204 protein-coding genes, 1 tRNA gene and 2 pseudogenes (2 of these 207 cut by a window edge) are annotated in these 230,686 nt (G+C 50.0%); 65 read left to right on the forward strand and 142 right to left on the reverse strand.

Going from position 1 to position 230,686, the window contains the following annotated elements:
- The 3 genes from Dvar_RS26505 to Dvar_RS26515 form a co-directional block, all read left to right on the forward strand.
- Nucleotides 1–1,074: the 3' portion of a Na/Pi cotransporter family protein gene (locus Dvar_RS26505; RefSeq protein ID WP_419656136.1), read on the forward strand. 645 nt of this gene lie to the left of the window's left edge; 1,074 of the gene's 1,719 nt are visible here — the last part of the coding sequence; the start codon falls outside the window, past its left edge; it ends in the stop codon at nt 1,072–1,074.
- A gap of 262 nt (nt 1,075–1,336) precedes the next feature.
- Nucleotides 1,337–1,480: a hypothetical protein gene (locus Dvar_RS26510; RefSeq protein WP_419656137.1), complete on the forward strand. Its 144-nt coding sequence runs from the start codon at nt 1,337–1,339 to the stop codon at nt 1,478–1,480.
- A 23-nt stretch (nt 1,481–1,503) separates the two neighbouring features.
- Nucleotides 1,504–3,459, forward strand: a complete 1,956-nt coding sequence (locus Dvar_RS26515; RefSeq protein ID WP_419656138.1) for an alpha-amylase family glycosyl hydrolase — start codon at nt 1,504–1,506, stop codon at nt 3,457–3,459.
- A 42-nt stretch (nt 3,460–3,501) separates the two neighbouring features.
- Here Dvar_RS26515 and Dvar_RS26520 read toward each other — a convergent pair whose 3' ends face one another.
- From Dvar_RS26520 to Dvar_RS26590, 15 genes are all read right to left on the reverse strand, one after another.
- Nucleotides 3,502–3,672: a hypothetical protein gene (locus Dvar_RS26520; protein ID WP_419656139.1), complete on the reverse strand. Its 171-nt coding sequence runs from the start codon at nt 3,670–3,672 to the stop codon at nt 3,502–3,504.
- A gap of 625 nt (nt 3,673–4,297) precedes the next feature.
- Complete coding sequence (locus tag Dvar_RS26525; protein ID WP_419656140.1) at nt 4,298–5,833, reverse strand: hypothetical protein; 1,536 nt, start codon at nt 5,831–5,833, stop codon at nt 4,298–4,300.
- A gap of 74 nt (nt 5,834–5,907) precedes the next feature.
- Nucleotides 5,908–6,921: a DUF1214 domain-containing protein gene (locus tag Dvar_RS26530; protein WP_419656141.1), complete on the reverse strand. Its 1,014-nt coding sequence runs from the start codon at nt 6,919–6,921 to the stop codon at nt 5,908–5,910.
- A gap of 149 nt (nt 6,922–7,070) precedes the next feature.
- Nucleotides 7,071–7,760 carry an outer membrane beta-barrel protein gene (locus tag Dvar_RS26535; RefSeq protein WP_419656142.1) on the reverse strand — a complete coding sequence of 230 codons (690 nt, stop codon included), beginning with the start codon at nt 7,758–7,760 and terminating at the stop codon, nt 7,071–7,073.
- A 41-nt stretch (nt 7,761–7,801) separates the two neighbouring features.
- A complete protein-coding gene (locus tag Dvar_RS26540) occupies nt 7,802–8,350 on the reverse strand; it encodes a DUF4136 domain-containing protein (protein ID WP_419656143.1) in 549 nt (182 codons plus the stop codon).
- Nucleotides 8,351–8,411: 61 nt separating this feature from the next.
- Nucleotides 8,412–9,476: a hypothetical protein gene (locus Dvar_RS26545; protein ID WP_419656144.1), complete on the reverse strand. Its 1,065-nt coding sequence runs from the start codon at nt 9,474–9,476 to the stop codon at nt 8,412–8,414.
- 111 nt (nt 9,477–9,587) lie between these two features.
- The gene (locus Dvar_RS26550) at nt 9,588–10,442 is read right to left on the reverse strand and encodes a hypothetical protein (RefSeq protein WP_419656145.1); all 855 of its coding nucleotides are present in this window, start codon (nt 10,440–10,442) and stop codon (nt 9,588–9,590) included.
- A 104-nt stretch (nt 10,443–10,546) separates the two neighbouring features.
- Nucleotides 10,547–11,371, reverse strand: coding sequence for a mechanosensitive ion channel family protein (locus Dvar_RS26555; RefSeq protein WP_419656146.1), 825 nt, complete (start codon nt 11,369–11,371; stop codon nt 10,547–10,549).
- A gap of 42 nt (nt 11,372–11,413) precedes the next feature.
- Complete coding sequence (locus Dvar_RS26560) at nt 11,414–13,768, reverse strand: arylsulfatase (RefSeq protein ID WP_419656147.1); 2,355 nt, start codon at nt 13,766–13,768, stop codon at nt 11,414–11,416.
- Between the two features lie 44 nt (nt 13,769–13,812).
- Complete coding sequence (locus tag Dvar_RS26565) at nt 13,813–14,670, reverse strand: hypothetical protein (RefSeq protein ID WP_419656148.1); 858 nt, start codon at nt 14,668–14,670, stop codon at nt 13,813–13,815.
- Nucleotides 14,671–14,713: 43 nt separating this feature from the next.
- Entirely contained in the window at nt 14,714–15,076 is a 363-nt protein-coding gene (locus tag Dvar_RS26570) for a putative quinol monooxygenase (protein WP_419656149.1), read from the reverse strand.
- A 190-nt stretch (nt 15,077–15,266) separates the two neighbouring features.
- Nucleotides 15,267–15,782, reverse strand: a complete 516-nt coding sequence (locus tag Dvar_RS26575; protein ID WP_419656150.1) for a hypothetical protein — start codon at nt 15,780–15,782, stop codon at nt 15,267–15,269.
- Between the two features lie 49 nt (nt 15,783–15,831).
- Nucleotides 15,832–16,455 carry a hypothetical protein gene (locus Dvar_RS26580; RefSeq protein WP_419656151.1) on the reverse strand — a complete coding sequence of 208 codons (624 nt, stop codon included), beginning with the start codon at nt 16,453–16,455 and terminating at the stop codon, nt 15,832–15,834.
- 303 nt (nt 16,456–16,758) lie between these two features.
- A complete protein-coding gene (locus Dvar_RS26585) occupies nt 16,759–19,395 on the reverse strand; it encodes a sigma 54-interacting transcriptional regulator (RefSeq protein WP_419656152.1) in 2,637 nt (878 codons plus the stop codon).
- 528 nt (nt 19,396–19,923) lie between these two features.
- Complete coding sequence (locus tag Dvar_RS26590) at nt 19,924–20,412, reverse strand: tyrosine-type recombinase/integrase (RefSeq protein WP_419656153.1); 489 nt, start codon at nt 20,410–20,412, stop codon at nt 19,924–19,926.
- Nucleotides 20,413–20,916: 504 nt separating this feature from the next.
- Between Dvar_RS26590 and Dvar_RS26595 the strand changes: the two genes are divergently transcribed.
- From Dvar_RS26595 to Dvar_RS26610, 4 genes are all read left to right on the forward strand, one after another.
- Complete coding sequence (locus Dvar_RS26595) at nt 20,917–21,468, forward strand: PAS domain-containing protein (protein WP_419656154.1); 552 nt, start codon at nt 20,917–20,919, stop codon at nt 21,466–21,468.
- A gap of 133 nt (nt 21,469–21,601) precedes the next feature.
- Nucleotides 21,602–22,180 carry a peroxiredoxin family protein gene (locus tag Dvar_RS26600; protein ID WP_419656155.1) on the forward strand — a complete coding sequence of 193 codons (579 nt, stop codon included), beginning with the start codon at nt 21,602–21,604 and terminating at the stop codon, nt 22,178–22,180.
- A 16-nt stretch (nt 22,181–22,196) separates the two neighbouring features.
- A complete protein-coding gene (locus Dvar_RS26605; protein WP_419656156.1) occupies nt 22,197–22,796 on the forward strand; it encodes a peroxiredoxin in 600 nt (199 codons plus the stop codon).
- Between the two features lie 504 nt (nt 22,797–23,300).
- Complete coding sequence (locus tag Dvar_RS26610) at nt 23,301–23,639, forward strand: hypothetical protein (RefSeq protein WP_419656157.1); 339 nt, start codon at nt 23,301–23,303, stop codon at nt 23,637–23,639.
- A 197-nt stretch (nt 23,640–23,836) separates the two neighbouring features.
- On the opposite strand, the gene Dvar_RS26615 is transcribed toward Dvar_RS26610, so the two are convergent.
- The 10 genes from Dvar_RS26615 to peaA form a co-directional block, all read right to left on the reverse strand.
- Complete coding sequence (locus Dvar_RS26615) at nt 23,837–24,346, reverse strand: ferritin family protein (RefSeq protein ID WP_419656158.1); 510 nt, start codon at nt 24,344–24,346, stop codon at nt 23,837–23,839.
- Nucleotides 24,347–24,874: 528 nt separating this feature from the next.
- A complete protein-coding gene (locus Dvar_RS26620; protein WP_419656159.1) occupies nt 24,875–25,594 on the reverse strand; it encodes a S8 family serine peptidase in 720 nt (239 codons plus the stop codon).
- Complete coding sequence (locus Dvar_RS26625) at nt 25,595–27,283, reverse strand: ABC transporter ATP-binding protein (protein WP_419656160.1); 1,689 nt, start codon at nt 27,281–27,283, stop codon at nt 25,595–25,597.
- Nucleotides 27,258–28,265, reverse strand: a complete 1,008-nt coding sequence (locus Dvar_RS26630; protein WP_419656161.1) for a U32 family peptidase — start codon at nt 28,263–28,265, stop codon at nt 27,258–27,260. The genes Dvar_RS26625 and Dvar_RS26630 overlap by 26 nt, the downstream gene beginning before the upstream one ends.
- Nucleotides 28,262–29,164 carry a hypothetical protein gene (locus Dvar_RS26635; RefSeq protein ID WP_419656162.1) on the reverse strand — a complete coding sequence of 301 codons (903 nt, stop codon included), beginning with the start codon at nt 29,162–29,164 and terminating at the stop codon, nt 28,262–28,264. Before Dvar_RS26635 ends, Dvar_RS26630 begins: the two co-directional genes overlap by 4 nt.
- Nucleotides 29,161–29,712 carry a NapC/NirT family cytochrome c gene (locus tag Dvar_RS26640; RefSeq protein WP_419656163.1) on the reverse strand — a complete coding sequence of 184 codons (552 nt, stop codon included), beginning with the start codon at nt 29,710–29,712 and terminating at the stop codon, nt 29,161–29,163. Before Dvar_RS26640 ends, Dvar_RS26635 begins: the two co-directional genes overlap by 4 nt.
- A gap of 85 nt (nt 29,713–29,797) precedes the next feature.
- Nucleotides 29,798–30,835, reverse strand: a complete 1,038-nt coding sequence (locus Dvar_RS26645; RefSeq protein ID WP_419656164.1) for a YncE family protein — start codon at nt 30,833–30,835, stop codon at nt 29,798–29,800.
- A 23-nt stretch (nt 30,836–30,858) separates the two neighbouring features.
- Entirely contained in the window at nt 30,859–31,182 is a 324-nt protein-coding gene (gene qhpC, locus Dvar_RS26650; RefSeq protein ID WP_419656165.1) for a quinohemoprotein amine dehydrogenase subunit gamma, read from the reverse strand.
- 18 nt (nt 31,183–31,200) lie between these two features.
- The gene (locus tag Dvar_RS26655; RefSeq protein WP_419656166.1) at nt 31,201–32,646 is read right to left on the reverse strand and encodes an SPASM domain-containing protein; all 1,446 of its coding nucleotides are present in this window, start codon (nt 32,644–32,646) and stop codon (nt 31,201–31,203) included.
- A 10-nt stretch (nt 32,647–32,656) separates the two neighbouring features.
- Entirely contained in the window at nt 32,657–34,297 is a 1,641-nt protein-coding gene (peaA, locus tag Dvar_RS26660) for a quinohemoprotein amine dehydrogenase subunit alpha (RefSeq protein ID WP_419656167.1), read from the reverse strand.
- Between the two features lie 594 nt (nt 34,298–34,891).
- Here peaA and Dvar_RS26665 point away from each other — a divergent pair.
- The 4 genes from Dvar_RS26665 (at nt 34,892) to Dvar_RS26680 (ending at nt 41,193) form a co-directional block, all read left to right on the forward strand.
- Complete coding sequence (locus Dvar_RS26665) at nt 34,892–36,652, forward strand: PAS domain-containing sensor histidine kinase (protein ID WP_419656168.1); 1,761 nt, start codon at nt 34,892–34,894, stop codon at nt 36,650–36,652.
- Between the two features lie 6 nt (nt 36,653–36,658).
- Complete coding sequence (locus tag Dvar_RS26670) at nt 36,659–38,077, forward strand: sigma-54-dependent transcriptional regulator (RefSeq protein WP_419656169.1); 1,419 nt, start codon at nt 36,659–36,661, stop codon at nt 38,075–38,077.
- Between the two features lie 347 nt (nt 38,078–38,424).
- Nucleotides 38,425–39,288 carry a SphA family protein gene (locus tag Dvar_RS26675; protein ID WP_419656170.1) on the forward strand — a complete coding sequence of 288 codons (864 nt, stop codon included), beginning with the start codon at nt 38,425–38,427 and terminating at the stop codon, nt 39,286–39,288.
- A gap of 69 nt (nt 39,289–39,357) precedes the next feature.
- Complete coding sequence (locus Dvar_RS26680; protein WP_419656171.1) at nt 39,358–41,193, forward strand: aldehyde ferredoxin oxidoreductase C-terminal domain-containing protein; 1,836 nt, start codon at nt 39,358–39,360, stop codon at nt 41,191–41,193.
- Nucleotides 41,194–41,857: 664 nt separating this feature from the next.
- Here Dvar_RS26680 and Dvar_RS26685 read toward each other — a convergent pair.
- On the reverse strand, nt 41,858–44,359 hold the full coding sequence (locus Dvar_RS26685) for an efflux RND transporter permease subunit (RefSeq protein ID WP_419656172.1): 2,502 nt from the start codon (nt 44,357–44,359) through the stop codon (nt 41,858–41,860).
- A 442-nt stretch (nt 44,360–44,801) separates the two neighbouring features.
- Between Dvar_RS26685 and Dvar_RS26690 the strand changes: the two genes are divergently transcribed.
- Nucleotides 44,802–45,839 carry an acyltransferase family protein gene (locus Dvar_RS26690; protein ID WP_419656173.1) on the forward strand — a complete coding sequence of 346 codons (1,038 nt, stop codon included), beginning with the start codon at nt 44,802–44,804 and terminating at the stop codon, nt 45,837–45,839.
- Nucleotides 45,840–45,950: 111 nt separating this feature from the next.
- Here Dvar_RS26690 and Dvar_RS26695 read toward each other — a convergent pair whose 3' ends face one another.
- The 3 genes from Dvar_RS26695 to Dvar_RS26705 all read right to left on the reverse strand — a co-directional run bounded on the left by Dvar_RS26695 (nt 45,951) and on the right by Dvar_RS26705 (nt 49,167).
- Nucleotides 45,951–46,640: an N-acyl amino acid synthase FeeM domain-containing protein gene (locus tag Dvar_RS26695; RefSeq protein ID WP_419656174.1), complete on the reverse strand. Its 690-nt coding sequence runs from the start codon at nt 46,638–46,640 to the stop codon at nt 45,951–45,953.
- An 847-nt stretch (nt 46,641–47,487) separates the two neighbouring features.
- The gene (locus Dvar_RS26700; protein ID WP_419656175.1) at nt 47,488–48,705 is read right to left on the reverse strand and encodes a hypothetical protein; all 1,218 of its coding nucleotides are present in this window, start codon (nt 48,703–48,705) and stop codon (nt 47,488–47,490) included.
- 15 nt (nt 48,706–48,720) lie between these two features.
- The gene (locus Dvar_RS26705) at nt 48,721–49,167 is read right to left on the reverse strand and encodes a hypothetical protein (RefSeq protein WP_419656176.1); all 447 of its coding nucleotides are present in this window, start codon (nt 49,165–49,167) and stop codon (nt 48,721–48,723) included.
- 1,571 nt (nt 49,168–50,738) lie between these two features.
- Between Dvar_RS26705 and Dvar_RS26710 the strand changes: the two genes are divergently transcribed.
- A complete protein-coding gene (locus Dvar_RS26710; RefSeq protein ID WP_419656177.1) occupies nt 50,739–51,701 on the forward strand; it encodes a HAMP domain-containing protein in 963 nt (320 codons plus the stop codon).
- A gap of 80 nt (nt 51,702–51,781) precedes the next feature.
- Nucleotides 51,782–53,074, forward strand: coding sequence for a hypothetical protein (locus Dvar_RS26715; protein ID WP_419656178.1), 1,293 nt, complete (start codon nt 51,782–51,784; stop codon nt 53,072–53,074).
- Nucleotides 53,075–53,274: 200 nt separating this feature from the next.
- Here the strand turns inward: Dvar_RS26715 and Dvar_RS26720 are convergent, their stop codons facing one another.
- Both Dvar_RS26720 and Dvar_RS26725 read right to left on the reverse strand, forming a co-directional pair.
- Complete coding sequence (locus Dvar_RS26720) at nt 53,275–53,625, reverse strand: hypothetical protein (protein WP_419656179.1); 351 nt, start codon at nt 53,623–53,625, stop codon at nt 53,275–53,277.
- The gene (locus tag Dvar_RS26725; protein ID WP_419656180.1) at nt 53,600–53,959 is read right to left on the reverse strand and encodes a hypothetical protein; all 360 of its coding nucleotides are present in this window, start codon (nt 53,957–53,959) and stop codon (nt 53,600–53,602) included. Before Dvar_RS26725 ends, Dvar_RS26720 begins: the two co-directional genes overlap by 26 nt.
- Nucleotides 53,960–54,317: 358 nt before the next feature.
- On the opposite strand from Dvar_RS26725, the gene Dvar_RS26730 reads away from it, so the two are divergent.
- Nucleotides 54,318–55,127 (forward strand): hypothetical protein, encoded by an 810-nt coding sequence (locus Dvar_RS26730; protein WP_419656181.1) that lies wholly within the window; start codon nt 54,318–54,320, stop codon nt 55,125–55,127.
- Between the two features lie 21 nt (nt 55,128–55,148).
- Here the strand turns inward: Dvar_RS26730 and Dvar_RS26735 are convergent, their stop codons facing one another.
- The 3 genes from Dvar_RS26735 to Dvar_RS26745 form a co-directional block, all read right to left on the reverse strand.
- The gene (locus tag Dvar_RS26735) at nt 55,149–56,528 is read right to left on the reverse strand and encodes a hypothetical protein (protein ID WP_419656182.1); all 1,380 of its coding nucleotides are present in this window, start codon (nt 56,526–56,528) and stop codon (nt 55,149–55,151) included.
- 71 nt (nt 56,529–56,599) lie between these two features.
- The gene (locus Dvar_RS26740) at nt 56,600–57,823 is read right to left on the reverse strand and encodes a hypothetical protein (protein ID WP_419656183.1); all 1,224 of its coding nucleotides are present in this window, start codon (nt 57,821–57,823) and stop codon (nt 56,600–56,602) included.
- A 35-nt stretch (nt 57,824–57,858) separates the two neighbouring features.
- Nucleotides 57,859–58,455: a penicillin-binding protein activator LpoB gene (locus tag Dvar_RS26745; RefSeq protein WP_419656184.1), complete on the reverse strand. Its 597-nt coding sequence runs from the start codon at nt 58,453–58,455 to the stop codon at nt 57,859–57,861.
- Nucleotides 58,456–58,737: 282 nt separating this feature from the next.
- On the opposite strand from Dvar_RS26745, the gene Dvar_RS26750 reads away from it, so the two are divergent.
- Nucleotides 58,738–59,055, forward strand: a complete 318-nt coding sequence (locus Dvar_RS26750) for a PAS domain-containing protein (RefSeq protein WP_419656185.1) — start codon at nt 58,738–58,740, stop codon at nt 59,053–59,055.
- Nucleotides 59,056–59,159: 104 nt separating this feature from the next.
- Here Dvar_RS26750 and Dvar_RS26755 read toward each other — a convergent pair whose 3' ends face one another.
- On the reverse strand, nt 59,160–59,537 hold the full coding sequence (locus Dvar_RS26755) for a hypothetical protein (RefSeq protein WP_419656186.1): 378 nt from the start codon (nt 59,535–59,537) through the stop codon (nt 59,160–59,162).
- Nucleotides 59,528–61,414, reverse strand: a complete 1,887-nt coding sequence (locus Dvar_RS26760; RefSeq protein WP_419656187.1) for an aldehyde ferredoxin oxidoreductase family protein — start codon at nt 61,412–61,414, stop codon at nt 59,528–59,530. The genes Dvar_RS26755 and Dvar_RS26760 overlap by 10 nt, the downstream gene beginning before the upstream one ends.
- Nucleotides 61,415–61,667: 253 nt before the next feature.
- Between Dvar_RS26760 and Dvar_RS26765 the strand changes: the two genes are divergently transcribed.
- The 5 genes from Dvar_RS26765 to Dvar_RS26785 all read left to right on the forward strand — a co-directional run bounded on the left by Dvar_RS26765 (nt 61,668) and on the right by Dvar_RS26785 (nt 67,540).
- Nucleotides 61,668–63,224, forward strand: coding sequence for a sigma 54-interacting transcriptional regulator (locus Dvar_RS26765; RefSeq protein ID WP_419656188.1), 1,557 nt, complete (start codon nt 61,668–61,670; stop codon nt 63,222–63,224).
- 573 nt (nt 63,225–63,797) lie between these two features.
- Nucleotides 63,798–64,298 carry a TRAP transporter small permease gene (locus Dvar_RS26770; protein WP_419656189.1) on the forward strand — a complete coding sequence of 167 codons (501 nt, stop codon included), beginning with the start codon at nt 63,798–63,800 and terminating at the stop codon, nt 64,296–64,298.
- A complete protein-coding gene (locus Dvar_RS26775; protein ID WP_419656190.1) occupies nt 64,298–65,596 on the forward strand; it encodes a TRAP transporter large permease in 1,299 nt (432 codons plus the stop codon). The genes Dvar_RS26770 and Dvar_RS26775 overlap by 1 nt, the downstream gene beginning before the upstream one ends.
- Before the next feature lie 40 nt (nt 65,597–65,636).
- A complete protein-coding gene (locus Dvar_RS26780) occupies nt 65,637–66,422 on the forward strand; it encodes an IclR family transcriptional regulator (RefSeq protein ID WP_419656191.1) in 786 nt (261 codons plus the stop codon).
- Between the two features lie 89 nt (nt 66,423–66,511).
- Complete coding sequence (locus Dvar_RS26785; RefSeq protein ID WP_419656192.1) at nt 66,512–67,540, forward strand: TRAP transporter substrate-binding protein; 1,029 nt, start codon at nt 66,512–66,514, stop codon at nt 67,538–67,540.
- Between the two features lie 215 nt (nt 67,541–67,755).
- On the opposite strand, the gene Dvar_RS26790 is transcribed toward Dvar_RS26785, so the two are convergent.
- The 4 genes from Dvar_RS26790 to Dvar_RS26805 are packed head-to-tail and all read right to left on the reverse strand — an operon-like array spanning nt 67,756 to nt 72,656.
- Nucleotides 67,756–68,709: a glycine betaine ABC transporter substrate-binding protein gene (locus Dvar_RS26790; RefSeq protein WP_419656193.1), complete on the reverse strand. Its 954-nt coding sequence runs from the start codon at nt 68,707–68,709 to the stop codon at nt 67,756–67,758.
- Between the two features lie 19 nt (nt 68,710–68,728).
- Nucleotides 68,729–70,204 (reverse strand): betaine-aldehyde dehydrogenase, encoded by a 1,476-nt coding sequence (gene betB / locus Dvar_RS26795; RefSeq protein ID WP_419656194.1) that lies wholly within the window; start codon nt 70,202–70,204, stop codon nt 68,729–68,731.
- Nucleotides 70,201–71,859 (reverse strand): choline dehydrogenase, encoded by a 1,659-nt coding sequence (gene betA / locus Dvar_RS26800; RefSeq protein WP_419656195.1) that lies wholly within the window; start codon nt 71,857–71,859, stop codon nt 70,201–70,203. Before betA ends, betB begins: the two co-directional genes overlap by 4 nt.
- Complete coding sequence (locus Dvar_RS26805) at nt 71,856–72,656, reverse strand: FadR/GntR family transcriptional regulator (RefSeq protein WP_419656196.1); 801 nt, start codon at nt 72,654–72,656, stop codon at nt 71,856–71,858. Before Dvar_RS26805 ends, betA begins: the two co-directional genes overlap by 4 nt.
- Nucleotides 72,657–72,914: 258 nt before the next feature.
- Between Dvar_RS26805 and Dvar_RS26810 the strand changes: the two genes are divergently transcribed.
- The gene (locus Dvar_RS26810; RefSeq protein WP_419656197.1) at nt 72,915–74,171 is read left to right on the forward strand and encodes a lytic murein transglycosylase; all 1,257 of its coding nucleotides are present in this window, start codon (nt 72,915–72,917) and stop codon (nt 74,169–74,171) included.
- A gap of 185 nt (nt 74,172–74,356) precedes the next feature.
- On the forward strand, nt 74,357–74,686 hold the full coding sequence (locus Dvar_RS26815; RefSeq protein ID WP_419656198.1) for an antibiotic biosynthesis monooxygenase family protein: 330 nt from the start codon (nt 74,357–74,359) through the stop codon (nt 74,684–74,686).
- 100 nt (nt 74,687–74,786) lie between these two features.
- On the opposite strand, the gene Dvar_RS26820 is transcribed toward Dvar_RS26815, so the two are convergent.
- Nucleotides 74,787–75,527, reverse strand: a complete 741-nt coding sequence (locus Dvar_RS26820) for an NAD-dependent protein deacylase (RefSeq protein ID WP_419656199.1) — start codon at nt 75,525–75,527, stop codon at nt 74,787–74,789.
- A 334-nt stretch (nt 75,528–75,861) separates the two neighbouring features.
- On the opposite strand from Dvar_RS26820, the gene Dvar_RS26825 reads away from it, so the two are divergent.
- The 3 genes from Dvar_RS26825 to Dvar_RS26835 are packed head-to-tail and all read left to right on the forward strand — an operon-like array spanning nt 75,862 to nt 81,715.
- The gene (locus Dvar_RS26825) at nt 75,862–77,328 is read left to right on the forward strand and encodes a TolC family protein (protein ID WP_419656200.1); all 1,467 of its coding nucleotides are present in this window, start codon (nt 75,862–75,864) and stop codon (nt 77,326–77,328) included.
- Complete coding sequence (locus Dvar_RS26830; RefSeq protein WP_419656201.1) at nt 77,329–78,477, forward strand: efflux RND transporter periplasmic adaptor subunit; 1,149 nt, start codon at nt 77,329–77,331, stop codon at nt 78,475–78,477.
- Nucleotides 78,470–81,715, forward strand: coding sequence for an efflux RND transporter permease subunit (locus Dvar_RS26835; protein ID WP_419656202.1), 3,246 nt, complete (start codon nt 78,470–78,472; stop codon nt 81,713–81,715). Before Dvar_RS26830 ends, Dvar_RS26835 begins: the two co-directional genes overlap by 8 nt.
- 13 nt (nt 81,716–81,728) lie before the next feature.
- On the opposite strand, the gene Dvar_RS26840 is transcribed toward Dvar_RS26835, so the two are convergent.
- Both Dvar_RS26840 and Dvar_RS26845 read right to left on the reverse strand, forming a co-directional pair.
- Complete coding sequence (locus tag Dvar_RS26840) at nt 81,729–82,835, reverse strand: OmpA family protein (RefSeq protein WP_419656203.1); 1,107 nt, start codon at nt 82,833–82,835, stop codon at nt 81,729–81,731.
- Nucleotides 82,836–82,863: 28 nt separating this feature from the next.
- Nucleotides 82,864–83,787, reverse strand: a complete 924-nt coding sequence (locus Dvar_RS26845) for a uroporphyrinogen decarboxylase family protein (RefSeq protein ID WP_419656204.1) — start codon at nt 83,785–83,787, stop codon at nt 82,864–82,866.
- Nucleotides 83,788–84,151: 364 nt separating this feature from the next.
- Between Dvar_RS26845 and Dvar_RS26850 the strand changes: the two genes are divergently transcribed.
- Nucleotides 84,152–84,880: a hypothetical protein gene (locus tag Dvar_RS26850; RefSeq protein ID WP_419656205.1), complete on the forward strand. Its 729-nt coding sequence runs from the start codon at nt 84,152–84,154 to the stop codon at nt 84,878–84,880.
- Between the two features lie 59 nt (nt 84,881–84,939).
- Here the strand turns inward: Dvar_RS26850 and Dvar_RS26855 are convergent, their stop codons facing one another.
- The 5 genes from Dvar_RS26855 to Dvar_RS26875 all read right to left on the reverse strand — a co-directional run bounded on the left by Dvar_RS26855 (nt 84,940) and on the right by Dvar_RS26875 (nt 90,334).
- Nucleotides 84,940–86,796 carry a sigma 54-interacting transcriptional regulator gene (locus tag Dvar_RS26855; protein WP_419656206.1) on the reverse strand — a complete coding sequence of 619 codons (1,857 nt, stop codon included), beginning with the start codon at nt 86,794–86,796 and terminating at the stop codon, nt 84,940–84,942.
- Nucleotides 86,797–87,268: 472 nt separating this feature from the next.
- Entirely contained in the window at nt 87,269–87,472 is a 204-nt protein-coding gene (locus tag Dvar_RS26860) for a hypothetical protein (RefSeq protein WP_419656207.1), read from the reverse strand.
- A 219-nt stretch (nt 87,473–87,691) separates the two neighbouring features.
- Entirely contained in the window at nt 87,692–88,057 is a 366-nt protein-coding gene (locus Dvar_RS26865; protein ID WP_419656208.1) for a sensor histidine kinase, read from the reverse strand.
- Complete coding sequence (locus Dvar_RS26870; RefSeq protein ID WP_419656209.1) at nt 88,023–89,108, reverse strand: sensor histidine kinase; 1,086 nt, start codon at nt 89,106–89,108, stop codon at nt 88,023–88,025. Before Dvar_RS26870 ends, Dvar_RS26865 begins: the two co-directional genes overlap by 35 nt.
- A 398-nt stretch (nt 89,109–89,506) precedes the next feature.
- Nucleotides 89,507–90,334, reverse strand: coding sequence for a hypothetical protein (locus Dvar_RS26875; protein ID WP_419656210.1), 828 nt, complete (start codon nt 90,332–90,334; stop codon nt 89,507–89,509).
- A gap of 154 nt (nt 90,335–90,488) precedes the next feature.
- Between Dvar_RS26875 and Dvar_RS26880 the strand changes: the two genes are divergently transcribed.
- Complete coding sequence (locus tag Dvar_RS26880; protein ID WP_419656211.1) at nt 90,489–91,079, forward strand: class I SAM-dependent methyltransferase; 591 nt, start codon at nt 90,489–90,491, stop codon at nt 91,077–91,079.
- A gap of 74 nt (nt 91,080–91,153) precedes the next feature.
- On the opposite strand, the gene Dvar_RS26885 is transcribed toward Dvar_RS26880, so the two are convergent.
- The 3 genes from Dvar_RS26885 to Dvar_RS26895 all read right to left on the reverse strand — a co-directional run bounded on the left by Dvar_RS26885 (nt 91,154) and on the right by Dvar_RS26895 (nt 93,192).
- Nucleotides 91,154–91,591 carry a hypothetical protein gene (locus Dvar_RS26885; protein WP_419656212.1) on the reverse strand — a complete coding sequence of 146 codons (438 nt, stop codon included), beginning with the start codon at nt 91,589–91,591 and terminating at the stop codon, nt 91,154–91,156.
- A gap of 131 nt (nt 91,592–91,722) precedes the next feature.
- The gene (locus Dvar_RS26890) at nt 91,723–92,190 is read right to left on the reverse strand and encodes an L-2-amino-thiazoline-4-carboxylic acid hydrolase (RefSeq protein WP_419656213.1); all 468 of its coding nucleotides are present in this window, start codon (nt 92,188–92,190) and stop codon (nt 91,723–91,725) included.
- 741 nt (nt 92,191–92,931) lie between these two features.
- Nucleotides 92,932–93,192 carry a hypothetical protein gene (locus Dvar_RS26895; RefSeq protein ID WP_419656214.1) on the reverse strand — a complete coding sequence of 87 codons (261 nt, stop codon included), beginning with the start codon at nt 93,190–93,192 and terminating at the stop codon, nt 92,932–92,934.
- Between the two features lie 258 nt (nt 93,193–93,450).
- Between Dvar_RS26895 and Dvar_RS26900 the strand changes: the two genes are divergently transcribed.
- The gene (locus Dvar_RS26900; RefSeq protein ID WP_419656215.1) at nt 93,451–94,950 is read left to right on the forward strand and encodes a BACON domain-containing protein; all 1,500 of its coding nucleotides are present in this window, start codon (nt 93,451–93,453) and stop codon (nt 94,948–94,950) included.
- Here the strand turns inward: Dvar_RS26900 and Dvar_RS26905 are convergent.
- Both Dvar_RS26905 and Dvar_RS26910 read right to left on the reverse strand, forming a co-directional pair.
- On the reverse strand, nt 94,940–95,635 hold the full coding sequence (locus tag Dvar_RS26905; RefSeq protein ID WP_419656216.1) for a methyltransferase: 696 nt from the start codon (nt 95,633–95,635) through the stop codon (nt 94,940–94,942). The genes Dvar_RS26900 and Dvar_RS26905 overlap by 11 nt on opposite strands.
- A gap of 51 nt (nt 95,636–95,686) precedes the next feature.
- Nucleotides 95,687–96,349, reverse strand: coding sequence for a calcium-binding protein (locus Dvar_RS26910; RefSeq protein ID WP_419656217.1), 663 nt, complete (start codon nt 96,347–96,349; stop codon nt 95,687–95,689).
- 774 nt (nt 96,350–97,123) lie between these two features.
- On the opposite strand from Dvar_RS26910, the gene metK reads away from it, so the two are divergent.
- The 7 genes from metK (at nt 97,124) to Dvar_RS26945 (ending at nt 105,511) form a co-directional block, all read left to right on the forward strand.
- The gene (gene metK / locus Dvar_RS26915) at nt 97,124–98,329 is read left to right on the forward strand and encodes a methionine adenosyltransferase (protein ID WP_419656218.1); all 1,206 of its coding nucleotides are present in this window, start codon (nt 97,124–97,126) and stop codon (nt 98,327–98,329) included.
- A 170-nt stretch (nt 98,330–98,499) separates the two neighbouring features.
- Nucleotides 98,500–98,847: an SET domain-containing protein-lysine N-methyltransferase gene (locus Dvar_RS26920; protein WP_419656219.1), complete on the forward strand. Its 348-nt coding sequence runs from the start codon at nt 98,500–98,502 to the stop codon at nt 98,845–98,847.
- The gene (locus Dvar_RS26925) at nt 98,844–100,052 is read left to right on the forward strand and encodes a diaminopimelate decarboxylase (RefSeq protein ID WP_419656220.1); all 1,209 of its coding nucleotides are present in this window, start codon (nt 98,844–98,846) and stop codon (nt 100,050–100,052) included. Before Dvar_RS26920 ends, Dvar_RS26925 begins: the two co-directional genes overlap by 4 nt.
- An 8-nt stretch (nt 100,053–100,060) precedes the next feature.
- Complete coding sequence (locus Dvar_RS26930; RefSeq protein WP_419656221.1) at nt 100,061–101,398, forward strand: aminotransferase; 1,338 nt, start codon at nt 100,061–100,063, stop codon at nt 101,396–101,398.
- A gap of 173 nt (nt 101,399–101,571) precedes the next feature.
- Complete coding sequence (locus tag Dvar_RS26935; RefSeq protein ID WP_419656222.1) at nt 101,572–102,981, forward strand: gamma-aminobutyraldehyde dehydrogenase; 1,410 nt, start codon at nt 101,572–101,574, stop codon at nt 102,979–102,981.
- Between the two features lie 549 nt (nt 102,982–103,530).
- Nucleotides 103,531–104,313, forward strand: coding sequence for a hypothetical protein (locus tag Dvar_RS26940; protein WP_419656223.1), 783 nt, complete (start codon nt 103,531–103,533; stop codon nt 104,311–104,313).
- A gap of 505 nt (nt 104,314–104,818) precedes the next feature.
- Nucleotides 104,819–105,511 carry a hypothetical protein gene (locus Dvar_RS26945; RefSeq protein WP_419656224.1) on the forward strand — a complete coding sequence of 231 codons (693 nt, stop codon included), beginning with the start codon at nt 104,819–104,821 and terminating at the stop codon, nt 105,509–105,511.
- Nucleotides 105,512–106,213: 702 nt separating this feature from the next.
- Here Dvar_RS26945 and Dvar_RS26950 read toward each other — a convergent pair.
- The 4 genes from Dvar_RS26950 to Dvar_RS26965 all read right to left on the reverse strand — a co-directional run bounded on the left by Dvar_RS26950 (nt 106,214) and on the right by Dvar_RS26965 (nt 110,577).
- Nucleotides 106,214–107,011, reverse strand: a complete 798-nt coding sequence (locus Dvar_RS26950) for a substrate-binding periplasmic protein (protein WP_419656225.1) — start codon at nt 107,009–107,011, stop codon at nt 106,214–106,216.
- Nucleotides 106,995–107,705 (reverse strand): AAA family ATPase, encoded by a 711-nt coding sequence (locus Dvar_RS26955; protein WP_419656226.1) that lies wholly within the window; start codon nt 107,703–107,705, stop codon nt 106,995–106,997. Before Dvar_RS26955 ends, Dvar_RS26950 begins: the two co-directional genes overlap by 17 nt.
- A 542-nt stretch (nt 107,706–108,247) precedes the next feature.
- Nucleotides 108,248–110,041 carry a hypothetical protein gene (locus tag Dvar_RS26960; RefSeq protein WP_419656227.1) on the reverse strand — a complete coding sequence of 598 codons (1,794 nt, stop codon included), beginning with the start codon at nt 110,039–110,041 and terminating at the stop codon, nt 108,248–108,250.
- The gene (locus tag Dvar_RS26965; RefSeq protein WP_419656228.1) at nt 110,041–110,577 is read right to left on the reverse strand and encodes a hypothetical protein; all 537 of its coding nucleotides are present in this window, start codon (nt 110,575–110,577) and stop codon (nt 110,041–110,043) included. The genes Dvar_RS26960 and Dvar_RS26965 overlap by 1 nt, the downstream gene beginning before the upstream one ends.
- Nucleotides 110,578–111,998: 1,421 nt before the next feature.
- On the opposite strand from Dvar_RS26965, the gene Dvar_RS26970 reads away from it, so the two are divergent.
- The 3 genes from Dvar_RS26970 to Dvar_RS26980 all read left to right on the forward strand — a co-directional run bounded on the left by Dvar_RS26970 (nt 111,999) and on the right by Dvar_RS26980 (nt 114,731).
- The gene (locus Dvar_RS26970; RefSeq protein ID WP_419656229.1) at nt 111,999–112,913 is read left to right on the forward strand and encodes a transporter substrate-binding domain-containing protein; all 915 of its coding nucleotides are present in this window, start codon (nt 111,999–112,001) and stop codon (nt 112,911–112,913) included.
- A gap of 1 nt (nt 112,914) precedes the next feature.
- Nucleotides 112,915–114,210, forward strand: coding sequence for a dicarboxylate/amino acid:cation symporter (locus Dvar_RS26975; protein WP_419656230.1), 1,296 nt, complete (start codon nt 112,915–112,917; stop codon nt 114,208–114,210).
- 323 nt (nt 114,211–114,533) lie between these two features.
- Nucleotides 114,534–114,731, forward strand: a complete 198-nt coding sequence (locus Dvar_RS26980; protein ID WP_419656231.1) for a hypothetical protein — start codon at nt 114,534–114,536, stop codon at nt 114,729–114,731.
- A gap of 86 nt (nt 114,732–114,817) precedes the next feature.
- Here Dvar_RS26980 and Dvar_RS26985 read toward each other — a convergent pair whose 3' ends face one another.
- The 8 genes and pseudogenes from Dvar_RS26985 to Dvar_RS27020 all read right to left on the reverse strand — a co-directional run bounded on the left by Dvar_RS26985 (nt 114,818) and on the right by Dvar_RS27020 (nt 122,832).
- Nucleotides 114,818–115,378, reverse strand: coding sequence for an HD domain-containing protein (locus Dvar_RS26985; RefSeq protein ID WP_419656232.1), 561 nt, complete (start codon nt 115,376–115,378; stop codon nt 114,818–114,820).
- Nucleotides 115,379–115,632: 254 nt separating this feature from the next.
- Nucleotides 115,633–116,832, reverse strand: coding sequence for an anaerobic sulfatase maturase (locus tag Dvar_RS26990; RefSeq protein WP_419656233.1), 1,200 nt, complete (start codon nt 116,830–116,832; stop codon nt 115,633–115,635).
- Between the two features lie 9 nt (nt 116,833–116,841).
- Nucleotides 116,842–117,981 (reverse strand): annotated as a pseudogene (gene betC / locus Dvar_RS26995) (choline-sulfatase); the annotation flags it as partial.
- A gap of 40 nt (nt 117,982–118,021) precedes the next feature.
- Nucleotides 118,022–118,375, reverse strand: coding sequence for a sulfatase-like hydrolase/transferase (locus tag Dvar_RS27000; RefSeq protein WP_419656234.1), 354 nt, complete (start codon nt 118,373–118,375; stop codon nt 118,022–118,024).
- Between the two features lie 86 nt (nt 118,376–118,461).
- On the reverse strand, nt 118,462–119,511 hold the full coding sequence (proX, locus tag Dvar_RS27005) for a glycine betaine/L-proline ABC transporter substrate-binding protein ProX (protein WP_419656235.1): 1,050 nt from the start codon (nt 119,509–119,511) through the stop codon (nt 118,462–118,464).
- Between the two features lie 78 nt (nt 119,512–119,589).
- Entirely contained in the window at nt 119,590–120,234 is a 645-nt protein-coding gene (locus Dvar_RS27010; RefSeq protein ID WP_419656236.1) for a hypothetical protein, read from the reverse strand.
- A 425-nt stretch (nt 120,235–120,659) separates the two neighbouring features.
- Nucleotides 120,660–122,123, reverse strand: a complete 1,464-nt coding sequence (locus tag Dvar_RS27015; protein WP_419656237.1) for an HDOD domain-containing protein — start codon at nt 122,121–122,123, stop codon at nt 120,660–120,662.
- A 307-nt stretch (nt 122,124–122,430) separates the two neighbouring features.
- The gene (locus tag Dvar_RS27020) at nt 122,431–122,832 is read right to left on the reverse strand and encodes a cupin domain-containing protein (RefSeq protein WP_419656238.1); all 402 of its coding nucleotides are present in this window, start codon (nt 122,830–122,832) and stop codon (nt 122,431–122,433) included.
- A 381-nt stretch (nt 122,833–123,213) separates the two neighbouring features.
- Here Dvar_RS27020 and Dvar_RS27025 point away from each other — a divergent pair, with 381 nt between their 5' ends.
- Together Dvar_RS27025 and Dvar_RS27030 are read left to right on the forward strand one after the other, a co-directional pair.
- Nucleotides 123,214–124,518: a glycerophosphodiester phosphodiesterase family protein gene (locus Dvar_RS27025; protein WP_419656239.1), complete on the forward strand. Its 1,305-nt coding sequence runs from the start codon at nt 123,214–123,216 to the stop codon at nt 124,516–124,518.
- A 236-nt stretch (nt 124,519–124,754) separates the two neighbouring features.
- Nucleotides 124,755–125,831: a B12-binding domain-containing protein gene (locus tag Dvar_RS27030; protein WP_419656240.1), complete on the forward strand. Its 1,077-nt coding sequence runs from the start codon at nt 124,755–124,757 to the stop codon at nt 125,829–125,831.
- On the opposite strand, the gene Dvar_RS27035 is transcribed toward Dvar_RS27030, so the two are convergent.
- Nucleotides 125,779–127,173, reverse strand: a complete 1,395-nt coding sequence (locus Dvar_RS27035) for a heterodisulfide reductase-related iron-sulfur binding cluster (RefSeq protein ID WP_419656241.1) — start codon at nt 127,171–127,173, stop codon at nt 125,779–125,781. The two genes, Dvar_RS27030 and Dvar_RS27035, sit on opposite strands and share 53 nt — an antisense overlap.
- A 903-nt stretch (nt 127,174–128,076) precedes the next feature.
- On the opposite strand from Dvar_RS27035, the gene Dvar_RS27040 reads away from it, so the two are divergent.
- On the forward strand, nt 128,077–128,442 hold the full coding sequence (locus Dvar_RS27040) for a hypothetical protein (protein ID WP_419656242.1): 366 nt from the start codon (nt 128,077–128,079) through the stop codon (nt 128,440–128,442).
- 168 nt (nt 128,443–128,610) lie between these two features.
- On the opposite strand, the gene Dvar_RS27045 is transcribed toward Dvar_RS27040, so the two are convergent.
- The 4 genes from Dvar_RS27045 to Dvar_RS27060 form a co-directional block, all read right to left on the reverse strand.
- Nucleotides 128,611–129,663, reverse strand: a complete 1,053-nt coding sequence (locus Dvar_RS27045) for a lactate/malate family dehydrogenase (protein WP_419656243.1) — start codon at nt 129,661–129,663, stop codon at nt 128,611–128,613.
- Nucleotides 129,660–130,220 (reverse strand): universal stress protein, encoded by a 561-nt coding sequence (locus tag Dvar_RS27050; protein WP_419656244.1) that lies wholly within the window; start codon nt 130,218–130,220, stop codon nt 129,660–129,662. Before Dvar_RS27050 ends, Dvar_RS27045 begins: the two co-directional genes overlap by 4 nt.
- A 114-nt stretch (nt 130,221–130,334) precedes the next feature.
- Nucleotides 130,335–130,823: a hypothetical protein gene (locus Dvar_RS27055; RefSeq protein WP_419656245.1), complete on the reverse strand. Its 489-nt coding sequence runs from the start codon at nt 130,821–130,823 to the stop codon at nt 130,335–130,337.
- Nucleotides 130,824–130,840: 17 nt separating this feature from the next.
- Nucleotides 130,841–132,586 (reverse strand): hypothetical protein, encoded by a 1,746-nt coding sequence (locus tag Dvar_RS27060; protein WP_419656246.1) that lies wholly within the window; start codon nt 132,584–132,586, stop codon nt 130,841–130,843.
- A 750-nt stretch (nt 132,587–133,336) separates the two neighbouring features.
- Between Dvar_RS27060 and Dvar_RS27065 the strand changes: the two genes are divergently transcribed.
- Both Dvar_RS27065 and Dvar_RS27070 read left to right on the forward strand, forming a co-directional pair.
- Entirely contained in the window at nt 133,337–134,533 is a 1,197-nt protein-coding gene (locus Dvar_RS27065) for a TetR/AcrR family transcriptional regulator (protein WP_419656247.1), read from the forward strand.
- Nucleotides 134,534–134,713: 180 nt separating this feature from the next.
- Complete coding sequence (locus Dvar_RS27070) at nt 134,714–135,682, forward strand: 2-hydroxyacid dehydrogenase (protein ID WP_419656248.1); 969 nt, start codon at nt 134,714–134,716, stop codon at nt 135,680–135,682.
- Nucleotides 135,683–135,703: 21 nt separating this feature from the next.
- Here Dvar_RS27070 and Dvar_RS27075 read toward each other — a convergent pair whose 3' ends face one another.
- The 3 genes from Dvar_RS27075 to Dvar_RS27085 form a co-directional block, all read right to left on the reverse strand.
- Nucleotides 135,704–136,474 (reverse strand): type III pantothenate kinase, encoded by a 771-nt coding sequence (locus tag Dvar_RS27075; protein WP_419656249.1) that lies wholly within the window; start codon nt 136,472–136,474, stop codon nt 135,704–135,706.
- Entirely contained in the window at nt 136,471–137,247 is a 777-nt protein-coding gene (gene panC / locus Dvar_RS27080) for a pantoate--beta-alanine ligase (protein WP_419656250.1), read from the reverse strand. The genes Dvar_RS27075 and panC overlap by 4 nt, the downstream gene beginning before the upstream one ends.
- Nucleotides 137,248–137,455: 208 nt before the next feature.
- Nucleotides 137,456–137,599 (reverse strand): hypothetical protein, encoded by a 144-nt coding sequence (locus tag Dvar_RS27085; RefSeq protein ID WP_419656251.1) that lies wholly within the window; start codon nt 137,597–137,599, stop codon nt 137,456–137,458.
- A gap of 322 nt (nt 137,600–137,921) precedes the next feature.
- Between Dvar_RS27085 and Dvar_RS27090 the strand changes: the two genes are divergently transcribed.
- Entirely contained in the window at nt 137,922–138,848 is a 927-nt protein-coding gene (locus tag Dvar_RS27090) for an AEC family transporter (protein ID WP_419656252.1), read from the forward strand.
- Between the two features lie 322 nt (nt 138,849–139,170).
- Here Dvar_RS27090 and Dvar_RS27095 read toward each other — a convergent pair whose 3' ends face one another.
- Complete coding sequence (locus tag Dvar_RS27095; protein WP_419656253.1) at nt 139,171–140,031, reverse strand: PAS domain-containing protein; 861 nt, start codon at nt 140,029–140,031, stop codon at nt 139,171–139,173.
- Between the two features lie 294 nt (nt 140,032–140,325).
- Between Dvar_RS27095 and Dvar_RS27100 the strand changes: the two genes are divergently transcribed.
- The 4 genes from Dvar_RS27100 to Dvar_RS27115 all read left to right on the forward strand — a co-directional run bounded on the left by Dvar_RS27100 (nt 140,326) and on the right by Dvar_RS27115 (nt 146,587).
- A complete protein-coding gene (locus Dvar_RS27100; protein WP_419656254.1) occupies nt 140,326–141,465 on the forward strand; it encodes a PAS domain S-box protein in 1,140 nt (379 codons plus the stop codon).
- A 304-nt stretch (nt 141,466–141,769) separates the two neighbouring features.
- Nucleotides 141,770–143,728 carry a methyl-accepting chemotaxis protein gene (locus Dvar_RS27105; protein WP_419656255.1) on the forward strand — a complete coding sequence of 653 codons (1,959 nt, stop codon included), beginning with the start codon at nt 141,770–141,772 and terminating at the stop codon, nt 143,726–143,728.
- A 327-nt stretch (nt 143,729–144,055) separates the two neighbouring features.
- Entirely contained in the window at nt 144,056–144,724 is a 669-nt protein-coding gene (locus Dvar_RS27110; protein ID WP_419656256.1) for a response regulator transcription factor, read from the forward strand.
- Between the two features lie 216 nt (nt 144,725–144,940).
- Nucleotides 144,941–146,587, forward strand: coding sequence for a fatty acid--CoA ligase (locus tag Dvar_RS27115; RefSeq protein WP_419656257.1), 1,647 nt, complete (start codon nt 144,941–144,943; stop codon nt 146,585–146,587).
- A gap of 322 nt (nt 146,588–146,909) precedes the next feature.
- Here the strand turns inward: Dvar_RS27115 and Dvar_RS27120 are convergent, their stop codons facing one another.
- The 5 genes from Dvar_RS27120 to Dvar_RS27140 form a co-directional block, all read right to left on the reverse strand.
- Entirely contained in the window at nt 146,910–147,098 is a 189-nt protein-coding gene (locus Dvar_RS27120; RefSeq protein ID WP_419656258.1) for a hypothetical protein, read from the reverse strand.
- 233 nt (nt 147,099–147,331) lie between these two features.
- On the reverse strand, nt 147,332–148,798 hold the full coding sequence (locus Dvar_RS27125) for an SPOR domain-containing protein (RefSeq protein ID WP_419656259.1): 1,467 nt from the start codon (nt 148,796–148,798) through the stop codon (nt 147,332–147,334).
- A 1-nt stretch (nt 148,799) separates the two neighbouring features.
- On the reverse strand, nt 148,800–150,794 hold the full coding sequence (locus Dvar_RS27130; RefSeq protein WP_419656260.1) for a transglycosylase domain-containing protein: 1,995 nt from the start codon (nt 150,792–150,794) through the stop codon (nt 148,800–148,802).
- Between the two features lie 2 nt (nt 150,795–150,796).
- On the reverse strand, nt 150,797–151,678 hold the full coding sequence (locus Dvar_RS27135) for a hypothetical protein (protein ID WP_419656261.1): 882 nt from the start codon (nt 151,676–151,678) through the stop codon (nt 150,797–150,799).
- Nucleotides 151,679–152,047: 369 nt separating this feature from the next.
- Complete coding sequence (locus Dvar_RS27140; RefSeq protein WP_419656262.1) at nt 152,048–153,592, reverse strand: HD domain-containing phosphohydrolase; 1,545 nt, start codon at nt 153,590–153,592, stop codon at nt 152,048–152,050.
- 344 nt (nt 153,593–153,936) lie between these two features.
- Here Dvar_RS27140 and Dvar_RS27145 point away from each other — a divergent pair, with 344 nt between their 5' ends.
- Entirely contained in the window at nt 153,937–155,190 is a 1,254-nt protein-coding gene (locus tag Dvar_RS27145) for a glycosyltransferase family 4 protein (RefSeq protein ID WP_419656263.1), read from the forward strand.
- On the forward strand, nt 155,171–155,923 hold the full coding sequence (locus Dvar_RS27150) for a methyltransferase domain-containing protein (protein WP_419656264.1): 753 nt from the start codon (nt 155,171–155,173) through the stop codon (nt 155,921–155,923). Before Dvar_RS27145 ends, Dvar_RS27150 begins: the two co-directional genes overlap by 20 nt.
- Before the next feature lie 257 nt (nt 155,924–156,180).
- Here the strand turns inward: Dvar_RS27150 and Dvar_RS27155 are convergent, their stop codons facing one another.
- From Dvar_RS27155 to Dvar_RS27170, 4 genes are all read right to left on the reverse strand, one after another.
- Entirely contained in the window at nt 156,181–157,653 is a 1,473-nt protein-coding gene (locus Dvar_RS27155) for a sodium:solute symporter family protein (protein ID WP_419656265.1), read from the reverse strand.
- On the reverse strand, nt 157,607–157,966 hold the full coding sequence (locus Dvar_RS27160; protein WP_419656267.1) for a sodium:solute symporter family transporter: 360 nt from the start codon (nt 157,964–157,966) through the stop codon (nt 157,607–157,609). The genes Dvar_RS27155 and Dvar_RS27160 overlap by 47 nt, the downstream gene beginning before the upstream one ends.
- Nucleotides 157,967–158,406: 440 nt before the next feature.
- Entirely contained in the window at nt 158,407–158,733 is a 327-nt protein-coding gene (locus Dvar_RS27165) for a hypothetical protein (RefSeq protein ID WP_419656268.1), read from the reverse strand.
- 29 nt (nt 158,734–158,762) lie between these two features.
- Nucleotides 158,763–159,188, reverse strand: coding sequence for a helix-turn-helix transcriptional regulator (locus Dvar_RS27170; RefSeq protein ID WP_419656269.1), 426 nt, complete (start codon nt 159,186–159,188; stop codon nt 158,763–158,765).
- A 302-nt stretch (nt 159,189–159,490) separates the two neighbouring features.
- Between Dvar_RS27170 and Dvar_RS27175 the strand changes: the two genes are divergently transcribed.
- Nucleotides 159,491–159,566: transfer RNA gene (locus Dvar_RS27175), tRNA-Asn, on the forward strand.
- A gap of 101 nt (nt 159,567–159,667) precedes the next feature.
- On the opposite strand, the gene Dvar_RS27180 is transcribed toward Dvar_RS27175, so the two are convergent.
- Together Dvar_RS27180 and Dvar_RS27185 are read right to left on the reverse strand one after the other, a co-directional pair.
- Nucleotides 159,668–159,934, reverse strand: coding sequence for a hypothetical protein (locus tag Dvar_RS27180; protein ID WP_419656271.1), 267 nt, complete (start codon nt 159,932–159,934; stop codon nt 159,668–159,670).
- 110 nt (nt 159,935–160,044) lie between these two features.
- Entirely contained in the window at nt 160,045–160,380 is a 336-nt protein-coding gene (locus tag Dvar_RS27185; protein ID WP_419656272.1) for a hypothetical protein, read from the reverse strand.
- 175 nt (nt 160,381–160,555) lie between these two features.
- Between Dvar_RS27185 and Dvar_RS27190 the strand changes: the two genes are divergently transcribed.
- Nucleotides 160,556–160,747, forward strand: a complete 192-nt coding sequence (locus tag Dvar_RS27190; protein ID WP_419656273.1) for a ribbon-helix-helix domain-containing protein — start codon at nt 160,556–160,558, stop codon at nt 160,745–160,747.
- A gap of 40 nt (nt 160,748–160,787) precedes the next feature.
- Nucleotides 160,788–161,207 (forward strand): ankyrin repeat domain-containing protein, encoded by a 420-nt coding sequence (locus tag Dvar_RS27195; RefSeq protein WP_419656274.1) that lies wholly within the window; start codon nt 160,788–160,790, stop codon nt 161,205–161,207.
- A gap of 73 nt (nt 161,208–161,280) precedes the next feature.
- Here the strand turns inward: Dvar_RS27195 and Dvar_RS27200 are convergent, their stop codons facing one another.
- From Dvar_RS27200 to Dvar_RS27280, 17 genes are all read right to left on the reverse strand, one after another.
- Complete coding sequence (locus Dvar_RS27200) at nt 161,281–162,522, reverse strand: hypothetical protein (RefSeq protein ID WP_419656276.1); 1,242 nt, start codon at nt 162,520–162,522, stop codon at nt 161,281–161,283.
- A gap of 52 nt (nt 162,523–162,574) precedes the next feature.
- On the reverse strand, nt 162,575–169,342 hold the full coding sequence (locus Dvar_RS27205; RefSeq protein WP_419656278.1) for a PLxRFG domain-containing protein: 6,768 nt from the start codon (nt 169,340–169,342) through the stop codon (nt 162,575–162,577).
- Nucleotides 169,343–169,360: 18 nt separating this feature from the next.
- On the reverse strand, nt 169,361–170,023 hold the full coding sequence (locus tag Dvar_RS27210) for a hypothetical protein (protein WP_419656280.1): 663 nt from the start codon (nt 170,021–170,023) through the stop codon (nt 169,361–169,363).
- Between the two features lie 14 nt (nt 170,024–170,037).
- The gene (locus tag Dvar_RS27215; protein WP_419656282.1) at nt 170,038–171,630 is read right to left on the reverse strand and encodes a hypothetical protein; all 1,593 of its coding nucleotides are present in this window, start codon (nt 171,628–171,630) and stop codon (nt 170,038–170,040) included.
- Nucleotides 171,560–172,144: a winged helix-turn-helix transcriptional regulator gene (locus Dvar_RS27220; RefSeq protein WP_419656284.1), complete on the reverse strand. Its 585-nt coding sequence runs from the start codon at nt 172,142–172,144 to the stop codon at nt 171,560–171,562. The genes Dvar_RS27215 and Dvar_RS27220 overlap by 71 nt, the downstream gene beginning before the upstream one ends.
- 30 nt (nt 172,145–172,174) lie before the next feature.
- The gene (locus tag Dvar_RS27225; protein ID WP_419656285.1) at nt 172,175–172,738 is read right to left on the reverse strand and encodes a hypothetical protein; all 564 of its coding nucleotides are present in this window, start codon (nt 172,736–172,738) and stop codon (nt 172,175–172,177) included.
- The gene (locus Dvar_RS27230; protein WP_419656286.1) at nt 172,735–172,884 is read right to left on the reverse strand and encodes a hypothetical protein; all 150 of its coding nucleotides are present in this window, start codon (nt 172,882–172,884) and stop codon (nt 172,735–172,737) included. The genes Dvar_RS27225 and Dvar_RS27230 overlap by 4 nt, the downstream gene beginning before the upstream one ends.
- Before the next feature lie 12 nt (nt 172,885–172,896).
- Nucleotides 172,897–173,286: a hypothetical protein gene (locus tag Dvar_RS27235; RefSeq protein ID WP_419656287.1), complete on the reverse strand. Its 390-nt coding sequence runs from the start codon at nt 173,284–173,286 to the stop codon at nt 172,897–172,899.
- A 275-nt stretch (nt 173,287–173,561) separates the two neighbouring features.
- Nucleotides 173,562–174,854 (reverse strand): replicative DNA helicase, encoded by a 1,293-nt coding sequence (dnaB, locus tag Dvar_RS27240; RefSeq protein ID WP_419656288.1) that lies wholly within the window; start codon nt 174,852–174,854, stop codon nt 173,562–173,564.
- Nucleotides 174,844–175,563, reverse strand: coding sequence for a helix-turn-helix domain-containing protein (locus tag Dvar_RS27245; protein WP_419656289.1), 720 nt, complete (start codon nt 175,561–175,563; stop codon nt 174,844–174,846). Before Dvar_RS27245 ends, dnaB begins: the two co-directional genes overlap by 11 nt.
- Nucleotides 175,564–176,055: 492 nt before the next feature.
- Nucleotides 176,056–176,937, reverse strand: a complete 882-nt coding sequence (locus Dvar_RS27250) for a hypothetical protein (protein ID WP_419656290.1) — start codon at nt 176,935–176,937, stop codon at nt 176,056–176,058.
- A gap of 95 nt (nt 176,938–177,032) precedes the next feature.
- A complete protein-coding gene (locus Dvar_RS27255) occupies nt 177,033–177,389 on the reverse strand; it encodes a helix-turn-helix domain-containing protein (protein ID WP_419656291.1) in 357 nt (118 codons plus the stop codon).
- Nucleotides 177,390–177,673: 284 nt separating this feature from the next.
- The gene (locus Dvar_RS27260) at nt 177,674–178,849 is read right to left on the reverse strand and encodes a tyrosine-type recombinase/integrase (RefSeq protein WP_419656292.1); all 1,176 of its coding nucleotides are present in this window, start codon (nt 178,847–178,849) and stop codon (nt 177,674–177,676) included.
- Between the two features lie 337 nt (nt 178,850–179,186).
- Nucleotides 179,187–179,327, reverse strand: a complete 141-nt coding sequence (locus Dvar_RS27265) for a DUF4186 family protein (protein WP_419656293.1) — start codon at nt 179,325–179,327, stop codon at nt 179,187–179,189.
- Nucleotides 179,287–179,625, reverse strand: a complete 339-nt coding sequence (locus Dvar_RS27270; protein ID WP_419656294.1) for a DUF4186 family protein — start codon at nt 179,623–179,625, stop codon at nt 179,287–179,289. The genes Dvar_RS27265 and Dvar_RS27270 overlap by 41 nt, the downstream gene beginning before the upstream one ends.
- Nucleotides 179,626–179,844: 219 nt before the next feature.
- On the reverse strand, nt 179,845–181,614 hold the full coding sequence (locus tag Dvar_RS27275; protein WP_419656295.1) for a hypothetical protein: 1,770 nt from the start codon (nt 181,612–181,614) through the stop codon (nt 179,845–179,847).
- An 821-nt stretch (nt 181,615–182,435) separates the two neighbouring features.
- Nucleotides 182,436–184,121 carry an IS1634 family transposase gene (locus Dvar_RS27280; protein WP_419656296.1) on the reverse strand — a complete coding sequence of 562 codons (1,686 nt, stop codon included), beginning with the start codon at nt 184,119–184,121 and terminating at the stop codon, nt 182,436–182,438.
- Nucleotides 184,122–184,752: 631 nt separating this feature from the next.
- On the opposite strand from Dvar_RS27280, the gene Dvar_RS27285 reads away from it, so the two are divergent.
- The 4 genes from Dvar_RS27285 to Dvar_RS27300 all read left to right on the forward strand — a co-directional run bounded on the left by Dvar_RS27285 (nt 184,753) and on the right by Dvar_RS27300 (nt 187,131).
- Entirely contained in the window at nt 184,753–185,166 is a 414-nt protein-coding gene (locus Dvar_RS27285) for a transposase (protein WP_419656297.1), read from the forward strand.
- Between the two features lie 48 nt (nt 185,167–185,214).
- Nucleotides 185,215–185,679, forward strand: coding sequence for a hypothetical protein (locus Dvar_RS27290; protein ID WP_419656298.1), 465 nt, complete (start codon nt 185,215–185,217; stop codon nt 185,677–185,679).
- A 184-nt stretch (nt 185,680–185,863) separates the two neighbouring features.
- Nucleotides 185,864–186,343, forward strand: coding sequence for an FAD-dependent oxidoreductase (locus Dvar_RS27295; RefSeq protein WP_419656299.1), 480 nt, complete (start codon nt 185,864–185,866; stop codon nt 186,341–186,343).
- On the forward strand, nt 186,268–187,131 hold the full coding sequence (locus Dvar_RS27300; RefSeq protein WP_419664166.1) for an FAD-dependent oxidoreductase: 864 nt from the start codon (nt 186,268–186,270) through the stop codon (nt 187,129–187,131). Before Dvar_RS27295 ends, Dvar_RS27300 begins: the two co-directional genes overlap by 76 nt.
- Nucleotides 187,132–187,248: 117 nt before the next feature.
- Here the strand turns inward: Dvar_RS27300 and Dvar_RS27305 are convergent, their stop codons facing one another.
- The 12 genes from Dvar_RS27305 to Dvar_RS27360 all read right to left on the reverse strand — a co-directional run bounded on the left by Dvar_RS27305 (nt 187,249) and on the right by Dvar_RS27360 (nt 197,841).
- Entirely contained in the window at nt 187,249–187,632 is a 384-nt protein-coding gene (locus Dvar_RS27305) for an SRPBCC family protein (protein ID WP_419656300.1), read from the reverse strand.
- A gap of 39 nt (nt 187,633–187,671) precedes the next feature.
- A complete protein-coding gene (locus Dvar_RS27310) occupies nt 187,672–188,193 on the reverse strand; it encodes a hypothetical protein (RefSeq protein WP_419656301.1) in 522 nt (173 codons plus the stop codon).
- A gap of 231 nt (nt 188,194–188,424) precedes the next feature.
- Nucleotides 188,425–188,970, reverse strand: a complete 546-nt coding sequence (locus Dvar_RS27315) for a SelL-related redox protein (RefSeq protein WP_419656302.1) — start codon at nt 188,968–188,970, stop codon at nt 188,425–188,427.
- A gap of 18 nt (nt 188,971–188,988) precedes the next feature.
- Nucleotides 188,989–190,065 (reverse strand): site-2 protease family protein, encoded by a 1,077-nt coding sequence (locus tag Dvar_RS27320; protein ID WP_419656303.1) that lies wholly within the window; start codon nt 190,063–190,065, stop codon nt 188,989–188,991.
- A 268-nt stretch (nt 190,066–190,333) separates the two neighbouring features.
- On the reverse strand, nt 190,334–191,878 hold the full coding sequence (locus Dvar_RS27325) for a cryptochrome/photolyase family protein (RefSeq protein WP_419656304.1): 1,545 nt from the start codon (nt 191,876–191,878) through the stop codon (nt 190,334–190,336).
- Nucleotides 191,875–192,318, reverse strand: a complete 444-nt coding sequence (locus Dvar_RS27330) for a PAS domain-containing protein (protein WP_419656305.1) — start codon at nt 192,316–192,318, stop codon at nt 191,875–191,877. Before Dvar_RS27330 ends, Dvar_RS27325 begins: the two co-directional genes overlap by 4 nt.
- Before the next feature lie 73 nt (nt 192,319–192,391).
- Nucleotides 192,392–193,360, reverse strand: a complete 969-nt coding sequence (locus Dvar_RS27335) for an alpha/beta hydrolase family esterase (protein WP_419656306.1) — start codon at nt 193,358–193,360, stop codon at nt 192,392–192,394.
- 110 nt (nt 193,361–193,470) lie between these two features.
- Nucleotides 193,471–193,782: a hypothetical protein gene (locus tag Dvar_RS27340; protein ID WP_419656307.1), complete on the reverse strand. Its 312-nt coding sequence runs from the start codon at nt 193,780–193,782 to the stop codon at nt 193,471–193,473.
- Between the two features lie 242 nt (nt 193,783–194,024).
- Complete coding sequence (locus Dvar_RS27345) at nt 194,025–195,551, reverse strand: SDR family oxidoreductase (RefSeq protein ID WP_419656308.1); 1,527 nt, start codon at nt 195,549–195,551, stop codon at nt 194,025–194,027.
- A 26-nt stretch (nt 195,552–195,577) separates the two neighbouring features.
- Entirely contained in the window at nt 195,578–196,006 is a 429-nt protein-coding gene (locus Dvar_RS27350) for a pyridoxamine 5'-phosphate oxidase family protein (protein ID WP_419656309.1), read from the reverse strand.
- Between the two features lie 373 nt (nt 196,007–196,379).
- Nucleotides 196,380–197,246, reverse strand: a complete 867-nt coding sequence (locus Dvar_RS27355; protein ID WP_419656310.1) for a hypothetical protein — start codon at nt 197,244–197,246, stop codon at nt 196,380–196,382.
- Nucleotides 197,206–197,841, reverse strand: coding sequence for a transposase (locus Dvar_RS27360; RefSeq protein WP_419656311.1), 636 nt, complete (start codon nt 197,839–197,841; stop codon nt 197,206–197,208). Before Dvar_RS27360 ends, Dvar_RS27355 begins: the two co-directional genes overlap by 41 nt.
- Before the next feature lie 295 nt (nt 197,842–198,136).
- Here Dvar_RS27360 and Dvar_RS27365 point away from each other — a divergent pair, with 295 nt between their 5' ends.
- Nucleotides 198,137–198,271, forward strand: coding sequence for a hypothetical protein (locus Dvar_RS27365; protein WP_419656312.1), 135 nt, complete (start codon nt 198,137–198,139; stop codon nt 198,269–198,271).
- Between the two features lie 703 nt (nt 198,272–198,974).
- Here Dvar_RS27365 and Dvar_RS27370 read toward each other — a convergent pair.
- On the reverse strand, nt 198,975–201,905 hold the full coding sequence (locus tag Dvar_RS27370; protein ID WP_419656313.1) for a TOTE conflict system archaeo-eukaryotic primase domain-containing protein: 2,931 nt from the start codon (nt 201,903–201,905) through the stop codon (nt 198,975–198,977).
- Between the two features lie 61 nt (nt 201,906–201,966).
- Nucleotides 201,967–202,647 carry an SOS response-associated peptidase gene (locus Dvar_RS27375; protein ID WP_419656314.1) on the reverse strand — a complete coding sequence of 227 codons (681 nt, stop codon included), beginning with the start codon at nt 202,645–202,647 and terminating at the stop codon, nt 201,967–201,969.
- Between the two features lie 477 nt (nt 202,648–203,124).
- Between Dvar_RS27375 and Dvar_RS27380 the strand changes: the two genes are divergently transcribed.
- On the forward strand, nt 203,125–203,259 hold the full coding sequence (locus tag Dvar_RS27380) for a hypothetical protein (RefSeq protein WP_419656315.1): 135 nt from the start codon (nt 203,125–203,127) through the stop codon (nt 203,257–203,259).
- A 403-nt stretch (nt 203,260–203,662) separates the two neighbouring features.
- The gene (locus Dvar_RS27385) at nt 203,663–204,343 is read left to right on the forward strand and encodes a mechanosensitive ion channel family protein (RefSeq protein ID WP_419656316.1); all 681 of its coding nucleotides are present in this window, start codon (nt 203,663–203,665) and stop codon (nt 204,341–204,343) included.
- On the opposite strand, the gene Dvar_RS27390 is transcribed toward Dvar_RS27385, so the two are convergent.
- Entirely contained in the window at nt 204,324–204,560 is a 237-nt protein-coding gene (locus tag Dvar_RS27390) for a hypothetical protein (protein WP_419656317.1), read from the reverse strand. The two genes, Dvar_RS27385 and Dvar_RS27390, sit on opposite strands and share 20 nt — an antisense overlap.
- Before the next feature lie 203 nt (nt 204,561–204,763).
- Here Dvar_RS27390 and Dvar_RS27395 point away from each other — a divergent pair, with 203 nt between their 5' ends.
- Nucleotides 204,764–207,259, forward strand: coding sequence for a cation:proton antiporter (locus Dvar_RS27395; RefSeq protein WP_419656318.1), 2,496 nt, complete (start codon nt 204,764–204,766; stop codon nt 207,257–207,259).
- Between the two features lie 51 nt (nt 207,260–207,310).
- On the opposite strand, the gene Dvar_RS27400 is transcribed toward Dvar_RS27395, so the two are convergent.
- From Dvar_RS27400 to Dvar_RS27485, 18 genes are all read right to left on the reverse strand, one after another.
- On the reverse strand, nt 207,311–207,841 hold the full coding sequence (locus Dvar_RS27400; RefSeq protein ID WP_419656319.1) for a hydrogenase 3 maturation endopeptidase HyCI: 531 nt from the start codon (nt 207,839–207,841) through the stop codon (nt 207,311–207,313).
- A 65-nt stretch (nt 207,842–207,906) separates the two neighbouring features.
- Nucleotides 207,907–208,518 (reverse strand): 4Fe-4S dicluster domain-containing protein, encoded by a 612-nt coding sequence (locus Dvar_RS27405; protein ID WP_419656320.1) that lies wholly within the window; start codon nt 208,516–208,518, stop codon nt 207,907–207,909.
- A gap of 17 nt (nt 208,519–208,535) precedes the next feature.
- Nucleotides 208,536–208,901, reverse strand: coding sequence for a monovalent cation/H(+) antiporter subunit G (gene mnhG, locus Dvar_RS27410; protein ID WP_419656321.1), 366 nt, complete (start codon nt 208,899–208,901; stop codon nt 208,536–208,538).
- Entirely contained in the window at nt 208,894–209,262 is a 369-nt protein-coding gene (locus tag Dvar_RS27415) for a cation:proton antiporter (protein WP_419656322.1), read from the reverse strand. Before Dvar_RS27415 ends, mnhG begins: the two co-directional genes overlap by 8 nt.
- The gene (locus Dvar_RS27420) at nt 209,259–209,771 is read right to left on the reverse strand and encodes a Na+/H+ antiporter subunit E (protein ID WP_419656323.1); all 513 of its coding nucleotides are present in this window, start codon (nt 209,769–209,771) and stop codon (nt 209,259–209,261) included. The genes Dvar_RS27415 and Dvar_RS27420 overlap by 4 nt, the downstream gene beginning before the upstream one ends.
- Nucleotides 209,772–211,094 (reverse strand): complex I subunit 5 family protein, encoded by a 1,323-nt coding sequence (locus tag Dvar_RS27425; protein ID WP_419656324.1) that lies wholly within the window; start codon nt 211,092–211,094, stop codon nt 209,772–209,774.
- Nucleotides 211,095–211,273: 179 nt separating this feature from the next.
- The gene (locus tag Dvar_RS27430) at nt 211,274–211,615 is read right to left on the reverse strand and encodes a sodium:proton antiporter (RefSeq protein ID WP_419656325.1); all 342 of its coding nucleotides are present in this window, start codon (nt 211,613–211,615) and stop codon (nt 211,274–211,276) included.
- Complete coding sequence (locus Dvar_RS27435; RefSeq protein WP_419656326.1) at nt 211,612–212,061, reverse strand: MnhB domain-containing protein; 450 nt, start codon at nt 212,059–212,061, stop codon at nt 211,612–211,614. The genes Dvar_RS27430 and Dvar_RS27435 overlap by 4 nt, the downstream gene beginning before the upstream one ends.
- The gene (gene mbhE / locus Dvar_RS27440; protein ID WP_419656327.1) at nt 212,054–212,602 is read right to left on the reverse strand and encodes a hydrogen gas-evolving membrane-bound hydrogenase subunit E; all 549 of its coding nucleotides are present in this window, start codon (nt 212,600–212,602) and stop codon (nt 212,054–212,056) included. The genes Dvar_RS27435 and mbhE overlap by 8 nt, the downstream gene beginning before the upstream one ends.
- A gap of 5 nt (nt 212,603–212,607) precedes the next feature.
- Nucleotides 212,608–214,272 (reverse strand): NADH-quinone oxidoreductase subunit L, encoded by a 1,665-nt coding sequence (locus Dvar_RS27445; protein WP_419656328.1) that lies wholly within the window; start codon nt 214,270–214,272, stop codon nt 212,608–212,610.
- Entirely contained in the window at nt 214,269–215,453 is a 1,185-nt protein-coding gene (locus Dvar_RS27450; RefSeq protein ID WP_419656329.1) for a nickel-dependent hydrogenase large subunit, read from the reverse strand. The genes Dvar_RS27445 and Dvar_RS27450 overlap by 4 nt, the downstream gene beginning before the upstream one ends.
- Nucleotides 215,453–215,926, reverse strand: a complete 474-nt coding sequence (locus Dvar_RS27455) for an NADH-quinone oxidoreductase subunit C (RefSeq protein ID WP_419656330.1) — start codon at nt 215,924–215,926, stop codon at nt 215,453–215,455. The genes Dvar_RS27450 and Dvar_RS27455 overlap by 1 nt, the downstream gene beginning before the upstream one ends.
- Nucleotides 215,923–216,345 (reverse strand): NADH-quinone oxidoreductase subunit B family protein, encoded by a 423-nt coding sequence (locus tag Dvar_RS27460; protein WP_419656331.1) that lies wholly within the window; start codon nt 216,343–216,345, stop codon nt 215,923–215,925. Before Dvar_RS27460 ends, Dvar_RS27455 begins: the two co-directional genes overlap by 4 nt.
- 26 nt (nt 216,346–216,371) lie before the next feature.
- Nucleotides 216,372–217,295, reverse strand: a complete 924-nt coding sequence (locus tag Dvar_RS27465) for a respiratory chain complex I subunit 1 family protein (RefSeq protein ID WP_419656332.1) — start codon at nt 217,293–217,295, stop codon at nt 216,372–216,374.
- Complete coding sequence (locus Dvar_RS27470) at nt 217,292–217,843, reverse strand: 4Fe-4S dicluster domain-containing protein (RefSeq protein ID WP_419656333.1); 552 nt, start codon at nt 217,841–217,843, stop codon at nt 217,292–217,294. Before Dvar_RS27470 ends, Dvar_RS27465 begins: the two co-directional genes overlap by 4 nt.
- A gap of 17 nt (nt 217,844–217,860) precedes the next feature.
- Nucleotides 217,861–218,685 (reverse strand): FAD/NAD(P)-binding protein, encoded by an 825-nt coding sequence (locus Dvar_RS27475; protein WP_419656334.1) that lies wholly within the window; start codon nt 218,683–218,685, stop codon nt 217,861–217,863.
- Nucleotides 218,678–219,703 carry a 4Fe-4S dicluster domain-containing protein gene (locus Dvar_RS27480; RefSeq protein ID WP_419656335.1) on the reverse strand — a complete coding sequence of 342 codons (1,026 nt, stop codon included), beginning with the start codon at nt 219,701–219,703 and terminating at the stop codon, nt 218,678–218,680. The genes Dvar_RS27475 and Dvar_RS27480 overlap by 8 nt, the downstream gene beginning before the upstream one ends.
- Nucleotides 219,704–220,147: 444 nt before the next feature.
- Nucleotides 220,148–221,059, reverse strand: coding sequence for a universal stress protein (locus tag Dvar_RS27485; RefSeq protein ID WP_419656336.1), 912 nt, complete (start codon nt 221,057–221,059; stop codon nt 220,148–220,150).
- Between the two features lie 129 nt (nt 221,060–221,188).
- Between Dvar_RS27485 and Dvar_RS27490 the strand changes: the two genes are divergently transcribed.
- Nucleotides 221,189–221,389 carry a hypothetical protein gene (locus Dvar_RS27490; RefSeq protein WP_419656337.1) on the forward strand — a complete coding sequence of 67 codons (201 nt, stop codon included), beginning with the start codon at nt 221,189–221,191 and terminating at the stop codon, nt 221,387–221,389.
- Nucleotides 221,390–221,489: 100 nt separating this feature from the next.
- Here the strand turns inward: Dvar_RS27490 and Dvar_RS27495 are convergent.
- Nucleotides 221,490–221,636, reverse strand: a pseudogene (locus Dvar_RS27495) (ATP-binding protein); the annotation flags it as partial.
- Nucleotides 221,637–221,951: 315 nt separating this feature from the next.
- Between Dvar_RS27495 and Dvar_RS27500 the strand changes: the two are divergent.
- Together Dvar_RS27500 and Dvar_RS27505 are read left to right on the forward strand one after the other, a co-directional pair.
- Nucleotides 221,952–222,146 carry a hypothetical protein gene (locus Dvar_RS27500; RefSeq protein WP_419656338.1) on the forward strand — a complete coding sequence of 65 codons (195 nt, stop codon included), beginning with the start codon at nt 221,952–221,954 and terminating at the stop codon, nt 222,144–222,146.
- A 143-nt stretch (nt 222,147–222,289) separates the two neighbouring features.
- Nucleotides 222,290–222,775, forward strand: a complete 486-nt coding sequence (locus Dvar_RS27505) for a hypothetical protein (RefSeq protein WP_419656339.1) — start codon at nt 222,290–222,292, stop codon at nt 222,773–222,775.
- A 1,535-nt stretch (nt 222,776–224,310) separates the two neighbouring features.
- Here Dvar_RS27505 and Dvar_RS27510 read toward each other — a convergent pair.
- From Dvar_RS27510 to ygfK, 6 genes are all read right to left on the reverse strand, one after another.
- A complete protein-coding gene (locus tag Dvar_RS27510; protein WP_419656340.1) occupies nt 224,311–225,732 on the reverse strand; it encodes a TOTE conflict system archaeo-eukaryotic primase domain-containing protein in 1,422 nt (473 codons plus the stop codon).
- 61 nt (nt 225,733–225,793) lie between these two features.
- Entirely contained in the window at nt 225,794–226,474 is a 681-nt protein-coding gene (locus Dvar_RS27515; protein ID WP_419656342.1) for an SOS response-associated peptidase, read from the reverse strand.
- 28 nt (nt 226,475–226,502) lie between these two features.
- On the reverse strand, nt 226,503–226,874 hold the full coding sequence (locus tag Dvar_RS27520; protein ID WP_419656343.1) for a hypothetical protein: 372 nt from the start codon (nt 226,872–226,874) through the stop codon (nt 226,503–226,505).
- Nucleotides 226,871–227,347, reverse strand: a complete 477-nt coding sequence (locus tag Dvar_RS27525) for a (2Fe-2S)-binding protein (RefSeq protein WP_419656344.1) — start codon at nt 227,345–227,347, stop codon at nt 226,871–226,873. The genes Dvar_RS27520 and Dvar_RS27525 overlap by 4 nt, the downstream gene beginning before the upstream one ends.
- Entirely contained in the window at nt 227,347–229,602 is a 2,256-nt protein-coding gene (locus tag Dvar_RS27530) for a xanthine dehydrogenase family protein molybdopterin-binding subunit (protein ID WP_419656345.1), read from the reverse strand. Before Dvar_RS27530 ends, Dvar_RS27525 begins: the two co-directional genes overlap by 1 nt.
- Nucleotides 229,603–229,853: 251 nt before the next feature.
- Nucleotides 229,854–230,686 carry the 3' end of a putative selenate reductase subunit YgfK gene (ygfK, locus tag Dvar_RS27535; RefSeq protein ID WP_419656346.1) on the reverse strand. It continues 2,461 nt past the right edge of the window, so only the last 833 of its 3,294 coding nucleotides appear in the window; its start codon lies beyond the right edge, outside the window; its stop codon occupies nt 229,854–229,856.

Genomic DNA, 230,686 nt, shown 5'->3' on the forward strand with positions numbered 1-230,686 from the left:
GCCGTAATCGTGATCGGCGCCAACATCGGGACGACCATCACGGTGCTGCTGGGTGCCATCGGGGGCACCCCGGCCAAGAAGCGGGTCAGCCTGAGCCACCTGGTTTTCAATCTGGTGACGGGTGCGGTCGCCTTTGCAGGCCTGCCCTTCATGATCGGCGTCATCGAGTTCTTCATGGACATCGGGACCAGCAGCCTGACGGGGCTGGCGCTGTTCCATTCACTGTTTAACCTGGTCGGCGTGGCACTTTTTTTTCCATTCCTGGGGCACTTCGCCACTGGGCTCAGCCGGGTGTTTCCGGACCACAAGACCATCCTGACCGTCTATCTGAACCAGACGCCGACCGAGGTTACCGATGCGGCCATCGCCGCTCTGAGAAAAGAGATCGGCCATCTGCTCCAGGAATGCCAGCTCTACAACCTTCGCCTGCTGCGTATCGATGAAAAGCTGGTCTTCGACACCGACCTGCCCTTTGAGGCCAACCGCCGACGAAGACACTCGCTCGAGGAACTCTACGAGAACATCAAGCTGCTGCACGCCGACATATTCACCTTTTATTCGAACATTCAGAATCAGAAGCTCAACAGCACCGAAGCCAATGAACTCGAACGTCTGATGTACGCTTCCCGGAACATGATGAACGCCATCAAAAACTTCAAAGGGGTCCTTCATAACATGGACGAGTTCGACGGGTCGGACAACCCTTATCTCAACACCCAGTACAAGCTGTTCCGCAAACGCATCGTTGAGCTGTACTTGACCATGGGACGCCTCTTGCAGATGGAGGACAAGGAGGAACAGTACCGCGGCCTGCTGGCTGCCTTCGGCCACATTGAGGCCGCCGACAACGGGTTCATCAAGAACACCCTGGACGCCGTGGCTGAAAAAAAAATTCAGGAAATAGAGATCGCCTCCCTGGTACTGGTCAACCGCCTGTTTACCCAGTCATGCCGCATGCAAATCTACGGTATGAAGGACCTTTTGCTGACCCACGAACAGGTGGTCCATTTCGACCATGCCGTGGACAGAATCGAGACGCCGCCCGATGGGAAGGGAGGGACTGTGTCCGCTTGAGGCGCCTGTATCGGCCCTGTTCCACCCGGCGGTTACCGGCGTTTATTCCAGCGATGGCTTACGAATCTGTTCCGAAGGCAGTTTGTGCAGTTAAGATTTGATCCCGACTGGCCAAACTTCGACGAGTATTCATCAGTCTCAGGCGCTGCATTGCTCCCCCGCAGGACATGCTGGCCCAGCTTACCCATGAACGGATCGCCTGGCTGACCAAAGCGGATCGGACGCTGCTGCGTGTGAAACCACCGAACGCAAAGCGCTCTATGTGGAGGACATTGATGCGTCCCGCGAGCGAGCTTTAATCGCCCAGGAAGAACTGAACAATCGCCTGTCCGAGCAGATAAACAAGGCAACAACGATTGAGCCAGAAGATTATCGCGTTTCGCACTTAATTTTCAATCCGGATTAAAAATTTACCACAGAAAGGAAGTAATGAATACTGGACAAGACTGGAGACCGGAAGAAGCTCGAAAGTCTCTGAATCGTATTCTGCCGGAAGTGGAGCAGCTGTTTTCCGAGCAAATCCGGGAAGCCGGACAGGATTGGCATCAATTCAAGCACCGGCTCTATTCCGAGTGGGAGCGGTTGTTCGTTTGCCTTCACCACCTTTACGGCTGGCAATACGATTTTTTTTATACGCTGCATCGGATTTTGTACTCCCTGGTGAGCTATTGGCTGGAAAGACCTTTGGAACTTAAGCTGCTCGATGCCAAACAAGAAGCGAAGCCATTCTCGTATGTCTCCGAAAAAATGGTGGGCGGCGTTCTGTATGTCGATTTGTTCAGCGACAACCTATCCAGGCTGGCCGATCACATCCCCTATTTCAAAAAGCTAGGGCTGACCTACCTGCATTTAATGCCCCTCTACACCGTCCCCCATGGAGACAACGACGGCGGTTACGCGGTCAGCGACTACCGGGCGATCAATCCAGACATCGGCAGCATGGACGATCTGGCCAGATTGACGTCCGCCCTTCGGGACGAAGAGATCAGCCTGGCGCTCGATTTCGTGTTCAACCATACCTCCGACGAGCATGCCTGGGCGGAAAAGGCCAAAACAGGGGATCCAGATTTTCTCGCCTACTATCTAACCTTCCCGGACCGGGAACTGCCAGATCAGTTCCAAAGGTATTTGAGAGATATTTTCCCCACAGTGAGAAAGGGCAGTTTTACCTGGTGCGAGGAGATGAACCGCTGGGTCTGGACCACCTTCAACAGCTATCAGTGGGATTTGAACTACGCCAATGCCGAAGTTTTTCGCTCCATGGCCGAAGAGATGCTGTTTCTGGCCAACCAGGGGGTGGAAGTGCTGCGGCTGGATGCCGTGGCCTTCATCTGGAAACGGCTCGGAACCAACTGCGAAAATCAGCCGGAAGCCCACACCATCATCCGGGCTTTCAACGCTATGGCAAGGATCGCCGCCCCGTGTATGACATTCAAATCGGAGGCCATCGTTGCCCCGGATGAAGTGGTCCGCTACATTCATCCAGACGAATGCCAGCTTTCCTACAATCCTCTGCTCATGGCTCTGCTCTGGGAGGCGCTGGCCACCCAAGAGACAAAACTGCTCGATCATTCGATGCGAAAACGCTACCGGATACCGGACGGCTGCGCATGGGTCAACTACATCCGCTGTCATGACGACATCGGCTGGACATTCGACGATCAGGATGCAAAGGAGGTGGGCATCGACCCGGTGGGGCATCGAAAATTTCTGAACCGCTTTTACACAGGCGAATTTCCGGGCTCTTTCGCCCGGGGCGTGCCCTTTCAGTTCAATGCGGACACCGGCGATCTTCGCATTTCCGGGACGCTGTCTTCCCTTGCCGGACTGGAAGATGCCCTGTCCCGTGAGGATAACGATCTGATCAAGCGGGCCGTCCATCGTGTCAACCTCTTGCGAAGCATTGTCATGAGCATTGGCGGCATCCCGCTGCTGTATATTGGTGACGAATGGGGAATGCTAAACGATTACACATATCTGAGTGATCCGGCAAAAGCCACCGACAGCCGTTGGGTCCACCGATCCAGGAAACGCTGGGAGGCCAGGGAGGACCTTTCCGACCAGGAAACGTTGGAATGGCGCTTTTTTCAGGACATGGTCAAGCTAACGGACCTGCGCAAAAACATCCCGGCGTTTCAAAACGGCGGGATGGAAGTGATCAGCACCGGAAATCCCCATCTGTTCGGCTACATTCGGGCATTCGAGGATCAGAAAATCATGATTATCAACAATTTTTCGGACCGATCTCAAAAGATGGATGGCACCGTTCTGACAAAATATGGAGCAAAAAATGAGGCGGTGAACCTTTTGCGCAATGAAATCATTCCGATTGGCGGAGAGTTCCTGCTTGGGGAATATCAACCCATGTGGCTCGATATTTCCTGAAAATGGACTTAGTTTTGTCAGCTATAACCATTATTTATTATATCATCTTTTAAAGGAAGAGAGTTGGGAATAACGGATTCGCTTGGTGTAGGGTTTGTTTCCTTCGGTGAGACGGTTCAGGTAGGTTAGAATTTGTTCCGGGGTGACTTGCTCGACGGGGCCATCACCGAATTCCTGGATAAACCGTTCGATAATGGCCCTGTAGGATCGCACCGTATTTTTTTTTCGAATGGGTCTTGTGGTAATCGATCCAGATTTTGGCTGCTTTTGAAAGTTTCATGGCCTTCCTCCTTGGGTTAAAGGGTTTATGATTTGAGCAGCTCCCAAGGTAAGCGTATGATATCCAGTTGCTAAATGCAAATTCTGCGTGATCCTTGATACTTAAATTCGATGGCAAATCCAAATTTCGGTGGGATGTGTTTTTGTGGAATAGCCAGAACATAACTTCCTGGCTATATTATTTCCAGATCGATGCCCCTATACAACCTATCCTAAAAAAATGGAAACAATATCAGCTTTTCATTCGCATGTTGAAGCCAATGCTCTGGCTAACGGATCCCGGATTAGCAGGGCGTTCATGGTGTGCAAATTATAGCCACTGAGAAAAAGATCGTAACTGCGCCGTTGGGTCAGATCATAGGTTTGATCGTCATATCATATCGGACCATAAAATGCGTCTCAGCGCGAAAATCGCATTTGCGGACAAAGCTAAAACTGGTCATCATAGTTAAGGCTGTGAAGGCTGTGACTATCCGGGTGACTCGAATCGTGCGCATAAGTATCTCTTGTCGATGCAATACCGCTCTTAGACGCTCCATGCACCCGGGCGAAAGGCGAATTATGGGGTGTAGTTGGTCATACCCGGTCCGGTTTTGTCGTACACATTGAAGTGCTCATCCGGCATGATCGTGGCGACGCCGTTTTCCGGTCTCTCGATCAAATCCTTCTCCAGCGTTTTTACTCGAACCTTCCAGCCTGGAGGTAGTTTCTTGAACATGCTCGCCCCTCCAGAAATAAACTCGTTGTATGTATGCTGTGGTTTAAGGCCCAGCTGAAAGCCTTTCATGATCCATGTGTTGCCATCGGCGTCGTCAAGTAGCAGTACTGTAGTTCCTTTGTTCCAGCCTATTCCGCTTTTCCGTGCGATCGTTACCGCCTGGTAGGGCGTGCTTTCTGATACGCCTGAGGCGCCATCGCCGCCCATGTTGAGTTGGGCCACCCACGTTGCAGGGATACCATTGAAGCTTCTTTCTGCTCCAGCCTCAAACTCGCTCCAATCTGGCGTCCAGAGCTTCGGGCCATTCAGCGACGCACCGAGAACGCTGTACTTATTTTTCAACTTGTCGAAATCAAGCCCTTCAACCAACACCTGCGGAGCAGTATCTCTTGAGGCAGGAATCCCCTTTGACGTAAACATGGAGTTGTAACAAGCAGCAACGACGCTGCCGGTGTCCGGAGAACGGGCTGCGAGGAACATCTCGATATAGCGGGTCAAATGCAGACCATCGACACGCTTGTGACTCGCATTAACACCATCGGACAGCACATAGGGAACGCCTGGTGCTGGTGTGGATGCTTCTCGATTGCGGTTGTAGTTATTTTCGAACTCGTCGAGCACGACGGTGTTCGGCGGGTCAGAATCGTAAGTGGCCGATATAACCAGATCCTTCTCCAACGTCCGGGCCCTGTAGGCCCAGCCAGCCGGCAGCTTCTTCAGTCGCTCTCCAAGCGTCGGCAATCTGTCGATCGTGTTGTTGGGATCGACTTTCAGGGAGGAGCTGAACATGGTGAATACGGCACCGTCGGGGGCGACCAACTCGTACACCTGTTCGCCGGCATCGTAGTACCAGGTACTGGTGCGTTTGGAGACGCTCTCGACGTAGGGCAGCTGCTTGCCGGCGATAAACGCGTCAAAATTGGGAACAGAGAAGGTTCCATAAACGTACATGGGGATCTGGCCCATCAAGAACACATTTCCATTATCCATGGCCGCCCCGCTCCACCGGTTCACCACAAGACGTCGCGGGCCATTGAAGCGAACCCCGTCGCCACCGTATTGCTGCTTCAGCTTCTCCGGATCAAGAGCCCGAAAGCGCGCGTCCATCTCCTCGTTGGAAAGGGCAAAGGTCAACCCGATGGAGTTGTAGTAGTTGCCTGCCCCTCCGGGACCCTCGGCGTTACGGTTCATGATCAGGACTTCATAATGGGGCTTCCCGCGCCAGTTTTCACCGTGCACCGCGATGGGATTCTGCAGGCCTCCTGCGGTTGGCTGCTTGGCTCCCCCGGGGGACTTTACCTGGGCGCAAGACACCGTTACCGTTAAAGCCAAAAGGACAATCATAGTCATCCGTGTACCGATACTCATTCTTCTCATTACTCTTCTCCCCGTTGATTTTCGCTTTGCAGCGATTTCACTTTACTCGTTACCAAACTTATCGACGGTGCCCCTCACAGCGCCGGCACTGCGGCTGGGAATTCCCACGATCCATCTATAATTTCCTTTCTCGGCCGGTACATCCGCACGATGTAATTCCAGCCCGGAGTGATCGGGAGGAAGTTCGGCTGAGCGGGGTCTCCCCCGAAATGCACTGTCACTGACCCGTCAGTGTTCCGCTTGGCTGTCACGTTGTTTACCGAATAGGCATTCAGGTCGTTCTTTTCCATAAAGCCTTTGGCATTGTAAACGGTGATCGACGCAAACCCATCTACAGGAATCGCATCCGATACCGTCAGAACATAAGGTGTCTTGCCGTCGTTTCTTTCGGGGACGACATTGACATAGACCGCATCCTTGTCCGGATTCCCACCCCATCCGTAAGCTGTACCCAGCAGATGACTGACCGGATCGACCTCGTTCTGGTTGCCGAACATCCCCTTGGCGCTGGATCTTGTCGCCGCAAGAGTATTGATCGCGTCGCGAACCTTCGCCAGAGAGTCTTTGTCCCAATCCGGAACTTCAAACATCCCCGGAGCTTTCTGCCGAACCTCGATTTTGTCCTGTAACTCGTTAGCGGCTTTTATATCGGCCGGGTCACTCGCATCCACGAAGGTCCGGATGAGAATGCAAACATAACGCGTCCCGACCTTGTCCCTGGTGAAAGTATATTCGCCTTGACCGTAATCGACGGCCAGCGTGTAGTGGTCCTGATTGATGACCTGCATGGACTGAAATCGTCCCTTGCTGTCCGGCTTCACGATGGTTGCCGGTTTGGTAAGATCGAAGACACCGATGGAATAAATCGTGTCACGATTCATGCGGATCACGTTCTGTTTGTCGATCGGCGTGGGCTGTCGAATGTGCAGGAATTTACCGAAAGCCCCCTGCTTGACATAGCGGTTGAGGGTCATGTCGGTTTCAGCACGAACAAAGGTGTCGACGGTAACCACATCGGCTGCGAATGCTGTGGTCGCGGCTGAAAAGATTGCCATTAGGGTTGTGAGCATGCGAATGAAGCGCTTCATTGTTCCTTCCTATCTTACTAAAAATCTGAAAGTTCTCATGCATACCAAGAGACAGCCTCGGTGTTGCATAAAAAAGGGGTTTAGGAAAATGACCAAACCCATGGCCGCAAAGAAGTGGGAACCACGGGTAGACCTATGGCAATAGCTCACTAAAACATGCGAAATATGAAATCCATCCGCCACAGATCGAAGTCAGTGGTTCCAGAGGTCTCCAAGTCGACCCAGCTCTTGTTGTAGCTGCCCTGCATGCTGAAGCTCTTATTAAAATCGTATCGTATCCCTATTCCTGCACCGTAAGTCCAGTCGTCTTGGGTTTTGGTTGGCACATAATCATTGCATACGTATCCCCACCATGGGTCGTACCAACAATAGGTCTCAGCAGGAGCATCCTGTATATTGGTATCTACCCAAGTATAGCCAATCATGCCCGAGACAAAAGGCGTAAAATTCTTGTCTAAAAAGTAATATATTCCATTCAGTGCGATGGTCGACATTTCCATATAATTGCTGTATTTACGTTCTGAACCGTCACTTACGGCCACTGTGGCTTCATACGTACGGGAGTTCCAGTTAAAACCGCCGTTCAATTGGAAGTGGTTGTTGAAGTTATAGCCAAAACCAAAACCAATCCCAAAATCATCATCAATATCCGCACTGGATCCACCCTGACCATCGATTTTGGTATCGTCGGCATAGGTGAGGGGTAGAATAAAATCCCACGATCCTTTCCGATCTGCGCTACGGATTGCACTTCCTTCCGCTCCGACCGCCACGGGCATGCTGAAACATACAGCGGCCATGGCACAGACAATTACCACGATCTTTTTAGCAACGTTCATTGGTTTTCCTCCTTGTTTCTATGATATTGCAGTGTAAGGTTTTATGATTCTGAAGGCGGCGGATATTTTTCCAGGATTTTCTTGACTGCTTCATCAATCAGCTTCTGGCTCTTCTCCGGTGAATCGACATTTTGCACATGCGCCTTGGCTGTCCCTCGCCAAAACAGTTTTTTCGATCCAGCGTCAACGAAATCCAATATGAGTACGCCCTCTTCATAGTGGTAAGTTGAAACGTCATTCGGTCCCCAGAATCCACCTCGATACATCAGGCGCGGCCCGTAGTAGCCATATCCCCAACTATCGACTTCGACTCTGTCCTGCTTCCCCATATGTTCGGCAATCAGAAAGTCCGGATCTTGGGATGTTATTGTCAAGCCCTTGGCGCTCAGTTCGGCATTGACCGCCTTTTTCACCCGAGCAACGACAAGATCATTCAGATTTGCCTTGGTGGGTACCGGCATCCAGTCATATGTCTTGTAGTTGCTGAAATCGGTCTCCTCGTTGTAGTCGTATTTTACCCCGTAGATTGACGAGCAGCCGCCTGTTAAAGCAATGCAAACAAGCAAACAAATAAGTTTCTTGGTTTTCATTTGCCCACCTCCTATATTACCTATAAGCGCATGATTAATTTTGTTTCTAAGAATTTTAGAACTAAGGATTTCCACTTAGCGCTGAACGCAAATTTTCAAATATGGGTCTGATATTCTTTTCCACTTCTCTATGGCCGATGGCCTTGGCGATGGTTTGACCGATTTTCATATTGACCTTTTCAGTAAAGGCCTGATTCAACAATACCACCAACGTGTGGTCGCCATGGGGAAGACATCCGATGACGATTTGGAGGCTGCTTAGAGAGTGGTTGAGGTAAAACCGACGTTCGGTGATCAATGCATAATCGGACTGAATGTCCAAAATCCAATGTTTCAGGACAAACAGTGGACGATCTGATTCCCTCTGTTTGACCCAGAAATATCGATGCACCAATCGTGGCAGGTTCTTTACAGGATAGTAGCGGAGACAGGCATGGTAATCCGGGAACCGCTCCTTGACCAGGTGAAGGTCCTCGGTGGCCGTGATCAACTCTGCAGCGGGGTCGACCTGTTTCGTCGAACTGAACTGATAGGGTGCCAAACCGGCCATTCCCTCTTTTTGATAGGCCAAATACCGGGCTCTTAGCACGTCGCGCATCACTTTGGACATCGCCTGCAGGGCAGCAGGGCCATCCTTCTCAGCATCGGATAGGTTTTCCGCCCTTTCTCTGATCATTTTTATTTCATCACGGCTGAAGTTGAAGGTGTCACCGGCATCGATCGTCAGCAATTTTTCAACTTCCGGCATCTCATCGTCGGCAAACATCACCGGGCTAAGGATCTGTTCAAGTGCATCCGGCGTCGATGCCTTAAATTCGCCATTTGCCAATGTTCCGGGTGAATCAGCCCCAGTTGCCTGTCCCTGCAAAGTTTTGACTGTTTTTTCCATTTGTGCCGGAACCATGACCAGCATCAACACATCGAGCTGGCTGGCACTCTCCCGCTCAGGCTGGTTTAGCAGGACGATTTCACCGCCGTATAATTCCTGAACATGATCCTTTAGCGATGGATGTGCGATCAACTCCTTTGCGGTCAGTGCCGGCGGTTGTGAAAAAGAGATCACAGGACAACAGAGATAGAGCAAGACAAACATCGATAAACGCCAGATTGTGTTTCGAAAGTTCATGGGTGTCCTCCATGTTCAGAGATGGTTTTCATCTTATTCAATTTCATTGTCAGCAAACCCGAATGGCTTGGCAAAAACTTTGGGAAGCAATGGTTGGTTGGCGCCTCTAATTTAAAAGAAGTATTTCAAATAAAGTTGCAATCCCACATATTTGAAATCGACCTGGCCGCTAAAATCCACCCCCGGCCAATCCTCGTCCTCGGCTTCAACTGTGACATTCAGGGTGTCGACTCCCATCCCGATTCCTACATGATTCCAAGGCGTGTACTCCACTGCGGCATTTACCTCGATAACCGATCCGGTAAAATTTTCGTATTCCACATAAAAGAGCTGGGCTCCGGAGCGGAAAAACCAGCGGGGTGCCAGCAACACATCCATACGCAGCCCAAGGACCGGCAGAGGGGCAGTAAAATTGGCGTCTCCCCGCTCATCGACCACACCACTGACCGTCAATCCCACATTGATGGGCATGATGTAAAACCCCAGCGAACCAGCCAGATCGACCCGATCGTCCTGAAGGAAGGAATAGCTGTACGTCAGTTGGTAGATATCCAGATCGAAAAAAGCACTGACTTCGGATCCGGCGTCAATGGTAACCTGTTCACCGTTTTCGTTCTCGAAAGTAATGTCCTGGTCAATCGTTCGGTTGCCGTCCCGGTTAAGGGAAAACCATGAAAAATCAATGCGGTGACGCCGGTTGTCGGTGAACCGCCATAGCGTTCCGATGCGAAAAACGGAATTCGTTGAATCCAATCCCAGCAAATCTTCGACATCGATATCGATACCAATCCCGGTGCCCAAGCGGACGCCGCTATCCACGGCAGCCAGAAAATAGCCTGCCTGTATGCTAAATTTCTCCCAAGGCTGCTCATCCGAAGGCTCTGCGGCCCAAATGCTCGTAGGCAGCAATAGGAGAGCAACCCAGCATGTTGCCAGCAACCCAATTTTGCGTGTCAAGGGTTTCATATTAGGCCTCCTTTAGGAATAGCTGCCAAATTAGAATGGTTCTTAAGCACTTAAGGTCACCTGCGGTACAAAACACATTTATTGGCAGCGTTGGATCATCGGCGCTATTCGCTCACGGTTTGCCCTGTGGCGGCGCCAACCATTAATCCTGCTGGATTGAAATGCAGTTCCAACTGGGGATGCGCGAACCGGATTCCCTCCTGATCGAACCGTATTTTGGCCTTCTCCAGCAGGTCACAGCGAGTCACCCAGTAATCCGCGTTGTTTACCCAGCACCGGCCGCCCAGTTCAACGTTGCTGATTGCCAATTCAAGGACGTATACGACTGGTGCTGGCTTATTTTTCACCCGGGCATCCTCGATCATTACCGCCTCAAGGACCCGCTTCGCCTTGAGAAGATCCTGGCTGTAGTGAATGTTTAAACTAATCTTTATGCGACGGGTTTGGGTAAAGTGATAGTTGATGACGACATCGTCCAGGATCTTGCGATTGGGTACAAAGAATGTCTTACCGTCGAAGGTCCGCAACCGCGTATTCAGGAAGGTTATCGCTTCCACTTTGCCCATCAGGTCGGCTGCCTTGACGGTGTTGCCGACCTTGAAGGGCATGGATGGGAGAAACGGCCGTAAAAAAATCATCAGACCGATGGCCGCCAAACTGATGATGCTTAACAATCTGAACACGTTAACCGGCTTGGCGCCGAACTCCACAGCAGAGGCGGAGACCACGATCATTACTAACACAATATAGACAATGTTGCAGAGAATGCTGAAGACAGGGGTGTTCGGCGTGATTCGGCGCAGTCCTTTGTCGATCCAGCGAATAATCAGCAGACCGGCAATCAACACGCACAATGCCAAAGCCATATGGGTGCCATACTGGGTCATGACGTTGCCGAGATTCTGCAGTCGATTAACTATACCGAACATTGTTGGATACTCCCGTTTAAGCCCCCATCGAAGTCTGACGGATCAACGCACCTCTATGGAAACCTTCGCAATACTTCCCGTAAAACGTGACTTTGCCTCCGCTCCGATCTCTTCGACGACAGGGGTAGCGAGATCGATGCCTACATCGGCGGTTTCATCGGCCGAGAAAATCCTCGGCTGCGTTCGTTCAATGCGGCCATGACCGACCTTACGGTCGTTGATATAAAGGGTTCCCATGCCACCCTTTCCCTGCCCGCCACCGTCATAGGCGAAGTCGAATCGAATCGTCGATTTGCCGGGCTTAAGCGATTCATCGGCAGAAACCGTGAACCGTTGCATTCCCAAAAAATTGTAGTCATAGGCGGGTTTGCCATCCTTGACATAAAGCGCCCACCCACCGAAGCGGCCACCCTGGGCGATAACGATCCCATTTGCCGTGGTACCTGTCGGAATTTCTACTTCGGCAGTAACCACTTTGGAGCGATTTTTAATATTGAGGAACACGTTCTCGGTCATACCGGTCATGCCATCCGCCAGGGTCAATGTGGTGCGACCTGCCATCAGATCCGGGCGACCGACCTGCTCCGCGAGAATTCGTTCAAACACGCGATCGTCGATGGGCAGGACATGGTTTTTCTGGGCCTCGTACATAAACAGCGCCTGCAGTCCGGCCAGTTTATAGGGGAATTGCCCGGATAGGTCATTTGCCAGGCTGAAGTCGGTGCGTGTATCGTACAGTTCCCAGATGTCCTCAGCCAGCGGCCGGCGCGGTTTGGGTTCCCAAGGGGCCCTGTGGATGGTTCTCGCCAACCAGCCGTCGTGGTAAATGGCACGATTTCCAAACATCTCAAAGTACTGGGTAATATGACGACCCGTTGCATTGGCATCATCGAATGAGTAAAGCATGCTGATGCCATCCATCGGGCGTTGCGGCACCCCATTGACCACTCGCGGCTCGGGCAAGTTGGCGGCTTCTAGAATCGTCGGGGCGACATCGATCACATGGCAAAAGTGTTTGCGCAACTCGCCTTTGGCGTTGATGCCATTCGGCCAATGGACCGCCATGCCGACCTTTGTGCCGCCATAGTCCGACCCCACCTGCTTTGTCCACCGATACGGCGTATCAAAAGCGACCGCCCAGCCTGCAGCCATGTGAGGGTAGGTCTCGGGCCCTCCCCATTTATCCAGCTTGGTCAGCATGTCGGCGACGTTTTCCTGCACGCCGTTAAAGTAGGTCATTTCACTGAACATGCCGTTACGCCCGCCTTCGGCGCTGGTCCCGTTGTCGCCGTAGATTAGAAAAACCAAGGTATTGTCGAGTTGCCCGATATCCTCGATGGCCTTGACGACCCGGCCGATTTCATGATCGGTCATTTCGACGTAAGCGGCGAACACCTCAGCCTGATGTGTAAAAAGTCGTTTTTCATCCGCCGAGAGCGAGTCCCAATCCGGAATGGCCGCCGGCTTGGGGGTAAGCTTGGTTCCCTCGGGTACGACACCGCTCTTGATCTGGCGTGCCAGGATCTGCTCTCGCAGCGTGTCCCAGCCCTCATCGAACTTACCCTTCCAGCGGTCGATCCACGCTTTGGGTACATGGTGCGGTGCGTGCGTGGCTCCCGGCGCATAGTAAACGAAAAATGGCTTTTCCGGTGTCAAGGCCTTCTGGAGCTTTATCCAGGCGACCGTCTGATCGGTCATGTCGGTTAAAAAATGGTAGTTCGGATCCTCGGGCAGTTCTACCGGATGCACACCGTCATAGATGAACGGCGCCCATTGGTTGGTCTCTCCACCAAGAAAGCCGTAAAATTTGTCGAAACCCTGACGTATCGGCCAACGATCCAGCGGACCGGAGACACTCGCCTCCCAGGCGGCAAGCTCGTGCCATTTACCAAACGCCCCGGTACTGTAACCGTTGAGGCGCAGCATCTCGGCAAGGGGAGCGACATCCGGGGGAATCTGACCGGTGTTCCCTGGAAAAGCCGTGCCGGTTTCAATGATCGACCCCATATTGTTGACGTGATGGTTGCGACCACTCTTGAGCGCTGCACGGGTCGGTGAACAGACGGCCGTGGTGTGGAAATTGTTATAGTAAAGTCCTTCACCAGCCAGCTGATCGAATGTGGGGGTGGTGAAAGGCCCGCCGAAGGTGTGGGTGCCGGCAAAGCCCAAATCGTCAACCAGGACGAGGAGTACATTCGGCGCATCGGCCGGCGCGTTGACCTCGAAATGCTTTGGCGGTGTTGCATCCCGCACATCGAGCTCAGTGTAGGTCTGGCGTTTTGGCTCAGGTATCGGAAGTACGGTACGATTAACGGATTCCTGTGCAAACACCGTGACGAATAGACCGGTCAGCAGCAAGAAAACCAGACTGCTTATGATAGCGATTGAACGTCTCATCTTGAGTTCCTCCATATTCATTTATACGTATTTCTCAACACCCATCAAAAGTTGAACCGAGCGCCTATGATGGGTCCGCTTAATATCAATCCCTGGATAAATTCCTCGTCATCGTTATCCCATGCCATGTGGCGGTAGCCGATCATCGCATCGAACCACTGCTTGAACGAATAACCGATGCCGGTATACGCCGACCAGGTGAGCTCCGACTCCCCGGCACCGATATCCCCGTAGAAGGGAATGAACCAGTTGCCGCTGCCCAACAGGATCTGCCCCCGGATACCGCCGATGCCGTTCCAGGCATCGCCGTCTTGAGTAATGTTGCCGGATCGGGCAAAGGTTTGTCCGGATGCTGGCCCGATGATATCGCCTGAAAGATTCCAGTCCACGTCGGACTCCAGCCACAGGTAGCGCAATCCTGCCACCAGATCCATTTTCAACCAGGTGTTGTCGATAACCTGGTAGCCTACACCGACGGTGGTGATGAAACTCGTCGTATCCACATCGGTACCAATTTCCAGAGAAGTGCTGACGATGTCTCCACCGCCGAAGTCAATCGCTCTCACGCGATTGTCCGAAGAGGAGACCTCCATGTAGACGAAATCCGCTGTAAACGACCATTTTCCCTTTCGAGCCATAGCCGTCACGATGAGGGCGATATCGATATTCTCAAAGTAGTCGTCGGGGTCGATTTCAATTACAGGCTCCCCGGTGGAACCGTCTGGGGCCGAGAACTTAAGATCCGCCTCTATCGTCGGCGCCCACAGATATGGCTGCATGGTGAAGTGCCATTTCCCTGTGTCAGCGGCTGCCACGCTACCGTGAAGCATTACCCCCACCACTCCGAATAATAAAACGATCAGCGTCACGATGTTCATTGTCCGATTAGTAGATGCCGTCATGTCTGTTATCCTCCGCTTTCACCTTTTTCCATCAAGAACACTTTCAGATTTCTCTTCGCGCTTTCTCTATCATTTCAACTCCACTCGAGTGTTCGATTTTGTCGAATCTGATCTTCGGGGGTTCCTCGGCCATCTCAACCACCATAAGAATCCGGCGGTAGGCATCTGACTGAAGGTGTTGAAGAATATGCTCGTTGCTTGTCCATCGCTCCTCGACCATGATGGCACGCACATCATCCACGCCGCGGTAGAGATGGGCGCTGATGCAGTCGGGCTCACATTGGGTCTGCGCACATATGGATCCGAGAATGTCGATCGCTTCACTCTGTTTTCCCAACGGGATCAGCATCCTGATGGTGGAATGGATCACACTTTTTTCCCGGTGGTCCTTTTGTCGTTGAGACATACACCAGCCTCCATGTTCATGATCACCTTCGGTACGTCACAATCGAGAATACGTTGAATTTTCTAAACGGCGATCTTGCCGATATATTGGCACTGCTTTGATGACGGGTCCGGCTTGCGAATTTGGGTCTGCAACGGAGATGGAACTCAATCATCCACCCCATCACTTGACAGAGCGAACTGACTTGAGCCTATTCGGTTTCGGTTTTTTCTAACGGCCTTGAAAAATAGATCTTTATCAGCGCGCCTTGGCCAAGCTGATGCTGGATAACGGTCAGCATATTGTAACCCAATAACGCGCCCGACAGGCAAAGCACATTGGCCCACACGTGATGAACATCTGTCTGCCCGAACAGGTGTCGGACTGCCGGACCAAAACCGCCAAACTCATGGCGCGCCTCGAATCCTTTTTCAAGGACCAGTACTACAGCGACACCCAGTGTATACATCAAGGTGCGAAGGATCACATCCACCCACGCAGGTTGGGACCGCACCCATGCACCCAGGGAAACGTGCTCGAGCACCAAAACCACTTTGGAGAGAATCAGCGCCCCTACCACCATCATGGACCACCCGGTAAAAGCGATGCGGTACTCGGCGAGGATCAGGGATTTGAGCAGCAACAGCGCACCGATCCAAGAGCCGAAATAAATCGCGGCGATCGTCATGGCCTTTATTTCATGCTTCAATCGTTCTTGAATTGGCATTGTCATGGATTCCCGGTGTTGGTCGTTGCCGCAGGCCGGCAAACATGGGTCACGGTTTATCCACCGAGAGGGCAATCATCTCGGTAACCCGGAACACCACTTTTTCACCCACCTTGCGATGGCTCAGATCGATGTCATCACGCACATGAAAGGTCTTTGAACGGCCGCCTGCAAACGCCAGGGTTGCCGTACGGTTTGCCAGGTCGATCTCGGTTACGGTGGCAGTGACCTGGGTGGTTTCTGCCATCAGGCCGCCCGGTTGGGCGCCCTTGGGTGCGAGCGCGACCATTGCCGCGGATCCATCAGTCGCGGAAGCCCCTTCCTCGTCCAGGTAAACGACCAACTCCTCGGTCACGGTGGCATTGACCAGGTCACCCACCCGAATCTGGTCGAAGTTGACCGCTTCGGGGCCTGCTTTGACCGTGAACTTCTCGCCATCCGGACCCAGAAGCGTCACCTTGCGGTTGGCCGAATCGATGGCGGTGATCCTTGCACTGATGTCCACAGTATTCACCATCACCCCGCCTGGAACGCCTTCCACATATGCCATGGATCCGGTCTGCTCAGCAGGTGGTGGTGGAGATGCTGTGGTACAGGATAAAAGAGCAAAAAGAGTGGCGGTGAGCAGCAGCATCGTGCTGCCAAAGATCGCATTACGTGACAAATTTCGCATGGGGCCTCCTTTTAACGGTTGCTGTCGTGTCGAGATGTTCTTTTCAAGACAACTGATGTTTGGATGATCTTCTTTAAATTTGAGTGATGTCTGGTTGCGGTAATCCGAACAGCCTTTTACAGACCAGGATTGGAACAACGATACTCCCTGAGTCAGCGAAAGGCATGCCAGTTCGCAGATTGCAGCGCACTTTGCTATAACCAACTGAATAAAATATAATTTTTGTGTTCAGTAGTGTTTGATGGGGGCAAAGAAAGGTGGAGTAAATGCCATTATATGGGCACTCAAGACATTATATGGGCACTAACTGGACGGGCGTTGAATCCCCAGTTTCTTCATTTTTGCTTGCAGCGTCGTACGCTTTAGTCCAAGCTTTTCAGCGGCTCCGCTGCGGCCTGAAATGCGCCATCCAGACTGCTGCAACACCCCCAGAATAAGCCTGCGTTCGCTTTCCTTCAGCGTGAGCGGCTCCGAATGCTGATCGACAGCCTCCAGGGGCGGGCGCACGTCAAGTATCCGGCCATTGGAGGAGATCATGGCGCGCTCGACCAAATTCCTCAGTTCACGGATGTTGCCTGGCCATCCATAGTGTTGCAGATCGGCCATGCTTCTTTGTGTAATCTTGTCTATACGTCTGCCCATTTTTTCTTCGTATTGCCTGACAAAATGCCAGACAAGAGGGGGGATGTCTTCGGGACGCTCCCGCAAGGGAGGCAGATGGATGGGAAATACATTCAGCCTATAAAACAGATCTTTTCTGAATTTGCCGATTGCGACCTGATTGGCGAGATTGTGGTTGGTGGCGGCAATAATGCGCACATCTACATTAATTACCTGCGTGGATCCGAGTCGTTCGAAACAGCCCTGTTCGAGAACGCGCAACAGTTTGGCCTGAACCTCTATGGGGAGTTCGCCGGTCTCGTCCAGGAAGAGGGTTGCCCCATGAGCGGCTTCGAAACGGCCGGTCATGCGGGTCAACGCACCGGTGTAAGCGCCCTTTTCGCGACCGAACAATTCACTTTCCATCAGTGTCGGCGGCAGGGCCGCACAGTTCACCGTTATCAGGGGGCGTCGTTGGCGGTCGCTCAGTCGATGGATAGCCCTGGCAAGCAGTTCCTTGCCAGTGCCGGTCTCCCCCTCGATCAGCACCGTGGCCTCCGTCCGGGCCACTTGCTCGACCTGGGCAAGAATTTTTTTCATGGCTGCGCTTCGACAGATAATCTCCCCGTGTACCTGCTGTGACTCAACTTCCTTGCGCAGGTAAATGTTTTCGTTTTCTAGCCGTTGTCTGAGGGCTTCGATTTTCTTCAACTGCTCGCGCAGTCTCAGGTCCGAACGCTTCCGAGCGAGCGCGTTGGCGAATATCTGGGCAACCATATTCAGTCGATTCAGAATTGCCTCAGGCCATGAACGTTCCACGCGCAGGTCCTCGAAGCTCAGCACACCGATCAGTGGCCCTCCGCCTGTCATAAGCGGTATTCCTGCGGACGATCTGATTCCGAATGCGCGACTGGACTCGATGTCGCGTTTGGCTTCGGAGGGGAGGTCTTTGGTTGTAATCGCCACCACGTCGCCTTTCATGAGTTGTTCGAGCTTCCACGGGAATGATTCTTTCGCATCTAAATGCGCCGGTCGTTCCGGGCCGTAGGAGGGACTATGAAGATGGGTTAAAACAAGGGAATGCGGTGCTTTTTCGGACCACTGCCAAAGAGAGGACAGATTCACCCCTATACACTCGCAGATTCGCCGTTGGGCATCTTCGATCTCGGCGTCGATGAGGTCGGCCGGCAGATTGACAAATTGGGTGGAAATGTCGGTCACCAACGCTTCGAACCGTCTGAGCGAAGCCAGATGGTTTTCAGCATGCTTGCGTGCCAGCGCATTCGCAAATAGCTGGCCAATTAATTCGAACTGCCCTATGATCGGTTCCGTCCAGATTCGCTTCTTCTGTAGGCTGTCGAAAGACAACACACCGACGATCGGACCACCACCTGTTGATAGCGGTATAATGACCGACGTTGTCACGCCGAAATCACGGCGTGTCTCCCGATCACGTGCTGCCTCAGATGGCAGATCCTCCGTTGATAAAACCAATATATCACCACACTGCGTCATTTCGAACAACCAAGGGAGCGCCTCTTGAGCATCGATACCCCTTGAAAACGCAGGCCCATCCGGTGGGCTGTGTAAATGAGTGATGGTAAATATCGGTGGGTCGTCATTCGACCACTGCCAAAGTGAAGACACCTCCACATCCAGACATTCACAGATGCGTTGTTGGGCGTCTTCGATCTCGGCGTCGATGCTGTCGACCGGCAAATGGACAAATTGGGCGGAAATATCGGCCACAAGGTTTTCAAACCGCCTGAGAGATGCCAGACTCTTTTCAGCTTTTTTGCGTGACAGCGCATTGGCAAAGATCTGGGCGATTAGTTGCAGTCGCTGCTTAACACTTTTGGACCAAATGGTTTCCTGACTCAATTTACCGAACGACAGTGCACCGACAACCTTCTCTTCGGCTGCAAGGGGCATTATAAATGAGGATTTAACGCCCCATTGACTGAGTGATTGACGATCCTGGTGAGCCTCAGAAGGCAAGTCTTCGACTCGCTCAATAGTGACGTCATTACCCAGCAGAATTTGTTCCAAAATCCAGGGAAACGTTTTGCCCGCATCAAAAGGGGTCGCAGGAAGATAACTATCGGAAACCTCGTGAACATGGGACAACCACATTTCCCCAGAAGCATCTTCGATAAGTTGCCAGAGCACTGATCGGTCGAGACTGAGGTGGTTGCAGATGCGTTCCTGAGCCTTGATGATGGCCGCATCAATATGCTCCGAAGGAAGATTGACAAAGTCAGAGGCAATTTCTGTCAAAAGAATTTCAAAACTTAGACGTTCCTCAATTTCAACTGGTATGAAGTCTTTTAACTTGGCCATTTGTCATTCATTCCAGACTTGCAATTTGCAACATCGATCGCGTTCAATTAACATTTCAAACCCCATGCTAAAGCTCTGTAAAGGTAGCTGCTATGTAGGAAATAAAAATAAATTATAAAATGATAGGCCACTTCATACAAGATCTTATGGTCTGCTTTTCCCGAAAAAATTAACGATTAGTTCTGCGTATCTTTACTGGCAAGTCTGAATGGGGTGAAACCGGAAACCGGCATCACCCCTTTTTACATCAGCCATATATATTCTCAATCCATCGGATCGCTTCCACATCGCTGATCGTTCCCAGATACCCTTGTTATCGAAAGATTCGTGTGCCGGAGGATGACTTTTGAAATAATTTCAATAGGTAATCCAGATCGAGATGCAAAAGTTGCCGTATGCCGACGTAGATCATGCGGTCTGAGTTTGACACCGACCAGCTTGCCGGATTTGATAACCATCATTCTGGCAGCCTCATAGGTAATCGGGAATATCCGATCGCTGGGTTCATTGCACACCTGTAGCGCGTATTCACGTATTCGATCCGCCACTTTCTGTGGGATGAACACAACACTCATATTCCTTTCCGCTTTTCGGTTCACGCAGGACCAGCTTACGGTCCTGCAGATCACCCAATTGCAGTTTCAGCACTTCACCGATGCGCATACCACCACGAGCCATCAATTCGAGGATCAATCGATTGCGAACTTTTGTCGTTCGGAAAATTATCTCGTCAACGGTTTCCTTTTCGATGATCTTCCATCTTAAAGGCACCCTCTCCCGGTAAAGCTTGCGGATCATGGGGCTGTCGCACGGATTCCTGAGTTCGGGGTCGATATTGTTGCGGACGAAATTGAAAAAGGAAGAGAGTTGGGAATAACGGATTTGCTTGGTGTAGGGTTTGTTTCCTTCGGTGAGACGGTTCAGGTAGGTTAGAATTTGTTCCGGGGTGACTTGCTCGACGGGGCCATCACCGAATTCCTGGATAAACCGTTCGATAATGGCCCTGTAGGATCGCACCGTATTTTTTTTTCGAATGGGTCTTGTGGTAATCGATCCAGATTTTGGCTGCTTTTGAAAGTTTCATGGCCTTCCTCCTTGGGTTAAAGGGTTCACGATACGGGTGGTACCCAAGGTAAGCGTATGATATCCAGTTGCTAAATGCAAATTCGATGTCTTCCTTGATACTTATGATGGCTGGCAAGGTACATGTAATTTTGGACATGCTGTTTTTTGTGGGATTGCCAAAACATAATTGCGCAGCCATGAAAAATCTTGCCGCTTATCCGAGGGGCATCTATCCCAACATTTGACAGGGATGCGATCCGGCAGCTACTCTCAATGTAACACAGATAAATCAGCCAGATCGCCCACAGCAACATCATAAATTTTCGATACAATCTTATTTTTTATGCTAAATCTGAAAATAGACCCTGCAACGGTTCATGCTATCCTCTGTCATGACTTTTCCCCCGCAGAATCCCAAGCTTGACCACTGCCACAATGTGATATAATCATAAAAAGATGAAACACAAAACCAATAATCGAAACAAGAAGGGCGATGGCTCCAGGGCCTTAGCCCTTGCTGAAATGATAATACAGAATAGTCCTTCCATACTATTCCGACGATTAGCTGCAGACGATCCAAAGCATCGAAAGATGGTGTATGTTTCTCCCAATATATCCCGTTTCGGGTACAATGCTGAAGATTTGCTCAGTGATACAATCATGTTTCGCGATATTGTATATCAAGGAGATTCTGACAGAACATTAAAGGAAATTAAGGAATTTGTAGAGAAAGAGAATGAAAACTATTCGCAGGTTTACCGCATCATTACCAAATCCGGGGAAGTCCGATGGGTAGAAGACCAAACATCCATTTATGTGGACCCTGAATCCGGCATCCGATATCACCAGGGAATTGTCACAGATATCCATGAGCGTATGGTTGCTGAAGAAAAATTTCGAAAGGAGCAGGAAAAAGTTCAAAAAGCTTACAGGCTGATTTCCAAATACGTGCCTCCGCAAATAGCGGAAACCATATCCCACGGACAAATTGAACTGTTCCGGTTATGAAATTGGGTTAATCCGCAAATCGGATCCACCCTTTCTCGATTCTTATACCTATTGGGAAACGCATTGACGCTATCCAACGGTTGCGCTATGGCTGATTAAAAAATACTTCACCGCATACCAAAGGAGTATAGCAATGGAGAGCCGGAGCATTACTTTATTCGGGTGTTTACTGGCGGCCGTGGTGATTAGTGCTTCCGTTGCAGCATCGACGACACCGCCAACGGAAGGAGGAATCCTTCCGGAAATTATTCTGGAGTCACCGCAAGACGCGGCCCACCGAAGTTATCTCGGGCTGGAAGGAAAGGAAAGTTTCAAGATACCGGAAATCCGTGCCAGTGTCGTGATCATCGAGATTTTCAGTATGTATTGTCCACACTGCCAGAGAGAGGCACCTACGATTAACCAGATTTACCGCAAAATCGAAAAGACGCCGAACCTGAAAAACAAGATTAAAATCATCGGGATTGGTGTCGGAAATTCCGCTTTTGAGGTTCAGCATTTCAAAAAGACTTACGACATCCCATTCCCGCTTTTCCCAGACGGTGATTTCAAAATTCATAAGCAGCTGGGTGAGGTAAGAACGCCTTATTTCATCGGTATTCGAATCAGTGAAGACGGCAGTCACAAAGTCTTCTATTCCAGTCTCGGTGGACCAAAGGATGCTGGTTCCATGCTCGATGACCTTATTCATAAATCGGGTCTTTCCGAATAAAACGGGGGTGATGATTGTGAAAAATTACTGCCAAGCTTTTATCGTAGGCATCGTGCTTTGCCTGGGATTGATCCCCGGCGCATGGGCCCTTTCCGATGTATACAAAAAAAATATATATAATCCCGGAAAGTTGAAGCCCATCGATAGCACTCTCAAAGTCAAAGTGGGGGAACCTGCCCCCGATTTTACCCTGCCTTCGATATCCGGTGAGTCGGTCACCCTCAGCCAGTATCGAGGGAAAAAGAATGTGCTGATTTCTTTCGTACCAGCCGCGTGGACACCGGTTTGCTCGGATCAATGGCCGGGATACAACATCGTAAAGGATCTCTTTGCGGAAAACGAGGCCATTCTGCTCGGGATCACCGTGGACAACATCCCGACACTTTACGCTTGGACCCAACAAATGGGTGATCTCTGGTTTCCGGTGCTGTCGGATTTCTGGCCCCATGGTGCGGTAGCGGATCGTTACGGTGTGCTCAGGTCCGACGGAGTTGCCGAAAGAGCTCTTTTCGTTATCGACAAACAGGGAATCATTACCGCCATTAATGTTTCCGACATCAATGTCCGGCCGGACTTAGAATGGTGTGCCGTAGAATTAGAAAAAATCGACCATTGACATCACGAATTTGGTCCATCCTGTTTGACAAACGCTTCATCTTTCCATTTCGTATCTGTAACATGTTGCCATTGTTCGTATTTTCCTTTTTGGCAAGAAAACTATAACTTACAGCCTTTCAATTTCTTTGTGATACACTTATCTATACTTTACCGGGCGTTATAAGTTTGGCGCCTGTGGTGGGTTCATACCTTCTTGTCCCTTGACGATCGAAACAAATCCATTTTATCTATAAAGAGCTTTCCTTTCAGCGTATTCTCCTCATATCAAAATATCGTTAAGTCAAGTGTCCATTTACCTACAAATTTAGGAGGCCAAGAATGACCCGAAAGAAGATATCTGAAGCCATCTTTCATGGTTCTGACAAAAAAACGGCCTCAAGACTCAATCTTGATCTGAAACCGGTTTACTTCACCGAGCAGAACCACCACCCCACTTGACAAATCATCCGAGCAGACCGATTTTCATATTTAGATTTAACTTATAGATTAAGGGGTCGGTATCATGGGATCAATGCTCATTTTTATCTGCTTGGCGGTACTTTACGGAGGACTAAAGATTGTTCTCGAACGTCGCTTGGCAGCTTTGGATGTCCTCGGCACCGACGGGGACCTGAAGGATTTAGCCTTCGCCAACGGTTGCAGTGTGTATGACCTCTTCGAACGGGCCAACCAAGACTGGCATTTTTCCCAAAACAAAATCGAGAATGATTTCAAAAACTACCTGAACGGGGGCGACATCCCCGGCTATGTTCGCCTGTACATCAAGTCGCAACCCAAGAATACATTTGACCGTACCTACAACAAGCTGATCTTCTCCGGTGGACGGCCACCCTACCTGTAAAAAAAGGATCGAACTCGGTGCCAGATCACGCCTTTTGCATCCTCGTCAAGTTACGTCAATTGACGAAAAGAAATAACGGTGGTTGAGCTCATAGAATCCATGCCACCAGGCTGCCATCATGGCCGTTCCCATGTGGGTAGGGCGGTCCTCGTGGTGCTAAAGTTCATAAAACGGCCATTCAATCTCTTGGTCGAAGATTAAAACTGCTCCATGTCGAACTCCTCGAACCCGAACCAAAATCCGGTTTTGGAAATGTGATCCAGCTCAAACTGGACTACTTCGATGTGGTTATTCTCGATCTCAAGAAACCGCTTAAACATATTCTGTTGATCAGGAGGAACTTGTTCGACCAGCTGTTCGTAAAAGCGGCTGGTGTCGATCTCCATCTCAAGTGCACGTGAGAGCATCTGTTGCTTCAGGCCGCGTGTATCTTCCTTGATTTTGGATTCCAGGCCTGCGGCTGCTTTCCGTATGGAGGCTTTGTCGGGGATGATCGACGTCAGCGTTTCAGTGGAAATTGCACCCGTTTTTTGCCACTCATCCAATCGGCTTTCCAAATAAGCGACATGATTTTGCTCGTCCTCAGCCAAATCCTGAAAAATCTTTTTCCCGGCGGTGTCATCGGTACCAGCGACCGCCTCTATGTAGAGATCCCGTATCCGCTTTTCAAAGACCAATGCCGATTTAAGGGCTGCTTCCAACTCCATGGTGTCCTCCTTGGGTCAATGGTATATGTTGTAGGGTAGTACCCAAGGCAAGCTTATGATATCCAGTTGATAAATGCAAATTTTATATCTTGTCAAATAGTTAGGGGGGATGGCAAGTAATCTGTCGAAAGATTGTAGTATGATAGCTTCAGCTTTTATGATCTATCTTTCATTAAAAAAAGGGGCATGGTGTTCATTTATATGTTGATTATAATGAAAAGGATGATCGATAGTACTTTAGATTAGTAGGACATGCTGAGTATAGATTTACCTATCGAGTTCTGCAATAGTCTCGATATGGTCAACTACGAAAGGCAAAAGGGAGGTGACCCGGGCCTCATCAGGGTCTTTTTACATTTTGGTTGACGGCATCTTGGGTTTTATATCGATTAAGGGCCTCATTCGATAGCAATCTGCTACCATGCCCCTATTGGCATAACGATGAGTAAAACATTCAGAAAACCAAACCTTTTGCGTCCTTGGAAAAGCCTATAGTTTTTCCTAATGCGACGATATTCAAATCGTTGGCTAAGAAGGCGTATGATCATCATTCTCATCTCCGCATTGGCAGGCAATGGCCTTATGGATCAGCGTTTGTTTTACGAAGGTCCAATCCGCATTTGGGTCTGATACCAATACTTGGGCAGCCCTGGCGGATAAATGGGCCGCCGCAAAACTGCTGCCGCAGAAATTCTTCCGCTGATCCAGTCCGGGGAGCGGCCGAGGATGGCCCCATGCACCGAATTCAATGGGATAGTTAGGGTGATACATGATGGTGCCCGGCTTGCACCGTTTATCCCAGTAGGTGCCAATAACCGTGTCCAATCGAGCCGGGTAGACCGTATCGTTGCACCCTCGCGCGGCGGCGGTGATGAGCTGTCCCTTTTGATGCGCCTTCTGGCACAGCTTCTCTATGGGCCAGTGATCGGCTTCCCGTTCGGTGCCGAGGCTGAGGTGGATGATTTTCATGTCGGCCCTGACGGCCCAATCCAGGCTGGCGAGCAGCAACCTGGAGGATGCGGTCAAGTCGTCCTGAAAAACCTTCAAGGCCCAGATCCGTGCCGTGGGAAGAGCTTCCCTGAATATCCCGGCGATTGCTGTTCCATGGCCGATTCGGTCTTCAAAACACTCCTTTTCAATGATCCTGCCCTTGCCGTTGAAATCGAAGCTCACCCCGCCGGCCACTCCTTGAACATGGGGATGGGTGGGATTGATGCCACTATCGATGATGGCGATATCGATGCTCATCTAATCGGTTCCTGTTTTGAGGCGTCTGATGATTCTGCCGCCATGGTCCATGGAAATAATCTGGTCTGCCCCATGAACAGTCGAGCGCCGATGGCTGACCACCAGAACGACCCGATGTTGCATGAGTTCTCGAATCGTCTGTTTGAGCTGCTCTTCGACCGTCGGATCGAGAAAGGCCGTGGCTTCGTCAAGGACCAGAATCTTCGGATCCAGCAGAATGGCCCGGGCAATGCTGATGCGCTGTTTCTGACCGCCGGACAGCCGCAGGCCGCGATCGCCCACATTGGTGTCGTATCCTTGGGGCAGGGTACTGATAAATTCATCGATACAGGCCGCGCGGGCGGCGGCGACAACCGCATCACGACCGGCCTTGGGGTTGGCAAACCGGATGTTTTCCAGGATTGAGTCGTGGAACAGGAAGGTATCCTGGGACACCAGTGCGATCTGTTTGCGGTACCAATCCATATCAAGATCTTTTAGATCGATTCCATCCAGGGTAATTCTCCCCGCATCGGGATCGATCAGCTTCATGATTAAATGGCAGACCGTTGTTTTCCCTACACCGCTAGGCCCGACAAGGGCGGTAACGCGCCCGGCCGGGATCTGCATGGATAGATTCTCAAACAGTATCGTTCCAGACTCATAGCCAAAGCGAACCCCCTCGAAGGAAATCTCACCATGCAACTGCCGGTGACGGATGGTTCGGGACCCGGACGTGACAATACTTTTGGGGACATCCAACATCTCACGCACCCGTGACAGCGCGATTTTCGTTTTTTGGATGGCCAGGTAGCCGTCCATGATGCCCTGCATCGGCCCCAGGAGGCGGCCCTGGTAAATCGAAAAGGCCACCAGACTGCCGACGGTAATGGACCCATCCAGGACCAGCAAACCGCCATAACCGAAAACGATCAGGGTATTGATGGTGACGAACAGGATCGAAATGGCGCCGGATGACGCTCCCAGGATCTGGTAGCGCAGCAAAAACTGCAGCAACCGATGTTGCTGTTGATTGAGTTTCCGGCGCTCGGCGGGTTCGGCACCGTAGGCCCGGATCAAACTGGTGCTGTTCAGGGATTCGAACAGGAAATGAGCGATATCGGCGTTGGCCTCGGTAACCGATTTGGACAGGACCAGGAGCTTGGGCCGGATGACGGTGATCAACACCAGGCACACCGGAAGGATGATCAGACTCAGCAGCGCCATGCGCCAATTCAGCCATAGCAGAACGGCGATGGTGAGTACGAAAGTGAGGCAATTGAACAGATACTGGGGAAAGATATCGGTGACCATTCCCTGAACCTCGGCCATATCACTGGAAATCCGGGAGTAGATGTCGCCGATTTTTTTCTGGTTGAAAAAGCGCAATGGTATGCGGTGCAGGTGGTCGAAAAGGTCTTCCCGCAAAGCGAACAGGAAACGGGCGGAATATCGGGTATAGATGTAGTTATTGGTAAAGCGGATCCCAAAGCCGACGATCAAGAGGATGATCATCAGCCCCAGAAGCGGTGCCAGCAAGCCGGACATGCCACCGAGGAGCACCCGATCGATGACGATCTTGGAGAAATACGGCTGTACCATCCCCAGGGCGGTACTGACCAGGCTTAAGGCCAGGGAGGCCCCCAACACCCGCCGATGCGGCTGAAGGTAGGGCAAAACGAATTTAAGCTGTTTCCAAAACGGTTTCATCTCTAAAGTAGCACATATAGCCTTGTTGGCAGTAATCCGGAGTGGCCCGGATCGATCGGGCCAGTGACCGAATCTCGTCGGCATCGGCCCCTTTATGAACCTCATCCATCACAGCCTTGACCATTTGCAGACTGCGCATTTTGCGGTAGAACGATGCCTCTCGACCGACGATTTTGACCGCGTGAACCCCCCAATCCCTGAAATGGCTGAACCAGCAAAGACTGCAGGGGCCGTTGGGCAGCCCGTCCGTTTGATAGCTGGATCCACAATTGTTCTGGTACCAGCCGTAGCGCCGCAGGTTCTCAAGTTGGGCGTCAAGGTCCACGGGGGGGGCATGGTCCCGATCCTTGCGAAAGGGGACGGGCTGCCAGGCGGTCATGCAAAACGGCCCCAGGGTGTGCGTGGTCTGGCAGAACCCTTCCTCATACACGCAGCCGTCGTTGAGGGCGAATACTTCGAATTCCATATCAGACGCGGACCGGGTGACCAGATGACGGATCTCAGACAGCTTGAGCTGCCGGGGCAGAATGATTCGCGAAATCCCCAGTTGGCGATAGAAGTCCACGGTGTGAGAATTGAAACAGCTGCCCAGACTGCTCAGATGCAGCCGGACAGGGAGGGCTTTACGGTAAAGCCGAATCAACAGGTTCACATCACTGACGATCAGGCTGTCGACGGCCAGATCAACGGCCAACGTCTCGGCCAGGGCGACGACATAGTCCAGGCTTTCACCCGGGTAAAAGGGAGCGTTCAGGGTAATATGCACCGGGACATCGTTTTCGTGAGCCTGGTTGACCACCGCCCGCAGAGCTGATTCCGAATGAAGATTGGCCGAGGACGGATCCCGGCGGTTCATCCAGCAGCGGGTGCCGAGGGATGCGGCCCACTGCCGGGTATTGACGCCGCAGTAGAGTTCATCGGCGCCATTTGCAAGCAGCATTTCCACTTCTTCGACTGAACTGACGGGTGTGGTAATTTTCATGATTCGTCAAATCCAAAACCTTGATAAATCAACCGCGTACCGGTCTCACCCACGGTCCGCAAAAGTCGATCCAAGGTTTGCTGTGGGTAGAGGTAAAAAATCGTATTGCCTGACTGGAAGATACGGAAGCTAAATTGGTCACTTTTCAATTCCAGCATCCCATGGCGGCATGGTCGGGAACAGTGAGCCAGGGGGATGAACTGCTTGCTGGCCGGTTGATCGAACGAGGCCATCCAGCAGGTCCTACCGGAGGTGATGTAGCCAAAAGGGAAGTAAATCGCCGTTTCGAGAGTGCTGGTCTTCAAGGTCGGGTCGGATTTGAAAGGGAGCAGATCCTGCTCGCAGCGTTGGATGTCAAGGGCCGTCATATGAGCGTGAATCCACCGGCCATCGAAAGTCGACCCGTTCAACAATGGATCGGGACTATCTTGGGCATCCTCACCCATTGACGGTGTCGGTTTAAATCGGGGATCCTTGAATCCCTTATTGAGCACCCGCCCGGCAGACAGTGTAAGCGCCGGATATTCCGATCTCAGCAATTCCATCACCCCCCAGTCGTTGAACACGACCTCCACGCCGGGATGGCAATCGTTCAGATAATCGAACAGCGGTACGATGCGGGGGATTTCCACATCGGTCATCATGGGTGTGAGCACGGTGAGGGCCAGCCCCATTGACGCAGCCGATTCCGCAAACCGTTTCACTTCCGCCAGCGATGGCATGCGGATGACGCAGAATTCATCGCCCACATAGATTCTCGTACAGGCACCCATTGAAGCGCGGGTCCCTTGGGGGGCCTGCTCCGATTCATTCGTCGCATAGAAGGTCATCAGGTGCTCGGGCACTGCTGTCAGATGTTCCAGCTGACCGATGTGACGAATATGACAGGCTAGGTTCATGATTCGCTCATCTCCTGGGTGACCTTCTCAAAAAACTTCTGACCCTTGTGCATCTCGTGATTGTGGCAGTCCTTGCAGGGCTGGTTGGCAATGCCCTTGATCAGTTTCTGATGGATTCTCGGTTGGTCGATGGGCCGGTGGTTTTTGGCATCATGGCATTGAAAACAGCGGCTGTTGGGCACCATGCTCCAGTAGCCCGGCTCCTTGCCTTCCTCCAGGAACAGGGGTTCCTCGGGCGGTTTGATGGGCTCATTGGGATCTCTTTTGAAGTGCTCGACCAGTTGCTTGAAGGCCGATTTATTCATCGCCATCCAGCCCTCGAAATTGTCATCGTAATGGCAGCCGGCGCAATTGTTGTGATTGGTCGCCGTTCCCGACTCCTTCCACTTGCGGATCGGCTCGCGCATCTCGTGGCAGACCACACAGGTGAGATCCTGAGCATAGCGGACCGACAATTCATGGGTGCCGATGGCAGCCGCCGGGACGAGAACGATCAGGACCAGCAATCCGATTTTGGTCATGAAAAACTTGAAGAATCGTTTGATCATCTGACTATTACCTTGCCTGTGTTCTATGACTCCCATCCTTGTAGCATCATGGATGGAAGTCATAGGCTTCAGTAAGATTAAAATATTACATGGAAAAACGATGGGCCATCAATCCATCACTATAAAGCGGAATTACGCCCAAAAGCTCCAGTGTGTCGGCATCGTACACACTCATGTCGGGTCCCGCCGGTCCCACGTAGAGTTTCTTGCCGTCGCTGGTAATGTTGACGGCGTAACAGGTTCCCTGCTTGATGGGAACGGCCTTGACCGTTTCACCGGTGGTCGCATCGATTTTGATCAGCTCGTCCATCACGCCGTACATGTATTTCTTATTCGGTGAGAGCGTTGCACCGTATTCAAACCACAGGTCTTTTCCGGCAATGTTTTTCACCTTGCCCGTGTTGCGATCGATTAGCAGGTACCCCATTCCGGTGGCGGTGTAGTAGGGCTGGGGAAAAATCCCGTGATCGCCGGGGCTACTGTTGTCATGGACGGAAAAGACGTTCTTTCCTTCCTCCCCTTTCTCCGGATGCAAAAAGCCAACCCGTTTTTTAATCTCACCGCTTTTTAAATCAAGTTCCACGAGATCGTTTCCGATCAGCAGAACCTTGTTCTTATCGTTACGCAAGACGAGAATCTGAGATACCATATGAGGAATCTTGTAGTTCTTAACCATTTTTTTCTTTTCCACATCGAAGACGATCAGTTGGGGCGGCAATACGTTGAGTTTGGGAATATTTTGTTTTTTCTTGGTGATATAGGCACTCAAATACAGCTTTTTATTATCCGGTGAGACCGACATTCCCCAAATGGTGACTTTGCTGAGTTCCGTCGAGAATCTGAATGTATCCACCATCTCATTGGTGGTTGTATCGAATACGTAAACGGAATGAATGGCGTTGAGGTAGTATCGTTTGCCATCGTGGGAATAGGCGGCGTGCAGGATGTAGTCATTGTACGCCGGCACCGTTTTGATCACGGTGTCGCTTTGGCAGTCGATGATCTGCAGGGCATTGTTTACCGGTACGTACAGATAATCCTTAGCCATAACCGGGTTGGTAAAGCAGACCATGATCGCCAGAATCGTCAAACACAGGCGGCGGCCTGTAAACACTGATTTCATGATGACCTCCCTCTTACTCACGATTAACGTTTGATGACGAAATTGAGATTACGCCAATCCTTTTCAATGGCCCGGCACTGATTCTGAAAATCAGGAAAGTTGGTGATGTTGTCCGGTGTCTGGGCCGGCCACCAGCAAGGGCCTGAGCAACTGGTAAAATCCCTGGCGCTGGAAATACAGTTGCTGACCGGGGTCTCCGGGCGGGGATTGGTTTCCCATCCGGTGTCGAAAATGGTCGTGCACCCGACAGGCATGCTGGTCATGATGTCGTCGGACATGCCGAACACGTCCTTGTCATCCATCGCTTTGGCCTTTTTGTTGATTGGTTTGAGGCCTTTTTTCTTCATCGTCTGCCTCCTTTGGCTTTAAATTTTTGGCATTGCATGGTTTTCATGTCCCCGCAGGGCGGAGAGGGTATCAAGGTAGTCCGGGTTTTCATCGGCCAGCCGGCCATACACGTCGATGCCGATTTCAATCCAACGTTTGATCCAGTCACAGTAGTGCAGGTTGGCCGCCGTGAGCCCCCCTTCCCGCACCAGGGCCTCATGGTAGCATCCCCCCGCACAGATGGATCGAGCCCAACACTCACGGCAGGCGGGCTTGGCTGACACGTGAACCGATTGCCTGAAATCAGCCAGGGCGGTTTCATCCAGACCGCGGTAAATATTTCCCATGGCGGCATCGCTTTCTCCGGTAAGGCGCTGGCAGAGAAAGAGGCCGCCCTCGGTGGACACAGAGAAAAGCCCCAAACCGGCACCGCACGGATAGGCTCTGACCTCGCCCTCATGGAGGGTGACCAACAGATCGATGAGATTGGTAAACCCAAGGAATCGGTTTTCACGCGCCCGGTCGAGAAATTGTTGTGACAGCGCTTCAAATTGCCCCAACAGTGCTTCCATGGCGTCGGGGCTCAGTCGATAGCGTGGATCTGTGGAGGTGACCGGGGCGAATCCCGCTTCGGCAAACCCCATATCAAGGAGATAATCGAGGCTGGCCGTCAGGTCGCCGGGGTTACCGGCCACGGTCACGCGGGCCACGACCGGCTTGCCATGTGTCGCATCGATTAACCGCCGGATACCCGGTTCGATGATGGCAAAGGACGGACTCCCGTCCGGAAAACGACGATAGCGGTCGTGCACTTCGGGTAGCCCGTCAATACTGATGGTTACGCCGATCCGGTTTTCCAACAGAAACGCCGTTGTGGATTCGTTTAGCAGCGTGGCATTCGTGGTCAGGGCAAAATCAACGGACTTTCCCCGCTCGGCCGCGGATCCATTGGCATAGGCCACGGCCTCGGCGATCAGCTTTTGATTCAACAGGGGTTCGCCGCCGAAAAAAACCAATTCGACCCTGTCCAGAGCCCCGGATGCCTCCATCAGAAAATCAACGGCTTGACGGGCGATCACCATGGTCATGACCTTGCCATTGTCCGGACGCGTGCCGCCATGGTAGTAGCAGTAACTGCAATTCAGATTGCAGGCGTCGGTGACATGCAGAACCAGTGTTTTTACCGGCATCCCGGGATGCTGCACGGATTTGGGTTCACCCCATGACGGATCGCGCACGGGGCGTAGCAACCCGATTCGACCCAGCTGTTCGAAGACCTGAGTGATATCCTGGGATGTCCCGCCAACCCATTCAACAAACGCGGGTTTGCTGAACGGGTCGCCAGCACTATGATCGGCCGTTCGGTCGAGCATGCGCATGATGTCATCATCCGCCTCGAAAATGGCGTTCTGCGACGGTAAAAAGAGATGGGGCCGACCGTCAATGTCGAAACGTTTATAATCCGATAAGGTAAATGTCTCCATGGATCACCGTTTACTTTATCTGCGGAATGAAATCCGGTACGGTTACCACTAACCGGACACGGTCTTTGAAACTTGTGCCATTGATCTTGGCTTCAGCCCCCACGGCGATCAGGCCCACCCCTTCACGGTGCTGGTGGCGGCCTTCAATGGGTGCGTAGGTCGTCACCGGCGTGTAGAGACCGCCTGTGATGGGTGCCTCAAGGTATTTCATGTCATCATCGGTTTCCCGGGTTTTTTCCTCTTCCAGCCACCATTTGACCTCTATAGGTTCCAAAACGAGGTCATCTGGGGTTCCTGGTTTGCCATCCGATCCATTGTGAATACCACGGGCCACAAACTGGACGCCCTGGGGGGGGTAGGCAGCCCCGGAGCTCACCCGGGCCCTGCCGATGGTCGGGCGAATCCGGATGGCGTCGATCTTGTCGTAAACCACCAGTTGGTGATCGATGGCCACCCCCTGGATAGAGAGCGTCACCTTGCCCGGCGCGGCATCTTTGCCGATGCTGACCTTGCAGTCGAAAATGCCGTCTTCGGTTTCTGAGACTCCGGTAATTTTTACCTGGGAATCAGAGCTCTTGATGTCTTCCGGCCCCAGGCTCTTTGGCAAATTGACCCCGGCCAGGGTCAACCGCTGAGTTTCCGCTTTGCCCGACTGAAATGCCGTCGGGAACAGGGCAAAAATGCGGGCCGGTGCATCGGCCTTGAAGAATTTTTCATTGCCGAAGGCATTGGCGTCCTGAACCACCGCCCACCACTTTCCAGAAAACCCCATGGCTTCGTCATCCAAATCAAAAACACCTTCGATCCTGCCGGTAAGCCCGGTCGGGGCCAGGGCATAGCGCAGGTGGTACTGACCATACAGGGTCGCACTGCCTTCCTGAACCAGCTGCATGCCATTCTGGTATTTTACCCGGCGCGTCATTCGGTACTCGTCACCGCCCTTCTGTTTGTCGGGAACGAAATTCACCGTACCGGCATAGTACCCGACCCCCGGCTGATACCCGGCCATTTGCCACTCACCGGTTAAGTCCTGATCTTTGCGGTTCTGCATCCATTGTTTCCACTCCGGGGCATCAAAGGGAAACAGTTCGGTCAGCGGTTTGATAAGCGCTTCGGATTCCTTGACCCAGTCCATTTCCCGCATCTGCGGCACCGTGGTTGGATAGTAGCCGAGGTGGAGATTGCGCACCTCGGCCCACTGCGCCTCGGTATTGCGGTGGGAGGCGATTTTGCCGAATGTATGACAGCGCACACAGGCGGTGTATATCCGCTCTTCCAGCTTGGTGTTGGGAGTCTCCCGGTGCTGGCTGTTTTCATCGCTGTTGATATAGGCCACTCGGGCCATCTCCGTGGGGCTCAGAATCAGATATTCGCTCAGTTCCTTGACCACCGGATAAAAATCTTTCTCCGGCAGCGGCGCGCTGTTAAGCCGGATCATTCGATCCACCACGGCCTTCCATTCCTCCGGAGACTTGCGGGTCTCCTCGATGACATCCACCCGCCCCTGCTCGTCTGTTTTGTGACAGGCGGAACATTTTTGCTTCACGATGGAATCCGATGGAAACACGCTTTCGGCGCATACTGTCCCTGACCCCACGAAAAGGATCCACAATAACAGGATACCTACACCGGCTATAACCCTCATCTTCATTACCCACCTCCTTTGGTAACCAATGGTAAAAAAAGACTATATAATATGATTAGAATTTAACATCAGCGCTTGAAGTATAAAGCCGTGCTCTTTATGATGGATTCAGCAAGACGCATGCCTTAATTCATATGTGGTTTTAACAACTCGTTAAGATAGCGGATTGGGACGATCGTCGAGGGTATCAAAGAGGAACGGCATTATTAACAAAAGTTAACCGCGATGGCTGGCTCATTTAAAAATTTAGTTGAATTAGAAGAAACTATCGGACTATTAACTTTGGTTTAGATATGACGAAAGTTAAATGGGGTAATGCATGGATTTCGTTACCGGAGTACAGAAACCCTAATATTGAATCGTTGGGGGGACTTCAGATGGCAGATCCTTCCTCCGATGCACATCTTAGCCTGCAGCTTGCGCCAAGCCGATGTCTACAATGAGCCGGACTGCCAGTCGTTGATTTCGAATTCGACAACCAAAGACGTATTATGGCCCGCTATGATCTCTCAAGATGATCTGGAACATTCATTGCGTTCATTGCAGAGTACTGCAATCGAATCCCCATGCGTTTTGTAGCGAATGCGAGGTGCACACAGCATGAAACCAACCAACCCAATTCCGTGTCAGGATCTCAAAACCGGCGGTGCGGCCTCACCGGCAGGCGCGCAGAAATCAGCGGTCACAAGGTCCGGTCAAGGAGACATATGCCGTCGCATCATCCAAAATGTGAGGCCAACCATCTGCTTCTATTCCCATACTCCTGAAGGTGTATTTACCTTTCTGAGCCCTTCCGCCAAAAAGGTTTTTGGGTTCACACCAGAAGAGGGTATCGGCAAAAACTGGAGGGATATTCTTGTTGCGCCTGATGTAACCTTCGCCAACGTGGATGCCTATGATAAGGCCTGTACCAAAGGTGAGACACCGAAACCGATGGATGCCGAAATCTACCATCCAGAGAGAGGCCCAATCATCGTTGAAATCCAGGATGGGCCCGTGTTTGATGAAGATGGACGGGTGGTGGCCATCGAAGGATTTATCGTTGATGTTACGGAACTGCGCTCGTTTCAACGTGAATTAGAAAATTTGGTGCGCGCACGGACAGCTGAACTGGAAGCGCTCAACGCCAGACTATCCGAGGAAATTCAGGTGCGGCGCCTGACTGAAGATCAACTGCGGGCCAGCGAGGAACGCTACCGGTTACTTTACAACCGGTCACCGATTATGATGCATTCGGCCGATCGGGACGGTTCCCTTTTGAATGTCAATGACCAATGGCTGAACGTCCTCGGGTATGTTCGGGATGAGGTCATCGGGAAAAACATCACAGACTTTTTATCGGACGCTTCACGAACGCATTTCCTGGAATCCATCCGGCCTCAGTTCATCAACTCGGGCCAGCTCAACCGAGTCCCTTATGAGATGGTAAAAAAAGGGGGGGGCATCGTCCACGCCCTGGTGTCCGCTGCCAGCCAGACGGACCACCGTGGCCGAATAACCAGCTCGATTACCGTTTTAGAAGATGTCACGGAATTGAAGCGTATCGAGAAAGAGGCCCGAGTGGCACGTGAACGCGTGTTTCAAGCAGCAAAGATGGTTTCCCTGGGAACGGTGGTATCGGGCGTGGCTCATGAAATCAACAATCCCATTTCTTTTGTAATGCTCAACGCCCCCGCTTTAAAAAAGATATGGTCGGACCTGGTGCCGGTGTTGATGGATTATAAAAACCAGCATGGGGCCTTTGAGGCCGGCGGGTTTACCTATGATGAACTGATCAAGGATGTGCCGGAGATGCTTGACCTGATTCATCAGGGTTCCCAGCGAATCAAGGCCATCGTGGACGACCTGAAAAGTTATTCCCGCCAAAAACCAAAAAGCCTGGATGAACAGATCGATATTAATCAGGTCGTCGAGAATTCGATCAAATTCACGCATAGCCTGATTACCAAAGCCACCGATCGCTTTACCACAAATTTGGGGCGGGGCATTCCCCCCTTCATTGGAAACAACCAGCGTATTAAACAGGTGCTGATCAATCTTTTGGTCAATGCCTGTGAAGCGTTGGAAGACAGAAATCAGTCGATTACTATCGAAACCACCTTTGATGAATCCAGCAATAGGGTGATCTGCCGCGTGCGCGATGAGGGCGAAGGGGTAAGCGAAGATAACCTGAGGCAGCTTACCGATCCCTTTTTCACCACGAAACGCGATGCGGGCGGAACGGGTTTGGGATTATCGGTGTCAGCCGGTATCATTGACATGCACGGCGGAACGATCGATATCTCACCCAATCCTGACAAAGGAATCACGGTTACCATCGGATTTCCTGTCGATGTCACTGACCGGCTAAAAGGGAGATAGGCTAACGTGGAAGATAAACGTTATCCTGAAAGACCAATATTGTCAGTCGATGATGAGGCCGGCGTGTTGATGAGTATTAAAGTGACGCTGCGCCAGGCAGGGTTAAATAACGTCAAAACTTGCCAGGACAGCCGGCAGGTGATAGGCTTGCTTTCAGATCAAGAACCTGAAGTGATTCTGCTTGATCTTTACATGCCACACATTTCCGGCGAAGAATTGTTGGCGGACATAACCCGTGAACATCCGGGTGTTCCGGTTATCGCCATCACCGGTGCCTCCGATGTGGAAACGGCGGTCAGGTGCATGAAAAGCGGCGCGTTTGACTATCTTACCAAACCGATTGAAAACGGCACGTTGATTGCGGCCGTTAACCGTGCCATCGACATGCGAGCCTTGCAGCGGGAAAATGAAACCCTTAAGGAACATTTACTTAGCGAAGCGCCGGCGCCACCCAAGGCGTTTAGCAACATCATTTCCATTAACCGCCGGATGTTATCCATTTTTCAATACCTCAATACCATTGCGGTTACTTTCAGACCGCTATTAATCACTGGCGAAACCGGCACCGGTAAGGAACTGGCCGCGCAGGCGGTTCATGCGGCCAGTGGTAGTTCCGGTGAATTCGTGGCAGTGAATGTGGGTGGGCTCAGCGACCAGATGTTTGATGATACGCTCTTCGGACACATCAGAGGCGCATACACGGGTGCCGACGGGACCCGATCGGGAATGATCGAAAAAGCATCCGGTGGAACGTTGGTGCTTGACGAAATTGGTGATTTGAGTCCCGCTTCCCAAGCGAAGTTGTTGCGCCTTTTACAATCGGGCGAGTATCAACACCTCGGCGAGGATCGGTTCAGGAGCAGCAACGCTCGTATCATTGCGCTGACCAATAAAGATTTATGGACCATGGAGAAGGAGGGAACCTTCAGAAAGGATCTTATTTTTCGTTTGAAGACGCACCACGTTCACTTGCCCCCCTTGCGTGATCGACAAGAGGATTTGGCGCTTCTCATCGACCATTTTATCGAGCAGGCCTGCCAGCAGTTGGGGAAATCCAGGCCGACGGTTCCCAAAGAGATACTGACCCTGTTGGCACCATACGATTTTCCTGGCAATATCCGGGAGCTTGAAACCATCATTTTTGACACACTGAGTGCTCACCAAAAAAAGACGCTGTCATTGAATCGTATTAAAAAATATATTTCCCAGACTCACCCTACCCACAGGACCAATCAACTCGGTAAGGCCTCCGAGGACCAGGTCCTTTTTCCCAGCAAACTTCCCAAACTGAAACAAATCGGAGACCTTCTGGTTCGCGAAGCCATGCGTCGCGCCCAGGGCAATCAATCGGTTGCTGCCGCCATGCTGGGGATCTCGCCAGCGGCGATCAGTAAGCGTCTGAAGAAGCAAAACGTGAAAAGCTGAACCAATTTAACGATCTTGTTGTTAACAACAAATGCATTCAACTCTATACGCCAAACTATTGTGAATTTGTTCAACTGTTGACTTATGTTAAAAAAGTTTTACGATCAATAATAACAATACCTTAAATTCTTACCTGATCAAAACTCATTAACCATTGTTAATCCATTTTTTAATTCAAACGCTTTCCGATTCTTACTGCGTGCCCAATTAATACGATGGCCTACATTGATCCAACAGATTGGCACGACACTTGATTTACTAAGTCGCTGGATATGCAAAATCCAAAAGAGGTAAGCAGCTATTCGGTTTTGTTCTGATCGTAACCCAACATTTTAGAAGGAGGCCGTATGAATGGGAGAACTCGTTGGAGAGGAATGTGCGTCTTACTTGGCATGATTGCTGGCATGATATTGTCTTCGTTTGCATATGCAGATGTTTTGGATCCCTTCGACAACATGCCGATGCCAGAAGGCTCAGCGATGATCGGGACCTATGTTTTTTACCAGGATCTGCCTACGTATGAGGATGAAACTGCCGGAGATATCGACATCGATGTCAAAGTGCCCGGTATTATTTTTCGTCCGCTGTGGTTTGGGCCGAAACTGGCGGATAAATTCTCTTGGGGACTTAATGCCGTCATTCCGGTGCTGAATGTTGATGCTGCTGGATTGGAATCTCAGACCGGTTTAGGCGACATTGCAGTCAGCCCATTCATTTTTCTCGTTGAGAACGAATCTTTCAACTTATCCTTCTGGGAGTTTGTCTATATGCCTACCGGTGAGTACGATGAGAACAATCCGGATACCAGTCCCGGTTTGGACACCTGGCAATTTCAGCATCAATTGGCGGTGGGGTATTATCCGTCCAAATTTGGCATAGACTGGACACTCAATTATTGGAACCGGTTGGAGTCGGATAAGTTGAACATCGACTACCAGGACGCGATCGAAACAGATTTAATCCTGCACTATACATTTGAAAATAAAATAACTTTTGGCGGAATCGGTTCATTTTGGTGGGATTTGGATGAACTGGAGGTTGACGGTCAGGAGACCGCCGACACCAAGGGGCATCGTTATGCGGCGGGGATAAATATTATGTATCCATTTGCTGAAAATGTAATTCTCAGCGCACGCTGGACAACGGATTTTGACGTTGAAAATCACACCAAAGGTGACTGGTATTATCTTCGATTCGTATTTTTGTTTTAAATGGGAATTCGTTCTTAGCAAAGTGTCCGTTTTGTTTTAAGCACATCAAAAACAGGAGTAATAAAAACCATGGACAAACTGTTAAGGATTAACATGAGCACACCTGGGGGACCCAGCTTTCAGACGGACGCATTGGGAACCTACGCCGGCATGGGCGGTCGGGCAATGACGTCGGCGGTTATTGCTGCTGAAGTCCCTCCCACCTGCCATCCCCTGGGTGAAGCCAACAAACTGGTGATCGCACCGGGCCTGCTTAGTGGATCGGCTGCGGCAATGTCCGGCCGGCTCTCCGTAGGGTGCAAGAGCCCGCTCACCGGCGGCATCAAAGAAGCCAACGCCGGCGGTCAGGCCGCCCAGGTCATGGGCCGCTTAGGATATGCCGCCATCATTCTCGAAGGCAAACCCGCCGATGACAGCCTTTACAAGGTCATTATTAATAAGGATGGCGTGACGATCGAATCGGCTGCCGACATCAAGGGCTTGGGAAATTATGCCACGGTTGAGAAACTGGCTGCCCAGTACGGTGAGAAGCTTGCCTATATTACCATTGGACAGGCCGGTGAGATGAAAATGAGCGCCGCATCCATCGCAGTGACGGACATGGAAGCACGACCCACGCGTCATGCCGGCCGCGGCGGGGTTGGCGCCGTCATGGGCGCCAAGGGCATCAAAGCCATTGTATTGGATGATGCGGGGTGCGCCATGCGCAAGCCGGCCGATCCAGAGAAGTTCAAGGCGGCCAACAAGGCCTTTGCCGAAGGGCTGCGCAAACACGCGGTGACTGGTGAAGGCATGCCGGCCTTCGGCACCAATGTCTTGACCAATGTGATCAACGAGGCCGGTGGGTATCCGACGCATAATTTTAAAATGGGGCAATTCGATGGGGCCTCAAAAATCTCCGGCGAGGCCCAGGCGGCGCTGGAAAACGAACGTGGCGGTGAAGGCTCCGCCACCCAAGGTTGCCATCGGGGCTGCATCATCCGCTGTTCCGGAACGTTTTATGACAAAAACGACAACTACGTGACCAAACAGCCTGAATATGAAACCGTCTGGGCCCACGGCGGCAACTGCGGCATCGACGACCTGGATATCATCGCCCAACTGGACCGCATGGACGATGATTTCGGGTTGGACACCATTGAAATGGGAGCCACCATCGGCGTGGCCATGGAGGCCGGATTAGCCGAGTTCGGCGACGGCCAAGCGGCCATCAACATGATCAAGGAGGTCGGAAAAGGCACACCGCTAGGCCGCATTTTAGGCAACGGTGCCGCAGCAGTTACCGGCCAGGTTTTTGGTGTGGAACGAGTTCCGGTGGTCAAGCGTCAGGCCATGCCGGCCTATGACCCTCGGGCGGTGCAGGGGATTGGCGTCACCTACGCAACGTCAACCATGGGGGCCGACCATACGGCCGGCTATGCCGTTGGCCCCAACATTTTGGGAGACGGCGGAAGCGTGCCCGCACTTAAACCGGAAGGCCAGGTGGAGTTGGCCAGGAATCTCCAGATTGCCACCGCAGCTATCGATTCAACGGGCATGTGCCTGTTTGTTGCCTTTCCTATTCTGGATCAGCCAGAGACCTTCAACGCTCTGGTCGTTCTGATTGGGGCCTTCATTGGTCAGCCTATGACAGCCGAAAGCGTTACCGAACTGGGTAAAGCCATCCTTACAAATGAGCGGGAGTTCAATAAGGCTGCAGGCTTTACAATCAAGCACGACAGACTGCCGGACTTCTTCAAAAAGGAGACCCTGCCGCCTCACAACATCACGTTCAACGTCACGGAGGAAGAGCTCGATACGCTATACAATTGGCAATGGTATAGAGGATTAAAGGGAGAAAAAAAAGGACACAACACACATGGCGCAACACCAGCGGCACCAGTAGCAAACCACTCTTTGGCATAACCGTTGGTGATATGTTCGACAAAATCGCTGCCAAGTATTAGCAAAAGGAAGCCCTTGTCGTACGCCACAAAAAAATGAGTTGGCTGCCGATTGTCAAAAAGACGCGGGTTGATTAAATCGTATTTAGCCATGACTGGCTCTTAACCTGAAGTTTGACAGCTGCGATTCTGAAATCGCTGTAGATCCGCATAAAAAATTGTAAGTGGCTGAAATTACGTTGTCGCGTCTGGAAAAGGTAGTGTCGTTTATCAAAACGAAGCTGCTATTGGTGGCAATTGCAAATACCTGCTATCTCAGTGCACCTCCCGACCTACCCTTCGAGGTTGTATTTTCATCTATCAGGCGAGCCAACATCAACCTCGATTAGTGGTGCCAGCTCAGCCCGGTGAATCACAGTGAATTAGATCGACACTTTGTAAAACCGCTTTCTCAAAATAAAAAATTGAGATCTATCCATAGCGGGGTTCCAGAGTAAAAATCGTCGTTCTCTGCGGATATTATTTGCGGTTCTGCAGGTCTGTAATCCCGCCACCATGATTTGAATAGCATAAGTATATTTCAAATTGATTATACAGACTCCTCCCTCTAACCTTGCCAAAAACATTATCTTAAACGCTATTCTAAGCAACCTTTCGAACAAAACTATGGTCAAGTGAAATACCAGTCATGCGCTGTTAACACCGAATGGTTTGATGATGACGATCAGGTGTGGCAACAGGGTCAGGGCGGCAACCAGGGCAATCAGCATGGCCAAGCTGGTAAAGATGCCGAAATAGATCGTGGGCCAGAAGCTTGAGAATACCAGGATCGAAAACCCGATAATGATGGTCACCGAGGTGTAGTACATGGCATGCCCAATACTGTTGTGACAGCGGTACAGGGTTTTGATGTAATCGCCGTCGGACTTGATCTCCTCTCGGAACCGATAGATATAGTGAATCGTATCGTCCACGGCAATGCCGATACTGATGGCCGCGATAGTAATGGTCATCATGTCAAGGGGGATATTCATCCACCCCATCACCCCCAGGACCGCACCCGCCGAGAAGAGATTGGGGAAAAGCGCAATCAAGGCTAATTTAACAGAACGAAAGAGCAAAAGAAACATCAGCAGCAACGCCAGGGCAACAATCCCCAGGGTCTTGATCTGTGATGTAAACAGACTTTGCAGCATGTTGTTGTACAGCACCATCATCCCCGCCAGCCTGAATTTATCTTTTTTTATTTTCAATTGATTGGCAAGATCATGGTTGATCTTTTGGAGAAAAGCATTGCGATTCAGCGATGGCATCGAATCGATAATGCGCATGGTAAAGCGGACTTCATTATTTTCAAAATTGATGTAGGGGCTCAAAATAAGATCTTTATAGTCGTTCGGCATTTTCGAATAGAGCACGGCCATTTCGAGGCTGTCCAATGACACACCGTCGTTGAGCCTTCGCCCAATCTTCAACAACGTCGCCAGGGAGAGGACCTTACCCGTTGCAGGCAAGGCCTCCAAATAATCGTGGACCCGCTCGATGGTTTCCATTCTGTCTTCAATGAACCAGTATTTATTGGGATCTTCCTTCTCATCCTGCTTTTCGAATGGGTCGTCAAACACATCGTCTTCCTCGGCGATATCCGCCTCCGGCGAAACGGCATCGAACCTGAGGGTAACGTCAAGCGGTGTGGTACCGCCCAATTGTTGATCGATGACCGCCATGCCCTGGTAGATCTCTGTTGATTTCTTGAAATAATCAATGAAGCTGTTTTCCACTTTCAGTCGATACATCCCCATCACGGTCAAAACCGACAAGATGACGGTAACGACCAGAATCGCCGTTCCGTGAGAATGGGTCAACCGGGCAAAAAAATTGGGGATGGAGAAACGAAGATACTTGGGTGGCGTCGGCGGATCCGGCTGTTTTAGCAGAACAACACAGGATGGAAACAGCAAAAATGTGAGCGTCAGGGAAAAAAGGATACCAATACTCATCATCCACCCGAAATGGACGACAGGCTTGATATCGCAAAGCAATAGCGAGGCAAAGCCGGCGATGGTGGTAAGGGCCGCATAAAGACAAGGAACGAACTTGGACCGTACCGTTTCCTGTACAAGCGTGTGGTGTTCTGCCAGGGGGCGAGTGATCTGGAACTCACGATATCGTACCATCAGATGGACAACGATAGCCAGGGTGATAATGAGCTGCAGCGAAACAAAATTGGAAGAGATCACCGTCACGTCCCAGCCAAAGGCGCCAAGCACACCCATCATGCACACAACGGCCAAAAAACAACAGAGCATGGGCACGAGAATCCAGCGCACACTTTTAAAAATGATACCTAACATGAAAACCAAAAGCAAAAATACGCCGATGCCAAACACCTTGAGATCGTTTTTGATGAAACCGATCATGTCATCCGCAATCATGGAGATACCGCCCAGAAAAATTTTCGCCTCGGAACGGTGTCGGCTTAAAACCGAACGAATCTGCGCAATATTCCGATGCTGAACTTCATTCATCTGAATCTGGCGTGTCCGGATTTCTTCTATCACGGCCGCTAACCGCTCGGCATCTTTTGGGGACAGACTGCTCTCGGCCTTTTGATCCAGGTAGCCGTTTCGTTCAGTGATCAGGTCCAGGTAGGTCGGATCGGATTTGATATTGACCACGATGGCCGTGGTGCCCATGTCTGGGCTGACCAGCAGGTCGCGGTAAAATGGACTTTCCCGCAACTCGATTTTTGCCAGTTTTTTATCGACGGTCGGTGATTTCAGATTGGGGATCTCGTTGGAGATATCTGCATAGGAGATGGGCGGGCTTTCCAACAGCGGCACATCCAAAATGGTGAGCACCGAATCGACCCAATCCATGGCCTCGAGTTCGTCCCGCAGCCGGCCGAGTGCGTCGAGGTTCTCTTTTGCTAACAAATCCCCTTTTAAGGGCGTGTAAGAGACGAGCAAGAAGTCATGCACCCCATATCGCTCGCCAACTTGCCTAGCGTAACGTAAATCTTCGTCATTTTCCAGCAGGAGCGCATCTGCCGATGCGTCGATCCTGAAATCCCTGGCCTTGTATCCCAATATAGCAATGAGAATCCCAAGGCAGATCAAAACCCACACGGGATGATCCAAAACAATTTTGCCGTACCAGCGGCTGAATGTTCGGAATTTCTCTGTCATTGGAGCCTAACTCCTTATATTCATATGTACAAACTACATTTGAGGGGCAATGTACTGGAACCCCTTCGTTACAACATCAAGCCCCCATAAGCCAAATGGCCGAGGATAAATCCCGGCCATACTTTCATGCTCTTCAATTTAATGTCAATAGAGTGTCGTACTATTAATTAATCGTATAGCACGATTTCATTGAAATTTCATCAACTAAGGCATATCTTCGAGCGCTATCGGTAAGCGACAAGCGGTCGCACACGCGGACAACTCTTATCCTCTGTTTTTTCAGGAAAATCCAATCCGGCCGGCGACAATTCCTGGAAATGATTGCCCGGCTTTCTATTTTAAGATGATATCTGGCATTTTTAGATTAATTACGTTAGTCTCTCTCCTCTCTCGCGGAGTGCATCTTTTCCTTTATTGTTGAATATGGAGGATATCTCAAAAAGTGGCGAAAAAAAAAGAATTTCTAAAAAACATTCATTATTTCAGAGCATTTGCCATAGTAAACATTGTAATTGTTCATGTTTGGAGCATTCCTGAAATGTATAAAGACTATAATCGGGCATTATACACTTTTGTCGATATTACCAAGCAAGTGCTATTTCATGATAGCACAATTTATTTCATCTTTATTTCCGGCTTTTTATTCCACCACCTCTCACCCACTTTTGAATTAAAAAAATATTATAAAAACAAGCTTTTTTACGTTTTTTTTCCATATCTATTCATAACAATGTTAATTTTAATATTTAAAAGCATAGATTACTCGAATTTTTCACTCTCTTATAGCATTCCAATAAAATTGGTCGTTGAAACCTTTATATACGGCAAAGCCCAAATTCAATTTTGGTATGTTCCATTTATTTTCATCGTATTCTTAGTCAGTCCAATAATCTTAAAAATTCCTAAACATTTTTTCCCGTATATATTTATTTTATCAAGCGTTCTGCCATTACTCGGTACGAGAACAGGCACTCGCATTTCATTTTGTCAGTATATCTATTTCTTTCCAATCTACCTTCAGGGTGTATGGGCATCAATGAATTATTTCAGATTCCTATCATTGATTCGTTCAAATAAAAACAAATTATTTTTTATAGCATTTTTTTCTACTCTTATGCTTATATATCTATCTGACAAACCTTATTGTCTTGGCATGATAAATATTTATGAAGCATTTCATTATCTTCAAAAAATTTCAATATCATTTTTGGTCATCATTGCTTTAAAAAAAATAGAACATAAAGATATACCGATTTTAAATTTATTAGCGACATATAGCTTCTCAATTTTCTTTATTCATTTTATGATAGGCAATGACTATTTTAAAAACTATTTTTATTATTTGATTCCTGATACATCCTTATTGATATTGGCAGCATCAATAACTTTTATTATTATCGTTATTTTTGTAACTCTCATTATTAGCATGAGCATAAAAAGATTATTAGGTAATCAATCGAGATTTTTGATAGGCGTATAAAAAATATGTAGATCAAACCGCTGGATAGATTATTCCGACAGCCGACACATAGGTACGAAATCTTAACAAAGCCTGATTTGTTTGTTATTATTATAATTCGTTGATACCTTCTTAAAAAACCGCAGCAGGTTCCTTATGCCCCCTCTGTTCAGATGTCTTGAGCCATCGATCCGGGAGATTTTCTTTATCAACCCGCATTAATACAGCAGGAGCATTGGAAAGACCTGCGACACTTTCGTCATCTCTTGCGATCGTTGTCATATTAAGAAGTCTTTTATATATCCTCTCGTGACGAGGGTTAAACGTAAACAGCATTGTCTCAACACCGTTCATAAGAGCATGATCAACCGTCTTCTGGATCAGCTTCATGACCACTTTTCTCACATTTCTGCATGACTTCCTTGTTGCGATGCGCCATGAAGCAGCGAGCATACGGTTTTCGAGCCGGATCTGATTACATTCCTCTCTAAAGTCCTCATCAACATGCATTCCATAAAGCCCGTCAAACGTTACGGAATTCGTCCCTATAACTTTACAGTTATCAAGGGCAACAAGCACAGTAGTTTCAGGTATACCATCCAGATGAGGATAATGAATAAGTTTTCCATGAGGCTGCTCTTTAATATAACCCTTCTCGAGATAGGCATCATGCACGATCCTGTACACTTCTTTCATCTCCTGCGAAGTCCTTACAGGCCTTACCCTTATTTCTTCATCTTCATGATGAAAGCTATCTCCATGGGAAACCAGTTTCAGTCTTTGAGTAATATTTAAACTTATTTTCTCAACATTTCCATTCATAGTATGATCCTCTCTTAAAAAAATAGCAATGTATTATCATTACGGCTTCCTTTGTACAGAAGCCCCTCCCCTGCCTTTCTGCTTCGCACCCTCTCCTGCAGCCAAGCGATATTCATCCGTATCCTTGCAGAATGAGAATAAACCAATAACTCGACGATCAAATTTTTAATACGAGATTAGAGAATTTGTGGTAACAGCTTATTACAATGCCCTCGGGTATCAGCATCCAACGGCAGTTTAGAAAAGCAGTATTTAAAGCGACTCAGGAAGAATAAAGGTAAAACCAGTCTATGAGGAGGATACTGCTATTTAGATATCATTCAGTTTTTCAATTACTAATCATTTAAAAACACAAATGAGATAAAGTACAACAAACACCTTAATCTCCAATAAATATAATTTGTTTTATCTCATTTTTTCTTTCTCATGATGTTCTCTTTTTAACTTGAATTAACACCTCACTGCAATTTGCTACATTAGAGAAAAATAAATAAATGTCAAGAGTATTTTTTGAGCTCTTTATTACGCTCCAATATTGCATAAAAAAGATAGAGAAATATCGCTAATAAACATGACTACCTTCTATGAGATAAATCCGGCTGTCATTTTTGGGATCAACTATCGGTGGATTCCAGGATCAGGCGATTTTTTCTTTATCTCTTTTTCCCTATAGGCTTCGCATGGATAAGCCCTGGCGAGTCGGAAAAGCCTTAAGACCACCAGATCCAGCGACGCCAGGGGATCGCGGTAAAAGACTGCAGCATTCACCCTTGACGCCTTGACTCTGTCGCCCTTAAGGCTTCTGCAATATTGGGGTAAATGCCACAGAGAGGGAGCAGCAATTTAATTAAAAACTAAAGGTTATTTTAGTTGCACCATAATACCATTTGTCTTCACTCCAGTCGCTATCTGGATTATCCAAAGCGATTACACTGGCCGTTCCATCCACCATATGCCCTTCGAGTTTGAACACCCAGTAATCGTTAAGATCGAAACGCAAGGTCATTGCCAAATCTTTTTGCCAGGCGCCATGGTCAGCCTTCCCACGGGCGACAAGCTTATCGCCATTTTTGTCATCTTTGTCCGGATATAATTCTGCATAATATGCCCCAAGGGTGAACAAATCAGTGAATTTATAAGATGCGGCAAGATAATAGCAAACCTGTGTGGTATCACTGTTCAACAGGGTTGATTCGATATCATTGTCTATCCAATGATATTCACCGCTAATCACCAAACCATTCCATGTAAACTCTAATGAAAAGATTTGGCCAAAAAAATCTGCATCAGCTACCACAGCGGTGCCACCGATGGTTGGATAACTTTGATCTATTAAAAGTGTTGAACGTACACTCCCTGATGAAATCGAATAGTTCAGCAGGAGTCCTTCAAGCGGCGTATCCCAGCGAATGGCGCCACCGTATGTTGTGTCATAGTCGTTCTCGCCGCTCTGGGTGGCAAGGCCCGACATCAGATTATTGGTATATTTTGCCTCTCCGCTTTCACTATCAGCTGAAACGGCACCACCTACAAACTGATAATTCAAGTCTCCTATGACACCGAGGGGAATAACGCCGTAAAGCCCTCCTCCACTGACGGCGTTGAACGTCTCACGTAAAAGGCTCTTATAAATCCCCTGGGGCATGATGATTTGCGTATAGAGCATGTCCATGTCCTGTATTTCGCCGTATAACCCTGTGGGTAATTTGATTTTTCCTGCGCGGATACCCAACCAGTCTCGCCAACGATAGTCTCCATAGGCCCAATCCATGGTCACTTTATTATTGCTTATATCTCCCAAATCCCGACTGAAAAGTTGGATACCGACTCGAAGACGGTCGCTTTGTTTTTTGCTAAAATTGATACCAACCTCGTTAAACTCGAAGGTACCGTCAATACTATTGTGGGCCAGGTAATTGTACTCATCGCTATACAGAAAGCCTTGTGAGACAAATCCATGCACATCCACATCCGCCAGGGAGGTCGCCTCTGCGGGGGCAACTATAAATCCCAAACCAAGCAACACTCCCAAAAGCACCGTCATACCAACTTTGTTCCGATTCATCGATTCGCTCCTTTATTATTTCTCATTGACAACTTTTACAGAAGTCACATCAGTGGAACTGGATACATATCCCACGGCCAGTTCACGTCTGGCCACATAAGCGACCAACTCGCTTTCCGTTGAGAATGATTTGGGTTCTGCGCCTTTCCCACTGAATATCTGCTTTCTCCAGAATGCAGAAAATTGGGATGGTATCTTTTTAACAAAAATTTTTAGAAACGCTTTATGGACATCACCAGATGTGAGTATTACAACTTCAATGGGGCGACCATCGGACCAAGTTGTCTTTTTGCCCAGAAACACGCGCTTGATCATTTTTTGATCCATTGTGTCCACCGGGGCATTGGGGCTGGCAATTACACGAACATCTGCAGCCTCAACCGTTTGCCACATGGTTATTATGGCTATTGATAACAATAATCCGGCCACCATTGATCTCGCAACAATGCTCCTTCTTTTCATCTTTTTCTTCCTCCTGCGATTTCGAAATACATAAATAGACAGCTGCCGTTCAGTTGTAGCTAACTTAGATGATTCTAGTTGTTATAGACCTTATTTACAACAGAAAAAAGGAACAAGCTTACCGAAATTTAATGTTTTGGACAGTTTTTTGAAAAAACAATGAGATGTTTTTTGAACGAATGAAATTAAGTGCTTCATCGCTATCAATGTTAACGTGCTGATTTTTTTAAATTAAATATGCCCAAAAAATTATCCGGATTATTGATATACCGTGAGAAAAAAAAATCAACTATGTGCAATAATGAGTACCCTCATTTCTCTATTGACTAAATTGTGCCTCTTTATTATAGCCGCCGGCCGACCTGTGCTTAGGGTTAAAGCCAACTCCTTGCAAGTACCGAAAGCGTTGAGAGGAACTTTTGATCATTACCATCTTTATTCTCACCCTTGAGCACACAATTTGCATAACTTAATTGGGTTGGGATTTTGAATTTAAAGATTCAACGCCCAAACAACAAAACATAATTACAAAAACAAAGGGATCTGAGTAATGATGGTGATCAAACCAGCGTTATTCTGCCTATGGCCGCCCCTCCCAACCCAATGTCAAACAATACCGCATCAAGTAAATTCTCAACAGTCAGTTGAGGGCAGCTCAATGTTTCCAGGATCGAGTATTTTACGGTCAGCGGTGCAAGGGTCAAATTGGCCATTTCTGGATGGATGCTAATTGGCTTTTTTATTCATTTTCAGCAACCGCCTTTATTCACAGCATACCAGTGGAACCAGGTACCCAGCCTATGGTCAGATCGTATTCGATCACATAAAACCAATTCACGTTCCGAGAAAATAGTTGGGAGGTGAGGCATTTCATATAAGCACTTGTTCTCTTCACTCGGTTAATAAGAAACGGCCATTTACTCATTTTTTCTTATGTTAGATCACTCAAAGTATGGCCAAAATCACTATCGATTTAAAAACGTGAGCCTATTCGAGATTTCTCAAAATTTTAATAGATTGATCTACATATACTGTGAGAAAGAAAAAATCAACTATGTGCAAGAATGAGTACATTCGATACGTTATTGATAAAAATTCTGTATTGTTGTGCTGGATACAGATGGGTATTCCCTGCCTGTGGAATCCAAGTTCCTTACAACAACTGAACGCCTTGAAAGGTTTTTTCTCTTTATCATCGATTTTTTTAACCTGTGAGCATGCAACTTGCATAACTTGCAAAGTGTTGGGATTCTGAGTTCAATTTTTTCCCGCCAGGTCCATACGCAAGTTCCCATACATCGCTTTTTTTGGATCACGATGTAAAAATGAGGAACAAAATCCCCATTGATCGTTAATAACCGTCGACGGGGTTGATGTCCCTTGAATGGACCGGTCCAATGAGTGGTGAATAGAGAAGTTCGGTTCCATTGCCAGGCACCGTTGCGTTGCAAATCGGTTAAACGGATAGGCGGATAGGCGCGATCGCTGCTGTTATCCCACTCTATTTTCATGACGACACAAAAAACGCGCAACCATCTGCCGTCGATCAGACGTTCCGACGGTTTGATCCAGTGACCAAACAGCAAAGCGCGCAACTGCCCCAAAAGAATGTAACCAATTATTGTTTTGTATATTTTTACCGTCAAGAAAGGGAGTTTTTTATGTTCCAAAGAATAAGCGTCAGAATAGCCATCGTTGTCAGCGCTTTTGCCATTATCATGATCACGACTGTTTTTTTCTTCACCATATACAAAATGGGCAATTCTATCAGTGAAATACAAACACGTGGAAAAGAATCGTCCATTATTGGTGCAAAAAGCGTGGGTACGATAATCGAAAACGCCATCAGTTTTAAAATCCTCACCAAAATTGATTTTTTCGATTCTCAGTTTGTTCCCTTGAAAAACACGGAACCTCAAGAATATGAAACCAAATTCGACAGATTTCTCAATGGTGCATTATCGCCGATCTTCCATGAATATCTTCAGAACAAAGATGTTGTTTATGCAAGAGCGGTTGATCTGAATGGATATGTACCGGTGAAAACCATTATTGATAAAAAATTACAAAACCCGGTCATTGATGCCTCTGGGAAACAGATACTATTGGATGACCGGACGAACAAAGCATCGCTTGATGATAAAAAGGGATTGGTTCAAATTTATAGCGATGATAATGACATTACCATCACTGAATTCTCTGCACCGATCTATGTTCAAGGCATGCGATGGGGAACATTCTTTGTGGGATATAAGAATTATCCGGCAGCCAATCTTTCAACTTTTTTTACCCCGCTACTGTTGATTGAATATATCATCTTTTTGATAGTTGCGATCCTCGTCATTTTTTTAAGTGTCAACTATTTCCTAACACCGATCGCTCAACTTTCAAAAATGACTTCCAGTGCCGCCGACGGCAACATCGACGAAGAAATTTCTGTTGCCGGCAACTCCGATCTTAGTGATTTGGGCAGAACGATCAATCGTCTTCGGATCAGCATGAAGGTAGCCATTGAACGCCTTTCTATCAACTGATGTTAAATAAATGTGTTATCTACTGATCTTATAACGACCAATCCATTCGACTCTTCGTTGATGTGTATTTGGGGTGTGTAATGAAAAAAATAGCAGGCGTAATAGTGTTAGTCACGGTATTGTTTACCTGTTTGCAGGTTTATACGGCTTTTGCTGAACGTATCACGACTTATGAAGATTTATTGGTAGCATTATCAGAAGGGAAAAGTTCACAGCATCGAAAAAATGTTTCAGACTTGATTTATGGGTCTCAGAAAACAATGATCGATCAATACAGTAAAAAGAACGTCATTCCCAGTTCTGTATCGCGCTATTTTAAATTCAAGGATCCCATTGCCATCCACCCCATCAGCGACCAGTATTTTGCGGTGTCATTCAACGCCGAAACAACCAAACATAATTACAAGAACAAAGTGATCTGGGTTTTGTTTTTCAACCGCTCATCGCCTGGTGAAATAAGTTATGCTCAAAGATATCTTTCCTGGGAAAATCCAGATGATATCAATCAATATCTTAAATCTCCTGAAAAAATGTTCTGCAGACAACTAAAAACAGTTTATGGAATTGATTGTAAAGCGCAATACGATGAAGATACTCGTTCGGAAAACAATCCAACGCTTAAAGAAGATATCCCCCCTTCGTACATTCAAAGTGAAATGGATCAAAAAGCCAATATCGATCATACTCACAATGGTTCAGATATTGTTGCAGGGAAAATAAAGGCCGAATTTATTGACGAGGCCATTTGCCGTGACAGCGAGCTCAGCGACGCCATCGCCGCTTTGAAAAATGGTGGTGATCAGACCAGCGTTATTCTGCCTATAGCCACCCCTCCCAACGCGATATCAAATCGGGTTGACCAGCTTGAATTGCAGATGAAGGAGAATATGGCTTTAAGAGCTGAAGTAAAAGCCTTGAAAAAAACGGTGCAACAGCTAGCCGGCCTGCTGGCGGGGGTCACCCGACAAGACGATGAAATCATATTCAGCGGCGTCAATATTCACCTGGTCAACGGCAACCAGGCCACCGATGGAACACCCAATGGGCGCGGCAACTTGATTGTCGGCTATAATGAAGCCGCCACAACTCAAATCAGTAATGCCCGCAATGGCTCCCACAATCTGATTATTGGAAAAAATCATTCATATACATCTTTTGGCGGGCTTGTGGTCGGCGAATCCAATTCGATCACCAAGCCCTGTGCCGTGGTCAGCGGCGGATTCAATAATACCGCATCGGGTAAATTCTCAACCGTCAGCGGTGGACAACTCAACACTGCCAGCGGCGATTATTCAACGGTTAGCGGTGGATTGACGCGAAAGGCGGAAAAAAATAACAACTGGGCGGGTGGAAATCAATATTCACCCAACTAGCGGCCAGTTGGGCTTGGTTCTAAGGGTGCAGATATTAAGGGACGGTTAAAAAAAGGCTGAACCCATTTTACCCCCTCGTTCCCCCATGCAGAGCGTGGGAACGAGGGGGTAAAATCTACAAGCGATTGCCCCGGTGCTCCCCACGCAAAGCATGGGAGCAAGCCGACACACCAACATGGATTTTTTCGTATAAGCGGTTTTTAAAAACCAAAAGTAATCTTGGCAACACCGTAGTACCAATCACTTTCGCTCCAATCCGTGTCAGGGTTGTCTTGCGTTAAAACGTTGGCTGTCCCGTCCATGGCATGGCCTTCGATCTTGAAAACCCAATATTCACTTAAGTCAAAACGCAAAGTAACCGCCACGTCTTTCTCCCAAGCGTTATGATCGGGAAGGCCGGCAGCGACAAGCTTCTCTCCATCTTTGTCATCTTTGTCAGGAAAATACGTTGAATAGTACGCACCAAGGGTAAACCAGTCGTTGAACTGATAAGATGCAGCAAGATAATAGCTCAAACCGGTTGCATCACTGGCCAAGGTAGACATTGCCATAAAGACCGCCTCCATTCGCCGCATTTGAGGTTTCCCGCAAGAGGTCCCGATAAATACCTTGGGGCATAACGATATTGGTACGAAGCATATCCATATCCCGGATATCATTGTAAAGCCCCACGGGCAGTTTGAGCCTGCCAGCGCGAATCCCCAACCAATCTTTCCAGCGATAGTCGCCATAGGCCCAGTCCAGCGTCACTTTGTACTCATCGCTATAGATGTAGCCTTGTGAAATATAGCCATGGATATCCACACCACCCAGGGATGCGGCACTGACCGGGGCAGAAAAAAAGATCAAACCGGCCGACAAGAAAGTGGTATTGTCAGAAAGCAAAAGTCCACAGCTCCAAAATAAAATATCAGACATCATCCAGAAATCTCAGAAAGCGATGATTGATCAATACAGCAAGCAAAACTTCATTCCCAGTTCTGTATCGCGCTATTTTAAATATAAGGCGCCAATTGCCATCCACCCCATCAGCGAACAGCATGTTGCGGTATCATTCAATGCCGAAACAACCAAACATAATTATAAAAACAAAGTAATCTGGGTCTTGTTTTTCAATCGCTCATCGCCCGGCGACATACGTTATGCTGAAAAATTCCTTTCCTTGGAAAAGTCAGCCGAAATTGCTCAGTATATCAAATCCCCTGAAGATATGATTTGCAACAAGCTAAAATCAGTTTATGGAATGGATTGTAAAACGCAAGCCGTTGAGGATACCGGATCGGAAAACAATCTAACGCTCAAAGCAGATATGGTATCCCATTCGTTTATTCAAAATGAGTTAGATAAAAAAGCCAATATCGACCATCTTCACAACGGCTCGGATATTATGGCAGGGAAAATAAAGGCCGAATTTATTGACGAGGCCATTTGCTGCGACAGCGAGCTCAGCGAAGCCATCGCCGCTTTGAAAAATGGTGGTAATCAAACCAGCATTGTTCTGCCGATCCCTACCCCCAACGCGATGTCAAAGCGGGTTGACCGGCTTGAGTTGCAGATGAAGGAGAATATGGCTTTAAGAGCTGAAGTAAAAGCCTTGAAAAAAACGGTGCAACAGCTAGCCGGCCTGCTGGCGGGGGTCACCCGACAAGACGATGAAATCATATTCAGCGGCGTCAATATTCACCTGGTCAACGGCAACCAGGCCACCGATGGAACACCCAATGGGCGCGGCAACTTGATTGTCGGCTATAATGAAGCCGCCACAACTCAAATCAGTAATGCCCGCAATGGCTCCCACAATCTGATTATTGGAAAAAATCATTCATATACATCTTTTGGCGGGCTTGTGGTCGGCGAATCCAATTCGATCACCAAGCCCTGTGCCGTGGTCAGCGGCGGATTCAATAATACCGCATCGGGTAAATTCTCAACGGTCAGTGGAGGGCAGCTCAATGTTGCCAGTGGGGAATATTCAACGGTCAGCGGTGGATTGACGCGAAAGGCTGAGAAAAATAACAACTGGGCCGGCGGAAATCAATATTCAACCAAATAATATCCGATTTTTACGCGTTCATCATCGTTGACCACGATCAAAAGTCTGATGATTCACAAACATTTTTTGGCCAAGGCACCGAACCGAAACAATGTTGAGTCGCTCGGGGTCGATATCGACCTTTCGCTCTGCGGTTTGCCCCGTGGTGCTTCGAACGGTTAAGGTGATGGGGGATGTGCCAAACGTTCCACAGTAAAAAAGAACCCTTTTGGGCGCCAGATTCCATGCCCGAATATCAGTTTTGTACAGGACTTGATTCATCCCCGAAAGGAGGATTTGTTCAATCTGGAACAAAGCCGTATTTTTTCCTTTTTTCGTGGTCTCATCGAGAATGGCTTTGTCTTTAATGGTTTGGGACACGACTCGCAAGGTTGCCTTGGTGATGTTTGCCACAAGATCTTCATCATATTGTTTAAGCGCCAGCAAATCCAGATCGGCCAATGCCTCCATGCGATCGTTCACCGTGGAGGAACCATCCACAATATTGATGGTCGACACACCGGTGCGTGTCGTCTGAATTTTTGCCAGAGAAAAATGGGTTAATGTCTTGGAGACCGGATTATAGAAAGGCACTTGGAAATTTTCTTTGTACGGGGCAAACCCTACCTGGGAAAAAATGTAGACATTGGTCTTTGATGTCAGTGAAGCGGGATTGTTTTTAAAATCGCGATACAGGCGTTTCACATAGCGATTGTCTGTCAGGGCATCGGCATTTTTTAACTGGGGTCTGGCATTTTCCCACTCTTGATTTAGTGCGAACACAAGGGCGGAAAGCAGATAGGTGTACCCGTTCTCATATGAATTTCTTATATTTCGGATCGCCTGTTGCTGCTCACCATCAAGGCCTGCCTTTTTGGTTAATTTTCCGACTTCCGCATCCATATCAAGGTTTCCTATTTTTTCCTTTTTGGCCTTTTGTTTGACGGAGGTCTTTTCCTTGGCAATCTGAGCCGCCTTGAACTGGGCATATTCTCTAATACGACGGTTACAATTGATCGATCTTTGCACTTCAACCCTTGCGGCATTTAGATTTCCCATCATCAGGAAGTTCGTGGCCTTGATGTTGTGGATATATATTTTCTCATAGGACGCCATCTCATATTCACCCGATCCTTCACCGATTAAAATATCAAGAAAATCGGTCGTCGTGTTTCGGGCATTGAGTTTGGCCCGTTCCTCTCTTTTGGTGTACTTTACATATGCAGATTCAAGAATCGTATTACTGTTTTGATAGTCTTTCACCAACGGGTACATGGCGCCAAGCTCAAGCAGGTCAATCAAGTCGGCGCTGCCATCAATGTCCCCACTGCGGTTATAAATGGTCTTCTCAAGAAAACCGATATCCAATGTTCCCTTTTTAACAATGGCCTCTTTGACCGAATTCATCCGGGACGTATGCATTTGGGCGGCACATCCAACCAGAACCGCCAATAAAGCCAGAACACGTATAATTCTTTTAAAGGAATTTATCTTCATGGTTTAGAAAATTTGATAATCAAAAAATCGTTGCCTTCAACCGATTCGATTCTTGTTGCAATTCCTTTTCTTTCCAATCCAGACAGCAGCTCCCTTTGAAAATCAAACTTTTTTCCAAGATAATTGATGTCCACTTGAACCTGATCGGAAAACTGGTTGCGCACATTTTTATCCCGGTACCCGCCTAAGTTTTCGATTACACCGACAATGGTATCCAGATCATTCGGGCCGAATCCCTTAAACCGGCAGGTATAAAGCGTCCCCTCATTGGTTTGTCGTTCAAAATAAGCAAGGGTGTCCGCCATTGTGTTTTCGGCAACCTGTTGGGCCAGCCTGGATACCGCTTTGGCGACCATCGGACTCTCATAGTAATTCGTCTGCATGCTTTTCGAAGTTCTGACCCGCTTGGATTTTGCATTGGAAGCGATCAGTTCCGCGGTACCGGGTGATATGGATTGAATCGATAGGGTCAGTGTGACTTCTTTAAAATATGGATTGGAAAGATCTCCTCGATCCGAGGCATCGACGTCAAATAGCAATAACAGGTCGGCCTGGTACGTTAACGCCAAGCGGGACATGCCCTGCAAATCGGTATTGGCTACACGGTGCTGTTCTGCCTGTCGAACAAAATCTTTTGCAAAGGAACGCTTGATCACCATAAATCCCTTTTTCAGGAAGGCATCGTTGATCGCGCGTCCCGCCTCCTTGATCACGATGGTACCCGCTTCTGATTCGCCATCTTCTTCCGGCAGATAGACCACCATAAAGCGGGGATTGCCCACGCGCTGTTTAAGAATACCAATGGCCCTTAAATCCGCTTTGATATCTGCCGTATCCACGGTCGCTTCAATGCAGGTCTCAACTGCTTTTCCACTGGGCGTCAATCCTTCTGACGTCACCTTGTAGTCGGTAACGTATCCTGACGCCCGAGAGTAGATCCGATCCTGGATCAAAACAGCGTTATTGACGATCGTGTCGGAGTCAATAAGCGTGCCAAGGCCCATTTCAACGGCATTTCTTTGGGCATCCTGCAGCGCCTTGGTCTTTGCCCGCCCAATGTTGCCGTCCTCGACCTGGGCCATCCCACAGGCCTGCAGTGTTTTTGGGGCACCATCAACCACAGAAGGAAACATGAGCAGCACACCAACCATGAAGATCATGAATCGTCCGGCACCGGCGTGGATACCGGTTTTGATTTCGCTTTGGAGGCTCGCTTTCATTTTACGCTCCTGTCGGGTGGATGATGAGCCGTTGATTACCATCCAAGAAGTCTCTTCTTGGCAAATTTTCTCAGTTGGGTTTCATCGGCCCATTCCAGGGTGCCGGTTTTAAAGTCCACCATTTTTAAGGTAAATTTATAAAAAACATCTTTGGTGTCCTCGGTAATGGTTCGAATGTTTGTCAATTCACCATAAATACGATATCTGGGGGCCTGCTGATCAGAAAGGTAAAGCTCCCGATCCTCATCGCTTATCCTTGTCTCAAAAGCCTCTTCAGCGGCTCTTTTTTCGTAGTCCTGCCGTTCGCTATAATCCACGGCAAAGCGGACCTTCCCGCTGTTCACGATTTTTGTGGTAATGGAATCGGTGATCGATTTGGTATCGATATGTTCGTCGGTTTTATTTTTTACCGTATCGACTCTCACCAATGGACGCTGGCCTCCGAAATCAAAACGCTCAACCAGGGATTGAGCCATATTTTCAGCAACGATAATCAAGTCTGTTGCACTGAAGGTTGTATAGGCTTGCCCATCATAGCCTGGATCGACTCTCTCGGTCTTCATTCCTGTGGCGCAGCCCATGAAAAGAAGTAAAGAAATGATCAAAATCAACGCTTTTCCGTTGATAGCCATATGTTGCCTCCTTAATAACCATGCTGACGGTTCTGTTTATTACACTCTGTTGAAATTAATACACATTTGATTTGATCTAAAAGTATCGGGCTCAACCTTAATAGTGGATACGGATGTCCCCCATTTGTCAAGCCATTTTTTCCATCGCCGCTTTTTTGCATGGCAAAGCGCAGTTTATCCAAGGTAACCGCAGGTAAGTCAGGTTCATCGGGATCGCTATCGGAATCGAAAGTAGTTACAGTGTCCCCTTGTTTGTTGATGGGGATTCGGTAACCATCAGGCTTGTATGTCCATGTATCGTTTCTTCTCGATAGCGATACCGATTTGGATTATCAAATCGATCCAAATGCGATTGAAAGAATTCTTAAGAACCTGCACTGCGGGTTATATTTTGTGGACCGCCATCGGGTAATCACCTACTGGAATAAGGCGGCTGAGGAAATCTCAGGATATACATCAGACGAGGTTATGGGCATGTCCTGCTATGACAATCTGCTGATCCATATCGACGCGGATACCATGGATAGCATTATTGAAAGGGTTGAGGCACTGTTGTACAAAAGCAAAAAAGATGGCCGAAACCGCTTAACCATGGGGTAAGGGTTTTTTCCCTGGGACGAGGAGGCACCCGCTGCAGCGCTGCCGGGCAATGACGGCAGAGGTGGTAGCGTTTATTCGGTCAAGCAGGTGCCCCGGCCCTTTTTTCAGGCGCTGAGCTGCAACGCCCCGGTTGGGCAGCTTTTCACACACTCAGGATCTCCACCACACAGGTTGCAGTGGATCAACTTCTCTCCGGCAACGAAAAGCGCACCAAAAGCGCAATCTGTTTCTCTATTGTTGTTGTTTTCCCAAAAAAAGCGTTTTCTCAATGTGGCATCGGATTTTTTCCCCTCGGATTGAAGACAGCGCATATTCTTGCACTGTCTGCAAACCACCGGTTGATGATACGCATGATTGAGATGACCGAATTTGACACGGATGGCCGAGGCTTCCCGATGCACCTGACCGCAGTGGGTCAACGAACAGGTCACTTCACAGATCAAACAGCCGGTACATTTGGATTTGTCTATTTTTACGCGCATTTTTGCACCTCTTGATTAACAAATGATTCTAAATTCAACTGGTTGACCGTCTCCATGGTGGGAATGCCGTCAGAATTCCAGCCATGCAGCTGGTAATAGTCATCCAGCAGCATCTCGAATTTTTCTTTATCAATGTACTCCCCTTTGGTGGGACCATCGGGAATCGGCTGGTTGAAGTAAAGATCGGGCAGGTAGTCATCCTTTCTTGAAATGCCTTCCCGGTTGATAAACAATCGCTCGGTTGTGTAAATTCTTTCCCCCAGGGCATACAGGTCCCGATCGGTCATCTCAAAGCCGACGGCCTTTTCCAGCAGCTTGCAGATATCAAAATAACCGATCGCGTTGATACTGCTGAAAACACCTGCCAGGCGGCAAATCCCTACGCTATCGGTGACCGCATTGAACAACTCATGCCACCAGACCATGCGGGCCTTGCCCGTATAATCCTTGAAGTCTTTGCCGACATCACCGCCATAAAATTTGCTGAGAATTTCTCTTGGATAGTTGACCACATCGGCCGAAGGGCGGCTGCGCATGTGACAAGTGCCCCGGGTGGCAACGGCCAGCCCGAACCCCAAGGCCTTGGCTGCCCGCTCGTCGGTCATTTCAATGGAAACGTTTTTAATGGTCAACAGATGTTTTTGCGCTGCGGCAGGGAGTCTGTTGACGGCAAAACTGCCCTCGGCCACGATATCGCCAAATCCGTTGCGGTAAACCGTGTCGGTGAGCAGCCTTTCGATGGCATTGTGGTCGCCCCAGCCAAGTTCATATCCGACATCGTCCTTGGTAATGATCCCCTTCTCATACAGGGTAAATGCATAACCCAGGTAATTGCCACCAGAGATGGTGTCGATGCCGTATTGGTTGCAAAGCTCGGACAAATAAACCACCGAGTCCAGATCCAGGTTGCCCAGTGTCGGCCCCATGGATGAAATGCTGGCATATTCAGGTCCCTCTCCCTTGGTCCCCTTAAAGCGGCCCTCCTTGATTTCAAAGCGGTGCCGACAGTGGATGGGGCAGCCGAAACAGGACACCGAGCCTTTGCTCATCCGGTTTTTGAAGTTTTCGGCATACAATCCCTTGCCCTGGTCGCCGACCGTGGTTCGACTGTGGTACTTATAACTGGTCCAGCCTCTTTGATTGGCATTTTGAAACAGGATAGGCGTGCCATATTCTCCCAGAGCCTTGGCCCACCCACTGCTGGTGGCCTTGGCGCTGGTTTCACGCAGCAGGTCGATATACCCCTTGGGGTCGTGGATGGCAAAGGGCCGGTTGCCTCTGACGGCAATGGCTTTGAGCCGTTTGGATCCCATCAGCGCCCCCAGTCCGGTCCGGCCGGCGGCATTCTTGGGGCCGGTGATGATACAGGCAAAGCGCACCTGGTTTTCTCCGGCCGGTCCGATGCATACACTCTGGACCCGGTCATCTTGGAGCTCGTCGCGTATCATCATCTGGGTTTCACCGGTCATTTTACCCCACAGATGGGTGGCATCCCTTATGCTGATCTTCTCATTTTCGATATGCAGGTACACGGGCGACTGGCTTTTGCCGGTAATTACCAGATGGCTGAAACCGGTGCCGGCCAGCTCCGCGCCAAAATAGCCGCCCACATTGGAATCACCCAGGTAGCCGCTTTCAGGGGCTTTGCCAGAAACATTCAAGCGACCGCCCAACACCCCGGTCAGCAACCCGGCCCCGAAAATCAATGGATTTGCCTGATCAAAGGGATCGATTCCCTTGGGCGCCAGATGGGTCAGATAGTACATGTTAAGTCCCCTGCCCCCAAAAAACTGTTTTCGCAGATGCAAGGGAACGGGTTGAACCTCGACCTCACGGGTGCTTAAGTTGATAAATGCGGTTTTCCTTTGCAGCGGCATGGGTATGTCTCCATCAGTTATGAGGTGGATATTGTGTTGCCAAAAACCTTTTCAATGTCGATCTGTCCACTCTATTAGCGAGACTCATGCCATATTTTTTTACAAAACAATTTCAATAAGTTGTATTAATAGCGCTGCATATTAACGATATTTAACGATTGAAATCATTATATTTCGTGATATTCATTAAATATCATGATAACCTTATTGGCAACCAGCGGGTAATTTGCACAGCAACGAAAAGGAGGAGCGCATGCAGGTGGATGAAAATGATTTTTTTCGGCAGGCGACGCTTCACATTTGCAGCAGTCTGAATATTGAAAAGGCCATGCAGCGCTGCTTACTCTTCATCGAAACCCATATGCCGGTATCGTGGATGTCCCTTTACATATATGAAGACGATACGGGCACGATTTCAAATCTGGCCACGGTATCGCGCCGGGGAAGTGTGCCCCCGTTGCCGTCGATCGCTTTGCCCAAAGCGGCCATCGCCCAGATTGAAGATGAGTTCGCCAAATGGCAGGACGTTAAGATCGTCAGCAGTCCGGAACACGATGCGGTTTCGCATGCCGTTTACGAACAGACCGGCAAGGCCGACATCTCCCTTCTGGTCATGCGGCTGGTGATTGAAAATAAGCGTCTGGGCGCATTGACGGTGATCGCCGAACAAAAAGACTGCTACCACAAAGCCCATGCCGAACTGATCGGACTGCTCAGAAAGCCGTTTGACATCGCGGTGTCCAACGCCATCCGCTACATGGAAATGGTCAAGTACAAGGACATGCTGGATGCTGAAAACCGGGCGCTGAACCGGGAGCTTTTCCATCGCTCAACAGACGATATCATGGGGGCTGACACAGGGCTGAAAGGGGTCATGGAAATGGTCCGCCAGGTGGCGCCGCTAAACAGCCCGGCCATGTTGTTGGGCGAGACCGGTGTCGGCAAGGAGGTGATCGCCAACGTCATCCATTATTCGTCGCCACGCCAGAATGGGCCCTTCATCAAGGTCAACTGCGGTGCAATTCCGGAAACCCTTTTTGACAGTGAACTGTTCGGTCATGAAAAAGGCGCCTTCACCGGTGCCGCCTCCCTGAAACGGGGATATTTTGAACGCGCCCATGGAGGAAGCCTTTTTTTGGATGAAATCGGAGAATTGCCCTTGCAGGCCCAGGTCCGGCTTTTACGGGTTCTGCAAAACAAGGAAATCAACCGCGTTGGCGGCACCCGGCCCATCCCGGTGGATGTAAGAATCATCACGGCAACGCACCAGAATCTCGAAACGATGATCAAAACCCGGCAATTCCGTGAAGATTTATGGTTCCGCCTGAATATTTTTCCCATCACCATCCCGCCCTTAAGACACCGCAAGGAAGATATCCCGACCCTGTTTCATCATTTTTTACAAAAAAAGGCCAAAGACCTTCGAATCCACACCCTGCCGCCGGTCCATGCCGCTGACATCCAACGGCTTCAAGCCTATCAATGGCCGGGCAACGTAAGAGAGCTGGAAAATCTGGTTGAACGCACCCTTATTCGCAGTCAGGGTCGCCAGGCAAACGCCACGCTAAATATTGAGACGTTAGGCGGGGTTGACGGTCCGTACGCTGATCAGCCGGCGGATCAGCCGATTGCACCGGCGTCCCTATCCCTGAACCAGGCCATGGCCGAGCATATCAAGCAGGTGCTTAACATGACCCAAGGCAAGATTTACGGTCCTGGCGGAGCAGCCGAACTGCTGGAAATAAACCCCAATACCCTGCGCAGTCGCATGAAAAAACTAGACATCCCCTTTGGGCGCACAGCCCCTTGAGCCCTATTCCCTTTTTCCGGTTATCCGGAAAGCTCCAGCTGATATCTGTTCCAGCATAGGAGAATGAATTCAACGGATCTATGGACCGGTGTTAAGTGTTAAGTTTAAAGTGTTAAGGAAAGGCATCCTACCGATTCCTATATAAAGTTAGATCCGATCCACCACTTAACACTTAACACTTGAAACTTAACACTCTTACAAAACAACCTTGTCGGGAGCTTTTCGTCTCTAACTTGAGCCTTCCAGATAACCGGATTCCCTTTTTCCATTTTTTCGGAAGCGCCGCAATCCAGCCGATCGCGCATTATTTCGACCGTTAGTTTGGCGCCCGGTCGGCTTCCCGCATGCCTGCAACCGATAAATGAACATCAATCATTTAATTGATCAGCGGAGAATCGATTGCCAATCGATTGATTATTTAGTTTTATTTTTTTTCTTGACTATCACTCAATTCAAAGCGTAGTATTGCTCTGCAATAATATTTTATCGCATAGCGGTAATTTATATAGAATTATTTGACTGTTCTTTTCCGGTTCAACGATACGTTTTTCACCAAGAGAGGTAACAATTGCCATGAGTATGGAGCGCATACACAAGCAGATGGAATGGCTGAGCAACAACCTGTCCTATTTCGGTTCGATCGCCCTGTTTGCAATGATGTTGCTGACCACCATTGATGTCATTGGGCGTTATTTCTTCAACAAGCCTATTCTTGGTGCATTCGAATTGACCGAGTTTCTGGTATTGATTCTCATTTTTTCTTTTCTGGCCCCCAGCCAGGCCAAAAAAAGTCATGTGGCCGTCGACCTCATATTTCAGCATTTGCCCGGTCGACTGCGGGCCCTCATTGATATCGTCAACCATTTGCTTTGTATGCTGTTCATGGCTCTTGTCGCCTACCGATGCTTCATCCGTGCCCTGGAAATAAAAGAGTTCGGCGAGGCCACCTCCAACCTTGGGATCATCAAATATCCGTTTGCCTTCTTCGTCGTGTTTGGTTGTGCGGCGCTGAGTATTGAATATCTAAGAGACCTGATCCGTTTGCTTTTCGCCAAACAGAAGGGAGACTATTGATGAGCCCTCAACTGATAGGAATTATCGGCATTATCTTGATGTTTGGATTGCTGGCCATGCGCCTTTATATCGGCATTGCCATGGCGGTCGTAGGCTTTATCGGTCTGGGGGCCATCGTGGGGTTTGAGGCGGGTGTGAACATATTGGGTGTCACGCCAATGGCCGAAGGCTCCTCTTATACGCTGAGCGTCATTCCCCTGTTTGTCCTCATGGGGCAGTTTTCATTTATCTCAGGTATCAGCACCGATATATACAAGTCCGTCTATTCCTGGTTCGGTCATCTCCGGGGCGGTCTGGCCATGGCCACCATTATGGCCTGTTCGGGGTTTGCCGCCATCTGCGGCTCATCTCTGGCCACCGGCGCCACCATGGGGATGGTCGCCATTCCTGAAATGAACCGTTATGATTATGACCCGCGCCTTTCTACCGGGTGTGTCGCCGCCGGTGGTACGCTGGGGATCCTCATTCCGCCCAGCATTGGTTTTGTGATCTACGGTATCCTTACCGAGCAGTCCATCGGCAAGCTTTTCATGGCCGGCATTCTTCCGGGCCTTTTACTCACAGCAATTTTTTTGGCGGTCATCTGGTTCCGCTGCTGGCTGAATCCCGACTTTGGCCCCTGCGGGCCAACCACATCCTGGTCCCACAAATTTAAATCTCTGGGTGGCACCTGGGGCATGATGCTTCTTTTCGCACTGGTCATGGGCGGTATCTACCTGGGATGGTTCACCCCCACCGAAGCGGCCGGCATCGGTGCCTTCGGCGCATTTGTATTCGCTCTTTTAAAGAAAAAACTGACTTTTCGTGGCCTGCTCGATGCCCTGGCGGAAACCGGTAGAACCACGGCCATGATCTTTTTGATCATCATCGGGGCCAACATCTTCTCTTCCTTTTTAGGCATTGCCCGCATTCCGATGCAGTTGGCCGACCTGATCGCCGGCCTTGAAGTCAACCGCTATTTGATCCTCACCGCCATTGTATTGATTTTTGTGGTCCTGGGATGCGTCATGGATGCCTATGCCATCATGATCCTGACCGTGCCCATTATTTTTCCCGTGGTGCAGGCAATGCAGTTTGATCCGATCTGGTTTGGTGTGCTGATGGTCATCGTTTTAGAAATCGGTCTGATCACCCCCCCTGTCGGCTTAAACGTGTTCGTACTCAAAGCTGCCGCCCCCAATGTGCCCATGGGCACAGTATTCAGGGGGATCTGGCCGTTTATGATGGCAGGTATTGCAGCCATTGTTCTCATTGCTGTTTTCCCCGAGATTGCGACGTATATCCCCAATCACATGTAATTGGCATGATATCGCTTCTTTTAAGAGGAAAGCATTAAGGATGGCAAATTCAAGACAATTTGTAGAGTCCTTAAACCGTGGATTCAAACTGCTCTCAATCGTGTGCAAAAGCACAACGCCATTGAGCCTGTCTGAATTATCCAAGCAGAGCAATTTGAGCATCAGCACCATTCAGCGGCTTACCTATACCCTGCAACAGATGGATCTGATCGATCGGGATCATCAGACCAAAAAATTCAAGATCGGCCCGGAAATGATCACGCTATCATTTACCGTGATCGACAACCTCGCCCTTAAAAAAGTGGCCTTCCCGTATATGCAGGAACTAAATGATCAGATCAACGAAGTTGTGTCCCTGGCCGTCTTTTCCGGCACCCAAATCATTCTGATCGATTCCATTGAAACCCAGCAAATCCTGAATGTCAGCACCAGCGGCGGGGTAAGCATTCCGGTTCATGCAACCGCATCGGGCAAGGCCATGCTGGCATATATTCCTGATGACAAGGCAGATTTCTTGTTGAGTAAGCTCAGTTTCGAAAAATTTACCGAAAACACCATCACCTCAATTCAAGCATTCAAGGCACAGCTTCAAAAAGTGAGGGAAAACGGATTTGCATGGTCTATCGAGGAATCGAATTACGGATTGAATACAGTTGCCGCTCCAATCCGCAGGAACGATGGCGATGTGCTTGCCGCACTTCTGGTTTTAGTACCAACGGTCCGGGTCTCAGAAGCCAAACTGATTAATGAATATGGCCCTCAGGTGGCGAAGATGGCCAAACGGATTTCCTTTGATATGGGATTCAGAGAAAAAGATGCCGAATGATGCATTACGCTTTAAAAACGTAAAGAACCAATTTGTTGGTGCCACAAGCGCACCAAGGGGCAACATAACTAAAGAGGAGGAGGCTCATCATGAAAAGGACCGCGACACAATCTGTTTTTAAAATTTTGGCGATCTGCTTTTGTCTGGCATTTCTTTCACAAGCTGTTATGGCGGCCGACGTTGATTTAAAATTTTCCCACAGTTTCTCTCCCATGCACACCATGCAAAAAAAAGTCTTCGAGCCGTGGGGGAAAAAACTCAGTGAAATCACCGGCGGTAAGCTAAAAGTGACCATGTTTCCCGGCGGGGCCCTGGGCAAACCCGGCGATCAATATGTATTGGCCGAGCATGGCATCGCCGACATCGTTTATCTTCTGCATGATTATTCACCAGGCCGTTTCCCGGTCACCTCACTTTTCGAGCTTCCGTTCATGACGCCAACGGCGCAAACCGCCTCCGAAGCCATGTGGAAAACCTTCGAAAAATTTCCCGCGCTTCAGAAAGAGTACAGCAAGTACAAAGTATTGGCGCTTTTCTGCCACCCTGCAGGCCATTTTCATACGACTAAAAAACCCATCCGGGCCATCGGCGACTTCAACGGTCTGAAAATGCGTACGGCCAGCCCATGGGTCACCGCAGCACTGAAAAACTTTGGTTCCATTCCTGTGGAAATGCCCATTACCGACACCTACACGTCTCTGGAAAGAGGGGTTGTCGACGGAACGGTGGTGCCATTCGAGGGGTTGGGGATTTTCAAGCTCGACGATCTGGTCAAGTACTCCACCATTACCGATTTTTACACCGTCACCATGGCCGTTTTGATGAACAAGCGCAAATACCAGAGCCTTCCGGATGACTTGAAAAAAGCCATTGATGAGAACAGCGGACTGGTCATGTCTTCCTGGTGCGGGAAAGCGTACGACAAGGCGGAAGTGCCGTTCAGGCAGCGGGCAGTCAAAAAAGGCGTTGAGCTGATCACGCTGCCGGATGGGGACATGCAGAAGCTGCACGCCCAGACCCTGCCGCTGCGCGATCAGTGGGTTGCGCAGATGAAAAAAAGGCGCATCGATGGAAAGCCCGTTCTGGATGGCGCACTGGGCTTCCTTGGTTTGGAATAACGGTAATTTGTAGGTTGGGTTGAGGAACGAAACCCAACGAGGTTGGAAGAACATGGTGTTGGGTTTCGTTCCTCAACCCAACCTACATTCCTCAACCCAACCTACATTTCTGATAACCGCCCACCGATCCTCCCCTCACCGATCCTCCCCTCACCGTCTCTCCCCCTCACCTTTTCTCCCCCTCACCTTTTCTCCCACTACAGCGGTACAGCGCACTACATACCTCTCAGATAATCCTCAAACGCTGCTACAGAATCCTTACCGTCCGACGTGGTCACCCCCTTCAGCCATGCGCGATACACGTCCGGATGATCCTTGAGCCATGCCAGACCGGCCTTTTCCGGTTTGAGGCCTTTATCGGCATAAACGGCCGTCATGATCTGGTTCATCATGTCAATGGAAAAGGTCATATTCTTCACCAGCTGCGCCACATTGGGCTGCTCCTGGTCAAACCCTTTACGAATATTGGTCCACACCGTGGCTGTACCGTCATTGGGGCCAAACGTCGCATCGGTGCTGCCGGTCAGGTAGGTCATGTCGATTCGCTCGTTCATGCTGTGCGGCGACCATCCCAGAAAAACGATGCAGCGCTTTTGTTTGACGCGGGACTGCACTTCGGCCAGCATGGCCACTTCACTGGAAGGCATGATTTCAAACTTTCCCAGGCCGAACAAATTGTTTTCAATCATGTTGCGGATAATCAGATTGCCGTCGTTTCCGGCCTCGATACCGTGAATCTTCCAGTCGAGTTTTTCGCCGTATTTTACGATATCGGAGAAGTCTTTCAGTCCCCCATCAGCGCAATAGCTTGGCACAGCCAGCGTGTATTTGGCGCCGGGCATGTTGGCCACATATTTTATCACCGATCCATCGGAAAAAAATTTGTTGGCCACCGTGGCCATTGAAGGCATCCAATTGCCAAAAAAGACATCCGCGCTGTCGCTGGAAAGGGCCGCGTAGACAAATGGAACGCCGTAGACCTTATTCTCCGCCTCGTAGCCAAGGCTCTTTAAAAGAGATACCGCCAGCTCGCTTTTTATGGTGACCCCGGTCCAGGCCACACTGGCGATCCGAATTTTCTCGGCGGCAGAAGCAATTGTCGTAACCATCATCATCATGGCGATCAAGGCGATCGAAAGATAGTATTTCCTGACGTAATGATTCTTCATTATTTCTCCTTTTGTATAGCTATATACCAAACCAGTTGATTGGCTGCGTGGCATGGTTCTGATAAACATGTTTGACTTCGGTATACTCTTCCAATCCCATGCGTCCAAGTTCCCGGCCCAGGCCGGACTGGCGATAGCCTCCCCAGGGGGCCTGGACAAAGTAGACATTGAAATCATTGATCCAGACCGTGCCGAACCGAAGGGCCCGGGACACACGCGCCATGCGATCCGGGTCCCGGGTCCAGAATCCGGCGGACAATCCGTAGATTGTGCTGTTGGCCCGTTCCACCACCTCGGATTCCGTAGCAAACGTCTCCACACTGATCACCGGGCCGAAGACTTCTTCCTGAACAATGCGCATGTCGTTGGTGCAATCGGTGAACAGCGTTGGCAGGTAGAAAAAACCGTTTTTCAGGGCCGGGTCGTCGGGCCGTTTTCCGCCTAACACCAGGCTGGCCCCCTCTTTTTGGGCAATGGCCACGTAACGTTCCACCTTGGCCAGGTGATCGGCTGAAATCAGCGGTCCCATCTGAACGCCGTCGGTGAAACCGCTGCCCAGTACAATCTTCTGTATGCGCGCCTTCAAGGCTTCCACGAACCGCTCGTAAATGCCCGCCTGGACCATGACCCGCGCACCGGCCGAGCAAATCTGACCGGCATGGAAGAACACACCGTTAAGGGCGTAGTCCACGGCCAAATCAAAGTCGGCATCATCAAAGATGATATTGGGATTCTTGCCCCCCAGCTCCAGAGCCACCTTTTTCACGTTGCCGGCGGCCGCACGCATGATGGTCTTGCCGGTGGCAATGCCGCCGGTAAAGGAAATCAGGTCCACAGCGTGATTTTCCGCCAGCTCGGCCCCCACATCGATGCCAGGACCCAGCACCGTGTTGACCACGCCGGGCGGAAAACCGGCCTCCTCGGCCAGCTCGGTGATCCGGATTGTGGTCAGGGGCGTAATTTCACTGGGCTTCATAACGATTGTACAACCGGCGGCCAGGGCCGGCGCCATTTTCCAGGAGGCCTGCAAGAGCGGGTAGTTCCAAGGTGAGATCTGGCCGCACACCCCCACGGGTTCGTGAACCAGTCGGCTGGTGGTGTCTGGATTGGGTGAGGCAATCTGCTCCCCGGCGTTCTTGTCGGCCAGTCCGGCAAAATAGCGGAAAATCCCGGCGATGTCGTCCATGTCCCAGCGGCTCTCGGTCACGGTTTTGCCCGTATCCAGGCTCTCCAGGCGGGCCAGGTCGGAGTTCTCCCGCTCCACCAGATCGGCCAGCCTGAATAAAAGGCGGGCCCGCTCCACGGCCGGCGTTTGCGGCCATGGGCCGGTATCAAAGGCGCGCCGGGCCGCGCAGATGGCGTCCACGGCATCTTCACGCGCTCCTTCAGCCACCTGGGCAATGACCGATCCATCATAGGGATTGATGATTTCACGCTGCCGGCCGGATCGCGCCGGCCGCCACTTGCCATCGATGTACATGTCTTTGCGGATCATGCGGCCACCTCCGGTTGTTTCTTCTCATGTTGATAATAGGGCAGCGACTCCGGCGCCAGCAGCGTATTGCCGAGAATCAGGTCGGCTGCTTTCTCAGCGATCATCATCACCGGTGAGTAGATGTTGCCATTGGTAACAAAAGGCATGATCGAAGCGTCCACCACCCTCAGGTTGTCTACACCGTGGACCTTGAGCTCCGGGTCGGTCACGGCCATGGGGTGGGTGCCCATGGCACAGGTGCAGCTGGGATGGTAGGCGGATTCGCCTTCGCGGGCTACAAAATCCAGTATGTCATCGTCGCTCTGGACGCTCTCACCCGGCGCCAGTTCATCGCCGCGGAATTCATCAAAGGCCGGCTGGGTCATAATCTCTCTGGCCTTGCGGATCGCCTCGACCCACTCGCGGCGCTCCTGGTCCGTGGACAGGTAATTGAAGCGAATGCTGGGATAGACCGACGGATCGGCGGAAGTAATCTTTACCCGTCCTCTCACGTCGGTGTTCATGGGGCCGATATGCACCTGATAGCCGTGCCCCTGGCGCGGTGACGATCCGTCGTAACGGATGGCAATGGGCAAAAAGTGAAACTGGATGTTGGGATAGTCCACCCGCGCGTTGCCACGGATGAATCCACCGGCCTCGAAATGGTTGGTGGCCGCCTCACCGGTGCGGCCGAAAAGCCACTTCAAACCGATCCACGGCTGACGATACCATTTTAATGCCGGATACATGCTGACCGGCTTTTTGCAGGCATACTGAACGTACAGTTCCAGGTGATCTTGCAAATTCCGCCCCACGCCGGGCAGATCCTGGACCACGTTGATGTTGAGGGCCGTCAGATCATCGGCCCGTCCCACACCGGAAAGCTGCAGCAACTGCGGCGAATTGATGGCCCCGCCACAGCAGATGATCTCACCGGCATAAACGCGCTCTACAGTCTTGCCTTTTTTGTATTCCACGCCCACGGCCCGTTGGCCGTCAAACAGAATGCGGGTGACCAGGGTGTTGCATTTGACGGACAGGTTGCTGCGGCTTTTTACCGGATGCACATAGGCCCGGGCCGCGTTCCAGCGGCGGCCGCGATAGCAGGTGCGGTCAAAGCGTCCGAAGCCTTCCTGCTGAAACCCGTTGACATCTTTGGTCAGCGGATAGCCGGCCTGGCGCACGGCCATGAAAAAGGCGTCGAACAGCGGATTATCGCACTCCGGTGTGGTCAGGTATAAGGGCCCTGTGGCGCCCTGATAGGCATCGGCGCCGATCATGCGGCACTCGAAACGCTTGAAGTAAGGCAGACAGTGGGCGTAGGACCAGTTCTCCAGCCCATCCTCCCGGGCCCACTTCTCATAGTCCAGGGCATTGCCGCGGATGTAGATCATGCCGTTGATGCAACTGGAGCCGCCCAGCACCTTGCCCCGGGGCTGATAGATCCGGCGACCTTGCATGTACGGCTCGGGATCGGACTCGTACCACCAGTTATACGTTCTTCCGGTCAGCGGGTAGGTCAAGGCGGCAGGCATGTGGATGCGAAAGTCCAGGCGATGATCCGGCCGGCCGGCTTCCAGCACCAGCACCGCGTGTTTGGGATTGGTGCTCAGGCGGTTGGCCAGCACGGATCCGGCAGACCCGCCGCCGATGATAATGAAATCGTATTTTTTCATGGTTTTTCTCCTTCAGTACGACTGCCGACATCTGTCGGCAAAGCAAATGAATCGGCAGGTTGGCGGCTGTTTTGTTCTTCAACACAGGCTCTGAGCAGCCCATAGTGCCGGTTGATGCAGGAGAGCGCGCGCATGGGCTCACCCTCGGCAATGGCATGGGCGGTGTCACGCCAGTTGGCAGCCGCCTGGGACCGGTATGCGGGATGTTCATAAAGGGCGTAGTCATGGGAGCTGAAACCCATCTGCAGGGCATGCATGACCCACTCGAACAAGGGACTCCGGGCCATGCGCACCAGCATGAGGTTGAGCTGCCGATCCAGTTCGCTGGTCACGGCCAGATCGGGCTCGGGTTCACCCATCATGGCTTCAAACTGGCGTACTGCTTTGACCAGCGCTGTTTTTTCCGCCTGGCTGCCGCGGGCAATCGCCAGCACGGTAATGGTGCGGTCCATACTCTCACGGAATTCGATCAGTTTTTCCGGGGCCACCGGGTGCTGCTTGAGAAAAAGCGCCAGGGATTCCGACACATTGGCCATCTCCAGCTCACGGACATAGGCGCCGCCCTTGACGCCTTTACGCACATCGAGAAGCCCTTTTTGCTTGAGTATTTTAATCGCTTCCCGCACCACACCCCGACCCGTGCCGAATTGAACCTGCATGTCGCGCTCGCTGGGCAGGCGTTCACCCGGCTTGAGCCGTCCATCCAGGATGGCCGCTTCCAGGTTCAAGGCAATGTCCTCGCTGGCACGACCGCTTTTTATCGGCAAAAATTGACTTTGAATGTGTTTTTTTGTCATTTTTGGTACTACCATTTAATGATTATTAAATGTATTTTTATTGGTTTTTGCCTTTATTCCATTGTATACCCTTCGCAATGGTACGACCATTTAATGCCATATTGTTGATCCCCTGTCAAGCCAATGATAAAGTCTTTGTTATCCCAGGATCTGGATCAAGTTGAGCTGGAAGTATTTGCCGGGAACTTCGGAAAGGTGATTTGTGAGTAGTAAGACGTGATTTACTAATTATGGCAAACGGCCAGTACGGAGATACCTATGCGATTCATACAGGCAGTCGGGTTTACGCTGGTAGTGTTACTCGGGCCATGGCAGGCAGACATTCAATGCCAGACAGATCGCGGGCAGGCGGGAGCATCGGATGTGGCGGACGAGCAGGATTTTAAAGATTGGTTGCAATCGCTTCGCCGTGAAGCGCGCGTCAAAGGCATTTCAGACGCCACCTTGAATGCTTCCTTGAAAGACATCGCCCCCATCGAAAAGGTCATCTCCCTGGACCGGCACCAGCCTGAGTTCACGCAAACCTTCTGGTCGTATATCAATCAACGCGTGAATGACAAGCGGGAAAAGCGCGGTCAAATGCTACTGACCACCCATGGCCGTCTGTTGAACAAAATCCAGAGCGCTTATGGTGTCCCGGCGCGCTATATCGTGGCATTTTGGGGGTTGGAGACGAATTTTGGCAGTTATTTAGGCGATTATAGAGTAATTCAGGCCTTGGTCACCCTGGCCTACGACCAGCGACGTGCCCAATTTTTCCGTGGGCAGCTCTTGGATGCCCTGCAGATTATCGACCATGGCCACATCTCACCGGAAAAGATGATCGGCTCCTGGGCCGGCGCAATGGGGCACATGCAGTTCATGCCGTCCACGTTCATCGGCCACGCCGTGGACTACACCGGCGACGGCCGCAAGGACATCTGGCAAAGCCTGCCGGATGCCTTTGCGTCTGCCGCCAACTTTCTGGTCAACATCGGCTGGCAGCCCGGTGAAACCTGGGGCCGGGAAGTGAGGCTGCCGGAACACTTCGACTTGACACTGGCCACGCTCGGCAAAAAAAAGACCTTGAAGGCGTGGTCGGCATTGGGCGTACGGCGCGCCAATGGTGCCCCCCTGCCTCAGGCGGACATGCAAGGCGCCATTATTTTGCCCCAAGGCCACAATGGACCGGCATTTATCGTTTATGAAAACTTTCGGGTGATCCTGCGCTGGAACAACTCTTACAATTATGCGCTGTCCGTTGGCCATCTGGCAGACCGGATCATGGGCCTGCCACGGATCTTGAACGGTCGCAAAGCACAGCATCAGCCGCTGTCCCGCAATGATGTCAAACAGATTCAAAATCGCCTCAATCAGTTGGGTTTTGATGCCGGCCGGTCGGACGGGTTGCCCGGTCCCCGTACCAAAGCCGCCATTCGCGTTTTTCAAACGCAACATGCCTTGCCACCCGACGGCTATCCCTCCCCTTGGCTGCTTGAAAGCTTACTGGCATTGCCGGTGCCGCCACAGGATTGATGGCGCAGAGGTCCTGCCCAGCCCCATCATATGATTTGACTTGCCGTTCAGCTGACGATATTGTCATTAGATCCACACGGATCGTTGTTGATATGAAGTAAATGGAATCGATCCAATTAAAAAACCGCCATACAACTGGCTTATCTGATAAACGAATGCCTGACTATCAACTCGAGGAGGGTATCATGCCAATTTCAGTGATGATTCAACGCTCATTCAATGATGTGGAAAAAGCAGCCAAACTGGCCCCGTTGATTGTGAAACTCCGATCACTGGCCGCCATCCAGCCGGGCTACCTGACCGGCAAAACATTTCGCTGCCTGGATTGTCCCGGCGAGTACCTGGTAATCAGCACCTGGAACAACCTGGACACCTGGAATCGTTGGCTGAACAGCGAGGAGCGGGGAGCCATTCAAAAACAAATCGACGATCTGTTGGGAGAAAAGACACAGTATCGGCTCTACGAGCCCCTGGTGGGCGGAATTATTCCGCAATTTAAGGAGGATTCAGAGTAACGCATCGCATCTGACCGGAGCCACTGTTTTCACCCAAGCACCAAGCCAGCCGCCTGTCTTCTTCACCACGCACCTTCATCCCTGTTCCTGCGCCATGGGCTCAAACCAAGCAGCCGAGTACTTCCGATGCACTGGAGTGAAAAACCAGTTCGGCGATCCCATCCAGCGGTGTGGGGTCACGATTAATGATCACAACCCGGGCACCATGCTGACGCGCGGTGACCGGCAGGGTTGCGGCCGGCTGCACCACCAGGGAGCTGCCCACCACCAGAAACAGGTCACAGGACTGTGATGCGGATATGGCATCTTCCAGCACATCCGTTGGCAAAGACTCGCCGAAAAAGACCACGTCGGGCTTCAGGGTCCCATTACAATCCGGACACAAAGGCGGCAGGCGGGTGTCAAGCTGTTCGTACACATCTTCCATGCTGTGGCACTGCCCGCATTTTAAACAGACGATCCGGCGGGTGTTACCGTGCAGCTCCAGCACATGCTGCGACCCTGCCGCCTGTTGCAGTCCATCGATATTCTGGGTGATGACGGTTTTAAGCTTTCCTTTTTGCTCCAGCTGCGCCAGTGCCGCGTGGGCCTTGTTGGGACGTGCCCGGTGGATGACCGGATAGCGCACCTCCTTGAAAAAATTCCAATAATAATCCGGCTGCTTGAAAAAATGATTGATATTGGCAAACTTGACTGGATCGTATTTGTTCCACAGGCCATCGTCCCCGCGATAGGTGGGGATTCCACTTTCCGCGGATATCCCGGCCCCGGTAAAGGCCACCATGCGCTTGGATTCTTCAATCATACGCTGCAATAGGTCATGGCGTGTCGGATCAGACATAAGCCTCCTTTTTCATCGATGCACCACCACCATCAAATGATTATCCATTGTGGTTCGTTTCACAAAGGGTTTTCCGGTTTCAATTCAAACTTGCATCCAATGGGTGGCAAGGTTAACATTGGACGCAATAAAGCCGCGCCTAAAAAGGGGCACGACCTATACCGACGCCTTTTGGGGCGGTGGTGCTGGGGCCCCATCCGCGGTTTTGATTTTAAAGACCAACCCATCATACCCTATAACAAAATGATCAGCCTGTAACCGCCTACCAAGATGCGGCTCTAAACAAAGGGCTGAGCAAAATAACGAGATAAGAGAATGGATGAGGAGGCTTAGAATGTCAAGGATATGGGTGTTGTTGATGATCATGGCCGCCATGATTGAAGCCATGGCGCTATCCGGATGTGTACCCAAGAATGCTTATCAATATGAGGATATTAAAACCGAGTATGCCGATCTGGCCTGCCCTTTAGATGCTTCGCGATCCACCGAATCCGCCAAGGGCAAGTGTATCATCGATAAAACGCTGGCGCTCAAGGATATTCTGACCATCGCTAAAACCAACAATCCGGATCTGCTCATGGCCATGGCGCGCATTGAACGGGCCAAGGCCATGCTGACCCAATCCACGGCCCCGTTCTATCCTCAGGTGAATGTCTATACGGAGTATGTCCAGGGCGATGCCCCATCGGCATTTTTGTTCAAAACCATCGACCAGCGCAAACTCCCGCCCAACACGGATTTCAACAATCCGGGATGGTTTGAGAATTATGAAACCGGCGTGGGGGCCGGTATCAATCTGTTCAACGGCGGCAAGGATACACTCAACCGTGAGATGGCCAAAACCGGAGTGACCATTTCCAATCTTGACCGCGACAGCATCGAAAACCAGGTCATGGCCACGGCCATCAGTGCCTACTATGATATTCTGGCCGCCACCAATTTTACCGCCGTGGCCGAGGAATCCCTTGAAACCACCCGTTCACAGCTCAAGATCATGGAGGTTCGCTTTCAATCCGGCGGCGCCCTGAAAACCGATCTGCTCTCCTTGCAGGTCCGCATGGCCGAATCCGAAGAAATTCTCGTTCAGAGCCGTAACCGTCAACGTCTTGCCAAAACCGGCTTGGCGGAAATTCTGGGGGTCGAACCGGATATCCCGTTCGGCGTTCACAAGGCCCAGCCTTATGCCGTCGACATCCCCGAAGATACGGCTTCAGCCCTTGACGTTGCCCTGGTCAACCGGCCGGAGCTGGCCGGCGTGCGCGAAAAGCTGCGCCAATCCAAGATGGCCGCGGATGCCGCCCGCGCAGGATACCTGCCCCAACTGGATTTTCAAACCCAGTATTACGTGGATGATCCGGAAATGCGATATTCCTCCGAGCGCGAGAACTGGACGGCCGGGCTTTACCTGAACTGGAATATTTTCAGCGGCTTTGCCACCAAGGGGCAGCGCGCCGAAGCGCTTTCCAATCTGCGCGAAGCCCTGGCTGCGGACCGCAAAACCCTTTTGGCGGTCAAATTCGATGTCAAAAAGGCCTATCTCAATCTGGATGAAGCCGAAGAGCGACTCAAGGTGGCCACATCCAATGTCAAAACCGCAGAAGAGACGTTCCATCTGGTCAAACGCCAGTACGAAGGTGGTTCGGCAAACATCACCCGCTATCTGGAAGCCGAACTGGCCTACAGCCGTGCCAGAATGCACGAAACCACCGCCTATTTTGATCGCGAGAAAGCCAGGGCCCAGATTGCCCGGGCCATCGGGTACTGGACCCGCAACCGTGAAACCGGCAGCAAGGAAGGATAAATGATGAGTAGAAAAGCACAATTTTTGTTGATCGCATCCGGCATTTGTCTGACGGCAACTTGGCTCTTGGTCAGCGGCTGTAATAAAATCGAACCCAGCGCCTTTGCACCGGTTAAAAAGTCCGCCGCGGCCCCGTCGCAAACCGCCACCGCAATGGTCCAGCAGGCCGATCAATGGGTCGAGGCGGTGGGGACGGTACGTCCCAAAACCGAAACCCGTATCGAGGCGCGCGTCACCGGTCAGGTACTAAACGTCCAGATCAATCCAGGCGATGAAGTGGCCAAGGGGGCCTTGTTGGTGACCCTGGACAGCCGTCAGATGACATCCCGGCTGGAGCAGGCCAATCAGGCATTGAAAACCGCCCAAGCCGGCCGCGAACAGGCCAGACACGCCTTGGAGGCCGCCCAGGCCGCTTTCAAACAGGCCCAGGCCCAGTACAACCGTGTCAAAGGCTATGTCAAGGCCCAGGCCGCCACGGCCCAGGAACTCGAATCGGCCGAATCGACGTTTCGCCAGTCCGAGGCAGGCGTCAAACGGGCGCAGGAAGCACTGGCCGCTGCCGATGCCGGTATCCTCCAGGCCAAAGCCGTGGTCAAAGAGAGTACCATTGCCCTGGAGTATACCCGCATTGTGGCCCCCGAGGCCGGTGTGGTGCTCAAGCGCTTTGTGCAACCGGGAGATCTGGCCCTGCCTGGCAAACCATTGATCGCCCTGCGCACCTCCGGTGCCTTGCGCCTGGAAGCGCATGTGCGGGAAGGCCTGATCACACGCGTCAAACCCGGGGCATCCTTGACGGTTGCCATTGAAACCCTGTCGCGCGAGGTGGATGCCACGGTTGAGGAAATCGTGCCTTACGCGGATCCCAATTCCCGAACCTTTCTGGTCAAGGCGGCCATGCCCCCGGTGGAGGGACTTTATCCGGGAATGTTCGGTAAACTGCGCATCCCTGTTGATCGTCGCCGCATCGTTACGATCCCCCAAGCCGCCATCCGCCGGGTGGGCCAGCTGGAGCTGGTTCGGGTCAATGTCGACGGTGACTGGGTCTCGCGCTATGTCACCACCGGCGAACGCATGGGCGATACGATCGAAGTCCTCTCCGGTCTCGACGGCACGGAAACCATCGGCTGGGAGGTGAAGGACAATGGCTGAAGAAGCTAATGCGCCCAAGGGAATCATCGCTGCAATTGTTTATCGTTTTCTCACTTCGCACCTTTCCGTGATCATGATCATTCTTTCCTTGTGCCTGGGTGTGGCCGCCATTCTGGTTACCCCCAGAGAAGAGGATCCCCAGATCGTGGTCCCCCTGGCAGACATCTATGTCAGTGCGCCGGGTGCCAGTGCCGAGGAAGTCGAAAAGCTGGTCGCCACCCCGCTTGAGCGTCTGCTCTGGCAAATCGATGGTGTGGAGTATGTTTACTCCATGTCCAGCCAGGATATGGCCGTTGTCACGGTGCGCTTTTTTGTCGGCGAGGAACGGGAGAACTCGATCCTGAAAATCCATAACCGCATCGCCATGTACCAGGATCAGGCGCCTTCCATTGTCAAGGGCTGGGTGATCAAACCGGTCGAAATCGACGACGTTCCCATCGTCAACCTGACCCTTTTCTCCTCACAGAGCAATGATAATGAGCTGCGCCGCATCGGCGAAGAGGTGCTGGCCCGTCTGTCAGCGGTAAAGGATATTTCGCGCACCCAGATCGTCGGCGGCCGGCCCCGGGAAATTCGTGTGGAACTTTTTCCCGAGCGCATGACCGGCCTGGGCATCAGTCTGGCCCAGGTCCGCCAGGCCCTGATGGGGGCCGATGCATCCATAACGGCCGGTGCGTTCGCAAGGGGCAATCAACACATCACGGTCACCGCCAACGCATTTATCGCCGCAGCCGGACAGGTGGGAGAACTGGTGGTGGGCGTGCACGACGGACGCCCGGTATACCTGCATGATATCGCCAGGGTGATCGACGGCCCCACAGAACCTGCAACCTATTCCCGGATCGGTTATTCCCATTTTTTCAGGCAGGAAAACCAGCTGACCGACACGCCCCTGTCCTACCCGGCGGTCACCCTGGCCCTGGCGAAAAAGCGCGGCACCAACGCCGTCAACGTGGCCCGCAACATTTTAAGTGAACTGGAGGTTCTGAAAAAAGAGGTCATTCCGGACGATGTCCGCGTGGAAGTCACCCGCAACACCGGGAAAACCGCCCAGCAAAAGGTCAACGACCTGCTGGCCTCCCTTGCCTTTGCCATTGTCACCGTGGTGATTCTGCTGGCTTTTTCCCTTGGGTGGAGGGAGGCCCTGGTGGTCGCCCTGGCCGTGCCGATCAGTTTTTCTCTGGCCCTTTTGGTTAATTTTCTTTTGGGCTACACCATCAACCGGGTCACCCTGTTTGCCCTGATTCTATCGCTGGGCCTTGTGGTTGATGATCCCATCACCAACGTGGACAACATTCAAAGGCACATGTTCACCGGCAAACGCGGCCCCATCGACAGTGTACTGTTTGCCGTCAACGAGGTACTGCCACCGGTGATCATGTCGACCATCGCCATCATCATCTCATTTACCCCGCTGTTTTTCATCACCGGCATGATGGGCCCCTACATGGCGCCCATGGCCTCCAACGTTCCCATGACCGTGATTTTCTCGACCCTGTGCGCATTGACCATCGTGCCCTGGATGACCTACCTGCTTTTAAAACGTCATCCGGTCACCATCGGCGGGGATGCCGGCGGAAACGCGCCACCACACCCCACCCAGAGTCTGATCCACCGGGTTTATCGGGCCGTGGTCGCTCCGTTTCTGGCGTCGCGTGCCCGCCGCTGGATGCTGCTGGTGGGTATCCTGATCCTGTTGATCCTGCCCGTGGGATTGGCCATGTTCCGCCTGGTGCCGCTGAAAATGCTGCCCTTTGACAACAAAAACGAATTTCAGATCGTGGTCGATATGCCGGAAGGGACCACCCTGGAAACCACGGATGCGGTGGTTCGCCGGTTCGAGACATACCTTCGCGGCGTACCTGAAGTGACCAACGTTGTGTCCACCGTGGGCACGGCCTCTCCCATTGATTTCAACGGAATGGTTCGTCATTACTACCTGAGAAAAGGACCGCATCTGGCCGATCTGCGGGTCAACCTGGCGGACAAGACCCGCCGCCAGCAGCAAAGTCACGCCATTGTGTTGCGCCTGAGAAAAGATCTGGAAGCCATTGCCTCTGAAAACCATGCATCCATTAAACTGGTGGAAACACCGCCCGGCCCGCCGGTGCTGTCGACCCTGGTGGCTGAAATCTACGGCGACAAGGATGTCTCCTACCGGCAGATGATGAAAGGGGCCGATCACGTCAAGACCATCATGGCCAAGGAACCGTTTGTCACCGATATCGATGACAGCACCGAAGCCGACCGCCAGAAAATCGATTTCGTGGTCGACAAGGAAAAAGCCGCCCTTCACGGCGTATCCACCCAGCAGATCATCCAGGCCCTGCGCATCGCTCTGTCAGGAGACACCCCGGCAATGGTTCATCTGCCCAAAGAGCGCCAGCCCCTGTCCGTTAATATCATTCTCCCCCGGGACAAGCGCTCCGGTGATGTCAAGCTTGGACAAATCCCTGTTAAAAGCGCCACCGGCGCCATGGTGCCTTTGGCCGAGCTGGTCAAGCCGGTGCATGTGGCCCATGAGCAGCCCATCTACCATAAAAACCTGGAACGGGTGATTTTCGTTACCGCTGAAATGGCCGGTCGCGCGCCGGGCGAGGCGGTGCTGGATATGATGAAGCAGCTCAAATCCGAGCCCATGCCGGCCGGTACCCGGGCCGAATGGGCCGGTGAAGGCGAATGGAAGATTACCTTGCGGGTATTCCGTGACATGGGCATTGCCTTTGCCGCGGCCCTGACCGGGATCTACATCCTTCTGATCGTGCAGACCGGCTCTTTTTTCATGCCCCTGCTACTGATGATGGCCATCCCGCTGACCCTCATCGGCGCCATGCCCGGTTTCTGGCTGCTCAACCTGATCACGGGGGAAACCGTGGGCGGATTTGCCGACCCGGTGTTTTTCACCGCCACCGGTATGATCGGCATGATCGCCCTGGGCGGCATTGTCATCCGTAACTCCATCGTGCTGATCGAGTTTATTCAGGACGCCATCAAACAAGGTCTGCCGTTTAAGGAGGCAATCCTGCAAAGCGGTGCCATCCGCATGCGACCGATTCTGCTCACGGCAGCGACAACCGCCCTGGGCGCCTGGCCGATCACCCTGGATCCCATCTTTTCCGGGCTGGCCTGGACGCTGATTTTCGGACTATTTGCCTCCACCGTGTTCACCTTGCTGGTCATTCCGGTGACCTATTATGCCCTTTACCGCCGGACGCATGACGATGCCAGCCAGGCCTGACGATCGATTAATGTCAATTGACGCCGCCGATGGCGATTTCCACCCGCCGGTTGAGGCGCCGCCCGGATTCGGTGGCATTGTTGCCCACCGGGTTCAGGTCTCCAAACCACAGGTCGACCACGCGATCGATTTCTATTCCGTGGTGATCAATCAAATAGTTTTTTACATGGGTCGCCCGTCGCTCCGACAGCCACATATTGTGCTCTTCATTGCCCACGTTGTCGGAATATCCGCTGGCAACCATATACGAGTCCGGATTGGCCTGCATGTATTTAGCGACCCGATCCAGCGTTGCGTGATATTCACCGCTAATCTTTGTACTGTTTGTGGCGAACAGGATATCCTCGGCAACAATGCCAAGCACCTTGGTCACCGGTTTCATCCGCGAATAAGATGTGGTGCGGGTGGTATAAAGAGCACCGCCGATATAATGCGGATTATCAAGGAATGTGGCCAGCGGCACAACCCGTGAGCAGGCGTTGATTTTCGCCACACTATCGAGCAGTATTTTTTCACCGTCCGCATCCGCACTGCTGATCAAATAAAAACAGAGTTCATGATCCCTGGCAATTTGCTGGGCCATCTGTAATGGTTTTTTGGGACCTCGGTTAACGGTGAAGGACCCATCCGTAAACGCAATAATCGCTGTCTTGCCGGTCACGCCGGACATGAGTTTACGCAACGCGTGCAGTCCGGACTGCAGCAGGGCCGGCCCCTCGCCCTTTTCCGGCAACTGATCAATGGCTTTGCCAAATGCATCTCGATCATAGGGTTTGAGATCATAAACCGCCTTAAAGGTTCCCAGCAATGTGTCGTTGCTGGTGTAGATGTACAACCCCGCGTTATAGCCCAGATCCGGTAGCCATGCGTTACGTGATTTCAACATGTTTTTGGCCGCCATGATTTTTGAGATGGTTTTCCCCGGCACCGATGCATTGGTTGATGCCGATGCGTCAAACAGGACAATAAAATTGTCCACCGTCGGGATCAAATCGGTTTCGGTGACCCTTTCCTCGGCCAACATACTCCGGGTGACAATCTGAAACGCCTGCACCGTGCCGGTTGTCCCGACAAGCACGGCCATTGAGGCAATAAGCATCGTTGCAATGGTTTTCCTCATAATTGGTCTCCTTTGAATGATGCGGATTTCATTTTCGAAAAAAACGAACAATGCCGTCTACATGATGATAAAGGGATTTGATGCGTGGCAAAAAATCCCCCCGGTAGAGGCCGCAGGCAGAACCGATTATCAGGCCGCCGTCAGTGGCCAAAACCTCAACCAGTTTCTCAAATGATGCCATTGCAGATTTGGTGGGTGAATCAGTATCCAGCAACTCGGCATCGATCCCCGCCATGATCACCAGGGGGCTGCCCCATGTTTTTTTTAGCGCAACCAGGTCATTGGTGCGATGCTGAACCGCAGCCAATCCATCAATGCCCCACTTTTTGTAGAGTGGCACCAGCGGATGGATGTCGCCGCAGCAATGGATCAGGGCCGTGCCACCGGCCGAATGAATGGTTTGAATGGCCTCAAGATAAAAGGCGCCGCAAAGCGTTTCAATGTCGCCGGGACTGATCAGGGGGCCCCGATCGGCGGACAGATCATCGGCGATCACGACACCATGAATCCCGCTGGCCATACATCTTTTGATCAATTCGATGGTCTGTGCATGAATCGCCGCGTATGCAGCCACAAGTTCCTGCCGCTGGCGAACCCAATCCATCAGCACCTCCATCAGCCCCTTTTGGTTGACCAGCGCCTGAAACGGGCCATCCACAACAGCGGCCACATAGCCATCCCCATACCGTGTGACATGGTCAAGATCTTGGATTTCAAAATAGCGGTAACCCAGATCCGGTACATGGGCCGGATCACTGGAGACCGGCAGGCAAACCATGTCCTGGCCCAACTGCTCGGCCAGCCGAAAATGATTGGCGACCGTATCCGTCAGACCAGCGCGTTGAAAGAGTTCACTGCCGAGCCAGAGTTCCGCCCGGGGAACGGGAAACACGGGTTGATGACCAAGGGCGGCCTTGATTCGCGACATCGCAGATTGTGGATATGCTTGCATGGTACCGATCATTGATCCCTTCATGAATAAGTTGCGGTCATGGTTCAATCGGTAAAATTAACAGAATCAGGTAAAATTATCCATACCAGTAATCAGGCATATCTTTTTTGACGGAAGTATAGATGCCTGAAACCGTACATTGACCTAGTGCTATTCACAATGCTTCAAATTTAATAGTTATTTTTTGTCGCTTATTGTCAGTATTAACCCAAAATTACATATTTTTTCACTGAATCAGTCGGATTTGTTGACCTTTTATCAACGCCCATACTATTGGTGGCGGTCGCTTATACGATCAATGATTAATGAGATAAAATTGGCTTCAAACAAAGGCAACAACAAGTAGATGTAAGGAAAGCACCCCATGAAAGTTATAGTTGGATTCGATGACACGGATGTGATCGGTTGTGGACGCGGTACCGGCAAGTTGGCCCGTTGGTTTGCCCAGAAACTGCCCGAGGGCGTTACCCTGCACGGCGCCGTGCGACAGCAACTGCCGGTGATCGAGGGGATTCCTTACACCTCACAGAACAGCGCGGCTTGCCTGATTTTGGACCATGTTGAGCCGGAGCAGGTCCAGCAGGTGATCGATCAGGCCGCCGAGCATATCCACGAGCATTTCATCGACGGCAGCGACCCGGGCCTGTGCGTTGTTCCGGTGGACAGCAGCAGTATCGATGGTCTGATCAATTTCGGACGGGTGGCCTGCACCCGCATCGTCACCCAGAAAGAAGCCATGGCATCGGTCAATGGGTTCCATTTGTCGGGCCATGGCGGCACCGAGGATGGCATCATTGGCGCCGCCGCCGGGGTGGGTCTGACCCTTTCTGGATGGAGCGGTCGTTTCATCGAATTCGGCGGTCTGCGCAAGTTTGGTCGCATCGTCCGTGTGGCCGACCTGGAATCCCATGGTATCCGTGTGCTTTCCATCGACCGCAACGCCCTGGTTCCCGGCCCCGCGGACACAGTGGATACCCAGGATTGGCTCCGGCCACGGCTGTGGGGCGACCATCCGGTACTACCAGTTGAAATGACCGGCCAGGGAACCTGGCGATCCATTGGCGCCAAAAATAAAAAAGAGTGTTCGAATTAGTTGGGTTTGTTGGGTTTGTTGGGTTTGTTGGGTTGCTTGGGTTCGTTGGGTTGTTCGGGTTAACTAGCGGGTTCTTGGATACCGAGTTTCTTGATTCGTCTGTTAAGCCGGTTGCGATCAATTTTTAGCAATTTGGCAGCTGCCGATTTATTCCAGCTGGTGAATTCCATGGCCATGATGATATGTTGGCGCTCAACATCAATCAGGGGGACAATCGGCAGCTTGCTTTTCTGGGACGAGCCCTCGAAAACATTCAGCAACCCTTTAAGGTGCTGGCGTTCGACGATGTCGCCGTCACAGCGGGTGGCAACCTGAAAAAGCGTATTGCGCAGTTCTCGGATGTTCCCCGGCCAATCATAGGCTTCCAAAAGGCGCAGTGCCTTTGATGAAATGGACAAGTTTTTTTCTCCATTGAGATGCCGTACATTTAAATCCTTTAGAATCAAGCGCGACAGTGGAGCGATATCTTCTACCCTGTCTCTGAGAGGCGGCGCGGTAATTTCAACATTGGCAAGTCTGTAATACAGATCATCTCTGAATTCCAGTTGTTCCCGATTATTCTTGATATCCTTGTGGGTGGCCGAAATGACACGCACATCAATTTTTACGGCTGCACGGCCCCCGACACGCCACACTTCCTGCTCCTGCAATACCCTCAGCAGTTTTGATTGCTGTTCCATTGGCATATCACCGATCTCATCGAGAAAAATCGTTCCCTGATCGGCAAGTTCAAGAAGTCCGGGCTTTTGTTGGGCGGCGCCGGTAAATGCCCCTTTTTCGTGACCGAATAGCTCGCTTTCAACCAGGGCGCCGGCGATCGCACTGCAATTACAGGCAATGAACTTGCCCTTTCGACCTGAGTTTTCATGGATATATCGCGCAATCACCTCTTTGCCTGATCCGGTTTCTCCATAAATCAAAACGGCTACATTGTAGTGGGCAATGCTGAGCGTATCCTTGAAAACCTTCAGCGTCTTCTTGCTGCGCGCAATGATGCCTTTACGCTCCAATTCTCTGGCCAACTGCTGCTCATCGCGGCCAAGACCGCGAGTTGGGCCCCGTTCCTCAATCAACGCCTCTGCAATATACCCTGTCGCCGCCAAAACCATGTTATAATCGATATCAGCGAAAATATTGTCGGCATCCGAATGGTCCAGATACAGACATCCGATTGTTTCGCTGCCCTTCAAAAGGGGCATGCACAATACCTTTTCCGAGGTAAAAGGCATTTTTTTAATAATTTCTTTGTCGTTACACATCTCCACAACACTGGTATCGCGATCCAAGACATCGGTCAACACACTGCGAATGGATTCAGGTATTTTCCCGTTCGGATCAAACCCTTGCATGTGGGTAATGATCGGCCCGGCGGTTTTATGTAGCCGGGCAAGGATTCCGCGCTTGGCTCCGGTCAGTTCAATGAACGCGTTCAGGACCAGGGCACCGGTATCGACGTCGCTGGAAGCGGTATGCAGATCCATTACAATTTCAATCAGCCGAGTGAGCTTTTCGCCGGTGTCCCATATTTGTTCCATCGGCCGGATAAAACCGGTGCATGTCGCCTCATCCCAGGATTCTGCATATTGTTTAGAAATAGTCGCCCCACCGGTCTGTATTTGATCTTCAACCCCGAGATCGTTCACAAAGGTCAATCGAAAATCTTGAATTTGAAATGATGTGCCGTGTGTCAGGGGATGGCTGTGGATGGCGCGATCACCAATGAAGGTACCGTTTTTGCTGCCCTCATCGATTAAATAGTACCCCTTTTCAGTAAGGTCAATCCGGGCATGTTTCCTGGAAACACTGGAATCGGTCAAGACGACATCGTTGCCGGGACCGCGTCCGATATATGTCGTTTTCCCGGTTGAAAAAATATTATAAAAATGTGAATTTCTGGAGACAATGATTTTTGGCATATTGTCCTCAATCATGATTATATTTCAATGTCTTATACACATTTGATTTGCCTGCACCCTAAGATAACCTATTATATTCGTAAGTCGCCATCAACTGTTTTGGTGCGATGGAACGCCCCAGGCGTCTAGTGGGCGCCTCAAATTTTATATCATACCGTTTTTATATATAATATATCACAACCAAACCAAATTTTTAAAAAAATAAGCACATCGGCTGATTAGAATTTATTTATTTTGGCACGATTAGTGGCAAACAACAAATGGTGAGGTTGTTCATTAACCTGAGGTCAGGTTAAAAAAAGTGAGGCTGCGCTGTCAATGAGATTTAAAAAGGGTTGATCAGATTCGTTTACACGGTGAACGGGTAGGTATTCCTTGGTGAGCGTTGAAAGGAAGTCACCTAAAATCTATTTGGGTGACTTCGTGAACGTGGATATATTCCCGCAAGGGGTAGCGGCCGTTTATGAATCAGTCATCTTTGAATACCTGCAAATCCAATAATACCGATGCCAAGGAGCATGGCCGCTGTGGGTATCTGGTTTGCTGCATAATCCCAAAACGATTCGAAATGAAGTGATAGCATATGATTTGGGGTAGCCGCATCTCCATTGCTAAGGGTCACGAATAATAATGACAAACCGCTGATCAATAATAAAGTCATTAGTCTTTTTTTCATCACTGACCTCTTTTTCTTTTTTATTAAGACACGCTGATTCAGATAAATTCATCAACACGCAATTCAATATGGATGCCAAACAGTGTTTAAATAATTATTTCAATTATATAGGGTTGAACAGGGTGGCTTTTAGAATGAACACCTTGCTTCAAAATGAAGCAAAAAGAACTGTGGTAGGGGGTTAATTGACTGTTATTTATTTGAATTCTTTTTTTTGCATCAAAATAAAGCAAACCATGGCTTGATTGAAAACAAAGCAATGCCGTTTGATGTTATACCGAGTATTCCAAGAGAGGACGAGCAGACATGCTCATTCAATAATGTCGGGCGGTTCTGATTGATTTCCTGTTCTTTCGGCACCTGTCGTGTCGGTGGGTCGATGGGCAGCCGAATAACGAACGTTGTACCGCTATCCGGCGCCGACACGACATCCATTGTTCCACCGTGATTTTCCGTAATGATGAAATAGGAAACAGACAATCCCAATCCAGTGCCCACACCCGGTGATTTCGTGGTGAAAAATGGCTCGAAAATGCGTTTCTGGGTCATTTTATCCATCCCCGGACCATTGTCGCTGATTTCCATTTTCAACTTTTTTTTCAATTCGAATGGTTTTAAAATCATACTTTTTTTTAAGGTCATAATCGGTGGCCGCCAATTCCAGGGTCTGATCAAATAGCAGTGCCGGATCATGCAACCCGGCCACCGCATCACTTTTCCTGGCAAAACTGAGCATATTATTGACAATGTCCGCAATCCGCTGACCGGCCGCACTGATCGAATCCACCATCGAAAGGATCTTCCTTTTCTCCATGAACGAACGAATATCCTCCATGGACACGCCAATTTCTTCTGCAACACGCTGATTTGCCGGTATTTCCAAACGATACAGGCGCAACTTCATCAAATTGGCAGATTGGATCATCCCGGCCAACGGATTGTTGATCTCATGGGCCATCCCCGCTGCAAGCCCACCAACGGAGAGCATTTTTTCGTTCTGAATCAGCATTTCCTCCATGCGTACTTTTTCGGTTACATCATCGATACAAATAACCGCACCGTCGGCCCCCTTCTCGGTTAATCGATAAATCGTGATATCTTCGTAGCGTTCTTCTCCGTTGTCAGTAACAAACAATGACGTCTCAATATGTTTGATATCATTTTCGTCAAGGCCGTATGCGATGTTGCCGATGCGCTGGCAAACCCGGGGCAGCATTTCAGCAAGCGGCTTGCCTTGAGCATCCGTCATATTAATGCCGGTCAGCACCTCGGCTTTTTTGTTCCACAGGGTAACGCTGCCATGACGGTCGATGCCGATTAATATGGAGGGCATGGAATTGATTATATTTTCAAGATAGTTGCGCAAAACGGACAACTCCTTTTGAGCCTCTTTTCTGACACTGATTTCTGTGATCAATTCTTTGCGATAGCCCTCGAGTTCGCTCATGAAAAGGTTCAGGCTTGACGAGAATTTCCCGAATTCGTCTTTTCGCTTATCATCCATCTTGGGCGTCCAGCATTCCTGAGCACCTTTTTCGAACACCCTTATCAATGCGGTCAGCGGCTTGGTGATCGATGCGCTGATCAGAAGGGTGACGCCCCCGGTGATAAAAAGAGACAGAAACAAAATTAGCAAAAAACTTTCCTTCATATCCGAAGATAACCTTCTTTCCTTTTGATCTGCTCCTGGACGAAACCGCGATAGGAAAAATTGTGTCCGTTGACCTTTTCATTTGGATGCACAACGGCAATTCCATTGCTGTCAACACAATAGATATAACCCGTCTCGCCTACGGTCTGGCTTAAAAGGCTTGCATACAGTCGTATTCCTAATTGTGGTTCTCTAAAACCGGTTCCATCCCTCACCACAAACAAATTATTTTCTTACCGTCTTTCATTTTCACCGTTAGTAATCAGCATATTTAGGAAATAGAATCGCTCCCGGCGGGTTTGTTTGTATCCAAATCGTTCAGCAGCATTATTAATTGCCCGCAAGGCAACGATTCAGCTCTGGTCGCGCCCTGCCCCTGTTGCTCAATAATTCATCGTGTCGATACGGATCTCAATCGCCGACTTATTTGAGCAAACTTGCTCGAAGGGACAATGGCGACAACGAATTTTAAAAGGACGGCAAATCTGGCGGCCGGTGGACCAAAACAGCGTATCCAGTTGATTGTAGCTTTTCCCGGTCTTCATCTTAAGATTGACAATCGCGGAGAAAGCGGATTCTCTTAGCATGCGTTCGCCCATGGCCATATTTTTTGACTGCATGGCCTCCTGAAAAGGAATGACACCGGTTCTGATCAACAGGCGCATGACATGGTAGTCAACCACCGGACCATACTGGTGATTATCGACGAATCGCTCCGGACGGCAGGCCAGGATCATACGTAACAGGTTGGCTTTTTTCTCGAACGGATCATAATTGAAGCCTTCCAGGAAAGCAATGCGCATGTTTGCAAAGGAAAAGTCCGGTATCGTTGATATATGACGGCCGAGCCCCCGGTGCAGTTGCCAGCGCCAATACAGATCTTTGTCACTGACCCATAAACCACGATCGGAAAAATCGAGGACCTTTTCCATTTCAGCGTATGAAGTGCCGGCCGCTGTACCGGGATCGAAAAAATGGCGATCTTCGCACCATTTTTCGTAAAAACGGCTCCAGATTCTGGAGCAGCCCACTTCGCCGTCGACCTTGCGTCCCGTGCCGCACATTTGAAGCGCCGTGAATGCAAAAAAATATGGTATTTTTTCAATGTCCTGGCCGACTTCGGGCATATCATCACCGGTAAAATCCCGTTCGGTGATGGTTAGTTCGTCAACAACCTCGGCCAGTCGATCTAATTTTGATTTTTCGAGCATGGGTATCAGATCGATTTACATTAATTATTGAATCTTTAAATACACCAAGCCAATGCTTATTATCGAAGACATCGATTAACAAACTAATTATCGACAGTTATGATTTTTCCTTGAAACCGGACCTGCAACCATAAATGGCAAAGGAGACCAAAAAATGACAGGGAATCAGAAAACGCCCAAAGGAGCAGGGAAAAGTAGCTTTGAATTGATTAATTCAAAAACGTTAGCGGACGCGCTACCGGTGCAAACCGGATCGGTTGTCCTGGATCTGGCCTGTGGAAAAGGAAGCTATTCCTTATTCATGTCTGAGATTGTGGGTGATGTTGGATTAGTTTATGCGGTAGACCTTCATAAAGAAGCCCTCCAAATCCTGATCAATGAGATAGTAGAAAAAAATATTTCCAATATCCTGCCCCTGCTGAATAATGCTGCCAAAAATATTGAAATTGATGATTACAGTGTTGATGTCTGTTTGATGTCCACGGTACTCCATGATTTTGAAGAAATGAACAGGTCGGATGCCGTGTTAAAACAGGTGAAAACCGTACTAAAACCGGGTGGCTATCTGGCCGTTATTGAATTCAAGAAGATTGATGGCCCTCCCGGCCCGCCTTTGAAAATAAGGTTGTCCGAGGATGAAACAGAAAAATTAGTCATCGGTTATGGTTTCAAGAAGTATAGAACCCTTGATATTGGTGAGTATAATTACCTCATGCTGTTTCGGGAGACGGATCTTCCTGGATGATGCTATAGGCGTGTCTTATAGTTTGGATGGCCAGTATGAAAAAAGAATTCAGTGGTGCAAAAAAGCCCCTCTTTTTATTCTTTGTTTGGTTTAACGTCCAAAGTTATCTTGTCTAAATGGTAACCATCGACTTTAATATGTATTTCTCCTGACCAACGACTCGATTCAGTTTTAATTAAATAATCACCATTTTCAATGTAATCCATGAATTTAAAAACACCTTTTGCCGTAGTTGTGGTTTCAGATACCTTAGTACCATTTGCATCGAAAAGGAAAACGTTCTCAAATTTGAAAGGCGTATAATCATCCTTAATGGCGATTCCTTCGATTATCGTGTTCCTTTTTTTAGCCTTAAGCACTGGAACACACAAAACCGAACCACCTTCGTAACTCTTTTTATTGAAATAGTCGGACGCTCTCTTGTTCTCAGTTTCTGGACCATAAATATAGCATGATGATAAGGTTGCAAAAAATACAATCATCATCAGCATCAAAATTCGGTGAATAATCAAATCAAACCTCTTAATATTCATTTCTCAATTGACTGGGCGATGTACCCCAGTATTTCAAAATTCGGAGGGTTTCAGAGCCCATCACTGTTTTCGATGTTTTCGCTATCTTTTTTATGCAACCTGGAGGTGTACTATTGAACGCGTTTATAAGTATGGTCACAATAGCTGTCGCCAGTACCGATCTGATAATTCCTTTCAAATTTCCATTTATCAGCATTGTCCCGAGCAATGGCCCAGTCCCCTTCACAAACATATGGACTCAATTCTGGTATTCCTATTCGATTGAGCGCTTCACAAAAAGGGCAGTTCGACACACACAATTTAAACAAGTCGTTACGTTCCTCTGATATCTCAATATCAAAAAGTGGTTCCCATATTCTAAACTTTTTCTTCATCTTGGCTGGAAACGAATCGAAATCCTTTGGATTGTCAATTTTTGGGACCCAAAATTTTAAAGATCGTTTAGCTGATTTTGTCAATTTTGGGCCTATCGCTTTGATTGCTTTTTCTTTTCCAATAAAAAGCGATAAAAATTTACAACGGACAACAAATGGCAAAACAACGACATAACCAATTAATTTTCGGAAAATATTTTTCATTTTTTTCTCCTTTCTTAATACACAAATTCAGTGGGCCGGAAAAAAAGTTCTTCTAAAATCATGATGGCATCGGATACGATATGAGGGACTTTCCCTTTCTCACGAATATACTTTCGTCCTTCAATCGTAGACATATCCATACCGCCGACCAAATCCCTGCAGTAGATAGAACCATTACGCTCTTTAAAAAGATTGGAATTTGGCCTTTATGTGAACGAATGATGGTGACCGCCTTTTCTACATTCAAACTGTGTCTTCTAAAATCATTCATTCGCCTTGCAAAAAATCCTTCGAAAGTTTGAATAAACCTTGCTGATGATTGATTCGTGCTGTGAATTAATTCAGACAGGCCAAATCCATTTAACTCCCATACTTCTTCAATTTCGACGCAAAAATTCGATAAATCGACAGGAGGCATCGAAAACAATGCCATCGATTTCATTAAGATTCTTTTCAGAACAATTTATTGTCCAGTAGCCCTGAATATAATCCCTGAAACGTGGATGTGGGTCATGTTTAATTATTGGAGTTTTGCTATTTTTCAATGCTCGTTTTAACGGCCCTATTTTTTCGAAAAACGGTAAATATATAGCAAAAAGCAACGCCTATAGATGCTCCAAATACCATTCCTTTAGTGTCCTTTGTATCTTCAACGCCTATGTCTCCTTTTGTTTTGGTATATTTACAGATTCCGATCTGGCTATTGAACAAACACAATTTCTCATCTAAAATCAAGGAAATTCAATGCGAATGTTTTTGTCCGCCGGTGCAGCGCAGCTTGCCATTTTTCATAACAGTTCTAAGTGCGGACTTGAGCACGTCGACGATGTCCGCCTTGCTCATGGCCGGACGTCCAAGAAGGTTGCCGTCTTCGTCATGCAGGACCAGCACCGCATCGTCTGCGTATTGCGAAAACAACCCATTGTCGATGCCAAGCTCCGATAGGCGGGTGGGACAACCGATGTCACGCAAAAACGCCACCAACGTGTCGATCCCTTCCATGACCGGCAAAATTCGTTTTTGAGTTTTTCAAGAATGTCGTGTAGGATAAGCATGTAAGGTTTCTGGTCGTTTTGTTTTTTTTAAAATATCCTTTCACTACAATTTTGACAGGAATACCGTTTGCGACTTTATCGATGACCTTGACGTGATTGCAGTAACATGCCGGGTGCGTCCCGCAACAGTCACACGACAAGTCTGGTGGCACTGACCGCTTTTTCTGTAGGTCTTAACGACCTTTTTACTGGAGGAGCAATGAAAATGCCTGAGATGATTGATTGGCAGAGGATACGCGGATTTTGCCTATCGTTAATCTTTTTGTGTTTAACGCTGCTTCCTTCCAGTTGTGGAGATGACCAGCAGGGCAGCGTATCAGATGGATCTGATGCGACCGCATCGGCCAATCTGACGATACGCTGGCATGATACATCCGTGGCCCAGGATTCGGCGTCCATACGGGCTGCATCCTTGGATTGCAGCGGTGTGGTGCAGGTAGTTTGCGAGGTCTACGATGCCGACGGCAACTGGCTGGTGACCGGCGGCCCGTGGGATTGCGAAGCCGGCAGCGGTAGGGTCGAGGGCATTCCGGTGGGCCAGGACCGAATCTTTGTGGTACTGGCGGAAGATAACCTCGGCAACATCCTATACCAAGGGGAGACCACCGGGGTCAGCATCGAAACCGGCCAAATCACCCAAGATGTGGTCATTGACGCTTATCTGTTTGTTCCCACCTTGTCCGCCCCCGAGAATGGCGCCCAAGATGTCGATCTCAGCGCCGTGTCCCTTGAATGGGAGCCAGTTGAAAATGCCGACGAATACCTGGTGCAGGTGGCCAAAGATGTCGATTTTGAAACCATCATGATCGATGAAACAACCCCTGCCGCGGTATACGCCCCCTCATCCCTTGAGCCGTTGACAGAATATTTCTGGAAAATCTGTGCGGTGGATTTACAAACCAACACGGGTGCCGACTCGGAAATCAGAAGCTTTGTCACTTCCGATTGCACCTACACCATTTCGCAGGAGAACAACACGTTTACCAATACCGGCGGTACAGCCAGTATCGACGTGACCACACCGTCAAGCCACTGCACCTGGAGTGCCTCGGCCAGTGAAAGCTGGATAACAGTCACATCCGATAGTAGCGGCAGCGGTAATGGGACGGTGGCCTATTCGGTTTCGGCCAATACCGATGCCGCCCGATCAGGCACCATTACCATCGGCGATCAAGACCATATCGTCAACCAGGAAGAAGGCGCGTGCACCTATACGATTTCACCCGCCAACGGATTGATTGATAGCAATGGGAATGCCTATAACATCACTGTTACTGCCACCCACAGCGGGTGCGAGTGGAGTACCTCTGAACCCGAGAGTTGGTTCTCACTGTCGCCCACCAGCGGCAGCGGCAGCGGCACTGTTCGTGTTACCGCTTTAGCCAACCCCGGGGCAGCCCGACCAGCCACCATCACCATTGCCGATCAAACCCATTCCATCGAACAGGAAGCGGCACCGTGCACCTATACGATTTCCCCCACCAATCAATCGGTTGATAAAGACGGGGATGCCTATGACATTACCATTACCGCCACCCACAGCGGGTGCGATTGGAGCACCTCTGAACCCGAGAGTTGGTTCTCACTGTCGCCAACCAGCGGCAGTGGCAGCGGTTCTGTTCGTGTTACCGTTTTAGCCAACTCCGGCGAGGATCGAAGCGCCACCATCACCATCGCCGGTCAAGACCATATCGTCAACCAGTAGAGGGATTGTGCACCGCTCTGATCTCAACCGAACCATATTCACCCATCAGCAGCCGGTTCTTGGGTGTGATGTCGGCGGGTATTTTCTGGGTCACAATCCGGTACCCCCTTGATCGGAGCCGCATCGCTCGCACCGCATCCACGGCAAGGGTGCCATCCATCCAGCCGTCCAACCCACCAGTGGACGATTCCCTTAAATCATGGCAGCAGGGCAGGACCGCAACTCTGGCGTGTTGTTCCACGGCCTTAGAAAGAACCAGGTCCGTCAAGGCTCCGCAGGCGTGGGCCGAGACCACGATATCATCCGGGAAAATGGTGGTGTCCTGGATGGGCGCTTCCCGATAAACGACTCTGCCGTTTAGCCTCGGCCAGGATGAGATCAACGCCTTGGACAATTTTTCTGCGTTGAGGGGAATTTTTTTGTCCACGGCAAGGGCCGTTTGTGAACTGTCATCGAGGATGAGCATAATATGCGCCAAAAGGCCATGCCCGCAGGCAAGATCGACAATCCTCCCGCCCCGATATCGTCGCCGTACGCGTTTTGCCATTTCCCAAGCTTCGTGGAGCTCTTTTCTGGGAAGCGTTCCCGCCCGGCAGACCGCCCGCGCAATTTTATCGAAAAGGCGGTTGCCGGGAAAATGGGACTGTTGTTGAGGGGTCAGTCTGTTTTTTGAAGATTTTTTCATATCTCGTTTTTTTGGTGTCAACTACGAGCAGGTGGCATACCTCCCTTCATTTCATCTATTTGCAAACCAATTCTTATAATCATCTACAACTTGGTAATTCTTTGATTTGTTATCCAATACATCAACATCGCAAAGAGGGAAATGATATACCGCTCCATTAAAACGGATTTTCGCTATAATACCATACAGATCCTCATACCCTAAAATGCTATGGATCTTAATTTTATCTCCTTGCCGAAATGCACTTTTTTCTTGGTATTCTGCAATTTCAGCCTCGAATGGGAAAGATATAGAACTTTTAAGATACTTTTCCCATGCATCGAATGCCGCCAAATCATCATTAGGATTAACATCCTTTAAAACCTTGCTTATTCTTTTGCCAGTCTCACCCAGCCAATCCCAGTAATGTTTTAACTGAATTTCTTCTCGTTTTTTAACTAATTCAGTGTCTGCGTTGACTTCATTAACAAACTCAACGTCCTTTTTTTCTAAATATATCCTCTTCCAATCCAAGCCATCTTCTTCACATTGTGAAAGGTATTTATCTGGAAAAATTGAGAGCGTGGAACTGTCCCACTCAATGCAAATAATATCATCTTGTATTTCTGAAACACGACCTTGCCACCCCCCAATGTCTATTTCAAAATCTGGATCTTTTGTGCCATTTTTCACCTTAACTGAATCTCCAACCTGTAATTCCTTATTTTTTTTCATTTAATTCGAAATCCTTATGAGATATTGCGCAGCAGGGGCCTGATTTACATAGAGAATCAGGAAATGCCTTTTTATTTCCTTCTATTGAATGTTATACCCATTTTCATTTGTTTAATTCAACCCTTCCCCATCGCCTCATCCTATATTTCTGTTTTGGGGACCTGAAAAATCGCATTATAAATGCCATTTCGAATGGACTTTTCATTAATTTGTATTTAATATTAATTGGTTGTCTTGACCCACCCCTGAATTCTCACCGAACAGCTTTTTTCTCAAGAGAATTGGTCATACAGTAGAATTGAGCAAATAATGCACACTATAATTTATAAAAAACAGCCAAAAGGTCACATTGCATACCTTAAAAAGGCATATAATATATTAAATTAATACAATAATGAACAATTTTGGTAGCACCCCCATAGGGGTTTTCACGCGATAATCAATGAAAAATGTTGTGTAAATTTTGCCTACTTGACTTATTTTATTTCCAACAAGGTGTTACTCTTTTTCCCACCTCAGGTTTTATCCGTGCGCCTAATTTCTCCAAAAAAAAATCCTGCTCAGCCCATAATTGTGAAAATATTATATGATATCAGTATAATAATGGATTACGGTTCCAATCGGAAGCCCATACCAGGCTCTGGCACATTTCTTGTATACCTTTAACGTCTTTCATGCCTGCGACTTTGAGCTAAGAAATCGAATTGAAACCTGGCATGACATTTCTGTAAGAATTGCACCGCTCAATCAACCAGCACCACGAAAGGATGTTACATGAGCAAATTGAAAGTTGATCATATCTTTACCTCTGAATCGGTTAGCGAAGGGCACCCTGACAAACTCTGTGATCAGATTTCCGATGCGATATTAGACGCCTGTCTCGAGCAAGACCCAGGCAGCAGAGTGGCATGTGAAACTGCCGTGACCACGGATTTTGTCATCAACCTCGGAGAAATCACTTGCAGCGGTTGGGATAAGATCGACCCGGAAGCCATTGCTCGAAAGGTCGTTCAGGAAATCGGCTACGATAAAAAAGAACTGCTTTTTTGTTATGACAGCTTTAAATATCAATGCCTCATTCATCCCCAGTCCTGCGACATCTCCCAGGGCGTATGCGAGGGCGAAGGGCTGTTCAAGGAACAGGGGGCAGGCGATCAGGGCATGATGTTCGGCTATGCCACCAACGCCACGCCATCCTTAATGCCCGCACCGATCCACTACAGCCACATGTTGCTGGAGCATTTGCAGAACATCCGAAAGCAGGGGGATATTGACTATCTCCGTCCGGATGCCAAAACCCAGGTATCCGTGCTGCACGAAAACGGGCAGCCCAAGGCTATCACCAATATTGTCATTTCGCATCAGACAGCGGATGTTCCCCTGGAACGAATTCGCAAGGACATGATCGATGTAACGCGCGACCTGCTTGAACCGACCGGTTTGCTGAACAAGGAGACCACCTATTTCGTCAACCCCACCGGCAAGTTCGTCATCGGCGGCCCCCACGGTGATGCGGGCCTCACCGGGCGGAAGATCATCGTGGACACATACGGCGGTGTGGGATGCCATGGCGGCGGTGCGTTCAGCGGCAAAGACCCCTCCAAGGTCGACCGGTCGGCGGCCTATTACGCCCGATACGCGGCCAAAAGCATTGTCGCCGCCGGTCTGGCGGAAAAATGCGAGATCCAGGTTGCGTATGCCATTGGTGTGGCCAAGCCCCTGAGCATCAATATTGACACCTTCGGAACCGGAACGGTGGACGAGGTTGAAATTCAGAAAGTCTTGGAAGATGGGGTCGTTTTCGATTTCAGGCCTGCCTCCATCGTCAAGGATTTGAAATTAACCAAACCCAAAAATTGGAGCTACCGGCAAACCTCAGTGGCCGGACACTTCGGTCGCGATCTGTTTCCATGGGAACAGACTGACAAAATCGTCGCTTTGCAAGAAGCCTTAGGTATTCAAAAGCGTCAGGTGGCGTGAAAAAAGTCCCTATCCCTGATCCCGTGAAACGTTAAAAGAGAGGTTCTATGATTTATCCCTATGAATTGGAAAATGACAAAAACTACCCTAGCGAAGAAGATTTCACAGTTAATTATTCCCGGACAACAGGCAGCGGTATTTATGTAAACCGAAAATTCAAGAAGGGGGAGATGGTTGCAAGAATGACCGGGATTACGGTCCCCTATGTTCTTCAACACACCCTTCAGATTTCCCCCTGGCTGCATCTCTACGACCCTCACTTTACCGGGCTTCTGCTGCATTCGTGTGATCCGCTGGTATTTCTGGACATGAACAAGCTTGAAATCTGGGCATTGCAGGATATTGAAAAAGGCGATGCGTTGACCATGGATTATGCCTCAACAGAAGACATATTGTACCGACAGTTTCCTTGTGCCTGTGGCTCGGACAACTGCCGGGGATGGATAACAGGACGAAAAGAAAGGATAAATGAGCAAGGCCGGAGATATCTTCAAAACCTGGAAAGGAAATGTGGATGAGCCCACAAAAACAGCGGTTGTGGTGGGAAAGAGAAGATCTCTGTTACAAAGACGGGCACTTGATTTTTTCCGGGGCTTCGGTGTCAGACTTAATCGGTTTAACCGGGACACCGGCCTTTTTCTATAGTGGAAGACGGATTTGTCAAAATATCGAGCGTATACACAATGCTCTGAGCAGCCTTGATGCGCATCAAATCTATTATGCCATCAAGGCAAACCGGTTTGCCCCGATCCTGACGTCCATTAAACGCGCAGGGATGTGTGGGGTGGACGTATGTTCTCCCGGTGAATTGTTACATGCGTTTTCCTGCGGTTTTGAGCGCAGTGAAATTTCATACACGGCAAACTCGATGACCGATGACGAGCTCCGGTTGCTCGCCAACAACCCCGACGTGGCTTTAAACTGTGACTCCTTAAGCACCATCCGGCGATTGGGCAAATTCTGCTCCGGTCGAAAAATCGGAATTCGTGTCAACCCGGCTCTGGGTATCGGCTACAGGGATAATGAGACCCTGAAATATAGCGGAGATAAAACGACCAAGTTTGGCATCTACAGAGATCAGTTCGAGGACGCGCTGCGGCTTGCAGGTGAGCATAACTTCATCGTGGATACCATCCATTTCCATACCGGATGCGGTTATCTGAGCAATCAATTATCCATATTCAATGGGATTCTGGATGAAACCCACTGGTTTGTGGACAAAGTCAAAGATCTGGCGTGCATCAATCTGGGGGGCGGACTGGGGGTTCCCCATGACATGGATGATGCACCGCTCGATTTGGACGCCTGGGTTTCCATTATAAAATCCCATTTTGGAAATAAAGGGGTCACCATCTGTGTTGAACCCGGAGATTATATTGTAAAGGACAGCGGGCTTCTGGTTCTGGAGGTCAACACCGTCGAGAGAAAACAGCAAACCGATTTCATTGGGGTCAACGGCGGGTTTAATCTGGCCATAGAGCCTACTTTCTACGGGTTACCCTGTGAGCCTGTCGTTCTCGAGCAAAAGACAAATGCGATGAAGCCGGTGACGATTGTGGGCAATATCAACGAGTCGCTGGATGTATGGAAAGACAATTTCCAAATGCCCGATCAAATAGAAGAGGGAGACCCACTTGTTTTTATCAATGCGGGTGGATACGCGTCTTCAATGATGTCCAATCACTGTATGCGGGGACAGGTTTCTGAGAACTTTTTATTTTGAAGGATATTATGGATCTAACAGAAAAAGATAAAAGGCATATTATCCATCCCTGGTCCGACCTGGGAAGCGATGCCGAACCCACGATTATTGAACGCGGAAAAGGGGTTCATGTTTTTGATACGCAAGGCAACAAATATCTTGATTCGATCTCAGGCATGTGGTGTGTGAATCTGGGGTATGGCAATGAAGAAATGGCCAAAGCGATTTCAGACCAGTGTGTTAAGCTGGCCTATTACACACCGTTTGGAGACATGACCAGTCCGCCCTCCATCCAGTTGGCCCATGAACTGGGCCAATTGACGCCCGGCGATCTGAACACTTTCCAATTTACCAATAGCGGCTCAACGGCTGTTGAGTCCGCCATTCGGTTTGTGCATTATTACTTTAATTGTCTCGGGCAACCTGAGAAAAAACATATTATCTATCGTGAAAACGCCTATCATGGCAGTACCTATCTGGCGGCGTCCTTGAATGGCAAAAAATGTGACCGAAGCTATTTCAACTACGTCACCGATATCGTTCACCCCACCGCGGATCCCAATCCTTTCAAGAAACCCGACGGAATGAGCATAGCGGATTTTTGCGAGCTCAGGGTACGCGAACTAGAGGATAAAATTTTAGAGATCGGGCCGGACAAGGTGGCTTGTTTTATTGCTGAACCGGTGATGGGCTCGGGCGGTGTGATTGTTCCGCCGCCGGGATATCATAAAAAGACATTGGACGTCTGCAGGCAGTACGATGTGCTTTATATTTCCGATGAGGTCGTTACCGCTTTTGGACGGCTGGGGCATTATTTTGCATCTGAGGAAGTCTTCGGCATCGTTCCCGATATCATTACGGTGGCAAAGGGGATCACCTCCGGCTACCAACCCTTAGGGGCGGCAATTATTTCAGACACACTGGTGAATCGTATCAGCGGAGACGCTGCCAGTGAGAATTCCTATTATACGAACGGATTTACCTATTCAGGACATCCGGTGACGTGCGCAGCAGCCTTGAAATACCTTGAAATAATGAAGCGTGAAAATATAAACGAGCATGTCCTCGAGGTCGGCGCCCATTTCATGAACCGTCTGAAAACATTAATGGACTTTCCTGCCGTCGGTGATGTTCGGGGGGTTTGTTTAATGGCTTGTGTGGAATGCGTGGTATCAGATAATGAACAAGAGAATATAGCCTTTGCTCAACGAGTGGATGAACATTGCCAAAAAAACGGTTTAATTGTCAGGCCGTATGAAAATTTATGTATATTATCTCCCCCTCTGATTAACGATAAAGCGGGTCTTGATCAAATTGTGGATATTTTGAGCGATAGTATTACTTCAACGATGAAGGAAATGGGATAGTTAGTGCCCATCCAGAAATGGCTAATTTGCCCGATATCGGCGTTGCGCGAAAAATTTTATCCTCGGAATATCAACCATATGCCTGTGGTAAAATTTTTCGTGCGCCTTGATCTCGACCAAATTTTCCTATTTCTGGACAGGCACTATATAGGTATTTGAAAGGAAATGGTTTTATGGAAAATATTGATACCCGTATTTTAATCAATGGGAATATTGTCTCGGGCGAGGCCGAAAAGACGATTCTTTCAAGCCCGGAAAATAATGCGTTTATTGCCGAGGTCCCTTGTGCGTCAATCGATCAGGTGGATGCGGCGGTAGACGCGGCCAATATGGCCTTTCCGGGTTGGAAAAAGAAATCTTTTGCAGACAGGGCGGACGTATTGTTCAAGTTCGCCGATAGAATTGAAGAAAAAGGCGATCTTTTAGCCAAGCTGGAATCGATTAACTGCGGCAAGCCCCTTCAGAGAATGCTTGAAGATGAGATACCGGCAATTGTGGATCACTTCCGGTTTTTCGCGGGGGCGTCCCGGTGCATGTCCGGCAGTGCCTCCGGAGAATATCTTGAGGGGTTTACCAGCATGATAAGAAGAGATCCGGTGGGTGTGGTGGGGCAGATCGCACCCTGGAACTACCCGCTCATGATGGGCGCCTGGAAAATTGCGCCTGCCCTGGCTGCCGGCAATACGGTTGTATTTAAACCGTCTGAGTGTACTCCGTTGACCATTCTCGCATTGGCCAACGACATCAAAGAAATTTTTCCTCCCGGTGTGTTGAATGTTGTGACCGGCAAAGGAAGTGTTATCGGAAAACACATTGCCGAGCATGATAAAATTCAGATGGTGTCGGTCACGGGGTCCGTCGGTACCGGAAAACAGGTGCTGCAATCGGCAACATCCAACATCAAGCGCACCCATCTGGAGCTGGGGGGCAAAGCGCCGGTAATTGCTTTTGATGATTGTGACATTCCGGATCTGGTTGAAAATATCAAACTGTGGGGATATTACAATGCAGGGCAGGATTGTACTGCTGCCTGTCGTCTGTATGTTCACGAGAATATTTACGATGAGGTAGTTGAAAAACTGACGGATGCGGTTAAAAGTATCGATGTGAATGATATCGGGCCGTTAATCTCCAATGAACAACGGGAAATCGTCAGTGGCTTTGTCGAACGGGCCAAAGAAGTTCCGCATTTGAAAATTGTTGCCGGCGGCAATAAGATCGATCGGGGCTTTTTCTACGAGCCGACCCTGATTGTTGATGCCCGCCAGGATGACGAGGTCGTTCAGGAAGAAATCTTTGGGCCGGTGGTTACGGTTACCCGGTTTAATGATATGGATCAGGTTATCGAAGGGGCCAATGATTGCAAATATGGGCTCGCTTCATCCATATGGACCAAGGATATCCAGAAAGCGCACAAGGTCTCATCCATGCTTCAATACGGCGTAACCTGGATCAATACGTATTTCATGTATGCATCTGAGATGCCCCATGGCGGATTTAAAATGTCAGGATATGGAAAAGACCTTTCGATGTATGGTTTGGAAGATTATACGGTAGTTCGGCATATCATGGTAAAAATCTAAAAGGGGACGATCGATGATCGGGCAACTTGGGGCCGTTTCCGGTCCCAAGCCCCATCGGTGCAATTAGGCAATTCGGATCGCACCCGATCTATCATGGCGCGTTGGAGACGAGCCATGATAACCGAATGAAATAAAATAACAATAGGTGCCCCTTGATCTCTCGATCTCCGATCTGATAAACAACGTCTACCCAAAAACGCGACCTCGGTGCTCACCGACTGTAGGAAATTTCCGCTGCACATGTCGGAAAATCCGGCACATCCCTTAACCAACTTACATTAAAATAAAAACCGACATTCTTACCGTGGTGACTGACATGTCGATCAGGGAATATGTAGGAAAATTCTACATATTTTTTGTCACTATGGTGCCAGACCGAACTCAATGATCTGTTTTAGTATATGATATCAATCGGTTGAAAAAATGGCATGATGGCTGCTAAAGAATATTCAACTACAACATGTTGCAGTAATTTTGCTTGGCCTTACAAACAAGTTCCTATCTGTATCGCCTATTGCACCATTAGATTCAACAGAGAAAGGAGACCCTATGCACTCTGCACTCAATGGTTCGGGCAAGCTGGGTTCACAAAAGGCCGCCCACCCCACGCAGCAGTCGCGCCGAATGCCATCACGGCCGACGGCCAAAGCCCAGGAAATCTGCCGCCATTACCTCTGGGGTCCCAATGGTCCCCACGGCTGTCTCAAGGATGGCAGATGCGGTAACTGTAATTTCGATGAGGTGATTTCAGTCATGCGTTCCCGCTATGATGCAAGCCGTGGAGCAGAATTGATATCGGTGGAAGGCTTCAGCGTCCAGGCCGACGCCTATATGCACCATGGTCATATGTGGCTCCGACGCTCTGTGGCCTCGGAGGCGGTGGTCGGCCTGGATTCGTTCGCCAGCAGCCTCATCGGGCCTCCGGACCATATCGACATGCCGGAAAACGGTACCCTGGTGCAAGAGGGAGATCCACTGATAACGGTAACACGCCAGGGTCAGCGGGCCCACCTTCTGGCTCCCATCAGCGGCCTGGTAACCGCCACCAATCGCTGCTTAGAACCCAAAACACCGCTACAACGGCGCAGTGGCGTGCCCAGTGTATGGATGGTGCGCATGCACACCAACCGCATGCGCAGCGCATTGAAAGCACTTTTAAAGGGAAAACGTCTCGTGGCCTTTCTGCAACGCGAGGTGGAGCGTCTTTTCAGAGATATCGAAACGGTGGCCGGCCCCATGAGTGTGGATGGCGGTCTCTTGGGAGAAGATATTTACGGCAACCTTCCGGAACTGGGATGGGAGAAGATATCTGCGCGTTATCTGCGCAATTGAACCCAAGTCATCAGCCGGGATGATCAGAAAATGTTAAGAAAGAATGGGCAGGGACTCGATGGCCCGTATTTGAAGCCGGGCCCCTGCCCATAGCGGCTCACGATATGGCGTGAACCAACGGTTTTCTCGTCGCGATATTAGGCTATGCCGGCCAGTTTTTTCCGGATGCACGCGTTCGTAAACCCGAAGGGACTCAATATCAATATTATTGTTAAACATATTTAACTTTATTGCATTTATACCGTTATAATGTAAAACAATCATCACTTTCTCAATTGCCCATTTTGACATTACCTGCAATATTTGAATCGCCCCCTTAGGAGTTATTCGTTTATAATCTGCTCCCTTCTGCCGACAATTTGACCCGGACAAATCGGGATTGACAATTTTCTCTATCTGTCAGACTAAACTGGGACAGTGTGCACAGCATATGGGCTGATTCAGTCTGAAAACCGGAGTCGTGTGTTTTATGTGGCAACCCTTTCGACAAAATGGTGCATTGATCGTGAAGCGAATAATTGGATGGCTGATTTTGATTTCAATCTGGATTTTACCATCATCGAGCTGGGCCTGGAACGATGAAACCCATCTCGCCATTGCCAAAGCTGCCGGCTACCAGAAATGGTACAATGCCGCCGGTGCAGATATTACCAAAGTCAAAGCCGGTGACATTGAAAACAAAAATCATTACGTCAACAATCCGCCGGGAATCCATGTCACAGCAAAAATGGTGATTGAACAGGCTCATCGTTACAATGATCCTTCCGATGAAACCGGCCATCTTTATGGGGCCATCATTCAGTCCATCAGAGAATACCGGCACACCACCAAAGAAGGGAAATACACCGAATATCATCTTGCATTCTGTGCCCACTACATTGGTGACTTGAGCATGCCTCTTCACAATACACTTTACAACGCCTACAATCGGAAAAACCACGTCGCCACAGATGGCATCATTGAAAAAGAAGTCCTCAATAATTTGTCGATGATCAAGGTCTACCCAATCACCATCGAGTCGGAAACGGATCTTGCCCGCGAGATCGCCAGGATCGCCAATCTCTCAAGGAACCTTGGGTATCAATTGGAAAAGGTAGGCCGGATGCTATCAAAAAAGGAAGCTTATAAGCAGATCAGCCATAGTGCTTCGCTGTTCAAAGGGATATTGAGTTGGTTGAAATCAGAAAGAAAGGAATAGAGCGATGTCCACAAAAACTCAAATTCTAATTTATATTATTGTGTTAGCGGTTTTTGATACGATCATTCCGATCCCTATTACAGCATTTGTACTGATTTATGTGTTATATCAAAAACCCAAGTGGTTTAAAGAGTGGATAGAAGAAATCTACCATTCTTGATGTACGATTCACCCCCTGACCACAAGGCACAGATGACCCGTTGATAGTTTTTGCCTGCCAACAGACATCCAAACGGCTCACATTGCTTCAGTCGCTTGATGGCTTGCTTTATCAACAGATGCGTCGCCGGTGCCTCCTGTAAGATTTGAGGGCACAATAAACGGCAGAGCTCCGGCAACTAAGGCAACAATATGATCCGCTGATATTGCGGTTGAACGGCGAGAGCCTCTAACTGGGCTCTACCTTATTTGGCTGAAATAAACCAGAATAACTATGACAAGAAGAACGGTTCAGCACCCCATCGTTGTCTTTTCTTTTTAAAATCAAACCATTTATTCTTTTTTTGATTGTCATCTTTTTCGATTTCAATAGTTCTGTAAGTCGTTAACCCTAATGGTGGCAAGATTGATTTTACCGGCACGCCGCGCTCGTGGCTCGATCAGCTTGCGGGCCACATCGCGGACGATCTACAGGGCCTCGCTCGCCGTTCGTCCCTGGCCCCCCCCTTTTTTCTTTGTCTGAACATCTGAAAAAGGACGGTGCTAGTGAACTGAATTTTCCAGGCCGTACTTTTCTTTTAACAATCGAGCAATTGCCCCAGACTCACGCAGTCGCTTGAACTCTCGATCAAACGATTTCTTAAATGATGATAAATCCTTTTTCTTGGTAAAACCAAAGTAATTGTAATCAACGGCCAACGGCGGATGGACGGCGACAGGTGTCTGTTCAGCACCCACCCCCAGCCGCCTGAAAACACTCATGGCTATGCGCTGCTGGGTGGTTACCACATCAACACGATCCATCAACAGCATCTTAAAACAGATGTCCAGGGAGGCAACACGCTCCGTAGATAGGCTGTTTATAGCATTATCGAGTCCACGACCCAGACTCCATCCCTCTACCACACAGATTTTTAAGCCTTTCAGCGATGAAAGGTTCCCATGCCAGTCGATCGAACGACCCGGTTTGACAAACAGGAAGGATTTATCCGCCAGAAAGTAGGCTTCCGAAAAATCCATCCATGTTTCCCTTTCGGCGTTTTTGAAAGGCGCGATGAGGACATCCGTCCTCCCCGTTTTCACCAGAAATTGGGCCCGTCTCCATGGATAAAGCTGGATTTTAATTGTATGCCCAAGTTTTTCCCCGATAATCCGGGCGATATCGATACCAATCCCGGTAAGCTCCCCCTGATTTGTCTCTTCGGATATAATCGGAAAGTGACTGCCAACAAAAGAAAAGGTCTCTGCTTTGGCAGTCGATAAAAAAAAAGCCGCAATAATAGCAAGGCAACAAGCTTTTAAGGATACATTCATGCCCGTATTATTATTTTTCTCTTTCAAGAAGAAATCTCTTGTATATTTTATAATTCTCAGTTTCTTGGTATTCAATTACACTTACAGGGCTGCTGTCAAAGCTGTATATCTTGGCATCTTCGTAGGCCAGCAAAATTGGAGAATGCGTTGCGATAATAAACTGTGCGTGCCCTGTTTTACCGTTTTCACGAAGAATATCCATCAATTCAAGTTGACTTTTAGGAGACAGTGCTGTTTCCGGTTCATCCAGAAAATAAATGCCTTTTCTGCTATAGCAGGAACGGAAATAGGACATGATGGATTGGCCATGTGATTGGGTAACCAAAGACTTTCCGCCAAAATAGTTCAATTGCCCAGGATCAGTGCTCGCCCAACTGTCAAGTATTCTTCTGAAGTCGTTAAAAATTTCCGAACCGAAATAGGATCCAGGCACTTTCCCATTGGCCCACGCTAAAGAGATATACTTGAATAACTGCTTTTCATAATGGTTAACCTGGTAGCGCACACCGCCACAGCTGCGCCAGATATGGATATTGCCAGCCAAGGCTAATGCCTCTAAAAAAGTGGACTTTCCCGTACCATTCTCTCCCACAAAGAACGTTACCGGGCATTCAAACCGAATTTGCCTTGTTTGATTGAAAACAGGCAAAGAAAATGGGTAATGGCAATCCGATGGATACTTTTCAGGGTGCAAGGTTGCGCTGATTATATGATTATTCATCGTGTTCTTAAAATGTCCTGAAGCCGATAGGATTATCTATCTCAATTTTTAGCGTAAAATGTGTGAAACAGGATCTCCCATTAATGGAAGCCCCATTTCGCTTTACAGCGATTAATAGCTTAGAAAATGGGCTAAGACAAGTTTAATCGACTGTTAGTAATTTTCAAACATCAGGTTCAGGATAATATTATAGAGACAACGTGGTCTTAGAGCATTAAAGTTGAATATGTAAATTGCGTCAAAGAGATATTGGAATATCGTGGTTTCAAGGCGGGGGTATGAAGATTTTTTTACACCAAAGGTTCCCTTGAGTTACCCAGTTTTTTTTTAATTCGGATTGTCATCAGTTTAAAAAATTGTGCGTTGTTTGAATCGATAAAGTACTTATGTTGATGGGTCACCCAATTTTATTATTTGGCGGTTGTTACCTGACATTTGTTTAGTCAATGGGTTTGGTCCATTACCATGTACTCGATCCTATCATAAAAATAAATAATCACGCACGCTGATTAATAATTGTCGAATAGAGCATACGTGATTATTTATAGATCAATAGTAAGCAGCCTTATATACGGCGCATAAACATATGGTCCTAAGTCAGGAAACGCATCATCAGAATGTTTTGCACTCACAACGCTTGGTGGAGATGTCGTCCAGTCTGTGTCGGCAGAAAGACCGACATCATAACTGATAAGTTCATCACAAGTGCCTCCATCGTTGTTACAGTATGACTTCCCGTCAATAATAAGGCGGTTTTCGTAATTCATCAAAGAAGCGTCAGAGATCGTGACTCCTTGGTCAATAATAGCGGTCGATGATGAAGTTGGTTTGAATTCTGAGTCAAGCGCAGGGTCGGCGCTTGTCATATCAGTACCGTGACTTGCATTGGTAAATAAAATTGACCCTAATGTGTTACCCCAGAACACATGCGTACTATACCCTTCACAATATCCCAATGCATTTGAATCATTTATTCTTGAGACTTGGCTATCGCTAGAAATATAAATTGCCCGGTGATATCCGTATCGAGTAGTATTATCTACGTAAACATTATTCCTCGCTAATGCTGTCCCGTTAGTAGGAGTCCATGCCGCTCTCTCGCTCGTCGTTGTTGAGCCAACATTTTCTACAAACAGGTTGTTGTGCATGTAGTAAGTACCAATTGTTCCTTTCGATGAATTTATAGAATACACACCGCCTAAACAGTCGTAAAAGATATTCGACCAAACATGATGATTATCAGTTGGGCCAAACGGTCCTTCCGTTTTGCAACCACCATAAAAATATACTCCGTAGGGTTGGTGTTCAAAATAATTTTGGGTAACATACCCATTGTCCGACCCGCGCTGGATTTGTATTCCGGAGTAGCCGCGATAAACACCATCTGCAGACTCAAAATAATTTTTCCAGATAATAAACCCATTAACCCAGTTCTTGACGTCGATGTGATCCTCCGGGATGCCGGTATGAATTTTGCCATTGAACCAACACCCCTCCACCAGATAATCCGATCCTTTATTTAGTTGCACGGAATCGAGGCAATGATCAAACCAGCAGTTTCGAACGACTCCATCGGTTAAGTTGTATAACACCACACCAATCCCAATAGAGTCTATATTTGTAATACTGCTATTGGCAATGCCATCAACTCTACAATTCTCTACAACTATATGATTAGCATCGTTTGTATATACTCCACGGTAAGCTGTGGAAGTACCATCTTGCATATCAATATTCCGGATTCTAATGTAGTCCGAGTTATAAACAGATATTGCTCCGCTTGTATTAGCAGGAGCAGTATAGCTAGTCCAATTAATTATACGGAAATCGCGAACGATTATATAATTAACGCCTGAGATGCGTATCGGAATCTTTACGCCATCGAAGTATGCAAAACTCGCCGTGTTGTCACCTTCGTTAGGATAAATGTTGTCGCTATCAACGCATCCATCAATAGTGATAAATCCATCAGCCACGCCATCGCCGGGAGGTATGACTGGACCGGTAAGTTCGCCACTAAAATAAACAATATCACCAGGTCCGACTCGTCCGTCTGCGGCATCTACACTACCAAATGATAGATCGTTAAACTCTTCCCGCGACCACGGATCATCAGATGTTCCCGAACCTGTCCCGTCGCTGTCCTCGGTCACATAAAATGCCTCAGTATAATCTTCGACAGGGTCAGACGGTTGCCAACTTAAGCTAATATTATTAATATCGCTAATATTCTCAATGGGTATGCGATTGATATGAGATACATTATTAAAATCAATGGCATATGAAACATTGCAAAGTATCAATAGCATCATGATGAAGCATGTATTTTTTTTCATTATTGGCTCTCACTGTATGTAAGGTCAATTGCATTAGTCATGTCAATATGCAGAATATTGGGCGAAACACTCCAGACTGTATTTCCAATTACGATATGGTCACCTGTTGTTGAGAAATCCTCAATATCAAGAGTCCACCATCCATTTATCCCAATATAAAGTATTTTTCCAACATCACTATAATCTAAGGCTTCATTATCATTTCTGAGAAAGCCTTCTCCTATTCCTACTGGAATTTCATCATCTATAGCGTAGCTTGAATTTGTCAATAGGATTCCTTTTGGTCCGTATGTATCATTTTCAGAATGATTCGCTCCAGCTTTATACAAATATGCTTTACCATCTGAGCCAATATAAAATGCAGCACCAAAGCGTCCAGCAGTGAATGCTTCACCAGCAATAATTGTGGTTGTATTGCCGGTCCATTCTTTATTTTCCAATATCGACAAGTCAACATCATCCGCCGCTACACCACTTTGGCTTGAAAATACCAAAAGCGAAACAACAAAAATTGAAACAATAATACTTTTTTTCATTTAACCCCCTCACAATTCTCTTTTTGTTAAAAAACAATTTTAATCTTCTTTCAGTTTTATTCATATTTTTAAAAAGATGTTTACGCCCCTAAAAGAAGTATACCGTCTTGACTATCGCAGCGATAATACCACGCGTTTTCTTGCAAGCAAGCAGCGCCAAGCCAACTCTACACCTGTTTTTGTTATGATTATTCAGCAGTGCTTCTTATTTTCTGTCGAATAGAAATGAAAGAAATAATTCTTAGCTTTAAAGGTAGCTCAGATATACACAAAAGCCTAAGAGAGTTGAAATATGAATGAGAAAGGCAATGTAAAATGAGTTATTCGATCAGCGTAAAATCAATTCAAAAGGATAGACATTTCTCTAATGTTTTTGTGTAGCGAAACCTTATATTTTAATTTTTTATTTTCCCTCCTTTTGTATAAAAACCTCAATCATCTGATTTATTCTGTGTAATCATAAAGATAGTTCTCACACTATGAGTCTTTGTGCGGCCGGCCGCTTTCCTATATTCTATATATATTTCCCAGTCAAGTATTTTTCTCTTTACTTCTGACAGTTTCAACAAAACAATAACTTGACAAGAGCCCAAGTTGTAACTGAAACAGTTTTTCGGTTCTCAAAAAACTAAACAGGACATTGAGAGCCCTGACATTGTATCGCCCCCACGAAACACCACACTGTATATTAGACATCAAGTTTAATGCCGTCTGAGCGATACCCATGTAATTCTCACCAATGTCATGGGTTTTGCTACGTTTAAAACGAAAAAAGTACTCAAGCAAGTATACCTGAAAGTATTTCGGATTAAATCTTTCACGGAAAGTTAAGATGTTATCTCGAACAAAAGGTTTGAGAAAATAATGGAGCAATCTGTCACAACATGCAACCGTATGCGATCTATCTGTTTTTCTGAACCACCGCGTTCAAAAGCAACAGGGGCGACAATCTTGCTTTGAGTACCACAACCACATCTCCCAAATCGTTGCCCGCCGATGAAAAAAAACTCGTTGACTTCAACCCTGCCTTAAAGCTTTTCGCGATTATAACGGATGGTATATCTGGCACCCATACAAGCATTAATTTTGCGAGAAGCTCGACAAAACCCACCAATTATGATTATCATATTTAAGCCGCTCACAAACAGTGATTCTGATTTTTATGAGCGGGTTTGTCACTATCCTTTCCAAATGCATTGTTCCTGATGAGAGAATTTAAAATATATTATTGATACAAATGGGTTCCATTTTCGATCTTTGGTTTGGGCCAGGTCTGAATTTTTAAATAGGTTGAGGTATCCGAATCTTTCATAGATGATTGTTGTTCAATATCAACCGAGTATGCCAACCTGAGTGTATTTTAAAGTCGGCAAACTGCAGAACCGCCGGTAACATTCCGGCAAATGAAGAGAGAAGGAGGCATGAAACAGTTCGGCATTATTGTGGTGCGATCAATGGCACTTGCGCTCCTTGTTGTCCTCATGTCATCAGTCGCACCCCTGGCGCAAGACCAGGTCGAAGGGCCAACGACACTGTCCCAGGTACTGGACAGCAAGGTGTTGAAGGTTGGTGTCAATCCGAATTATAAGCCGTTTTCATTTGAAAAAGACGGCCGACGCGTCGGCGTTGACATCGACATCGCCAACCGACTCGCCGAGAAGCTTGGCGTGAAGGCTGAATTTATCGTGCCCGAATCTTTTTCCGACCTGATTCCAATGCTTCGGGCAAACCAAATCGATATCATTATCGCCGTCATGAGCATCACTTTCGACCGGGCCAAGGTGGTCGATTTTTCAGTGCCCTATTTCGAAACCGGCCTGTCGATCCTGTTAAACAAAGTCAGAGCAGCCAAACTGGGCATCAGTGAGGCAAAAAACCTTCAGACAATTGTATCCATTCTCGAAAAAAACGGAAAGGCAAGTCAGCTCGTCATCGCCGTAACCGATGGGAAAGCCCCCCAACAGGTGGTTCCCCGTTTCTTTCCACAGGCATCGGTTAAAGCCTATCCCACCAACGAAGAGGCTGCGGCAGCAACACGGGGTGGTGAGGCCGCCATGATGGTTCATGATGAAATCTTCCTAAAAGTCTGGCTCAAAGAACACATGCGGGAAGCGCAGTTCCGGCTGGTGGTTCTCGATCCGCCGTTCAAACCGGACTACTACGGGATGGCGGTACGCAAGGGGAACCAGGATCTTTTGAACATGCTCGCTATGTTCAATCTGGAAATGAAGTCAGATGGGGTCGTCTCCCGATTTCTGGGGCAGTACCTGCCGGTGAGCAGCAAGGTCGTTACCCAAAGCTACAACATCAGCGAAGACTATTACGGAGGTGATTGATATGGCGAAGCAGAGCAAAGGGCTCGATCTGCAATGGAAAATTCTCATCGGGATCATTGCCGGCATCGCGATCGGCATGGGCATCAACATGGCCATGGGCGCCGGCATCACCTCGGGCCCCCTGTACATCATGAAAACCGTTTTTCAGTACGGCGGAGACATTTTTATCCGTCTGCTGCGCATGCTGATCGTTCCGCTGGTGTTTGCCTCCATTTTCATGGCGGTTGCCAATCTTGGCGATGTGCGCGCACTGGGAAAGATTGGCGGTAAAACCGTTGGCTATTACATACTGACCACGGCATTGGCCGTTCTGGTGGGGTTGATCGTGGTCAATATGATCGACCCCGGCGTTGGCATTGATAAAGACGCACTGGCCGCACTCAACATCGGCACCGAGGTTCCGAAAAAAGTAAGCAGCCAGGGGGTCGGTGAACGCAGCGCAGCGCTCATCATCGTGGACACGTTTGTCAACATGATCCCCAAAAACGCGGCTGCAGCGTTTGCCACCGGCGACATCCTGCAGATCATCTTTTTCACGATCTTTCTCGCCATCATGGCGTCCACCATCGGCCGGGATTCCGAGACGCTGACCAATGCCATTGGTGGTCTTGACCGAATCATGCAAAATGGCATCATGGCGATTATGGTCATCGCACCGTACGCCATTTTTATGCTGGTCACCGCTATTTTCATGGATCTTGGATTTGCCGCATTGAAAGCGCTGGGCAAATACGCGGTAACGGTTCTTGTGGGCTTGTTTATCCATGGTTTTATTACCCTGCCGATTCTGGTTCTGGTAATGGGACGCTACAACCCGTACCGGTTGATAAAAGCCCTGAGTCCAGCCATGATGACGGCCTGGTCGACCGCCTCCATCGCAGCCACACTTCCGATGACCATGAGCAATCTGGAAAATCGAGCCGGCGTGGAAGGCCGCATCGGCAACTTCGTCCTTCCCTTAGGGGCCACGATAAACATGGATGGAACCGCATTGTATGAATCCGTAGCGGTTATTTTTATCGCTCAAATCATGGGAATTGAGCTGACGATGGGCATGCAGGTCGTTATTTTCATCACCGCTTCGCTGGCTGCCATCGGTGCGGCGGCGATTCCCGGTGCCGGCCTGGTCACCATGGGCATCGTCCTGACGGCTGCGGGCCTTCCGCTGGTTGGAATTGGACTGATCCTTGCCATTGACAGAATCCTCGACCAGTTCCGCACAGCCATTAACGTCTGGGGTGACGCAACGGCGGCTGTCGTTATTGGACGCTCGGAAAATGCCATCCATGCGGTTTGATCGTCAGTCGTAGCCAGACTCGATTTTCCCCACGTACATTTGGGCAAGGAGCACAATAAAGCATCGATTCGTTTTCAAGCACGCCACAGATTGACTCATTTTAATGCAAACCAAGTATTACATTTCATTACAATTCGTTAGAATCAAACCATCACTAAACATGCTTGATTTTGAAGCAATTCCGCCATCCAACAAGATACCGGCAATTGATTCCTATAATATTGAAATAAAACGATAAAAATGATCTGGCACCAATATTGTACAGTGTTAATCAAGTCAATCTGAATCAGTGTTTCCCATCGAAAAATGAAAGAAGGCGAGCGATGAAAAAAATAGTAATTGCTTTGACCCTAGCCTGCAGTCTGGCGTTTCTGGCGGTGATGTTTGGCAATGGAGGCGTAGCAGCCCTCCATTATTCGCTATTGCCTAAAATCAAGGCTTTTTTAGATTTTGTGTTCCCCCATGTTCCAGTTGTGGCCATGCTTTTAGGAATCGGCATTGTTGGATTTGCGAGAAGTTAAAGATAGCATCCAAATGGTCCTCAACCGTCTGTTGACTTATTTTCTCAAAGCGTAGCGGCTCTTTGCGGAATCGAACATTTCAATAGCTAGCTTACATTTTCTTTGAGCGATGTTGGTCTGTACGGCATGGCATTGAATATTTTCGCTTCCGTTTTTTCCATGTTCTTAAAGATCTTTTCTATCTCACCCGGGTCATCGAAGATATCTGCGTATCTTTTTAGGATGTAATCCCTCCTTTCTTTTAGGTCTACAATTTCTCGGTTGATTACTCTTTTGTCTGCGTAGTTCACGATTTCGGCTTCCGTTATCGTTTCGTTGCCTGGCTCGTCGTCGAGGCGTACATGTTGTCGAACGATCTCGCTGACATCAATATACCCTTTTCCGCGTATCAGTTCCGCGCCTGTTTTTGCGTGGTCTTCGCCGGTTTCAAGGCTCCTCGTCTTGGTTACGTCGTGAAGCAGTGCGGCGGCAACGACGAGTTCGATGTCGATATTTTTTCCGGCTTCGTTTAAGCGCTGTGCGATCTCTTTGGCTACGCGTGTGACGGTTTCGCTGTGTTCCTTGATGTGTTCGAAGGTGCCTGTTTCTTTAAGCATTTCGTAGCACTGTGTTTTTGTCGGAATGCGCGTTCGGTTTTTTGGGTTCATCCCTATTCCTTTGGCTTCGTCTCCCAGTATTTTGGATACTATACCCCAATGTTGCAAAGGCAATGTATCTCATAGACGGTGGCCATGGCAATTGGCGATTTTTCTCAATCTTTTTTTGCAACATCGGGGTGTAGAATACTGCGCCTATGGATTATCGCAACCCTTTTTTCCGGGGCCATCGAGACCTTTCACCGCTATCACCATATTTATCATGCGGGGAGGAAATTCGGGGACGGGCCTAAAGCGCAGGCCAGCTATTGAGCTCCGAAATCAGCCTTCCGGGGGGCCGGCCCTCGATCCTTTGCGAATGGGCACCCCCCAATCCTTTGCATCAGCGACACCCCATTTCTGATCGAGTCGCTGAGCCACTGAAACCGGTCGATGGTGCCATTAAAAAAAGTCTGCCAGCCGCCGCAAAGCAGACTCAACGGACGGTTTGATGGTTCGCGGGGACCTCTGAATTTCGGGCAGTCACCCATGCAAAGATCCATGAACCGGCAACTCGCACACCGATTGGACCAGTTTGTCTTTTCAGATGCAAATCGCTGATACCGCTCGCTGGTCAGAATTTCTTCAAATGGGGTTTTCAAGATATTGCCGAGCCGGTGCTGTGGTCTGACTAAAAAATCACAGGGATAGACGTCTCCATTATATTCGACCACCAGATAGCGATTGTGGGCATCGCCGCTGTAGCAATCAATGGCAATGCCATGGACCTTCTTGGCCAGAATGGATTCGAAAAGGCGGATGGAAATGCGGCCGACGTCTTTTTCAAACCAGGCGTTGAAAATCGACAGCAAAAAGTCGCCCCACTGTTCACCAGTAATTGCGTATTCTCGGCGCCTGCCGTCTGCGTCCATTTCAACGCAGGGTATAAACTGGATGTAGTTGAAGCCACAGGTCTTTAGGTAGTGGTAGATGTCAAGGGGCGCGTGAACATTGGCCTGACTCACCAGTACCAGCAGATTGACGGGCACACCGGCATTCGTGAGCCGGTGAATGCCCGCAACAACCTTTTCATGGGTGGGACGATCTTGCTTGGTACGCCGATAGATGTCATGCAGGTGCGCCGTCCCGTCCAGGCTTACTCCAAACAAAAAGCGGTATTTTGCCATGAATCGCGCTATCTTTTCGGAAACGTGCACACCATTGGTCTGGATGCTGTTGGATATGCTCGCCCCCTTTCGTGCATACCGTTTCTGCAAGCTTACGGCATGCTCATAAAAGGTGCTGGGTAGAAGCATCGGTTCTCCACCATGCCAGATCATGGAATAAATGGTTTGCGGCGTCTGCATATAGGCCTGCATAAGGGCTTGCAGAATATCCGGGGACATTCGGCGCGGGGTCTGAAATGCCTTTCCAGGTGCAACGTCGGGAGACCGATAGTAGCAGTACCGGCAGTTCAGGTTACAATCGGCCGATACCGGTTTGATCAACAGTGAAAACGGTTTCATGAGAAAGCCTCAGCATCGGGAGGCGATCCTCGCCCGACGTTCCACCGCATTCAGATCAAGGTCGTTTCGCATATACTGGGATGATGCATCCTGAACCGGCGAATAGTCCCAGGAGGTTCGCATGCCTTTGATGCCGGCGGAGAAGACCAGCCGCCTGCGCTTCTGGCTTTTTACGACTGTCCGTTGCAGCGCCTCGATATCCTGGTGGGAGAAAACCATTCCCCTTAAATGGGCTTCCACATCCTTGTATACGGGGTCCGACGCCAGATTGCGAAGTTCCCGCGGGTCCGCTTCTAGATCATAAAGCTGAGGAGGATCTGGAGCATTGTAAATGTATTTGTAATTCGCCTGCCGGATCATAAAGCACGGTGCAATGGCGCCTTCGGCAAAATATTCGGAAATCACCGGTTGATGCGCCTGATCCGAACCACCAGAAATGAGGGGAACCAAACTACTGCCGGCGAGGGGAGCCGCCGGATTGTCAAGATAGGGACTGTCGGTTATATCGAGGATAGTCGGCAACAGATCGACCAGGGAAACATGCGCCGAAACACGTCTTCCCCTATACATCCGCGGCGCTTTGACGATCAACGGGACCCGGACCGATTCCTCGAAGAAGGACATTTTGTACCACAGCCCTTTCTCACCCAGCATATCTCCATGATCGGCTGTAAATAAGATGATGGTGTTATCTCCAGCCCCCATATCATCAAGCGCTTTGAGAAGACCGCCGATCTTGTCGTCGACATAGCTGATCTGCCCGTAGTACGCGTGCCTCGCATTGCGCACTTGTTCATCCGTGACGGCATTCGGTGATTGACGGTAGGCGCGGCGCAGCCTCAAGCTTTGCGCATCCAGATCCGCATCGGGCATGTAACCGGTGGCAGGCATATCGATGTCGTCGTGATCATATCGATCCCAATGCTCACGCGGGCAAGCGTATGGATCGTGAGGGTTCGTGAAGGAGACCGTCAGAAAAAAGGGACGTTCATCTTCGCTGCGCGCCATATCGTAGAGTTTCCTTTGCGCATTGAACGCCACCGCGTCATCGAAATCGATCTGGTTGGTACGCTCGCACGGCCCTGCTTCGATCACACTGTCCATGTTATGGTACCACCAATCCACCCGTTCATTTGGTCGGCTCCAGTCCGGTGTCCAGCCCCGTGATCGATAGGATAGACGTCCGTGGTCACCCGGGTTTCATAGCCATGGAGTTGGTCGGCACCGACGAAATGCATTTTGCCCGCCAGGCATGTCTGGCACCCAGCCAGCCTGAGGTAATGGGCAATGGTCGGGATATCGGCTGAAAATTCGGCCCGTTGTCAAAGGCTTGTATGTTCGATGTAAGCTGTCCCGAAAGCATCGAAAACCGTGACGGGGCACAGATGGGGTTGTTATAATAGGCACCTTCAAAAACCACGCCGTCTTCTGCCAGTGCATCGATATTGGGAGACTGAACCATCGGATTGCCATAGCAAGGCAGCGAACAGGCCGCCAGTTGATCGGCCTGGATCAGGAGAATGTTCGGTTTGTCGTTACTCATCGCCTCGTTCCTTTCTCATCAAAAACGGCCCCGCACAGCGTTGTCGCATGGTCGGTTTCCCTCCGGCGTGGTCTTTCCCTCAAATTCTACGGCGCGGCCTGGCGGGCCGCCTCGAGCCAACCATTCCATTTATCCTGGTTGACCTCGATCCACTCATCAACATGCCTGTCGATATCCTTTTGACTCTTCTCGCCATTTTTCATCTTCGCGTTTTGCGCCGAGATGTCGGCTACGGAAACTTCGAACACTTCGAACAATTTTTTGGCGGCTGGGTTCTTCTGGACAAACTGCTTATTGGCCACAATACGGATGTCGTTGATGATAAGACCAAATTTGATGGGGTCGGAAACGGCACCCTCAACACCGCTGGCAACCATCCGATCCGCCTGGTCGGCATAGGCTTCCATCGGTTTGATTTCAGGTACATTGATCCACACCACGTCTTTTCCCGGTTTCAGTTTATAAACGCTCCAGTTGGGGGTCCATGTGTAGTACAGCACTGCCTCTCCGGATTTGAATTTGCCCAGTACGTCCGCAAACAACGCATTGTAGGAAGCCTGCACGAGATTGATGTGCGCTTCCAGCCCGTAAACTTTCAGGTGATGGGCCATGACCTTTGCGACGGCCCATCCCGTCGGTGCACCCATGAGGTCGGCTTTGCCATCGCCATTGGAGTCGAAGGCTTTTTTGACCTCCTCCCGTTTGAAGTCATCAAGGGATGTGATGTTGAATTTTTCCTGATGCTTTTTATCGACCAGATATCCCTGAAGCCCTCCGTTTTTCACTACGTACCCGTATGCCCCGGCCTTTTCCTCAAAGTTCTTGGGAAGTTGCGGATATTGATTGGGAAACCAGCTGTTGGCCCAGAAATCGAGCGTTCCCTGGGTGACCGAAGCATAAAACATGGGGTTCTGAAGCATTTTGGGCACTTCGCACGAATAGCCCAGTTCAATCAGCGCTCTGCGGACCAGGGTCTCGTGGAACCACCCAGTGTCCCAGGTGCACCGGCCTTGCTTCACCGTCACGCCTTTTCCCGGCAGTTTCTGGTAGGCGACGCATTCATCTGCACGCACAGCAATAACCAACACCAACATCACCACAGCACTGATCATGGACGTTACTGTTTTGTTTTGCACGAGACCTCCTTTTGCTTGGGTTATTTCATATTCAAGGAAGCGACAACGATCGGTCCGCATGCACAACCCCGAAAATACCTACGCGAAACACGCCTCGACAATGTTGCGGATATGCTGCAGTTCGGATGTTATCGCATCGACCAGATCGCCCTCCCGGGTCCGCCTCGACGACACCCCTACACCGACAGTCATGACGATTTTTCCATGCTCCCGGATCGGCACCGAAAAGCAGCGTAATTCCTGGTAGAACAACGCCCGGTCGTCCTGGATGTCGTTCAACTGCGCCTGACGAATCATTTGTTTCAGATCCGCAACCTTTGGCGGCGTCTCATAGTTCTCAGCCTCCCGTTCAAGGAAGGCGGAATCGGCAAGCGTTTCGGGCAGAATGAAAAACACCGCCCCCTGGACACCCAGCGCCAACGGCAGGCATTTTCCGGCAGGATAAAGCAGCGGCGTTTGGTTATCCAGATAACACTCCAGGCAGATCATGGTCTGATCGACGCAGGTAAACAAATTGACGGACACCTGGTAATTGTGGTGAATGTGCAGCATTTGCTGTCTGATGATCTGGATGGGTGTGTTCTGGGCAGCCACAACACGTCCCCACAAATAGATTTTGCGTCCCAGTGTATATCGCCCTTCGGAAGATTTCTGGATGACGTTTTCAGCTCCAAGTTCCTTAAGAATTTTGTTTACAGTGGAGGGGCTTGGTTGGTTCAACACCCTGGAAACCTCCGAGAACCGTAAACCGGCCTTGCTTTGGCTGATGGCATCAACAACACGGATTGCACGGGATAAAAGGGATTTTTTATTTTCCATTTCAAGCATGAGCTACATATATAAATAGCTTACTACACATATTAGAACTATATTTATTAGAATGCACTGGATTGGATTGTCAATTGAAAATCCAGTGGGGGAGTCACGATAAAATCCATTTATCTGGTTATATTTGACAATATCTTCCTCTAATGGGATTGCATTGGTGGCTCAGTAAGGAACACGCCCGCGGGTCGCCCAAGCGTCTCCACTGCAATAATGGACGAATGATTTAATTTCTATCGGATTTCCGGTCTCAGCCGTTCAGTTCTAGTGGTAAAGCGAGTGAATTCAATGCCAAGTGGCAACCCCTTGAAATGGCCGAACGTTCATGCCCGGTTTCCATTAAACCCGACAGCGATATGGTCCACGATCTGATCGATCCACACGCACTCCCTCTCATCAAAGGGAGAATCTGCCAGTCGGCCGACGAAACAGAGCCCGATGGCTCTACTGCGTGCAACGATGGGGGCCAGATAAGCATGTTTGAAGGGCATCTGCCTGAAAGGAGCGTAAGGCAGCCCGAGGCCCAATGGGCCTTTTGTCCATTGCCTGGGAGAGCGTAGCTGGAGCGCTTGGACGATGGCTGAATCGGATTTAGTGATGGAAATAGAAAAATCCTGGGCGTTGATATGCATCTGGGTTCCTACATAAAACTTAGCCTGTAACACCGGCGGTTGCGCTGTGTTCACAAAAGCCATGAAAACTTCACTATCCGGTAAGCAACGGAACAATGCTTCCTGAGCCAGCATCAGGAGCTGGTTGATTTCCCCCCCGCGCTTGCGGCATAATGCCAGTTCCGTGAGGAAATGCCCGATCAGCGATTCCGGGGTCTCTTCGGGCATCGCCGTATCGATAGTGGGGCCAAAATCCATATGAGAGACGATCTCCATGGGGTTGGCCTTGCCCCATTCCAGAATGTTAACCATTATTTCCACATCTTCGGCGCTCAGATTGAAAAACGCTTTCACATTGTCATCGGATTGGAAAGTGTTCCGAATGAGATCGGGAACTGAAAAGTGTGGATGTCCAAGAAGCTTGCCGATTCGTTTCTCGGCTTTGCGAATGGTCTCCTTACCGCCCTCTCGTTCCCCGAACAGCATGGCAGCCAGTATAGCGGATTCGTCTACCAAAGCGATCAACGGATCATCAGCGGATTCGGGTTTCAAAATGATCCGCTCCAGATCCTCAGGCAGACGGTAGAATGCCATTACAGCCTTACAGATATCGTCATAGCGCACCTGAAAGATGTTGAGGCAGGCCTTGTTGATGGTAAATTCCTTTGCATTGATCAGGTGATCCATCTTTTGGAATCGGTTTGGAAAGGTGTTGGCCAAAGCGAGACCGGGCAGCCGATAGAGCAGACCGGCGATAAAACTTTCTTCAGGATTATCGTGGTTGTGCGCTTTGGACAAGGCCATGGCCAGGATACCGGAAAAATAAGAGACCGCGTAAAGCTTCAGCAAATTCCGTTTTTGGAGCGTCGCCAGGGAATGCCTGAACATGCCCAGGCCCAGAGCCAGCAAATAGATCTTGTCGAATCCCAGGTACGTCACCGCTGCGGTAATGGTTTTTATGGGAAAGCGAGGGGCGTAATAGGATGAATTGACGGTTGCCAGCAAGCTACTTGCCAGGCCGCAATCGCGCATGATGACGGTGGCCAGATCCAGGGAACTGGAATCGTTTCTCTTGGCCAGACGCGATATTTCAAGGACGGTCTCACTCAGCGCCGGAAGGTTACCCTTATCGCGCATCTCTTCCACAAGGTTTTTCAAACGTTGCTGGTTATCCATAGTAGACGGTTCTTTCTGAATGCTGCAATTGTTTATAGTCGTTTCCATTCACCGAAGCTGCAGGTGTTTTGTTGTCGATAATACCAATGCTGGATATATCGGCGAATTCCTTACCGACCTTGAACAAGTGCATTCGATGGTATTTTTACCCCCCATCCTTCAGCCAGTTCACTCACATAGTCAACCGCCCTTGATGCCGTATCTTTTTGTCGGAAAAAATAACCCAAACAATTTGTATTGGTCTGCGTCCAAAAAGCTACCGGGCCTCCAATCGGCGGCTCGGCGAAAAGGAAAGAAAAGGGATCATTTAAGGCACGGGCACGCGTTCAGGTTTGTCCCATTTGGGTGTAAACGCTTGAAAAACGATTAAATAGTGTCCGTCCAGAAATGGTGAATTTTGCCCGAGTCCAAGGCGGCCAACAAATTCAAACCGGAGAAATATTAGTAATATTTTGAGGATTTGAATTTGTTGCCCAACGCCGGAATCGGGTGAAAAGCGCCGTTTCTGGATGGGCACTAAGTAGCCCTCTCCCGTTTTCTTTGCTGAATGCACCTTTGCCTTCGGGTTAAAATGGATCATTCCCGGTTTCAGTTGAAAAGCCGTATCACCCAAAGTGATGCTACCGGTTCCTTCAATAACATAAATCATTTCCGAATGGGTTTCGTGAAAGTGAGGTTTCACTTCGACCCCTGGTGTGAATCGCGCCACAAAAAAGGCTCACGTTCTCATTTCCACCAATAGGACAAGCAAGATGGAGTAATTATTTTTCTGCGCCCTTACCTCAATATCTCATAAAACGATCTATTTTCGCTAACGAAGACCTAACTTGACCCGATTATTATTCTATGAGAAGAGAAAGCGCATCCCAACAAACAAGCATTTAAATATAAATATTTAAGATCAGATTGATAGCGTCTATCAGCAATTGACATTTTTCCTGTGTTTTCCTTTTTTTCTCGATCCGAACTAGCGATGTGCCCATATTCATATCAAAAAGACTCAATTCATTTGCCTATTATTATCTGAAAGTATGGTGGAAACGGATAGATTGCTGTTTATCCATAACAATTGAAAAGATGGAGGATTTGAATGCACACTGTGTTAAAAGCAAAAAAGGGATTTAAAATTGCTACCGTCTTGATTGTCAGTATGACAATGGCTTTCTCAATGGCCATTGCAGGACAAGGGCACCATGGCAACAAATGCGGCAAGAAAAACAGTAAGGTTCAGCTCGGCCCCCGACCTTTTTATCTGGTTGAAGCCATGGAAGACAGCGATTTAAAAAATGAGCTCCAACAGTGCACTGACGGCCCTTTTCAAAGAAGTGATTTTTCGATCGGCCACCGTGGGGCGGCACTCCAATTTCCTGAACATACCAAAGAATCCTATGAGGCGGCGGCCCGCATGGGTGCAGGCATTCTGGAGTGTGATGTAACCTTCACCAAGGATCGTGAACTGGTCTGCCGGCATTCCCAATGCGACCTGCATACCACCACCAATATCCTGCTCATCCCTGAATTGGCGGCAAAATGCTCTGAGCCCTTTACACCGGCGGAATTCGACCCAGAAACGGGCGAATTGATAAAAGAAGCTTCGGCCAAATGCTGCACAAGCGATATTTCGCTTGAAGAATTTAAATCGCTTTGCGGCAAGATGGACGCATCCGATCCTTACGCGACAACCGTTGAGGACTATGTCGGCGGTACGGCAAATTATCGAACGGATCTATACGCCACCTGTGGCACCGTCATGACTCATGCGGAAAGCATCGAATTGTTTAAAGAACTTGGCGTCAAAATGACCCCGGAGTTGAAAAGTCCCAGTGTGGAAATGCCCTATGACGGTGACTACACCCAAAATACTTTTGCTCAGCAGATGATCGACGAGTACAAAGCCGCCGGTGTCAAGCCTAAAAAGGTTTACGCCCAGTCGTTCAATCTGGACGATGTTCTTTATTGGATCGAAAACGCCCCCCGCTTCGGCAAACAGGCGGTTTATCTGGATGGCCGCTATGACCTGATCGATTTTGATTATACCAATCCCTCAACCTGGTCTCCGAGTATGGAAGAGCTAGTGGCTCAGGGCGTCAACATTATCGCCCCGCCCATGTACATGCTTCTTGCGCTTGACGATAGCGGTAAAATCGTGCCTTCAACATATGCAACCATGGCCAAGGCTGCGGGCCTTGATGTTATCACCTGGACGCTTGAACGTTCCGGCCTCTTGATCGACGGCGGTGGCTGGTATTATCAGTCCGTCACCGATGCAATCAACAACGATGGCAAAATGTATGAAGTCCTGGATGTGCTTGCAAAAGATGTCGGCATCATGGGTATTTTCTCGGATTGGCCTGCTACGGTGACTTTTTATGCCAACTGCATGGGATTGAAATAAAACCGGCGTTTTCTCCAAAACCATCAAGCCAGCATAGGTAAGATATATTCCCACAAGAAATCTAAGAGCCTGTTTGAGAAGTCTGGATCAGTTTCGATAACAAGGCGGAAAGTGGCTCGAAAGCGGAGCATATATGTAATATGTGAGCATTTTGAGACACTTGTAGGCGCCGTTAGCGGGCCTTAGAAGAATTTATCAAACAGGCTCTTAATCAGATACCGGTATGCCCCCTGCTGATGACGCGCGGCATCCGCGAAGGCGGCGTAAGGGTTGATCAGGTGCTGCTGGATGGCGAGGCCACGGCCCATGCCAAAATAAAGGCGCACAAGAAGTTCGGCGGTGATGTGTACCTGGGCATGGACGTGGCCAAACAGGCCATTGGCGACCAGATTTCCCTGATGGGGACCTTGTGCCCTTACTCTACCCTGTTCCATGGCACCACCGAAGATGTAGCCAAGGAGTTGCGCAAACTGGCTGCTGAAGTCGGGTATAATGGCGGCTTTATCTGTATGCCGAACTGCGACATCGATTGGACGGTTCCAGAGGAAAACATGCGCGCCTTGATCGATACCTGCGCTTCGATCAAATACCCAATGGACATCGACGCATTGGGGAATTTGAGCAATGTCTATCTGCCCGGGCATCCAAAGCATCCCGGTATGCGACCCATTTCCACCGAAAATGAGAATTTGTCTTGCATGGGAATTGGAAAAATCGACGACTCGCACGCTCACAAAGAAACGATTTGCCGGCAATTGGCCGACGCGATTGTCTTTTCCGAAGCGGACAAGGTGGTCGAATGGACGCACAAGGGCCTGAATATGGGGCTTTCCCCTCAGCATATGATTTTCGACGGACTATCGCTTGGCATGCAGCGGGTAGGCGATATGGTCGAACGAAACGAGCGCTTTATCACCGACATGATCAAGTCCGCCACGATCATGGACAAAGCCATGGAGATTCTAACGCCGCTTCTGGAATCTGCCGACACCGGACAAGCGGGAAAAGAAACCGTGGTGATGGGCCTCGTGCATGGCAACACCCAGGATATCGGAAAAAATCTTGTCGTGTTGATGCTCAAGGCCAACGGCTTCAATGTGATCGACCTTGGGAAAAATGTCAAACTTGAGAAATTTGTGGAAGCCGCTCGTACCAACCATGCCGTAGCCATCGGCATGTCGGTGATGACGAATTCTTCAGTGATTTATGCCCAAAAGACAGTCGATTTGAGGAAAAACAGATCCATCCCTCGCGTTCTGTCTACCGACGCGCACGATGATAGGCTTTCAATAAAATTTCAATGGGATGATTGACGGGGTAGTTGCTCATCTGGTTGAACTGCAATCGGCAGCTTAGGCAATCCGTTACCAATTGGTCAGGATCGATGCTTTTTATTTTCTCCATCAGCCCACGTCCCATCTGCATTGAAGCATGATGAAAATCACGCTTGAATCCCATTATCCCGGCAATACCACAGCAGTATGTAGTACTTTTTATTCTTTCTATCGATATTTCGGGAATCAAGGCCAATAGCTCCTGATATGGCGCGCCGATGCCCTGCTCCCGCTGGTGGCAGGGTGGATAATAAAGCATTTTTCCGGCAACCGGTCCCAACCGGTCATCCAACTTGCCATCTCGGTGCAGATTCAACAAATACTGCCCAAGATCATAGGTATTTTCAGCGACACGGATACGCTTTAATGGATCGATTCCAGAAAAGTATCCATCATCTTTTAGGATATTTCCATATGTGGATTTATCGAGCAACCGATACGGCCGTTCTTCTACAGTGCCATTGGTTACCGTGTCTGGGATCTTCATGTACCGCTGGCTGCCACCAACAAGATCCTGGTATTCTTTAGCGTAATACGCACCCCGGCGAAAAACAGTTTTTAGCATATAACCGCAGGTAGGACAGGAACAAATTACGTCGTATCCTTCTTTTACGACCTCATTCAGGACGTGAATCGTTCGCTGGGCAAACATCAACGTCGTATCCCGATCACCTTCAAGCATACTCGGCATACCGCAGCAATTCTGGTCAGGATAATAGACCGTGATATTGTTGCGCTGAAGAACATCGACAGCTGTGTTGGCCACCTGGGGAAATATGTACCGCGCCGTACAACCAGCAAAATAGGCGACCTTGCGGTTGGTTCCGGCAGGGGCTTTTTCGTTCAATTTTTTGCGGTTGGCCAACGTCGGAAAGTTCTCATCTGGAATACTGGGCAGTTTCCGCTTGATATGAATCCCTGCGGTTTTTTTTATTAATTTACTGGTGAGTTTGCCCTGCAAAATGGCATTTGAAAGCCAAGGGACGGCAGCGCACAATTTTCCCACCCGCTCAACATCCTCCAGCGTTCGAATAAATGGATTCAACCCGTCTCGATCGATGAACAGCGTTTTTGCGGTAATAATATCCTCTCGGATATTGGGGCATGGACACAATGCGCAGTAATTGCACAAATCCGCCAGGGATCTTAATTCCTGAGGGGTAATCGACGCTCCGCCCTCTTGTTCCCGATCCCACAGTTTGTACATCGTCGGGAAAAAAAGACAATTCGTATCCATGAGGTTCCGGCAGATGTCGCAATCCGCACATGCGTCAACCACCTTTCTTATCAAGCGCTCAGCCGTATCCATTTCAGGTTCCATTTATTTATTGCCATGTTTTGGTGTTACGCCATATCAAAAACGATATCCACCATTTTAATTGCTTACCATAGCCTTTCAAAAGCTGATAATATAGGTATCAAATCAATCTTATTCAATAAAAAGCTAACTGGTTATCATTATAACCAATTATCATCATAACGGCGAATCGATCGAAAAAGCCTTGTCAATTCTGACTTGCCAGAAAATAAAAATAATGTTTGATTACCCTTTCCTCAGGGTGCAGGTAAAATTTCAGCGTATCATATCCAGCGGAAACGATCGTCTGGGGCGCCTATTTTAATGGTTCCTTGGATGAGATGCGCGTTTTTAATCAAGCGTTGAGCCTGGACCAAATTCAATCATACATCGACAAATAGGTTTCTCCCAGTCGTTCGAAAAGCTATTCGGGGTCATTATCTCGCATGAGATAATAGGGGTTATTCATTAATATCCTTGAGTTTTACGCAAACGGTAAGTATTATTAGGCCGTTTTTTTACCGGGTCGACAATAGGACCCGGTTTTTTGGGTGCTCCGGTCTACCAACCGTCACCCCATTTTTTTCCTTAGAGCCTGTTTGATAAATCCGTCTAAGGCCCGCTAACGGCGTTGGAAAGAGTCTCAAAATGCTCACATATTACATATATGCTCCGCTTTCGAGCCACTTTCCGCCTTGTTATCGAGCCTGATCCAGACTTCTTAACCAGGCTCTTAAAAAAAAGCCTCCTTAGCGGAGGCTCATCTAATTCGGAGATTCATTTCCGTTTGTCAATGATTGTAGAAATTTAGCGAGTGACACGGCCCTTATCTGCGGTGTCCTGGTGATATTGTACGTCCCGGATTGAAAGGCGCTGAAAATGCTCACCATGCGGATTAGTAGTGGCACAATTTCATAGAGGATGCGAATGAAAAAATTGAGAAAATTTCATAATACCATGACTCAGTTGAAAGGGATCAGGCATTTCGTTTTTTCAAAAGATTCAAAGGCTAAACAGCCGACCATGATCGATTTTAAAGAAGATCTATTGCCGATCGACAGCGCTTCATGGGATAAAGTGTTGCAGGACACGCAAACCTGTCTCGCCAGAGTGATTGGTCCCATTGCAAAGATCGTTTTTCAGGATGCCATGCACCAATGGGAACAGAATACACCAGCCGATTCAAACGACTTTGCACTGTTAAAAAAAATGGTACTAAACCAAATTGATGATCCAGACCGTAAACGGAAATTTGAGGAATTGATCACGGATTACATTGAGAACCAACGATGACGACCATATCGAAAGAATCATCTGAGATGTGTTCAGTATTGGTGTTGACCTATTTCAGATTGCGTTAATTTTGTTGCTTGTTTTCAAATGATTAAGGGAGTGGTCAATGAACCTCCGGGACTCCAAGATGAGATAAAACAGGTAACGGATCGCCAATTCAACAAACGTTCAAGGGGCATTATCGCCCCTTGAACGTTTGTTTTGCCTATGCTGATCGCATGCAGCACCATAATAGCTTTGCAGATCTCTGGAAATTCTCGCGCCGGCGCGCACCAACTTTTCCACTTCGGCGTTGCTGACATTCAGTTTGACGACTTCTTTCACACCGCTATAATTCAATCGAACGGGCAACCCGATAAAAGGGTATTCCGAACGACCTTGCATTGAAAAGGGTTCGATTCCATAAGCCCCACCCGCATATACCGAACAGGGAACGTATTTATCGTTTGCTTCCTCAAGGAGCCCGAACACAACACGGGCGACGGCGGAGCCAATCCCAAACATCGTCCCGCCGATCGTTGAATTCAGATAACTTCCGCCGGATATAGTTCTTTTCACAATTCTGTGCTTTTGCTTTTCAGATAAAAAATAGGATGCGTCAATCGCCTCGTGACCGATTTTCACCTGAGACCACGGCAATATCATATCAGGACCGTGTGGTCCGAGGGCGATGCTGTTTATCATTCCTGGATCAAGGCCCGTTTCAGCAGATATATTCGTGTTGAATCTGGCATTATCCAGCGTCGATCCAACACCAATCACTTTTTGGGATTCAAAACCGCTTTCCTTGTAGGCCACGTAGGTTAATTGATCCAGTGGATTGACGACATTGAGAAGAATGGCGCAAGGGGCAAGATTGCGGATGATGTTGCAGTATTTTCTGATAATCGGCGCGTTGACATCAAAAAGGGTGTCTCTTGAAAAACCAGGCATGCCTTTCTTTAATGCCGGTCTTCCCTGCCCCATGGTCATGACGACAATATTGGACTCCGAAATATCGTCGATATTACTGGTGCCTTTAACATCAACCTTACGATTGAATCCAATCTCCATATTTTTTAGATCGATACCGATGCCGACGGCTTTTTCAGGCGTACGCGTATTGCAAAGTACGAACCTCACCATATCACGTGCGCAGTAATCCTGCAGTCCATGGATGAGACAGACCATCGTTCCGATGGCGACATTGCCGGCGCCCAGGACAGAAATCTTAATTTTCATTGTTCAACCTGAATCCTCACCGGCGGAATAATGGTTACCGGTATATGGACAAGGTTCAATACGCCTTGAATGGTTTTCGAAACGAACGCGTCCCTGGAAGCGTGGGAATGGGCGGCCAAAATGATCTGATCCGCTTCTTCCTCCATGGCGGCAGCAACGATTTGCTCAACGATTTCACCTTTTTTAACGAGGATTTCATCGTCAGGCAACGGTGTATCGGTATTGGAATTTTCGATTGCATCGGAAAACCTGGATAATGCAGCTCTGAACTTGGTCAACGCCTCCCGGATAATATCAACCTCCTTGCGCTTACCAATTAAAACGGAACGGGCATCATTCTCCCAATTTTGCATAATCTCCTGGTACGAGCCTTGGCCCAACAAATTGTTGATGCGCGTTTCCAAAAACGATGAAATGGGTCTTGGATCAATGACATGCAAAAGGGTGATCCGTCCATTGCAGGCAGCGGCGAGATTAACCGCATAGGTATAAGCATTTCGACAATCTTCCGACAAATCCGTAGCCAACAATATTTTTGTGTATTTTCCGGTCAACATTCACCTCGAAGCACCAATGGGGGCCTTGCTTTTAACTAAACGGGGCGTTTTTATTTAGGACGATCTATCTCATCAATTGGAAACGCCCAGCTTAGTTTTAAAAGGCATAAAGGTCTATTGATTTTCTCGCAGCAAATAGATCATGATATATTTCAAGGCACAATGAACTTCGGCAATCGCCAGTGGCACTTTTTCAAGGAAAAACGTCGCACCGGCAGCATAGGATTGATCCATGAGTTCTTTATCGGGTTTGAGTGTGTACTGAATGATCGGTAATGTATTGTATGCGTCACGGATTTGCTTTAGTGCATCCAGGCTGATGTCAGCGGCGCGGCGAACATCCCCCCATTTTTTTCTGGCGTGCTCATGCCAATACACATCAAGCAGCACCACATCGGGTTTTTCTTTTTCAATCAGCTGTTGCCAGTTATCGATATCACCGCTTTTGACCACTTCAAAATCAATCCCACTGATTTTCTTGTGCAGCAATTCATTCTCAAGTGATTCTGACCAAGTATCATCAAAAATCAACTGTTCCGGATCAACCTTGTCTCGAAGTAGGTCACTGAAAATGTCATCGAGAAACAAAACCTTGATCTTCATGCCGTACCTCCTTGCCGTTAGTTGGTGTTTATGGGGAATGTCAGATAGATACGAAAAGGCTCCTGATATCGCCTGAAACTGCCGCCGAGTTCTTTCATAATCGATTTGATTTGGGGAGTACCACGGCCACTGACGGTTTTGTAGGGACGCCCATTATCCTTGAATAGGATGATTAACTTATTTTTCTTTTGGGACAGCGTGATGTTTACCCATCCAAGTTCAATAACGCTTTGGGTGTGGGCTTCACTGATAGCCCGCAAGCTGTTGGCAAACAGATTGTCAAATATGGTTTCCAATTGCTCATAGTTGGCCCGAACCGATAAATTGTCGGCCACCTTTCCTTTTACATCCAGGTGGATATTGATGTTGGAATGCTGAGCACTTTTTTGGTTGACATATGCCTTAAGCCATCTTCTGATATGGATATCTCGATTGCGACTTTTTAATATTTTACCTTTCTCATGCAGGTCCGCCAATAGCCCTTCAAGGCCATTAATCGCTCCATAAATACTGGGCTTGTTCAACAATTTAGGATTTTCCTTCAACAAACCGGATTTTAACCCGGCCAGGCAATAAAAGCCTGGATTATGAATTTTTAGGCTGAATTCAGACAGATGTTCGGCAACCCGTTCGTTTAAAAGAAATGATTTGAGCAGTGAGTTATAAAGCGAAAGAAATGGACTCATTTGTAAAAACCGACAGAAATCCTTTCGTGAGGAAGCAAGATGAATGGCGCCTAAATCCTGGTCTAGCATATGTAGCGGATAGACCACATAGGATTGCGTTTTGTCGATCACGTCCAACAAAAACTGCTTTTCTTTTTTTTTAATGACAAGGTTTTCATCAATCCGTTTACGAAATCGGGTAAGCCGGCGACACGATCGATCGCCTTCAATTGGATACGATATCTCTGACTGATCGCATAAAATGCTGTCATTGGAGGGAATAAATTCCGGAAAGTAGATATCCATCAAGGCTTCCCCTTGCCAGGCAACGATCCGTAAGGCATGGCTTTCATACCCCGAGCCCCTTCTGAAAAAAGCAAACCCCAAATCGGCAGCGGAAAGCGTCTGATAGACCGTCACAGCGTCGGCATAGTCCACTTTGGCGTTAGAGGCAATAAAGCGGGACATGAGATTTAGTTTATTGTACACGGTATTGAGGGCAATTCGATTTTTTGTATCCAGAATATGATTGATGATCAGCGCACCGTATTGGCGGACAAATGCGTCCAACGGCTTCTGTTCAGCCTCGGTGAATGATGGTTTTGATCGATAACGCCCCAGTTCAATCACGCAAAATATTTCATTGGCCCGTTTGATCGGCAAAAATAGCGTGCTTTCCACGGGTTTTTTGATTTCTTCGACATAGTGGTCGTCCATGCAGGAAAAAATCTCTAAAAACGGGTTGGGTTTGTCTTCCAAAGACGCTTCCCAAATATCTTTCACAAGGAGCGTTTGCCCGGTGTTAATCACATGACCGGCAAACCCTTTACTTGGATTGAACAGATGCAGATTCATGCCTTCTTTTAACCACGGCCGCCCATCCTTTACGATGCATACTTTTTCAACCCGCCCACCGACAGGCAGCAAGCTCAGTTGTCCGATATCGGCGCCGACACCGTTCATCAGCATATTGAGCAATTCATAGGCAAAACGATCAACCGATTGCTCATCTTCGGCAATGGCAAGCGCCGGAAGCTTCCTGAAAAACGTCTCCGCATGTATCGTTCCTGAATCAATTGACTGGGAATATTCTTTCATATGCATACAATAATGAGGCTTAATTTATTTATTTTCAGTTCAAATGCAGCGGTTCCATATTGCTTTCGAAAGGCCGATACACATTTTAAGTCCTTATTTTTTTTACTTTTATATATTATCCTATTTTTTTAATTAAACGCTTCAATTCGCAAAAGACATCAAAAAGATTATCTATTGGCTTGATTATCATATTTTTTATATTTTTTTTGAGGCTTATTCAATTTAATATTATTCCTTATCCGTTGTCAACAACTTTGTTCTTACCCCGTCAACCGGCTTATTTCAAAGACCCTGTCGCCTTCATACAGCCGCTCTCTCAAGGGGCTTTTGAAGCCCATCATTCAAGCCCATAGTCCTGGATAACACCCCATGATTTGGATCTGCAGGATCGTGGTTACAACAGGCCTCTCTCCCAGAGGCAGTTCGGCATGAAGACAGAAAGATATAGTGGTCTTAATACTGGCAACATCTGAGGCTTATTCAAGAAAACGGGTCCCTTGGCCAGTGCTGCATCCGCCGTCCATGCTGAATGCGTAGCGTATGAACCAAGAGGCCTACAACCAAAATTGTTGAACAAGAAAACCATGAATGATATGTATGGGTTTAATGGGATGGCATGCATGGAATCTAAAAGTTGAATGCGCCTCGATCAAAAGCAACTTTTAAAGCGTGTCTCACGATACCGCTGCATGGGGCAGATTGTGGATCATTGGGATTGAGTTTCCCTTTCCGCGGATGAAGGAGAATGGGGTGGGAGAAAACAACAAGCAAGAAAAAATTCTTAAGGCAGCCAGTGAAATCATTGCTGAAAAGGGACTGCAAAAAGCAACGATTACCGAAATTGCCTGCAAAGCCGGGGTGGTGGATTCCATCATCTACCACTACTTCAAAAACAAGGAAGATCTTCTGTTCTGTGCATTGGATTCCCATTTGCAATCATCCATCGAGGCTCTTGAGTTTCAGTTTCAGGGGATTATCGGTGCCGCGGCCAAACTGGGGAAGATGGTCTGGTATCACCTTCACTCCAATGATTACAATCAAGGCAATGAGCAAATTGTCAAAAAGTTGCTCTTAGAATGCCGTTCCAATACAAATTTTTATAAACATCCCAGCTACAATTCTTTAAAAGGGTATGCCGGCGTTTTAACAACCATCTTAAAGGAAGGCGTCGTTGACGGGTCATTTTATCCTGGATTGGATATTGCCGTCACACGCGACATGATTTTTGGGCTTTTAGATGAAGAATCGCTCTCGTGTCTGGCGGCTAGAGAACTGACCGCAACCCTGCCTGACTTTGAGGACATCATGGCCTTGATTTTGGCCATGGTGGAGAACAAATCAGAGGTCGCGCTACCCTTAAAAAAGGAAGACAAGGCCACCTCCGTTTTGAATGCGGCAGCCACTATTTTTTCGAGAAAAGGATTCAACGGAGCGACAATGCTGGAAATCGGCAACGAAGCCAACGTTGCCGAGGGAACCATCTACGAGTATTATACCAATAAGCAGGATCTGTTGCTCTCAATCGCCAAGGAACGGTTTGATAAATTCAAAATCGATCTGGACACCACCTTTAAATTGGAAGACCCGTTGACCAAACTCAAGCGTCTGATCTGGAGCCATTTTCTCATTTTTTTCACCAACCATGAATTTCTAACTCTTTTTCTAAATGATATTAAATTAAACAAACATTTTTACCGGACCGATTCGTATGTATATTTTATAAACTATTTCAGCAAATTATCTGAAGTATTGGGTGAAGGCAAACGGGCCGGCATCTTCCGTCAACAGGTAAACAATCGCGTGTATCGGAATCTTTTTATCGGATCATTCACCCACCTTCTTCTGCGCTGGCTGTTCATTTCAACCCCCCATCCGCTGGCCTTCATGAGAGAATTCACAAACGCTGCCGATCTCTTATGCCGGGCGGTTGTTGCCAAACCCGCTTAGGGTGCAGGAAGAAAATAATTACACCAGATTGCGCCGGATTTGCGCCTCGTCTACAAGGCGCATCCGCCGGTGCATATTTGGAATCTGTGCCGGCGGATGGAACGCCGTAGACGGGTGCAAGGACAAGCAGGATGGGGTAATTATTTTTTTCCTGCGCCCTTAAACGTTGAGGAGTACTCCATGAACGTGCTGGTGACGGGCAACCTGCCCGAGTCTATCATATCGACCATTCGAGCGGAGCATAGGGTTGAGGTCAACCCCAAAGATGAGCCAATGCCCCGGGACCAGCTATTATCCGCTGTCGCCGATAAGCATGGCATCCTATCCATGCTGACCGACCGGGTCGACGATGCGCTTCTGGATCAGGCACCGCATCTTAAAATTGTTGCCAACTGCGCCGTCGGTTATGACAACATTGATATGGCCGCAGCCACCCAAAGACGCATCGCGGTCACCAACACCCCCGGCGTGTTGACCGATTCAACCGCCGATGTCGTCTTTGCACTGATGCTGGCGGTGGGGCGCCGGGTGGTCGAAGGCGACCAACGGGTACGCCAGGGTCATTTCAAACACTTCGCCCCGTTTCATTTTCTGGGTCAGGATATTTCGGGTAAGACACTGGGGATCGTCGGCATGGGACGAATCGGGCAGGCCGTGGCCAAAAGAGCGGCCGGTTTTAACATGCCCATCATTTATACCAGCCGCACACGACTTCCAGCTGAAAAAGAAGCGGCCATGGGGGCTCGATACGAAAATTTTGAGACGGTATTAGGCGAATCGGATTTTCTTTCCCTGAACGTCCCCCTGACACCCCAAACCCACCATCTGGTGGGCGCCGATCAGCTGCGGTTGATGAAACCAACCGCCATCCTGATCAATACTGCCCGGGGACCGGTGATCGATGAAATCGCCCTGGTCCAGGCCTTGCGGGAACAATGGATAGGTGGTGCCGGATTGGATGTTTACGAAAATGAACCCTTTCTGGCTCCGGGTTTAATCGCGTGCAAAAACGCAGTGGTGTTGCCCCACGTGGGCAGTGCCACCATCGAAACCCGCACCCGCATGGCCGAACTGGCGACCCAGAACCTTTTTGTCGGCTTGCGTGGCGGCATACCACCCAATTGCCTGAACAGCGAAATTTTCACATAGGATGGGAATAAAGTTCTTTTTCTATGAATTCATGGTATTGGCCAATAATAATCCCTCAAGCACCAACTGCGGGCGTATTTCGTCCAACAATCCGGCGGGGTCGAACAGCCCGGCAAATTCACCGGTACCCACCACCAATGGTTGGCGGTCGCCAAAAGCTTCCTTACGGATACGGCCGATAATTTCCCGGGCCATACCAATCTGCCCGTAATACAGTCCCGACTGCATGCTTTCAGCCGTGGAACGGCCGACGACGTGATCCACGGCTGCGATTTCCACACTGGACAGCTTGGCCGCCCGGGTCGCCAGGGCTTCAAGAGAAATCCGCATGCCCGGTAGAATCACCCCGCCCAGGTATGTTTTGTCCGCGCCAATGGCACAAAACGTGGTCGCCGTACCAAACCCGGCAATCACCAGCTCACGGTCGGGGTAGTGATGAACAGCGGCAATCGCGTTTGCGATCCGGTCAGCCCCGACCTCAAGGGGATTTCGATAGCGGATCTTCAGGCCGGTTCGCACGCCAGCCCGTAAAATAAACGGCTCGACACCAAAATACTTCCGGCACGCACCGCTCAAGGCGTAGGTGGCCTCGGGCAGAACCGAACTCATGGCGGCGCGGGTAACGGCGTTGGGTGAAATCTCGTTGGACAGGAGCACGCCGCGCAGAAAAAGGCCGAACTCATCGGTTGAAATACGGGCATGGGAGGTCCGGCGGAATTCAAGCTTCAACGCCTGTCCATCAAATACCGCACCGACAACATGGGTGTTGCCGATGTGAAGGCACAGGATCATTGCCCGTCTCCCTTTCGCAAAGGCATGTTGTCAATCAAACGCACCCCGCCGCATTGAATCGCCGCACAGCGGCGGCCCTTGAAATCCTGCACATAGTCCACCTCAAAGCCATCCTCCTCAAGCAGCCGGCACACGTCCTCGGCTGGCGCCGGGGTCGCCAACAGGCGGGGAAATCCAGCCGCCTTCTGGCGATGGGCCGGTGAAAGCCGGACATTACGGGAACTGAGCGCCAGCTGATCATCCTCACGCACCGTGGGACAGGGCACGATGGTCACGGGCATAAAAAAAGCCTCCACCATCCCTTTGACCAACTGAAGTTGCTGCCAATCCTTTTCACCAAAATAGGCATGCCTGGGCCTGGCCAGGTTCAACAGTTTCATCACCACACTCAGGACACCATCAAAATGCCCGGGACGATGGGCGCCGCACAACAGGCGGCTTTCTTCGTTTTCCGTCACCCGATAGCGGTAGTTATCGGGATAGAGTTCGCTGTATTGGGGAAAGAAGATCGCGTCCACGCCTTCGGCTTCACACAGCGCCCGATCCGCGTCAAACGTGCTCGGATAATTGGCCAGGTCGCTCTGGTCGTTGAATTGGGTGGGGTTGACAAACAGACTGATCGTACAGATATCATTTTCCCGCCGGCAGCGGGCGATCAGTGACTGGTGCCCCGCGTGAAGTGCCCCCATGGTGGGAACCAGCCCCACACTTTTTTCCGGTTCAATTGTGTTGCGCCATTCTTGCCATGCCTTGATACTGGTCAGAATTTCCATCCGTCACCTTTCTGGTTGGGCAACAACCAACCTTGTTTATTTTTAACCAAACAATTCCATGCATTTAATTTTCAGCTGCAATATCCGGTTGTTTGCATTGACAACGCGCCAACGCAGCGTTTAAACGCATCGCTCCCATAGAAGGACAAAAACGGCACTGCCGATAAAAGGCCGTTGTCCAACCCCGTGCATTAAACGGTGAGGACGATTAGCTGGTTGTGAACAGATCCTTTAATTGGGCACCCAGGCCGGATGCGCGGGGGAGTTGTTGCCGGGACAGTAAAGCGTTGGCGCGGCAGGCAAACAAATCTTTGCCGGTTAGATGGCAGGAAAACAATGGTACTTGTCTCATGGATCAAGTCCTTCCCTTAGTGGGTGAAACGGTTGATTCTTTGTTGAACTGATCGGTCGCTGTCCATCCGTCCTGGTTCAGCGCCAAAACAACGCCAGCATGATCTGTTTGTTTTCTCAAGTTGCCCGGCAGGTGTTGCACTCGGTGGCAATGGCTCACCGGTGGGGATTGCCTGCCTTATCAAAACACACATTATCATTTGGCGTATCGGCCGTAGAAAATCACAGCGCATCGAATTTGTCAACGGCGGGCAAAGGTGTTTCCAGGTAAAAAATCGGATTTGATTGCCAGTTGATATGACCTTTGATACCATGCGCGGACCATGCAGGTGTTTACCACAATCATCCCCATTTTCGCCGTAGTCATCCTCGGCTGTATCGCCCGCCGCAAGGGATTCATGCCAGAGGCCTTTCTCGGGCCGGCAAATCGGCTGGTATTTTATCTGGCCATTCCGGCCTTGATTTTTCAATCCATTGCCAGGGCCTCCCTGCATACCCAGTTCAATGCCGCCGTGCTTCTCTTGACAATCCTGGCCGCCGTGCTGGCCTATACCAGTGCCTGGCTGATGGCTCATTTTATTCATTGGCCGTCAAACCGTAAGGGAACATTCATCCAATGTGCCGGTCACGGCAACCTGGGGTACATCGGACTTCCCGTCGCCCTTTATTTTCTCGGTGAAACCGGGCTCATCAAAGCCAGCATCCTTGCCGGATTTCTCATGATCCTGCAAAATACGCTTTCCGTTCTCGTGTTGCAGGCCCATTGCATTGACGAGGCCGACGCTGGAAAAAAAGTCCAAGCCATCGCCAAAAGCCTGCTTCGCAATCCGGTCATTTTTTCCGCCCTGAGCGGTGTCTTGGTATCGTTCTGGGAGATTCCCATTCCCCTTGCCATCCAGCGCTTTCTGGAAATCTTAAGCGGGCTGGCACCGCCCATGTCCCTGCTTTTGATCGGCGCCTCCCTGTCCCTTACGGTCATGCGCCAAAACTTTTTATTCGTCCTTGGCGCCGTCGTCTACAAGATCATTGCCCTTCCCCTTATGGGGCTGATCCTTTTTTCCATTTTCAAGATAACACCGGCCGATTTTCTGCCGGGACTGATCCTGTTGGCAACCCCCACGGCAACCGTGGCGTATGTCATGTCAAAAGAGATGCGCGGTGATGAGGCCTTCGCCGTTGCCGCCATATCGACCAGCACGGTTTTTTCTGCTGCCAGCTATCTGGTTTGGCTAACGCTGGTGGGAATATAATAAAATATCACCGACCACCTGCATAGTAGGTGGTTTGATAAAGCCCCCCCAAAGGGGGCTTGAGGACCTGATCTATGACCATCGAACACTGAACGGCCAACGTCGAACATCGAATATGGAATTCTATCGTTTTCTATTGATGGTATCGACCTTCAAAAGCGACAACAAATGAAGCCATGCGTTTTCCTTATTAGATGTTGGACGTTCGATGTTCGATGTTCAGAAAAGCATTTGCGGTATTATTGTCTCACTTAAAAGGTCTGACCTTTTTCGGGTCGCTCGGGCAAGGTCGATGTTATATTAATTGTAATTACAAGTAAATTTATCCTTGCGCCGATGCCTTATGGATATCGATAATTTTGGTAAGCCCCACATAATCCGTGGTCTCGTAACGGGTGATATGCTGTAGTTTCTGGGTGATGTCGCGCATGCGATTGATCTGGCTGATGAGTTGACGGGCATATGGCAGGCATTCATCGCCACTTGATTTCATGGTGATCAATTCAGCGTATCCGGAAAGTGCCTGCAACGGTTGATTGAGCTCATGACAAACCGCACCGGCCGTTTCCAGGACACCTTCCAGTTTTTCTTTTTGCATACGATCGCGAAGGGCATTGTTTTTCTCGGTCAAATCCACCAGAACTGCGACACTGCCGCCGATGTGCCCTTTTTCATCAATCACGGGCGCCAGACTGAAAAGAAATTCCCGCCGCTGGCCGTCTGCACATTGGACTTCGGTTTCAAAGGTGTGGACGCTGGCTTTATGCATCATTTTGATTTCCTCACGCTGATAGCCGGCGGCCAGATCGGGCGGAATCTGATCGGTCAATTCCTGGGGGCGTCTGCCGATGATGCGATCCCGGGTAAGCCCCAGGATCTGTCTGGCAAAAACATTGTTGCACCCCTGGTACACCCCGTTTGTATCCTTGAAAAAAATGGGGTTGGGGATGGTGTTGATCAAGGTGTCCAGCAACGATAGGTAACCGCGCAATCGTTCTTCGGTATGCGCCCACCGGTTACCATCCTTGGCGTGCACCTTATTTTGTTCACAAAGCTGCCCGTGGGCTGCCCGCAAGGAATAGCGCAATCGTTTGAGCATTTGTGTTTGGTGTCGGTAGCGAAGCCCTCCCCAAACGAGCAGACATCCCATCAAACCCAACAGAAGCCACATGAACAATACCATGGATCGGCTCTCCATATAGCGCTTAGGAGTAAAATCAGCGTCAGATATCCGTGCAATGGGGCATATACGGATTCATCATTGCATCAACTGACTGTGAATAGGACTGGTAACAGCATCGGTATGAAATCAATTTCGGCACAATCACGATCAACATGAGTTTTTTAACGCCATAACGGGGGGTGAGCGCACAACTTAGCTTTTTCTTGACAGCCAACCATCAATCCACTTAATGTTGACGGATTCGTCAACAGCCGTTCATTGCCCCGTTTATTTGCATTGGAGCAGCGACTATTCATGCTGCATTATCGTCATTTCCGTTTTCATTTTCACGGTCGGCGTTTATCCAGAAAAGCCGAGGCACTCAAGTTGTCACGCAACCGATGGCAACACCGGGCCGTGGCCCTTAAAAATGCCATGGCCTTATATGAAACCATTTTTGAAAATACCGGAACGGCGACGATTCTCATCGATGAGGACTTTACCATATCGGCCATCAATGACGGATTCGCACGGCTGATAGGCCTATCTCCTGAAGCGATCGAAGGTCGCATTCATTGGACCACGTTCATCCATCGGGACGATCTGCCGCGCATGAAACAGTATCACCGGATGCGCCGCCAGGCCCCCAACGCGGCTCCGCGAAACTATGAATTCAGGATTCTGTCCCGCACCCAAGGCACGCGTGAAGTGGCCATTACCATCGACATGGTCCCCGGCACGGCCCAAAGTATCGCCTCCATGATGGATGTCACCGATACCCGACGCCTGGAACGTGAAATCATCGCCGCAGGAGAGCGTGAACGCAGGCGCATCGGAAGGGACCTGCACGATGATCTGGGGTCCCATTTAAGCGGTGTTGAACTGCTCAGCAAGGTACTTCAAACAAAGGTGGCCCAATGCTCACCGGAAATATTCAAGGAAGTGGAGACCATCCGCACCCTGATCAGCGAGGCCATCGAAAAAACCCGTCGCCTATCCCAGGGACTCTACCCTGTACATGTTGTGGAAGACGGACTGGAAACAGCGCTGGAATCCCTGGCCACCGAAATCGAACAGATTTTCGGCATTCCCGTTGAATTGGTCTTTGATCCGGCCGTGGAACGGCTGGGCCACACAGCCGCCACCCATCTTTTTTATATTGTCCATGAGGCGATGTATAATGCCGCGCGTCACGGGGGGCCAACGGCCATCACCATCAATGTGAGTGTTGAGAAAAATCGTTTTAGCGTAAATGTCCACGATAACGGTTGTTGGCAGCCCGCCCCTCATGCGCCCGCCGGACAAGGCGGGCTGGGACTGCACACCATGGCATTTCGCGCCCGGGCCATGGGGGCATTGCTGAGTATTGATGGTAACGAAAAGGGTACCTGTGTAGCCCTTTGCGGCCGCCTGCCGGAACACGCCTTTGAGAAGAAGCCCAGTAAAAACAGTTGAGCGAATCAACGATTGCACGTTAGCCAATCGTGAGTGATCAGACCCCGCCTGATAAATCATCAATCAATTCTTATCCATTGATTTAATTGCTTTTATCGGCCTGGTATTATCCGATAAATCCACCCAAGCATTATTATCATCCCGCCATGGTTTTCCTCCAAATTCTGTTTTCTATACGTACAAGGTAAAGTGAGCTTGAATTCATGCCGATAGGGTAGACGATATGGATAATGCCAATCCGTATCTGTGATCCGAGCCGAATATATTTAACCCTGAACCACAAAATTAAAATAAGGGAAAACCCATGAAATGGAATTTGAAAAACAAGTTTATGGTCCCGATGGTGGCGTTGATCGTGCTGGGCATGGGGATATCGTCCGTGATTTCCTATGTCAAAGCCCGCAATGCATTGAAAGACGCCATTGTCACGGATGTTCAGCACATCGCCAATTCCACTTCGGAAATGATGGTTTCATGGATTCAGGACCGTAAACTGGATATCAAGAACTGGAGCAAACAGGAACTCTTCCGGAAAGCGACCAAAGGCTCTGTTGTTGGAAAGGCGGCCCGCAAAACAGCCAGCCAATGGCTGTCTGCAATGAAAAATGAGTACCGGTATTATGAATCCATCGATATTGCCGGAACCGACGGCGTTATTATTGCCAGCCCCAATACGAAGATCATTGGCAAGGTCAGTGTCAAGGAACGTGACTATTTCCAGGCAGCCATGAAAGGCGAGCTTGCCGTTTCAGATGTTGTTGCCAGCAAGGTTACCGGCAAGCCGGTATTTGTCATTGCCAGCCCCATCATGGATCAGGGCCGGATCGGCGGAATTTTTTTCGGTGTCATCGACCTGGGGTCCTTTAGCGATAAATTCGTGGATACCGTCAAGATCGGGGAGCGGGGCTATGCCTACATTTATGATCAACGTGGTTTGGTCATCGCCCACCCCAAGGATAAGAAACTGGTCCTGAATCTGAACCTGAACGACCTGTCTTTCGGCAAGGAGATGGTGGCCATGGGCTCCGGGGTCAAGGAGTATGAGTGGAAAGGGGTTGTCAAGACCGTGGCCTTCAAGAAAGACAGCCTCGTGAGCTGGACTGTTGGAGCCGGGGCCGACAACGCCGATCTGTTGAGGCCGATCAAAAGCCTGGCGACTGTCAACATCAGCGTGGCTTTGGTCGTCGTTGTTGCCGCCGTGTTCGTCATTCTTTTGCTTGTCGGAAAAACGACCAAGCCCATCAACAAGGCGGTGGATCGCTTAAAGGACATCGCTCAGGGTGAGGGCGACCTGACCCAGCGGCTGGAGGTGGCTTCCAAAGACGAGATGGGAGAAATGGCGACCTGGTTCAACACCTTTTTGCAGAACCTGCAAACCATGATCAAAGATATCGCAGGCAATGCCGCCACCCTGTCCAATGCCTCATCCGAACTGGCCGCCATATCCCAGCAAATGTCCTCGGATGCCGATGAGGCCTTGGGAAAATCCGAATCCGTGGCCACCGCTGCCGAAGAGATGAGCACCAATGTCAGTTCAGTGGCCGCAGCCATGGAACAGGCCGCCACCAACTTGAATATGGTGGCCTCGGCCACAGAGCAAATGACCGCCAGTGTGGCCGAAATCGCCCAAAACTCAGAGAAGGCACGTGGCATCACGGGTAAAGCCGTATCCAGAGCTCAGGGAACATCCAAAAAGGTCGACGCACTGGGCAACGCCGCCCAGGCGATCGGCAAGGTGACTGAAGTGATCACGGAAATATCCGAACAGACCAATTTGCTGGCTTTGAACGCGACCATCGAAGCGGCCCGTGCCGGTGAGGCGGGGAAAGGGTTTGCCGTGGTGGCCAATGAAATCAAAGAGCTGGCCAAACAAACCTCGGAAGCCACCATGGAAATCAAGAAACAGATCGAAGAGGTGCAGGGCGCGACCCAGGAAACGGTTACCGACATTGGTGAAATTTCAAATATTATAGGAAGTGTCGATGAGATCGTCAGCACCATTGCCACCGCGGTGGAAGAGCAGTCGGTGACCACGAAGGAAATCTCCGGAAACATCGCCCAGGCGTCGTCAGGAATTCAGGAGGTCAATGTCAACGTGGCCCAGAGTTCGGAAGCAACCGCATCCATTACCCAGGAAATATCCGAAGTCAATCAGTTCTCCAATGAAATCACCAACAGCAGTTCACAAGTCAAAAAAAGCTCCGACAACCTGTCCGACCTAGCTGGCAAAATCAACGAAATGGTGGGAAAATTCAAAGTGTAACAGCAAATCAAAATGTTTTTCAAAAAAGGCTCCTGCAACTGGCGCAGGGGCTTTTTTTTGTTTCAGGCCCTCCAGTTGATCCTAAAGCCGTTGAACATGGCGTTGAAGTAGAACCGTGCATCTATCGCCTCTTTTTAACCCGGCAACTCAATCGTGCCCATCCAGAAATGACCAAAGCAATCGTGTCGGCGTGTATGGGCCTTGTCTCATTCAGACTGGGTCTGGACTTTGTCCATAAGCCGTGTCAAACTATCGTCTGAACTGGCGTTTTGAATTGCTCAGACAGACCTTCGGAAATAAGCAATAAATTAGGACATGAGCACATCGATGGATACGCGTATTCTAATCGTGGACGATCATCCCATCTTTCGCATGGGCATGCAGGCCTTGATCAATCAGGAACCCGGACTCACCGTATGCGGCGTGGCCGAGAACCTTTCCATGGCGCGCGCCGCCCTTTCGGATTCGTCCCCGGACATGGTCATCGTTGACATCAGCTTGGACGGTGATAACGGCCTGAACCTGGTACGGGAAATTTCAGGCAGTGATCGGCCGGTTCCGACCCTAGTGCTCTCCATGCACGATGAATCGGTATGGGCCGAACGGGCCATCCGCGCCGGTGCCCGGGGTTACATCATGAAAAAAGCGGTTTCAGAATCGGTGATTCATGCCATCCGGGCAATTCTCAAGGGACACATTCACCTGAGCGATGCCGCCGCCACCTGTTTGCTGGGGCGCTTCCAAAAACGACCGGACATGGTCGCAGCGCCCATAGAAAACACCCTCACCGACCGCGAGTTGGAGGTTTTCCGTCTTTTGGGGGCTGGCCTTTCAGCCCGTGATATCGCTTCGCGGTTAGGGTTGAGCATAAAAACCATCGGTACTTACCGGGACCGCATCAAGGAAAAACTCTGTGTGGCCACCTCGGCCGACCTGGTACGCCGCGCGGTATTATGGCTGGAACAAAACCCGTTCAATCCCATTGAAAATGAATAGCTAATTAGAATTCCTCCAGGGCCTTAACATAATGTTTTGATTTGCCATTTTTCCTGTTGTAGGCAGTTGACCTACAAGCGCCTCATCTGTTTTCTTCACCCAAAAACCGCCCGCGACCGATTTATCGGGATTTGGATCAGTAGTATGGTTCCTGACAGTGGTCTGTTTTTCTCTCAATGTCCCCATTATGCGATTATCTTTTTAAGGAGGTATGCCATGACTGTCAGACTCATTCCCCAAACCCCGTCAGCCTACGGATTTCCCCTGCTGATCAAGAACATCCTGCGCAACCCCTTGATTTACTATCCGGACCGGGAGATTATCTACCGCGACAAGATGAAATATACCTATGTTGAGCTTGACCGGCGCGTCAAACGATTGGCCAATGCATTGACCGCACTGGGCGTCAAGCAGGGAGACACGGTGGCCATGATGGACTGGGACAGCCATCGTTATCTGGAATGTTTTTTTGCCGTGCCCATGATGGGTGCTGTACTGCATACCATCAACATCCGTCTCTCACCCGAGCAACTGATCTATACCATCAACCATGCCGAGGACGACGTCATCCTGGTCAACAAAGAATTCCTGCCGCTTCTGGCAGCCGTACAGGATCAGATGAAAACCGTGAAAAAAATCATTCTGCTTTCCGATGACGGCACCCTTCCGGATACGCCGGTACACCTGGACGGAGAATACGAGAAGATACTGGCGGCGTCAGCGTCCACCTTCACATTTCCGGATTTTGACGAAAATGCCATGGCCACAACGTTCTACACGACCGGCACCACCGGATTGCCTAAAGGGGTGTACTTCAGCCATCGCCAGATTGTGCTGCACACTTATGGGATGATGTCCGCTTTATGTGCATTCGAATCCCAGGCCGGCATCAATTCCGGTGACGTATACATGCCCATGACGCCCATGTTCCACGTGCATGCCTGGGGAATCCCCTACGTTTGTACCATGCTGGGCAACAAGCAGGTTTATCCGGGAAAATACGAACCCGACGTCCTGCTCAAGCTGATCGTCGACCATAAGGTTACGTTTTCTCATTGTGTCCCCACCATTATTCACATGCTGGTCAATAACCCGATCATCAAACAGCTTGATTTGTCCAACTGGAAAGTCCTCATCGGCGGTAGCGCACTTCCCCGGGGCCTTTGCAAGACAGCGCTGGAAAATGGCATCAACATCTACTCAGCATACGGCATGAGTGAAACCTGCCCCTTGTTGACCATGGCCAATTTGAAGTCGCACATGTTCACCTGGGATGCGGATCGACAGATTGAAGTACGCTGCCGAACCGGACTGCCAATCCCCAACGTACTTCTGGAGGTGGTGGATCCCAACGGCGACCCCGTGCCCCACGACGGGCAATCCGTTGGCGAAGTGGTTGTACGCACCCCGTGGCTGACACAAGGATATGTCGGCGATGGGGAAAAAAGCGAGGCATTGTGGGAAGGCGGATGGCTGCACACCGGTGATATCGGATTCATTGACCCGGAAGGCTACCTTCAGATCACCGATCGGGTTAAGGACGTGATCAAGACAGGCGGGGAATGGATTTCATCGCTGGAACTGGAGGATATCATCAGCCGTCACCCGGCGGTCAGTGAGGCTGCCGTCATCGGCATTCCAGATCCCAAATGGGTCGAACGCCCATTAGCGTTGGTAGTGCTCAAGCCGGAAGTAGCGGACACGATCACCCCCGATGAACTCAAGGCCTTTTTTGCCAAGTTTGCCGACGATGGGGTAATCCCCAAATATGGTATACCGGACCGCGTGGAAGTTGTCGAAACAATCGCAAAAACCAGTGTGGGCAAAATCAATAAGAAGCAGTTGCGTTTGGACTATCAATAAACCAATAAAAACGGATTTATCAAGCAGGCTTTTAGAGCCTGTTTTGGAAGTCTGGATCAGGCCCGATAACAAGGCGGAAAGTGGCTCGAAAGCGGAGCATATATGTAATATGTGAGCATTTTGAGCCACTTTCCAACGCCGTTAGCGGGCCTTAGACGGATTTACCAAACAGGCTCTTAACGGGTAGTGCCCGGCAATCCATCCCACCCCCAATCATGGCCGGGGTGCAATTCATGCCCCCGGCCGTTTTATCCTTGTGGCTGGATGCCGCCTGGCATGTGCAGCGCTGTAGAAAGTCGCCAAGCAGGCCAAATGGCCGATGCTATTCAAGGTGGTGGATAATGGAATCGGTAAGCGAGTCATCATCCTTTTTGAAAAATGGAATCAACTCGGCCGCCACCTCTTTCAGGGATTTGATTTTCTTCTCTTTCATCACCCCCTGGATGGTTTCCACACCTTCTTCGATAAGCCGCAGCCCCTCGGCAATTTTAATCACATCCTGTTTTTCCATGGTCTTCTCCTCTCCTGGGTACGAAAATCGATCTTGGTCCCAAATGAAAGCAGTCTAAACACTTTCCAACAGGGTGACAACCTATTTTTGGACGGGCCTTGCCCCAATGCGATAGTGTTTAAGATAATGTTTTTGGCAAGGCCAGAGGGAGGAGGCCGTACAATCAATACTGCGACGACCGATAACGAAGCTCAAAAAAATCATCTTGGATGCTATACAACATTGGGAATTTGTCAGGGTCCTTCAGGCCGTTTATAATTGGCCACATAATAGTCACTGATAAGATGGCGGTTTTTAAGCGTCTCTCCCATGGACCTGGCCTCGTCCTTGGTCTTATAATGCGAAATGCGCACTTTAAACCAGGTCCTGTTATTTCCCTTGTCCCTGGTCCAATAGGCATCCAGGCCCTGCTTTTTTAGTTGATCCACGTGGCTGCGGGCATCGTCTTCTTTCAAGTAGGCCGCCACCTGCAGGGTAAAGGGATCGCTTACCGGCGTCACCACCGGATCCGGCGCCTTTTTTTCCACCGGACTCAAATTTTGGGCCAAATGCAGGCCGGTACTGACCGCCAGCCATCCCACGCCAACACTGAACAGTCCCATGACCGTCCATTTAATGGCCGTCCTGACCTGGCTGGACAGCAGCATCGTTTTTACGTGGCCCGCCCCGGCAAGGATCGCCGAAAAGACGTTGCCAATGGTCAAAAACGTTCCGGCCAGCGCCTTGTACAGCAGGGGGCCGATAAAAAGCCCCGACATCCGCTTCTTGGAACGTGATGAGAATGTTTTCCCTTCTGCGATTTCGGGCGAAAATCGCAATGCCATTTCCTGTCTTTTGGTTGGTTCCGTATCAGAGAGAATCGATTCGGCCTTTTCCAAAAGGGGCATCATCAACGGCGTGGAATGGACCAGATAGCAGCAGGCGGCGATCCCCTCCAGCAGTCGGGAATCGGTCCGTCCCTGTTCATGGGCCCTTAAATAGACCTCAAGGGCAAGGTTATCCGCCCGCTGCTCAGCAAGAAAAAGATCGGTCATGTGGCTTAGCAGCTCGTCCGGCAGGGAATCCTGGCTGTCCACCAGTTGCCGAAAGGTTTTCAGCGCAGCAAAATCACAACACCCCTGGACAAGATAAAACTGGGCCAGCATCCGCTGGATGGTCATATCCTCAGCATGGTTCGCACTGATATCGGCAGCGATATCATATGACTGTCGGGTGGTGGATCGGCCTTTTAAAATTCTTTCCAGCCACTTTATGGCGGCCTCCCGGTCACGGGGAAAATGGCGCAAATAAGTGGCGATAACCGCATCGGATGATGGTTCAGAATGCGATTGCGAAAGCTGGAACCGGGCCAGTTGAGCGAGCAGTTGGGTGGCCGGTGCTTTTCTGGAAAACGGAGAAAAGTAATAACTGTTTAACGTGGCTTCAGCCCGGGCTAGCGCCTGCCGGGCTTCCCGCGCCATACCGGCACGTGCCCAAACGGTCGCCTCATCGCTCAGGCGGTTCAACCGCCGACGCCCGATGGTGGCAAACACGATGCCGAGCAACCAGTAAAAGATAAGAATGAAAAAAAAGGCGGGACCGATCATTAACCCGGGGCCAAAGGTGCTGGCAAGCAGGGGCAGGATCACCAGTGCCGTCAGCCCGCCTAGCATCAGTGATGCCCACATCCGTACAGCCAGGTGTTTGAACGCCAGTTCCATATCAAGAGCGTCCTTTGCGAAGTGCCACGGAAATCGGATCTTCGGTCCAGAATCCGGCCCAGGATCCGTTCTCCGGATTGACTTCTTTAATGTAAATGTCGGCCGGCATGGTAAAGCTGCGTGCCGGTTCGCCCTGAGTAGCCTTTTTCATGTACTTGCCCCAGATCGGTGCCGCGCCGCGGCCACCGGTGATCCCGCGGCCTTGTTTGTCACGCATGCCGTGTCCCCGGTCAAAACCCACCCATACGGAGGTGCTCAGATTGGGTGTAAAGCCGGTAAACCAAGCGTCATGGTAGCCATTGGTGGTACCGGTTTTACCAGCAGCCGGCATGGTAAAGCCCAGACGCCGGATGATCTTGCCCGTACCGGACTCGATCACGCCGGCCATCATATCCACCAGTTGATAGGTCGTCGACTCGTTGAGGACCCGCTCACCGGTAATGATGTGCTCCTTCAATACCTGTCCATTGACATCCTCCACCCGGCGAATCAGAAACGGAGGATGGCGCACACCACCCGAGGCAAAGGTGGCGTAGGCGGCAGCCATCTCCAGGGGACTGACGCCAAACGTACCCAAGGCCACCGAGTGAACCGGATTCAAAGGACTGGTAATGCCGCAGCGTCTGGCGGTCTGAATCACCTTTTCAGGGCCAATGGCGTCGACCAGTTGCGCCGCCACCGTGTTGACCGAGTCGATAAAGGCCTTTTTGATCACCATCGGCCCTTGAAAAGTGCGCTCGAAGTTGCGCGGCTTCCAGGGCGGGCTGCCCACTACGGAAATCACGACCGGCTTGTCAACGACAACGTCGGCCGGTGTTTTGTTCAGGCCTTCAAACGCGCTATAGTAAAGAAATGGCTTGAACCCGGATCCGGGTTGACGGTTGTTTTTCAGGGCCCGGTTGTAGGGCGTCTGAAAATAATCGCGTCCGCCCACCACCGCCTTGACCGCTCCGGTCTTGACATCCATGGTAACCAGGGCGCCCTGAAGTCCATTGTCATTTTCCGAAGCGCTATCGGGCGCCTGGTCCTCAATGTCCATTTGGGCTTCAAGTTCGGCAATTCCTTCCTGAAGGGCTTTTTCAGCCAGTTTCTGCAACCCCACATCCAGGGTCGTGTAGACCCGCAACCCCCCGTGGTAAACCACTTCAGGTCCATACATCTGTTCCAGGGATTTCATCACCGCGTCCAGAAAGTAGCTGTCCACCCGCAGTGCCCGGGCATGGCCGCGCAGTTTGAGCGGCGCGGCTTTTGCCTCGTCGGCTTCCTGCTGGCTGATCACACCGGTATCGACCATGCGCTGGAGTACCACCGATTGGCGGTGCCGTGCACGGTCCAGGTATCGGAACGGATTGTAGTGCGTCGGCGACTTGGGCAGGCCCGCCAAAAGGGACGCTTCAGCCAGATTCAGCTCACCGGCCGATTTTCCGAAAAACGTCCGCGAGGCCTGGCTGATGCCATAGGCACCGACGCCAAAGGGAATTTGATTGATGTAGGCCTCCAAAATTTCCTGTTTGGGAAACTGAGCCTCGATCTGTATCGCCACCAAAAACTCCCTAAACTTTCGCATGTACGTCTGCTCGAAACTGAAAAACAGGTTTTTGGCCAATTGCTGGGTAATGGTTGAGGCACCCTGAACCCGGCCCTTTTCAAAGAGGGTGATCCACAACGCCTTAATAGTGCGCAACTTGTTGATTCCGCGATGCTCCCAAAAATGGTGATCCTCGGTGGCCAGAATGGCCTGAATGAAGCCGTAGGAGACATCTTCCAGGGCCACGGTCTCTCGCCCCCCAATGGTTAAAATGCGCAGGCCGTCGTCACTGAAAATTTCCGTTGATGGGGTATCATTGATGCGACCGATGGGCTCGGGCACCTGGGGCAAATCCTTCACGGCCACCAGAAATAGTGCAAACATCCCCATGGCTGCAAACGCGGCGACGATTGCACCCAGGTAGATCAACGCGCTGGCAGTTCGAAAAACGCGCAAAATGGGCGTCACAACTAGTGTTCTCCTCTAAAATCCGGCCAACGTCTCTTTTTTCGAGTGGACTTTAACAGCCGCGGCTCGAGCAGTTGGCGCACCTTCCAGACCGCCCATTCCTGACCATTGGCAAACAGGATTTGCACCCCTTCAGCGGTCTCTATTTCAATGGCCATTCGAATTGTATCCGCTTGGACTTCATCACTGATCCCCACTCGTGTGGGATTGCCGTCGGCAGACAGAATGGTCTCCGGCTGAGGCAGTGCGGCCTGCTGCACATCGGTTGGAAGTGAGCTCAAGGCCATAAAGAAGCGATCGGCCGGGTAAATACGGCCGGCAAATTGGGGTTGATTGTCCAATGTCCCCGTCATTACCGGGGAGTTATTGGCGGTGGCACGAATCTGATTGTCGGCCAATGTGGTAAACGTCAGCACGTTGTTGCCGTGGTCCAACAGGTAAATACCCACTTGGGCATCTTCCCGCTCAAGGTAAACCCGTTCCCAGTTTTTTTCGGCACTGATGCGCAGCATCAAAATAGGCGAGAAAATACTGCGTGCGACACTATTTGGAATCTTGCTGTAAAGCTTCTTAAATTGATCGGCGGAAATCATGGCGCCCTGGGAAGTCGCCAGACTTTCGATCAACTGATTCAGTGACGTCGCCTCGCGCGCTTCGCGTTGAGCGGTCAGTTTTTTGGTTGCCATTTGTTCCAAGGTTTGGGTGGCGACCTGTTTCAAGCGGCCCTGCTCCCATACATTACCCGATTCAGGTCGGTGGCTGTTGGTAACCACAAGATAACGCCCCACAAGAATCTCCAACCAACTGAAGCGGATCTCGGAAATGGCGATGGAAAGGATGATGAGCAATAAAACCACCCCGCGCAAACTGAATCCTTTCAGCATCCATGCTTTTATATCCCGTGGTTCCGAGCAGATTATCATACGGCCCCTTTTGGATTACCCTTAAATGGTACGCCTTACAGCAATTTAGTTAATCAGGGACAACATTGATCAATCATTCGTTTTTTACACCATTCAGCGAAAATGATAAAGGGTGGGAAATTGTGGGGCACATCCGCACAAAGCCAAGGGATCTTGATCGATGATGGGGATTGATGGTGTTAAGGTGGTAAGGCCTGCCGCCATGCAGCTCAAAATGGTTGGGATGCCATCGCAAAATGGACACAACGGGTCAACCACCTGTCGGCGGTGCATCAGCGTGTTTAGAAGGGCTTTAAAGTGAAGGCAAAAAAGGATTTATGGCAACCGGAATCATGAATTGGACGCCAAAATATCCTTGAGGTGTCCTTTCTCGTAAAGCGATTTGAAGACCTTGATGACATCGGGATCGAATTGGGTGCCGGAACCGCCGTACATGATTTGAAGGATCTTGGACTCCTCCATTTTCATCCGGTAGGCGCGATCCGAGGCAATGGCATCATATACATCGGCCACAGAAAGGATGCGGGCCAGCATGGGGATATCCTCACCGGCCAAGCCATCGGGATATCCCTTGCCGTCTATGCGTTCATGGTGACATTTGATAATGTTTTTTTCCCGGTCCCACAACCCCAGCCGCTCAACGATATTGGCACCAATCACAGGATGTTCTTTGATGATGCGAAATTCCTCTGGGGTCAAGCGCCCGGGTTTGAGTAAAATATCGTCCCGGATGCCAATTTTTCCGATGTCATGAAGTTGACCGGCAACATTCAAGATATCCTGTTCTTCTTGGCTGCCGCCCATGGCCTCGCACAATGCGATGGCGATGCGGGTCACGCGGTTGGAGTGCTGCTCGGTATATGGATCACGGGCTTCAATGGCCTTTACAAAAGCGTACAGTGTTGCAAACAGGTTTTCGTAAATATTTTCATAAAGGGCGATGTTTTCGATGGCATAGGCGGCCTTGTTGGTCATAAAAGACATGTAGTACAGATCTTTTTCTGAAAACCGGGTATCCCCGTTTAGAACAGATACGGCCAGAACACCAAATACCTTACTGCGGATATTCAGTGGAACCAGCATCAATGACCGGATATCCTTGGGCAGGCTCAGCAGGTCACTGTTATTGTGAATCAAAAGCGGTTTGTTTTCTTCACTGTTTTCCAATATCAGTGGACTGATATCCATATTGGGTCTATCGGCATTCGTCACCAACGACATCTCGCCGTTCCCGGCAACCGCCCGAGCCACCTGCACCGGTCTTTGTATGGATTCGTTGATCACATAAAAGCTGGCCTCATCAGCGTGGGTCAGTTCAGTGGAAAGGTCCACGACCCGCTTGAACAAATCGAAACTGGAACCGATCGCGGTAAAATCGGTCATGATGCGATTGAGCGTATTGAGTTCCTTGACTTTGTAGGTCAGTTCCCGATTGAGCGTTTCAATACGCTGCTTGCCCTCGACTTCCTTGGTCAAAAAAATGTTTTTGATGAACAGCTGCCGTTCCCGCAACACCCGCTTGACGCAGAGTTCTAGTTGGTTGAGATTGACGGGTTTGATCAGGAAGTCGACAACACCATTTTTTAGCGTACGAATGGTATTGTCCAGGGAGGGATAGCCGGTCATGATGATCACGGGGATGGTGTTATCCACCAAACGGATGTGTTCGGCCAGTTCGAGCCCGTCCATTTCCGGCATGTTGATATCGGTAAAACAACAATCGATTTTGCGGTTGGCAATGATATCCGCCGCAATCCGCCCGTTCTCGGCAGTAAGAATATTGTAGCCTTTTGCTTTGAAGTACTCGGAAGCAACCTCCAAGATGCTTTCTTCGTCATCAACAAACAAAAGCGTTTCTTTATTTGTTTCTGTCATCCGATCGATATTGCTTTGGGTTGATGGGATCAAATCACTGACGCTCTTTTCCGATCGCTTGCCGCGAATGCCAATCATGCCGGCTACGAGTCTGATATCGGCAGCTCAGATTCAAACTATAGTGTTTAAGATAATGTTTTTGGCAAGGCCAGAGGGAGAAAGCTGTATAATCAATACCGCGACGACCGATAACGCAGCCCAAAAACATTATCTTGAATGCTATAAAGGTATTCTATAGGTAGGAATCCTAACAAATTGTACCTCTGCAAAAAGGCTTGACGCCTGCCAGGACTTGACGATAGTTCTGTTATCTTTTTTCAATCAGGAGCCGCGTAAAATCAATTATGGTACCTATCCCTGATCGCCCCTTGAATATCTGTCTGCTGAGCTATCGGAGCAATCCCCACTGCGGCGGTCAGGGGGTCTATCTGAAGAACCTTTGTCGGGCGCTGAAAGATCTTGGCCATCATGTGGAAGTGGTTTCAGGGCCGCCGGACCCCCTGCTGGATCCTGACATTCCCCTTTGCCAGCCGGCCTGTCTGGACCTTTATAATCCGGAACATCTGTTTCGGGTTCCCACCCTTCGGGAGCTGACGGACCCGGTGAACTTGATGGAGTGGGCGGGGGTTTCCACCATGGGGTTTCCCGAGCCATTTACATTTGGATTCCGTGCCCAACGGTATTTGCGCACCCGAATGCGCCGGTATGACATTGTCCACGACAATCAAAGCCTGTCGTATGGTATCTGGTCCATCGCCAAAAAAATTCCGACCATCGCCACCATTCATCATCCGATCACCGTGGACCGCGAAATTGCCATACGGGCCGTGCGTCCATTCTGGAAAAAACTTAAACAATGGCGCTGGTTCTCTTTTATCGGCATGCAAAAACGGGTATCACGGACACTCAGGCGCATCATTACGGTTTCCCAGTGTGCCCGCCAGGATATCGCCAAGGCATTTCGCATCCCCCAAGAACGCTTCTGTGTGGTCCCCAACGGCATCAACACCCGGCTGTTTTACCCCATTTCAGACATCCAGCGCGAGCGGGGACGCATTATTGTCACCAACAGCTCGGATGTACCGTTAAAAGGGCTTTACTACCTCCTGCATGCGGTGGCGCAGCTTGCCCGGCAGCGCACTGTCCGATTGGTGGTGGTGGGGACCCCCAAAATGAATGGGGGTATTGCACGGCTGATCCAGCGATTGGGTATCGGCCACCTGATCCATTATTTAGGCCACATCAGTGATGATGAATTTGTCCGCCAATATGCCCGTGCATCCATGGCTGTTGTAGCGTCTGTGTACGAAGGTTTTGGATTGCCGGCCGGCGAGGCCATGGCCTGCGGGACGCCGGTGATCAGTACCACAGGCGGTGCCCTGCCCGAGGTGGTCGGTGATGCAGGGGTGTTGGTTCCCCCAGCGGATTCCACGGCCCTGACACAAGCCATGGCCGATTTACTGGACCACCCGGAGCACGCCGCTGAATTGGGCCGTCGCGGCTACAAGCGGGTCTTGCAGCATTTTACCTGGCAGCGGGCTGCTGAAAAAACCGTGGCTGCCTACCATGAGGTGCTTCGTGATTACGGTCGACTTTAACCGCTTGTCAGTGCACCCGGGTGCCTGGATCCTGGACGTGGGTTGCGGTTCGGGTCGCCATACTGCGGCGGCTTACCAGATTCAGGACGCCAGGGTAATGGGTGTGGATCTGAATCTGGACGACCTTGGCGAAGCCCGGCAGCGCCTTCGGTTCCACGACCGCCTGGGCGCTCATGGGGGTGGAACCTGGGCCTTTGGCGCCGCAGACGTCACCTGCCTGCCTTTTAACGATGCGTGTATTGACCTGGTGATCTGCAGTGAAGTGCTGGAGCATATTCCGGATCATGAAAGGGCAATCCGCGAGCTGGTGCGGGTGCTAAAACCCGGCAAACCCCTGGTGGTCAGCGTTCCCCGCTTTTTTCCTGAACGCGTTTGCTGGGCCCTTGCCAAAGACTATTCCCAGGCCAACCAGGGCCATGTTCGTATTTACCGCAAAAAGAAGCTGATCGATCTGTTGGTGCGGGCAGGCACTCATTTTCAGGGCTATCACCATGCCCACAGCATCCACACCCCTTTTTGGTGGCTCAAGTGTCTGATCGGCCCCACCCGCACCGATTCGACACTTGTGAACCTTTACCATCGCCTGCTGGTTTGGGACATCATGCAAAAGCCCTGGATCACCCGGCTGGCGGATCGTCTGCTCAACCCGCTGATGGGTAAAAGTCTGGTCGTATATGTGCAGAAAAAAAAAGGGCACCGAAGGCTGACCCCATACCTCGGTGCCCATTATTGAGTCGCTGGCTACCCGAAGACACCCCAACCAAACGCAAGGGTCCAGACGATCGAAAACGCCAGTACACCAATCAGCCACATATCTTCTTTTTTCATATTCCCCCCTTTTTGTATTTATTTTTGCCCAAACAAGGGTCGCATGGATGAGAAAATGGTACGGATGATTAAGTTCCTTCAACCTTCAACCTTCCACCTCCAACCTTCAACCTTCCACCTTCTACCTCCCACCTTCCACCTTCAACCTCCCCACCTACAATTTCATACCTCTTTGACCACAATATGGACCTCTTCATCGGCCCGACGAATCTGTTCCTGATTGGTGGTGGACATTTCAGCCTTGAAGCAAAGCGCCCACATCATGACGATGCCTAAAATCCACCAGACAATCTGCCAGGACCACAGGGCTGGAAAGCCGCAGAACGAAAATGCGTTATTGCCCAACAGACAAGCGGGTCCGATGGCAAAAAAGAACCATAGCGGAACCACCAGTTTCATCCATTTGCGCCATTTGCGGCCATTTTCAGAAGGGGCATCCACACTATCGAGCCAGGCGCGCACCTCAGCTTGTCGCTTCTGGGTTTCCTCGGTGTCCTTGGCGCCCAATCCTCGGCACAAATAGGCAACGGCCAGGCCAACAAACAGCCCCCAGAAGGCCGTGTGCATGGACAATGGATAGCGCCACACATAGTAGGTGAGAAAACAGGCCACGATGCCGGCAATCATCCCCAGCGTCGCGCCAATGCTGGGAATTCGCCATCCCCAGTGCACCCCCAGCAAAAGCAGATACATGAGAAACCCAAACGCCGTGGCAAATCCGCCAATCATGACAATGGCATCTCGCGCGGTGAGGCTGACCACGACGGCAGCCAGGGTGACGGCAGTGGACAGGGCGCGATTGACCCAAATCTGCTCGGCATGGCTGGCATTCCGTTTGCGGATGTAACGCCAATACACATCGCGAAGCAGAATCGTGCCGCCGGTGCCTATATACGGGGCGGCGGTCGAATGGATGGCGGCGATGGCTCCTAAAAAAACCAATCCGAGTACCGGCCCGGGAAGAAACTGGGTCATGAGCATGGGAACCACATCACCGTCCACCTTGGGTGCAATGACGCCTTCCAGTTCCAGGATTTTAGCACCCAGCCCCTGAAAAGAGGCAAAGTAGAACAAGGCCACGCCGACAAGAAATGTGGACATGAATACCTGTTGCCAGGCTAGTGGTTTGGGCGACTTGATGCCAAAATTCCACAAGGTGAAGGCGGGAGAACTTTGGATCCCCATCAGCGCGAACATGTAGGTCAGGATCATGATCGCCGTCCATCCCCCGCCCAGCCCGAAATGAATCAGGCCCGGCACTTTGGTGTAGTGATCATCAAGGGCCTTGATCTTTTGCGAAAAGGCAGACCAGCCGCCAATGATATCTGAGGTAATGACGAAATAACCGAGCAGAAAAATCCCGCCGACCAGCAGCAAAAATTGGATCACGCCCACCCAGGTACTGGCCTTGAGCCCGCCCGTGACAACATAGAACCAGACAATGGCGGCCATGATGATCAAACCGACCGTTTGAGGGACGCCGGCCACCCAATAAAAAAGGGCCGCGGCTGAAATCAGCTGCAGCCCGGAATAGAACATGGAGTACAAAAAGGCGGTGATCACCGTTAGCCAGCGAACCGCCTCGTTGTTATAGTAATAGGCGAACATGTCGCCGGGGGGGGGCGGGGGTGACAAATCCGTATCGCTTGCCAAGCAGCCAATTGCGCTTGGCAAAAAATGCGCCGGTGATCGGAATCGTCAGCACATAAAATGAGGCAAAGGCATAGGCCATTCCCTGGCTCCAAATCTGCCCTGGGTGGCCGACAAACGTCCACCCGGAAAAAGACGCTGCCGTGGCGGCCATTAAAAATGCGATAAAAGGAATCGACCGTCCGGCAATTGCGTATCCGGACGAGGTCTTTTCGGTGAAATACCCTTTCAATCCCCAATAAAAACAATAAACGATATAAATGCCCAGCATGATGTAAACCCAGGCTGTTCCGCTCATTGGATCGCCCTCCTTTAGTTTTGTATTGGAAATGATGCGGTGTGGGTTGTCAGTACAACCACGGCTCCTATCCAGATGGGTTCGACCTCCTTTCCTGTGTGTTTTTTTTAAAAACCAGGACGCCGGTACTGCGATAACGCTTTTCACGCCCTGAGCAGTTGTTGCTTAAAAATTTTTCAGGTTCATTTCCAACTAAGAGGCTTCAACGGCCAGTCGACGGTGCACATGGCAAGACACCGCAGGAAAAGGGCCGGTATGTTTCCGGCGGTGTCTTGCCGGCATTGCCTTCAGGCAAAGAAGGACATTAATACCCATTAAAAGTATATTTTTACATTTTGTCAACTATTAAATGTACTTTTTTACATCGGCGAGATAAAAAACAGGTGGATGCCGGCAGGCAGGCGATGGCGGCACATCATGGACGGGAAATCAATATATATTCAAGCAGTAACTCCGAAAAGGCCGAAAAAAAGGACGACAATCCAGTAACCGCACAAGATGGAGATCAGATGGCGGAGGGGTTGACGGGGCCACATCAAATGGCTGGGAGCATGCATTGTCTCATTTCCATAATGATGTCCAATTATACATGGGAAAGGAATGATCTCACAGGCTGGCGAAGGGGCCACCGTCATCTCGATGGCCGTGTCCTTGAGACGCTGAAGGATCAGTTCTGTGAGGCGGCGGTCTTCCACTTTCTGTGCGGCCCAGAGCAATTCCAGGTATTGATCCCGCATCTCATGATAGTGCTGATCGCTATGATTCACGACGACCTCCTCATCAAAAAGATGATTCGTCAGTTGTTGATGGCTTTGAGCGGCTGCGCTCTGATCGCAAATACATCTGAAAGCTTACCGGCAATATGCTCGATCAGTTCTTCATCCTTGATGGTGATCGCGCGGTTGAGCATCTCCAGGTAGGGCCCCAACTGGTGAAAACGATCCAGAACCGCCTGGTCGACCATAATCCCCTGCTCCGATGGTTTTTGTGACATGGTGCTTTCACCCGATGCAGGATCGAAAATGGATGCCGGAACGTTCAAGACCTTGGATATCTGAATCAGGTCGTCACCTGTTGGTTTTTGTTTACCCAACTCGATGTTTTTGATTTTTGTTCGTCCGGCATCCTCACTGGTATTAAATGCCTTTGCACCAAACTGCCCCTGATTCATTCCCATTCGTTTTCTCAGCAGCTGAATTTTTTCAGGAATTGTCAATTCCACGACATACCCCCCAAGTGTTAATGGATATTTGCATGTTCGTGACAGGCCTGCCACGCTGAATTGTATATTTATATATAATTCTTTAAAAAACAATGGATTTATTGTCACCCATTTGTCCAATCGCGTCAACATGAATTATTATCAGCAGCTGAGCGTTTATCGCAAAGCATTAAGAAACCTTTGTCTAATGGAATAAAAATTTGAATTACTCATTTTTTAGGAAAAAATAGCTTGACATCCCAACCCGAGTCGTCTAAATATGGCGCTTCTTCAGCTGGTCACCAGTTGAAGGAGCCACCTGATCCCCAGTAGCTCAGTCGGCAGAGCAAGTGGCTGTTAACCACTGGGTCCGCGGTTCGAGTCCGTGCTGGGGAGCCAAACAAATCAAGGGCTTACAGAAATAGATCTGTAAGCCCTTTTTTCTTACCTAACTCTATACCTAACAAAACGGCCTGAAATCGCCATTTTGCCTTTGAGGTTTATTTCATCCCAGATATTTCCCGATGAAGAGCAAGCAACCGATCACCGATCCGCTCACTGCCAATATTCTTGGCAATCCTCCGAAGCGTCTCAAAAGACTGCTCCAACAGGTCGTCTAAATCATCGGTCTCGAGAACCTCGTATGTCCGTTCAACGTACGGGCAAAGGGGTGTATCGCATGATCGATCCCTCTGGACCAATTTATCACTGATGTTTTTCCGGGTCTGTGACACCGATAGGTTGCCGCCGCACAGTGGGCATTTCATAATGTAGGGTATCCTTTCATAAAAAACGGGTATCCTTCGGCTTGAGGTTATTACCAAGGGATACCCGAATTGTTAATTTTGGACAAGCTCTGGTGCTGGCGATGGTGTGATCAGGGAATTGTAAGCTCGGCTGTTATCAAACGGGCCGCCTTTTTTTTATCCGGATCGACTTTCTCCCCAAGATTTTCCAGGGCGATTAGTAAATCATCAACAATCAATTCATAGAGACCATCTCTTGCATGACTGATCCCTGTTTCCAACATTGATATCAAACAAAAAAGTTTTTCATCTCCACCGATAACTTCACCGTCTCTGCGAGTGTTCTCCAGTAATGCCTCTATGAGACCAAAAGCGTCGTTGGCTCTTGTGGCTGTTTTGACGGCGCCTTTGATGTATTGGACAACATCTTCCCTGTTTTTTTCCGTGATAGCGGTTGATTCGGTCATGCTGCACCTCCTGAAATAAAAATGCCCGAGATGGTCCCACCGTTCGCATGCGGCCCCGGCTGTCACCAAGCCAGGCATCTCAGGCATAATTTAAATCGGATTATTGTTTGCGAACTTGGGAATAGTTGCTTAGTTGATTTCAACTTTACTACTTTAGTTGCAAATGTCAAGGTAAATGTTGACTTCAACTAATCAACCATGGTTTATTTCTGCTATGCCGAAAAAGACCTATATAAACACAACGATTGATCCTGAATTACTGACAGCCCTCAAAGTTCTTGCCGCCCAGCAGGGGAAGCGACTTAACCAAGTACTTGAAGAAGGGATTAAGCTCGTTCTCGAAAAGTACGAGAAGGCCACAAAATAGGTTGGGTGTCCCAAATACTCTTAGGAAGGGATGGCTATAAATGAAAAAATTTCAGTGGATAGCACTCGTTTTTCTGGCTTTTTTCATCTGTTCTTGTGGCAATCCCCTGTACCATGCAAAGACTGGGGATGTTGAGGCTCTCCAAAAATTATTGGATCAAGGGGTGTCGATCGAGACGAAGAATCAAGCTGGAAATACACCCCTTATCATTGCAGCATATAGTGGAAAAAAAGAGGCCGTCGAATGTCTTTGTAAAAGAGGCGCAGATGTTAATGCTCAAGGCATGAATAAGGCAACAGCTTTGATTTACGCCTCCTATTATAATTTTTATGATGTGGCCGTAATACTGATGAAATATAATGCGGATAAAAATATCAAAGACAAGTACGGAAACACAGCCTACGATTATGCTTCGCAATACGAATACACACGCCTGATTTCTTTGTTAAAAGATGAATAGTGCTGTCTACGATTCATTATTCTGATCGGATGAAAACGCTACTATAAGGCCCCGCAGAAACAGGGCCTTAGCACTATCGATAATCCTTCCAGGATGGAGTACCCTGCTTGCCGACATAACCACTTGATATGTCATTTGATATATGTTTGTAAATATTCACCGCACGAATGGCGTATTTGAGTTTTTTCTTTTCATCAGCTGTCAGGCTTTCTTTGTTTTCATACTTACTGACCAGTTTAAGGGCTGCATCTAAAGCGGTCTTCCCCTCGCCTGTCATTGTATCGTTGATCGGATCATATACCGGCTTGCTACCAGCAAAAGGTTTCAAGGAGAGCTCAAGGTCCTCTTTGTATTTTTTGCGCTGATCCGCGGCTTGCTTTGTTTCGTCTGTAGGTTTTGGTTTCCCAAGGAGTTCCGTTTCCTTCTTATTTTTTGCCGTTCTTGCTTGCGTCCTTGCTGTTTCCGCTTTTATTTTATCCCTTTCCAGTTTGGCTTTTTTCGTCTTATCAATGTTTTCCTGGACGGACATGGCGCGATATCCACCCCCCTTGACCTGCTCCGCTGGAATGGGTTCCGTGTCGGCCAAGCTGCGGATGTAAAATGCTGGCATGATCTCGCCTGTCTTTTTATCGCGCATACCGGCGGGGATTCGGTAAACGATATCGCCGTTATCATTGACCATCGGTTCTCGCTTACTGAAGATGTCGGCATTGCTTTTAATCCTGAGTTGCTCACCTCCCATTTGAAGCTTTGCCAATTCCTCTGGCGGTGTTTGCATGTAGCCGGTGATCATTTCATCATATTTTTCTATTGGGAAATCATCGATCTCCTCGGTGGACTGGTCCCATTTCGTCAGACTGAGTTTGCCTTCTCCGGATGGCTTGACGTTGATGCCGTTGTAGACGACTTCATTATTGAACTGGTGGCCTATCTGTCGTGCCAAATCATCATTGCCAGATCGACGAGCGGCATGGTATTTTTTGTATAATTCACCGGCTTTTTGGTTTGTGGCTTGAAGCTCTGCCAGCTTTGTCTTTCGTCCCACATCAGAGGCAAGATGTTTTTGTATGGTGACGTTGTATTCTTTCAGCTGTTGGTCGAATTTCATGCCAGCGGCCTTGTATTGGACTTCGGGGGAATAACCAGTAATGGGTTCCCCCTTTTGCAGTTTAGCCGCTGCGTCGTAAATGTTCTTTTGAAGCGTTTCTTCCTCCCGGCGTTTTTCCTCTATCTCATACCTGCTATGGATACCGTTCACCGTCTTTGCTATTGCCAAGCCATCATCCAAACTGAATCGCCCATATTTATCAGGCATTTTCTTTATCTCCTATTGTTTTAAGTAAATCGATATGATCCGGCCCTGGGCCTCAAGAATCTTCCTTGCCCCAGGCCTCAGCTATTTTAGTTGCTTCCTTACGCAACGTTTTAGGCAAATATTTCGAGCTTGGCTTCAGTCGATAGGCAACAGCCTGGCGGATGTTAATGATCTTGTGTGGCTTACCCTCCTTCCTTGCCTTGACGTTCCACTCGGTCACCTCTGCCTTGACCTTTTCCATGGTTTCCGCGTCCATGCGGATCATAGCGTTGACGTATCGACTTGCCCATTTTGATTTCTTTTCCTGAAGGGCATCCTGCATCTTTTGGGTGGCTTGATAAGCACCGTAGGATTTTGAGGAAGAGACCGGCTGTAGTCCCACCAAACTTTTCAATACCGCTTCGCTTGCGCTGATCTTTCTCGGGCCTTTGGCGCCATGGTAATTGATGGCCTTGCCGCTCCGGGTATGCTGGCCCAGGGCATAAAGTTCGATCCCTCGCATAGCGTTCCGCACAGCGATCGGCGTAAATGGTGTCTCGGACAAGACCCGGTAATGGGCGCCCGATTTCAGGCTCTCAACTGCGTTGACCGTATCCTCAATCATGGCATAGGGGACGCCGGCCAAGTCTTTCCAGGACCTCGGCACCTCAATCGATAAGGAGCCGGTCAGATCGACGCCGGCCACCCCTGGCAGGCCATAGACCGCCAAATCTCTCAACCATTCGTTTGGTAAGCTTTCCCGAACGATAGTCATTGCATCCTCGTCATCGTCGCCCATCGACCATAATAAAGCCTCAGACAGGGCTTTAAAGAACGGGATGGCCGTCAACCCTCCGACAACAAAAAGATTGCGTAGGCTTCGTGCAAATGCCCTTTTTCCGGACCATCCAGAATTCGTCAGTAGGTGAACCATGGCGCTAACATAATTGTGGGTAAAACTGCGGAATGTGTATGCGGCCCTGGCCACCTTCTGGAAGTCTCCCCCACGGAAAGCAGTGGGCAGGTTGACCTTGCCGTAAATAAAGTGGCTGTCGTAAATTACCTGTTTGGCGAAATCCACGGCCTGGTCGTGTTGCATGCCCTTTTCTTTGAGGGCCAGACGATAGGCTGCCAGACCGGTGGACGCTCGGTTGAATTTCTCGGCCACCCCCATGAAGATCCCGGCCTTATCGACCACCTTCTTAAAGTGCTTGGTCCAGCCGCTCCCCGGCATGTTGCCCTTGAGCTCTTTCAGGAATAAGTCCATGGAAGCCCCAGACTCGACAAGTTCATGCAGGGCTTGCTGCTCGTCCTTTGAAAGCGTTGCATAGTCGATCTTTTTACCGGTCCATGCGGCCTTGCTGGTTAAAGCTTTCCGGACATCAAACATAGCCTTTCCAAGGATTCGTTCGGCCTTCAGTATCCCGCCCTTGGTGTGTATGGAGAGAACCGGGGCAGCCATGACAACATTCTGGGTGAGGTTGACCATCCCCGATTTGACCACAAAGCCAAGATATTTGACGAAGAACAGCCCGCGGAGACTGTCAACGGACTTATCAACCCGGTCCTGGTTGGCCAGCATATCCTTGACGTATTTGGAAAGGTGGCGGTATTCGTTCGGGTGCTGCTTCGGATCCACTTTCATAAGATTGTCATGGTGGGCCATAGCCCGGCTGATCTTGGTCTTGAATCCGGCATAACCGCTCAGGTAGTCGAACAGGATACCAAAAATATCATCGGTCTCATGCCCTGGGGTGCCTTTTCTCCCGATGGCATGGGAAGCCCAACCCCTGGATTGAAAGACTTCGGCTACGGCTTTGGACAAAGCGGCATCCATATCGGCCCTCATGCGTTTCCTTGCAAGCTCGATGGCCTCTTTCTTCGTCTTACCCTGACGGTTGTAGAGACGTTCGGCCTCATATCCAACCCGGGCATTTTCCAACCGCTTGCCGGCTTCGGTCACCAAAAGTTGCATTGCCTCGGCAGGTATTTGAAAAAAGGCCTCATCAGGAAGCTTCTTTACCGGCCCGATCTTGATCTCATAGGCGGAACGGTTTTTCTCGGTAACGTTGCCCTTCTCTATTGCCTCTTTCAACCATGTCCCTGCCCGTGCCTTGGCCTTTTTGTTGATGGGCAATATCCGGTCCTTGGCTGTGTTGTAGTGCTCACGGTAAACGACATCCCCGGTATCCTTGTTGATGATCGACACATGGGCGTTACCGGTCCGGCGGTGTGGGAAATAGTTGTGGGTCTTTTTAATCATCGAGCGATATTCCTCGATGGTGGTCTGATCCAGGTTCTCACCCCGAAGGGTCCGCTCTGCATCGATCCATTTTTCATCCAGCTTTTGACGGATGGTCATAAAGGCATCAATTACCGGTTTGGAAACCCCGTCCTCTTTCAGGAAAGCCCGGACTTCCTCATAGTGATCGGTGTTGATCTCGATCTCCCCACTGTCCTCAATCTCCCGATACCAATCACTTGGAACCGCCTTTTTCGGAAAGCGCTGACCGTCCCATTTCCAAATAAGATCCCGAAGCTCCTGCATTCGCTTTTTATTCTTGGGGATTGATTCCTGGATCCGGCCAAGCTCACCATCATAGTCGTTAAACAACTCTTTGGCCCGGATTTCGGCGGCGTTGATCTCAATGTCAACCGCGGCGTTCATGCTCTCGTATTTCTTGCCCAGCCAATAAGGCAGGCCAAAAGCCCGGTCGTACCACTTCATATCGTCATCGACGAAGCCCTTGCCGAAACGTTCTTTGACGTACCCGAACAAACCCTTTGCTTCGTCATGAATGACCGTATCGGACTTCCCGGCCTCCTTAAGCTTCTCGACCGATTCTTTAGCCTGCTGGTCGTTCTCAAGGTGGTCTTTAAGGAACTGCTTTGCCCATTCGCTGGGGTCTATCGGTTCCTTAATACTGTATCGGGTTTCTGATGATTTGGGCTTGCCGGGTGACGGCCGGCGGTTGAAGGCCTTGCCGCTTTCGATGTTCCTGATCACACCACGGGACGTTTTCTTGACCAGGTTCACCAGACTGTCTATCCAATCCGCTACCCTCTGAAGGGCTTGGCGTACTGGTCCGCTGTGGCGGTTGAATTCTCGTTTCTTTAACTCGGCTTCAACGAACTTTGCCCGGGCCTCCTCGTTGGCCTTTTTACCGGTTTTCTGAAGGATGGTATTGTTTAGGGCTTTCACCTCTTGAGGCTTGATGAGATTGGATGATTCAAGGAAATGATAGCTTTCATGCCTGATCGTCGATCGATCACCCACCCCCTTTACAATGCGGATGGTTTGGCTTTTCGGATCATAGGCGCCAGCTATCTGCCGCTTGCCCCTGGCGGTAATCTCGTTGGTCGAACTGAACTTGAGGCCAATCTCATCGTCATCGATGGACTCAACCCCATGCAAGGTGATGGAATGCCCGGAACCGGTGTTGATGGTAAACGCTCCTTCACCGCTTTGTCTAACCTTCTGTTTGGGGAAGGCCTGTTGAACGTCCTGAATCGTGATAACGGGCGGTGAGGCTTGTGTCCTGCCAGAAGCCGAGATATCACCTACGGGCTTGGTTTGCTTCCCTTTTGATAGCCAATCCTTAAATTGGTCGATCGGCATTTCAGTAATGGCCCCCAGGCCCTGCCACCCCGGTTCATAATTGAAGCGGTAAAGGCCCTTGGCCGATTCCTCGTCAGAAGCGTTCATCACTATTTTGTGTTCATCAAAACGGCCTGTCCCCGGGTCTACCTGGTCAACGATGAAAACCTTATTAGACGGTTCATGCCCAACAAACACATCGATCTGCTCGCCGTCTTTTCCTTCTGATCGTGCGAAATATCCATAATGTCCGATCATTGTCGATTCCCACTTCTTTCCGTCCTCATCCACACCTTTGCGGGTTGACCCTTCTGGATTTTCAATGGAGATATCCAAACCGTTGACTGTGACGTGGCCCTTCTTGTAATTGCCTGCCTTGATTTGGGCCTCTGTCGGTTCCGGAAGGTTGTTCCTCGGGGAGGTGGCTGCTTCATGCGCCTGGGCGTCGATCTCTGCCGCCTGGTCCGACTCGTTTTTCTTGATACCATCAATCATGATCTGGTCAAACGGATCGGCCTTTATCGTTTCACCGTCTTGTAGAATGGCATCCCCTTGGGAATCATATCCTTTGTGAGTTAGGACATCCTCGCCCTTGTCGGTTCGGACAAGAACCTGGTCGCCTTTTTTCAAGTTCCCGACCGGCATTTTATCCATAACGGGCTCGAAGCCTTGGCTCTCGATTGCATCGGCGTCAGCATCGGCAACAAGGTCCGGGTCGGTGCCCTTAACCTGCTCGGCCACCCTGAGCAATTGTTCAAACCGGGCCTCTTGCCGTTCGGTCATCTCCTCCCCGTTTTCCGCCTTTTCAATGATCCTTTCAAATTCCTTGCGGGACCATCCTCCGGTAGGCACTACGCCGGCCTTCTGCATGGCTTTCCTGTCCCGCTTGGATATGGTTTTGAACCAATCGGGATAGGTTGAGCCTGTTGGATGTCCTTTGGCGTTCCGGTTCTTGGCGTCACCGGCTTCCACTGATTCGCGCATTTTCTGAAATGCCGGACGAAGCTCGGGGGGAATCTGGTTTTTGTTCTCGACCAGCTGAAACCCCTGGCCGGCTGGCAAGGCGGGTGTTTGGGGAATTGATACCGATTCCTTGGATGGCGCTGAATGAATGCTTTGAGCAACCTGGTAGGCCTCCGGATTTTCCTGCACAAATTTCCTCGCAGCGGGAACACCCTCTCTGATCATCCGGTTGTTGGCTATTTCCTGCTCGGTGAGCATCACCCGGGCTGATTCCTCAGCTGACTTCCCGGTCTCGCGGGTGAGTCCTTCAACGGCTTCGGCCTTGGCTGTAGCGGCCTTCTCGTTCAGGGCCTTTATTCTGGCTTGGTCCTCACTGGACATGGCCTCCTGGAACACCGTCGCGGACTCGGCAGCGGACTTGATCCCTCGATCAGCCATTTCCTGATTCAGGGTTGTTAAGTTCTGACGCTGCTTTTCCGATAATCTGCCGGTTTGCCGTTCGCTCTTCTGCAGGTTCCTGACGCGTTTCATGACCTGATCATCGGTCATGCTGGTCAACCATTTCGGTTTTTCAGAAGGGGCCGGCTGATCCTGGGTGGCTTGATTACTGGCTTGAACTTCAGCAAGGATGTTATCCAGTTCTTTGGCCATCGGATGGTTATCCCTGACCTGCGCGCGCAATGCCTTCACATGGTCGGTTCCGATCTCTCCCCGGGCAAGGCTCTTCCTGATCTCCTGGGCCGGATCCGGTTGGGCCGGGGCTTGATCGTCCAGCAGCTCTTCAGCTGATTTATTTCGTTCTTCAGCTGGAAGCGTTTCCTCAATGGCTTTATGCGCCTTGCTCCTCGTGGAAGCGGCACCACCACCGACGAGACCGGCAATCGGGAATACGGTGGCCGCCTGTTTGAAGGCGTCTAAAAACTGCTGGGTGACATTGTCCGGCAGTGGTTTACCTTCAATAATGGCCGCCGCAAGCTTCGCACCGACCTCGGCCGGCTCCTCGGCACCTTCGGTAACTCCCTCGATGGCGAAACCGTACCCGAAGCGGCTGACAACGTTTTTACCAAGGGCTTCAAGGAAATTGGCATTACCGATCGAGTTAAGCACGCCGGCAGCGGCCGTCATCATTTCGCCCGCCCGGGCCGCCTGTGCTTCGTCTCCGGTTTCCTCTAAAACCTGCTTATAGGTCTGGCTGCCTTCAAGAGCACCACCGACGAGGCCACCGGTACCGGCGCCTACAACCGTGGCAAGTTGGCCCAGCTTGGCCCACGCCTGCGGTGTCGAGGCAATCAACCGGCCACCGATCTTCAAAGTAGCCTGTTGAGCTCCCACGGCTGGAACGACTGAAGCCGCCAATGACGGCAACATTTCACCCACCCCGGAAGCCCACCACGCTGCGTTGGTAAGTAGCTCGGGGTTATCCCATACGTTCTTTCCGTTAATGCTCTCATGGGGGGCAAAGGGCTCTTGTTTCTTAGCCCAATAGTCGGCGGCTGTTTTCCCAAACGCTGAAATATTGTCACCGATCTGCTGACGTTTCTCGAAGTCGCCCTGAAGAACATTGAGCACCGCCTTCTGGAAGGCTTGATCACGAGGTATTCCCTGTTTCTCATACTGGCCCATCGTCTTAACAACATCGTCTCTTTGACTCTGCAGCATACGGGCAAAGGCCTGATTAGGATTCCGCGCATACTCTTCGGAGCGATTTTCACCTTTGAGGCGCTGCCCCGTGTATTGAATACCAAGCCCAACACTCTCCGGAATCCCCGCAACGCCCCGGACGAGCCCCTTGCCAAATTCATTCGCTACTGAAGGTTCTTGGTTTGATGACTCAGGAGCATCAGCGCTCGTTGACGGTGTGAAGTCTTTCGGGGCAGGTCCAAGGTAAGTATTGAAGTAATTTTCCTTGATACGGTCCTGCTCGGCATAGTCCATGGTGAAAAATTCATCGTCGGCCATATTCAGGTCAAAATAATTGCCCAATACCTGGCGCTTCTCTCTATAAGGCAGGGCATTGAATTCCGCGTCTTTTTTCCACTCGTCGATAGCGGTTGGCACTCTCGATGATCCAGGTTCTTTTGAATCGCTGTTCGTGCCCGTTTTTGTTTTTACGAGTTGCTCGAATCCGTTCAGGGCTGCAATCTTATCTTCCTCTGGAAGTTCCTGAAATTCAGGCTTCGAGACAACATTCTTTTCGAGCCAGCCCAGACGGGCGGCGGCCTTGTCCTCGTTCGAGAGGCTTTGGTAATCAGGATGTGATAACAGGTTGTCTATGTTCATTTTTTTATCCTTTCAGGATTACACAATCATAGCGTTTCGTCTGCGCCTGGTCCTTCTGCGTGAAGGTCCCGGCTTATTTTTTCGAAGGGCAGCCAAGGCAAAGCGGAGGGCATCAACAGCAAAGAATTTCTCTTCTGGCTGGTCCTTAAGGTTATGCCTTCCGAAACTTTTCAACTGCTTGTAGACGATTGAATCTGTTGGAAGATCAAGACGTCCATCTCTGTGGAAATCCTGGATCATGGCCACACCGACCACGAATTCTTTTTCGAAAGGTGCCTGCTCAAGACGCGCTAAACTTATTCCTTTTTCGAATTGGTAATCGTTGTAGGCGGTTGTAAAATCGGTGTATTTGAGCTCATCCATCGCCGCAAACACAGAACCACAGTGAAATCGAGCCGCATCGTCTGCCACTCGTGAAAAGAAGCCATCCAGCGAAACACTCTCGCTTTCAAATTCGCTAAAAAGGCGGACTTTCCCACGGATCACATTACCCTCAAAAGTTCCCAAATACTCCTCTCCTATAATACAAAAATATGATGGAGAGTCAGCACTTGGCCAATGGATGCCGCCGTAAACAGCAGTGTAGTTTTGGCCCTGTTTTCCCACTCCATTTTCATCTATAAGCTGGTGAAAGATGAGACCCTGGCTTGTTTTTGTTGCTCTTGTGACAGTGTCAACCATTGTTGAACCTCCGGTTAAAGATTGGGAAATAGTAGATCGACCTCAGCGAAGGTAAGGCAAAGGGCGTCTGCTCGGTCGGGCGAACGCTTCAGAAGGTCTTTCATTACGTCCTTCTTCATCACCTTGATTTTACCGTTGACGATTTCATAGGTTGGTATTTGAAGCTCCTCGAGCAGCATTTCATCTGGTGGTAACATGGCCCCTGGATCAGTTCTAAGCCACTCACGAACCTGCCACCACAATTGGTCTCGAAGGATATTGAAGTCCCCAATTTCAGTGGATTTGGTCGGCGATGAGGCCACTTTGACAGGATTCGCCGAACACCCTTGCCGTTGCATATGAGGGGCTACGCCGGCACCGATACTCGTAGCGTCAACATTTGCCCACATCACATTACGGCTTTGATATTCAACAACCGCACGATCAGCCGTTACAACGGTATCAACCCCAGACCAGAACACCATCCTTTCGACATATCCACCGTATCGAAAGGATGAAACGTTCATGTCTGATCCAAATTCCGCAACATCCTGGCCCATGATTGCCTGTGTTCCCTTTGGTGGTTGTTCACCGTGTTCGACAACGTATGCGTCCCATCGGGATCGAGCGTTAGCAATCCATTCCCTGGAGATGAGGGCATTGCTACCCTGGGCCGGGTACTCACCCAAAACCATGTATGAGAATGCAGGTTCAAGAATCTTGTACCATCCAGCTTTAAGTGGTGGATATTCATGGCCGGCCTGGCTGCTTGCAACGGCTGCTTCAAGAAATGCCGGCAGTTCGAAGCATTCGCTATCCTGCCGTTCGCCTTCAGCTAAGGGCCGGCACCATTCGTTTATCCTCCTGACGGTTACATCCCTGGTAACGGCGCCGGGAATCCGGTCCTCACCGTCAACCACATTGGGATGGTTAAAAGCGCTGAGGCTGACGACGTTTGCCCTTCCGTCCCGTTCCATACGGTATGCCTCGCCGGCCTCTGCGCGTGGGTTAAACATGACGAGAAGGCGGCCATGGCCACCAGACAGGCAAGATTCTATGGCTGAATAAATTTCGTCGCCTATGGCGTCTCCTTCATCAAGTATGAACAGAAGGTGTGGGGCATGTTTGCCGCTGAATTTGGCCTGACGCTGTGCAACGGTTCCCGACATAGGAATGGTTACCCCAGTGGTAAAGCTCTTTGCTGATCGTTCGAGATGGAGATATTTGACGGTATCGGGTTTAAAAAGGGCCGGGTGTTTTTCCACCAACCCGCCGATCTCCCCCCAGAGAAGCTTTTTCAGGTTCGATTCGGGAGGGGCCGCCGCGGTATACACTTGAGAATCAGGGAAGGCCTTGTAGAACCAGGTGGCAACGCGAGCGGCACCATGCGTTTTTCCGGTAGCATTTGCACTTTTTGCAATGGTGACCGGATTGTCCCGAACTGATTCCATCATTCGCTTTACATCGTCGGTGTAATCCTCTTTTAAAACAGTTTCACCAAAGCCAACCGGATCCTCTTTGTAATCGCTGAAATCATTCGATAAGCCGAATCGTCGATCAAGAGAATCGAACAGCTGATCGAATAGCACGTCTTTGGTTGAGTTTATGAATGATCTGCTTTCTAACATCCGGCGAAACCTCTCCGATTGCGGATAGAACTTCCTCTTGAAATTCCTGGGCAGCCTTAAGATCATAAAGCGCCTGGAAAATCTCCAACTGCAGCTTCAGTTGCCCACGGATCTCGGCCATGGCCTTCAATGCCAGTTCACGAGGGTCCTTGAATCTAAACTCCGTGACGTCAATTTCTTCATCACCGATTCTGACCGTGCGCGTGGTCCGCTGAGATTCCAGTATCTGCAGGGCCTCATCATCACCACGGCCCCAGGCCATACAAAGGTCAAGGAGTTCGTTCGCATTCTGATTTATCTTTTGCAGCTGGTGAACAGCATCAAGCTTTTGATCAACGACTTGCTCCACCTTTTTGGCAACAACCGCCTTGGTAGTCTTCCCCCGCAGCTCCTGAAGCCTTTTGCTCACTGCCTGCCGGCTCACACCAAGCTCACGGGCAGCGGCTGATTGACTCATTCCATCCTTGTCAATCAGCCGTAACAACTTACGATCATTTATTTTTGCGTCGGCCATTGTTGACACTCAGTTGACATTGGTTGACATTTAACGATGGATATACCGGCTATCCTGTTTATGAAGGACCTCCTTCATCTCAACGATGAACCCTTCATAATCCCGGCGGATTGGGCCGTGATCGGCTATCTGAAAAGACAGGCCTCGAAGCCTGTTTAGGTCTTTCTCTCTGAACTTGTCTCGAAGCTTGGCTTTAGTCGCTTCGTAGGCATTGAGCGCCTCAAGTTTGTCGATTGATGATTGTACCTTCCGCGTCCGGTCTTGAGCCTCCCGGAACATTTCTTCAAGTTTCCGGATGGTCTGTGGGCCGAATTCGATGAGCGTCTCAAAATTGGCAATCTGGCTTTTCAGGGATTCAATCTTGGCCTCGATGTCCGGCGATTTGCCGCCGGCAAGGACCAGGGCCGCATAAAATTCTGGAAGCTTGATCTTGACTCTTTCCAACCGTGGCTTTGCGCTGCGGACTTCTTGGGAAAATGATTCGAGGTATCGAGCGATGTCGCCGGCCAATTTCTGCGCTTCACATAGCTCAACATCTGCCCCGGCTGCTTTTTCTCGGATTTCTTTGCAAAGGCCTGTGTAGGTTTGGTTCATTTCTTACTCCCTTTCTGTTTGAATCGGTGCCAGTGTTCGGCCGGCACCAGAATAAATGCTGGTCCATCACCATGCTGTTTGATTGCCCTCTCCAGCGCCTCTATTGGGTCGCCTTCATAGGGGATGTGGATCCGGTCGGTTGACATGGAGCTCATCCCTTAAAATGGGATATCGTCGCCATCGTCACCTGGCGGGACGTAATACTCTGACAAATCCTCCCCCTCCGGTGCCCGATAGCTGCCCTTTGGGGCCTGTTTAGCCGCGGCTTCCTTCTTGGCCACCGGCCGGTCAATGTGGCCCTGGGTCTGCAAATCGGCAATGGCCAGTTTGCGGACATGCTCGGTTTCGGGTGGGGTCAAAAACATCTGGTCAAAGTATTTTCGTCCGCCATCCTGATCGGCTTCTTTCTGCGGTAAGGCAATCCATAGGCCATTGTTTGAGCTCATCAGCCGGCAACCCTTGATGGTCAATCCGTGATACCTCAAATCGAAGAAACCAAGCATGGCGCCACGTTCGAAGGATTTAAAGTTGAGTGCTGAAACGGTCATAATCTTCCTTTCTCGGCCAGAACGAAATCAGGCCACAACATTGAATCAACGGGCATCCTCGATCGATACATAGGGTGCCGTCCTCGATAAGCTCCCTGAAAAACTTTGGGGCAAAACAACAGGCCCGGGTAACGCCCGGTGTGAGTCTTTCGGTCTGGATTGGGCATGATGTTGGTAGTGGTGTTTTCACCGTATTCCTCTCATTGTTTGGGACAGCCCCCGGGAGGCGGCCGGGGGCTGTTCCGATTCTGCCGGTTGAGGCGGTACCGGCAAACCTAAAGGTTTTCGAAACTGCTACGCCATCCGAGCCAGCGCAGTTTAACAGGGCCGGTCCTACCGTTTCGGTGCTTCGCAAAATTGATTTCAGCAATCCCTTGTTCCATGGTTTCCTTGTTGTAGTATTCGTCGCGATAGATAAAAATCACAATGTCGGCATCCTGCTCGATAGCCCCTGACTCCCTCAAATCCGATAAGCGTGGTCTTTTATCGTCCCGCCCCTCTGCCCCTCTGTTGAGTTGAGAAAGCAGAACCACTGGTACGTTTAGCTCCTTTGCAAGCCCTTTTAACGCTCCAGTGATATCCCCGACCTCGAGATCTTTTCGTTGATTGCCATCACCGCGGATAAGCTGTAGGTAGTCGATGATTATGAGCTCGATTCCATGCTCACGAGCGGCCCGCCGGCTGCGCCTAATAATTTCCATGTAATGTTGCCGGGGGGTGTCATCGATGTAGATCGGGAGACGTTGAAGCTCGTTCTGTGCGTCGAGGATGCGTTGCCATTCGGCCGTCTGTATTCCTCCTAATCTGAACTTCTGGCTGTCGATTTTGGCCGTTTTTGCGGTCTGCCTGGAATAAAGTTGCTCGCAACTCATTTCAAGGGACAGGATAAATACAGGATGACCATTCCGGGCAGCCCCTTCAGCTATGTTCGAACAAAGTGCTGTTTTCCCCATTCCAGGCCTGGCGGCTATGATTATTAGGTCGGGGTGTTGAAACCCTCCAGTAATGCGGTCTATCGGACTCAACCCCGATGGTATCCCGGTCAATCCAGTGTTATCGCCCAGGGCTTCCCATTTATCCGGCATCGATTCGGCCAAATCTCGATAGCTGGTGAAACACTCACCGCCGGAAATGATATCCACATTGGAAAAAGCCCTCTGGACCTCGTTAATGAGACTTTCAAAGTCGGGGTTATCGTATGCCTTGGTAACTATTTCTTGCCCCTTGGCGATCACCTGACGCCTTGTGGAGGCCTGTTTGATCAGATTGGCATAGTGAGAGATGCTCGTTGCTATAGGAATCACATCGGTCAACATGGCTATGTAAGATGCACCACCGGCCGTTTCCAGGTTTCCAGCCTCCCGAAGTTTCTGAACCACTGAATTGCTTTCAACCGGTTGCCCCTTGGCTTGAAGTTCAGAAACAGCTTGGAAAATAACCTGATGTGCTTTTTTATAGAAATCCTCTGGTTTGAGGCATTCGCAGCATTCATCCTCGGAACCAAGGAGACAAGAGGAAAGGATGGATTCTTCGGCTTCGATAGCCTGTGGGAATTGTCTATTCTTCATGGAACTGGTTCGCAAAGTCGAACTCCTCCGGACAACTGTTTGATTCAGGATTTATGGTGGGTTTTGCATTCGCCATCCAGCTGTTCACAAAACGCTTTGCTCCCCGGCGGGTTTTTCGTTTTGATTCGTTGGAATAACACCAAGTGGCGATCTTTCTTAATTCGCATTCGACGTCGATAAGGGGGTAGGTACTTTTTAGGATCAGGAGGAACTCATCATTGATGTGATAGGTTGATCCGTCCTTCAACAAAAATGCTTTTGCATTATGATCTGTTCTATTGACTGTTATATAACTACTAGACTGAACCTCTTTCAGTGCCTTTATGTCGTTAGGTTCAGTGCCTTCTGCATGAGGTTCAGTGCCTTTATCATTTGGTACTGAACCTCTTTCAGTGCCTTGCTGCTGAACCTCTTTCAGTACCTTTTTAGGAATTAAGGCAGTATATGAATTCTGTGCCCAGGCCTGACCAAAACCTGTTCTTGTGTGCGTGTTGATCCACCCATCAGTAGAAGCGGTTCTAAGGTGCGTACAAACGCTTCTCTCTGAAAGCCCAGTTTCCTCTGCAAGCGTTCTGGTTGAAGGAAAGCAAGATCCACCGTCCTTGTCCATGTGTATACACAATGTCAAAAGGACATGCCTCGTGGTCGGTTTTTTCGGACCAAATTTTGATGCAATTATCTTTTGCCATTCGAATTTAAATGACGCCATGCGTCCGCCTCGCCGCTCATTAATATTGCTTCACGCCCGCCCATCGATTGGTCTGATTCATTCTGATCATAATCGCTGTCCCTATGCCGCCTCAGGGTCGATACGGCATCGGTCCCGGTACGCATTAAGATCCTCGAAAAGATAACCGATACGTCCACGCGGACCTGGTGAAAGCTTCAAGTATGCCGGCCCCTTTGATAGATGGCGCCAATTTCTGAGGGTTTGAACTGCCACACCCAAGAATTCAGCGGCTTGAACCTCATTTAACGGGGGATGGATGACGTGGGGATTTTGTTTAGTTTTTTTTCCGACATGAGAAATCTGTTCTTCTGGCATGTTATACTCCCGCAGTTGTAGGGGGTTAAAGAATGATTCGAACAACTATGGGTAATATACGGTATTGATTTATTAATTGAAGTGGGGGTGATGCCGCATTAGGTGGGGTGATGCGGCATATAGGGGGGTAAAAAAAATGATTTTTTTTGGGATTTTTTACTTTTTCGCGTTGGAGATGCCTTTCACCCTGCCAAATTCATAGGCAATTTCTTTTATTTTCTTAAGGAGGGCCGGTCTCTTTTCTTTGAGGTCCTTAAATTCAGGTTTGCAAAGCAGGTGATCGGTCATTTGGTGGTGCAAGCGCTCATCGCCATTTTTCCAAAGCAGCTTTGCTTCAGCCGCCGCTTTGCTCTTCAACTCTTTGTAGGGCAACCATCGTTTTTTTGCCAACATTGTGTTGTGATCAATGCCATTTTTGCTTGTAGCTTCATTTTTTCGCAATGGCTCTGACTCTTCATTGGTCGGCTCCCGCTCAAAAAGTGCTACTAAGCTTTCCTGATGAACAATATCATATTCACCAACACCGTCATTGGGTTCTATATTAAACCACATCCACTCAGATCTATAATCCTCAGGGGGTTCTTTGTCGCAGTAAAACCGTTGAAGACAATCTTCAAGATGCATGCATCCAGGGTCATACCAATTGTAGAATTCAATCATTTTTTGAACAATACCGTTGGCTTTATCCTCGCTTAGAATTTTCCCATCACAAGATTTTTTGCGTGTGTCCGATATGACTTGGCCACTCAGTTCTTTTTGTATTTCACCCGTTCTCTCCAATGTTTTTTTCTTTTGATCATCGATATTATCAAATTTTTCAAAATCTTCTTGTGTAAAATATGGGCAGAAAATCACATGATAAGCCGCTAATGGTGGTACGGAAACAACTAACACATACCGCGGAACACCCTCCAATGAGAGCCCTCTGAACAAGCAAATCTTTTGAATCTCTTGATATTTTTTGGCCCATCCAGATGCTTGAATTTTTAATTCTGAAAAGTTTAGGTCTTTGAAATATTCTTGAAAGTTGCTGGTCATCACCTAACTCCGCAGGATAGGTCCGCGATGAGAAATGGGGCAAAGCCGCGCGGAAACGGCTTTTCGGGAGCTACCCTATGCCCCACAAAAATAATTCACAGAAACACTTTGTATCCCGCATTCAAGGCTTTCCCCAGTTTCTTGGCACGGGTCACCCCGATCGGCATTTTTCCCCGTTCCATCATGGATATGTGAGATTGAGGAATATCGGCTTTTTCTGAAAGCTTTTTTTGGGTGAGGCCTTCACGCCGGCGCATGGCCCTCAATACGACAGCCGGGCCTTCCTCATCGGCGATTTCTGGAAAGGCTTCACGCCATGGAATTGAATCGGAAGTATCCACGTACCCCAGGCGGGTAAGCGTTTCTATAGCTTCCTGCTTCTTCGACTCCGGACCTCGAAAAGTGAGAACCACAACCTTATCAGTACGGCGCTTTTTCGTGCGTCCCAGCATATGTCACCTCGACAAGCTGTATTGTCCGGTTGCGCACTTCCCATACGGCCACATAGGTGGGCCTCCCCTTTTTAATGTGGCAGTGGTGGCGCCCAGGACTCAGCTTGCTGTAATTCGGCCAATCACCTCGGACCGGCCCGTATATTTCAATTTGACGGATCAGGGCATACAGGTTTTCCCGTACGACCTTCGGCAATGCCTTGGTTTGCTTTGCCGCCTTCTTGCTTAATACGACTTGCCACGGATTCATAATATACCATTTTTAGTATAAGTCAATTCTGGATTCAATCCCGATCATTAATGCCGGCCACTTTCTTGTCTTTGTCCGTCGTAATTTCAGCCACAATATCACCAGCCACTTGTGAGGCCGACTTCAACGCATCATCGCGCAGGTGGGCATATCGTTGTGTCATCAGCGGAGATTTGTGTGTCATGAGTTTTTGAAGCGTGTAAAGGTCAACCTTGCCAGAAGAAGCCAACATGGAACCATACACGTGGCGAAGCCCGTGTAATGGTCTAAAACCCTCTGGGAACTCTGCGGCCTTTGCAATACGAGTAAAGCTATCCCTGCAGTCGGTCAGATGCTCGCCAGGGAACCGACCAGGGAAGACATAAGGATTCTCATCCTCATCGACATCGATGCTTTCAAAAACTGCCCTTGCAGCCTCATTCAATGGAATTGTGGCATCTTGGCCTCCCTTCGGATCCTGCAAGGTGATAAAACCCCTTCTGAAATCGATATCATCCCATTTCAGCTTGAATATTTCGCCGCGTCTCATGCCTGTAAATAACGCCAGGCGCATGACATTGGCTGCTGTCTGGTCCTTATCGGCATCCAGAACCTCTATTAATTTTTTGAGCTGTTCCGGTGAAAGATCTTCGGTTGTCTGGTTGTTCAACCGCGGTATCTCGATCTTGAAATTGATCGGCGATATCAAGCCACGTTTCACACCATAATTGATTGTACGCCGTAACAATTCCAGCACCCGGGCAGCCATGGTCTTTTTGCCTTTTTTCTGCCATTTTAACCGGAGTCTATCCACATCCAGGGGCACCAACTCAGATGGTTCTTTTTTGCCGACCTTGCGCCTGATGGCCTTTTCATATTTGATTTTCTCATTGTTCAGGGATTTGTTATCAGCATGGTTTTCACAGTATGAATCCCACAGCTTATCGATTGTCCACCGAACGTTCTCGGCTTCCTTGGCTGCTTTCTCCTGCTCCCGTTTTTCCTTGTTCGTCGGCTCTTTCCCTTCAATCCGCCGGCCCCTCATTGCTGCAGCCCTGGATGGCGTCATGTCATCCACGAATTGACGGCCAGCTTTTTCGAATATCAACTTACCATCGCGACGATAGGTGATGTAATAAATCTTTTCAGCTTTATTGGAGCCCACCGCCTGTCCATTGATATATGTCACGCCTGGATATTTTGTTTTGTGGTACTCTTGATGCTTCGGCATTAGCCCCTCCCTTGCCATTTTTTACCTAACTCTATACCTAACAGATAAATTGAATATACAGGTACGTCCGGGTAAGTCAATAGAAAAAGAAACCTTCATGGACACCCTATTTTATTGGGATTTAAGTATAGGAAAGGTTTTGCGAGTAAATGGGAGGAAAACAAATTTTAGTGGCTGTTAACCACTGGGTCTGCGGTTCGAGTCCGTGCTGGGGAGCCAAACAAAACAAGGGGTTACAGATTTCGATCTGTAGCCCCTTTTTTATACCCACCATTATACCCACCACCCAAAATGGCAACCCAGGTGAATCCAGGTAAAAAAGCATAGAGAAACGCAGTTAGCAGCGTGGGGAATAGTGTGGGGAGTGATCCGTTATCCACTCTATCACCAGCTCCACCACAAACCCAATTTCATCATCTGTAAGCGCCCTCCCCTTTTCAATCCGATGCCATTTCCACAGACATCCCCGGCAACACAACAGGTGGCGGTTGCATGCTGGACAATAAAAACGGGATGCCTTTCATCGGCGTCTGCTTGCCATCATTCGAAGGAAATGGCGGCGCCAGTGCCATGTTGCCAAGCTGCCAATGCGATAATATGCTGTGGATGATATTTAAGGCGTTGGAGCGGATGGTATCGAGGCCCTTGGTCTGGATGTATTGGCAATCTTTGTCCGTTAGTTTGAATCGGGATCGGGATCGGAATTTGGATTTTTGGAGGGCGGTGAGAGCTTTGGCGATGGGGATTTGGTCGGTCATGCGTTTGGCCATTATCATAACCACATCCGGTCAACCAGCCATTATGAACCTGACAATTCCCTGATAGATGGAGAAACAAATGCTTAGATTTTTTGTTATTGGGATAGATGGCAGAAACGGCAGGTCAGATTGTTTGGTGGTTAGTTGGAGGTATGACAAAAAACAAGCAGGACCATAAAAAACGACCCTGCTTCTACGCTTCTACGTTATGGTCTCGATTAATTGATTAAAAGGGCCTTACCTTACTAAAGAATTTATGAAACAGCCTCCACCGCCCCCATCACCGCCCCCATCACTGCCCCCATCACCGCCACCACTGGTTGAACCGCTTTCTAAATTGCTACTACTGATAAGAACACATTCTTGGGAATCATCGGAGATCATTTTTACTATACCAATATCCTTTGCGAGATAACGCACTTCAGTCACGGTTTGAGATGAATCAATATCTGTCTTTTCATTTGTAAGTTCATAAACCTCAAAAGTACCTGCTGGCACTGTAATAGATTTCGGTCCCCTCAATGTTAAACGATAAATTCTATTACTTTCAATAGGTGATTCTGAAGGATCTAAAACATTATAAGTTTGTCTAATAAATTGAACAGGATAAGTCCGATCTATTGTAACATATTCAGGTAAAAGTCTTAGCGGACCATCTGGGTCATTCGTGTCAACACTCTTGTGAAATTCGTTATCATCATCAAGTTTTCCGTACCAGACGAGCCAACCTTCAATGTCATAATTAAAATATTGTGAATCCTGATATTCGCCGTTGGCATAGACTGATTCATTATAAACCTCTTCAGCGATAAACGGCGGATATGACTCTTTTGTCCTTACAAGCTCCGCATCCATCGTGTCACAACTAAAATTACTGTTGAACGGAACTTCGAGCGGATAATAATCCCTGAACCGGATTTTTTCCAGAGTTGTATTTCTTAAGACCACGTTGTCAATGCCAGTTTCTTCTGAAGCATCATTCGTGGTTCTCAAATAAATCGTCAGCTCGGTTACACTATCAATTAGATCGTTCCACGAACCTGAAACTATATTCCAGCTTGCTTCATCGAGTGGTATCGTAATTGTTTCCCAATCAGCTGGCCCACTTGCGGCGGGTAGGTTGTAGTCAGCCTCACCTCCCGGTCCTACTATTTTAACAATTGGTGATCGTTCAACAGCATTAGCTACATTCATTGCGATGACCTTGTAATCAAAACTTAGTTCGCTGAAGCATGCCCAATTCCTTAAATATTCAGCAGGCGCATATATTCTTCCACCAGTTCCAGGTCCCGTATCTTTGAACTTTAGATATCCTTCACTTGACTCCCATGTTACACCTGAAGAATATGTCCAACCCTGAAAACCGTCACCAAAATCAGATTCTATGGTTTCACATTCTTCTCCATTTATACGTACTAAATCACCTTCATTTGGAGTACGGACACCCACCAATCCGACATTGGCTTTGTAAAAATGATACCAGTCTTCACCGCTATCTATTCTATGCCTTTTAATAACGACACAAGATTCATAGTCATGAAATGTGTCATTAATTGACGTCACAACCAAATTTTGTTCTCTTTTATCAACATAGTCCCAAGAAGGGTCTCCAACTGAAGGATTTGATGTGATAATAAAGTTTGGAATTTGATCATTTGACGTTATTTCGTAATTATCTCCCTCATTTGTTGTTATTTTAAACAAATGAACATTTCCCGCTGTATCTTGTGCTATCCAGTTCGTTTCTATATAATCTCCATTATTCTCATCTTGTTGCACAATTCGACATAATACCCCATAAATCCTTTCTGTATTTCCGCCATTTAATATCACGTAGTTATTATTAGAATCTTCATATTCCCATTCTGTTCCTTCAGAAATAGGCATTAGTCTATTAGTTATTTCAGCGCTTGTGCTATCAAATGTATATCCATTTATAGTGATGGCAGAACAATAATTAGCCATACCGAATAAAAAAATAAGAAAAAAAATTATTTTTTTAATCATAGCAAAGAAACCTCCTTTTTTAAGATAAAGTTTTAGAATATTAATTCGGTGTTATATAAATAATAATTGAATATCAGTTTTTGCATCACCCACCCCGCCTCCGTAAGCTACTACGAGTATCATAATGAGTGCAAATAGTATAAGTTCCAGCGTGGCGACGTGGTATCGTGCGCGAGTCATATAGTTCTTCCGATCAGCTGGGATAAGAATGTGGGTTTCTAAATTTTTGTACGACAGCAAGTTTTATGCAAAAAATTACAAATAATTATTATATTTAATTTGGTTACTTATATTTTTGCATGCCCAGAGATCTATAATTTGTGTAATTTTTTACCTATTTCTTATCACATTGATTTCCTTTTTTCCTTACATTCAATTAACCAAAAAAGTCTACTATTTTTATTGTTTGAGAGGATCTGGATACTTTTCAGTTTTTTCTATGAAATTTCTCTACAAATTAGATTCATCAATAACTTTGAAAACGCCCTCCCGATCCACCGACCAGGAGGATTCCCCATCTGTCCCAGAAAACGAACTGCGGTTCGATTTCAGCTCAACAGCCCCAAAATATTCCCGCCAACCCGCGACAATCTGAAACTCGATTCCGCGGACAACTCATCCCACTGCGCTGCCCTGGTATAGGTATTGACAATGGCGAACATGGTATCTCCTATTTCCTTTGGCCACGCCCATTCCACAGCGTCCTTTTCTTGGGCTTGGGTTTTCGTATTGTAAACACACAAAATCTCGCGAAGCTCTGGCGCACGGGCATCCGAGTCACTGAATGACATTCATCGTGTGTCTACAAATTTTGGCCGTTTTTAGGTGGTTTTTTCGAGGGAAACGAGTTGCTTTGGAGGGTTAATACTCAGCTTTTTTAGTATTTTGCGTGTGTCGGCTGGGATTTCGTTGCGCAAACACACACGGTGATTTAAATCAAAAAATTTTGTAACCTGGAGCTTCTTCAATGAGCGGCGGATTTTGCTCCAGGGCTGGCCGCAAGACCGCTCGGCAAGGCGCTCGATCATCAAGGCCAACACGCAGATTTTGACGTGGGATTCGATCCGGCGGGAGAGCCAGTGGTACATGGGTGTCATTTTGATCTGAGTACGCTTGAGGGATCGGAAGCAGCGCTCGATGACCATCAGACTTTTGTATCCCATTGCGGCATCTTCCAGGCTGATGGTGTCGTCATTGGTTTCAATCACCCATTTGCCGTCATACTTGGCTGCCTGGCGGACAGCCCCTCGGTCAATGCGAATCAGGCCAGCTTTGGTTACACGTAGATAGCGTTTGTATCGCCGGGACGCCAACAACTCGATGGCCCATTGTGCCGAGGCATCGCCGTTCGGGTGACTTTCCAGTTCTTGTTCTAAAAGGGTGACAACTTCTCCCCGGTGCTTTCGTTGGCGTTCGGCCTCTTTGGGATTGAAACAAAGGATGTACCGCTTGCGGCGTACCCCGTCACCGACGATGACTTCCTTGGCCTGCAGGTTATCTTTGAAGACCGTATACCGGCCTCTTTTAGACAGGACGTCAAGCTTGATCTCGGCAACGTTGGCCATCCGGCAGGCCAACATGTACTTGCCGCAGGCGCGGGAAAGCTCGGTTCGGTTGTCCTGGCTGTTCATTCCCGAATCGGCCACGAACATGGCGCGGCCCAGGCTCCAACCCCTCAGGTCGGAACGGACCTGTTCGATGGTGTTTACATCGGTGGTGTTGCCGGGAAGCACCCAACTGCGAACGGGAATGCCTTCGCGGGTGACAGCCAGAGCCACGACTACCTGGGTACTCCAGGTACCTTCTTTGGAGTGGCCGAACTGACGCAATGAAACATCAGGATCGTCTGCATCGTCCTCGTAGTCAGTCGTAAAGGAGGCGGTGGTGGTGTCGTAAAAGATAAGATCCACTTCCAGGTTGAACAGATTGGCGACATGGAAGAAGACGGTTTCTTCCACCTCGGTACAATGGGCATGGAGCATATCCATGGCCTCGTACATGTGCCGCAGTTGCAGTTCCTTACAGGTGGGAAGGTAAACCGTATCGAGCCAGCGGTCCCAAACACCGAGCTTGGAATCCGGTGTGCACAGCCGGTTGGCAGTCATGGCCAACAGCGCTCGCTCGTAGCACTGCGGAAGCTTATTCACCATGGCGATATCGCAAAGGGTTTTTCTCAGACCGATCTTGTCCCAAAGGGCTTCAATGGCCAGGACCAGTCCCAGCTCCACGGTCCTGTCGATCTTCAGGCCTTCGGCAAGATAACCATCGATCTTTTTGGAATCCTGGTCACCGCTGTGGAGATCGACGACCGTCAAGTCGCAGACCCGCGCGATGGAGCGGCACAGCCGAACCAGCTGATCGCGGTCCAGCTGATCGGTTCTTCCGAAGTTGTGGATGATTTTTGCTACCGGCTTACGCGTAACGGGGTGGCGTTCGTTGTGGGCCAGCTGGAAGTACTCGACGACCGATCCGTCTTTGTTCTTCCGTTTTGTGGTTCGCAGGTACATGCTTACCAGACAAGCATGTATTTAATACAAAGTACAGGATTTTTTGTATAGGCGTGTGCCTACAGTTTTTCGGAGTAGCAATTTCCATAACTACCCGAAATTACTCAACCCGACCTGAAAATTGGGTCAAAATGGCACAATTCTGAGGCTGTTTTTGCCTACAAAATAAAAACAAGAGTTGGGCATTTAGACCGAATTGACGATTGAAACTGGCCAACGTCGATTCAGGATCATCCACCGGTGACTCCATAGACAGTTTGAATTGAGATCGCTTATTTCCCAATTCGTATGACACCTTGTCCAACACCTGCGGGAATTCGCTCAGGATCTTGGTACTAACATGCCGGTATGACGCCGACACATCGGATTTTGCCACCAATCCATTAGTACATACCAGGCGTAACACGAATGCCGCGATGGACAGGGATGCCAAGCCCACTTCAGAATTCGATATCGATATGCCCGGCTTGAATTTGATGGCACTGGGGTTTGGCACTAGGGTAATTTGGCACTGGGGTCGCCCAAATTAACCAATTGACATAAATAGATAAAAGGTGAAAAAATGATGCCTGGAAGTACCTTAGGCGACCACTTTTGGGGGTAAAAAACCTATTCTAAACGAATATGAGCGATGGCACGCGCTTATCGACATTTTGTACCGGGATATATTTGGCATATAACCCACCGATGCCATAAGAGAGATTTCCTTTTAAAATTTGCAAAAGATCGCAATCGTTGGATCGAACTCCTTTTCGAAGCAAAAATGAAGTTTCGGCTGTCCATCCTCAATTTTATCGTTACATCCAATCATACCCATCTCATTCTTTCTTCAAGTGAAAATATCCAGGCCATTCCCAAAGCCATGCAGCTTATAGCCGGCAGGACCGCGCAGGAATACAATCGATGCAAAAAACGAAAAGGTGCCTTTTGGCAAGACCGTTATCATGCAACCACCATCGAGTCCGGAGAACATCTGTGGTGGTGCATGGTATATGTCAATTTGAACATGGTTCGCGCAGGAGTGGTGAACCACCCGTCAGAATAGAAATGGGGTGGATATCATGAAATCCAACATCCTAAGGACCGTTACCGATTGATCGATCACAATGCATTGCAAAGGTTTCTCAATGTGGATTCAAATGAAGCCTTGGCCACATCCCACTCTGGATGGATATCCAGCCAGCTGAAAGAAAAACCGGAGCGTCAAAAACATTTCGTGGTAAGTATTGCTGTTGGTGGCGAACCATTTATCAGTAAGCTACAGACAATTCTGGGTATTAATGCTTTAGGCAAAAAGAAACGTCAATTACGAAGTGATGAATATCATCTACGGGAAAACATAGAAAATTACGGAAATGGGGATGGATGGTTTCGATTGCTGATTTCCGCCACAGACCGTCCTCGGATTGTTCCGGGACCAATTCGGCCACCGCAGCGGCAAAATCTTCTTTCCACTGCGGCGTCGACGACTCGCCCAGCCAATTCTGTCGGGCGTAAAGGCCGGCGGGCGTGGTACTGGAACGAAACACGGCATAAGGGTCATGCAACGAATGATTAAAAGACATCGGCCGTTCCATCCTTTTTCTTTACGTTTGCCGGAGACCAAGATTAGGATGATCATGGAGGTTGGAAAAACCCATCCATCGACAACCGCTGGCGGTGAGGTTGCTTGGTGTACCTTGGCATGTCTTACATTATAGATCACCATCCACGTGCATGCAAAACGAATAACGGAGGTTGCCATGAGAACCGCTGAAAACCCGGTGATCATTGTCGGCGGTGGTATTGCCGGATTGGCCTGTGCTCGCCGGCTACAGGACCTTGGCATTCCGGTGCGCATCCTGGAAGTCAGCGGCAGAACCGGCGGCCGCGTCAAAACGGACCAACTTGCCGGCTACCGGCTGGACCGGGGGTTCCAGGTCCTGCATACGGCCTACCCCGAAGCCCAGCGGGCACTCGACTTCCCCCGTCTGGACCTGCGCCGCTTCGCACCGGGAGCCATGATTCGCATTCGGGGACGCTTCTACACCGTAGCCGACCCGCTGCGTCGCCCCAAGCGCTGCTTGACACGCTGCGGGCGCCCATCGGCGGCTTCAAGGATCGGCTGCGGCTGCTGCGTCTGGCCCACCGGGTCTGCCGCGGTCCACTGGAGGCGCTTTTCCGGCAACCAGAAACAACGGCCATGGCGTTTTTACGAGCCCAAGGCTTTTCCGCAAAGATGATCGACCGCTTTATGGTGCCCTTTTTCGGCGGCGTTTGCCTTGATCCGACAATCCGTGCGTCCAGCCGGGTGCTGCGATACATTCTGCGCATGTTTGCCAGCGGTGACGCAGCGATCCTGGCGATGGGCATGGAGGAGATTCCAAAACAATTGGCTGCCGGCCTGCGGCCGGAATGGGTGCAGACCGGAACGCGGGTGCGACGAATTGGCGACGAAAATGTGCTGATGGAAGATGGCAGAAACCTGCCGGCCCGGGCCGTGGTGGTGGCGACCGAATGCCATGAAGCGGCCCTGCTGTTCGATTCAGCATCGAGCCGAGCATCTATCGCCGAGACCTGTATCTATTTTGGCTGCGATCAAGCTCCCTGGCACCTACCGTATCTGATGCTGAACGGCGATGGCCGCGGTCCGATCAACAACATCGCCTTTCCCAGCCGCGTATCATCGTCCTATGCGCCTGCCGGCAAATCCCTGGCCTCCGTGGTCGTTCTCGGCAACCCGGAGGAGGTCGATGACTTGCTGGTGAAAATCGTCCAGGATCAACTGTCCGATTGGTTCGGCGACGAGGTCCACCGCTGGCGGCATCTTATGACCTATCGCATTCCCCATGCCCTGCCGGACCAGTCGCCGCCCACCCGCAATCCAATCTGCACGGAAAGCCAGGTGCGGCCGTGGGTCTTCGTCTGCGGAGAATACGGCAGCCTGCCGGGGATCCAGTGGGCACTGCTTTCCGGTCGGCGAGCCGCCGATGCCGTCCAGGCCCATCTGAGAGACGAGCGGTATCTTTAGGTCATGTATCCGGTTGGGTCAGACGTGGCTTAACACCGCTATCAGCCAATTGCCTGGACACTTCGATGACGATGAATCCGGTGGCAACGGTAACCTGCAAGTGCTTTATCTCATTCCCTACCTTTGCATTTGCTTCGCCAGGCGTTGAATCCGTATCAACGCCAGGTAGCAGACCGGCAGGTAGAAAACGGCCCAGGCCGGCGTGTCGAAGGAGAGCCGGCACCTGCCCGGCCCCAGGGGTTCGACGCGGTGACCGGTCGCCGGAACCCCGGCGATGCGCCAATCCCAGTACAGCCCTGGTTCGAAGTCGTCGACCGCGAAGGAAATCCAGAGGCCCAAGGAGGTCAGGATGCGGCCTGTGGAGGCTGAATGAATGACGGCATCGCTGCAGTCGACGGCCCGCACGGACGGTCCCCAGCGAGGCCATAGGCGGGTATCCGTGATCAACCGCCAGATAACATCGGATGAAATCGCATAGGTTTTACCAATCGTCAGCCGCATGTCTTTTTCCCATATCGACCAGGGCGGTCGACGACCGGTTCAATGGGGCGTTTCGTATGGATCGAGCAGCATTTCCTGCTGACCGGCATCGAATGATTTCAGGTCCGGATGGCTGTTGATAAAGCGGGCACAGGAATTCCACCGCAATATGGCATCTTGGTTGTCCGGATCGCAGCCTGCCAGGGCCTGATCATATTGGTGCATCGCCTTGGCAAACCAGTCATAAGCAACAGCCCCTGAACCGGGCCCCTTTTGCTTAAAATGAAATTTAGCCCGCCGCTCAAAGATAATTCCCGTGTAGTAAAACTTGCAGTAAGAAGTATCCATGCGGGCCACGATCTCTTTGGCCTCCTCGAACAGGGGCTGCAAACCGAATTCGACGAACTTATCCGTTACTGCCAAAATAAGGGTGATCAGGGCCTCCTGGTTGTCGGGAGCAACGGCCAGAATGTCCTGGCAGATGCTCTCTGCTTCGTCTGGTTCGTTCAGCAGGCGGTAGCTCTTGGCTTTCTCCAAAGCGGATGGAACGGCTTCCGGTGTAAGGACTTTCAATTCGAACATAATGGCCTCTCTTTTGGTAAGGTTGATTTCAGCAAGTATCGGATAAGATAAAATAATACTCGGGCTTGTTGACCATATGCAAGGTGTGCCGGATTGTAGCGAGACAGCCGGCTGCCGCTTCGATTAAGGGAAAAATTCATCATCGACATGGCCCACCGCTTGAGGGCAACGCCCGAATGAGGCGGCCGGCGTACGCTGCTCATCTGCAGGCCTCAATACAGAAGGGTTCTCTCAATCTGCGGCATTGGCACGCAGGGCCGCCAACAGCGTTTCGGGCCGGGGGTGATCGGCCGGTCCTGAAGCATGGTGGCTGAACAGGATACGGCCTTCGGTGTCGATGATGAAGACCCCGGGCAGCTGTCGCACGTCTCCTTGGGGAACACCGATCCCATGGCCTTTGGCCATGGCCGAGACCCCTCGAAACACCATTTTGGCAGAGAGCAACGATCCAGCGGTGGCCTGTTTAAGGCGAAAGGCCTCGAAAAGCCGTTTATCCGGATCGGCAATCATGGGAAAGGGAACGTCGAAGCGGTCTTTGAATGCCGCCGTCTGTTCGACATTGCCCAATCCAACCAGCACTATGGCCGCACCCAGGCGGTCAAAAGCATTTTTTTCGCGGCGCAACTGCGCCACCTGCTCGCGGCAAAACGGTCAGCCGTAATGCCTCAAAAAAACCAGCACCAGCGGACCCTGTCGCCAGAAGTCGCCCAGCGAAGCCCGCGAATGATCCCACAGTTGTACCTCTTGTTCGCCGATTGCACGCAGATTCAGCTCCATGGTCAATTCCTTTCATCTCTAGTTGGCCGCAGCTTCCCGAAGCCGCATGAACGCACCAAGATTGTCCATCGTCACGACACCGACGAGCTTCCCCTTCCGGGTCACAGGCAACAGGTCACATCGACATTCATTCAGCTTGGTAACGACCGTGTCCAGCATTTCCGTTGATTCGACAGAAAAGGTGTCCTTGCGGATGATGGAAGCTACCGCTTTCTGGACATCATGTCTGGACAGCGCCTCGAATAGATCTGTCTGCCGTAGAACGCCCTCCAAAATGCCATCGCTGACGACCGGGAAATCTTTCTGGGTGCCGGTCAGCGTGAGGTCTGCCGCGCGCTGCAAACTGTCATCGGCGGAAAGGCTCTTGAATTCGTCGATCATCACCTGGTGAACCGGGATGCCGCCGACAGCGGCTTTGATTCGGGTCAACGCCACTTCCTGGGTTGCACCCAGCCAGACGAAGACCGCGATGAACAAAAGAAACGGATTGTAGAACAGGCCGATCAGGCCAAACAAAACGGCAATCGAACGGCCGGTGGAAGCGGCAATCCGGGTCGCCCGGCCGTAGCTCAACCGCGTTGCCAGAGCGGCCCGCAAGACGCGTCCCCCATCCATGGGAAAGGCGGGAATCATGTTGAAGGCGATCATGAACAGATTGACCGCCATGAGACGCTCCAAAAGCGGGCCTGCGGTGACCGTTAACCCCTGCAACGGTTCCCACGAGGCCGTTGCCTGCAGCCAGACGAACAAGGCCGCTGCAATGACAATGTTGACGGCCGGTCCGGCCAGGGCCACCCAAAATTCCTGTATGGGTTGGGAAGGAATCTTCTCCAAGCGCGCTACCCCGCCAATCGGCAGCAAAATGATGTCGCGGGTCGCGATCCCATACCGCCTGGCCATCAGGGCATGGCCGAATTCATGCAGCACCACGCATAGGAAGATGGCCAGAATGAACAAAACACCGACCAGTGCCGAACCGACACTTTGATCCCGCTGCCAGTGCAGCAGCGCAACCCATCCGATAAGCATTAAAAAGGTGAGATGCATATACACGTCGATACCGACGAATTTTCCTATTTTGACAGACCATTTCATGTCAGCACCTCCTGCCGGCGATCATACTCTTCGGGGTACCGGCTTATTCATTACCATTATTGAATTAAATTTAGGATCGATCCAGAAGGCTGCAATATGAAATGCCTGATCGGTAGTCGGTAGGCCAATCCTACCCATATTCATGTGCGGTATATCGTGAAGAGGATTTCGGAATAACCGGCAGATAGGGAACCGCCCAAAAGAGCACCGGTGAGCGGTCCGGGCGGTAACACCATGGAACCACACCGCACTTTGTGGCGTATATACGTCAAAGGGTGTTCAGCACGGCCCGGTAGTGTTCGGCCTGGGCCAACAGGTCATCCTGCTTGCGGGTCTTCATCCGATCCCAGTTCCGAAGCATCATTGCGATACGGGGATTGCCGGAAAGCAACTGCCGATGGCGATGAACAAAGGCCCAATAGAAACTGTTGAAGGGGCAAGCCCGCTCTCCCACGGGTTTTTGCCAGTGGTAATGACACGCTTCGCAGTAATCGCTCATTTTGTGGATATAGTTGGCCGACGAGATATAGGGCTTGGTGGCCACCAGCCCCCCATCGGCATACTGGCTCATTCCCCGTGTATTGACGATCTCCACCCATTGGATTGCATCGATGTAGATGCCCAGGTACCATCCGTCGACTTCGTCCGGATCGATACCCGCCAAGAGGGCGAAATTACCCGTGATCATGAGCCGCTGGATATGGTGGGCGTAGGCATGCTCGAGGGATTGGGATATGACGCTGCGCAGGCAATTCATGCGGGTGTCGGATGTCCAGTAATAATCGGGAAGGCGGGCGCTGTGGCCGAAATGATTCATGGATGCGTAGGCCGGCATGTGGGCCCAGTAGATGCCGCGCATATATTCACGCCAGCCGAGAATCTGTCGTATAAATCCTTCCAGTTGCGCGATCCCCACCGCTTCCCCGGAAGTCGACCGGGACCGGTCCATGGCCGTCTGAATCACCTCCAGGGGATGGAGCATCTTGGTGTTGAGCGCAAAGGAGAGCAGGGAATGAAAAAGGAACGCGCTTTCGGTTGTCATGGCGTCCTGGTAGGTACCGAAGTAGGGTAGCCGCTGATCGACAAACGCCTGCAACTGTTGTAGGGCCTGCTTTCGGGTCACCGGCCAGATCAACCGTTTGGGGCCGACCCGGCCGAAGGTGGGCACCTGGCAGCGATCGAGCATGGCGACGATATCGGACACATCATTGCTGAAGAGGCAGGTCTCGGGCAGCGTGACCGCGCCGTCGTAGCGTTGGCGATTGCTTTGATCGTAATTCCATTTGCCGCCCGCGGGCTTCCCGCCATCCATGAGGATATCATGGCGTCTGCGCATCTGCCGGTAGAAGGATTCCATCAGATACCGCTTCTTGCCTTGGAAATGCCGGGCCACATCGCCGCGTTCTGTCAAAAAATGCTCCGTATCCGTAACCGCCGAGGAAATGGACAGATGGGCGGCCAGCCGGGCCAGCTTGCGGTCCAATTGGTAGTCGTCAGGTAGCATGTATTCGAATCGCGCGATGCGGTGTTCGCGGATCAGGCGGTTCAGGTTGGCTTCGAAGGCCTGCTCGTTTTTTGGATCGTCCAGGCGCAGATAGACCACGCGATGTCCCATGCGGACAAGGTCGTCGGCGAAATGGCGCATGGCGCTGAAAAAACCGGCTACTTTTTGAATGTGCGGCTTGACGACGTCCGTTTCCTGACGGACCTCCATCAGCGTGTAAAGGACGTCTGCTCGAACCTGCTTGAACCAGCTATGCTGGGTGTTGAGCTGGTCACCGAGGATCAATCGGAGGGTGGCGACGTTTTTCAAGGATTGCGGTCCTTGTCTGACGCCCATTCCATGATAGCTTGCTGAATCGCCAAATAGTGGGTCGTCTCGTTTTCTTCGTTGTGAATGGGAGCAATTTTCCATTGCATCATAAATTCGGATCCATCCTTGCGGTAGTTGATGGCGCGTCCCTGGAAAACCTTGCCATTGGAAATGTCCATCTTCAGGCGATCGATGACCTCCTGGTCGGTTTTGGGTCCTTGCAGGATCGATGGTGATTCTCCGATGACATCTTCGGGTTCATAGCCGGTCATCAGGGTAAAGGCCGGGTTGACATAGACGATCGGATAACCCGGACCCGCTTCCGATATCATGATCGAGTTGTAGGATTCTTCCATGGAAGCTTCCAGCAGGCGCTTCATGATGTAGCGATAGTTTTCATCTCTTTCGAAAATGTCAAAAATATCTTTCTTGCCTTCCATTTCTTTAACTCCTTTGTCGCCTTGGTCATTGAACTGTTGAAACGATGATTGGGTCTGTGGATAGTGATTCCATTCAGGAAAATTGCTTGAAGAATGACCAGATCATCTCTGCAGCATCAAGATTATATAGGGGGTCATCTTTCGATAGTTTGCCGGTGAAATACGGTCCCGGCCAAAGATGTCCCCAACCGTCGAGCTTACACAAAACTGTCATTGATGAATCCGTGCAGGTATCCCAGGCAGTTATCTGAACCGCCCCATCGTGCGAGGTTGAAACCACAGGCTCGCCCTGGCATCCATTGGCGTCAATCCAAAATTGAACCGACGCGTCAACGGAAAGATAGGTTCGCCCACCCTTGCGGTGCATCGAGACACCACCCCCAAAGGGAACGTCATCGTCATTCAAGCCATGCATAATCAGGATTGGCAGCCGTTTTTTGGGCGCTGGGATGCGCCATTGAGGAGCATCCTGATTGGGACGGCCACCGATACTGGCGGCGATTGAGGCGGCTGCAGCGAGCATATCCGTATGTTCCGCAGCAAATCGATAGGTCATCATGCCGCCGTTCGAAAAGCCAACCATATAGACGCGGTTTCGATCGATCGATAGACGATTGCAGACATCCTTTATCGCGTCGGCCAAATACCCGACGTCGTCAATCTTGTCGTTAGCGGCTTTTCCGCAACAGTGCCCTGCATTCCAATGCTGCAAATAGCCGAAAATACCAATACCCTCTGGATAGAGGACGACAAAATTTTCCCGATTGGCGAGATGGCTGAACCCGGAAAATTTTTCCATGCCTTTCGCTGTATCGAAAGCTCCGTGAATAACGACGACCATCGGCAGTTGGGTCAAGCCGTCATATCCCGAAGGAATGTGTACGCGGTAAGAACGCCGAAATCCTCCCGTAACAAGATCCATGCGCTGTTGATAGGTAGCAGGACCCTTTTGCGTTGGCGATGGCAATGATCCGTTACAGGCGCTTAGCGATACGATCGAAGAAACCAGTCCAAACAAAACGAATTTCAGGTATCGGTTCATTGTTTTGGATCCAGTTCGCATCATCATGGATTGATGATTTTCCCATCAAAATGGAAAAAGGCCGAATGATCGCATTCGGCCTTTTTTTTCAATAGCTATCAAAATCCGAATTAGCCAGGAATGGAGACCGGAGAGGCATTGCCGATGAATTCCATGGTTTCCTCATACTTGCCGCGCATATCGATGGAGCCCTGTTCAAGGTCTTTCTTGATGGGACTCCAATCCGACGGACACTCCGTACGAAGTTGTTCAACCCGTTTGGCCATGTCATCCATCAGCATGTTAAGATCCTGAATGTTCATCAGCATCTTCTCTTTCTCAGCCGTTCCGAGGCGGTCGATCTTGCGCATTGCATCGTACATTTTGGCTTTCCATGAGGTCATCTCCGATTCCATTGCCGAACAAAAGTCTTTTACATCCATTCGCATTCCTCCTTGTTTTAAATAATCAGATACAGAAATGAATATAAAAAGCCACAAGGCGGAATAGGGTCCGAAAGGACGGCAGATGAATTATAAACGATACGAGAGGAACGTGCGAATCACAAAATCGGTGTCTTTTTGGGAGCAATCCTTGTAGCGATAGATTGAACTATAGTACTAAAATCATGTTAAGGTCAATACTTGAGGTCGAGGATCGGTGCTGAATCGCCTAAGCAACATTGCTAAAGTTTGCATTCCAGTTCTTTTTCAACTGAAAAGACGTGCGGAGACCCAGTTGGTGAATCACCAAATTTACGCGCAATTTGCACCAAAACGCCTTTGAACAGCCAATCGTGAATGGGAAGCATGCCATACCAGTAAGCAATTCCGGAGAATCCCTTCGGCAAAAACCTTGAAACCATCTCCAACCTTACCTGACCTTGTGACTTGCTGTGAATGCGAAATTCAAGCAATGCGTCTCCGGGCGCTTTCATCTCGGATAAGAGCAGCAGACGGCGAGGTGGCTCATGGGCAACCACACGCCAAAAGTCCAGCGCATCACCGGTTCTTAATTTTTGGGAATGCCTCCGCCCGCGCATCAGGCCGGGTCCACCCACCATTCGGTCCAGCATGCCCCTCAAACGCCACAGCGATTGGGCGAAATACCATCCATTGCGACCACCGACCGCTTCAATGGCTTCCCAGACTTTTGATATTTCCCCCTCAAACGCGATGCGGTAACCCCGACGCATGACGGTGCCCCCTGCATAGTCGGCATCCCCACAAGTTGTCCATTCAGGGGGTAATTGCCCCCCACCATCGAAACAGCAGGTATCCACCTGCTCTTGCTGAACGCGTTTGAGAGCTGTTCTGATCGCCTCTTCACAGCTAAAAAGCTTTACCGGAACCCATTCACGAATCATGTCTTCTTTGCAAATCACGGGAATGCTCAGTCCTTCTGCCAAAGGCTGGGCGATGGAGGCCGGCACCGGCGTGACCAGATGAATCCATTTGGCACTCAGCCAAGGGGTTAAAACCGGAACGGAGATAATAATTCTTTTGGGCAACCCGGCCACCCGGCAATAGATATCGATCAGGTCCTGGTAGTTTAGAATGTCAGGCCCTCCGATGTCCAGCGTTTTACCGGTGGTTTGTGGTGCGGACAGACAACCGGCCAGATAGTCAAGTACATTGGAAATGGCGATCGGCTGGCAGGGCGTTCGCAGCCACCTGGGTGTAATCATGATCGGCAGTCGCTCGACAAGGTAACGCAGCATCTCGAATGATGCGCTACCCGAGCCCAGTATCATGGCTGCCCGAAGATTGGTGACGGGGACACGACCCGCCTCCAGTATGCCCTCTACCTCATGGCGCGATCGAAGGTGATGACTCAGGTTTTCGTGGTCCTTGTCCCCCAGTCCTCCCAAATAGATGATGCGTTGCATGCCATTTTGTTCTGCACACGCCACCATATTTTCGGCCGCCTTGCGGTCGGCCTCGGCAAACCGGCGTTTATGGGCGTTCATGGAGTGGATAAGGTAATAGGCTGTGTCGCAGTCCTCGCCCGCCTGAATGAACGAGGCCTGATCGAGGGCGTCACCCGGCAAGATGTCCAAAGCTGGATGGCCTGCCCACGGCCGGGCCAGCAGTTTCTGCGGGGAGCGCACCATTGCCCGAACGCGATAGCCGCGATCCAGTAGCATTGGGATAAGACGGCCTCCCACATAGCCGGTACCACCGGTAACAAGAATGGATCTATTCGCTGTCATTCGACAAATACCCTTTTAATCTTTTTTTATCGGATGATTTCATGATGGATTCGCTCCGGGCCTTCTGCAAATAAAAAAGAATCAAATTCAACACTCAAGAATGCGACACCCCCTTTGCGAATGAAGTCCTGCAGGTTAGGGTGCTGCTGTTTAAAGGCCTCTTTAACGCTATCGATTTCCTTGTCCGACTCCAGAATGGAGCAGGTGCCTGACACGGTAAGCGCTTGGGTATTTTCACGTCCTTGCTCGCCTCGCGTATCGATAAGCAGGCTCACCTCAGGATGGTTTTTGATATTATGATATTTCTTGGTGTTAATCGGCGTAACCAAATAAAGTCGGTCTGCAGCCTCCGAAGCGATATAGGCCATTAGCGAGCAATGCGGTATATTGCCGTCCGTAGTTGCCAGAACACAACTGCTTTTTCGCATGAGCAGCGCATTTATTTTGTCGATCATATCGAGTGTATTTGTTAGCTTTTTGGGATTGTTTATCGCGGCGTGACTGCCTGTGCCAATTTAATTTTACATCTACCACTTTAACAGCCACGCAACAACACATAAACAGAAGCAGCATACCGTATAGGAAAAAATAGTCGGCTTTATGATTGCTTCATGCTATAGATAACAAATAAGATTATACTGTTGGCCTGCTCTTCAATTAAGGATTACGATGGGAGAAAAATCATGCAAGGCTCCATTAAAATCGGTGTGAGTTCATGTTTGTTAGGAACTCGTCAGTTGTAAGTTTTTCATAGGAAGGTAGGCACACCACTCCATGCTTTATCCCTCAAAGCCCCACATTTTTTCTTTACTAATGCTTTCGATAACCTTAAATACCGGGCTCTTCCAATTCCGGTAGAGAATCTACTTCTTCAAATACTGCTTTTTTATTGCAACATCCCTGAATAATTTTTCGCATTACCGCGCCGGGAGCGAAACTGATTAAATCCCTGGATAGTAATACTTCCATCACGGATTTAACGGTTCGCTCAGACGGCAAATCGCGGGATTTGGTTCTTAGAAACCCCGCATAGTAGCTCCAAATTGATTGTTCGAATTTGAGCGAAATCAATTGCAAAAGCCCCAAAGCAATGGCACCGGTCATCACGAATCGTTCATATGCCCTGTGACAGCGTTTTATCGTTTCGATATCTGTTCGAGCCGGCTTTTTCAGATTCCGGTTTTTTACCGGTTTCCGGGAATGCCGGGCCAGTCGTTTCGTCCAGAAGCGGTATCGAAAAACGCCCATTAGATTCTTTAGCATGTCAAACATGGTTTCGATTCGGACTCTTGCGCAATACAGTTCAATGGCGGTAATCGGATTTTGATTAAGGTCGCTGCACATCAGGACAATCGGCCCTCGGCTGGTAACGGCGAGCACGAATCGAATCAGACTCCCGGTCGGTTTCCACAAAAGGTCCAATGAGGTGATGGAAATATCTTCGATCTTTCCATAAACAGAACACCTCACTTTTAAAAACAGGTCTGACTGATCAAACAATTCAAGGAGCTTGACCTTTTCCCCATATTTCGCAGGTCGCCCCACAGGTCGTTTGCCGTAAGGCGTTTCAGCCTGGAAATAGCCCACGCAATTTTTCTTGGCTCTTATGATTAACGTAAGCAGCGGGCACTGGTCCTTAATCGACCGTAAAGAATCAGCCAGTTTGAAAACTGCACCGCCTGGGGAAAAAAGCATCCAGGATAAGGATGCTCCGCAAATCGTGTCTTACGCTTAAATCGAGCGCCATTTGAATAATTCGGGTACCCAGAGTTTCTCTGTCGTTTTCCGTTTTGCTATTTTCACCGACATGGACAAGTCCCTGATGAATCCTAAGGTCCAACGGAATACAAAATGGAGACTCCAGCGAGCCGATCAGCATTCCGATCGCTCCCCAAAAGTGCCCTCTAAAATAGGACGGTTTGCTTTGGGTCTCAGAATGCTGATGCATCGACACCACACAGGGCATCTTTCGGCCATCTTTGGCAACGCAGGTGTGGTCGCCAAGCAGGACGGCGCGCCCATCAGCACAAACGACCTCATTTTGAGAAAGAACAAATGTTGACCAATAAGTGATCAGTGCATCGAAAGACCATACGGATACTCGGAAAAAATGAAGGAACGAATGGTAGCCACATGTACCCAGGCCCCAAAACCGGCAAAAAGAGGTAACGCCCCGCATCTCATGGGTTCCCATAAACCCCAGTATTACCGTGCAAAAAATCAACCACGTCGATTTTCGAGAGAACATCTTGCGAAAATACATCAAGCTTTGATAAGTATAGCTCAGCATTTTGAATCTTCTTTCGTTAGAGTTTAGGATCTCGAATTAGAAAAAGATTCAAAATGCATTTTTTTGCCTCGTTGTCACGCAATTTCTCGAAAAAACTTACGACTGACGAGGTCCATGTTAAAGAGCTTTTTAATGATAAGATCCCATAGGACAAGCTATTTTGAAGGAATTGATAGCTTCTACCTACCATCACGCAGCCAACCGGCTAACATTGCCGAATTGCGTTGATGCCATATCTTTGTAACAAGCAAAACGGAACATCAACAACAAAACAATCAACCGATGAGGTGATATCATGGCCGAAAATAAATCTCAGGATTACTTTGACGACAAGAGCGAAGGACACGTTGACACCCGCGAAAGAAACTTCGAGTGTGAAAACAAAGACGAACATTTGGGATGTGATCCGGGAATCGATGTGGCTGGATAACCGAAAGGAAGGTGCCCTATGATTGGAACGGCAATTACTCTGATAACGCTGGGTTACTTCATTAACAGATGTATAGCTGGCCGGGAATCAGGAGCCTCATGTAAGATCTAAGGGCATGATAAACGGCAGAGCTTCGACAACGAAGGCAACAAAAATATTCCGGTGACATAACGGTTGAACGGGCAGAGCCTCTAACGGGGCTCTGCCTATTTTTTTGGATAGACCTTGCAGCATTGCCGGTCAGACCTTATATTATAGTCAAACCGGAGCAATGCAAAAGGACATGTTGTGGATGTCCAAGTGGTCACCATCTCCTCCGTGACCCTTTCCATGCACCCCTCAGCTCCGGTTCCAATTTTTATGTCGATTTCTTAAACAAGATAGGCATCAGACATCTTCATCAATACTGGTTTTTTCTGGCTATTTTTCCGGATTATAAAAATATACCGGACCACCCAAAGGCGGCCCGGGGAGGAGGAGAATAAGATGAACAAATGGTATTTATATTTTCGGACTCCCTGGTACCTGGACGGGGTCAGCAGAGTATCCGTTGTTTTGATTGTACAGTAGCACCCTATCCTTACCAAAAAATGATGCCAAGATTAACGGATGGTCATCAATTGTTCCTGGTCTTTTTGGTATTTTTGGGGACGTCCCTCATTATCTAAATAAAGGAATGTCGACGAATTTTCTTTTACAGGAATCAGCGCCCTTCTATGCTCTTCACCAATTCGCTCGCGATATTGGCGCTTTCTATTCGCATGATGCTTTCCTGGGCACTCCCATAGCTCAGCAGGTTGATGCTGCCGTACCACACTATTCGTTGATCCATCACGGCAAATTTTTGATGGATATTGGATTTGAAAACGACACGGGCTCCGCTGTCTTTCAACAGGTCCAATGCCCTTTGAATCGTAGCGTGATCTTTCGGTTTAAAATCTTCTTTAGGGCGGGTAACGATTAAAATGCGAACCTTCTTTTCGAACGCCACTTTCAGATGTTTTGTCATTTGAAGGGTTCGCATTTTTCTGACGAAGGGGCTTACAAATAAAATTTCTCTTTTAGCGGCGTTGATATCCTGGTTAAAAACAGGCAGAAAATTATCCTTATTGAAGATGATATCCAAAGGTGAATCATTCATCTCCTCGCCTTTGGCCTTGTATCCCATGGAAGCATAGCCATTGAGCCGCTTTTGATACATCTTTTCCAGCATCCTTACCTGAATATCCACATAATCGTAAATTTTCACCTCCTTTTTCGTCTTGTACAATCGGTGGAGTCTCCCGGCATATTGCTGCAACGTACCTTTCCATGATATCGGCATGGCCAAGAAAAGAGTATCGAGACGTGGCTCGTCAAAGCCTTCTCCGACAAAATGACCGGTAGCCACCAAGATGATATTTCTGTCAGCAGGAATGCCCGCAATGTGTTGAAAGATTTCCCGAGTGGCTTTTCTCCCCATTTTCCCCATCAGGGCGATAACGTCCGGAACCTTTTCCTTCAGTCTTTTGGCAAGTGATTCTACATGGGCGGTTCTGAGAGTGAGTACAATGCAGTTCCTGCCCTGATGATAGTTTTTCAGCACATCATCAATAATCTGTTGATTCCGAAAATCGCTGTCCATGATCTCGGTGTATAATTGCTGGATGGATACGTCTTGCTCGTCCTTATCCAGCGGGATCCGCAATGATGTGAAACGGGGAACGATGTAATGGTCAAACGGCCTGCTTTCGGCCTGCTTTTTGGGATCGTCTCGATATCGAATGGGGCCACAATGCATAAACAGAATGGGATGATGCCCATCTTTTCGTGTCGGCGTTGCGGTTAGGCCGTAGATGTATTTGGCATTGGTGGTTTTCAGGATTTGTTCATAGGTGAATGCCGATGCATGGTGACACTCATCGGCAATGATCATCCCGTAATTTTTCACGCATTCTTTAACCTCACCTTTTCGGCTGAGCGATTGCATCACGGCAATATCCACAATACCGCTCAGGGTATTTTTCCCGGAGCCCAATTGCCCGATAACACATACTTTTTTCTTTCGTCCCCTTTTCTTGGCTGCGGTGGCGGGTGGCTCCGGTAGCGGTTCATTCACTATTAAAAATTCCGACAACCTTTCTTTCCATTGCGACAGCAGGTTGACCTTGTCAACCAAGATAAGCGTATTCACTTTTTTCTCGGCAATCAGCTTAATCGCCACAATTGTTTTGCCAAATGCTGTTGTGCCTGAAAGGATACCGGTATCGTTTTGCAACAGGTGATCGAGGGCCAAGGACTGTTCATCTCTGAGTTGGCCATTGAACTTCACATCGATATTTTTGCCGCCATATGTTTTTTCGACAAGTCGAAGTTCGATTCCAAGTTCTTCCAGTACGGAGACCAACTCAGGCTCGCACCCTCTTGGCAACCCCAGGTACGCTTTTGTTTCATCAGCGCAGGAGATAACGCGCGGGTGTCCATAGGTCGGCAAACGCATGGCTTGTTGTTTGTAAAACATTGGGTTTTTAAAAGACGCGAGCCGTTTTAACCGATTCATCGCCTTTTGGGAGATACCCGCCTTTGGAATGAACAGCATATTTGCTCTGACGATTTCGATGCGCTTCGGAAAATCATTGCTGTGCAACGTGATTCTGGTTTTCGACGTTTCCCACGGTTTTTCCCCCTCTTCTTCATCCTGTTTCAATATGCCCAGTTCATTACCATCGCCAAGCTTGGAAACAACCGCTTCAATTCGGTTTTGAGAAATTCTTTGGATTGCGGAAAGAAATGCCCATTGGTCCGCATAGGACTGGAAATCCTCATCGATAAATTCACTATTGGACTTCTCTCTTGCCGTTTTCTGTAACGGCAATGCGATCAAATTACCCAATCCTCCTTTAGGCATGGTGTCCTGGCTGGGAAACAGCCGATCATAGGACTTAAATTGTATTTCATGCCTTTTGTTCATGGCCGTGGTAAGCAGGACCGTTCCTAATTTACGTGCCAAGGTAGCGGAAACAGGGGCTTCAAAGAAAAACCAAACATGTCCACCGTTGCCGGAACGTGACCGCTCAACGGCAACAGGCATAGAGCGTTCAAGGCAAACATTTCTGAAAACGGAAATATCGCTTTGCCAGTCTGCTTCGTCAAAATCAACGGCTAAGAAGTGGCATGTTTCATCCTGCAGCATGGGATAGACGCCAACCACGCTATTCCCTCTCAGATGATTTTCAATGGCATTTTGGTCCAGGACAGCATAGTCTTTGTTTTCACATTTTGAACAGGAAATTTTTGGCTTTTTGCACACGCCTGGCTGCCATTGATTCAGGCAAACCGGTGAATATCCGGATGTCCCTTTGTTTTTGTTTTCCCATCGCTGCGCATAAACATCACTGCGGCCTTTGAAAAGCGACATAAAAAGATGAATTTTGGCGGAGGAATCCGACGTATGGTCAACAACTGATTTGAAATTATGGGCAACAGATTCGTCGCCAACTGTTTTTTCAACGATTTCTGTATCTTCTGGCGTCTTTGCGGGAGGCTTGGACGCCGATAGCTCCAGTTGGGCTCTTAAGCGGCTATTTTCTTTTCTTAATCGCTCCACCGCCTTCAATAAAACAGTATATTTTTCGAGCAGTTCCTTATAATCCATCTTTTTCTCAATTTGGGACAAAACATGGGGTCACCTATTTGAAATTCAGAAATCCATACCGCTACTTTATTTCAACTGGCTTTATATTTCCCGGCCGATTGACCTTCACCGAATTGACCTGATTGGAAACCGGTACGCTTTTGAGCCGAGTGTATATTTGTTTATGGAGTAGATCTTGGAGTAGTCGGACATCCTGATTTTTACGGTCAAGCCAAAGATCAAAGGCTTTTGGTTGCAGGATCACCGGCATCCTGTTATGGATCGGCATGACTGACGCACTGGCCTCTCTGGTGAGGATTGTCGCAGAGCGATACGGAATAGGCTCTTTCCCCTGATTGTCCCAAGTTTCCCAAAGACCTGCAAACGCAAACGGTTTTCCATCCGGTAAAGTCAGAAACATCGGTTGCTTGTTACCAGCCTTACCCGCCCATTCATAGAATCCATCTGCCAGGATCAGGCATCGTCGATTCTTAAAGGCAGTGCGGAAACTAGGTTTGGTAGCCACCGTTTCAGACCGTGCATTAATCATTCTGCTGCCGACGGTGGTGTCCTTCGCCCAAAAGGGAACGAAACCCCAGTGTAATCTTTCCAGGTGATTCTTTTCGTCATGGCGAGTAATGGCGAGGATTTCTTGTGTGGGAGCAACGTTGAAATTTTCCGTTACCTCGATGTTCGCCACATCAATGGGGAAATAGTTCATCAAGTCTTTTAGTGGTCTAAAACCAACAAAACGGCCGCACATATCAGCCTCCATTCAACTTTTGTGCCCCTTACTGAATCCAGGTCAGGATGACGGTCCCAAATACTACGCCAATCATTCCAAACAATCGGTTTGCCTGCTCTGACACGCTGTTTAAGTACCAAGTTGGCAAAGATTTCATTTAGTGTCAAGGGGTTGGTTATGATTGAAAATCCGCCTAACGGGTGATATTGCTCAAGTATCATGATTTGCCGCTTCTGCACACAATCTGACCTACCGAATGAGACCGGCCATCTTTATGGGGCCATCATTCAGTCCACCAGAGAATACCGGAACACCAACAAAGAAGGAATAGAACGATGTTCATGAAGACACAAATTCAACAGCTTACTAAGTGGTAGTTTTCACCTATCAGTAACCAGCCAACCGGCTCACATTGCCGAATTGCGTTGATGCCATACCTTCTAACATGCAAGACATAATACCAACAACGAAACAATCAACCAATGAGGTGACAATATGGCCGATGACAAAACTCAGGATTACTTTGACGACAAGAGCGAAGAACACGTTGACACCCGCGAAAGAAACTTCGAGTGTGAAAACAAAGACGAGCATTTGGGATGTGATCCGGGAATCGATGTAGCTGGATAAACGAAAGGAAGGTGCCCCATGATAGGAACAATGTTGACGATCATTATATTAGCTTATTTCATCAATAGATGTATAGGCGGATGGTCATCAGAAGCTTCCTGCAAAATTTAAGGGCATGATAAACGGCAGAGCTTCGAAAACGAAGGCAAAAATATGATCCGCTGACACGGCGGTTGAACGGGCAGAGCCTCTAACGGGGCTCTGCCTTTTTGCTTTGAAAAGGCATCAACCATTTTCATCAATACTGGCTTTATTTGGTTAATTTTCTTGATTACAAAAAATCCTGGTCCACCAAATGGCGGGCCTGCGTGGAGGAGAGCGAGATGAAGAGGAGGAGGAGGAATTTTATATTTTCGGGTTCCCTGGTACCTGGACGGGGTCAGCAGAGTATCCGTTGTTTTGATTGAATAGTAGCACCCTCTCCTTTTTTCGTTTCTTAGGCAGTGTTGCGCGTTACATCGTTCTCGCCTTTGTATTTATTGCGATACTCAATCGTTTCGGTGTGCAAACGGCCTCAATTGTGGCCTTGCTCGGTGCGGCAGGTCTTGCGGTGGGTCTTGCACTGCAAGGGGCGATGTCGAATCTGGCTGCGGGTTTGATGCTCTTGATATTTCGCCCCTACAAGGTGGGTGATTTTATCGATGCGGCCGGTCGTTTTGGTAAGGTAACGGAAATCGATATGTTCACTACCATCCTGCAAACCTTCGATAACAAGAATATTATTATTCCAAACAGCCAGATCTGGGGCGAGCAGATCATCAATCACTCGTACCACGAAGTGCGTGGTGTTGACATGCACTTCGGCATCGCATACGACGAAAATACCGATGCGGCGAGTAAGGTGATCGACGAAGTACTGGCCAATCACCCGCATATTCTGAAAGACCCGGCGCCCTTCGTTGAAGTGGAAACCTTAAACGAAAGCTCGGTGGATTTTCTCGTCCGCCCGTTCTGCGAAGGGGCTCATTACTTCGATGTGCTTTATACCGTACCGGAACAAGTTAAAAAAGCGCTGGATGCGAACAATATTGAAATCCCCTTCCCTCAACGCAAGTTCATTATTGTTAACGAAAACGCATCCTAAAACTTTGCAGATCAAAACAGCTTAGCCATTGAGTTAAGCAGAGCGAGGAACCAGATTTACCGGCTTCCGGCTGCTTTCTAAGAAAGCAGATATTACCAAAATCAAAGCCGGTGACGTTGAGAATAAGAATCACTGCGTTAACAATTCGCAGGGAACCACCGTAACTGTAGAAATGGTGCTTGAACAGGCCCACCGTTACATGTTTGTGGATGTCCAAGGGGTTATCCCTCCTCCGTGACCCTTTCCATGCACCCGTCGTCTTCCATCCTTGTTGAATATAACTCCCTTAATTTACATTTTTATAGCGATATAATGCAAAATTTAATATAAAAAAACGAATATTTCATAAGTACCTTAAAGCACTTCAACCTAACTGAGAAAAATAAGACCTTTTCGACGTGCAGATTGAAAGGTACGACCATGGATCAAAGCAATTTATCCTTTATCGTCATATTTTTGGTTTTTTTTATCCTTGCGTTGGCTTCGAGACAAGTGGGTGAATTCTTTGCCAAAGGCAGATTGCCCCTGATTACTGGTTTTCTTTTTACGGGAATTTTAGTCGGGCCCTATGTTTTAAAATTAGCTCCGGAAAAGACCGCAGATCATTTATGGTTTCTGGACAAACTCGCGCTTGCCTATATCGCTTTCGCCGCAGGAAGTGAGTTGGTGGTACGGCAAATCAAAAACCGTCTTAAGACCATTCGCTATATAACCATCGGCCTGGTTGTTAGTTCATTTGTCATCGGTACGACGAGTTTTTTTCTCCTCTCCGGGTTCATTCCCTTTACCAAAACCATGCCGTCGATTCATCGTATTGCCATTGCCCTTCTCGCCGGCGCCATCCTTGTTGCACGATCTCCCTCTTCAGCCATTGCCGTGGTTAATGAACTGCGCGCCAATGGGCCTTTTACAAAAACGGCGTTGGGCGTAACCGTCATTATGGATGTGGTGGTCATCGCCCTTTTTAGTATTTGTATTTCAATTGCAGGTACGCTGTTGGAAGAACAATCTTTTGATTTAAGCTTCAGTTTTATTCTGGCAACTGAACTCACCCTGTCTCTATGTGTTGGTTTTTTGCTGTTTAAATTTATCAGCGCGATCCTTGCATTCCATTGGCCTCGCATGTTTAAAACCACCATCATTACCCTGACAGGGCTTGGAATCTTCATTTTATCCGACACGGTCCGCTATGCCGCGCACAGCTATCTATCCATGGAAATCCTTATGGAGCCCATGTTGATCTGCATGCTGGCTGGTTTTTTTACGGCAAACTACAGTCCCTATCGCACAGAAATGATGAAGGCGCTTCATGATGTCGGGCCGTACATTTATATCGCCTTTTTTACTTTGACCGGTATTTCCTTGCGTCTGGATATTTTGTTGACCTGTTGGAGTATCGCTATGGCCCTTTTTTTAGTCCGTATCTTTGCTATTTTTATCGGTAGCTTTATTGGCGGCACATTAGCTGGCGAATCCTTTGAGCACAATAGGGTGGCTTGGATGTGCTATATCACCCAGGCCGGCGTCGGTTTGGGGCTGGCCAAAGAAGTCTCGGTGGAGTTCCCTCAATGGGGAGCCGGCTTTGCCACCATCATTATCTCAGTAATTGTGTTGAATCAGATAGTTGGACCACCGTTTTTCAAGTGGGTGTTGTACTGGGTAAAAGAAGCCCAGCCAAAACCCGAGGAACAAACGGGGCATGGCGTTCGCGATGTTTTTATTTTCGGGTTGGATGGTGAATCGCTGGCGCTTGCGCGATTGTTGCAAAGCAACCATTGGGAGGTAAAAATTGCAACGACTCAAGTTCAGTATGTTCAGCAGGTAGAGAATGGATCGGATATCGAAATGCATTCGATGCCGGATTTGACCCTTCAAACAATGAACCGGTTAGGCGTTGCCCATGCCGACGCTATTGTCGCCATGCTATCGGACGAGGAAAACTTCCGGATCTGCGAACTCATTGTCGATAATTACGGTTTCCGTAATCTTATTGTGCGGTTGAACCACCAAACCCATTTTAAGCGCTTTCATGATCTGGGCGCCATAGTAGTTGAACCGAGCACGGCCATTGTCAATTTGATCGATCAATTTGTAAGGTCTCCTTCTGCCACACGGCTGCTCTTGGGACTGGAGAAGGGTCGTAATATTATTGAATTTGAACTGCGCAACCCGGATCTCCATGGTGTAGCTATACGGGACCTTCATCTTCCATTGGATCTTCATATTCTTTCTATTCGTCGTAACGGACAGCTCATCGTCTCGGTGGGATTTACCCGACTTAAGATTGGCGACTGGTTGACCGTGGTCGGATCCCAGACCAGTCTGGAACAAATGATGCTCGAATTCGGCGAAAATCAGAAACATGCCTTGATCCATATGGTCAGCCGTATTACAGCCAAACAGATCTCTTCAACCAAGCTTGAAAAGGAGGTGGAAGAGATCCTGCATACCTCGGATGCCGGGCGTAAGATGCGGTTTAACCGATTTATTGCGCAAAGCCCGGTACTGGAAATTGCGGAGCCATTGAGTTACGATGTATTATTTGAACAAGTCGCTGATGTGCTTTCAAAAACATTGGATACACCAAAAGCAATATTGTATCAAATGTTTATAGAACGGGAGGTCGAGATGAGTACAGCCTTACGACCTGACTTGGCCATTCCTCATATCATTATTGATGGCCGGGAAACGTTTCGTATTCTACTGGTTAGAGCGAAAAAGGGCATTTACTTTTCAGAACTGGCGCCCAAAGTTCGGGCAGTATTTGTGCTTGTCGGAACCAGGGATGAACGTGACTTTCACTTATTTGCTTTATCCGCTATCGCAGAAATTGTTCAGCAACCTTACTTCCAGGAACGCTGGCTTCAAGCCAAAAATGAAATAGCGCTGCAACATATTGCCCTGACATCACTATAACGGATTCTGTAATCTTCCTGTGAAATGGGTTTGGAAAAAGCTGAAAAGTGGTTAAAAACTTGTATTCCCGATCAGGTCCGGAATAACGTTGAACCCATCGGTAGATGGTCGTATTTTTGCAGCACAACCGATAAGTGCGGATAGTTGGTCGAGGGCCTTGACTACGCAGCCTGACATCGCGCTACCGAATGCAACCTGCGCCGGCTGTACAGCCAGCATGCAGATCTGAGCCCGGCTCTCTTTTTCCAGGTAATCCATGAGCATCCCTAAAGGAATGTCGTGAGTCGTTAGTCCGAGCCCTGCGATGTCTTCTTTTTTCAGGATGGCATACGCGCCCGGTTGCATGTCGATATTTGCGGCATCGATAAAAAGGATCGTGTCGGGCTTTGCACGTACAATGACTCCGAGATAGTTCTCGGGTGCGGGGCCTGCGTCGATACATGTGGCCTGCACCGTCCCTTGTATTCTTTCGATCAGGGCGGGCCCGAAACCGTCATCGCCGCGCAACATGTTGCCCACGCCTACGATGGCGACCTTGCCCTGGAAGATACGTGTTAAATAGCGTGTCAGGTGGTCGACCATTAGTTCTTGAACATCTCTTGTGGTTTTCTGATAGTAGAAGTTCTTAACGGACTACGGACATCACTTCATTTAGTAGTAAGGGTGGTCTCACGCCGACAGCGGGCACATAGGATCTTGACCCTGTCGGAGCGGTGATCGTCCTTGACCGGGGCGACGAGATTTTCATCGACGATGCCCAGGTCGCGAAGGCGGGGAAGGTACAGCGTGGGGCTGGAATAGGTCAGTTCCCCGAGACGCTCCGACAGCCAGAGCAAATGGTCCTTGCAGGCGATGACGTCGCCGCAGATTTCGCAGAGCTGCAGGTCTTTTTCGATGGTTTCATAGGCGTCCTTCCTTTCAAAAAAGGAAAGCTCCCAGTCGCCGGAAAGTCTGATTCCCAGGTGGTCGTTGATGCATGCCTCTTCGCACCGCCCGCAGAAGATGCATGTATCCGTATAATGGATCATGATGCGTTTGGGATTCGCCTTATCCTCCAGGCAATCCCGGTGCGCGATGGCCTCCACGGGACAGACCTCCTCGCAGGCCAGACATCCCACACATTGGGTGGCGTCAAATTTCGGCTGTCCCCGGAAATTGGGATGGGGCACATGCGGTTCCCTTGGGAATCCGGACGTGTAAGGCCCCTTGATGAGTGCCTTGATCGCTTCCGCCAATTCTCTAATCTTTGGATACTTCATCTTTCCGTCCGCGAGTTCTACCTTAAATGCTGACTACTCTGCTCTACCGGTGCGTCCTTGTCCTTGTCTGCAGCGTAGGCATCTACGACGCTGCCTTTCCAGAGCGCTACCCCCCCGCGGTGCCCGCCGCGGGCAATGGCGTGGGCGGCTACCGGTGCCGTCAGCAGGAGGAATACGATGCACAGGAGCGACTTGATGCCGGCGCTGGTGAATCCGACCGTAAGGAACGTTCCAAAAAGGATGCTGCAGGTGCCCAGCGTGACGCATTTCGTGGCCGCCTGAAGACGGTTGTATACGTCCGGAAGACGGACAAGACCCAGGCATCCGAGCACATCGAAGGCCAGGCCGATCCCGATAAAGAGTTTGCCGACAACGCTAATCATCGAAACTTCGTCCCTCCAGATACTTCGCGAGTGCCAGCGACGCGATGAAACTCTGCAGCGCCCAGGCAATTCCAATATCGATATACCAGGTCCGCCCGGTGGAAACGGTCAACACCGCACACAACCCGACGATGAGGATGCCCAGGATGTCGATGGCCACGATCCTGTCCGCGGCGGTGGGCCCGCGCAGCACGCGGTACAGGCACAAACAGGCCGCCAGAATCAGTATGTAAAGGGTGCGGGCGGCAAAACCCATCTGCGCGCGGTCCGTATAGAAAAAGATGGGAAACGGCCGGATGAGGATCAGCCCGATGATCGCCACCAGGATTCCCATACCGATTGCCCACTTGACGGTTTTCACGGTTCGGTACCCTCTTCAAATATTCTTTGCAGCAGCGGTTCGAAACGCTGCACGATAAGCTTGGTGGCGGTGTCTACCTCCGTGCTCCGCACATTGATCCAGTGGACGTAGAGAACCCCCCTCTCCCGGTCGATATCCACACTCATGGTGCCCGGAGTGAGCGTGATGGAGTTGGCCAGAAACGTCAGCCCGGTTTCTGAACGCAGGGTCGTCTTCACTCTGACAATCCCCGGCTTTATGGGGAGTCGCGGACTCAGAACGCGATACGCCACATCGAGGTTGGCCTTGACACACTCCCATACAAACAAGGGCAGATAGCGAACGAAAAGATACCAGTAGCGGGAGGGATGCCGTAAAATGTGCGGACGCGTGATGAAGAAATCCCCGGTCATGAAGACCACGAACGCCGCCACCGGTATGCCCACGGCGATATGCTGCCAGTCGGGCACCCAGTCGAGGGCGCCCCAAACCGTCAAGGCGAAAATAAAAAGGACAGCTTTACTGCTCATCTACCTCCCCCCGTTCAGGACCCTGCCGGCCATCCAGGTGCCTTCCGCCAGGACGGTCGAGGCCGGTTCCAGAAACACCTCTCGCACCCCCGGCAAAAGCAGAGACCCACCCAGTATGCAAATCAGCGCCAGGATCCCCATTGAAAGCTGCATGCAAACCGGCACCTCTTTAATGTTTTGGCAGCGCGCACGCGGGTTGCCGAGAAAGGCGTATTTTATCACCTTCATGGCGTATGCCAGGGTAAGCACGCCGGCCAAAACGGCCCAGAAAGCGTATCCGTAATGCCCTGCCTCCACGGCCGCGAAAATGATGATCAGCTTGCTCCAGAATCCGCTGAACGGAGGAACACCCCCAACGGACATTGCGGCCGCCAGGGCCGTGCCGCTGGTCACCGGCATCTTCCGGGCCAAGCCGCCGATCTTTTTCAGATCCCGTGTCCCCGTCGCATATTCGACGGCCCCCGCGTCAAGGAACAACAATGACTTGAATACGGAATGATTGAACAGATGGAATATCCCCCCCAGCATGCCTAGCGGCGTGCCGATACCGATGCCCATCACGATGTATCCGATCTGGCTGATAGAGCTGTAGGCCAGCAGCCGTTTCATGTCCCATTGCCCGATGGCCAGAACGACGCCGATACCCATGGAAAGCGCGCCCAGAAACATCAGCACCGCCGACAGCGCCGGTGTCATTCCAAGCACGTTGTAGAAAATCCGGCATAGGGCGTAAACGCCCAACGACTTGATGAGTACGCCGGAAAGCATCGCCGAGATGGGCGCCGGCGCAGAGGGGTGCGCGTCTGGCAGCCAGGCATGGAAAGGCACCAGCGCCGCCTTAAGCCCAAACCCGGCCAGGAAGAGCACCGCCGTCATCAGTGTCATCCGGCTGGCACCTGTGTTCCGCAGCACCCCCGCCATGTCCGCCATGTTCAACGTCGAGGTATACCCGTACATCCAGGCGATACCCAGGAGGATGAACAGGGAGCCCAGGCTTCCCATGACCGCATACTTGAAGGCGGCCTCGAGTGCATGGCGTTCGGTTCCGAAGGCGACCAGGGCGTAGCTGGCCACGGCGGCGATTTCCAGGCACACGAACAGGTTGAATATGTCACCCGCTACGATCACGCCGTTCATGCCGGCCAACATCAGCAGGAACAGGGTGGCGAACTGCCACTTCGCGGTAAACCTTTCCATGTAACCTATGGAGAACAGGGCGACAAACAATCCGATAAGGCTCACCGTGACCAGCATGAAGGCGGCCAGCCCGTCCAGCACCATTGCGATCCCGACCGGCGGTGTCCAGTTCCCGACCGCATACACGATCGTCCCGTGCGCATTTGCAAGCTTCACGCTGTATATGGCCAAAACGAGCAGGAACAGGCTCGCTGTGGATACCATCAGGTCCGGCAGGCGGGGTATCTTCCTGCCGATCAGGGCGACCAGGAACGCACCGCCCAGGGGGATGGCGACAAACAGCGGAATAATTTGGGCGGCCGGTATCATCCTTTCAGCTCCCGAATTTTTTCGATGTCAAAGGTGCCGTACTTTTCGTAGAGTCGGATGGCGAAGGCCACCAACAAGGCGGTGGTAGCCAGCCCGATGACGATGGACGTCAGCACCAGCGCATGGGGCAGCGGATCCACCACGCGCATGATTTCCTGGCCCGGTGAAAGGATGGGGGATCGGCCTCCCACCCGGTAGGCCGTCAGGATAAAGAACAGGTTGACCGCGTTCTCCGCGATGATGATGCCCACAATGATCTTGATGACGTTGCGCTTGGCCAGAATCGCGTAAACGCCCACGCAAAACAGAGCCAGGCATAGGACGTAGACGGCCATCATTTCCTCTCCGAGTCATTGTTGAGCAGAACAATCGCCAAAAAGACCGTGAAGAGTCCTGCCCCGACATTCAGACTGATTGCGATGTTCGAAAACGGGATCGTCCCTCCACTGAATAGGCGGAAGGCCTCACCTGGGGGCAGGAAGTTGAGGAAAAACACCCCCCCCACCAGGCCAAGCAGAGCGATTCCCAGGAAAATCAATACTCCGAGGCTCTCGAAAAATAGCGCCTTGGCTTCGGAGAATTTTTTAAATGCTGTTTCCTTGCCGAACGCCAGCATCAGATGCACGAAAGAGAGCGCTATCATCACTCCGCCGGCGAAGCCTCCGCCTGACGACAGGTGACCTTGGGAGACGATGTAAACACCATAGAGCAGGATCAGCCCGACGGTGAGACGGGTGACCGTCTTGACAATGAGTGACATTCCCTGTTCAGGCGCTTTACGCATTTTCTCGACCTTTCAAACGGTTGGCCTTCTTTCTACCGATCCGCCGCACCACGGCCGATACGCCTATGACGGCCGTGAAGAGTACGGTGGCTTCGCCCAGGGTGTCATACCCGCGGAAGTCCAGCATGACTGCGGCCACGAGGTTCCCCGCACCGGTCTTTGAAAGGCCCTGTTCCAGGTAGGTCGCGGCGACTCGCATGGCGGGTTCCCCGAAGGTTGGCAGATCCTTGAAACTGGTCGTCGCGATCATCATCAGGATGGCGATAAACCCGATCGCAAAAACGGCACCCAGCGGTCTGCTGCGGGTCGGCGAAGATTCAAGGTCGCGGCGCAAGGTAGCGCGTATCAGGATAATCACCATGAAAATTTCAACGACGATCTGGGTCAGGGCGACATCGGGCGCCTTCAGCAAAAGGAAAACGATTGAGAGCCCCAGCCCCACGGCCCCCAAGGCCACCACCGACGAGAGAAGGTCCTTGATTTCCACCGCGATGATTGAGCCGACAATCATCAGAACGAGTAAGATATAAAGTACCATCATCGTCATTACCCCATCAGCACGTAAAAGAGGATTGCCATTCCCAACAGGTACCAGACGATGTACCTGGGCAGGAGGCCATTGTGAAGGCTGCCGGCCAGCCTGCTGCAGCCAAGTACCGTTTTTCTGCCGACTTCGTAGATATCGAAAAACTTTCTGTCCGCCGCATCGTAAATCAGTTTCAGAATGCCGAGATTCTGAATGGTTTGGTAAAAATCGACGCCTGATACACGCATTTCCGGGTGTTCTTCGAGGATTTCACCGCCCACAAACGCTTCCACGGTGCGTGTTTTGCGCAGCGTGCCCAGAAGATAGATGGCCAAGCCGATGCCCAGCCCGATCAGGATCATGATTGCTGCCCAACCGGATCCCCATATGCCGGCAGGGACGATTTCACCGGGGACACTCGGATAGATGAAGAAGCGCAGCGGCAGCGCCGCCGCGAAAACGCCGAACGCAACACACAGAATGCCCAGGATTACCGGGGGAATCCACAGGGTCGGACCGGTCTTCCAGGCACCGTTTTCCTTGCGCTTGCGCGCGGGCGAGGGCTGTCCGAGAAAAACGGCGTGGACCAGTTTCATGAAACTCGCCAGGGTCAGCGCGCTGCCGAACATCGCCGCGGAAAGCCACAGTATCCAAAGAACGTCTCCGTTTTTGCCCACCTCGATGATCCCTTGATAGATCAGCCACTTGGAGGCGAACCCGTTGAACGGCGGAACGCCGGAAATCGCCAACGATGCAATCAGGAACGGACCGAACGTGATCGGCATGACGCCGGCCAAGCCGCCGAGTCGGTCCAGATCGCTGGTGCCGGCGCTCTTCTCGACCACGCCGCCCGCCAGGAAAAGACAGGACTTGTAAATGGCATTGTTGAGCATGTGGAACAGGCCGCCGGCAATGCCGATGGGGTTGCCGGTCCCGATCCCCAGCACCATGTAGCCGACCTGACTGACGGCGTGGTACCCCAGCAGCCGCTTCAGATCATGCTGTACCAGGGCCATCATCACGGCCGCTATGATGGTAAAGCTGCCCACACCCATCAGGACCGTGTTCATGGTCGTGCTCATTTGAAACATTTCCAGGCTTATCCGCGCCAGGAAATAGATGCCCAGAAGCTTGTCCAGTGAAGCGGGCAGATAGGCGGTCACCGGCACGGGCGCATCTTCCGCTGTATCCGGAACCCAGGTGTGGAAGGGCATGGCGCCGGCCTTGGCAAGGGCGCCCGCTGCCAGGCACAGATACGCAGCCACGGCTTTTCCACCCGTCAAGGCAATGCGGGTCGAATCCATCGTAAGATCCCAGGGGGTGGCCACCTCGGCAAGACGCCATACCATGGCCACTCCCAGCAGCATAAAGGCGTCCGCGCCGCCGACAATGATGAGCGTTTTCCTGGCGGTTTCAGCGGCACGGTCTTTCCGGCCCACAGCGATAAGGAGGCAGAGCAGAAGCCCCAGAAAGCCCCAGAACACAAGGAACAGAATGACATTGTTGGCGAAAATGACGCCGAGACTGGCGACAAACGTGAGGACCGTGTAGAGATAGTAGCGAACCAGCCCCTTCCTCCCGCGCATGTAACCCGATGAATAGAGGAGAATCAGCAGGAAAAACAGGCCCGCAGACACCCCGACAAGCATGGACAGTGAATCGAATCGGAAGAGGTTCGGGTTCATTTATTCCCCATTTTCCGCTTTATCCTGGCTGTCTTTTCCTGCGACAACCGGATGAGGTCATACCCGTCGCCGAGCGTCCTGCCCTCCGGGTCACGCACGGCCATGCGCTCGGTACAGCAGTAGCAGGGATCGATGGCGGCGAGGATGATGGTGGCGTCCGACAGTGTGGCGCCCTTCACCGTGGTCTTGAACGTGGGAAGGTTCATGAAGGTCGGGGCTCTTACCTTGTGGCGCACCGGCCGGTTCGTGCCGTCACTGCGTACGTAGTGGAAAGTCTCCCCGCGGGGTGCTTCGATATGACCGATGCCTTCGCCGGGCGGGATGTCGGCGATGCAGGCGTCGATCTCTCCCCGGGGAAGGTTCAGCAGGCATGCTTTCATGATGCGGACAGACTCGAAGACCTCTCCTATGCGGACGACCAGCTTGTCGAACACGTCCCCGTTTGCGGTTACGATCATGTCCCATTCTACCTCGTCGTATGCGCCGTAAGGGCAATCCTTGCGCACATCCCTGGCCACGCCGGATGCTCGCGCCGTCGGTCCGAGGGCGCTGAAATCAATGGCATCCTGTTTGCTCAGCACGCCGATTCCTTGGGTGCGGGCGTGAAGCACGGGGTCTTCCAGGACCGCTTTGCGGAGCATTTCCAGGGTGGGGATAATGGAATCAAGCTTTCCGAGCGCCACCGGGAGGTCGGCGGCCTTGATATCCCGCCGCACGCCGCCAGGCTTGAACATGGCGTAGTTGTTGCGGTTTCCGGAGAGCATCTCCATGACGTCCAGGATTTCCTCGCGCAGCTTCCACGCCCACATGTAGACGGTTTTGTAGCCCAGAAAGTGTCCTGCGAGACCCAGCCACAGTAGATGCGAGTGTATCCGCTCGCCTTCGGCAATGATGGTCCGGATGTACCGGGCACGTCTGGGCACTTCCATGGAAATGATGTCTTCCAGCGCCCTCGTGTAGGCGAAGGGATGGCTGGTGGAGCAGATGCCGCAGATTCTCTCGATGACGAAGGTAGACTGGTCGAAGGTCTTCATCTCCGAGAGCTTTTCGATGCCGCGGTGGTTGTATCCCAACCGCACGTCGATATCCACCACCCTTTCCCCTTCGACCGTGAGGGTGAAGAACTCGGGTTCTTCCTGGAGGGGGTGGTAAGGGCCGATGGGAATAATGGTCTCTTTCATCAAACACCTCGATCCCGGACGGCTTCTTCGTCCCACTCCTGGTAGTCCTGCCGCAAGGGGTACACCCCCTCAGGCCACTGGTCGGGCAGGAGCAGCCGGCGCAAATCAGGGTGCCCCCTGAAGTCTATCCCCAGCAGTTCGTGCATTTCCCTTTCGACCCAGTTGGCCGCTTCAAGGCAGGGGCTGAGGGAATCGATCTCCGGCTGCGACCGGTCCAGCTTCACCCGGATCGAAATCAGCAAATTGATGTCTTCGAGGGTAAAGTGATAGAGAATCTCAATGGTTGTACGCGAATCGACCCCCGAAGCGGTGTTGAAACGCGCTCCCAGATCGCTGAAGATGTAGGTGCCCACACGGACGATCGCCTCGGGTCGGATTTCGATGTAGACCCGCTTGGGCGACTTGTCGAAGAAATCGATAATGTCTTCCCCGAATCGGGTACGGATCCTGGCCAGAATCTCTTCGCGCGTCATTTCTTCTTCACCTTTTCCAATAGCTTTACCATACCGGCAATGATGGCCTCCGGTTTGGGTGGACACCCGGGGATATAAACGTCCACCGGAATGATCCGGTCCAAAGGCTGGGGGCAGTTGTAGCTGTGTATGAACATGCCTCTCGATAGGGCGCACTCGCCGATGGCGACCACGAAGCAGGGGCGAGGGACCTGTTCGTAGAGCCGCTTCATGCGTGCGACCGACTGCCGGTTGCATGAACCCGTGATCAGAAGCAGATCCGCATGCTTGATACTGCCGGCCGGCAGCATCCCGAACCGCTCGATGTCATACCGCGGCGTCAGGCAATCCAGTACTTCTATATCGCAGTTGTTGCAGCTGCCTGTGGACAGATGGTACACCCACAAAGATTTCAGCAGGGCCTTCAACCGTATATCCATGTATATCTTCCCGAAGCGCCGGCGTTCTAGTGGCCCCATGCCGCCAGAAGCACGGCACCGATGGAGATGAAAGTCACGGGCCCCCAGAAGAACTTGAGGGCCTGGTCGATGCGCAGGCGGGGGTTCGTATTCCGGCCCACCGTTATCAGCGCCAGCAGCCCGACGTACTTAAGCACGCCCCAGAACAGATGAACGCCGTCACAGCGCACGCCTCCCAGAAACAGTATTATCAAGAAAAACGGGAGGATGAACAGCAGCATATCCTTCATCAGCCGGTAGATTGCAAGCGGAGGACCGCCGTACTCGACCAGGGGGCCGCAGAGAATTTCCGTTTCGGCCTCCGGTATATCGAACGGCACCAGGGCGAGCTTGGCCTGCATGCACACGATGGCCACCAGTAAAGCCAGGGCACCGGCCGGACTTGTGGCCGTAGCGCCGTTTGCCCTTTGAAAATTCAGTATATCCCCCAGCCTGATAGAACAGTCGGCCTCGATCACGGGGACCAGAGCCGCCAAGACGAAGGGCAGTTCATAGGCGAGCACAAGTTTCATCTCCCGGGAGGCCCCGAGGCCGGCAAGCGGATTACGCGAGGCAAAACCGCCCAGAATAACGCTCAACGAAGGAATGGCCAGCAGGTACAGAGCCACAATCCAATCGCCGACAAAGCCTTGGGACGGATAAAGACTGTTCACCCATAACACGGTCGACACCACCATGACGCTGGCAAGACCGATCATTGGGGCCGCCAGAAACGTCACGCGCGATACGCCCGCCGGGAGAACGGTCTCCTTGCCCAGCAGTTTCACGATGTCGAGCAGGGGCTGAAGCAACGGGGGGCCGACCCGGTACTGGATTCGCGCGGTCACCTTGCGATCGATCCAGCTTGCCGCCAGCCCGATACAGGTGGTAAGCAGGAAGCCGAAGACCAAAAGGTAGATCAGATGGATCATGCCTTGTCCCTGTTCCAGTGTGTCGAATGGACGATTAGGTTGTCGCCCACCAGAAACGTGTTTGCGTCCAGTTCGAGGTCGCCCCTCAGCAGATCGAGGGCGCCGTATGGGCATGTGCGGATGCACAGAGGCTCGCCCGGCTCTTCGCGCCGGTCCAGACAGAAATCGCAGATATGAATGAGCTGGGGAACATGTTCCGGATAGATGGTGCCGTAAGGGCATGCATGGGAACAGGACCGGCAGCTGACGCACCGCATACCGTGCCTTACCAGCATGTTGTTCCTTTGCTGCTCAAGCGCGTCTCGGGGGCAGGCATTTACACAATGGGGTGCTTCGCATCGGCGGCACACCAGGTAATACGTTGCCAGCTCGGCTACGGAGGCAATCCCGTTGTTCTCCGAATGGTAAAAGTAGCTGCACTGAATGACGCACTTTTCACATTCACCCGCCGTACAGATGTCCAGGTCGACGAAGAGCCGCAATTCCGGAGTCTGTTGCGGCCCGGCATTGAATCTACCATGATGGAGCTGTTCGGCGCTCGAACGCATCCTGTCGATCCTCCCTCCTATCCCCAGATGTCCGGGAAGTCCTTGATCTGCGTATAGTTAAACACCGGACCATCCTTGCAGCAGTAATAGGTTCCAAGCCGGCAATGGCCGCACTTGCCGATACCGCACGACATGTTCTTCTCCATGGAAAGGTATAGATTCTCCTCGCGGAGCCCTAACTGGAGAAGCTTCCGGGTGGAAAACTTCATCATGACCGGTGGTCCACAGAGAATCCCCACCCCATTTTCGCAGTCGATGTCGATGCCGTCCAGGATGCCGGTCACGAGGCCCACCGGACCCCGCCAGCCCGCATCCCCTTGGTCAACGGTAATCAATAGATCCAGATCGCGTCGGGCGGCCCATGCGTCCATTTCTTTACCGTAGAGCAGATCTGCGGGCGATTTGCATCCGCCCCGGAAAATGAGCTTGCCAAACCGGCTTCGCTGGTCCAAAAGGACATACATCAGGGTTCGGATCGGTGCGAACCCGCACCCGCCGCCCACAACGATCAAATCTTTGCCGACGAATGCCTCCAGCGGATAGCCCCGGCCGTACGGGCCTCGCAAACCGACAATATCGCCGGGCTTCAGCTGGTGCACCTTTTCCGTCACCTTGCCCACCCGCATGACCGTCACTTCCATGCAATCCTTCCAGGTCGAGGGCGAGGAAGGCGTAAAGGGGGCTTCACCGACACCGGGAACCGTCAGTTGGATGAACTGGCCCGGCCTGAAATTAATTTTCTCATCCGGTCGTAGCCGAAGGGTCCTGATGGTCGGCGTCTCGGCGATGACGTCCACTACTTCCGCCCTGATCGGCCGGTATGGATTCATGCCGCTACGCATGGTTCACCAGTCTCTTCAGAATTCGTCGGATGTCGATTTTAGCCGGACAGGCCGATATGCAGCGGCCACACCCGGTACACGCATACATGCCGGCCACCTTCGGAAAAAAATCGAACTTCTTTTCAAACCGGTTGCGCAGTCGCATCCACAGTTTCGGTCGGGGATTGGCTCCGCCGGCTACCCGGGCGAAATCCTTCAGCAGGCATGCGTCCCAGATGCGGAACCGTTCGATGTGCGCTTTACCCTTCTGGTCGTACAACAGAAAGCAGTGGCAGGTGGGGCAGATGGTGTTGCAGGCGCCGCATTCCACACATGTTTGCGCTTCATCGGCCCAGATTTCCGCTTCGTAATTTCGGGCAACCGCACCTTCCAGGGCGTCCTGATGGGGAATCCGATTCTGTTCGATGTTTTTTTGGACGGCCTGAATGACGTGCCGTCGTGTCTCGTTACGGTCCCGCGTCCGTTGCTCCCCCGCATCGGCAAAGAGCGCGGCACGGCCTGCGACAATCGCTGTTCCTTTCTGGGAACCGGTCTCCACCAGAAAGCCGTCATCGAGCGGCGACAGGTTGATGTCGAAAGCCTCCCGGGGATAAGGATCCACATTCAGGGCCAGGCAAAAACAGGTGTCGATGGCGTAGGTGCAATCAGCGGAGATGATGAGATTCGCTTCCCGGGCCCTGGCATAGTATGGGTCCGCATAATCATGACCCCTGAACACGTGGTCCAGGATCGCGAAGGCCTTCAGATCGCAGGCCTTGGCACCGACGATGCACACCGGGCGGTCTTCGCCGTGGACCACGTCCGGACTGAACCCCTCGGCAACCTTTTGGCGGGCCCGGAAAAAGAAAGCCTTCAACGGTTCGAAGGCGCGGACTTCGCCGATAACCACATCATCGGTCAGACCCGCGTAAGGACGGTAATAGCGATGAATATTTTTTCTGCAAGGGACATAGACCTGGTAGTCCCGCTCCAGATCGTGGAGCAGCCTGCCGAAATCCTCATGTGAGATGTAGCGCATGCTTCCCCCACGGATGCCTCCTGCCGCTCAGGGCAGAATCAGAAGCTGCCACCATATCGACCAAGGAAAGACGACGCACCAGAAGCCAGTCGTTGCCTGCAAGCAGCGAACGCTGTCAGGTCCGCATGAAAATCAGCCTCAAAAAAGGCCGCAGCCAACGACGGCTGAAACAGAGAATAACAATGAAGGTTAGAAATTTGGAACGGCGGTTAAATACCCGGTTGCACGCCTGCGAAATAGTTCTTTCAGCTGGCTTCTTTAGCACACAGTGTATAATAACCATGCACACCACTTCAAGCATTTTTGTGCTCGATCAGGAACTGTCTGAGTGCCAGATCTTCAACCACCGACAAATTTTGAATCACGTTGAAAGATCCAGCTACGATGGGGTTAAATTTCCGCCGGCAGGAAAAGCATCGGGCAAGATTGTGACCGGCATCTTCCTTATGTCACAATCCAAACCGTATCCTTACGGGCCGTATGGACCACCTTGTTACTCACGCGGCCCATAAAAAACTCGCTGATTTCGGACAGCCCCCGCCGTCCCACAACGATGGTGGCCCATCCCCCATTGTGGGCCGCATCGACAATGGCTCCCGCACGACTCGAAATCCCCGTAACGGTTTTGGTGGAGATGTTGTCCGGATCGAATCCGCCTTCTTTCAGAATCTTGACCGGTTCAATGAGAACCGAATCCATTTCTTCCATCACATCCGCTTCGGAGGCTGCCAATTCGGGATGGAATCCGCCACGCACCGCATGTAACAGCCGTACCTTGTAATCTTTGAGCGGACCAAGCATATCGGCGACAAAGTGAACAGCCCGGGTGGCGCAGGGAGACCCATCCACGGCCACCAGTACCTTTTTATTGATCGGTTTAAATCCGGCAATGAGCAGGGGAACAAACGTCTGCTTCTCCAGCAGTTTCAGGGTGACACTGCCAATGATAATGTTTCGCAGCGCCGATGTGCCTCGACGGTGAACCAGGACAGCATCATATCCCTTTTGAGCCTCCGTGATGATGTCCCTGGCAATCCCCTTTTTGCGATTCTGGATCTTCACATCTACGGCAGTCTCGGCGTGCCCGGCGTCCAACAGCAGCTGTTTGGCATCATCCATGTACTTGCGAATTTTCTTCTTCTGCTCTGCCTCCCAGCTGCGTACATGAGCCACGACCTTGACACTCTTGGGCTCCTTTTCCAAATCGTAGTATGCCGTTGGAATACTTTTGTATACATGGAAAACAACGATCTTCATGCCCTTAAAGGCTTCTTCTTCTCCAGCGTAATTGACCGTCTGCATCGCATTTTCCGAACCGTCCACAGTCAACAGTAAACGTTTTTGTCTGGGTACCATGATTTTCCTCCTCTTCTCGGCCATGTGACCAAATCAATTGTTTTTGAAACAGTATAAGCGATCTGATCGCTGGGGTCAAAACAAGCTTGTTATTGACAGCAATTCTCGGTCAAAGAAAAGGGGTGTTGTGTGGAACTGGCAGTCCCCAAGGACGTTTCCAAAAAAGACCGTTGGTTCTTCACTAATGGTTGGGGTATTGCTGAGCAGCAGGAAACGACCGGTGACGAGTCTGTCCAAACCAAGCCTAAGGGCTCGCGCAATAATAACTTCACATTTTCAGCGCCCATCCATCCCGCTCAGCGGCGTTGCGAAAACACGGAATATGCCTGATATTCCTTTGTCTTCGCGCCTTGCTGAGCGGGCGCCTGAACACTGACAATTTGTGAATTTATTTTTGCGCGAACCCTAAGGGTGCTGGCAAAAAATAATTTTATTCCTGCTGAAAGGGCAGTTTCACGCTGAAGGTGGTGCCCTGCCCCAATTCGGATTCGACCAATATCTCTCCCTTGTGCTCCTCGATTAATTTTCGGGTGACGAGAAGTCCGAGTCCAGTTACCTTCGGGCCCTTTATACTGAAAAAGGAAGTAAAGGGGCACTGGGGGCACTAAGGTCGCCCATTAAAGTGCGGGTCACCAAATTAACCAATTGACATAAATAGATAAAAGGTGAAAAAATGATACATGGAAGTACCTTAGGCGACCACTTTTGGGGGTAAAAAACCTATTCTAAGCGAATATGAGCGATGGCACGCGCTTATCGACATTTTATACCGGGATATATTTGGCATATCACCCACCGATGCCATAAGAGAGATTTCCTTTTAAAATTTGCAAAAGATCGTAACCGAAGGAGTGGATATCATGAGATCCAGCATCCTAAGGACCGTTACCGATTGATCGATCACAATGCATTGCAAAGGTTTCTCAATGTGGATTCAGTTGAAGCCTTGGCCACATCCCACTCTGGATGGATATCCAGCCAGCTGAAAGAAAAACTGGAGCGTCAAAAACATTTCGTGGAAAGTATTGCTGTTGCTGGCGAACCATTTATCAGTAAGCTACAGACAATTCAGGGTATTAATGCTTGAGGTGTCTATCGATGAAACTGGGATACCAGTTGGAAAAGGAAGGTCGGATGCTGTCAAGGGATGAAGCCTACCAGCAGATTAGCTATAGTGCTTCGTTGTTCAAGCCAATCTTAAAATTCGTCGGAAAGAAATGAGGTGAATCAATGAGTTTCGGAATTAAAAGAAAGAAAAGGCTGACTGAATTCACAGTCAAGGAATACGGTATCAATGGTGGGTTGATGGCAATTCTTTTCCTTTTTGGCCTTTACCTGAGTTTGGGATTGTCAACTTTCGCAGCTGGGCTTTATATAATTTTATGGCTGGCATCCTATCCCATTATACATGCGACAACTTGTCGTCATTGTGTTTATTATGGGAAACAGTGCCCAGTGCCTTTGGAAGGCAACTGCTCACATCTGACATTTGACAAAGGAAACAATTTTGGCATTCTTGCCGGCCTTGGTGGGTTGTTGGCTTATTTCCTTCGAGTCTGCATTCCTTATGTAGCAATCTTTTATAGCGGATCAGTTTTGTTTTTTATCCTGTACACAGGAACAATTGGTATATTTTTCTATGTTCTTTTTTTTCATACAGGCTGTCCAAACTGCATTCAAACGAAGTGTCCCATGAACCCGGACTTCATTACCTAATTCTAAATATTTAACCATATCAGAGTCTTGGAGGTAAACATGGAAACATGTAAATTTAAGGATTTTATGATAGTGCTCGAACCTTGGCTTGACCGGGATTACATCCGAAAAGTTTTTCTGACCAAACAGGATCATTTGGTGCTCTTTTTCAGCGATGGTGGTCAAAAAGATTACTTGATAGACGACTGCAGTAAGGCCCAGCTAAAGGACATCCTTAATAAAATCCAAAAAAGGGGGATTACCGTTGAAAGGTCTCAATAGCTTAAGGGACATATCAGATAGGATTCCGCGAACGATTTGGCCTATGTTGCTCGGTTCAGGCATAATTTTTTCCGCCGGTGGTCAAAATATTTCTGCATCAGTGAAATACATTTGCGTCTCTTAAATCCCACATCGATCCTTTCCAGTTGCTGATGTAGCCGTTGTCATCACAGACCGGACACCTCCAGATAATTCTTTCATCTCGAGGGTCAAAATCGGCTTGGATTATTCCAGGGCATAGTTTCCGACCTGGACGCCTACGACAACGGACCTGGTATTCAGGCAGAGGGATAATTTCAGGGCTGGATGCCATGGCTACGATCGCAACCATATGCTCGGCCAATTTCCGAGCCGGCCCTTTGGGAGCAGCGATAGCCCCATTTTCATCAAGCATATGTTTCCAGATCGACTATCCAGGTATCACCCATTTACCGATATCTCCTGCTTGCTCATGTCCCTCTTGGGGCTGCGTAGAAATTTTTCCCGCCGACCAAAAGATATTGTTTTCGTCCATGTTAAAGGGCTTTTTAATGATAAGATCCCATAATACTTTGACGACAAGAGCGAAGGACACGTAGATACCCGCGAAAGAAACTTCGAGTGTGAAAACAAAGACGAACATTTGGGATGTGACATGGGAATCGATGTGGCTGGATAACCGAAAGGAAGGTGCCCTATGATTGGAACGGCAATTACTCTGATAACGCTGGGTTACTTCATTAACAGATGTATAGCTGGCCGGGAATCAGGAGCCTCATGTAAGATCTAAGGGCATGATAAACGGCAGAGCTTCGACAACGAAGGCAACAAAAATATTCCGGTGACATAACGGTTGAACGGGCAGAGCCTCTAACGGGGCTCTGCCTATTTTTTTGGATAGACCTTGCAGCATTGCCGGTCAGACCTTATATTATAGTCAAACCGGAGCAATGCAAAAGGACATGTTGTGGATGTCCAAGTGGTCACCATCTCCTCCGTGACCCTTTCCATGCACCCCTCAGCTCCGGTTCCAATTTTTATGTCGATTTCTTAAACAAGATAGGCATCAGACATCTTCATCAATACTGGTTTTTTCTGGCTATTTTTCCGGATTATAAAAATATACCGGACCACCCAAAGGCGGCCCGGGGAGGAGGAGAATAAGATGAACAAATGGTATTTATATTTTCGGACTCCCTGGTACCTGGACGGGGTCAGCAGAGTATCCGTTGTTTTGATTGTACAGTAGCACCCTATCCTTACCAAAAAATGATGCCAAGATTACCGGATGGTCATCAATATGCAGTTGTGCCTGAAAGGATTCCAATATCGTTTTGCAACAGGTGATCAAGGGCCAAGGACTGTTCATCTCTGAGTTGGCCATTGAACTTCACATCGATATTTTTGCCGCCATATGTTTTTTCGACAAGTCGAAGTTCGATTCCAAGTTCTTCCAGTACGGAGACCAACTCAGGCTCGCACCCTCTTGGCAACCCCAGGTACGCTTTTGTTTCATCAGCGCAGGAGATAACGCGCGGGTGTCCATAGGTCGGCAAACGCATGGCTTGTTGTTTGTAAAACATTGGGTTTTTAAAAGACGCGAGCCGTTTTAACCGATTCATCGCCTTTTGGGAGATACCCGCCTTTGGAATGAACAGCATATTTGCTCTGACGATTTCGATGCGCTTCGGAAAATCATTGCTGTGCAACGTGATTCTGGTTTTCGACGTTTCCCACGGTTTTTCCCCCTCTTCTTCATCCTGTTTCAATATGCCCAGTTCATTACCATCGCCAAGCTTGGAAACAACCCCTTCAATTCGGTTTTGAGAAATTCTTTGGATTGCGGAAAGAAATGCCCATTGGTCCGCATAGGACTGGAAATCCTCATCGATAAATTCACTATTGGACTTCTCTCTTGCCGTTTTCTGTAACGGCAATGCGATCAAATTACCCAATCCTCCTTTAGGCATGGTGTCCTGGCTGGGAAACAGCCGATCATAGGACTTAAATTGTATTTCATGCCTTTTGTTCATGGCCGTGGTAAGCAGGACCGTTCCTAATTTACGTGCCAAGGTAGCGGGAACAGGGGCTTCAAAGAAAAACCAAACATGTCCACCGTTGCCGGAACGTGACCGCTCAACGGCAACAGGCATAGAGCGTTCAAGGCAAACATTTCTGAAAACGGAAATATCGCTTTGCCAGTCTGCTTCGTCAAAATCAACGGCTAAGAAGTGGCATGTTTCATCCTGCAGCATGGGATAGACGCCAACCACGCTATTCCCTCTCAGATGATTTTCAATGGCATTTTGGTCCAGGACAGCATAGTCTTTGTTTTCACATTTTGAACAGGAAATTTTTGGCTTTTTGCACACGCCTGGCTGCCATTGATTCAGGCAAACCGGTGAATAGCCGGATGTTCCTTTGTTTTTGTTTTCCCATCGCTGCGCATAAACATCACTGCGGCCTTTGAAAAGCGACATAAAAAGATGAATTTTGGCGGAGGAATCCGACGTATGGTCAACAACTGATTTGAAATTATAGGCAACAGATTCCCCGCATGGTGTTTTTTCAACGATTTCTGTATTTTCAGAAGTCTTTGCGGGAGGCTTGGACGCCGATAGCTCCAGTTGAGCTCTTAAGCGGCTATTTTCTTTTCTTAATCGCTCCACCGCCTTCAATAAAACAGTATATTTTTCGAGCAGTTCCTTATAATCCATCTTTTTCTCAATTTGGGGCAAAACATGGGGTCACCTATTTGAAATTCAGAAATCCATACCGCTACTTTATTTCAACTGGCTTTATATTTCCCGGCCGATTGACCTTCACCGAATTGACCTGATTGGAAACCGGTACGCTTTTGAGCCGAGTGTATATTTGTTTATGGAGTAGATCTTGGAGTAGTCGGACATCCTGATTTTTCCGGTCAAGCCAAAGATCAAAGGCTTTTGGTTGCAGAATCACCGGCATCCTGTTATGGATCGGCATGACTGACGCACTGGCCTCTCTGGTGAGGATTGTCGCAGAGCGATACGGAATAGGCTCTTTCCCCTGATTGTCCCAAGTTTCCCAAAGACCTGCAAACGCAAACGGTTTTCCATCCGGTAAAGTCAGAAACATCGGTTGCTTGTTACCAGCCTTACCCGCCCATTCATAGAATCCATCTGCCAGGATCAGGCATCGTCGATTCTTAAAGGCCGTGCGGAAACTAGGTTTGGTAGCCACCGTTTCAGACCGTGCATTAATCATTCTGCTGCCGATGGTGGTGTCCTTCGCCCAAAAGGGAACGAAACCCCAGTGTAATTTTTCCAGGTGATTCTTTTCGTCATGGCGAGTAATGGCGAGGATTTCTTGTGTGGGAGCAACGTTGAAATTTTCCGTTACCTCGAGGTTCGCCACATCAATGGGGAAATAGTTCATCAAGTCTTTTAGTGGTCTAAAACCAACAAAACGGCCGCACATATCAGCCTCCATTCAACTTTTGTGCCCCTTACTGAATCCAGGTCAGGATGACGGTCCCAAATACTACGCCAATCATTCCAAACAATCGGTTTGCCTGCTCTGACACGCTGTTTAAGTACCAATCCAGCATTTGGCTATAAATTTTCTTTGGGTTGGTGAAAGCGACGACAGCCTCAGCAGCAGCCAACAGGCCAATTATCCTGAACACCCACGGATGCGTGGTTGCTGAAGCAGACATCAGAAACAGAAGTGCGTAAACCGCCGGAATGGCAGACAGGTACTTGAGCTGGTATGTGTTGAACATGCCTTTCATAGCGTCAACGGATTCCTTAGTGTAAAGGATCAGGTAAGTACAAAGGGCGATGTGCCCGAAACCAAGCAGATAAACAATCACTTTCATGTTGGTAGGCTCCTTTTATAAAACGGTGCCGCGGCTTCGATCGCGTCGATGATTTGCTGATAACCTGTACATCGGCACAAATTCGGAGAGATGGCCTTACGGATCTCTTCACGCGTCGAGTCGGGCTTTTTCAGCAAAATTGCATGCGCGCGAAGCACCATTCCGGGTGTACAAAAACCGCATTGAATGGCGCCCATGTCGATAAACGCCTGCTGGATGGGGGCAAGGGTGCCGTCGGAAACGGCCAACCCTTCTATGGTCAGGACGGATTTATCGGCGATATCCTGCACCTTGCGTTGACACGACACCACTGGTTGTAGGTCAACCAACACCGTACAGGCCCCACACAGGCCTTGATCGCAACCATTTTTCGCCCCCGTGAGGTCCATTTTTTCTCTTAAAAATTCCAGAAGGCTCCTATCCAACCAATCAGGGTCAATGTTCACAAGTTGGCCGTTAATGGTCGATTCCATTATTGCACCTCCACTTTGATCGGCAAGGACGTGGGGCGTTTTCCGGTTGCCCGATAGATGGCATTGGCGATGGCCGGCGCCATCAGTTCAAGGGTTGGCTCACCGATACCTTTTGCTCCGCAAAGGGATGTGGGGTCAGGGTTTTCGATGATGATCCCGGTCATCTCGGGAAGGTTTTTCGCCCGGGGGATTCGATACGTATTGAAATTCAAGCTGGTGACGGCCCCGTTGGCGCTCTGCAGGTCTTCATGGAGCGCATATCCGATGCCTTGCGTCATGCCCCCGTAAAACTGCCCCAGGAGCATGGGCGGGTTGACGGCCTTGCCGACATCGTGAGCAGCCACGGCGTTGAGCAAGGTGACGGTGCCGTTTTTGGGGCTCACCGTCAATTCCACCGCCTGACAACCATAAACCCAGGTAAAATAGGCATTTCCTGAACCCGTTGCCTCATCCCAAGAGACATCCGGCGCCTTGAAGGTCCCGAATTGATACGGATAAACGCGGGATCGAAACATATGGGTCAATGCCGCTTCAAAGGAGATGCTTTGATCGGTATGGTCTACATACAAACGATCATCTTTGAAAACGATCGCTTCGGGTTTGCAGCCGAGTTTGGGCGCCACGATCTTGGCCATGAACCGTTTCAGGCGCATTGCGGCATCCACGACGGCACTGCCCCCCATGATCGTGCCCCGGGAGGCGACGGTCGTGCCACCGTCAGGGATATTGGCGGTCGACGGCTGCCGATAGCGAATACGCTCCTTACTGACACCGAGTTCATGGGCCAGGATCATGATCATGGCGGTTTCCGCACCCTGGCCGTTTTCGTGCACGGCCGCCTCGAGCAGGATCGCCCCATCGAACTGCACGTTGACAACGGCCGAATTGAAATCCATTCCCTCGGCGCCCAGGCTGACGCCGCGGTAGCTCATGGCAAGCCCGATGCCATACCAGCTTCCATCGTCACGTTTACCGTGAGAACAACGCAACAGTTTCTCCTCATAATTGATCTCATTCATCACCGCATCGAGCACCTGCTCCATGCTCACCGTGTGATTGTCCAGCACCTGGCCGGTGATGGTGATGCTGCCGTTGCGAACCATATTTTTGCGTCGAAATTCGATGGGTGAGATGTTCAGGCGTTCGGCAGCCATGTCCACCAGTTGTTCGACGGCAAAATTGATCTGTGGTGATCCGAAACCGCGAAACGCACCGGTGAATACGTTGTTCGTATAGACACCGTAGGTATCGCAGTGAACGTTTGCGACGCTGTAGGGCCCGCAACACTGGACCGTGGAGCGCCAGGTCACCCACGGCGTAACCGAGCAGTAGGCGCCGGCATCCGCTACGCTGCGAACCTTCACCGCCTTGATGGCCCCGTCCTTCCCGAGCCCCATCTTGTAGGTCATACGATAGGGATGCCGTTTGTAGCTTTCGCGCATGGACCACTCCCGGTCATAGGTCATTTTGACCGGTCGGCCGGTGATATGGGCCGCCAGAGCAGCCCGGGCGCAAACCAGTGCGGCCGTGTCATCCTTGCCGCCGAAACCGCCCCCCATGGGAATCGTCTTGACCTCCACATCACTGAGCGGCACCCCTAAAATAGCGGCGGTAAAGCGCCGGGTACTGAAGGGATGCTGCATACTGCCGTAAACCTCCATGACACCGTCGGGGCGCGGGATGCACAGGGCGGACTCCGGTTCCATATAGGCATGCTCGACATGGTGGGTGCGAAATTCCTGTTCGATAATGAGATCCGATTCGGCAAAGCCCTTTTCAACGTCGCCCCGACGAACTTTATGGTGATTGATGATGTTGCTGCCATGATCCGGGTGAATCAAGTTCGCATCCGCTTGCATGGCCGCCTCCGGGTCTGTGACCACAGGCAGTTCGTCGGCCACCACCGTAACCATTTTTGCAGCGGCCTTGGCGGTTTCTCGGTCATGGGCGACCACAATGGCCAGCACATCGCCGCAGGTGCGCACGGTCGTGTCCGCCAGCATGGGATAGTCTTTGAGAATCTGGCCGAAACGGTTCGATCCGGGAATCTGTTTGGCAGTGATCACACTCACCACACCGGGTTGTTTTTCAGCCAGGTCCGTGTTGATGGATCGTATGCGGGCATGCACGGTTGCACAGTAAACCGGAACGGCGTGGAGCATGCCATGCACTTTCAGATCGTCGGTGAATTTGGCCTTGCCCGTGACCTTGGCAACGGCGTCATTGCGCCATGCGTTAGGTACCGATGGATTCATCGCCTTTTCTCCTCGACTGGGGTAATCTAAACCCCAGCGTTGCAAAAGTCGGAGGGCTTCAGAGCCAAGGCGCCAAGGATGAAGCCGTAATAATTTACTGCGATCCCTTGGCAACGCCGGATCTGGAGCTCTCCGGCTTTCCCGAAGGGTAAAAAAGATGGAGAAACATCGAACTGATCCTGGAATAAACCGTACCAATATACTCTATAGATTCAAAGCCCATAACTGTTTTCGATGTTTTCTCCATCTTTTTAATGCAACCTGGGGGTAAACGGTGCCATTGCCTGCACAGCCTCAAACAATATTGCCATGCGGGCCGCATCTTTTAAATCGAACGATTCTGTCGCACTGTTTTTGAATTCTACCTGCCGTGCCGAGTAATCGATGTTCAAGATGGCGTTGATCGATTCATTCTCATAGGTGTACCCATCGGCGTTGCTTTCGAGTACCGCGTGCATTTGATCATTCTTGAATTCCAGTCGGTTCTCTGCGCTAAATCGATAGCCCAACCGAGCCGAGTCAAAACTTTCTTTGGTCAGGTGAAACTTGGGTTTGTCCTGATAAGGGGCACCGCTGGTGGGACAAAAAGTAGCGCAGTTACCGCATTCATTGCAATAATCGCCGATATTTAAAATCTGATAGGGTTGTTTGATGCGCTCGGTTTTCACGTCCTTGATCTCGACCCCACGCGTCCCCTTGACGGCCTGCTGGACCTTGAATTCAACCGGCTCCATTTCAAACTCCAGATTGGCGCGATTGGGGCAGACCGACACGCAGACACTGCAAATCTCATCACATTGTAAACAGCGGGCGGCTTCCGCCTGGGCCGTGGCTTCATCCAGCGTTTGGATGACCATCCCAAACCCAAAACGTTCACCCGGATCAATTTCGGGCCGCACCGCCCCCGGCTGTCTTCGTGCCTTTAGTCTGCGCAGTGCCCTAAGATCGGGTGTCTTTATCAAGGGACGATCAGCAACCGGGTCGTCCTTTCCTGCCCGCCGGGCGATTGAATCGGCTGCAGCCTTTCCGTCGGCAATAGCCTTGATCAGCGTCGAGGGACCCCGAACCGCGTCACCACCGGCGA

The organism is Desulfosarcina variabilis str. Montpellier, from assembly GCF_048565275.1.
Lineage (GTDB): Bacteria > Desulfobacterota > Desulfobacteria > Desulfobacterales > Desulfosarcinaceae > Desulfosarcina > Desulfosarcina variabilis.

Coding starts and splice junctions, on each gene's coding strand:
- Dvar_RS26515 (WP_419656138.1), top strand. CDS start 1,504: ATGAATACTGGACAAGACTGGAGACCGGAAGAAGCTCGAAAGTCTCTG.
- Dvar_RS26525 (WP_419656140.1), bottom strand. CDS start 5,833: ATGAGAAGAATGAGTATCGGTACACGGATGACTATGATTGTCCTTTTG.
- Dvar_RS26530 (WP_419656141.1), bottom strand. CDS start 6,921: ATGAAGCGCTTCATTCGCATGCTCACAACCCTAATGGCAATCTTTTCA.
- Dvar_RS26535 (WP_419656142.1), bottom strand. CDS start 7,760: ATGAACGTTGCTAAAAAGATCGTGGTAATTGTCTGTGCCATGGCCGCT.
- Dvar_RS26540 (WP_419656143.1), bottom strand. CDS start 8,350: ATGAAAACCAAGAAACTTATTTGTTTGCTTGTTTGCATTGCTTTAACA.
- Dvar_RS26545 (WP_419656144.1), bottom strand. CDS start 9,476: ATGAACTTTCGAAACACAATCTGGCGTTTATCGATGTTTGTCTTGCTC.
- Dvar_RS26550 (WP_419656145.1), bottom strand. CDS start 10,442: ATGAAACCCTTGACACGCAAAATTGGGTTGCTGGCAACATGCTGGGTT.
- Dvar_RS26555 (WP_419656146.1), bottom strand. CDS start 11,371: ATGTTCGGTATAGTTAATCGACTGCAGAATCTCGGCAACGTCATGACC.
- Dvar_RS26560 (WP_419656147.1), bottom strand. CDS start 13,768: ATGAGACGTTCAATCGCTATCATAAGCAGTCTGGTTTTCTTGCTGCTG.
- Dvar_RS26565 (WP_419656148.1), bottom strand. CDS start 14,670: ATGACGGCATCTACTAATCGGACAATGAACATCGTGACGCTGATCGTT.
- Dvar_RS26570 (WP_419656149.1), bottom strand. CDS start 15,076: ATGTCTCAACGACAAAAGGACCACCGGGAAAAAAGTGTGATCCATTCC.
- Dvar_RS26575 (WP_419656150.1), bottom strand. CDS start 15,782: ATGCCAATTCAAGAACGATTGAAGCATGAAATAAAGGCCATGACGATC.
- Dvar_RS26580 (WP_419656151.1), bottom strand. CDS start 16,455: ATGCGAAATTTGTCACGTAATGCGATCTTTGGCAGCACGATGCTGCTG.
- Dvar_RS26585 (WP_419656152.1), bottom strand. CDS start 19,395: ATGGCCAAGTTAAAAGACTTCATACCAGTTGAAATTGAGGAACGTCTA.
- Dvar_RS26595 (WP_419656154.1), top strand. CDS start 20,917: ATGAAACACAAAACCAATAATCGAAACAAGAAGGGCGATGGCTCCAGG.
- Dvar_RS26600 (WP_419656155.1), top strand. CDS start 21,602: ATGGAGAGCCGGAGCATTACTTTATTCGGGTGTTTACTGGCGGCCGTG.
- Dvar_RS26610 (WP_419656157.1), top strand. CDS start 23,301: ATGGGATCAATGCTCATTTTTATCTGCTTGGCGGTACTTTACGGAGGA.
- Dvar_RS26615 (WP_419656158.1), bottom strand. CDS start 24,346: ATGGAGTTGGAAGCAGCCCTTAAATCGGCATTGGTCTTTGAAAAGCGG.
- Dvar_RS26620 (WP_419656159.1), bottom strand. CDS start 25,594: ATGAGCATCGATATCGCCATCATCGATAGTGGCATCAATCCCACCCAT.
- Dvar_RS26625 (WP_419656160.1), bottom strand. CDS start 27,283: ATGAAACCGTTTTGGAAACAGCTTAAATTCGTTTTGCCCTACCTTCAG.
- Dvar_RS26630 (WP_419656161.1), bottom strand. CDS start 28,265: ATGAAAATTACCACACCCGTCAGTTCAGTCGAAGAAGTGGAAATGCTG.
- Dvar_RS26635 (WP_419656162.1), bottom strand. CDS start 29,164: ATGAACCTAGCCTGTCATATTCGTCACATCGGTCAGCTGGAACATCTG.
- Dvar_RS26640 (WP_419656163.1), bottom strand. CDS start 29,712: ATGATCAAACGATTCTTCAAGTTTTTCATGACCAAAATCGGATTGCTG.
- Dvar_RS26645 (WP_419656164.1), bottom strand. CDS start 30,835: ATGAAATCAGTGTTTACAGGCCGCCGCCTGTGTTTGACGATTCTGGCG.
- qhpC (WP_419656165.1), bottom strand. CDS start 31,182: ATGAAGAAAAAAGGCCTCAAACCAATCAACAAAAAGGCCAAAGCGATG.
- Dvar_RS26655 (WP_419656166.1), bottom strand. CDS start 32,646: ATGGAGACATTTACCTTATCGGATTATAAACGTTTCGACATTGACGGT.
- peaA (WP_419656167.1), bottom strand. CDS start 34,297: ATGAAGATGAGGGTTATAGCCGGTGTAGGTATCCTGTTATTGTGGATC.
- Dvar_RS26665 (WP_419656168.1), top strand. CDS start 34,892: ATGAAACCAACCAACCCAATTCCGTGTCAGGATCTCAAAACCGGCGGT.
- Dvar_RS26675 (WP_419656170.1), top strand. CDS start 38,425: ATGAATGGGAGAACTCGTTGGAGAGGAATGTGCGTCTTACTTGGCATG.
- Dvar_RS26680 (WP_419656171.1), top strand. CDS start 39,358: ATGGACAAACTGTTAAGGATTAACATGAGCACACCTGGGGGACCCAGC.
- Dvar_RS26685 (WP_419656172.1), bottom strand. CDS start 44,359: ATGACAGAGAAATTCCGAACATTCAGCCGCTGGTACGGCAAAATTGTT.
- Dvar_RS26695 (WP_419656174.1), bottom strand. CDS start 46,640: ATGAATGGAAATGTTGAGAAAATAAGTTTAAATATTACTCAAAGACTG.
- Dvar_RS26700 (WP_419656175.1), bottom strand. CDS start 48,705: ATGAATCGGAACAAAGTTGGTATGACGGTGCTTTTGGGAGTGTTGCTT.
- Dvar_RS26705 (WP_419656176.1), bottom strand. CDS start 49,167: ATGAAAAGAAGGAGCATTGTTGCGAGATCAATGGTGGCCGGATTATTG.
- Dvar_RS26715 (WP_419656178.1), top strand. CDS start 51,782: ATGAAAAAAATAGCAGGCGTAATAGTGTTAGTCACGGTATTGTTTACC.
- Dvar_RS26720 (WP_419656179.1), bottom strand. CDS start 53,625: ATGGCAATGTCTACCTTGGCCAGTGATGCAACCGGTTTGAGCTATTAT.
- Dvar_RS26730 (WP_419656181.1), top strand. CDS start 54,318: ATGGATTGTAAAACGCAAGCCGTTGAGGATACCGGATCGGAAAACAAT.
- Dvar_RS26735 (WP_419656182.1), bottom strand. CDS start 56,528: ATGCATACGTCCCGGATGAATTCGGTCAAAGAGGCCATTGTTAAAAAG.
- Dvar_RS26740 (WP_419656183.1), bottom strand. CDS start 57,823: ATGAAAGCGAGCCTCCAAAGCGAAATCAAAACCGGTATCCACGCCGGT.
- Dvar_RS26745 (WP_419656184.1), bottom strand. CDS start 58,455: ATGGCTATCAACGGAAAAGCGTTGATTTTGATCATTTCTTTACTTCTT.
- Dvar_RS26755 (WP_419656186.1), bottom strand. CDS start 59,537: ATGCGCGTAAAAATAGACAAATCCAAATGTACCGGCTGTTTGATCTGT.
- Dvar_RS26760 (WP_419656187.1), bottom strand. CDS start 61,414: ATGCCGCTGCAAAGGAAAACCGCATTTATCAACTTAAGCACCCGTGAG.
- Dvar_RS26765 (WP_419656188.1), top strand. CDS start 61,668: ATGCAGGTGGATGAAAATGATTTTTTTCGGCAGGCGACGCTTCACATT.
- Dvar_RS26770 (WP_419656189.1), top strand. CDS start 63,798: ATGAGTATGGAGCGCATACACAAGCAGATGGAATGGCTGAGCAACAAC.
- Dvar_RS26775 (WP_419656190.1), top strand. CDS start 64,298: ATGAGCCCTCAACTGATAGGAATTATCGGCATTATCTTGATGTTTGGA.
- Dvar_RS26780 (WP_419656191.1), top strand. CDS start 65,637: ATGGCAAATTCAAGACAATTTGTAGAGTCCTTAAACCGTGGATTCAAA.
- Dvar_RS26785 (WP_419656192.1), top strand. CDS start 66,512: ATGAAAAGGACCGCGACACAATCTGTTTTTAAAATTTTGGCGATCTGC.
- Dvar_RS26790 (WP_419656193.1), bottom strand. CDS start 68,709: ATGAAGAATCATTACGTCAGGAAATACTATCTTTCGATCGCCTTGATC.
- betB (WP_419656194.1), bottom strand. CDS start 70,204: ATGATCCGCAAAGACATGTACATCGATGGCAAGTGGCGGCCGGCGCGA.
- betA (WP_419656195.1), bottom strand. CDS start 71,859: ATGAAAAAATACGATTTCATTATCATCGGCGGCGGGTCTGCCGGATCC.
- Dvar_RS26805 (WP_419656196.1), bottom strand. CDS start 72,656: ATGACAAAAAAACACATTCAAAGTCAATTTTTGCCGATAAAAAGCGGT.
- Dvar_RS26810 (WP_419656197.1), top strand. CDS start 72,915: ATGCGATTCATACAGGCAGTCGGGTTTACGCTGGTAGTGTTACTCGGG.
- Dvar_RS26815 (WP_419656198.1), top strand. CDS start 74,357: ATGCCAATTTCAGTGATGATTCAACGCTCATTCAATGATGTGGAAAAA.
- Dvar_RS26820 (WP_419656199.1), bottom strand. CDS start 75,527: ATGTCTGATCCGACACGCCATGACCTATTGCAGCGTATGATTGAAGAA.
- Dvar_RS26825 (WP_419656200.1), top strand. CDS start 75,862: ATGTCAAGGATATGGGTGTTGTTGATGATCATGGCCGCCATGATTGAA.
- Dvar_RS26830 (WP_419656201.1), top strand. CDS start 77,329: ATGATGAGTAGAAAAGCACAATTTTTGTTGATCGCATCCGGCATTTGT.
- Dvar_RS26835 (WP_419656202.1), top strand. CDS start 78,470: ATGGCTGAAGAAGCTAATGCGCCCAAGGGAATCATCGCTGCAATTGTT.
- Dvar_RS26840 (WP_419656203.1), bottom strand. CDS start 82,835: ATGAGGAAAACCATTGCAACGATGCTTATTGCCTCAATGGCCGTGCTT.
- Dvar_RS26845 (WP_419656204.1), bottom strand. CDS start 83,787: ATGCAAGCATATCCACAATCTGCGATGTCGCGAATCAAGGCCGCCCTT.
- Dvar_RS26850 (WP_419656205.1), top strand. CDS start 84,152: ATGAAAGTTATAGTTGGATTCGATGACACGGATGTGATCGGTTGTGGA.
- Dvar_RS26855 (WP_419656206.1), bottom strand. CDS start 86,796: ATGCCAAAAATCATTGTCTCCAGAAATTCACATTTTTATAATATTTTT.
- Dvar_RS26860 (WP_419656207.1), bottom strand. CDS start 87,472: ATGAAAAAAAGACTAATGACTTTATTATTGATCAGCGGTTTGTCATTA.
- Dvar_RS26865 (WP_419656208.1), bottom strand. CDS start 88,057: ATGGAAATCAGCGACAATGGTCCGGGGATGGATAAAATGACCCAGAAA.
- Dvar_RS26875 (WP_419656210.1), bottom strand. CDS start 90,334: ATGCTCGAAAAATCAAAATTAGATCGACTGGCCGAGGTTGTTGACGAA.
- Dvar_RS26880 (WP_419656211.1), top strand. CDS start 90,489: ATGACAGGGAATCAGAAAACGCCCAAAGGAGCAGGGAAAAGTAGCTTT.
- Dvar_RS26890 (WP_419656213.1), bottom strand. CDS start 92,190: ATGAAAAATATTTTCCGAAAATTAATTGGTTATGTCGTTGTTTTGCCA.
- Dvar_RS26895 (WP_419656214.1), bottom strand. CDS start 93,192: ATGGAAGGGATCGACACGTTGGTGGCGTTTTTGCGTGACATCGGTTGT.
- Dvar_RS26900 (WP_419656215.1), top strand. CDS start 93,451: ATGCCTGAGATGATTGATTGGCAGAGGATACGCGGATTTTGCCTATCG.
- Dvar_RS26905 (WP_419656216.1), bottom strand. CDS start 95,635: ATGAAAAAATCTTCAAAAAACAGACTGACCCCTCAACAACAGTCCCAT.
- Dvar_RS26910 (WP_419656217.1), bottom strand. CDS start 96,349: ATGAAAAAAAATAAGGAATTACAGGTTGGAGATTCAGTTAAGGTGAAA.
- metK (WP_419656218.1), top strand. CDS start 97,124: ATGAGCAAATTGAAAGTTGATCATATCTTTACCTCTGAATCGGTTAGC.
- Dvar_RS26920 (WP_419656219.1), top strand. CDS start 98,500: ATGGTTGCAAGAATGACCGGGATTACGGTCCCCTATGTTCTTCAACAC.
- Dvar_RS26925 (WP_419656220.1), top strand. CDS start 98,844: ATGAGCCCACAAAAACAGCGGTTGTGGTGGGAAAGAGAAGATCTCTGT.
- Dvar_RS26930 (WP_419656221.1), top strand. CDS start 100,061: ATGGATCTAACAGAAAAAGATAAAAGGCATATTATCCATCCCTGGTCC.
- Dvar_RS26935 (WP_419656222.1), top strand. CDS start 101,572: ATGGAAAATATTGATACCCGTATTTTAATCAATGGGAATATTGTCTCG.
- Dvar_RS26940 (WP_419656223.1), top strand. CDS start 103,531: ATGCACTCTGCACTCAATGGTTCGGGCAAGCTGGGTTCACAAAAGGCC.
- Dvar_RS26955 (WP_419656226.1), bottom strand. CDS start 107,705: ATGAATAATCATATAATCAGCGCAACCTTGCACCCTGAAAAGTATCCA.
- Dvar_RS26960 (WP_419656227.1), bottom strand. CDS start 110,041: ATGAAAAAAAATACATGCTTCATCATGATGCTATTGATACTTTGCAAT.
- Dvar_RS26965 (WP_419656228.1), bottom strand. CDS start 110,577: ATGAAAAAAAGTATTATTGTTTCAATTTTTGTTGTTTCGCTTTTGGTA.
- Dvar_RS26970 (WP_419656229.1), top strand. CDS start 111,999: ATGAAACAGTTCGGCATTATTGTGGTGCGATCAATGGCACTTGCGCTC.
- Dvar_RS26975 (WP_419656230.1), top strand. CDS start 112,915: ATGGCGAAGCAGAGCAAAGGGCTCGATCTGCAATGGAAAATTCTCATC.
- Dvar_RS26980 (WP_419656231.1), top strand. CDS start 114,534: ATGAAAAAAATAGTAATTGCTTTGACCCTAGCCTGCAGTCTGGCGTTT.
- Dvar_RS26985 (WP_419656232.1), bottom strand. CDS start 115,378: ATGAACCCAAAAAACCGAACGCGCATTCCGACAAAAACACAGTGCTAC.
- Dvar_RS26990 (WP_419656233.1), bottom strand. CDS start 116,832: ATGAAACCGTTTTCACTGTTGATCAAACCGGTATCGGCCGATTGTAAC.
- Dvar_RS27000 (WP_419656234.1), bottom strand. CDS start 118,375: ATGAGTAACGACAAACCGAACATTCTCCTGATCCAGGCCGATCAACTG.
- Dvar_RS27015 (WP_419656237.1), bottom strand. CDS start 122,123: ATGGATAACCAGCAACGTTTGAAAAACCTTGTGGAAGAGATGCGCGAT.
- Dvar_RS27025 (WP_419656239.1), top strand. CDS start 123,214: ATGCACACTGTGTTAAAAGCAAAAAAGGGATTTAAAATTGCTACCGTC.
- Dvar_RS27030 (WP_419656240.1), top strand. CDS start 124,755: ATGACGCGCGGCATCCGCGAAGGCGGCGTAAGGGTTGATCAGGTGCTG.
- Dvar_RS27035 (WP_419656241.1), bottom strand. CDS start 127,173: ATGGAACCTGAAATGGATACGGCTGAGCGCTTGATAAGAAAGGTGGTT.
- Dvar_RS27040 (WP_419656242.1), top strand. CDS start 128,077: ATGAAAAAATTGAGAAAATTTCATAATACCATGACTCAGTTGAAAGGG.
- Dvar_RS27045 (WP_419656243.1), bottom strand. CDS start 129,663: ATGAAAATTAAGATTTCTGTCCTGGGCGCCGGCAATGTCGCCATCGGA.
- Dvar_RS27050 (WP_419656244.1), bottom strand. CDS start 130,220: ATGTTGACCGGAAAATACACAAAAATATTGTTGGCTACGGATTTGTCG.
- Dvar_RS27055 (WP_419656245.1), bottom strand. CDS start 130,823: ATGAAGATCAAGGTTTTGTTTCTCGATGACATTTTCAGTGACCTACTT.
- Dvar_RS27060 (WP_419656246.1), bottom strand. CDS start 132,586: ATGAAAGAATATTCCCAGTCAATTGATTCAGGAACGATACATGCGGAG.
- Dvar_RS27070 (WP_419656248.1), top strand. CDS start 134,714: ATGAACGTGCTGGTGACGGGCAACCTGCCCGAGTCTATCATATCGACC.
- Dvar_RS27075 (WP_419656249.1), bottom strand. CDS start 136,474: ATGATCCTGTGCCTTCACATCGGCAACACCCATGTTGTCGGTGCGGTA.
- panC (WP_419656250.1), bottom strand. CDS start 137,247: ATGGAAATTCTGACCAGTATCAAGGCATGGCAAGAATGGCGCAACACA.
- Dvar_RS27085 (WP_419656251.1), bottom strand. CDS start 137,599: ATGAGACAAGTACCATTGTTTTCCTGCCATCTAACCGGCAAAGATTTG.
- Dvar_RS27090 (WP_419656252.1), top strand. CDS start 137,922: ATGCAGGTGTTTACCACAATCATCCCCATTTTCGCCGTAGTCATCCTC.
- Dvar_RS27095 (WP_419656253.1), bottom strand. CDS start 140,031: ATGGTATTGTTCATGTGGCTTCTGTTGGGTTTGATGGGATGTCTGCTC.
- Dvar_RS27100 (WP_419656254.1), top strand. CDS start 140,326: ATGCTGCATTATCGTCATTTCCGTTTTCATTTTCACGGTCGGCGTTTA.
- Dvar_RS27105 (WP_419656255.1), top strand. CDS start 141,770: ATGAAATGGAATTTGAAAAACAAGTTTATGGTCCCGATGGTGGCGTTG.
- Dvar_RS27110 (WP_419656256.1), top strand. CDS start 144,056: ATGGATACGCGTATTCTAATCGTGGACGATCATCCCATCTTTCGCATG.
- Dvar_RS27115 (WP_419656257.1), top strand. CDS start 144,941: ATGACTGTCAGACTCATTCCCCAAACCCCGTCAGCCTACGGATTTCCC.
- Dvar_RS27120 (WP_419656258.1), bottom strand. CDS start 147,098: ATGGAAAAACAGGATGTGATTAAAATTGCCGAGGGGCTGCGGCTTATC.
- Dvar_RS27125 (WP_419656259.1), bottom strand. CDS start 148,798: ATGGAACTGGCGTTCAAACACCTGGCTGTACGGATGTGGGCATCACTG.
- Dvar_RS27135 (WP_419656261.1), bottom strand. CDS start 151,678: ATGCTGAAAGGATTCAGTTTGCGCGGGGTGGTTTTATTGCTCATCATC.
- Dvar_RS27140 (WP_419656262.1), bottom strand. CDS start 153,592: ATGACAGAAACAAATAAAGAAACGCTTTTGTTTGTTGATGACGAAGAA.
- Dvar_RS27145 (WP_419656263.1), top strand. CDS start 153,937: ATGGTACCTATCCCTGATCGCCCCTTGAATATCTGTCTGCTGAGCTAT.
- Dvar_RS27160 (WP_419656267.1), bottom strand. CDS start 157,966: ATGAGCGGAACAGCCTGGGTTTACATCATGCTGGGCATTTATATCGTT.
- Dvar_RS27180 (WP_419656271.1), bottom strand. CDS start 159,934: ATGAAATGCCCACTGTGCGGCGGCAACCTATCGGTGTCACAGACCCGG.
- Dvar_RS27185 (WP_419656272.1), bottom strand. CDS start 160,380: ATGACCGAATCAACCGCTATCACGGAAAAAAACAGGGAAGATGTTGTC.
- Dvar_RS27190 (WP_419656273.1), top strand. CDS start 160,556: ATGTTGACTTCAACTAATCAACCATGGTTTATTTCTGCTATGCCGAAA.
- Dvar_RS27195 (WP_419656274.1), top strand. CDS start 160,788: ATGAAAAAATTTCAGTGGATAGCACTCGTTTTTCTGGCTTTTTTCATC.
- Dvar_RS27200 (WP_419656276.1), bottom strand. CDS start 162,522: ATGCCTGATAAATATGGGCGATTCAGTTTGGATGATGGCTTGGCAATA.
- Dvar_RS27205 (WP_419656278.1), bottom strand. CDS start 169,342: ATGAACATAGACAACCTGTTATCACATCCTGATTACCAAAGCCTCTCG.
- Dvar_RS27210 (WP_419656280.1), bottom strand. CDS start 170,023: ATGGTTGACACTGTCACAAGAGCAACAAAAACAAGCCAGGGTCTCATC.
- Dvar_RS27215 (WP_419656282.1), bottom strand. CDS start 171,630: ATGTTAGAAAGCAGATCATTCATAAACTCAACCAAAGACGTGCTATTC.
- Dvar_RS27220 (WP_419656284.1), bottom strand. CDS start 172,144: ATGGCCGACGCAAAAATAAATGATCGTAAGTTGTTACGGCTGATTGAC.
- Dvar_RS27225 (WP_419656285.1), bottom strand. CDS start 172,738: ATGAACCAAACCTACACAGGCCTTTGCAAAGAAATCCGAGAAAAAGCA.
- Dvar_RS27230 (WP_419656286.1), bottom strand. CDS start 172,884: ATGTCAACCGACCGGATCCACATCCCCTATGAAGGCGACCCAATAGAG.
- Dvar_RS27235 (WP_419656287.1), bottom strand. CDS start 173,286: ATGACCGTTTCAGCACTCAACTTTAAATCCTTCGAACGTGGCGCCATG.
- dnaB (WP_419656288.1), bottom strand. CDS start 174,854: ATGAAGAATAGACAATTCCCACAGGCTATCGAAGCCGAAGAATCCATC.
- Dvar_RS27245 (WP_419656289.1), bottom strand. CDS start 175,563: ATGGCGTCATTTAAATTCGAATGGCAAAAGATAATTGCATCAAAATTT.
- Dvar_RS27250 (WP_419656290.1), bottom strand. CDS start 176,937: ATGACCAGCAACTTTCAAGAATATTTCAAAGACCTAAACTTTTCAGAA.
- Dvar_RS27255 (WP_419656291.1), bottom strand. CDS start 177,389: ATGCTGGGACGCACGAAAAAGCGCCGTACTGATAAGGTTGTGGTTCTC.
- Dvar_RS27260 (WP_419656292.1), bottom strand. CDS start 178,849: ATGCCGAAGCATCAAGAGTACCACAAAACAAAATATCCAGGCGTGACA.
- Dvar_RS27270 (WP_419656294.1), bottom strand. CDS start 179,625: ATGATAATGGCCAAACGCATGACCGACCAAATCCCCATCGCCAAAGCT.
- Dvar_RS27275 (WP_419656295.1), bottom strand. CDS start 181,614: ATGATTAAAAAAATAATTTTTTTTCTTATTTTTTTATTCGGTATGGCT.
- Dvar_RS27280 (WP_419656296.1), bottom strand. CDS start 184,121: ATGTACCTGCGAACCACAAAACGGAAGAACAAAGACGGATCGGTCGTC.
- Dvar_RS27285 (WP_419656297.1), top strand. CDS start 184,753: ATGGCACGCGCTTATCGACATTTTGTACCGGGATATATTTGGCATATA.
- Dvar_RS27295 (WP_419656299.1), top strand. CDS start 185,864: ATGAGAACCGCTGAAAACCCGGTGATCATTGTCGGCGGTGGTATTGCC.
- Dvar_RS27305 (WP_419656300.1), bottom strand. CDS start 187,632: ATGCGGCTGACGATTGGTAAAACCTATGCGATTTCATCCGATGTTATC.
- Dvar_RS27310 (WP_419656301.1), bottom strand. CDS start 188,193: ATGTTCGAATTGAAAGTCCTTACACCGGAAGCCGTTCCATCCGCTTTG.
- Dvar_RS27320 (WP_419656303.1), bottom strand. CDS start 190,065: ATGAAATGGTCTGTCAAAATAGGAAAATTCGTCGGTATCGACGTGTAT.
- Dvar_RS27330 (WP_419656305.1), bottom strand. CDS start 192,318: ATGGAAGGCAAGAAAGATATTTTTGACATTTTCGAAAGAGATGAAAAC.
- Dvar_RS27335 (WP_419656306.1), bottom strand. CDS start 193,360: ATGAACCGATACCTGAAATTCGTTTTGTTTGGACTGGTTTCTTCGATC.
- Dvar_RS27340 (WP_419656307.1), bottom strand. CDS start 193,782: ATGGATGTAAAAGACTTTTGTTCGGCAATGGAATCGGAGATGACCTCA.
- Dvar_RS27345 (WP_419656308.1), bottom strand. CDS start 195,551: ATGACAGCGAATAGATCCATTCTTGTTACCGGTGGTACCGGCTATGTG.
- Dvar_RS27350 (WP_419656309.1), bottom strand. CDS start 196,006: ATGATCGACAAAATAAATGCGCTGCTCATGCGAAAAAGCAGTTGTGTT.
- Dvar_RS27355 (WP_419656310.1), bottom strand. CDS start 197,246: ATGCTTTTTTCCCCAGGCGGTGCAGTTTTCAAACTGGCTGATTCTTTA.
- Dvar_RS27360 (WP_419656311.1), bottom strand. CDS start 197,841: ATGCTGAGCTATACTTATCAAAGCTTGATGTATTTTCGCAAGATGTTC.
- Dvar_RS27365 (WP_419656312.1), top strand. CDS start 198,137: ATGGCCGAAAATAAATCTCAGGATTACTTTGACGACAAGAGCGAAGGA.
- Dvar_RS27370 (WP_419656313.1), bottom strand. CDS start 201,905: ATGGATTATAAGGAACTGCTCGAAAAATATACTGTTTTATTGAAGGCG.
- Dvar_RS27375 (WP_419656314.1), bottom strand. CDS start 202,647: ATGTGCGGCCGTTTTGTTGGTTTTAGACCACTAAAAGACTTGATGAAC.
- Dvar_RS27380 (WP_419656315.1), top strand. CDS start 203,125: ATGGCCGATGACAAAACTCAGGATTACTTTGACGACAAGAGCGAAGAA.
- Dvar_RS27395 (WP_419656318.1), top strand. CDS start 204,764: ATGGATCAAAGCAATTTATCCTTTATCGTCATATTTTTGGTTTTTTTT.
- Dvar_RS27400 (WP_419656319.1), bottom strand. CDS start 207,841: ATGGTCGACCACCTGACACGCTATTTAACACGTATCTTCCAGGGCAAG.
- Dvar_RS27405 (WP_419656320.1), bottom strand. CDS start 208,518: ATGAAGTATCCAAAGATTAGAGAATTGGCGGAAGCGATCAAGGCACTC.
- mnhG (WP_419656321.1), bottom strand. CDS start 208,901: ATGATTAGCGTTGTCGGCAAACTCTTTATCGGGATCGGCCTGGCCTTC.
- Dvar_RS27420 (WP_419656323.1), bottom strand. CDS start 209,771: ATGAGCAGTAAAGCTGTCCTTTTTATTTTCGCCTTGACGGTTTGGGGC.
- Dvar_RS27430 (WP_419656325.1), bottom strand. CDS start 211,615: ATGATGGCCGTCTACGTCCTATGCCTGGCTCTGTTTTGCGTGGGCGTT.
- Dvar_RS27435 (WP_419656326.1), bottom strand. CDS start 212,061: ATGCGTAAAGCGCCTGAACAGGGAATGTCACTCATTGTCAAGACGGTC.
- mbhE (WP_419656327.1), bottom strand. CDS start 212,602: ATGATGGTACTTTATATCTTACTCGTTCTGATGATTGTCGGCTCAATC.
- Dvar_RS27445 (WP_419656328.1), bottom strand. CDS start 214,272: ATGAACCCGAACCTCTTCCGATTCGATTCACTGTCCATGCTTGTCGGG.
- Dvar_RS27450 (WP_419656329.1), bottom strand. CDS start 215,453: ATGAAAGAGACCATTATTCCCATCGGCCCTTACCACCCCCTCCAGGAA.
- Dvar_RS27455 (WP_419656330.1), bottom strand. CDS start 215,926: ATGACGCGCGAAGAGATTCTGGCCAGGATCCGTACCCGATTCGGGGAA.
- Dvar_RS27460 (WP_419656331.1), bottom strand. CDS start 216,345: ATGGATATACGGTTGAAGGCCCTGCTGAAATCTTTGTGGGTGTACCAT.
- Dvar_RS27465 (WP_419656332.1), bottom strand. CDS start 217,295: ATGATCCATCTGATCTACCTTTTGGTCTTCGGCTTCCTGCTTACCACC.
- Dvar_RS27470 (WP_419656333.1), bottom strand. CDS start 217,843: ATGCGTTCGAGCGCCGAACAGCTCCATCATGGTAGATTCAATGCCGGG.
- Dvar_RS27475 (WP_419656334.1), bottom strand. CDS start 218,685: ATGCGTAGCGGCATGAATCCATACCGGCCGATCAGGGCGGAAGTAGTG.
- Dvar_RS27480 (WP_419656335.1), bottom strand. CDS start 219,703: ATGCGCTACATCTCACATGAGGATTTCGGCAGGCTGCTCCACGATCTG.
- Dvar_RS27485 (WP_419656336.1), bottom strand. CDS start 221,059: ATGGTACCCAGACAAAAACGTTTACTGTTGACTGTGGACGGTTCGGAA.
- Dvar_RS27505 (WP_419656339.1), top strand. CDS start 222,290: ATGAGTTTCGGAATTAAAAGAAAGAAAAGGCTGACTGAATTCACAGTC.
- Dvar_RS27510 (WP_419656340.1), bottom strand. CDS start 225,732: ATGGATTATAAGGAACTGCTCGAAAAATATACTGTTTTATTGAAGGCG.
- Dvar_RS27515 (WP_419656342.1), bottom strand. CDS start 226,474: ATGTGCGGCCGTTTTGTTGGTTTTAGACCACTAAAAGACTTGATGAAC.
- Dvar_RS27520 (WP_419656343.1), bottom strand. CDS start 226,874: ATGAAAGTGATTGTTTATCTGCTTGGTTTCGGGCACATCGCCCTTTGT.
- Dvar_RS27525 (WP_419656344.1), bottom strand. CDS start 227,347: ATGGAATCGACCATTAACGGCCAACTTGTGAACATTGACCCTGATTGG.
- Dvar_RS27530 (WP_419656345.1), bottom strand. CDS start 229,602: ATGAATCCATCGGTACCTAACGCATGGCGCAATGACGCCGTTGCCAAG.